The organism is Aquimarina algicola, assembly GCF_006443095.1.
Classification (GTDB): domain Bacteria; phylum Bacteroidota; class Bacteroidia; order Flavobacteriales; family Flavobacteriaceae; genus Aquimarina; species Aquimarina algicola.
Window position 1 is genome coordinate 230,686 of sequence record NZ_VFWZ01000002.1, and the last position, 230,686, is coordinate 461,371.

215 protein-coding genes, 15 tRNA genes, 1 pseudogene and 1 riboswitch (2 of these 232 running past the window's edge) are annotated in these 230,686 nt (G+C 32.4%); of the genes and pseudogenes, 115 read left to right on the forward strand and 116 right to left on the reverse strand.

Annotated elements, in window-relative coordinates; translation table 11 throughout:
- The 8 genes from FHK87_RS04740 to FHK87_RS04775 form a co-directional block, all read right to left on the reverse strand.
- Positions 1 to 560, reverse strand: partial view of a CDP-alcohol phosphatidyltransferase family protein gene (locus FHK87_RS04740; RefSeq protein ID WP_140590612.1) — the 5' portion only. 40 nt of this gene lie to the left of the window's left edge; the window shows 560 of its 600 coding nt (coding positions 1-560); the start codon lies at positions 558 to 560; its stop codon lies off the left edge, out of view.
- A gap of 112 nt (positions 561 to 672) precedes the next feature.
- Positions 673 to 1,833 carry a hypothetical protein gene (locus FHK87_RS04745; RefSeq protein ID WP_140590622.1) on the reverse strand — a complete coding sequence of 387 codons (1,161 nt, stop codon included), beginning with the start codon at positions 1,831 to 1,833 and terminating at the stop codon, positions 673 to 675.
- Between the two features lie 86 nt (positions 1,834 to 1,919).
- On the reverse strand, positions 1,920 to 3,152 hold the full coding sequence (locus tag FHK87_RS04750; protein WP_140590625.1) for a serine hydrolase domain-containing protein: 1,233 nt from the start codon (positions 3,150 to 3,152) through the stop codon (positions 1,920 to 1,922).
- Positions 3,153 to 3,309: 157 nt separating this feature from the next.
- Positions 3,310 to 4,509 (reverse strand): DUF4272 domain-containing protein, encoded by a 1,200-nt coding sequence (locus FHK87_RS04755; protein ID WP_140590629.1) that lies wholly within the window; start codon positions 4,507 to 4,509, stop codon positions 3,310 to 3,312.
- A 111-nt stretch (positions 4,510 to 4,620) separates the two neighbouring features.
- Positions 4,621 to 5,625, reverse strand: coding sequence for a hypothetical protein (locus FHK87_RS04760; RefSeq protein ID WP_140590632.1), 1,005 nt, complete (start codon positions 5,623 to 5,625; stop codon positions 4,621 to 4,623).
- 58 nt (positions 5,626 to 5,683) lie between these two features.
- Positions 5,684 to 7,234 (reverse strand): cellulase family glycosylhydrolase, encoded by a 1,551-nt coding sequence (locus tag FHK87_RS04765; protein ID WP_140590635.1) that lies wholly within the window; start codon positions 7,232 to 7,234, stop codon positions 5,684 to 5,686.
- On the reverse strand, positions 7,231 to 8,451 hold the full coding sequence (locus FHK87_RS04770) for a hypothetical protein (protein WP_140590638.1): 1,221 nt from the start codon (positions 8,449 to 8,451) through the stop codon (positions 7,231 to 7,233). The genes FHK87_RS04765 and FHK87_RS04770 overlap by 4 nt, the downstream gene beginning before the upstream one ends.
- A 43-nt stretch (positions 8,452 to 8,494) precedes the next feature.
- Complete coding sequence (locus FHK87_RS04775) at positions 8,495 to 11,581, reverse strand: hypothetical protein (RefSeq protein WP_140590641.1); 3,087 nt, start codon at positions 11,579 to 11,581, stop codon at positions 8,495 to 8,497.
- A gap of 174 nt (positions 11,582 to 11,755) precedes the next feature.
- On the opposite strand from FHK87_RS04775, the gene FHK87_RS04780 reads away from it, so the two are divergent.
- The gene (locus tag FHK87_RS04780; protein WP_140590644.1) at positions 11,756 to 12,574 is read left to right on the forward strand and encodes a dolichyl-phosphate beta-glucosyltransferase; all 819 of its coding nucleotides are present in this window, start codon (positions 11,756 to 11,758) and stop codon (positions 12,572 to 12,574) included.
- Positions 12,575 to 12,700: 126 nt separating this feature from the next.
- On the opposite strand, the gene FHK87_RS04785 is transcribed toward FHK87_RS04780, so the two are convergent.
- A complete protein-coding gene (locus FHK87_RS04785; RefSeq protein ID WP_140590647.1) occupies positions 12,701 to 12,946 on the reverse strand; it encodes a hypothetical protein in 246 nt (81 codons plus the stop codon).
- 298 nt (positions 12,947 to 13,244) lie between these two features.
- Here FHK87_RS04785 and FHK87_RS04790 point away from each other — a divergent pair, with 298 nt between their 5' ends.
- A complete protein-coding gene (locus FHK87_RS04790; RefSeq protein ID WP_140590651.1) occupies positions 13,245 to 13,970 on the forward strand; it encodes a phosphodiester glycosidase family protein in 726 nt (241 codons plus the stop codon).
- A gap of 34 nt (positions 13,971 to 14,004) precedes the next feature.
- Here FHK87_RS04790 and FHK87_RS04795 read toward each other — a convergent pair whose 3' ends face one another.
- On the reverse strand, positions 14,005 to 14,628 hold the full coding sequence (locus FHK87_RS04795) for a TetR/AcrR family transcriptional regulator (protein WP_140590654.1): 624 nt from the start codon (positions 14,626 to 14,628) through the stop codon (positions 14,005 to 14,007).
- Between the two features lie 78 nt (positions 14,629 to 14,706).
- Between FHK87_RS04795 and FHK87_RS04800 the strand changes: the two genes are divergently transcribed.
- From FHK87_RS04800 to FHK87_RS04835, 8 genes are all read left to right on the forward strand, one after another.
- Positions 14,707 to 15,837, forward strand: coding sequence for an FAD-dependent monooxygenase (locus FHK87_RS04800; RefSeq protein WP_140590657.1), 1,131 nt, complete (start codon positions 14,707 to 14,709; stop codon positions 15,835 to 15,837).
- Positions 15,838 to 15,843: 6 nt separating this feature from the next.
- Positions 15,844 to 16,335 carry a DUF2867 domain-containing protein gene (locus FHK87_RS04805; RefSeq protein WP_140590661.1) on the forward strand — a complete coding sequence of 164 codons (492 nt, stop codon included), beginning with the start codon at positions 15,844 to 15,846 and terminating at the stop codon, positions 16,333 to 16,335.
- Positions 16,336 to 16,444: 109 nt separating this feature from the next.
- Positions 16,445 to 17,266 carry a CPBP family intramembrane glutamic endopeptidase gene (locus tag FHK87_RS04810; RefSeq protein WP_140590665.1) on the forward strand — a complete coding sequence of 274 codons (822 nt, stop codon included), beginning with the start codon at positions 16,445 to 16,447 and terminating at the stop codon, positions 17,264 to 17,266.
- Between the two features lie 57 nt (positions 17,267 to 17,323).
- Positions 17,324 to 17,776 (forward strand): nuclear transport factor 2 family protein, encoded by a 453-nt coding sequence (locus tag FHK87_RS04815; protein WP_140590668.1) that lies wholly within the window; start codon positions 17,324 to 17,326, stop codon positions 17,774 to 17,776.
- A gap of 166 nt (positions 17,777 to 17,942) precedes the next feature.
- Positions 17,943 to 18,575, forward strand: a complete 633-nt coding sequence (locus tag FHK87_RS04820) for a Crp/Fnr family transcriptional regulator (protein WP_140590672.1) — start codon at positions 17,943 to 17,945, stop codon at positions 18,573 to 18,575.
- A gap of 161 nt (positions 18,576 to 18,736) precedes the next feature.
- On the forward strand, positions 18,737 to 18,943 hold the full coding sequence (locus FHK87_RS04825) for a YgaP family membrane protein (RefSeq protein ID WP_140590676.1): 207 nt from the start codon (positions 18,737 to 18,739) through the stop codon (positions 18,941 to 18,943).
- 225 nt (positions 18,944 to 19,168) lie between these two features.
- On the forward strand, positions 19,169 to 20,101 hold the full coding sequence (locus tag FHK87_RS04830; RefSeq protein WP_140590679.1) for a hypothetical protein: 933 nt from the start codon (positions 19,169 to 19,171) through the stop codon (positions 20,099 to 20,101).
- A gap of 328 nt (positions 20,102 to 20,429) precedes the next feature.
- A complete protein-coding gene (locus FHK87_RS04835; RefSeq protein WP_140590682.1) occupies positions 20,430 to 21,386 on the forward strand; it encodes an NAD-dependent epimerase/dehydratase family protein in 957 nt (318 codons plus the stop codon).
- Positions 21,387 to 21,525: 139 nt separating this feature from the next.
- On the opposite strand, the gene FHK87_RS04840 is transcribed toward FHK87_RS04835, so the two are convergent.
- Complete coding sequence (locus FHK87_RS04840; RefSeq protein ID WP_140590685.1) at positions 21,526 to 21,744, reverse strand: hypothetical protein; 219 nt, start codon at positions 21,742 to 21,744, stop codon at positions 21,526 to 21,528.
- A gap of 601 nt (positions 21,745 to 22,345) precedes the next feature.
- On the opposite strand from FHK87_RS04840, the gene FHK87_RS04845 reads away from it, so the two are divergent.
- The 9 genes from FHK87_RS04845 (at position 22,346) to nhaB (ending at position 34,628) form a co-directional block, all read left to right on the forward strand.
- On the forward strand, positions 22,346 to 22,915 hold the full coding sequence (locus tag FHK87_RS04845; protein WP_140590689.1) for a Crp/Fnr family transcriptional regulator: 570 nt from the start codon (positions 22,346 to 22,348) through the stop codon (positions 22,913 to 22,915).
- 158 nt (positions 22,916 to 23,073) lie between these two features.
- Entirely contained in the window at positions 23,074 to 23,646 is a 573-nt protein-coding gene (locus FHK87_RS04850; RefSeq protein ID WP_140590691.1) for a Crp/Fnr family transcriptional regulator, read from the forward strand.
- Between the two features lie 221 nt (positions 23,647 to 23,867).
- Positions 23,868 to 24,326, forward strand: coding sequence for a hypothetical protein (locus FHK87_RS04855; protein ID WP_140590696.1), 459 nt, complete (start codon positions 23,868 to 23,870; stop codon positions 24,324 to 24,326).
- The gene (locus FHK87_RS04860; RefSeq protein WP_140590699.1) at positions 24,323 to 26,668 is read left to right on the forward strand and encodes a TolC family protein; all 2,346 of its coding nucleotides are present in this window, start codon (positions 24,323 to 24,325) and stop codon (positions 26,666 to 26,668) included. The genes FHK87_RS04855 and FHK87_RS04860 overlap by 4 nt, the downstream gene beginning before the upstream one ends.
- 24 nt (positions 26,669 to 26,692) lie before the next feature.
- Entirely contained in the window at positions 26,693 to 27,778 is a 1,086-nt protein-coding gene (locus FHK87_RS04865) for an efflux RND transporter periplasmic adaptor subunit (protein WP_226294090.1), read from the forward strand.
- Positions 27,779 to 27,797: 19 nt separating this feature from the next.
- The gene (locus tag FHK87_RS04870) at positions 27,798 to 30,917 is read left to right on the forward strand and encodes an efflux RND transporter permease subunit (RefSeq protein WP_140590702.1); all 3,120 of its coding nucleotides are present in this window, start codon (positions 27,798 to 27,800) and stop codon (positions 30,915 to 30,917) included.
- Positions 30,918 to 31,017: 100 nt separating this feature from the next.
- Complete coding sequence (locus tag FHK87_RS04875; RefSeq protein WP_140590706.1) at positions 31,018 to 31,845, forward strand: SDR family NAD(P)-dependent oxidoreductase; 828 nt, start codon at positions 31,018 to 31,020, stop codon at positions 31,843 to 31,845.
- 61 nt (positions 31,846 to 31,906) lie between these two features.
- Positions 31,907 to 33,058: an adenylate/guanylate cyclase domain-containing protein gene (locus FHK87_RS04880; protein WP_140590709.1), complete on the forward strand. Its 1,152-nt coding sequence runs from the start codon at positions 31,907 to 31,909 to the stop codon at positions 33,056 to 33,058.
- A 100-nt stretch (positions 33,059 to 33,158) separates the two neighbouring features.
- The gene (nhaB, locus tag FHK87_RS04885; protein ID WP_140590712.1) at positions 33,159 to 34,628 is read left to right on the forward strand and encodes a sodium/proton antiporter NhaB; all 1,470 of its coding nucleotides are present in this window, start codon (positions 33,159 to 33,161) and stop codon (positions 34,626 to 34,628) included.
- A gap of 142 nt (positions 34,629 to 34,770) precedes the next feature.
- On the opposite strand, the gene FHK87_RS04890 is transcribed toward nhaB, so the two are convergent.
- From FHK87_RS04890 to FHK87_RS04915, 6 genes are read right to left on the reverse strand one after another with little or no spacing between them, the layout of a single operon-like run.
- Entirely contained in the window at positions 34,771 to 35,328 is a 558-nt protein-coding gene (locus FHK87_RS04890; protein WP_140590715.1) for a 3'-5' exonuclease, read from the reverse strand.
- Entirely contained in the window at positions 35,325 to 35,885 is a 561-nt protein-coding gene (locus FHK87_RS04895; RefSeq protein WP_140590719.1) for a hypothetical protein, read from the reverse strand. Before FHK87_RS04895 ends, FHK87_RS04890 begins: the two co-directional genes overlap by 4 nt.
- A gap of 4 nt (positions 35,886 to 35,889) precedes the next feature.
- Positions 35,890 to 36,411, reverse strand: a complete 522-nt coding sequence (locus FHK87_RS04900) for a tetratricopeptide repeat protein (protein ID WP_140590723.1) — start codon at positions 36,409 to 36,411, stop codon at positions 35,890 to 35,892.
- A gap of 2 nt (positions 36,412 to 36,413) precedes the next feature.
- Entirely contained in the window at positions 36,414 to 37,109 is a 696-nt protein-coding gene (prfH, locus tag FHK87_RS04905) for a peptide chain release factor H (protein WP_140590727.1), read from the reverse strand.
- A gap of 59 nt (positions 37,110 to 37,168) precedes the next feature.
- Complete coding sequence (locus tag FHK87_RS04910; protein WP_140590731.1) at positions 37,169 to 38,560, reverse strand: RtcB family protein; 1,392 nt, start codon at positions 38,558 to 38,560, stop codon at positions 37,169 to 37,171.
- Positions 38,545 to 39,234 carry a hypothetical protein gene (locus FHK87_RS04915; RefSeq protein WP_140590735.1) on the reverse strand — a complete coding sequence of 230 codons (690 nt, stop codon included), beginning with the start codon at positions 39,232 to 39,234 and terminating at the stop codon, positions 38,545 to 38,547. The genes FHK87_RS04910 and FHK87_RS04915 overlap by 16 nt, the downstream gene beginning before the upstream one ends.
- 122 nt (positions 39,235 to 39,356) lie before the next feature.
- Here FHK87_RS04915 and FHK87_RS26040 point away from each other — a divergent pair, with 122 nt between their 5' ends.
- Positions 39,357 to 39,563, forward strand: coding sequence for a hypothetical protein (locus FHK87_RS26040; protein WP_226294091.1), 207 nt, complete (start codon positions 39,357 to 39,359; stop codon positions 39,561 to 39,563).
- A 567-nt stretch (positions 39,564 to 40,130) separates the two neighbouring features.
- On the opposite strand, the gene FHK87_RS04920 is transcribed toward FHK87_RS26040, so the two are convergent.
- A complete protein-coding gene (locus FHK87_RS04920; protein WP_140590740.1) occupies positions 40,131 to 40,625 on the reverse strand; it encodes a hypothetical protein in 495 nt (164 codons plus the stop codon).
- Between the two features lie 269 nt (positions 40,626 to 40,894).
- Here FHK87_RS04920 and FHK87_RS04925 point away from each other — a divergent pair, with 269 nt between their 5' ends.
- From FHK87_RS04925 to FHK87_RS04935, 3 genes are all read left to right on the forward strand, one after another.
- Entirely contained in the window at positions 40,895 to 41,581 is a 687-nt protein-coding gene (locus FHK87_RS04925) for a haloacid dehalogenase type II (protein ID WP_140590744.1), read from the forward strand.
- Between the two features lie 161 nt (positions 41,582 to 41,742).
- Complete coding sequence (locus tag FHK87_RS04930; protein WP_140590749.1) at positions 41,743 to 42,039, forward strand: phage repressor protein; 297 nt, start codon at positions 41,743 to 41,745, stop codon at positions 42,037 to 42,039.
- A gap of 132 nt (positions 42,040 to 42,171) precedes the next feature.
- A complete protein-coding gene (locus FHK87_RS04935) occupies positions 42,172 to 42,885 on the forward strand; it encodes a DUF434 domain-containing protein (protein ID WP_140590753.1) in 714 nt (237 codons plus the stop codon).
- A 69-nt stretch (positions 42,886 to 42,954) separates the two neighbouring features.
- On the opposite strand, the gene FHK87_RS04940 is transcribed toward FHK87_RS04935, so the two are convergent.
- The 5 genes from FHK87_RS04940 to FHK87_RS04960 all read right to left on the reverse strand — a co-directional run bounded on the left by FHK87_RS04940 (position 42,955) and on the right by FHK87_RS04960 (position 49,744).
- Positions 42,955 to 43,500 (reverse strand): hypothetical protein, encoded by a 546-nt coding sequence (locus tag FHK87_RS04940; protein WP_140590757.1) that lies wholly within the window; start codon positions 43,498 to 43,500, stop codon positions 42,955 to 42,957.
- Between the two features lie 413 nt (positions 43,501 to 43,913).
- The gene (locus FHK87_RS04945) at positions 43,914 to 47,033 is read right to left on the reverse strand and encodes an efflux RND transporter permease subunit (RefSeq protein WP_140590761.1); all 3,120 of its coding nucleotides are present in this window, start codon (positions 47,031 to 47,033) and stop codon (positions 43,914 to 43,916) included.
- Positions 47,021 to 48,334: a TolC family protein gene (locus FHK87_RS04950; protein WP_140590765.1), complete on the reverse strand. Its 1,314-nt coding sequence runs from the start codon at positions 48,332 to 48,334 to the stop codon at positions 47,021 to 47,023. Before FHK87_RS04950 ends, FHK87_RS04945 begins: the two co-directional genes overlap by 13 nt.
- Before the next feature lie 3 nt (positions 48,335 to 48,337).
- On the reverse strand, positions 48,338 to 49,399 hold the full coding sequence (locus FHK87_RS04955; protein WP_140590769.1) for an efflux RND transporter periplasmic adaptor subunit: 1,062 nt from the start codon (positions 49,397 to 49,399) through the stop codon (positions 48,338 to 48,340).
- Between the two features lie 87 nt (positions 49,400 to 49,486).
- Positions 49,487 to 49,744: a hypothetical protein gene (locus tag FHK87_RS04960; protein WP_140590773.1), complete on the reverse strand. Its 258-nt coding sequence runs from the start codon at positions 49,742 to 49,744 to the stop codon at positions 49,487 to 49,489.
- A gap of 169 nt (positions 49,745 to 49,913) precedes the next feature.
- Here FHK87_RS04960 and FHK87_RS04965 point away from each other — a divergent pair, with 169 nt between their 5' ends.
- The 21 genes from FHK87_RS04965 (at position 49,914) to FHK87_RS05045 (ending at position 57,576) form a co-directional block, all read left to right on the forward strand.
- Positions 49,914 to 50,801: an AraC family transcriptional regulator gene (locus FHK87_RS04965; protein WP_140590776.1), complete on the forward strand. Its 888-nt coding sequence runs from the start codon at positions 49,914 to 49,916 to the stop codon at positions 50,799 to 50,801.
- A 197-nt stretch (positions 50,802 to 50,998) separates the two neighbouring features.
- Positions 50,999 to 52,384, forward strand: a complete 1,386-nt coding sequence (locus tag FHK87_RS04970) for an RtcB family protein (RefSeq protein WP_140590780.1) — start codon at positions 50,999 to 51,001, stop codon at positions 52,382 to 52,384.
- 962 nt (positions 52,385 to 53,346) lie between these two features.
- Positions 53,347 to 53,436 (forward strand) — tRNA-Ser (locus FHK87_RS26045).
- Positions 53,437 to 53,445: 9 nt separating this feature from the next.
- Positions 53,446 to 53,528 (forward strand) — tRNA-Ser (locus tag FHK87_RS04975).
- 6 nt (positions 53,529 to 53,534) lie between these two features.
- Positions 53,535 to 53,606, forward strand: a tRNA-OTHER gene (locus FHK87_RS04980).
- Between the two features lie 4 nt (positions 53,607 to 53,610).
- Positions 53,611 to 53,683 (forward strand) — tRNA-Cys (locus tag FHK87_RS04985).
- 5 nt (positions 53,684 to 53,688) lie between these two features.
- A tRNA-Tyr gene (locus FHK87_RS26050) sits at positions 53,689 to 53,771 on the forward strand.
- Between the two features lie 6 nt (positions 53,772 to 53,777).
- Positions 53,778 to 53,850, forward strand: a tRNA-Asp gene (locus FHK87_RS04990).
- Positions 53,851 to 53,860: 10 nt separating this feature from the next.
- Positions 53,861 to 53,932, forward strand: a tRNA-Pro gene (locus FHK87_RS04995).
- 6 nt (positions 53,933 to 53,938) lie between these two features.
- A tRNA-Glu gene (locus FHK87_RS05000) sits at positions 53,939 to 54,011 on the forward strand.
- Positions 54,012 to 54,016: 5 nt separating this feature from the next.
- A tRNA-Ile gene (locus FHK87_RS05005) sits at positions 54,017 to 54,091 on the forward strand.
- A 5-nt stretch (positions 54,092 to 54,096) separates the two neighbouring features.
- Positions 54,097 to 54,171, forward strand: a tRNA-Leu gene (locus tag FHK87_RS05010).
- A 187-nt stretch (positions 54,172 to 54,358) separates the two neighbouring features.
- Positions 54,359 to 54,432: transfer RNA gene (locus tag FHK87_RS05015), tRNA-Gln, on the forward strand.
- A gap of 4 nt (positions 54,433 to 54,436) precedes the next feature.
- Positions 54,437 to 54,510, forward strand: a tRNA-His gene (locus tag FHK87_RS05020).
- A 5-nt stretch (positions 54,511 to 54,515) separates the two neighbouring features.
- Positions 54,516 to 54,588, forward strand: a tRNA-Arg gene (locus tag FHK87_RS05025).
- A 39-nt stretch (positions 54,589 to 54,627) separates the two neighbouring features.
- A complete protein-coding gene (locus tag FHK87_RS05030) occupies positions 54,628 to 54,945 on the forward strand; it encodes a hypothetical protein (protein ID WP_140590785.1) in 318 nt (105 codons plus the stop codon).
- A 42-nt stretch (positions 54,946 to 54,987) separates the two neighbouring features.
- Positions 54,988 to 55,161 carry a hypothetical protein gene (locus tag FHK87_RS26055; protein WP_226294092.1) on the forward strand — a complete coding sequence of 58 codons (174 nt, stop codon included), beginning with the start codon at positions 54,988 to 54,990 and terminating at the stop codon, positions 55,159 to 55,161.
- A 152-nt stretch (positions 55,162 to 55,313) separates the two neighbouring features.
- Positions 55,314 to 55,508 carry a hypothetical protein gene (locus FHK87_RS05035; protein WP_140590790.1) on the forward strand — a complete coding sequence of 65 codons (195 nt, stop codon included), beginning with the start codon at positions 55,314 to 55,316 and terminating at the stop codon, positions 55,506 to 55,508.
- Positions 55,509 to 55,699: 191 nt separating this feature from the next.
- Positions 55,700 to 55,761: transfer RNA gene (locus FHK87_RS26060), tRNA-OTHER, on the forward strand.
- A gap of 8 nt (positions 55,762 to 55,769) precedes the next feature.
- Positions 55,770 to 55,864 (forward strand) — tRNA-Leu (locus FHK87_RS05040).
- A 611-nt stretch (positions 55,865 to 56,475) separates the two neighbouring features.
- Complete coding sequence (locus FHK87_RS05045) at positions 56,476 to 57,576, forward strand: slipin family protein (protein WP_140590795.1); 1,101 nt, start codon at positions 56,476 to 56,478, stop codon at positions 57,574 to 57,576.
- Positions 57,577 to 57,652: 76 nt separating this feature from the next.
- On the opposite strand, the gene FHK87_RS05050 is transcribed toward FHK87_RS05045, so the two are convergent.
- The 14 genes from FHK87_RS05050 to FHK87_RS05110 all read right to left on the reverse strand — a co-directional run bounded on the left by FHK87_RS05050 (position 57,653) and on the right by FHK87_RS05110 (position 69,789).
- Positions 57,653 to 58,570 (reverse strand): FecR family protein, encoded by a 918-nt coding sequence (locus FHK87_RS05050; protein WP_140590799.1) that lies wholly within the window; start codon positions 58,568 to 58,570, stop codon positions 57,653 to 57,655.
- 11 nt (positions 58,571 to 58,581) lie between these two features.
- Positions 58,582 to 58,728: a hypothetical protein gene (locus tag FHK87_RS26065; protein ID WP_226294093.1), complete on the reverse strand. Its 147-nt coding sequence runs from the start codon at positions 58,726 to 58,728 to the stop codon at positions 58,582 to 58,584.
- Positions 58,729 to 58,737: 9 nt separating this feature from the next.
- Positions 58,738 to 59,250 (reverse strand): RNA polymerase sigma factor, encoded by a 513-nt coding sequence (locus FHK87_RS05055; RefSeq protein WP_140590802.1) that lies wholly within the window; start codon positions 59,248 to 59,250, stop codon positions 58,738 to 58,740.
- Positions 59,251 to 59,993: 743 nt separating this feature from the next.
- Positions 59,994 to 61,907 (reverse strand): tetratricopeptide repeat protein, encoded by a 1,914-nt coding sequence (locus tag FHK87_RS05060; RefSeq protein WP_140590805.1) that lies wholly within the window; start codon positions 61,905 to 61,907, stop codon positions 59,994 to 59,996.
- Between the two features lie 153 nt (positions 61,908 to 62,060).
- Positions 62,061 to 62,636 (reverse strand): MarR family winged helix-turn-helix transcriptional regulator, encoded by a 576-nt coding sequence (locus FHK87_RS05065; protein WP_140590808.1) that lies wholly within the window; start codon positions 62,634 to 62,636, stop codon positions 62,061 to 62,063.
- 211 nt (positions 62,637 to 62,847) lie between these two features.
- Positions 62,848 to 63,081: a thioredoxin family protein gene (locus tag FHK87_RS05070; RefSeq protein ID WP_140590811.1), complete on the reverse strand. Its 234-nt coding sequence runs from the start codon at positions 63,079 to 63,081 to the stop codon at positions 62,848 to 62,850.
- A gap of 211 nt (positions 63,082 to 63,292) precedes the next feature.
- Positions 63,293 to 64,108, reverse strand: coding sequence for an alpha/beta hydrolase (locus FHK87_RS05075; protein WP_140590815.1), 816 nt, complete (start codon positions 64,106 to 64,108; stop codon positions 63,293 to 63,295).
- 37 nt (positions 64,109 to 64,145) lie between these two features.
- Complete coding sequence (locus FHK87_RS05080) at positions 64,146 to 65,228, reverse strand: hypothetical protein (RefSeq protein ID WP_140590818.1); 1,083 nt, start codon at positions 65,226 to 65,228, stop codon at positions 64,146 to 64,148.
- A gap of 45 nt (positions 65,229 to 65,273) precedes the next feature.
- Positions 65,274 to 65,789, reverse strand: a complete 516-nt coding sequence (locus FHK87_RS05085) for a hypothetical protein (RefSeq protein WP_140590821.1) — start codon at positions 65,787 to 65,789, stop codon at positions 65,274 to 65,276.
- 28 nt (positions 65,790 to 65,817) lie between these two features.
- On the reverse strand, positions 65,818 to 66,255 hold the full coding sequence (locus FHK87_RS05090) for a RidA family protein (RefSeq protein WP_140590823.1): 438 nt from the start codon (positions 66,253 to 66,255) through the stop codon (positions 65,818 to 65,820).
- Positions 66,256 to 66,426: 171 nt separating this feature from the next.
- A complete protein-coding gene (locus FHK87_RS05095) occupies positions 66,427 to 67,479 on the reverse strand; it encodes a helix-turn-helix domain-containing protein (RefSeq protein WP_140590825.1) in 1,053 nt (350 codons plus the stop codon).
- A gap of 148 nt (positions 67,480 to 67,627) precedes the next feature.
- On the reverse strand, positions 67,628 to 68,221 hold the full coding sequence (locus FHK87_RS05100; protein ID WP_140590828.1) for a hypothetical protein: 594 nt from the start codon (positions 68,219 to 68,221) through the stop codon (positions 67,628 to 67,630).
- 7 nt (positions 68,222 to 68,228) lie between these two features.
- Positions 68,229 to 68,900, reverse strand: coding sequence for a hypothetical protein (locus FHK87_RS05105; protein WP_140590831.1), 672 nt, complete (start codon positions 68,898 to 68,900; stop codon positions 68,229 to 68,231).
- A 118-nt stretch (positions 68,901 to 69,018) separates the two neighbouring features.
- Positions 69,019 to 69,789, reverse strand: a complete 771-nt coding sequence (locus FHK87_RS05110) for an N-acetylmuramoyl-L-alanine amidase (protein WP_140590834.1) — start codon at positions 69,787 to 69,789, stop codon at positions 69,019 to 69,021.
- Positions 69,790 to 70,236: 447 nt separating this feature from the next.
- On the opposite strand from FHK87_RS05110, the gene FHK87_RS05115 reads away from it, so the two are divergent.
- The 13 genes from FHK87_RS05115 to FHK87_RS05175 all read left to right on the forward strand — a co-directional run bounded on the left by FHK87_RS05115 (position 70,237) and on the right by FHK87_RS05175 (position 81,712).
- Positions 70,237 to 70,857, forward strand: coding sequence for a hypothetical protein (locus FHK87_RS05115; protein WP_140590837.1), 621 nt, complete (start codon positions 70,237 to 70,239; stop codon positions 70,855 to 70,857).
- Positions 70,858 to 71,145: 288 nt separating this feature from the next.
- Positions 71,146 to 71,745, forward strand: a complete 600-nt coding sequence (locus tag FHK87_RS05120; RefSeq protein ID WP_140590841.1) for a rhodanese-like domain-containing protein — start codon at positions 71,146 to 71,148, stop codon at positions 71,743 to 71,745.
- Positions 71,746 to 71,806: 61 nt separating this feature from the next.
- Positions 71,807 to 72,799: a hypothetical protein gene (locus tag FHK87_RS05125; protein WP_226294094.1), complete on the forward strand. Its 993-nt coding sequence runs from the start codon at positions 71,807 to 71,809 to the stop codon at positions 72,797 to 72,799.
- A gap of 82 nt (positions 72,800 to 72,881) precedes the next feature.
- Entirely contained in the window at positions 72,882 to 73,721 is an 840-nt protein-coding gene (locus tag FHK87_RS05130; protein WP_140590849.1) for a GNAT family N-acetyltransferase, read from the forward strand.
- Positions 73,722 to 73,888: 167 nt separating this feature from the next.
- The gene (locus FHK87_RS05135) at positions 73,889 to 74,653 is read left to right on the forward strand and encodes a hypothetical protein (protein WP_140590853.1); all 765 of its coding nucleotides are present in this window, start codon (positions 73,889 to 73,891) and stop codon (positions 74,651 to 74,653) included.
- Between the two features lie 106 nt (positions 74,654 to 74,759).
- Positions 74,760 to 75,272: a hypothetical protein gene (locus FHK87_RS05140; protein WP_140590858.1), complete on the forward strand. Its 513-nt coding sequence runs from the start codon at positions 74,760 to 74,762 to the stop codon at positions 75,270 to 75,272.
- Between the two features lie 43 nt (positions 75,273 to 75,315).
- Entirely contained in the window at positions 75,316 to 75,813 is a 498-nt protein-coding gene (locus FHK87_RS05145) for a hypothetical protein (RefSeq protein WP_140590861.1), read from the forward strand.
- Positions 75,814 to 75,941: 128 nt separating this feature from the next.
- Positions 75,942 to 77,144 (forward strand): hypothetical protein, encoded by a 1,203-nt coding sequence (locus tag FHK87_RS05150; RefSeq protein ID WP_140590865.1) that lies wholly within the window; start codon positions 75,942 to 75,944, stop codon positions 77,142 to 77,144.
- 48 nt (positions 77,145 to 77,192) lie between these two features.
- Positions 77,193 to 77,684 (forward strand): hypothetical protein, encoded by a 492-nt coding sequence (locus tag FHK87_RS05155; protein ID WP_140590870.1) that lies wholly within the window; start codon positions 77,193 to 77,195, stop codon positions 77,682 to 77,684.
- Between the two features lie 146 nt (positions 77,685 to 77,830).
- Positions 77,831 to 78,481 carry a hypothetical protein gene (locus FHK87_RS05160; RefSeq protein ID WP_140590874.1) on the forward strand — a complete coding sequence of 217 codons (651 nt, stop codon included), beginning with the start codon at positions 77,831 to 77,833 and terminating at the stop codon, positions 78,479 to 78,481.
- 232 nt (positions 78,482 to 78,713) lie between these two features.
- A complete protein-coding gene (locus FHK87_RS05165; RefSeq protein ID WP_140590877.1) occupies positions 78,714 to 79,151 on the forward strand; it encodes a hypothetical protein in 438 nt (145 codons plus the stop codon).
- Positions 79,152 to 79,850: 699 nt separating this feature from the next.
- A complete protein-coding gene (locus tag FHK87_RS05170; protein WP_140590880.1) occupies positions 79,851 to 80,543 on the forward strand; it encodes a hypothetical protein in 693 nt (230 codons plus the stop codon).
- 227 nt (positions 80,544 to 80,770) lie between these two features.
- Positions 80,771 to 81,712, forward strand: coding sequence for a hypothetical protein (locus tag FHK87_RS05175; protein ID WP_140590884.1), 942 nt, complete (start codon positions 80,771 to 80,773; stop codon positions 81,710 to 81,712).
- A gap of 897 nt (positions 81,713 to 82,609) precedes the next feature.
- Here the strand turns inward: FHK87_RS05175 and FHK87_RS05180 are convergent.
- The 25 genes from FHK87_RS05180 to FHK87_RS05295 all read right to left on the reverse strand — a co-directional run bounded on the left by FHK87_RS05180 (position 82,610) and on the right by FHK87_RS05295 (position 117,727).
- Positions 82,610 to 86,305 carry an amino acid adenylation domain-containing protein gene (locus tag FHK87_RS05180; RefSeq protein WP_226294096.1) on the reverse strand — a complete coding sequence of 1,232 codons (3,696 nt, stop codon included), beginning with the start codon at positions 86,303 to 86,305 and terminating at the stop codon, positions 82,610 to 82,612.
- 154 nt (positions 86,306 to 86,459) lie between these two features.
- A complete protein-coding gene (locus tag FHK87_RS26070) occupies positions 86,460 to 88,265 on the reverse strand; it encodes an eCIS core domain-containing protein (RefSeq protein WP_226294097.1) in 1,806 nt (601 codons plus the stop codon).
- 181 nt (positions 88,266 to 88,446) lie between these two features.
- Positions 88,447 to 89,793, reverse strand: coding sequence for an eCIS core domain-containing protein (locus tag FHK87_RS26075; RefSeq protein WP_226294098.1), 1,347 nt, complete (start codon positions 89,791 to 89,793; stop codon positions 88,447 to 88,449).
- A 30-nt stretch (positions 89,794 to 89,823) separates the two neighbouring features.
- A complete protein-coding gene (locus tag FHK87_RS05195) occupies positions 89,824 to 91,215 on the reverse strand; it encodes an ATP-binding protein (protein WP_140590887.1) in 1,392 nt (463 codons plus the stop codon).
- Between the two features lie 45 nt (positions 91,216 to 91,260).
- Complete coding sequence (locus tag FHK87_RS05200; protein WP_140590891.1) at positions 91,261 to 92,847, reverse strand: contractile injection system tape measure protein; 1,587 nt, start codon at positions 92,845 to 92,847, stop codon at positions 91,261 to 91,263.
- Positions 92,848 to 92,860: 13 nt separating this feature from the next.
- Positions 92,861 to 95,323, reverse strand: coding sequence for a hypothetical protein (locus tag FHK87_RS05205; protein ID WP_140590896.1), 2,463 nt, complete (start codon positions 95,321 to 95,323; stop codon positions 92,861 to 92,863).
- A 4-nt stretch (positions 95,324 to 95,327) separates the two neighbouring features.
- Positions 95,328 to 96,383, reverse strand: a complete 1,056-nt coding sequence (locus FHK87_RS05210) for a phage baseplate protein (RefSeq protein ID WP_140590901.1) — start codon at positions 96,381 to 96,383, stop codon at positions 95,328 to 95,330.
- 48 nt (positions 96,384 to 96,431) lie between these two features.
- On the reverse strand, positions 96,432 to 100,565 hold the full coding sequence (locus FHK87_RS05215; protein ID WP_140590905.1) for a baseplate J/gp47 family protein: 4,134 nt from the start codon (positions 100,563 to 100,565) through the stop codon (positions 96,432 to 96,434).
- Between the two features lie 20 nt (positions 100,566 to 100,585).
- The gene (locus FHK87_RS05220; RefSeq protein WP_140590908.1) at positions 100,586 to 101,014 is read right to left on the reverse strand and encodes a hypothetical protein; all 429 of its coding nucleotides are present in this window, start codon (positions 101,012 to 101,014) and stop codon (positions 100,586 to 100,588) included.
- A gap of 21 nt (positions 101,015 to 101,035) precedes the next feature.
- Complete coding sequence (locus FHK87_RS05225; protein ID WP_140590913.1) at positions 101,036 to 101,443, reverse strand: GPW/gp25 family protein; 408 nt, start codon at positions 101,441 to 101,443, stop codon at positions 101,036 to 101,038.
- Between the two features lie 57 nt (positions 101,444 to 101,500).
- On the reverse strand, positions 101,501 to 103,156 hold the full coding sequence (gene vgrG / locus FHK87_RS05230; RefSeq protein ID WP_140590917.1) for a type VI secretion system tip protein VgrG: 1,656 nt from the start codon (positions 103,154 to 103,156) through the stop codon (positions 101,501 to 101,503).
- A gap of 3 nt (positions 103,157 to 103,159) precedes the next feature.
- Positions 103,160 to 103,855 (reverse strand): CIS tube protein, encoded by a 696-nt coding sequence (locus FHK87_RS05235; RefSeq protein ID WP_140590922.1) that lies wholly within the window; start codon positions 103,853 to 103,855, stop codon positions 103,160 to 103,162.
- A gap of 5 nt (positions 103,856 to 103,860) precedes the next feature.
- A complete protein-coding gene (locus tag FHK87_RS26080; RefSeq protein WP_226294099.1) occupies positions 103,861 to 104,019 on the reverse strand; it encodes a DUF5908 family protein in 159 nt (52 codons plus the stop codon).
- A gap of 4 nt (positions 104,020 to 104,023) precedes the next feature.
- Positions 104,024 to 104,521 (reverse strand): phage tail protein, encoded by a 498-nt coding sequence (locus tag FHK87_RS05240; protein ID WP_140590926.1) that lies wholly within the window; start codon positions 104,519 to 104,521, stop codon positions 104,024 to 104,026.
- Between the two features lie 10 nt (positions 104,522 to 104,531).
- Positions 104,532 to 104,975: a phage tail protein gene (locus tag FHK87_RS05245; RefSeq protein ID WP_140590929.1), complete on the reverse strand. Its 444-nt coding sequence runs from the start codon at positions 104,973 to 104,975 to the stop codon at positions 104,532 to 104,534.
- Positions 104,976 to 105,044: 69 nt separating this feature from the next.
- Complete coding sequence (locus tag FHK87_RS05250) at positions 105,045 to 105,518, reverse strand: phage tail protein (RefSeq protein WP_140590933.1); 474 nt, start codon at positions 105,516 to 105,518, stop codon at positions 105,045 to 105,047.
- Positions 105,519 to 105,574: 56 nt separating this feature from the next.
- Entirely contained in the window at positions 105,575 to 107,221 is a 1,647-nt protein-coding gene (locus tag FHK87_RS05255; protein WP_140590938.1) for a phage tail sheath family protein, read from the reverse strand.
- A gap of 180 nt (positions 107,222 to 107,401) precedes the next feature.
- Positions 107,402 to 108,175 carry a hypothetical protein gene (locus FHK87_RS05260; protein ID WP_140590942.1) on the reverse strand — a complete coding sequence of 258 codons (774 nt, stop codon included), beginning with the start codon at positions 108,173 to 108,175 and terminating at the stop codon, positions 107,402 to 107,404.
- A gap of 84 nt (positions 108,176 to 108,259) precedes the next feature.
- On the reverse strand, positions 108,260 to 108,841 hold the full coding sequence (locus tag FHK87_RS05265) for a DUF4255 domain-containing protein (RefSeq protein WP_140590946.1): 582 nt from the start codon (positions 108,839 to 108,841) through the stop codon (positions 108,260 to 108,262).
- Positions 108,842 to 108,950: 109 nt separating this feature from the next.
- Positions 108,951 to 110,654, reverse strand: a complete 1,704-nt coding sequence (locus FHK87_RS05270; RefSeq protein WP_140590950.1) for an alpha/beta fold hydrolase — start codon at positions 110,652 to 110,654, stop codon at positions 108,951 to 108,953.
- 291 nt (positions 110,655 to 110,945) lie between these two features.
- Complete coding sequence (locus tag FHK87_RS05275; RefSeq protein ID WP_140590955.1) at positions 110,946 to 112,688, reverse strand: tetratricopeptide repeat protein; 1,743 nt, start codon at positions 112,686 to 112,688, stop codon at positions 110,946 to 110,948.
- Positions 112,689 to 112,935: 247 nt separating this feature from the next.
- Positions 112,936 to 113,715 (reverse strand): hypothetical protein, encoded by a 780-nt coding sequence (locus tag FHK87_RS05280; RefSeq protein WP_140590960.1) that lies wholly within the window; start codon positions 113,713 to 113,715, stop codon positions 112,936 to 112,938.
- A gap of 52 nt (positions 113,716 to 113,767) precedes the next feature.
- Positions 113,768 to 114,505, reverse strand: a complete 738-nt coding sequence (locus FHK87_RS05285; protein ID WP_140590964.1) for an MIP/aquaporin family protein — start codon at positions 114,503 to 114,505, stop codon at positions 113,768 to 113,770.
- A gap of 21 nt (positions 114,506 to 114,526) precedes the next feature.
- Entirely contained in the window at positions 114,527 to 116,017 is a 1,491-nt protein-coding gene (gene glpK, locus FHK87_RS05290; protein WP_140590967.1) for a glycerol kinase GlpK, read from the reverse strand.
- Between the two features lie 84 nt (positions 116,018 to 116,101).
- Complete coding sequence (locus FHK87_RS05295; RefSeq protein ID WP_140590970.1) at positions 116,102 to 117,727, reverse strand: glycerol-3-phosphate dehydrogenase/oxidase; 1,626 nt, start codon at positions 117,725 to 117,727, stop codon at positions 116,102 to 116,104.
- Between the two features lie 201 nt (positions 117,728 to 117,928).
- On the opposite strand from FHK87_RS05295, the gene FHK87_RS05300 reads away from it, so the two are divergent.
- Positions 117,929 to 118,684: a DeoR/GlpR family DNA-binding transcription regulator gene (locus FHK87_RS05300; protein WP_140590973.1), complete on the forward strand. Its 756-nt coding sequence runs from the start codon at positions 117,929 to 117,931 to the stop codon at positions 118,682 to 118,684.
- Between the two features lie 172 nt (positions 118,685 to 118,856).
- Here FHK87_RS05300 and FHK87_RS05305 read toward each other — a convergent pair whose 3' ends face one another.
- Genes FHK87_RS05305 through FHK87_RS05315 form a run of 3 tightly spaced genes read right to left on the reverse strand, consistent with a single transcriptional unit; the run spans position 118,857 to position 121,459 of the window.
- Positions 118,857 to 119,912, reverse strand: coding sequence for a nucleotidyltransferase domain-containing protein (locus tag FHK87_RS05305; protein WP_140590977.1), 1,056 nt, complete (start codon positions 119,910 to 119,912; stop codon positions 118,857 to 118,859).
- A gap of 41 nt (positions 119,913 to 119,953) precedes the next feature.
- Positions 119,954 to 120,688 (reverse strand): nucleotidyltransferase domain-containing protein, encoded by a 735-nt coding sequence (locus FHK87_RS05310; protein ID WP_140590980.1) that lies wholly within the window; start codon positions 120,686 to 120,688, stop codon positions 119,954 to 119,956.
- 60 nt (positions 120,689 to 120,748) lie between these two features.
- Positions 120,749 to 121,459: a hypothetical protein gene (locus tag FHK87_RS05315; protein ID WP_140590983.1), complete on the reverse strand. Its 711-nt coding sequence runs from the start codon at positions 121,457 to 121,459 to the stop codon at positions 120,749 to 120,751.
- A gap of 96 nt (positions 121,460 to 121,555) precedes the next feature.
- On the opposite strand from FHK87_RS05315, the gene FHK87_RS05320 reads away from it, so the two are divergent.
- The 4 genes from FHK87_RS05320 (at position 121,556) to FHK87_RS05335 (ending at position 126,937) form a co-directional block, all read left to right on the forward strand.
- On the forward strand, positions 121,556 to 122,572 hold the full coding sequence (locus tag FHK87_RS05320; protein ID WP_140590986.1) for a helix-turn-helix transcriptional regulator: 1,017 nt from the start codon (positions 121,556 to 121,558) through the stop codon (positions 122,570 to 122,572).
- A gap of 621 nt (positions 122,573 to 123,193) precedes the next feature.
- Positions 123,194 to 124,795, forward strand: a complete 1,602-nt coding sequence (locus FHK87_RS05325; RefSeq protein WP_140590990.1) for an isocitrate lyase — start codon at positions 123,194 to 123,196, stop codon at positions 124,793 to 124,795.
- 423 nt (positions 124,796 to 125,218) lie between these two features.
- Positions 125,219 to 125,824: a carboxymuconolactone decarboxylase family protein gene (locus FHK87_RS05330; protein WP_140590993.1), complete on the forward strand. Its 606-nt coding sequence runs from the start codon at positions 125,219 to 125,221 to the stop codon at positions 125,822 to 125,824.
- 21 nt (positions 125,825 to 125,845) lie between these two features.
- Positions 125,846 to 126,937, forward strand: coding sequence for an MBL fold metallo-hydrolase (locus tag FHK87_RS05335; RefSeq protein ID WP_140590998.1), 1,092 nt, complete (start codon positions 125,846 to 125,848; stop codon positions 126,935 to 126,937).
- 146 nt (positions 126,938 to 127,083) lie between these two features.
- Here FHK87_RS05335 and FHK87_RS05340 read toward each other — a convergent pair whose 3' ends face one another.
- Together FHK87_RS05340 and FHK87_RS05345 are read right to left on the reverse strand one after the other, a co-directional pair.
- A complete protein-coding gene (locus tag FHK87_RS05340) occupies positions 127,084 to 127,953 on the reverse strand; it encodes an HmuY family protein (protein ID WP_226294100.1) in 870 nt (289 codons plus the stop codon).
- A 21-nt stretch (positions 127,954 to 127,974) separates the two neighbouring features.
- Positions 127,975 to 130,059 (reverse strand): TonB-dependent receptor plug domain-containing protein, encoded by a 2,085-nt coding sequence (locus FHK87_RS05345; protein ID WP_140591001.1) that lies wholly within the window; start codon positions 130,057 to 130,059, stop codon positions 127,975 to 127,977.
- A 105-nt stretch (positions 130,060 to 130,164) separates the two neighbouring features.
- Here FHK87_RS05345 and FHK87_RS05350 point away from each other — a divergent pair, with 105 nt between their 5' ends.
- The 5 genes from FHK87_RS05350 to FHK87_RS05370 are packed head-to-tail and all read left to right on the forward strand — an operon-like array spanning position 130,165 to position 135,544.
- Entirely contained in the window at positions 130,165 to 131,067 is a 903-nt protein-coding gene (locus FHK87_RS05350) for a DUF6607 family protein (protein WP_140591004.1), read from the forward strand.
- A gap of 2 nt (positions 131,068 to 131,069) precedes the next feature.
- Positions 131,070 to 132,461: an ankyrin repeat domain-containing protein gene (locus FHK87_RS05355; RefSeq protein ID WP_140591008.1), complete on the forward strand. Its 1,392-nt coding sequence runs from the start codon at positions 131,070 to 131,072 to the stop codon at positions 132,459 to 132,461.
- Between the two features lies 1 nt (position 132,462).
- Positions 132,463 to 132,954, forward strand: coding sequence for a DUF2271 domain-containing protein (locus FHK87_RS05360; protein WP_140591012.1), 492 nt, complete (start codon positions 132,463 to 132,465; stop codon positions 132,952 to 132,954).
- Positions 132,955 to 132,967: 13 nt separating this feature from the next.
- The gene (locus FHK87_RS05365; protein ID WP_140591015.1) at positions 132,968 to 135,166 is read left to right on the forward strand and encodes a PepSY domain-containing protein; all 2,199 of its coding nucleotides are present in this window, start codon (positions 132,968 to 132,970) and stop codon (positions 135,164 to 135,166) included.
- A gap of 24 nt (positions 135,167 to 135,190) precedes the next feature.
- Complete coding sequence (locus tag FHK87_RS05370; RefSeq protein WP_140591019.1) at positions 135,191 to 135,544, forward strand: DUF6686 family protein; 354 nt, start codon at positions 135,191 to 135,193, stop codon at positions 135,542 to 135,544.
- A 290-nt stretch (positions 135,545 to 135,834) separates the two neighbouring features.
- Here FHK87_RS05370 and FHK87_RS05375 read toward each other — a convergent pair whose 3' ends face one another.
- From FHK87_RS05375 to FHK87_RS05405, 8 genes are all read right to left on the reverse strand, one after another.
- A complete protein-coding gene (locus tag FHK87_RS05375; RefSeq protein ID WP_226294101.1) occupies positions 135,835 to 136,401 on the reverse strand; it encodes an RNA polymerase sigma factor in 567 nt (188 codons plus the stop codon).
- A gap of 267 nt (positions 136,402 to 136,668) precedes the next feature.
- Positions 136,669 to 137,337 (reverse strand): response regulator, encoded by a 669-nt coding sequence (locus FHK87_RS05380; protein ID WP_140591025.1) that lies wholly within the window; start codon positions 137,335 to 137,337, stop codon positions 136,669 to 136,671.
- 12 nt (positions 137,338 to 137,349) lie between these two features.
- Positions 137,350 to 139,272, reverse strand: a complete 1,923-nt coding sequence (locus tag FHK87_RS05385; protein WP_226294102.1) for an ATP-binding protein — start codon at positions 139,270 to 139,272, stop codon at positions 137,350 to 137,352.
- A gap of 151 nt (positions 139,273 to 139,423) precedes the next feature.
- Positions 139,424 to 139,579, reverse strand: a complete 156-nt coding sequence (locus FHK87_RS26085) for a hypothetical protein (protein WP_226294103.1) — start codon at positions 139,577 to 139,579, stop codon at positions 139,424 to 139,426.
- Positions 139,580 to 139,983: 404 nt separating this feature from the next.
- Positions 139,984 to 140,223 carry a hypothetical protein gene (locus FHK87_RS05390; protein WP_140591034.1) on the reverse strand — a complete coding sequence of 80 codons (240 nt, stop codon included), beginning with the start codon at positions 140,221 to 140,223 and terminating at the stop codon, positions 139,984 to 139,986.
- Positions 140,224 to 141,418: 1,195 nt separating this feature from the next.
- On the reverse strand, positions 141,419 to 142,282 hold the full coding sequence (locus FHK87_RS05395) for a helix-turn-helix domain-containing protein (RefSeq protein WP_140591037.1): 864 nt from the start codon (positions 142,280 to 142,282) through the stop codon (positions 141,419 to 141,421).
- A 77-nt stretch (positions 142,283 to 142,359) separates the two neighbouring features.
- Positions 142,360 to 142,986 (reverse strand): hypothetical protein, encoded by a 627-nt coding sequence (locus tag FHK87_RS26625; protein WP_226294104.1) that lies wholly within the window; start codon positions 142,984 to 142,986, stop codon positions 142,360 to 142,362.
- A gap of 338 nt (positions 142,987 to 143,324) precedes the next feature.
- Positions 143,325 to 144,968, reverse strand: a complete 1,644-nt coding sequence (locus FHK87_RS05405; RefSeq protein WP_226294105.1) for a tetratricopeptide repeat protein — start codon at positions 144,966 to 144,968, stop codon at positions 143,325 to 143,327.
- A 987-nt stretch (positions 144,969 to 145,955) separates the two neighbouring features.
- Between FHK87_RS05405 and FHK87_RS05410 the strand changes: the two genes are divergently transcribed.
- Positions 145,956 to 146,942 carry a DUF5004 domain-containing protein gene (locus FHK87_RS05410; RefSeq protein WP_140591045.1) on the forward strand — a complete coding sequence of 329 codons (987 nt, stop codon included), beginning with the start codon at positions 145,956 to 145,958 and terminating at the stop codon, positions 146,940 to 146,942.
- A gap of 276 nt (positions 146,943 to 147,218) precedes the next feature.
- On the opposite strand, the gene cobN is transcribed toward FHK87_RS05410, so the two are convergent.
- The 22 genes and pseudogenes from cobN to FHK87_RS05525 all read right to left on the reverse strand — a co-directional run bounded on the left by cobN (position 147,219) and on the right by FHK87_RS05525 (position 174,336).
- Positions 147,219 to 150,965, reverse strand: a complete 3,747-nt coding sequence (cobN, locus tag FHK87_RS05415) for a cobaltochelatase subunit CobN (RefSeq protein ID WP_140591050.1) — start codon at positions 150,963 to 150,965, stop codon at positions 147,219 to 147,221.
- A gap of 260 nt (positions 150,966 to 151,225) precedes the next feature.
- Complete coding sequence (cobW, locus tag FHK87_RS05420) at positions 151,226 to 152,299, reverse strand: cobalamin biosynthesis protein CobW (protein WP_140591053.1); 1,074 nt, start codon at positions 152,297 to 152,299, stop codon at positions 151,226 to 151,228.
- Between the two features lie 186 nt (positions 152,300 to 152,485).
- Positions 152,486 to 153,070, reverse strand: a complete 585-nt coding sequence (locus tag FHK87_RS05425) for a cob(I)yrinic acid a,c-diamide adenosyltransferase (RefSeq protein ID WP_140591056.1) — start codon at positions 153,068 to 153,070, stop codon at positions 152,486 to 152,488.
- 3 nt (positions 153,071 to 153,073) lie between these two features.
- A complete protein-coding gene (locus FHK87_RS05430) occupies positions 153,074 to 154,384 on the reverse strand; it encodes a cobyrinate a,c-diamide synthase (protein ID WP_140591059.1) in 1,311 nt (436 codons plus the stop codon).
- On the reverse strand, positions 154,381 to 156,051 hold the full coding sequence (locus FHK87_RS05435) for an AAA family ATPase (protein ID WP_140591063.1): 1,671 nt from the start codon (positions 156,049 to 156,051) through the stop codon (positions 154,381 to 154,383). Before FHK87_RS05435 ends, FHK87_RS05430 begins: the two co-directional genes overlap by 4 nt.
- Positions 156,048 to 156,764: a hypothetical protein gene (locus tag FHK87_RS05440; protein WP_140591066.1), complete on the reverse strand. Its 717-nt coding sequence runs from the start codon at positions 156,762 to 156,764 to the stop codon at positions 156,048 to 156,050. Before FHK87_RS05440 ends, FHK87_RS05435 begins: the two co-directional genes overlap by 4 nt.
- Complete coding sequence (gene cbiD / locus FHK87_RS05445) at positions 156,761 to 157,846, reverse strand: cobalt-precorrin-5B (C(1))-methyltransferase CbiD (protein WP_140591069.1); 1,086 nt, start codon at positions 157,844 to 157,846, stop codon at positions 156,761 to 156,763. Before cbiD ends, FHK87_RS05440 begins: the two co-directional genes overlap by 4 nt.
- A complete protein-coding gene (locus FHK87_RS05450) occupies positions 157,843 to 158,598 on the reverse strand; it encodes a precorrin-6A/cobalt-precorrin-6A reductase (RefSeq protein WP_140591072.1) in 756 nt (251 codons plus the stop codon). The genes cbiD and FHK87_RS05450 overlap by 4 nt, the downstream gene beginning before the upstream one ends.
- A gap of 12 nt (positions 158,599 to 158,610) precedes the next feature.
- Positions 158,611 to 160,452 carry a precorrin-4 C(11)-methyltransferase gene (gene cobM / locus FHK87_RS05455; RefSeq protein WP_140591076.1) on the reverse strand — a complete coding sequence of 614 codons (1,842 nt, stop codon included), beginning with the start codon at positions 160,450 to 160,452 and terminating at the stop codon, positions 158,611 to 158,613.
- A complete protein-coding gene (cbiE, locus tag FHK87_RS05460) occupies positions 160,453 to 161,652 on the reverse strand; it encodes a precorrin-6y C5,15-methyltransferase (decarboxylating) subunit CbiE (protein ID WP_140591079.1) in 1,200 nt (399 codons plus the stop codon).
- On the reverse strand, positions 161,653 to 162,294 hold the full coding sequence (gene bluB, locus FHK87_RS05465) for a 5,6-dimethylbenzimidazole synthase (RefSeq protein ID WP_140591082.1): 642 nt from the start codon (positions 162,292 to 162,294) through the stop codon (positions 161,653 to 161,655).
- 1 nt (position 162,295) lies between these two features.
- Entirely contained in the window at positions 162,296 to 163,672 is a 1,377-nt protein-coding gene (cobJ, locus tag FHK87_RS05470; protein ID WP_140591085.1) for a precorrin-3B C(17)-methyltransferase, read from the reverse strand.
- Positions 163,663 to 164,379, reverse strand: coding sequence for a precorrin-2 C(20)-methyltransferase (cobI, locus tag FHK87_RS05475; RefSeq protein WP_140591089.1), 717 nt, complete (start codon positions 164,377 to 164,379; stop codon positions 163,663 to 163,665). The genes cobJ and cobI overlap by 10 nt, the downstream gene beginning before the upstream one ends.
- A complete protein-coding gene (locus FHK87_RS05480) occupies positions 164,376 to 165,314 on the reverse strand; it encodes a sirohydrochlorin chelatase (RefSeq protein ID WP_140591094.1) in 939 nt (312 codons plus the stop codon). Before FHK87_RS05480 ends, cobI begins: the two co-directional genes overlap by 4 nt.
- A 6-nt stretch (positions 165,315 to 165,320) precedes the next feature.
- Positions 165,321 to 166,057: pseudogene (gene cobA, locus FHK87_RS26095) on the reverse strand (uroporphyrinogen-III C-methyltransferase).
- Complete coding sequence (locus tag FHK87_RS05495; RefSeq protein WP_140591106.1) at positions 166,057 to 166,869, reverse strand: NAD(P)-binding domain-containing protein; 813 nt, start codon at positions 166,867 to 166,869, stop codon at positions 166,057 to 166,059. Before FHK87_RS05495 ends, cobA begins: the two are co-directional and overlap by 1 nt.
- The gene (locus tag FHK87_RS05500; RefSeq protein WP_140591109.1) at positions 166,856 to 167,680 is read right to left on the reverse strand and encodes a (2Fe-2S) ferredoxin domain-containing protein; all 825 of its coding nucleotides are present in this window, start codon (positions 167,678 to 167,680) and stop codon (positions 166,856 to 166,858) included. Before FHK87_RS05500 ends, FHK87_RS05495 begins: the two co-directional genes overlap by 14 nt.
- A gap of 130 nt (positions 167,681 to 167,810) precedes the next feature.
- Positions 167,811 to 168,003, reverse strand: a riboswitch (cobalamin riboswitch).
- Between the two features lie 3 nt (positions 168,004 to 168,006).
- Positions 168,007 to 168,534 (reverse strand): AAA family ATPase, encoded by a 528-nt coding sequence (locus tag FHK87_RS05505; protein WP_140591112.1) that lies wholly within the window; start codon positions 168,532 to 168,534, stop codon positions 168,007 to 168,009.
- Complete coding sequence (gene cbiB, locus FHK87_RS05510; protein WP_140591116.1) at positions 168,527 to 169,462, reverse strand: adenosylcobinamide-phosphate synthase CbiB; 936 nt, start codon at positions 169,460 to 169,462, stop codon at positions 168,527 to 168,529. Before cbiB ends, FHK87_RS05505 begins: the two co-directional genes overlap by 8 nt.
- Positions 169,444 to 170,466, reverse strand: coding sequence for a pyridoxal phosphate-dependent aminotransferase (locus FHK87_RS05515; protein ID WP_140591119.1), 1,023 nt, complete (start codon positions 170,464 to 170,466; stop codon positions 169,444 to 169,446). Before FHK87_RS05515 ends, cbiB begins: the two co-directional genes overlap by 19 nt.
- The gene (locus tag FHK87_RS05520; protein ID WP_140591123.1) at positions 170,463 to 171,932 is read right to left on the reverse strand and encodes a cobyric acid synthase; all 1,470 of its coding nucleotides are present in this window, start codon (positions 171,930 to 171,932) and stop codon (positions 170,463 to 170,465) included. Before FHK87_RS05520 ends, FHK87_RS05515 begins: the two co-directional genes overlap by 4 nt.
- Positions 171,933 to 172,116: 184 nt before the next feature.
- Positions 172,117 to 174,336, reverse strand: coding sequence for a TonB-dependent receptor (locus FHK87_RS05525; RefSeq protein WP_140591126.1), 2,220 nt, complete (start codon positions 174,334 to 174,336; stop codon positions 172,117 to 172,119).
- A gap of 772 nt (positions 174,337 to 175,108) precedes the next feature.
- Here FHK87_RS05525 and FHK87_RS05530 point away from each other — a divergent pair.
- Together FHK87_RS05530 and FHK87_RS05535 are read left to right on the forward strand one after the other, a co-directional pair.
- The gene (locus FHK87_RS05530) at positions 175,109 to 175,483 is read left to right on the forward strand and encodes a hypothetical protein (protein WP_140591128.1); all 375 of its coding nucleotides are present in this window, start codon (positions 175,109 to 175,111) and stop codon (positions 175,481 to 175,483) included.
- A 206-nt stretch (positions 175,484 to 175,689) separates the two neighbouring features.
- Positions 175,690 to 177,228 carry an amidohydrolase family protein gene (locus FHK87_RS05535; RefSeq protein ID WP_226294106.1) on the forward strand — a complete coding sequence of 513 codons (1,539 nt, stop codon included), beginning with the start codon at positions 175,690 to 175,692 and terminating at the stop codon, positions 177,226 to 177,228.
- A gap of 870 nt (positions 177,229 to 178,098) precedes the next feature.
- On the opposite strand, the gene FHK87_RS05540 is transcribed toward FHK87_RS05535, so the two are convergent.
- The 9 genes from FHK87_RS05540 to FHK87_RS05580 all read right to left on the reverse strand — a co-directional run bounded on the left by FHK87_RS05540 (position 178,099) and on the right by FHK87_RS05580 (position 189,150).
- The gene (locus FHK87_RS05540; RefSeq protein WP_140591133.1) at positions 178,099 to 179,097 is read right to left on the reverse strand and encodes a LacI family DNA-binding transcriptional regulator; all 999 of its coding nucleotides are present in this window, start codon (positions 179,095 to 179,097) and stop codon (positions 178,099 to 178,101) included.
- A 48-nt stretch (positions 179,098 to 179,145) separates the two neighbouring features.
- Complete coding sequence (fbp, locus tag FHK87_RS05545) at positions 179,146 to 180,153, reverse strand: class 1 fructose-bisphosphatase (RefSeq protein ID WP_140591135.1); 1,008 nt, start codon at positions 180,151 to 180,153, stop codon at positions 179,146 to 179,148.
- Positions 180,154 to 180,221: 68 nt separating this feature from the next.
- Positions 180,222 to 181,868 (reverse strand): dihydroxyacetone kinase subunit DhaK, encoded by a 1,647-nt coding sequence (locus tag FHK87_RS05550; RefSeq protein WP_140591137.1) that lies wholly within the window; start codon positions 181,866 to 181,868, stop codon positions 180,222 to 180,224.
- Between the two features lie 179 nt (positions 181,869 to 182,047).
- Positions 182,048 to 182,929: a helix-turn-helix domain-containing protein gene (locus tag FHK87_RS05555; RefSeq protein WP_140591139.1), complete on the reverse strand. Its 882-nt coding sequence runs from the start codon at positions 182,927 to 182,929 to the stop codon at positions 182,048 to 182,050.
- Between the two features lie 296 nt (positions 182,930 to 183,225).
- Positions 183,226 to 185,706, reverse strand: a complete 2,481-nt coding sequence (ptsP, locus tag FHK87_RS05560) for a phosphoenolpyruvate--protein phosphotransferase (RefSeq protein ID WP_140591142.1) — start codon at positions 185,704 to 185,706, stop codon at positions 183,226 to 183,228.
- Positions 185,707 to 185,718: 12 nt separating this feature from the next.
- Complete coding sequence (gene dhaL / locus FHK87_RS05565) at positions 185,719 to 186,354, reverse strand: dihydroxyacetone kinase subunit DhaL (RefSeq protein ID WP_140591145.1); 636 nt, start codon at positions 186,352 to 186,354, stop codon at positions 185,719 to 185,721.
- Between the two features lie 37 nt (positions 186,355 to 186,391).
- Positions 186,392 to 187,462, reverse strand: a complete 1,071-nt coding sequence (gene dhaK, locus FHK87_RS05570; RefSeq protein ID WP_140591148.1) for a dihydroxyacetone kinase subunit DhaK — start codon at positions 187,460 to 187,462, stop codon at positions 186,392 to 186,394.
- Positions 187,463 to 187,552: 90 nt separating this feature from the next.
- Positions 187,553 to 188,392: a TorF family putative porin gene (locus FHK87_RS05575; protein ID WP_140591151.1), complete on the reverse strand. Its 840-nt coding sequence runs from the start codon at positions 188,390 to 188,392 to the stop codon at positions 187,553 to 187,555.
- 35 nt (positions 188,393 to 188,427) lie between these two features.
- A complete protein-coding gene (locus FHK87_RS05580; protein ID WP_140591154.1) occupies positions 188,428 to 189,150 on the reverse strand; it encodes an MIP/aquaporin family protein in 723 nt (240 codons plus the stop codon).
- Positions 189,151 to 189,480: 330 nt separating this feature from the next.
- Between FHK87_RS05580 and FHK87_RS05585 the strand changes: the two genes are divergently transcribed.
- From FHK87_RS05585 to FHK87_RS05595, 3 genes are read left to right on the forward strand one after another with little or no spacing between them, the layout of a single operon-like run.
- The gene (locus FHK87_RS05585; RefSeq protein WP_226294107.1) at positions 189,481 to 189,849 is read left to right on the forward strand and encodes a VOC family protein; all 369 of its coding nucleotides are present in this window, start codon (positions 189,481 to 189,483) and stop codon (positions 189,847 to 189,849) included.
- An 11-nt stretch (positions 189,850 to 189,860) separates the two neighbouring features.
- Complete coding sequence (locus FHK87_RS05590) at positions 189,861 to 190,427, forward strand: Crp/Fnr family transcriptional regulator (protein WP_140591158.1); 567 nt, start codon at positions 189,861 to 189,863, stop codon at positions 190,425 to 190,427.
- A gap of 52 nt (positions 190,428 to 190,479) precedes the next feature.
- On the forward strand, positions 190,480 to 191,028 hold the full coding sequence (locus FHK87_RS05595; protein ID WP_140591160.1) for a redoxin domain-containing protein: 549 nt from the start codon (positions 190,480 to 190,482) through the stop codon (positions 191,026 to 191,028).
- A gap of 382 nt (positions 191,029 to 191,410) precedes the next feature.
- Here the strand turns inward: FHK87_RS05595 and FHK87_RS05600 are convergent, their stop codons facing one another.
- Entirely contained in the window at positions 191,411 to 191,839 is a 429-nt protein-coding gene (locus tag FHK87_RS05600) for a tellurite resistance TerB family protein (RefSeq protein ID WP_140591163.1), read from the reverse strand.
- A gap of 93 nt (positions 191,840 to 191,932) precedes the next feature.
- Here FHK87_RS05600 and FHK87_RS05605 point away from each other — a divergent pair, with 93 nt between their 5' ends.
- Complete coding sequence (locus FHK87_RS05605; RefSeq protein WP_140591167.1) at positions 191,933 to 192,559, forward strand: RNA polymerase sigma factor; 627 nt, start codon at positions 191,933 to 191,935, stop codon at positions 192,557 to 192,559.
- A 42-nt stretch (positions 192,560 to 192,601) separates the two neighbouring features.
- On the opposite strand, the gene FHK87_RS05610 is transcribed toward FHK87_RS05605, so the two are convergent.
- Positions 192,602 to 193,183 carry a mechanosensitive ion channel domain-containing protein gene (locus FHK87_RS05610; protein ID WP_226294108.1) on the reverse strand — a complete coding sequence of 194 codons (582 nt, stop codon included), beginning with the start codon at positions 193,181 to 193,183 and terminating at the stop codon, positions 192,602 to 192,604.
- A gap of 2 nt (positions 193,184 to 193,185) precedes the next feature.
- On the reverse strand, positions 193,186 to 194,025 hold the full coding sequence (locus FHK87_RS05615) for a universal stress protein (RefSeq protein ID WP_140591170.1): 840 nt from the start codon (positions 194,023 to 194,025) through the stop codon (positions 193,186 to 193,188).
- A gap of 654 nt (positions 194,026 to 194,679) precedes the next feature.
- Here FHK87_RS05615 and FHK87_RS05620 point away from each other — a divergent pair.
- The 16 genes from FHK87_RS05620 to FHK87_RS05695 all read left to right on the forward strand — a co-directional run bounded on the left by FHK87_RS05620 (position 194,680) and on the right by FHK87_RS05695 (position 207,376).
- Entirely contained in the window at positions 194,680 to 195,843 is a 1,164-nt protein-coding gene (locus FHK87_RS05620; RefSeq protein ID WP_140591175.1) for a cation:proton antiporter, read from the forward strand.
- A 549-nt stretch (positions 195,844 to 196,392) separates the two neighbouring features.
- Positions 196,393 to 197,847 carry an arginine decarboxylase gene (locus tag FHK87_RS05625; protein WP_140591180.1) on the forward strand — a complete coding sequence of 485 codons (1,455 nt, stop codon included), beginning with the start codon at positions 196,393 to 196,395 and terminating at the stop codon, positions 197,845 to 197,847.
- A gap of 19 nt (positions 197,848 to 197,866) precedes the next feature.
- Positions 197,867 to 198,811 (forward strand): agmatinase, encoded by a 945-nt coding sequence (gene speB, locus FHK87_RS05630; protein ID WP_140591184.1) that lies wholly within the window; start codon positions 197,867 to 197,869, stop codon positions 198,809 to 198,811.
- A complete protein-coding gene (locus FHK87_RS05635; RefSeq protein ID WP_140591188.1) occupies positions 198,801 to 199,775 on the forward strand; it encodes a deoxyhypusine synthase family protein in 975 nt (324 codons plus the stop codon). The genes speB and FHK87_RS05635 overlap by 11 nt, the downstream gene beginning before the upstream one ends.
- Position 199,776: 1 nt before the next feature.
- A complete protein-coding gene (locus tag FHK87_RS05640) occupies positions 199,777 to 200,070 on the forward strand; it encodes a hypothetical protein (protein WP_226294109.1) in 294 nt (97 codons plus the stop codon).
- 20 nt (positions 200,071 to 200,090) lie between these two features.
- Positions 200,091 to 200,507, forward strand: coding sequence for a VOC family protein (locus FHK87_RS05645; protein ID WP_140591191.1), 417 nt, complete (start codon positions 200,091 to 200,093; stop codon positions 200,505 to 200,507).
- 5 nt (positions 200,508 to 200,512) lie between these two features.
- The gene (locus FHK87_RS05650; protein WP_140591195.1) at positions 200,513 to 201,292 is read left to right on the forward strand and encodes an RMD1 family protein; all 780 of its coding nucleotides are present in this window, start codon (positions 200,513 to 200,515) and stop codon (positions 201,290 to 201,292) included.
- A 31-nt stretch (positions 201,293 to 201,323) separates the two neighbouring features.
- Entirely contained in the window at positions 201,324 to 202,697 is a 1,374-nt protein-coding gene (gene rimK / locus FHK87_RS05655) for a 30S ribosomal protein S6--L-glutamate ligase (protein WP_140592706.1), read from the forward strand.
- A complete protein-coding gene (locus FHK87_RS05660) occupies positions 202,694 to 203,281 on the forward strand; it encodes an SET domain-containing protein (RefSeq protein WP_140591198.1) in 588 nt (195 codons plus the stop codon). Before rimK ends, FHK87_RS05660 begins: the two co-directional genes overlap by 4 nt.
- A 25-nt stretch (positions 203,282 to 203,306) precedes the next feature.
- Positions 203,307 to 203,723: an NUDIX hydrolase gene (locus FHK87_RS05665; RefSeq protein WP_140591200.1), complete on the forward strand. Its 417-nt coding sequence runs from the start codon at positions 203,307 to 203,309 to the stop codon at positions 203,721 to 203,723.
- Positions 203,724 to 203,734: 11 nt separating this feature from the next.
- Entirely contained in the window at positions 203,735 to 203,989 is a 255-nt protein-coding gene (locus tag FHK87_RS05670; protein WP_140591203.1) for a hypothetical protein, read from the forward strand.
- A 255-nt stretch (positions 203,990 to 204,244) separates the two neighbouring features.
- On the forward strand, positions 204,245 to 204,526 hold the full coding sequence (locus FHK87_RS05675; protein WP_140591205.1) for a hypothetical protein: 282 nt from the start codon (positions 204,245 to 204,247) through the stop codon (positions 204,524 to 204,526).
- A 19-nt stretch (positions 204,527 to 204,545) separates the two neighbouring features.
- A complete protein-coding gene (locus FHK87_RS05680) occupies positions 204,546 to 204,788 on the forward strand; it encodes a hypothetical protein (protein WP_140591207.1) in 243 nt (80 codons plus the stop codon).
- A 112-nt stretch (positions 204,789 to 204,900) separates the two neighbouring features.
- The gene (gdhA, locus tag FHK87_RS05685) at positions 204,901 to 206,244 is read left to right on the forward strand and encodes an NADP-specific glutamate dehydrogenase (protein ID WP_140591209.1); all 1,344 of its coding nucleotides are present in this window, start codon (positions 204,901 to 204,903) and stop codon (positions 206,242 to 206,244) included.
- 123 nt (positions 206,245 to 206,367) lie between these two features.
- Positions 206,368 to 206,778 (forward strand): hypothetical protein, encoded by a 411-nt coding sequence (locus FHK87_RS05690; protein ID WP_140591211.1) that lies wholly within the window; start codon positions 206,368 to 206,370, stop codon positions 206,776 to 206,778.
- 7 nt (positions 206,779 to 206,785) lie between these two features.
- Positions 206,786 to 207,376: a DUF6134 family protein gene (locus FHK87_RS05695; protein ID WP_140591213.1), complete on the forward strand. Its 591-nt coding sequence runs from the start codon at positions 206,786 to 206,788 to the stop codon at positions 207,374 to 207,376.
- 18 nt (positions 207,377 to 207,394) lie between these two features.
- On the opposite strand, the gene corA is transcribed toward FHK87_RS05695, so the two are convergent.
- From corA to FHK87_RS05710, 3 genes are all read right to left on the reverse strand, one after another.
- Positions 207,395 to 208,462, reverse strand: a complete 1,068-nt coding sequence (corA, locus tag FHK87_RS05700) for a magnesium/cobalt transporter CorA (protein WP_140591216.1) — start codon at positions 208,460 to 208,462, stop codon at positions 207,395 to 207,397.
- A 54-nt stretch (positions 208,463 to 208,516) separates the two neighbouring features.
- Positions 208,517 to 208,990 (reverse strand): DNA starvation/stationary phase protection protein Dps, encoded by a 474-nt coding sequence (dps, locus tag FHK87_RS05705; protein WP_140591219.1) that lies wholly within the window; start codon positions 208,988 to 208,990, stop codon positions 208,517 to 208,519.
- A 137-nt stretch (positions 208,991 to 209,127) separates the two neighbouring features.
- A complete protein-coding gene (locus tag FHK87_RS05710; RefSeq protein WP_140591221.1) occupies positions 209,128 to 209,400 on the reverse strand; it encodes a hypothetical protein in 273 nt (90 codons plus the stop codon).
- A 687-nt stretch (positions 209,401 to 210,087) separates the two neighbouring features.
- Between FHK87_RS05710 and FHK87_RS05715 the strand changes: the two genes are divergently transcribed.
- The 4 genes from FHK87_RS05715 (at position 210,088) to FHK87_RS05730 (ending at position 212,562) form a co-directional block, all read left to right on the forward strand.
- Positions 210,088 to 210,570 carry a hypothetical protein gene (locus tag FHK87_RS05715; RefSeq protein ID WP_140591225.1) on the forward strand — a complete coding sequence of 161 codons (483 nt, stop codon included), beginning with the start codon at positions 210,088 to 210,090 and terminating at the stop codon, positions 210,568 to 210,570.
- A gap of 34 nt (positions 210,571 to 210,604) precedes the next feature.
- Positions 210,605 to 210,901 (forward strand): hypothetical protein, encoded by a 297-nt coding sequence (locus FHK87_RS05720; RefSeq protein ID WP_140591228.1) that lies wholly within the window; start codon positions 210,605 to 210,607, stop codon positions 210,899 to 210,901.
- Positions 210,902 to 211,477: 576 nt separating this feature from the next.
- Positions 211,478 to 211,696: a hypothetical protein gene (locus FHK87_RS05725; protein WP_140591231.1), complete on the forward strand. Its 219-nt coding sequence runs from the start codon at positions 211,478 to 211,480 to the stop codon at positions 211,694 to 211,696.
- A gap of 569 nt (positions 211,697 to 212,265) precedes the next feature.
- A complete protein-coding gene (locus tag FHK87_RS05730; protein ID WP_140591239.1) occupies positions 212,266 to 212,562 on the forward strand; it encodes a hypothetical protein in 297 nt (98 codons plus the stop codon).
- On the opposite strand, the gene FHK87_RS05735 is transcribed toward FHK87_RS05730, so the two are convergent.
- Entirely contained in the window at positions 212,557 to 212,982 is a 426-nt protein-coding gene (locus FHK87_RS05735; protein WP_140591242.1) for a hypothetical protein, read from the reverse strand. The two genes, FHK87_RS05730 and FHK87_RS05735, sit on opposite strands and share 6 nt — an antisense overlap.
- A 160-nt stretch (positions 212,983 to 213,142) precedes the next feature.
- Here FHK87_RS05735 and FHK87_RS05740 point away from each other — a divergent pair, with 160 nt between their 5' ends.
- From FHK87_RS05740 to FHK87_RS05840, 21 genes are all read left to right on the forward strand, one after another.
- A complete protein-coding gene (locus tag FHK87_RS05740; protein WP_140591247.1) occupies positions 213,143 to 213,385 on the forward strand; it encodes a hypothetical protein in 243 nt (80 codons plus the stop codon).
- 34 nt (positions 213,386 to 213,419) lie between these two features.
- Complete coding sequence (locus FHK87_RS05745) at positions 213,420 to 213,995, forward strand: hypothetical protein (RefSeq protein ID WP_140591250.1); 576 nt, start codon at positions 213,420 to 213,422, stop codon at positions 213,993 to 213,995.
- A 447-nt stretch (positions 213,996 to 214,442) separates the two neighbouring features.
- A complete protein-coding gene (locus tag FHK87_RS05750; RefSeq protein WP_140591253.1) occupies positions 214,443 to 214,688 on the forward strand; it encodes a hypothetical protein in 246 nt (81 codons plus the stop codon).
- A gap of 63 nt (positions 214,689 to 214,751) precedes the next feature.
- Positions 214,752 to 215,036, forward strand: coding sequence for a hypothetical protein (locus FHK87_RS05755; RefSeq protein WP_140591256.1), 285 nt, complete (start codon positions 214,752 to 214,754; stop codon positions 215,034 to 215,036).
- 180 nt (positions 215,037 to 215,216) lie between these two features.
- On the forward strand, positions 215,217 to 215,630 hold the full coding sequence (locus tag FHK87_RS05760) for a hypothetical protein (protein WP_140591259.1): 414 nt from the start codon (positions 215,217 to 215,219) through the stop codon (positions 215,628 to 215,630).
- Between the two features lie 67 nt (positions 215,631 to 215,697).
- Complete coding sequence (locus tag FHK87_RS05765; RefSeq protein ID WP_140591262.1) at positions 215,698 to 216,276, forward strand: RNA polymerase sigma factor; 579 nt, start codon at positions 215,698 to 215,700, stop codon at positions 216,274 to 216,276.
- Between the two features lie 243 nt (positions 216,277 to 216,519).
- Positions 216,520 to 216,990 carry a hypothetical protein gene (locus FHK87_RS05770; protein WP_140591265.1) on the forward strand — a complete coding sequence of 157 codons (471 nt, stop codon included), beginning with the start codon at positions 216,520 to 216,522 and terminating at the stop codon, positions 216,988 to 216,990.
- A gap of 186 nt (positions 216,991 to 217,176) precedes the next feature.
- Complete coding sequence (locus tag FHK87_RS05775) at positions 217,177 to 218,499, forward strand: hypothetical protein (RefSeq protein WP_140591268.1); 1,323 nt, start codon at positions 217,177 to 217,179, stop codon at positions 218,497 to 218,499.
- Positions 218,500 to 218,501: 2 nt separating this feature from the next.
- Positions 218,502 to 219,581, forward strand: a complete 1,080-nt coding sequence (locus tag FHK87_RS05780; protein ID WP_140591271.1) for a hypothetical protein — start codon at positions 218,502 to 218,504, stop codon at positions 219,579 to 219,581.
- A gap of 37 nt (positions 219,582 to 219,618) precedes the next feature.
- On the forward strand, positions 219,619 to 220,641 hold the full coding sequence (locus tag FHK87_RS05785) for an RHS repeat-associated core domain-containing protein (protein WP_140591274.1): 1,023 nt from the start codon (positions 219,619 to 219,621) through the stop codon (positions 220,639 to 220,641).
- Between the two features lie 4 nt (positions 220,642 to 220,645).
- Positions 220,646 to 221,125, forward strand: a complete 480-nt coding sequence (locus FHK87_RS05790; RefSeq protein WP_140591277.1) for a hypothetical protein — start codon at positions 220,646 to 220,648, stop codon at positions 221,123 to 221,125.
- Positions 221,122 to 221,640, forward strand: a complete 519-nt coding sequence (locus FHK87_RS05795; protein WP_140591279.1) for a hypothetical protein — start codon at positions 221,122 to 221,124, stop codon at positions 221,638 to 221,640. The genes FHK87_RS05790 and FHK87_RS05795 overlap by 4 nt, the downstream gene beginning before the upstream one ends.
- 91 nt (positions 221,641 to 221,731) lie before the next feature.
- Positions 221,732 to 222,715 (forward strand): JAB-like toxin 1 domain-containing protein, encoded by a 984-nt coding sequence (locus FHK87_RS05800; RefSeq protein ID WP_226294110.1) that lies wholly within the window; start codon positions 221,732 to 221,734, stop codon positions 222,713 to 222,715.
- 2 nt (positions 222,716 to 222,717) lie between these two features.
- Complete coding sequence (locus FHK87_RS05805; protein WP_140591285.1) at positions 222,718 to 223,269, forward strand: hypothetical protein; 552 nt, start codon at positions 222,718 to 222,720, stop codon at positions 223,267 to 223,269.
- Positions 223,270 to 223,300: 31 nt separating this feature from the next.
- Complete coding sequence (locus FHK87_RS05810; RefSeq protein WP_140591288.1) at positions 223,301 to 223,777, forward strand: hypothetical protein; 477 nt, start codon at positions 223,301 to 223,303, stop codon at positions 223,775 to 223,777.
- A gap of 64 nt (positions 223,778 to 223,841) precedes the next feature.
- Positions 223,842 to 224,330: a hypothetical protein gene (locus FHK87_RS05815; protein ID WP_140591292.1), complete on the forward strand. Its 489-nt coding sequence runs from the start codon at positions 223,842 to 223,844 to the stop codon at positions 224,328 to 224,330.
- A gap of 30 nt (positions 224,331 to 224,360) precedes the next feature.
- Positions 224,361 to 224,942, forward strand: a complete 582-nt coding sequence (locus FHK87_RS05820) for a hypothetical protein (RefSeq protein ID WP_140591295.1) — start codon at positions 224,361 to 224,363, stop codon at positions 224,940 to 224,942.
- A gap of 35 nt (positions 224,943 to 224,977) precedes the next feature.
- The gene (tssD, locus tag FHK87_RS05825) at positions 224,978 to 225,673 is read left to right on the forward strand and encodes a type VI secretion system tube protein TssD (protein ID WP_140591298.1); all 696 of its coding nucleotides are present in this window, start codon (positions 224,978 to 224,980) and stop codon (positions 225,671 to 225,673) included.
- 11 nt (positions 225,674 to 225,684) lie between these two features.
- The gene (locus tag FHK87_RS05830; RefSeq protein ID WP_140591301.1) at positions 225,685 to 227,397 is read left to right on the forward strand and encodes a hypothetical protein; all 1,713 of its coding nucleotides are present in this window, start codon (positions 225,685 to 225,687) and stop codon (positions 227,395 to 227,397) included.
- Positions 227,398 to 227,967, forward strand: a complete 570-nt coding sequence (locus tag FHK87_RS05835; RefSeq protein ID WP_140591303.1) for a hypothetical protein — start codon at positions 227,398 to 227,400, stop codon at positions 227,965 to 227,967.
- Between the two features lie 31 nt (positions 227,968 to 227,998).
- Positions 227,999 to 228,550, forward strand: a complete 552-nt coding sequence (locus FHK87_RS05840; protein ID WP_140591306.1) for a hypothetical protein — start codon at positions 227,999 to 228,001, stop codon at positions 228,548 to 228,550.
- Between the two features lie 139 nt (positions 228,551 to 228,689).
- Here FHK87_RS05840 and FHK87_RS05845 read toward each other — a convergent pair whose 3' ends face one another.
- The 3 genes in view from FHK87_RS05845 to FHK87_RS05855 are tightly spaced (at most 11 nt apart) and all read right to left on the reverse strand, a layout consistent with a single transcriptional unit that may run on beyond the window.
- Positions 228,690 to 229,670 carry a hypothetical protein gene (locus FHK87_RS05845; RefSeq protein ID WP_140591309.1) on the reverse strand — a complete coding sequence of 327 codons (981 nt, stop codon included), beginning with the start codon at positions 229,668 to 229,670 and terminating at the stop codon, positions 228,690 to 228,692.
- Between the two features lie 5 nt (positions 229,671 to 229,675).
- On the reverse strand, positions 229,676 to 230,209 hold the full coding sequence (locus FHK87_RS05850; protein ID WP_140591313.1) for a hypothetical protein: 534 nt from the start codon (positions 230,207 to 230,209) through the stop codon (positions 229,676 to 229,678).
- Positions 230,210 to 230,220: 11 nt separating this feature from the next.
- Positions 230,221 to 230,686, reverse strand: partial view of a D-Ala-D-Ala carboxypeptidase family metallohydrolase gene (locus tag FHK87_RS05855; RefSeq protein WP_317133535.1) — the 3' portion only. The gene runs 32 nt beyond the window's last position; only the last 466 of its 498 coding nucleotides appear in the window; the start codon falls outside the window, past its right edge; its stop codon occupies positions 230,221 to 230,223.

Here is a 230,686-nt window from a genome sequence, read left to right on the forward strand (position 1 = left end):
TTTCGTATCAGATATGCATGATATGCACTCGGAACATCATGAGTCCATTTTGGTAAGATTAATACAATCAAAATTACATCGATATGCGAAATTAACCCCATCACAATAGCACTGTAAAATGGAATCCCGGCATGACTAAATCCAATTAAAGATGTAAATGCTATTAATAATGTCACTCCCCATATTTTAGAAAGAAAAGCATGAGTACAGGTTTCTTTTTTAAATTTTATTAAACTCACTACATAACAGGCTAACTCCATGATTAGAATAGTCCAAATTGCTGTAGAATTTTCAGAGATTAATTTTGGATATAATATCCAAGTGGCTAATCCAATAGATACCCAAAATACCATATCAGTTTGACTATCCATTCGTCTTAATTTGGCTGAGGATATATTTTGTTTTCGTGCAATAATTCCATCTAAAATATCTGAGATCAACCCCAAATACATTAAAACTACAATAGTTATTTTTGCGTTTTCGCCAATAAAATAAGCCAATGCAATAATGATTGGTGAAAGCAACAAGCGAAATAATATCAATAAAAGTGGGGTATTCATTTTAAGTTTATTAATGATCAATATCAATTAGAGATAATCGTGCTTATTCTCTATCTCTTACTCATCATGATAGTGTTTTTGAGTTTTGTGGGGGATTACAATATAAATTCAATTACATAGCTTTTAACTCGGTAATATCATTTTTTTGAAACATATTTTTTAATCTATGCATTAATTTTGTGTTCAATGGTATTTTTTCATTCGCTTTTGTTTCGATCGTTATACCTAATGTTTCTGCTATTTCTTCTATATATTTATGATATGATCGATTTAAAATAATGGTTATGTTTTCATCTTTACTCATTATTTTTATACTAAGACTTTTTTGATCAATTGTAAAATCACTAAAATCAATCTCTTCTTTTATATTACTTCTAAGAAACCTGTTTTTAACAATATAGAATTTCTCGTTTTCTTTTTCAAGTCTTACAATTCTACCTTTCTTGATTTTTTCTGTTGGGTTTGCTGTGTATATTAAAATTGAAAATGATTCTCCGTTTGTTAATATCTTTTCTTTACTTCTAAAGAGATTCAGAATAGGATATATGATTAAGTATTTTGTTTTTTGAATTAATCGTACAGAACGACGATAAAATATTAATGCCACTATAAACATCAATACTGAGATAATTACAGATAACATAGGGCTTATAATACTAATGAATACAAAAATTAAGGATACTATTATTTTTGATATTTCTAAAGCTGAATCTATTAATGGAAAAGGAGAAAAGAAAATCAAAATATCGAGAAAAAACCGCACACTCATAACGATAACCAGAAAGTACATTGATGTTATCAATACCAAAATCGTTTTAAAACTAACTGATAAAAAACCTGCTTGATACACTACTTCTTCATGAAGAGAATCACTAGAGAAAATAGTCGGAGCCAACATGATAAATCCATTAATCAATAAAGCAGCATGATTTGAAAGATAATTATCCACCAATGCTATTGGTGCTGTTGCTTTATTTGTTTTGAAAACTGTTCCAACTGATGCAGTAAACAAAAACAATACTCCAAACAATATGGTTATAAACCAATTATTAAAAAAAGGATTTGTCGCAACAAAATCATTATGAAATCCAATTTTTGCGCTTAAAGAGGTCAAAAAAACGGTCAGATACGGATTAATACACATTGGTGCCAATTGAGCAAATTGATCTATCAATGTTGCATTTTGATCTAATGTATCTTGAATCTCCTGTGTGCTATTTTGAGCTAACAAGAAAAATGGAATAAGAAGAAATAATAATGTAATTTTTTTCATCATGCGGTGCTATAAATATCAAATATGTAGGTTAATATTTTGAATATGAGAGCTAAAAGTAATAAACTTTTGATTAAACACTACTTCTAAATTTTTATACATTCAGTTTCATACTGTATTAATGCTTTCCAAATGTTTGAAATCTCTTCCCAAATTTTTTTATCACCTAAATAATCTGTATCTGTATTCGAGATTATAATTTTACCTGTATTTCTTTTTGGACTAAAGAACATTCCTGTAAAAACACCGGGATCACTTCCATCGTGTCCAACCATTTTATCATTTATATGTATCCAGTTATTATTATACTCTATAAAACAGCCATAAAACTGTCCATCGTAATATTGTTTTTGATAAAATCTTGCAAACCCTTCTTTAGATAAAATTCGTCCTTTACCATTATATCCTCGAATCAATTCTGAAAGTAACAATCCCAAATCATGACTACAACTTCTAAAAGAACCATTGGGATAAGAGCCTTGCACATAATTCGTTATCATCATGTCTTTTGACACAAATAATCTCGAGCGATTACTGCTTACCATTTCTTCAGGTCGCCAACCCGAAGACTTCATTTGCAACGGTTTGAGTATATACTTTGCTGTAAAATCTCTAAAATCCTGTTTCGCCACTTTTTGCAATAGCAGAGCACATAAATCAGACCCTATGTTTGAGTATTCTCTTACTTCTCCCGGTTTGTTGTCTGAATATGGTTGGATTTTATATCTCTTTTTAGAAAAAACGTCTTCCAAATAGTTCTCTAAAGATTTCTTTTCGTTAGCCTTTCTAAAGAATTCATAATAATCTTCAGCTTCATGATCTGATCTTTCTATATCTTTTTCAAGAAAAAATTGATCCAAATAAATTTCATCTTGGTCGATAATAGATGATGTATGGTAAGCCAGATGTTTAACCAAAATCTCTGTATCAGGAAAGTTAGGATTAACGACAGGAAAAGGTAAATACTTGTTAATGGGATCCTCTAAGCTAAGAAGGTTTAACTCTTCTGCCTTTATCAATGATAATCCAATCAATACTTTGGATATAGAAGCAACCGGTTGAGTAGTTTTTGAAGTATACTTATAAGTAGTATCTATATTAGCAAACCCAAAACCTTTTTCAAAAACAGTACCCTTATCATTCACAATAGTAACAGCAAACCCTTTAATTAAATCTTCGCTATATGCCTGGTTTAATTTCTTAACCAAAGATGTATTTAATTCATCATAACCTGAAGTACTAGTATTATCATCTCTCTTTTGATTTTGACAAGAAATCAAAATTACAGCGAATAGAATTTGATATATTTTATTTTTCATTTATGCATACTGTTTTTCAGATCGTGAATAATGATAAATATATGAATTAAAGTAAAAGAGCTTACTTAAACCAACTGATATAAACTTTATCACTAATTAAGCGCATACCAGTTGAAGTATTGTTACAAATAAGAAATTAACTTTTGATCCCTTTATTTTATGTACTTGTCTGTACATAATCCCAATCTTGATTGTGGTATTTTGTCAACCAATTCAAAGAGTAATGCCTTTCATAAACTACACTAGGGTTGATGTTACCTAACACTTCTTGTCCATTAATCCTAGCATCAACACAAGCCCAATTCATTCGATAAATCTTATCTAATTCATCTAAAATCTCGGATTCACTTCTCAATGTGATCGAACTTTCAAATTCTTCTCTTGTCGGCTCAAAAATCTTTGCCACTATTGTCTGAACATCGCAAATATCATCTGGGTACTTCAACTCATCCATTTTTCCTAGTGCCCAAAGCATCACGTAGAGACTCTCATATCGCCAGGTAGCATACGCTCTTTCTTGATCATTGAGATGATCTGCTTGATATATGTAATTTTCTTGTTGTGAGAAGAAATCAATTTTTTTTGCTTCTACTGTTCTTATAAGATGTTCCTGCTCCACTCCTTCTCCTTTGGCTGCGATTATTAAAAGTGCATAAGCTCTATCAGTTACTTCTTTTACACTTCTAAGATCAACATTTGTAGATGAAGATACACAAGGCAAATTTTTATTGATTTTGATTCCTTTAGATGTTAAAAAATTCTCTGATTTTTCTTTTCTTGCTACTTGCTCTTCTTCATAATTCTCTTTGGGTTCATCATGATATTTGGCATCTACAATTACCTGTATATCTTTAATTTCGCAATTCCCGTTTGTATCTAAAATCAGGTTCAAATCTTTATCTGCAAAATACTGCCCATTTGATTTGTTCAAAAATTGATTGGGTTCTGCAAAAATAAAACCGTCTAAATCTTTGATTATTTCTTTTAGAATAGATTGAAACTCTTTGACCATTTCAGGCTCTGCAATAAAGGGAATTTCATAATTTGCAGACATCACCTTGTATAAAAACTTATTTCTAACTTCCTCATTTTTAGCAGGAATTGATTGAATATAATTAACCATTCCCGAAAGATTTTCAGTCAATCCACACTCAATCTGTTCGAGCTTATATGAAAGATTTTTTCTTTCTCTATATTTAATTTTTAAGGTTTTTGATTTTCCAAAAAATCCACCTTTAATTGTTGCAGTCAGAGACTTCTCATCACGATCAATTTTGGCTTTTGGAAGCTTTGCTTTGACGATTTGAATCACTTTTTCAAATTCTAGATTGTGACTGTAGATGGTACAATTTTCCATTTAATCCGTGTTGTTTCTTTGCTTATTTGCTAGAGTATTTAAATAAGATCCTAGTCAGGCATCTTTTTGAGATAAATGTAATTATTTTATCTAAGAAAATATAAATAGTTATTAGTAACTATCTAAGGTATTAAAGATTTGTTGTAATGGTATTTTTCGTAATACTGGCTCACCATACTCATTAAATATCAATTGATTATTTATAACCTCAAAAGTATCCATACCTCCTTCATCTGTTCCATTATTGTAAGACGGCTCAAAATTTAAATGTCCTACTTTTTGTGTTTCTATATTTACAATATGAATGTTATATGTATTGTCTGGCGGAACATCTTGATGAATAATTAAATATTTATCAATCAATTGAATCTGTTTTATTGAAAACCAACTCCGCCGATCTGGTGCACCGGTTACCAATGAATCTGAAATAAACAACCAGTTATACATGCCTCCTCTCTTTACAAAAACAGCATGTGGCGTTTTATATATTTTATAATATTTATTTTGTGCAACAGGAGTTAAACTATCTAATTTCTCTATGTGATGACCCGATGGATAATAGATCAAAAAACCATGAGATTCTTCGTTTATAAGATGATCTTTATATGCTGAGCTGAGTTTTAGTATTTCTGAGGAAATATTAACATAATAAGAATCCGGAATTTCTAATATCTCAGACTGCCAACTCGTTTTAGGACTTACAATATCTCTGAAAAGAGAATCGTCATCTAAATCTTTATAACCAAGTGCACCTGTTATTATCCATTCTAGAGAACTATCTATATGATCTCTTTTTTGATCGGGTAGTACTTTTTTCTTTAAAACATTTAGAAAAGCTTTATTAGTTTTTAGTTTTAATTTTTGAGGTACCATAAGTATCCTTATAAAATTAGAGTAACAACCTTCGTTACTTAAGCTAAACTGCTCGTTTGTTTTGCCATTAATAACTGTCACCGTTCTTCCACCACAAGCACTTCCCCTGCTAAAATCATTAATAAGCGTATCAACTATCTTATCGTGATTTATATCTATAAGAGTTGTATCTAAATTGTATTGCGCTATCGATATTTGATATCCATTAATGATGACAAATATTGAAATTATAATATTTTTCATACAAGGATTTATGTTTTGTATGTAAGAAAAAGTTAAGAATTCTAAATATACCTCATTTCTACTCTTTATTAATAAACTTAAAGGCTTCTTTTTTCTTACCGTTTTTATCGATAAAGCCAAAATGTTTCTGTTTATGTTTGCGCCAGGGCAAGCTCCCTACAACAGATGATGGTACTTTTTCAAAATCATATAGTGTCCATGACAAAAAATGAATCTGATCTTTATTGATGATCTTTTGAAACTCTTGGTGAAATTTTGCTTGTTTCTTTTCGGTTGCGCCAAAAGGATTCCAAAATCCTCTACTAGAAGGCAATCCAAATTCTTGAAGAACAATTGGCTTATCGATCATAATACTCAACTCTGAAAATGTATCATTAAAATCCTGTAACGGTAAATAGTAATGAAAGGAGACAAAATCTACCTCTTCGTCTAATATTGGGGCAGCCAATGCACTGGCCCAACCTATCGTCACCAAATGATTGGGATCATATTTACGAACTTGATTGATCATTTCTTTGAGCCATGCAACTACATTTTCTTTATTTCTATTTTCGAAATCTAGATCCGGCTCATTCTTGATATCCCATGCCAAAATAGCCTCGTGCTCTTTGAAAGCACTTACAATTTGTTCTGCATGACGATGTGTAGCCGTCCAATCTAATACAGAGTAATCTCCATAAAAATCAAAAAGTGTAACCACTACTTTAAGCTCTTTTAATTTTGCGAGATCCAGAACTTGTTTTAGTTTTTTCATTTTTTTGGCATCTACCCTTGTCTTTCCAAAATCGCTGTATTGCACAAAAATCCTTACAGTATTAAGCCCGGCTTTTTTGATGATATCAAAATCCTTAGAAACTGTATCGGGATCAAACTGTTCTCCAAACATATCCCAGGGGGATTTTTGAGGATAATAATTGATTCCTTTAATTCTAAATTCTTTTCCATCGATATAAATCTTATATCGAACAACTTTAGCAAACTTATTTGTAGTTTTACTTTTTTGCGGTACACTACTCTTTTCTTTTACCAAATGCCGTATTCGCCAATATCCATCTTCTAATAATAGCATTACCTGATAGTCCGATTGTTCTTCGGTCTCTAGAATAAGGTTGTCATCTTTATAGATTTGCTGGTATTCTTTTACATTTTGGTCTGTGATTACAGCTAGCTGCCCATCTGCGCTATAAAAATCTAATGAGATATTGTGATCGGTAGTCGTGCCATGAATCGTTATTGCTTTGGACCTATTTGTTTTCAAAATTTTTGCAATCCGCTCACTTGCATTAGTCGTATAATAATCTTCTACCCCTTCTTTTTTATTGGTTTGATAAGCAACTTGTCGAATATACCATGCATTAAGATAGTCTTCTTCTATATCAATCATGGTTTGCTTTTCTATTAACCTCCCGGGGTTAACAGTATCTTTCCATATAACTTTTGGTAAATATGTATTTTCTTTATTTAATGCTAATCGCAACATAACAGATCGATCGGCACCAGTATTCAAATACGACAAGATTTGGCTAATCCCAAATAATAGTAATACCATAAGCCCAATAAAGGACGTTATTACTAGTGATCTATAAAAATTTTTATTCCATTTTGTCATTCTAGAGGTAGCTGTTTAAATTCTTTATGGACTCCCAAAGCTTTTATATGTATATCATATATTCCTGAGGGGTAAAACTCTTTTTTTAAAACAAACTTAGCTTTACCTTCAAAAGTGCTTTTTGTAAGGGTCTCTATTTGATGATTTTCATTGATTATCTTTACTTCTACCAACGCCCCGTTAGGGATCAACTGATTCATAAAACTTGATAATGGCCCAACAACAATTTCTCTGTTTTGCATACGAAATTCTATAGGGTAATCTTCAATCACAGGTTCAAATGCGATGGTAATGGTATTACTCTCTGCGATACCAGGCACGTAAGCCTTTATTTTCCATGTGTCTTTATGATCGGGGTGTAGAATTTTGGCAACGGCTACACCGTTTACCGTACTACCTTGTGTTTTTAGTAATGCTCCTTTTGCATCTATAACATTATAGGTTACCCAGGTACCATCACTAATAATATTACCATATTGATCTTTAAGTACAGATGTCATCAATTCTACAATTTGATTTCCGTCTGCATAATTATGTTTGCGAATACTATTAATTTCAAAATCCTCTGGCAACGATGGAAATACTTCTACCGAAAATTCTTTGGATATTTTAGCGTTTACTTGCGATGATAGTAGTAACCGGCCAGACTGATCATAAGAAAATCTGTTTTGCCAGCCGATCATATCTTTACTAAGAACAGTTTCTTCTTTTTCTATATTTAAGAATTGATGTTTAAGCCATATAGCGGTGCTGTCCGGCAAAGGATTATCATAACCATCTTTGGCAATTACTACTTGCATTGTATAATCTTTACCTCCTGCAATAATACTTGGTGGTCCTACATATGATTCTAATTGTAGAGGAGTTTTTAGATTAGGCTCAATTATAATCTCTCCTTTTGCAAGCTTTTTTGTTCCTAGAAATAATGTATAGCTTATTATACCTTTTTTTTCTGATATAGATGTTGGGAGTATAAAACGTCCTGTAGAAGACATAAGCAACGTGCTCCCAAATGAAGAATGTATAAAAAGCCGAGTGGTTACTTTTTTAGACAGTCTAAAATCAAGAACTACTTCTTTGCCTGCCACAAAAGACGTTTTAGGCTTTTCAAGAACGGTAACTTCTTGTACAAAAGGTTTGATCACCGCTGTAAATCCTACACAGCAAAGTAGTATTATACAAATACCGATTATATTATATTTCTTCTTTAGATTCAATAGTCTTATTTTCTAATATTGTTACTGTTTTTTAGGGTTTTAATTATGGGTTACCTACATAAGCATTGACCTCTATTTTTATGTAATGAAACCCTTTACCTTGTATCGGTATTAATTGAGTAGCAGCATAGTCCTCTTTTCGGTTTGGCACTAGTTTTTTACTGATTAGTGCATTTGGAAGCCCATTCACAAGAATATTATCCATAGTATCGTTGATATTTTTAACCTTAGAAATATCTGCCAATGTGTATGTAAAATACTGCTTCCGCTGTGGCCTTATACCTTGTGACAGAAAGCTATGATCCATCCAAATCAATGCTTTATCTTTATTATAATAGGATACCAACAGTTGAGGGATTGTTGCTTCTTGTAGTCCTGAATTAAAAAGTACTCCATTTACTTGTTCTCCTTCAATATTCAATTCATTAATTACTAACCCTTTGAAAAGATCGACTGTGGCCACATTACCTACACATTGTAGATTGAAGGTTACAGGGTTTTCATCAAAATGTATAGGAGTAAATTGATCCGGATCAAAAATTTTCGGTTTGGCTTCTTCGTTATTTAGCCAGGCAATGTTTTCAAAATCTATTTTGAAACTCGTAATTTCTTTGGGAATAAGTTTATGTTTGATTTGATGTTTTACATTATAACTCGCTAATTGATCATCATTATTATTATACAATACTCCTGTAATGGTAACATCAGCAGGAACATTATCTACATTTTGTAATTCACCAACAATACTATATTGATCTTGATTCTGAATAATCTTTGCTGATAACACTTCTAAAACCGGTTGTTTTAGTACATCTTCATGATACGTTTGTTCTGAGGTAATCCTTCGGCGCCCATGATTATAGAAAAACGTTTTATTGGTAGCAAATAACTGATCAGGTGGGATATCTAAGTCATAAGCCAATGGTTGAATGAACCATTTTCTATTTCTTTTTACTAATTCATGATAAAAAGTTTTATCTATCTTTTCTAAAGGGGTCACCCATTGTGTGTAAATTTTTATTCTTGCAGTACTATCAGAACGAGAAATTGTTTCTACACTCATATCATCTAGTTTTGCATAAGAACTTAGCAAGCCATCGGTAACAGCAACCTCGAGCATATACTGGTCGAGTGTTTTATTACTTTTGGGATCGAGATAACTATGAGCTGCCTTGTATCTTTTCATATCCAAAGCATCATAATACGCTTTAATTGCATTGTCAGGATTGATTTGTGCAGCATTCTTAATATAAATTCTGTAAGAACCTATTCCAAACAGGATAATCATGAGTATTGCCCAAAGGTATGATGTCGTATATACCGTATTAGTAAGGCCTGTATAATAACTTTTGAACTTAAAATAAGCAGGAAATCCAACTTGTTTTGATTTTAAGGCATGTATCCATATAAACTGTATATTGATGATAAATGCCAACAATACTGTTAGCACAGGGATAATCCCCCACATCATTTTTTGAAAAGTAGGTACATCGTCTTTTGGCAGAATATTCGACAAAGGAGGAACATTAAGTTTTTCCCAAACCATAATACCATTTTCTAACTGTCGTAGGCGTTGCCAACCACAGAAAAATAAAATTGGATCATAGAATTTATCATTAGAAAAAACATATTTGAGATTATACTTCTCTGGAACAGTAAGAAACTGCTGTAAAGACCCGATACCTTCTATACCCCTATATTTAGAATTCTCCAGGCGTTCTACTGCTCGGGTCGTTAATTCTGGTAGTCTTCTTGCAGAATGATAATTACCATCTACTGTCATGGCATTGGTTTGAGAAGATAGCCATGCCATTTGATCTCCAAAACCAAGAGGTAAGTATCGCCAGTGATCATGCTGATCTTGTTTTAAAAAGTTTAGAATAGGCAGCATTTTAATTTTTTGAGGTTGAAGTGGTCTAAAATACCCCAAACTCATTGTAAAAATGATCATAAATAAAACTCCCCCTGCAAATAACCCTCCTAAAACCCTATGATAAACAGCACCATATTTTTTAATATTTTTTTCTTTAATGTCTCCTTCTACAAATCGATATGTAAACTCTCCTAAAATTGGCAATGCCATAATAGATGCCCATAGCGTAAAACGATCTAATGTGAGGATATTAAATGCATTTTCGCCTAAAAGCATCCTAGGTATTGGCGTTGTTCCTCCAGAACCCAAAACGGTTAATAAAGTTATCGATAAGCCAAAAAATAAATATCGTTTACTAAAAAATCGATACCATATATATGGAAATAACAATAACAAAATCCCCCAAGGAATTAGGAAAAAGACTAATCCCGAAGAAGTCACTTCTAAAAAATTGTCCCTAGATCCATGAGGAATAGGCACCTGGGTAATAGGATTATTTTTGGTGTTGATCCAATAAGGTAGAATACAAAATATGATCAGTACCAAAGAGCCTATTCCAAAAGTGATAATCCTTTTGAAAGAAGATAAAAATGTTTTCAAAAAAATGCGAAGTCTTACTTGTTGATATGATCCGACCTTTTCTTTTGAAGCATCCATAATCACCATACCCAATAGAGGGAAGATAAAAAACACCATCCCAAAAATAGGAGTTACATGGTGAGAAGTAACGGTTACAGCAATTAGACTAAGGCTATTCCATAAATACCTATATTTACCTATTTTGACCCACAGATAAATCTCCGGTAATGCATGCAATAATATAGAAATACCGACTACACTTGGTAATTGCCCAAAAATATGCAAGGTTTCTATAAATGAAGAAGAAAATACAGCAAAGATAGCCGCATACCCTGCCACTACTCTATTAGACGTAAGCACTAAAGCAAATCTATAAACCCCTGTGATAAATAGGATAACAGCGATAATGGCAACACTAAAGAGTCCAAATTTTAATCCTCCTATATAAGACAATAGCCCTATACTCTGGTGTACCAAAGGAGGGTATCCTAATACTGTAAAACCTGTATACCAACTATAGTTCCAGGATTCAAACCAATCATTTGCATAATGATTACCAAAAAACAAGTGTATCAATGCATCATAAGTAGATTCTAGTGTAAAAAAAATAGAAGTACCATGAAATACAATCCCGATTAGCAATGCACTAATCAAGTACTTGTTTGTGAATTTATCCATAAAGCTCGCCATCGTTTTCTGATACTAAATATACAACAAAGCTTCTAGATTCGACAAATGGCACAACTATCGTTAAAAACCATTCACCGATAGCAATTCTCTGCTAATCGAAATCTCAGAATCACAGGCACTATCCTCATATATCTTTGAGTCATAACCCAAAAATAATTGATCATGAAAACCGGAATTATCATACCTTGTTACAATGAAGAAAAGAGATTAAACGTTGCTGCTTTCAAAAAATTTATTGCTCAAACAAATGATTTTCATTTATGTTTTGTAAATGATGGGAGTAAAGATGATACTATTTCTGTACTAAAAGATATTCAGTTTTCTAATCCAAACAAAGTAAGTATTATCGACATGAGAAAAAATTCGGGTAAAGCCGCTGCCGTAAGAGCCGGAGCAAGATATCTGCATAGCAGAGGCGATATTACATATATAGGATTTATAGACGCTGACTTATCTACAGATTTTGAGGATTTTAATGATCTTTTAAAAACATTAAAAACCAATAAAAAATTAAGTATGGTGTTTGGATCCAGAGCAAAAAATGCTACCAGTAGTATACAAAAAAATAGTTGTAGAGGATTGATCTCAAAATGTATTAATATCCTTATTGTATTGATCTTAGGGTTATCGATCAAAGATACACAGTGCGGAGCAAAAGTGTTCAAAGCCGAATTGGTTCCAATCGTTTTTAATAAAAGCTTTTTAAGCAAATGGTTATTTGATGTAGAGATGTTTATCAAAATGAAAAGACATTTTGGAAAAGCAGTGATCATGACAAAAATTCATGAACAACCATTATCAAGATGGATTCATGTAGAAGATTCTAAACTTGGTCTTAAAGATGCTATAGAAATTCCTTTTAGATTAATTTCGATATGGTTTAATTATAATATTGTACAACAAATCAATATGTTACAAACAGATCAGAATACAGAACCTGCATTAGACATATTTAATCCTGTAACTACAGTAACAGTTTAACCCCACAAACTATATAACCTAATATAAATAGGTATTAATTTTCTAATTTGTTTATATCCTCAAATAATCATAGTAAAAAAAATCGGCTCTAGAGCCGATTTATATTTTTTTTAAATATTGACGATGTTAAGCCATTGCTCGAGGTGCCCAGCTAGAACAAAGCATTCCCGGTGCAGCCTTTTGCGGATTTGCACATTCGCTTCCTTCATAACGTAAGCAAGACACGCAATTACGGTCATCATTAAGAGCAGCTTTCATCTTGAAACCATCACAAGTATAGATTTTACTTACCGTTACTTTGTGAATAGCACACATGTTTTGCTCCATTAAATTTTCGCAGTTTGCACAAGTATTTCCTAATCGAATTGCCATTTTTTTGTTGTTTTAAGATTTATATATTTAAAATTAGAAAGAAAGAAACCTAGAAACAATATAAATAACTGTATAACAAATATTTATAAATAGATTGATTTAAAATAACTTCTAGTCGCTAGATATTCTACAAACAATAAAGCCACATATTTAAAAATCAGAAACACAAGAGTAATGTCTAAAAACAATTAAAGATACCAATCGCAAAATATTTATATTTGATTTGTTATCATTTCAAAAACATTGTTGATTCGCTTCTATTAAAATGCTTATCGAAGGTTTGTAAATAAAGCTAAATATGAAAAAATTCATTCTAATTTTGACATTATTTATTGTTACTGAATTCATTTCTGCCTATACAACTCAAAACTATACTGTAGATGAATCTAAGTTTGTTATTCACAAAATGAATCCCCAAAAAGGAAAACTGAAATTGTATTGGAAAGATCCAAAAGGAAAAATCTTTGGTTCTTTAGGAAGTTTAAAAAAATCATTAGAAAGCAATGATGAAATCTTGGTATTTGCCATGAATGGAGGCATGTATAATAAAGATCAATCACCACAAGGTCTTTGTATCTTAAAAGGCAAAACTATTGCAAAAATAGACCGCAATACAAAAGGGTATGGTAATTTTTATTTACAACCAAATGGTATTTTTCACATAGATAAAGACGGAAAAGCTTTAATTACACAAACAACTAATTTTAAAACAAACTCAAATATTGATTATGCTACTCAATCTGGTCCTATGTTACTAATTAATGGAGCTTATCATCCAAAATTGACTAAAGGTTCAGCTAATCTTCATATTAGAAATGGTGTAGGTATTCTACCAACAGGAGAAGTACTATTCGCTATGTCTAAAGAAAAAATAAACTTCTTTGATCTAGCAACATTATTTAAACAAAACGGTTGTATAAATGCGTTGTACCTAGATGGTTTTGTATCAAAAACGTATCTACCTGTCTCTAATTGGATTCAATTGGATGGTAAATTTGGAGTTATAATAGCAGAAACAAAATAAACTATCATTCATAAAAAAGACGATATAAATTTCTTTAAATAAGATTATGAATATTTCGGTACTCTTTTTTACCTAATGGAGTTAAATAAGGAAATATCGTTTGATTAATTACATCAGTATACTTTAATACTAGTTTTTTAGATATTTGTTTTGATTGACTCATTACAGAAGACATCCAAAAATCACTCAAAATTTGAATTCTCAGATATAAGTTATCGTACTCATTTGGTAGTACTTCTTTTTGTATCAAACCTTCTTCAATCAACTCTTCAATGTATGCTAAAAACTGAAGTCTTCTGTTTTTTAATAGTTCTTTATAATGATCTTTTATTTTAGGGTAATTGAGCATGATAGAATTAAAATCCTGAAAAATAAACCGATATTCATAAAAGCATAGCACAATGATATTTGTAATCCTAAATAGTTCTTCTAGCTTGTTTTGAGAATGAATACTATCAATAATTGCTTTATCAATAGTAGCTACCAATTCAAAGTATAATTCGTGTATGATTTCCTCTCTTTTTTTAAAATGATATTGAAGATTTCCAATACTAATATCTAACTCTTTGGATATAAACCTCAACGATACATGATCGAGTCCTTTACTATTAAATAACAGCAATGATTTTTTTAATATTTTTTGCCTTGTATTACTCACTTTGCAAAATTATAAAATATAGTACATTTGTCCTAATTCAATTTATTTAGTACATTTGTACTAATCAATTCGTTTGATATGAAAATAGATATCATTGGAGCAGGAATTTGTGGATTAACTACTGCGCTCGCATTAGAAAAAAGAGGATTCAAACCTAATATTTATGAACAAGCAAAGCTTTTGAAACCTGTTGGAGCAGGAATCATTCTAGCAAGTAATGCTATGCAAGTCTATAAACATTTGGGTATATACGATCAATTAAAAGCATCAGCAACTCCTTTAGATTCTCTAAACATAACAAAACCAGATTTAAAAGTAATTTCTAGAATTAACTTCAATTATTTTAAAGAAAAGTATAACTTACAAAGTGTTGCTATTCATAGAGGTAAGCTACAGCAAATTTTATTAGAAAATTTACACCACACAAAAATTTATCTAGACTATGAATTACAAAGTATTATAAAGCAAAATGAAGGGTATCGCCTCTCTTTCAAAAATGAAAAATCAATAACATCTAATATAATATTAGGTGCAGACGGGATCAACTCTAGATTAAGAAAATCTTTATTTCCTAATAGTATAATAAGAAGCACTGATCAAATGTGTTGGCGAGGCGTAACAAATTTTGAATTGCCAATTCAATATAAAAATAACCTATACGAAGCATGGGGAAAAGAAAGTCGTTTTGCCTTTGTTCAATTGAATACAAATCAAATATATTGGTATGCTGTCAAAACATTCAAAAATGATAAAAATGAGTTGTCTAAAGATAAGTTGAGTCATTATTTTAGAGATTATGCTGCAATAATTCAAAAAATCATCCATGCAACTCCCCTAGATACATTACACACAACTGTAATTGAAGACCTAAAACCTATCTATCAATGGCATGACAATCATATCTGCCTTATAGGTGATGCTGCTCATGCTACTACTCCAAACATGGGTCAAGGTGCTTGCCAGTCTATAGAAGATGCGTATGCGATAGCAGAATATTTGAAGACTAATAACGTTACTACTGCTTTTGAAAAATATCAAAATGCAAGAATATCAAATGCGCATCGTGTGGTATACCAAAGTTGGCAGATTGGAAAAGTATCTCATTGGAAAAATCCTATTGGTACATTTTTTCGTAATACCCTTTTACGATTAACCCCAGAAAGAGTAAATCAACTACAGTTAGAAAAATTGTTTGAGTTACAAAAGTAAAATAGTATGAAAAAAGTAAAAGAAGAAGCTACTCCTTTGATATATACTCAGACTGATTTGCTTGAACAGATAGACTTTTCAGATACTTTTGCGACCACAAATCAAAAAAATAGTCTTGAAGAAATTACAACCCTAATATTTAATAATCAACCCAACTGGATCAAAAAACTATTCTTAATTAGAAACAAAATAGTAAAACATATAGGTTTAAAAACAGAAATTACAAAAGACTATAATAAAGGTTTTCGTGTTGGGGGATTTCTATCGTTTTTCAAAATATTCTCTATTTCTGACAATAAAATCGTTTTAGGTGCAGATGATTCTCATCTAAACTTTAGAGCTATCATTGCAAATACTAATGCAGAAATTTATAATATTAAAGTCATAACATTGGTACAATATAACAATACAAAAGGAAAAATATATATGAGTATTGTAAAACCTTTTCATAAAATAATCGTAAAGCGAATGGTAAAAAATGCGTTTGTAAAAAGTTAGGCTGTAAAAAGATACAATACCTTTCTAGTCATGTTTAAACTTCAAAAAGTGTAACTAAAATCAAAAAACAATTACTAATCAAGTATTTGTAACACATAACAAAGCATAAATGGATCAAGATATTACCTCTGCTGACTTTTATCGTTACTTTTTGCTAACATTTGTTATCTCTTGGGCTTTATGGAGTCCATTCTATTTTTCTTCGAATGTAAATGAATTTTGGGTGCTTCTCGGTGCATGGGGACCTACTATAGCTGCATTAATTTTAACCTATAGAAAAAAAGGAAAAAAGGGAATTCGTAAACTTTTAAAAAAAATACTGATTTGGAAAGTAAAATTCAAATATTATTTATTTGCCATTTTTGGGATTCTATCTATCGGAATAATCACCGTTTTTGTTCATAAGGCTTTTAGTGGTAATTATCCCAATTGGAATGTTATTTTAGAGGGAATGGGATTAGGAAAAGGACAAGTAGTATTAGCCATTGCATTATCGCCTTTATTCTTTTTAATCAATACTATTTTTGGAGGTCCTATTGCAGAAGAATTAGGATGGAGAGGTTATGCGCAAAGGATTTTACAACAAAAGTATAATCCCAACACTACAGGAATAATAATTGGTTTCTTGTGGGGTGTATGGCACCTCCCATTAATTATATTTTTACCTAAAGCTACGGGTAATATGCCGGTTTTTGCATACATACTTTTGATGATTGCGATGGGGATACTTTTTTCATGGTTGTATAATAAAACCAAAGGCAGTGTACTATTAGCCATACTACTACATGGAGGCATGAATTTTACTCATGGTTTTCTTGGAGCTGATATATTAAGTGACAAAACTCTACTTTTTATTCAGGTGGTATTAATAGTCGTAACAGCAATTCTATTATCTATACAAAATAAAAAGCCTATAGCTTATAACACTTGATTTATTAATGTTATCTTTCCTATTATTTAGTTAGAAAGAATCTTAAAATTAGTATAAATGAAACAAGTGATTTTCTTTTTTGTATGTCTCTTTTTGAACTTTACATTTGATGCCAGTGCACAAACAAAACAAGACTCATTAGATATTAAACAAGTAGCCTTAGACTATATTGAATCACAACATAATGTCAAACCCGAACAATTTGCACGTGCAGCGCATCCAAGAATGGTAAAAAGAACTTTTTGGACTGACAAAGCAGCAAAAAAAGAATATCTCAGAGAAACATTTGCTGATGCTATGATCCTATTAGCAGAAACATATAATAAAAATGGAGATAAATTTCCTAGCAACCCTAAAAAAGAAGTAGTGATACTTGATATTTTTGATAAAACAGCTTCTGTAAAACTTATTGCAGATGAATGGATCGATTATATGCATATCATAAAACTTAATGGAAAATGGCAAATCGTAAACGTACTTTGGCAATTTAATGATTCTAAAGACCATTGAAACTAAATTTATTTAACGGGTTAAAATATCTATTTTATCTCATGGTATCGTTGATATAAATCTCTCTTTATAGTCTTAACTCCTATTTTACATGATGTCATCAGTTTCTGATTCTTCTTATCTGTTATAACCTAATATAAATTACATATATGATCTCTTTATAGCAATGACCACAAAGACTAAAATATCAAAAGCACTTTCTCACCTCAGTCATGATTTGGCCTCAGAAATCATCAAAAACTCCATAATCAAAGAAATTCCACAAGACACCGAAATATTAAGAGAAGGACAATATGTAAAAGTCATTCCAATCGTAATAGAAGGGTTAATTAAGGTTTTCACACGTTATGAAGGTAAAGAATTATTACTGTACTACATCAAACCTAGTGAAGGCTGTATTATGTCGTTTACAACAAGTCTGAAAAATGAACCTAGTAATGTTTTTGCGTTGACCGAAGAGAATACCACTGCTTTACTTCTACCTGTGGATAGAGTTCCTAAATGGATAAAACAATTTCCGGATATCAACACCTTATTTTTTCAACAATATAACTTGAGGTATAACGAATTACTTGATACCATACATCATGTTTTGTTTAATAAGATGGATAAAAGACTGTATGATTATTTAAAAGAAAAAGTGAGACTGACAAAGAAAAATCCACTAAAAATATCACATCGCCAAATCGCTAATGAACTTGGGACTGCACGAGAAGTAATTAGTAGGGTAATGAAAAAACTTGAAAATGAAAATAAAGTAAAACAATATAATAATACTATAGAAATACTGAAGCGGTGACTGTAGTCACTGCACAGAAACATTGTAGTGAGTATTTTTGGCAAAAAAGAATGAAAAACAACAAAGCAGTAATGTTACTACTCGTTTGTTTAACCTGTATAGGAATGGTTACTGGAGTAGTTGTATTACTTCAATATTTGTCAAATTAAAAAAACAGTACAATGAAAAAAAACATGGGAAATACCGACCGGATCTTTAGATTAATAATCGCCGTAGTGATTACAATTCTCTATTTTACGGATATTATAACAGGACTTTTAGGAATCGTACTCTTGGTACTGTCTGCAATATTTGTCTTAACAAGTTTAATCCGTTTTTGTCCTCTTTACCTTCCATTTGGATTAAAAACATGTGCTCCCAAAAAATAAAATAAGAAGACAGGTAGCAAAAAATTGATTTCAAAGAACATATCATGAGCGTAAAACTTTACTGTTTTACGCTTTTTTAATGAAATATTTTTGACCTCTTAAAAAATTTGAAACAATAGACTGAAAAACAATATGTTCATTCTATCATTTCTACCAAAAGTAGTGCACTAATATCCTAAACCAACCTCTATTTTTGTACCCCTGTAGAATTAAAAAAAACAAAAAATGAGAAGATTTATAATGATCATAGCTATTTTTCTATCATTTATCTCTTGCCAAAAAAATAATGACAGAAAAAAACCTGAAGAGACAAAAAAAGATAGCACTATTGTCGTTGTTCCTACAAAAGGTACGCCTTCTGTTAAGACTGAAAATTATAAAACAAAAGACTTACTAACTAACTTAGAAGTTCTGAGAAACGAACACCAAGAAACTAACCTAATTATTATTGGCGGCGGAAAAAATAAAAAGGAGGCAGAAGAAATTAAGAACAAATACTTAGCCAAAGTCTCAATGCATTCTCAAATACGAGGTATCCCTACTATAGCATTATCTGATACTATACAAGGTTTGAATCCAGGGTTTTATATCACAACCATTGGGTGTGTTAATAATAATTTTAAGACTCAAATGATTCTCAGATATATCAATCAATATCTGAAAGGAGCATACTCCAGAAAAATAAAATTGAATAAAAATCAATTCAATTCAATAGGTTCAAAAATAGATTTCAAACCTAATAAAAGAGACGATTTAGACATGAAAGACCTTATAGGCAGTCACGAAGAATCAGGAGATTGTAGCTTTGAAAATTATCAAACTTTTTGTTTAAGGGTAGAATCAGGGTACCAAAGTGGTATCAGCGAAATAGAAGAACAATATTATGAAGGAAATTCAAAAGAAATAAAGTATCCACTAGAGCATTATAGTTTTCATGAAGTTTTAGATTATATAGTATCTCATCAAGAAGCGTTTGCAGTACTATTAGAATATGACAATCTAGAAGATTTAGAAGAAAAAAAATACTCAGAAAATCATGACTATGATCAAATCAGAATATTTGATGACCTGGAAATAGAAATCGAAGGAAGTCATTATTCTGAACATCTGTATATTGAAGATAAGTATATTATTTATAGTTACGCCAGTGGTGTATAATAAGATATTAGAGAAAATTCAATTAATGATGTATATATTTTATTTAATCTATTTATAATTTTTTATCCTACACATGTAAAAACAAATTATGCTTAACCATATGTGTCAAATTGGTATTTTACTTGATAATACAATTTTTATATAACTATCGCTATTCTTCTTACAAGTTTTATCTTTGAAATGGCTTATATGAGTATGCATAAGAAATAAAATGATATTGATAATTAATACATTAAACAAATAGAATTGTTAAAATTTAGCCTCAAAACCTTTTATTTCTCATCAAAACAATTTTTATTTGTGTTAACTTTATGGAAAACCGTAAATTATGAAGGTCTTAATTACTGGTATAGCAGGTTTTATCGGGTCGCATGTTGCAGAAAAACTAAACAGTTTAGGTCATAATGTTATAGGTATCGATAACTTTTCAGATTATTATAGCGTTTCTCTTAAAAAGAAAAATGCTGAGACATTATCAAATCAAGGAATTAAGGTAATATCACTCGATTTATGTATCGATAATATCGCACAGGCACTACCGTCTGATATTGATTATATATTTCATTTTGCAGCACAACCCGGAATTTCTAAACACTCAACTTTTGAAGATTATTTGACTAATAACATATATGCTACAAAAAATTTATTAAACTATATCCTTAGATATACTATCCCAAAAATGTTTGTCAATATTGGTACATCTTCTATTTATGGCTTGCATGCCACCTGCGCTGAGCATGAAGATCCCAAACCAATTTCTAATTATGGAGTCACCAAACTGGCTGCAGAACAATTAGTACTTTCAAAAGCTAGATTAGGAGAGTTGAAAGCCTGTTCCTTACGCTTGTATTCTGTATATGGTTCTAGAGAACGCCCGGATAAACTTTTTACAAAGCTTATAGATGCAGGAATGCATAATAGAAAATTTCCGCTATATGAAGGTAGTCTAAATCATTTAAGGAGTTTTACGCATATCACAGATATTGTAAATGGTATTATAAGTGTTATGGGTAAAGAAAAAGTTTGTAACAAAGAAGTGTTCAACATTGGTACAGAGGCAGAATATTCAACAAAAGAAGGTATTGAAACTGTAGAGAAGTTATTAAATACCCATATAGATTTCGACATTTTACCTCCAAGATTAGGTGATCAAAAAAGAACTAATGCCAATATCAATAAAGCTAGAAAACTTTTGGGTTACGATCCAAAAATATCTTTGGAAGAAGGGCTAAAAGAGCAAATAGCATGGTACAAAAAATCCATTCTTCTATTTAAAAATAGCTAAGAATATTTCTCAGTTGTATCTGTATCGTTTTTAGGGCCAAAAAAACATCATTACATTAATAAAAAATAATCAAAGGTTCTCTAAGAAATATGTTTCAAAAAGAACCTTTTGAATTGTTCATCTAAGCTTTGAGATTATACTAGGCCCAAATATCTATACCGTCACCATCTCCTCCGCATCGAGGTGAATTTCTAATAACTGCTGCGCAGTTTTCATAATTACCATTACTTAATGTTGCGGTAGTTCCAGAACAGGTATATAAGCAAATTGGTAATAAATCTCTTCCTCCTTGTACAGATTTTTGTTGCTTCTTATCTAGTTTTTGCACCCCATTGACATTCAAAATGTTTTTTAACATGACTTATTTATTTTAAAAAATTAGTATTCCCTCAGTAGTTTTATGACACCTAAGGTTTGTGTCAATTTTACAATGCTTCAATTGATATCAGAAAGAAGTAATAATTGTGTTACTAAGATATATAGAGTAACTATACCTTGATGAAAGTTTTTTTAGTTAGCAATCTGTTTTCCCGAAAACGGGTTTTCAAAACACTAAAAATCAAAACATTAAATACTTCACTAATTCGTTTAACCAATAGTGAAACGGCTTCTCCTGTAAGTAACAAAACCTCATGAAGTTATTATTGTAAATGAATATATGCTTTAGAAAATTCTTTTTCCAGAACAAAGCTATGTAGCAACTCTAATTTTCTATAGTTTACTAATGCTCACCAAAAATAAAATTGAATTAACCTCTAATATTCAGAAAAAATATGAAAATTTTAACTTTTAAAAAATATAAAAGTAATTGTATCTTATGTTATTGTAATGCATTTAAAATAAATCATTTAAATGTTTATGACTAATAGAATTAACTGTACTCAAGTAAAAATATTTTATGAGCGATTTAGTATATTAGTCTTAATCAAATCAAAAAACAAATCATATTCGTCAAGTTAATGGAAGACATTGTAGCTGAAAAATTAGAATTACTTAAACAGAAAAATGAAGAGGCTTATGATGAATTCACTTCGGCTTTTGAAACCGGAGCAAGTAAAAAAGGAGAAGTATTAATCCCTATGAATCAAGTATGTAAAAGGCTTTACATATTAGAATCTGGTTGCGCAAAACAATTTAGATACAAAGAAGATGGTACAGAGCATATCACATGGTTTAATTTTGAAGGTGATGTAATGACTGCTTATGCCAGTTTTGTTACTGCAGAACCTAGTTATGAGGGGGTTCAAATTCTTGAAGATTGTGAATATATACACATATCTAGAGACACATGTTATGCATTAGCAGAAAAATATCATGCTGTAGATACTTTTTTCAGAGAATTGTTAGAATTATATTACATAGCAGCAGATGAACGCCTATTTTTTTTACAGGCATATTCTGCAAAACAAAAATATGAGTACATGCTTAAAAATATGCCGCACTTTTTACAAAGAATACCACAAAAAGAACTCTCTTCTTTTTTGGGTATTACAAGAGAAACACTAAGTAGAATAAGACGTTACTCTTGATTGGAGAATTATTTTTTGATCGTTTATACTTGTTTCTTAAAAATTTTGAGAGCATCTTTAAATAGATGTAAACAATTTTCTTGATAACAAAAATATTTTATTTCTTTATGCCGTCTTTATAATAACAGTTCTCTTAAAGACCAAAGCACATAAAATTAATGGAAGATAATATTCTACAACAAAAACTAGAATTGCTTAAAAAGAAAAACGAAAAAGCTTATTTAGAATTTACGTCATCTTTTGAGGTTGGATCAAGTAAAAAAGGAGAATTATTAATTCCTATAGATAAAATTTGCACAAAACTTTATATACTAAAGTCTGGAGTTGCCAAACAATTTAGGTATAAAGAAGATGGATCAGAATATATCAGTTGGTTTAATTTTGAAGGTGATATGATGACTTCTCATATCAGCTTTGTCTCACAAAAACCTAGTATTGAAGGAATAAAAATCATCGAAGATTCTGAATACACCTTTGTACCTCGTGATGTCTGCTATGAATTATCAGAAAAATACCATGCCGTAGAAACATTTTTCAGAGAGATTTTAGAAATGTATTCACAAGCCGCAGAAGAAAGACTATATTTTTTACAGGCATTAAGTGCTAAACAAAAATATGATTATATATTAAAAAACATGCCTCACCTTCTTCAAAGAGTACCACAAAAAGAATTATCTTCTTTTTTAGGCATCACTCGTGAGACATTAAGCAGAATTCGAAAACATTCTTAGTCGATTTCTAAAATAGTAATCATTTTTCAATTCTTATCTTAATCACCTAGCAAGATTAACCTCTGCCTTTATTGACGTTGGTTTTCTTTTTGTCTAATACTTTTTAGATTAAAAAACCGAAAATAAAACAAAGTACTAAAAATCAAACACTTGCATTAATTGACATTTGTCACACGTATTCCATTTTGATCCCTATAGATTTGTATCAAAAATAAATCAAAATGGAAAACCAGTCATATATTCACTTATTTCCACTTCTTATACGAAGAGAATTTTACCCTCCTGCCATGGGTAAAATATTAAAAGCTTTTTACTCTTCGAACAAAAAATACTTGTCTCTTGAAGAATTAAAAAGTAAAACTCAGTTAAATCAAAATGAAATTGAAGAAGTACTAAATAAACTAAAAGTTGTTGGAGAAGTAAAACATGATGCAACAACAATGGCAGAACAAGACTTGTTTTATTTGGATACTGAAGGTTGTATAGAAAGCCTACATACTATCATAGAAGAAAATCGAATCCTCATTGAGTTTTTAGAAGAAATTATAGAAACCCGAGACTCATCTAATAAAGCTTTAAATCAATTTATAAAAAGCTCTATCGCTTTTAATAGTGAAGTCCTGGACGTTATCGAACGAACATTTAAAGAATATTTTACAAAAAAAGATCCTAACTCATGAAAAAGTTATTTTTATTTTTTGCGCTTTTAAGTCTTTCTCTTACCATATCAGCTCAGAAAAAATCTTATCAAATAGGAGTGTTATTAGAAACTCGAAATGAAATGATTAACACTCAATTAAAAAAACTTCAAAATGAAATCAAAACAGTAGTTGGAGAAGATGCAATTATCATTTTTAATGAAAAAGATATATTGATTAATGATTATAAAATTGATATCGCTCAAAAACAATATGATCAGCTGATCAATAATGACGTTGATATCATTCTGGCATTTGGAGTCACGTATACAAAAATAATAGCTCAACAAAAAGAACATAAAAAACCGACAATCTTGTTTGGAGCGATTAATAAAGATTTTAATACTGTAGACCTGCCAAAAGAAAAATCAAATATCGATAATTTCACATATCTGGTAGAACCAGAATCTTATAGAAAAGATCTTGAAAGATTAAAATCATTGACGAACTTCAAAAGAGTTGGGATCATTATAGAAAAACAGTTTATAGACTTTTTATCAGTCAATAATACCTTTGATACGATTTTAAAGTCTTTGGATGCAGAATATACGCTGATTCCTTTTGAATCAATCTCGGATATCGAATCAAATCTGGATGATGTTGATGCTGTTTATCTTGCAGGTGGTTTTTTTATGAGCGACACAGATGTAAAAAAACTTTCAGACATATTTATTGAAAAAAAACTCCCTTCTTTTACCATAAATACGACTAAACAAGTAGAAAAAGGGATCATGGCTACCAATAATCCTAATCGTATTTTTGATCAATTTATACGTAGAGTATCACTAACAATTGAGAGATATATCAACGGTACTCCTCTATCTGAAATACCTGTTGCTATTGATTACAAACCACAATTAACACTCAATTATAATACTGCAGAGGCGATAGGAATTCCTATAAAATATAGTTTGATTAATGACACAAACTTTATTGGTGAATTTGATAATGTGTTATCAGAAGAAAAGTATAGCCTTGTAGAAGCTGTAAATAAAGCTTTAAACAAAAATCTAAATTTACAGGCTTCCAAAAAAAATGTTGAACTTAGTAATCAGGATGTCAAGACAGCCAAAAGTAATTATTTACCCAATCTTACTGCTAGTGCTACTACTAATCATGTAGATCCGGATGTAGCAGCCTTAGGATTTGGGCAAACTCCAGAATTTCAAACCTCGGGAAATCTTACACTACAACAAACTATTTTTTCTGAATCTGCAAATGCCAATATAACTATTCAGAAAAATTTATTGAAAGCCCAACAAGAAACACTTAATGCAGAATCACTTAATACTATTTTCAATGTTTCAAATGCATACTTCAACACTTTGGCATTAAAAGCGAGTGCACAGATTCAAAAAAGTAATCTTGATCTGACCAAAAAAAACTATCAAATCGCAGAACAAAATTTTGAAGCCGGGCAATCAAGCAAATCAGATATGCTACGCTTTAGAAGCCAAATGGCACAGAATACACAAACAATGATAGAAGCTGTAAATCAGCTTGAGCAAGGGTTTATCACATTAAATCAATTATTAAACAATCCTGTAGAAACCAAAATCGATATCAATGATGTAACATTAGATGATGGGATCTTTAGTGAGTATCAATATGAACAACTTGTAGGATTATTAGATGATCCAACTACAAGAGAACCGTTTATCGAATTCTTAATTCAAGAAGCCAAAAACAACTCTCCCGAATTGAAAGCAATAGGTTACAACCTAGATGCTACAGAACGTTCTATCAAACTAAATGGTTCTGGGCGGTTCTTACCAACAGTACAATTACAGGGACAGTATAACACCATTTTTGACCGAAGCGGAGAAGGTAGTGATCCTCAACCCGGATTTACCCTACCAAATAACAACTATAATATTGGGGTAACAATGTCTATCCCTATATTTAATAGAACACAAACAAATATCAATCGTCAAACTTCGATCATACAAAAAGAACAGTTAAGTATTAATAGAGAAAACACCGAACTAACAATCAATACTAATATAAGAAACGGTATTCTCAACGTTATTAATCAAATAACCAATATCAGGTTATCCAAAGTTTCTGAAGAGACCGCAAAAGAAGCATTAGAATTAACTCAGGTATCTTATTCAAAAGGTGCTGTAAATGTAGTGCAACTCATAGATGCTCAAAATAATTATCTAAATGCACAATTAGCGAGTATGACTGCAGTATACACATATCTAACTAGTGCATTACAAATAGAACGATTTATAGCCCACTACTTTTTGCTTAGTAGTAAAGAAGAAAATAACGCACTTACGCAACGATTTCTTCAGTACCTAAATACAAAAACCAAATAAATCACGATTTTAAAATAATTAACAATGAAACATATAGCCAAAATCATAAAAATATCTTTTATCATCATCCTACTGGTATCCTGTACCGAAGAGAAGAAAAAAGAAGAAGTATTTCTAAGACCTGTAAAATCTCAAGAAGTTGGATACTTAGGAAATAACAAAATAAGAACCTTCAGTGGTTTTGCAGAAACAGACAAGGTTATAGATTTAAGTTTTAGAAACACTGGAATTATCTCTCAATTTGACATCAAATTAGGTCAAAAAGTAAGCAAAGGTCAACTGCTTGCAAAACTAGATAATGTTCAGGCAAGGTTATCCTATGAGCAATCTGTTGCACAATTAAATACTGCCGAATCTCAATTAAACACTGCCAAATTAAGCTTAGACAGAGTACGTTCATTATATGAAAAAGAAAGTGCTTCTCTTAGTAATTTTGAATCTGCAAAAAATGCTTTCAAGACTGCACAACAAAATTATGAATCTGCAAAAAGAGGTGTGGCCATACAACAAGATCAGATCAGCTTCGGCCATTTGTACGCCCCAGAAGATGGCATCATCTCTGCAGTTTCTTCAGAGATCAACGAGAACGTATCTCCCGGACAGCCTATAGCAACATTAGATGCAGGAAGAGATATGGAAATTAGCTTAGGAATACCAGAAAGCACTATTAATGAAGTAAAACAAGGTGATACAGCAGATGTAAGTTTTACAGCATTACCTGGTAAACTTTTTAAAGCAACAATAACAGAAGTAGCTCCATCAATTTCTGCACAAACAGCTACGTATCCAATAAGAATTACTTTACTAGACTCCACCAAAGACGTCAAAAGTGGTATGGCTGCCAATGTTACTTTCAATTTTGGGAATACTATTTCTAGTGAAAAAGTAGTCATTGTACCCACAAGTGCTGTAGGCGAAGATCATAACGGAAGATTCGTATTGCTCATTGTAGAAGAAGGAGACAACGCAGTGATAAAAAAACAAACTGTAACTACAGGAAATTTGACTACAGAAGGGTTTGAAATCACTTCTGGAGTCAGTGCAGGGCAACGTATCGCAACTGCAGGATTACAAACATTACTCGACGGACAAAGAGTAAAAATTCAATAAACTATACAAATATTGTATTATGAATTTAGCAAAGTTTTCAATCGAAAAAAATAGAATTACCCTAATGGTATTAGGAACTATAATTCTAATGGGAATCATTATATATTCTAGTTTATCAAGAGATAGTATGCCTCCTTATACCGTAAGGGTTGCCAATATTATTTCAGAGTTTCCGGGAGCAAGCCCAGAACGAATAGAATTATTAGTTACAGATAAAGTTGAAAAAATCGCTCAGGAATTGCCTGAACTTAAAGAGGTAAGCAGTACTTCTAGATCAGGACTTTCTGTAGTGACAGTAACACTCAAAGAAGATGTAAAACCTCAAAAGATGCAATCGGTTTGGGATCGATTACGACGTAAATTAAAAACAATCGAAGGGTTACCGGAAGGAGTCGCACCTTTTTTGGATGATGATGGTGTTGGAGAAGTATATGGTATCGTAGTAGGTGTTACTTCTGATGGGTATTCTTATGCAGAAATGAAAGACTATGTCGATGATATCAAAGATGATTTGATCAAAATCCCGGATGCCGCCAAAGTAATATTGGGTGGTGTACAACAAGAACGTGTATTTATAGAGTTTGATAATGCTCGTTTAAAAGAATATGATATTTCATCATCAAAATTGCAACAAATGATATCTGCGACCAATATCTTAAGTTCGGGAGGAGAAATTAATGTTGGTGATGAACGCATCATTCTAGAGCCAACCGGAAATTTTAACTCTATAGAAGATATCAATAACATGTTGGTTCCTATAGGAGAAAATAATTCTCAACTCGTTAAACTTGGTGATATCACTTCTATAAGAAAAGGATATATCGATCCATCAATACAAAAAGTACGTATTAATGGTAAAAATGCAATCTCGTTACACGTTAATCTCAAAAAGAATTCTAATATTATAAAGCTTGGAGAAGATGTAGATGAGACGCTTTTAAAATGGAAAAAGAAACTCCCTGTAGGACTAGAATTAACAAGAGTTTCATCTCTAGATACTTATATTGATAACAAAGTAAGCAACTTTATCAATAACCTATTACAATCTATAGGAATTGTTCTTGCTGTTATGCTTATCTTCTTAGGTTTTAGAACAGGTATGATTATCGCGAGCTTAATCCCAATTGTTACAATCATGACGCTTATGATTATGGGATTACTAGATGTAGGGTTAAATCAGGTTACCCTTGCCGCTTTGATCATGGCATTAGGTATGCTGGTTGATAATGCTATTGTTGTTGCAGAAACAGTTATGGTCAAAATAGAACAAGGACTACAACCTAAACAGGCGGCGATAGAAGCCTGCTCAGAACTGTTCATGCCTTTATTAATTTCTACACTCACTACATCTGCTGCATTTTTAGCTTTTTATATGTCGCCAACCAATATGGGTGATATTGTAGGGCCTATATTTGTTGTCATCTCAATAGCTTTGCTATCGTCCTGGATCATTGCATTAACTATAATCACAATGTTTTGCTATTTATTTTTAAAGGTAAAACCAGCATCTGAGAAAAAAATCAGTTTAATAGACAAGATCATCAACAAATTAAAGGTTCGCTACAAAAATCTCATTTTAAAAGCCTTACATCATAAGTTAAAAGTTATCATAACTATTCTGGTTGTTTTTATGATATCAATATATGGTTTCTCATATATCCCTTTCTTGTTTTTCCCGGATAGTGACAGAAATATGATTACTGTAGATATCAATTTACCTGAAGGGACAAAAGTCGAAAGAACAACAGAAATTGTAAAACAAATAGAACAGTTTATGACAGATTCTTTACAGACTAATGAGAATAGAACATCTGGTATAGTAGACTGGTCATCATATATAGGCCAAGGTCCCGAATCTTATGACCTTGGATACTCGCAAGACGAAGCAAATTCGAGCTACTCGCATATTCTTGTAAACACTTCTTCTTTTGAAGTAAACAAAACTATGATTGCAAAACTTGACAAATTTGGATTTAACAACTTTCCTAATGCAGATATCAAGGTAAAAGCTCTTGCTGCAGGAGGAGGTACAGTACCTATAGAAATAAAAGTACAGGGAGAAGATCCTGTTGAGTTATCCAAAATTGCAAATGATGTAAAAAGAAAACTTAATGAAATTTCAGGAACCAAAAATGTAAAAGATGATTGGGGACCAAAAAGTAAAAAGTTTTTAATTGAAATTGATCAAAATAGAGCTTTGGCTGCAGGAATCAGTAGTCAGGATATCGCTATATCTTTAAAAACAACTTTAGACGGTTTTCAAACAGGAGAATATAGAGAAGACAATAAGTCAATCCCTATCTTAATGCGAAATGACGAAAGCCAGCAACAAACCCTTGCTTCTTTAGAAACATTAAATATCTATGCGCAATCAACAGGAAAAAGTGTTCCTTTATTACAAGTAGCATCCATAATACCACAGTGGCAATACGGTAAAATCAGGAGATTTAATCTTCGTAGGACCGTTGCTGTTACATCAGAGTTAAGAGAAGGTGGTAATGCCGCAACGATTACAAAAGAAATTACTCCCTGGCTCGAAGAACAAAAAAAGAATTGGCCAGACGAATATACTTACGAGTTTGGTGGAGACGAAAAAGATACCGCAGAAAACATGGGGTCTGTAATCGGATATTTACCACTATCTGCATTTATCATTGTACTGTTGTTAGTCATACAATTTAATTCTTTTAGAAAAATGAGTATGGTTGTTCTTACTATCCCATTGGCTATTATAGGTGTTGTTGTTGGTCTATTGGTTTTTAGAGAACCATTTGGGTTTATGCCTTTTTTAGGTACTATTTCTTTGGCAGGAATTGTAATCAATAATGCAATTGTACTCATTGATAGAATGGAGATTGAACAAAGAGAATTGAATCGAAAAATCGAAGATGCCATTATCACAGCTTGTTTACAACGTTTTAGACCAATTCTACTTGCAACTTTTACAACCATATTAGGACTTATTCCTTTGTACTTAAGTGGAGGAGAAATGTGGGAAGGTATGGCTGTAAGCATTATGATAGGATTACTTTTTGGAACTGTAATCACATTGATTTTTATCCCTTCATTATATAGCGTACTCTTTAAAGTTAATTACAAAGGTTACACGTTTAACGAAGAACTCCTGAAAGACTCTTAGTCGATAAAAACATAGCTCTATTAGTCTGATCATTTGATTAGATCAGAATTGAACACCCTAAAAACAAGGGGAATTTCTAATCACAAATAATTAAAATGTCATGAAAGTAATAAAGGTAGAAAGAAAAAATGCGCTAATTACCGGATCTTCTGGAGGTATTGGTTCTGCTGTCGCAAGAAATCTGGCAAAAAAAGGATATCATCTGATTTTGGTAGATATTAATCGAGAAGATAATGAAGTTCTGGCTTCAGAATTACCTAGTGCTAGAGTAATTACACTTGATCTTACTAATAGAATTGCGCTTCAAGAGTTTTGTAGAAAAATCCCTCAATTTAATCTTGATATCGCTTTTATCAATGCAGGTGTCATACATCCGGGAGATGTCACTAATATATCAGAAAAGATAATCGATTTACAACTGGATATTAATCTACGTAGTGCCATATTAATCAATAAAGCCTGCGGAAATTATATGAAAAGTAAAAAGAAAGGTAACATTATAAATACTGTATCTACAGGAGGTGTTTTTGGTTTAAAATCAAGTGCAACTTATAGTGCTACCAAATTTGGACTCCGAGGTTTTTTAATGGCGTATCATTCAGAATTGAAGCCTTATGGAGTACATGTATCCGGTATTTATTCGGGTGCTGTAGATACACCTATGCTTCTTCATGAAACTTTAAATGGCGGTAGCGCAATGAATTTTATAGACAAACCGAGTACCGTTGATGATCTGGTGAAAGCCTTTAATAAAGCATTGAATACCGGTAAATTAGAAATTTATGTTCCTAGTATTAATAGTTTTTTTCCAAAAATTTTAGGAGGACTCCTGCCCGGATTTATTCCCAAATTATATCCTACCCTAGAACGTATTGGTAAAAAAGGGCAAAGAAAATATTTAAATAGTTTAGAAGAACAAATTATTTAAATCTACATCATACCGATCAAATCAAGAGGAAGTCATTTTTTATATATAAGACCTCATAAGAATGGAAATAGTAAGTAGAAACCTAAACGAATATCTAAAACATCTGTACAGATCTATAATCTTTTGGACAGTAGCAATGATCTTATTCTCAATATTTAGATATTATGCGTTAGACGAAGAAATTGGTATTACTATAAAATCTGTATACAATAGTTTTTATAGTAATCATAAAACGATCTTCAGTTACGGTTTTGGTGGATTTCTAGTGGGTATTCTATATGCCACCATAGAATTTTATTTTGATAAGTTTGTTTCAAGAAGAATTATTCCATTAGGAGTTAATATCCTTATTCAAGGTATCCTTATTTTTATTTCGATAATAGTGATTTCATATTTGGTAACTAGGCTCACTATTTCTATAAACAATATTCCTTTTAATTTGAGTCCGTATTGGTGGTATCAAGATCAATCTTTTTGGCCTTTATTACTGTATGTATTATTTTCTTCTTATATCTTTTCCATGTTCATTATCATTTCAGAAAAATTCGGAAAAGGGGTGTTTTTTAAAATGCTTATAGGAAAGTATAAATACCCAAAAGAAGAAGAACGTATATTTTTATTTCTAGATCTAAAAAGCTCCACTACAATAGCCGAAATTCTCGGACATTTTAAATACAGCCAATTGATACAAGATTGTTTTTATGACCTAAATGAAGTTGCTCCAAAGTATCAGGCAGAAATTTACCAATACATAGGTGATGAAGCTGTTATGTGTTGGCCCTATAAACAAGGGATATCTGGTAATAATTGTGTGAATTTATTTTTTGCATTCAAACAGAAAATTCATTCAAAAAAATCCTTTTATATGAAAAAATATGGTATTGTTCCAGAATTTAAAGCAGGGATTCATGGAGGAGTACTCATGGTTGCAGAAGTAGGTGTTATTAAAAAAGAACTTGCCTATCATGGCGATGTAATCAACACCGCTGCGCGTATTCAAGAACAATGTAATGTTCATGATGTATCTATTCTTATTTCAGAAAAATTATTAAGTGATCTCAGTATTGCACAATATTATACCCCAAAATTTATGGGTACAGTACTATTGAAAGGAAAAGAAAAAGAAATTAATATTCACACACTTTATCCGGAAAAAGAAATACTTGAAACCACTAAAACTAATGTATCATCAATAATGTTTTTGTTTATATGAATATCATTACTTAACAAATATCACCCTTAATCAATAAATGTATAACCCTCGAAGTGATGGTAAAAAAAGCCATCACAAAAAATAGTAATTAAATTAAATTATGTTAAAATATTTTCTTGGCAATAGCCCAAAATGGTTTAAAACTATAATCATTGGATTTCTGGTCTTTAATATCTTTTCTTACTTTATTTTAGGCCCTACAATAACGGCTTGGTTATTTATAGGAGAGTTTATTTTTACCCTTGCAATGGCGCTTAAATGTTATCCGCTACAATCCGGTGGATTACTAGCCATAGAAGCATTGGCTTTACATCTTACCACTCCAAAAAATGTATACCACGAGGTAGAGCATAACTTAGAAGTCATCTTACTTCTGGTGTTTATGGTTGCCGGTATTTACTTTATGAAACCCTTATTAATGTATATTTTTAGTAAGGTTTTTACCAAAATCAAATCCAAAGTATTACTATCTCTATTATTTGTTTTTTTAGCAGCTTTATTATCTGCATTTCTAGATGCGTTAACGGTTACAGCTGTATTAATTAGTGTAGCAGTTGGATTTTATGGTGTGTATCATAAAATCCATTCAGGATCTGGAGATTATGACCGAAGCGGAGTATTAGACAAAAAAGAATTGAGCGGAAAAACTTTAGAGCAGTTCAGAAGTTTCTTAAGAAGTCTTGTCATGCATGGAGTGGTTGGTACTGCGCTTGGCGGGGTTTGTACTTTGGTAGGAGAACCTCAAAATCTATTGATTGGAGAACAAATGGGGTGGGATTTTATAGAATTTTTCTTAAAAACTGCACCAATATCGATACCTGTACTTATTGCAGGGTTACTTACAACAGTACTTTTAGAAACTACAGGAATATTTGGTTTTGGAGAGAAACTACCAAAAATTGCAAGAGAAATTATTGAAAACTATACATACGAAGAAGATCGTAATAGATCACATCAGGCAAAAATGGGGCTAATCATACAAGGAGTATCTGCATTACTTCTTATTGCAGGGTTGGCTTTACATATTGCACCGGTAGGATTTATCGGGTTAGCTTTAATCATCGTTCAAACAGCATTTATGGGGATTACAGAAGAACATCAATTAGGCAAAGCTTTTGAAGAAGCACTACCATTTACAGCTCTTATTGTAGTTTTCTTTGTTATTGTAGCTATGATACATGATCAACACCTATTTAAGCCAATTATCGATTGGGCTTTATCATTAGATCCGGGCACACAACCTTCGATGTTTTATGCAGCTAATGGCGTATTATCAATGATCAGCGATAATGTTTTTGTAGCAACTGTATATATTAATGAATTAAAAGAAGCTTTTGATCATAAAGTAATCTCTAGAGAACAATTTGAAAAATTAGCTGTTGCCATTAATACCGGAACAAATTTACCAAGTGTTGCTACTCCTAATGGACAAGCTGCCTTTTTATTTTTATTAACCTCTTCTCTGGCTCCTTTAATTGGACTGTCTTACACCAAAATGGTAAAAATGGCATTTCCATATACAATAGTATTAGGAGGAGTAGGGTTATTAGGCATTATATTCTTCTTATAATCATGAGTAATTAAAGATATTATCTAAGAATATCTTAGATCGATACCCCCATCCCCCCAAAGTTAGAAAGCCTGAGTATTTTGATGTTCGACTCAGGCTTTCTTTTAGTTTTTATAATTAGAGGATATCAAAATGCAACCTTTTACTGTATTGAGTGTTGTTGTAAACACCAATATAAAATTTTGGCTATATTTTTTGCATCATCTACCCCTCTGTGATGAGTCCCTTCTAGAGGAACTCCCAAAATCCCCAAAGCTCCTTTCATACCCACTTTGCGTCTTAGTCCTTTAGTCATATAAAAAAGCTCCTTTACATTAATATGATCTGTTGACAAAGGATATTGAACTCCTCTCTCTTTGCATTGTTTTCGCATCATATTCAGATCATATTGCCCGTAACTTGCCCAAGTATATTCATAACCACTATACTCATTGACTAATATCTGACAAGCTTCTTCAAAAGAAACCCCCTCATTATCCAAAAGTTCTTGTGTAATCGTAGTAAGTTCAGTACAAAAAGGACTTACTTTTGATCGTGTTGGATTGATCAGAATCCCTCTGTTATCTGAGACCGTCCCTGTTTGCGCATCAAGAACACAAATGCCTATCTCTATAATTTCATTCTGTTGCCCTTTGGGTATAGGACCATTCCAACACGTGGCTTCTAGATCTATAATGATTATTTTATCTGTTGTTTTCATTGTAATTGGTTATTTTGTGCCGGAATCTTAACAAGTTCTTCTCTATCCAGCGGATCTATTTGTTTTTTTAAAAGTGTAAGTGCAGCCTGAACTGCCCAACATTTATCACTAGAATGAATGTTGTTATACAGCGTTAATAAAAAAGAAGGTTCGATAATATTCCATCCTTTTACTTTTCGATACGGCACTTCTCTCACAAAAAAATCGATTGTAATTCTAAATGATTTATGGTCTGAGCGTGTTATTATTTTCTCGTATCGCCTAAAGTTTTCTGTACTTGGCAATGTATCGTAGCGTGTCCATACTTTTTTATATCCATTCTGGATCATGATAGACATCACTTCTGCCACATCCCTTGGGTGTACAAACATATCTATATCTTTATGATCGTGGGCATGCTTGTACTCTGTATGCCCTTCTGGTGACAAAAAGTGCCATGCCCACCCTCCTGACAATACCACTATATTTTTAAACAGCTCTAATTCTTTTAACGAATATTCTATTCTGTATTGTGGCCACGTTTCTCCATATCTTTTTATGTTGTGCGGTGCTCCCATAGTTTTATTTTTTGTTTGATTTCTTAGAAGATTTAGCTTTCTTTTTCTTCGGCATTTTGCCTTTGATCCTGTCTTTTTCTTCTTTCAAATTATTGATAAAATGATTGTTGTACGCATATTGTTTGGATAGTTTCAAACACTGTAATGCTTTCTTATATTTCTTTGTATGCTCAAAGAGTATTCCTTTTTTTAAATACAGCACAGCTTTATCTGTACCTTTTACCGTCAATGCAAAGTCAATCAGCTTTTTGGCTTCGTTATAATCTTCATTCCACAATAGAACATTGATATATTTTGGGTACACATCTAATGCATACATATCTTCTGCCAAGGCCTCTTGATAATATTCTTTTGCCGCCTCATAATTTTTTAGACTTTCGGCATATACCTGACCTAATAAACATAAAGCTATAGGTTTTTTTGCATCATACGACAAAGCATAGTGTAGTGATTCTATGGTTTCTTCAAGATTATAAGGATATGCATCTAATGCCTGAAATATATATTTATCTAATAGATTGTTCATTTTTAACTATTTAGTTGATTACGTAAATTTTGTTTTAACTCGTTACGTTGTTTTTTAAAGGTTTTTACCTTTTTTTCTTTTTTAAAATTAGTCCCCCGAAATACTCTTGTCGGATTTCCTCGTTGTACACTCAAGTGATTTTCCCATTGATCAACCAGTGATTTTTTTAATTGCTCAAGTTGTACGTGTTGTACTTTTTCCGTTAATCGCACAATAGCATTTTTTTTATTTTGGTGTTGTGAGCGACTATCCATTACTACTACATTTGTTTTTGTGGGTTGATGAATGGCTCTTACAGCAGAACTCACTTTATTAACATGCTGCCCACCTGGCCCCGAGCTTCTCATGGTCTGAAATACAATGTCTTTTTTTTCTATTGGTTGTATATCGATAGTATCTAAGGCATAGCACCCTACAAACCAATTTTTGCGTTTATGATGTTTACGAAAGGTAGAAGTGCCAATCCATTGAATGGTTCCTATCCATGAGTTTAAAACTTTGTCTATCTCTTTTCCTTTAAGTTGAATAGTCACAGATTGTACGGTACCATTTTCTATCCCGTTTACTTTGTCGATAACGGTATAAGATATGCTTGCTTGTTTCAATTCTTCTAAGAAATATTTGAGTACTTTGGCAGCGACCCAGCAGCATTCTGCTGGGCCTCTACCTGCTGTAATTTGTATAATTTTTTGTTTCATTTTTCTTTTTTTACTCGATAATCGAGATTTAAATGCTCCAAGACTTGTCCCGAAGTTCTTTATTTGTCCATACGAACAATTTTTGGTATAAATGTTCCTACAACTTCGACCAACTCTTTTTGATTGCTCATTACTTTATGGATATCCTTGTATGCCATAGGAGCCTCATCTACTCCTCCGCCAATAAGAGTTACCTCGTGAGCTTTGAGCTGTTTTTTGATCTCGCTTTGGGTAAGGGTTTCTTTACATTTTCTTCTAGATAGTAATCGCCCTGCGCCATGAGAGGCAGACTCCAAACTCTCTGTATTTCCGAGTCCTCTCACAATAAATCCGGGTGCAGTCATAGATCCGGGAATGATTCCCAATTCTCCTTTGGCTGCCGGAGTGGCTCCTTTGCGATGTACAATACACTCTTCTCCATTTACTTCTTGTTTCCAAGCAAAATTGTGATGGTTCTCTATCTTGGCTACTGCTCTCGCTCCTAATAGTTTTGCGATTCTGGCATGAATATCGTCGTGACATGCTTGTGCATAATCCCCAGCCAGATTCATCGCCAACCAATATTCCTGACCATCGTGAGTATTGAGATCCAACCATGCCAATTGTTGTACATGCTTTGGTAACGGGCATTGTTTTGTAGCCAAATACGTATAATGTTTAGTTATATTGGCTCCCAAACCTCTTGATCCGCTATGCGACAACACTCCCAGATACTCTCCTATTGGTAACCCCCATTCGTTTGCTGTTTCTGTAATGGTTACTATCCCAAACTCTACAAAATGATTACCTCCGCCAGAAGTGCCCAATTGTTTATAAGCTTTGTCCTTTAATCGTTTTACTAATGGAATCTCTTTAAATTCAATTCTTTCAAAGATTTCGTGATCGTGCTTCACCTTATGGGTTTCATACATTCCGAATTTTGTATGTTCTATTAAAATGTTTTGAAGCTGTTGTTTCTTTCCTTTTAGATAAGAGGTTGCTATAGGATAAATGGTCAAACACATTCTACATCCTATATCGACTCCCACTCCATAGGGAATCACTGCATTTTTTGTTGCCAACACCCCTCCTATCGGAAGCCCATATCCAGCATGCGCATCTGGCATCAAAGCCCCTGCGGTTGCTACTGGTAATTTGAGCGCATCAAACAACTGGTATTTTGCTTGTTCATCAATATCAGTTTCTCCATAAATCTGAAAAGGTGCACGAGTTGTTCGTAATGCGTGTTTTTTGACTTGTACGGGATCAAGTAAACTTTCAGCTATTTTACCCCAAACCCCATCACCTTTATACGCCTCGGGATTAAGCAACACTTTTTTTGCTTCTATTAATATTTGTTCTTTTTTTACTCTTTTTTGATATCTATTAATCTGACCTAAAGTCACGTTAATTGAATTATTTTTTGGAAAACCCAACTTAATCAGGTCTTTTCCGCTTAGTTTCTTTCCCATGTTATTTCTTCGTTTATAATCGCTCTTGTGGAGTATTTGGTAAGTTCTCTTAGCCTTGTATTCACTTTCAGTTTCTCTTTTCGGCTCTCGGATATTTGCCAATTATTTTTCCACGTGTCTCCTTTTAAATTTGCTGCGTAGTATTCGTTTTTCAGAAGTTTTTGTTCTAGCAATGCTTCTTCGCTTTCTAGTGTTGGGTCAATCCTTTTACTATGAGTCACATATGCTCTGGTAAACTTGATTTTATAAGTTCCTTTGGGAAGATTAACATAAAACCGAAGTTTCAATTTTCTCTTCTCTGTATAGTAATAAAACGGGACGCATAATCGTTTTGCACCATCGCTTAATCGGTTATATTGCCTTCTACTTAGTGTGGGCACCTCTTTATTAATCAAATATTTTGAGGTTTCATTGCTCCATTTTGTTTCTGCTTCTTCTTTGGTTCTACCCCAAAAACACTTTGCTAACTTTTTATATACCTCAAGAATATATTCTTGATTCTTATATCTTTCGACATGGGTTGTTATCACAAGTTCTTTGAACCAACCATGACGAATAGGTTTTTCTAATGGTATATAGCCAAGTTCTTTTTGTGCTTTCCAGATTTGAGTTCTTCGTTTACGAATACGACGAATTTCTTTTTGTCTTTGGGCTTTTTTATTTGCCAGTTTCATGTAGACATTATTTTAATTCGTATTGTCTTTACTTTTGAATCCGGCAATCCTCTTGAAAACCGGAAATTTTAATTACATTGTGAATAAAATTTCATTAGATTATATTTTAATATTGTACATTATTGCTTGATATTGTTTCGGGCAGGAATACATCCAGAGCGCATCCTATAGTCTTGATATCAGTTTATTTTCATCTAAAAATACTGATGAATGGTAGTACTGATCTGCTATATACTTTTGGTATTGGAATAACAAAATGGATAGAAACCCGAAACTTGATTACCTTCGGACTTCCTGTTCATACAATGATGAATCTTATTTGTGAGTGAAGTCCCGAAGCATGTTTACAAAAGAACCTTGTCTTCCTGTAACACTATTTTTTATTTTACTAAAGTTCATATCACTTCGGTTTTTAATGGTTTATAATTCTGTTTTGCTCTTTGCTAACTACGGTGCAAATATGAATGCTATTTTTTTAATACGCAACAAAAAATCAAAAATAATTTATTGATTATCAGTATTTTAAATAAAAATCAAGCAAAAAAATCCCTGTCCGTTTCTAACGGATATTTTGAAAAATACACAAATCACTGTAGGTCTTAGACTTATCTTTCAATTTCTTATATTTTGTGATCGCAAAACATTTTCTATTTTTTTTAATAAAAAAAGCGCCTAATTTCTTAGACGCTTTCTTTTTTTATGATTTGATAGTTTTTACACCTATAGTTTTGGATTCACAAATCGCATTTTTGCGTCTTTCTTATGTATCATATAAAACATCATAGTATAAAACTGGTTTTTCTTGTTTAATTATTGTACAAATATGAGATAATTTCTTAAATATTTTAAATTAAAGCATCATTTTCTCAAAATCATGTTTTTTATTTTTTAATATCTTATTCGGGTATTCCATCTGTTTTTTCGATCTTATCATTAGATCTAAAATCTACCAAAGTCCCTTTGTTTGTTGTGATATCTCCATGAATAACCGTTGTTTTTTGATTTCTTTGATTTATGATTTTTATACCACATCTTTGCGAGTTGTCACTGGCATAATATTCACTAAATACAATATATTGGTAACCCTCATTTATAAATAACAGATAATTCAAGTCAATACCATCATTTTGGATTCCGCCTCCGCGGAAATAAGATGTGAATTTAAATCTACTCCAGCTCTTTTCTAAATCATTGGGATATTCAAATTCAATCTTTTCTTTTGTTCCAAACCTGTACACCAAATAGTCTTGTATCGTATCGTTAGCGATGACGAGCCTTTTTCCTTTATGGGTATCAAATGAAAAAACTTCTTTTTCATTTTTTAATAGGTATTCTTGAGCAAACAAAGTACTCATCTGAAATATGCATACTAAAAATAGTATCGGTTTCATATTTTTTTAAATTACACTTACAAATATGATATAAGAAATTAACTAAGAATACCCTGAAAATAGTGAAATTAGAATTTATTGAATATCGAGTATACCATCTGATTTCTAAGACAAAACCGATTGTTTTTTAAATAACTATATATTTTGATGTTCACTTTTAAGGTATTATTACTATTAATAAAGGACTTGTATTACTATGTTTTCAATACCTTTAGTCTAAACTTCATAAAAGTTATGTTTCATATTTATTAAAGTACAAAAAGTATACTATGCAAATCACCAAGCCAAAAGTTCTATTCTTTGATGTAAATGAAACATTACTAGACCTTACTACAATGAAAAAAAGTGTAGGGACTGCATTAGGAGGCCGAGAAGAATTACTTCCCCTTTGGTTTACAACCATGTTACAACACTCTTTGGTCGCTACGGTTAGCAATCATTTTGAAGATTTTGGCGCTATTGGTGTAGCTACACTACAAATGATTGCAGCTAATCATGGAATTTCTCTTTCTGATACGGAAGCAAAACAAGCGATTATAGATCCGTTACTCTCCCTACCTCCACATCCCGAAGTCAAAACCGCTTTAGAGCTTCTAAAAAAAGAAGGGTATACATTAGCCGCAATCACAAACTCTTCTCACAAAGGTGTACAAACACAATTTAAAAATGCAGGGTTAACCTCATATTTTGATGCTATATTAAGTGTAGAGCATGTAGGCAAATACAAACCGCATCCCGACACGTATAACTGGGGAGTACAACAAATGAAAGTGTTGCCAAGCGAAGCCATGTTGATCGCAGCACATGGTTGGGATATTGCAGGTGCATTATGGGCAGGATGGAGAGCAGCTTTTGTAAGTAGGCCGGGAGCACAACTATATCCATTGGCTCCAAAACCTGAGACAATTGGTAATGATCTCAAAAATATCACGACATACCTTTCACAATTGAAATAACAAGAACAACATCCAGATTTTGAAGTAATTCTTTAGAAATTAAACTTTATAGCATGGATTAAAAATTCATTCTTATATTTGCAGTGTACACACACAACGTTCTTTGTTTTGAACAACATCAGTAGTCTTTGAATTTATGTTTAATTTAAATACTAATACTAATGAATTGGAAAATTCAAAAGCTACTCGATGGAGAAACGATTATCTCAAAAGAACCCGGCAACTCAATGTTACCTATTCTAAAGTCTAAACAACCTGTTGTTTTGGCTCCTGTAATTTGGGAAGAATGTAAAAAAGGTGATATTGTATATTGCAAGGTTAGAGGAAATTGTTTTACACATTTAGTAAAAGGAAAGAACGCAAAAAAAGGATTATTAATTGGTAATAATCATGGTCATCTAAACGGATGGACAAAAAATGTGTATGGTAGGGTTATTGAAATCTTACCAATGAAGTAGCGCTAGAAGCGCTTTTTTTGTATCTGATTGTGTCATTTTTTTATAGTATTGCCTCCAAAACATTTCTACAAAAAATAATTTCATATTTATATTGCTAATATATTACCTTACCTCATCAAAATATGAATTGGTATGCCAACTCGAAATCGAGGAAAAGAAGCTAGTGATGATCGACTTTTTGGAGATCTAATCATGCAAAAAAAGTTGAAAGATGCTACACAAGATATGTGTTATTTATTAAGTAGAGGCTTCGCAGAAAAATCTTCTGTACAACTGGTTGGCAATCGATATCAATTGAATGCGCGCCAACAAAAAGCATTACAAGGTATGAGTGCCAGTAATCATCAGATTGATCTAAGAAAAAAACGTGCTATTACGTCACAAGAACTTGCAGAGAAAACAATTGCCATAGATGGGTTTAACCTTCTTATTATACTAGAAAGTGCATTATCTGGGGCTTATATTTTTAAAGGTTTAGATGGATATTATCGTGATGTATCCGGGGTACATGGCACATACAAACGTGTACAAAAAACCGAAGAAGCAATTCTATTGGTAGGTACAACGCTTAGCCGACTAGGCGTGACTGCTGTACAATGGTATTTTGATGCACCGGTTTCTAATAGTGGACGACTAAAAACCAGATTACGGGAAATAGCCACGCAGCATAATTTCCCTTGGGAAATCCATTTGGTAAATGATCCAGATAAGCAATTAGCCTTTTCTCATGATATCGTAATCAGTTCTGATGCATGGATATTAGATCGCGCTGTCAAAAATTATAATCTAGGAGCTTATCTGATTGAAGAGCGACTTGCTATAACTAATATTATTTATGCAGAATGAACTATACAAAATTGTGAGAATAATTCTATCTTTAATAATATCACTTATTTGTAACATCAAATAAGAAGACTATACTACATTTTGCACACGATGCAAAGCAATATCTTCTTTTTGAATATAACTTTGCAGTAAAGTTACCATCATTTCAGAAAATTGTATATCACTTACAGCTTCTTGATGATTCATTGTCGTATACCTTCTTTTTATTGAAACTCCTATAAAAACAAGAATATTCATTAATTTTTCCTTTCGATTTTCAGGAATATTAAGTTCATTGACAATGTGTGTAAAGCTTATCGAGTAGAAATCTCTTTCTGTTTTTATTAATACAGCTTCAAAATCATGTAAACTTTTTAGTCCTTGAAATAAATATGAATTAAAAAATAGTTTAGCAATGTGGTTAAGTGCTTTAATTTGAAAAACCAGTTTTTGCCCTCCTGAACAATCTAGCTCTATAATAGTATTGAGTACCCCTTTTGATTGTTTGATATATAAAACAAAAACCTCATAGAGCAATTCATTTTTAGATTGAAACAATTTATAAAGACTCTTTTTAGAACATTTTAAATTTTTACTTAAAATATCCATAGTCATTGGATGCTCTTTTTTTTGCATTAGAATGTTATATATATTATATAATATCAACTCTTTATTCATATTCAATTCTATGATTTAGGATGAAACTCAAGTAGTACTGTATCACTGTGTAGTAAAGATGAATCAAACATATGGTTATTGTGTTCTTTTTCTTTTACGGGAGAATAGTTATAGATAAGAAAGTAAAGAAGACATCTTCGTCAAAATTTTGACGAAGATGTCTAAAAAAACAAATCAAAAAACTAACTATGAAAAAGTAAGTGATAGATGAAACAAAAATACCTTCAATAAGTAGCAACACTATAATGCTATATTCAATTACGATCTGATATTCTAATTTCTTTGTTATCATATTTTTAATGATCTAAGCATTGTAATGCCATTAGTCTTTGCCTTGATTTTCAATACTTTTTAGATGCTTTGATAAACTTTTATATTACTGATGCGTTCAATTGTTTTACTTCAGTACTTTCATTTTTAGGCTTTAACCATAAATAATACATTAATGGTATAATGTAAAGCGTCATAAACATTGACCACATTAATCCAATACACAGTACACTTGCCAATGGTGCCCATAATGATGACCCACCTATAATCATGGGTACCACACCAATCGCTGCTGCAGATGCTGTTAAGAAAATGGGGCGCATACGTCTCTGCGCTGCCAGAAGAGATGCTTTTCTTAGATCATACCCATGATCTCTTACCAACTCATCTGCATAATCGACCAGTATGATCCCATTACGAACCACGATACCGATAAGGCTAATTGTCCCCAAAAATGCGGTGAATCCAAAGGGGTGTCCTAATCCTAAAAGCCCAATTGCCGCTCCGGGAATCGCCAAAATAAAAGTAGATAGTATAATTAGTGATTTGCGATAGTCTTTGAATTGGAACATGAGTACCAAGAATATCAATAGAATACTAATCCCTAAAGATTTAACCAATTGAGGAAGATTTTCGTTTTGATCCTCTAGGTCTCCCCCATAATTGATACTGACACCGGCAGGTAGTTGAAGTGCTTCAATTTTTGGTGTGGCATCTGCTAGTATTTCAGAAGAATATTTTCCCATTTGGGCTTCAGAACGTATGGTTACAGTACGAAGACCGTTTCTATGGGCTATTCGTCCCGGCATCCATTTTGCTTCTAATTTTGCTACTTGACGCAATGGGATCGATGTACCCATTGGTGTTGGGATATAAATATTTGATAAGTCAGTTACATCCTTACGATAGGTTTCATCTAATCTTAAGATTACATTTACAGGCTCGTCTCCTTCCCAGAATGTTGTAATAGGAACCCCATTGAGTAATCCTCCGACAATTTCAGAAACACCTGCTGTAGAAAGCCCTACTCTATTGGCTTCGGTCTCATCAATATTCACTGCCATTCTGTAATATTTTTCACGCCAGTTTGAGTGTAGCCAGTTAGCACCTTCAGATTTACTAATAATTTCTTCCACCTGACTTGCTACTTTTTGAATACTATCGATATTTTCTCCAACTACTCTCACTTCTAGAGGCGTTGGTGCATTTTGATAACTCAATTGCCTTACTCTAACCGTTGCGCCCGGATATTTGTTTGCAAGCTCCGTTTTATATGTGTTGAGTAGTCTAGATGCTGATGCAGCATCTACTGTCTTGATAAAAAGTTGTGCATAATTTTCTGCTGGCGGCTCAGGAGCATATGTAGCATGAAACCTAGGAGATGATTCTCCTACAAAGCTACTGATACTCTTTATTCCTTCATCATTTTCAATATCACTTACAATTTCGTTTACGGTTTGCTCAGTTTTTTCTACAGTAGCTCCTTCTGGCAACCATACTTCTAAATTGAATACATCTCTATCTAATTTAGGGAAAAATTCTTGTGGTACTTTTGAGAAAAGAAACACACCCAAAAGAATCGTTAACGTTCCTACACCAAGAGATAATTTACCATTTTTGAATACCCATTCTATTGATTTGTCATAACTATTCTGTACTCTATCCAGTACTGTTGGCTTTTTATCTTTCTTATCTTCTTCTTGTTTGTGAACTCCTTTTTTGATAAACAAATAACATAAATATGGAGTAAGAAATATCGCCACTACAAACGACATTAATAATGCCAGAGATACTGTTATCGGCATTGTGAACACAAAATCTCCACTTACCCCCGTCATCATAAATCCAAGAGGCAAAAAGGCCAAAATTATAGCTGCAGTTGCTGTCATTACAGGAACAAAAAGTTGTGTTGCACTTTTCCAGGCTGCTTCCCAGCGTCCCATACCTTCGTCTAACTTTTCTACATAATTATCTACAATGATTACCGCATCATCTACCACCATACCAAGACAAATAATCATTCCTGCCAACGTAACACTATGTATCGCCAGACCCAAAAAGTTTAATATCGCAAATGTGATCACAATAGACACAGGACTTGCTATAGCTGAAACTGTAGCCATTCTAAAGGGCAATAAAACCATAATCACCAAGATTACCGCTATTACGGCAATAGCAAATTCTACAAAGAAATGGTTTACCGCTTCTTCTACAATTTCTGGTTGTGAGTGAATCATATCTACCTTTACATCTGCCGGTAGAAGCTCTTTTGCTTGTACAATTGCCTCGTCTAAATCTTTACCAAAATCAACAATGTTAAACCCTTGTTGCATTTCTACGGATAATGCCAGGACATCTTCATTATTTTTTATGATTTTTTGTTGTAAGTCTGAATATCCTCTTTCTACAGTTGCTATATCTTTAAGACGGACTGTTTTACCATTAGGTTCATAATATATGATCTGATTTTCTAATTGATCGACCTGATCATAAAGTGCATTTGTATTAATGGGTACATTAAACGCATTAGAATTTAACTCCCCTGTTCCTTTAATCGTATTCTCTTGTTGTATCGCTTGTGCTACATGATTTAAATTAAGGTCATATCGAGCTAGCTTTTCGGTATTTGTAGTTATGGTTATTTGCTCATCCTGAATCCCTAACCTATTAATTTTTGATGCCTTGGGCAGCACCTTTATTTTATCTTCTAGCAGTTCTAAAAAATCTTTTTTCTCTGCATACGAATGTCTATCAGAAGAAATCGAAACGATTATGGCTGTTGTTTCTCCAAAGTCACTATTCAAAATCGGGCCGATAGTACCATTGGGAAGACTCGGTCTAATCACATCTAATTTACCTCGTATTTTGGACCATACAATTTCTAGGTCTTCATTATCTACATAATCATGAAGATCTATTGTGATTACAGAACGCCCTTCTCTGGTTACACTATAGGTATCTTCTTTATCAATCTCTTCCATACTGAATAAAAAATCTTCCAGCTTGTCTGTAACCTGTTCTTCAACTTGCTCTACATTTGCTCCGGGATAAAGTGTATAAACAACGGCTTGCTTTATATCTATTCGTGGCTCTTCGCTACGTTGCATCGTCATTAGTGAATATATCCCGAAGGCTAGAAATAGCCCGAAAAGGGCAAATGTAACTTGCCGATATTTCATGGCAAGTTCTATTATATTGGGTTTCTTTGTTATCTTTTCCATGAGTTGTTTTTTGAAAGTTCTCCTTTAGTTTTTAAGTAATTAGAATGACTCAATTGTTGGGCAACACGAGCATTTATATAGTCAAGTTGTGCTTGTTGATTTAAGGCTTCTGCTTCCAAAACCTCTTCTGAAGTCACAATACCCTGAGTAAAATTGTCATTAAGGATCCTAGCGTTTTCTTCTGCTTGTAGTTTAGATTTCTGAGACAGTTCGACCTGTATACTGGCTTCGTCTATTTTGTCGATTGCCTGTTGTACTTCTATCGAAATTTGATTCTTTGTTTTTTCTTGTTCTAGTGCTATTTGCTCTCTTTCTAATGTGTTTCTTTTGAGCTTATGCTTTTTTTCGCCCCATTTAAAGATGGGGATATTTACATTCAAAAAAGCTGCACCAAAACCTTGATCGGTTTCTAGGGCAAGTGGATTGGTCTCCTCACCGGCATAATAGTACCCTCCTAAATTTAAACCTACTTGTGGTCTATAGTCTGATTTAATTAAGTTTTCTTCTTCTGTTTTTGCCAAAATTGAATCTTCTAAAATATTCATTTCAGCACGATTGCTATATGCCGTTTCAACATCACCTAAATAATTATAATCGATAAATTTTTCAGAAAAATTATTCGCAATAGTAAAGCTCTGTTTACCCAAACCAATCGCCAATGATAATTGAAGCTTGGCAACACCTGATGCATTTTCTGCAACTTCTACATTATATTCTGCCCTGTTTTTTTCTACTTGAGTCTCCAAGAGATCTGTTTTATTGACGATGCCAGCAGTATAAAAATCTGAGATTTTGTTTTCGAGTTCAGTAAGTGTCTTTAAGTAATCTCTTGCTACAACTACTTGTTGATCAATAGCAATTACTTGCCAATACAACTGCTCAACATAATAGAGCAACTCTTCGTCACTTAATGTTTTTTGGTGTACCGCAATATCTCTCTGTATTCTTGCCAAATTATTTACAGATTGAATTTTGCCTCCAAAATAGATGGGTTGTTCTAGTGTTACATCACTTAAAACACTGTATTTTGCAAATGTTGTCAAAACCGGATTATCTGTAAATGCCGAACCCGTTGCAGATGCTGAAAGAGATGGAAAAAAACGTGTTCTTGCCTCTTTAATTTGAGCTTCACTAATTTTTACTTTTGATGAAGCAATAATAGCATCTTCATTATTCTCAAGTATCAATTGTCTGCACGTCTCTAAGGTAATTTCTTGCGATTTTTCTTGTGCGTTAACAACGGAAAAAGTAACCAAAAACAATGTACACAAAGCAATTTTTAATATGTTGTCAGACCTCATTTCTTAAAGATTTTGCGCGTTTAGCATTTGTTTTCTTACAACATTTACTTCAAATCCGTCTCGAAGTTGATGTTGCCCTTCTGTTATTACCATTTCATTTCCCTTGAGACCTTTGACAATGTTTATTTTATCACCGGCAACTTTGCCAATAGAGATTCTGGTTTTCAGTGCTTTTTTAGTTGCAGCATCATATACATAGATATGAGGAACATTGTTATTGCTCATTACTACGGCATTACCAGGAATACTAATTGAATTTACTTTGTTTTTTGTGCTAACGACTACTTCGGTAAGCATACCATCTTTCAACATATTATCATCATTATTTACTTTTGCTTTCACTTGATAAGATCTAGTGGTTGCATCTGCTACATTGATGATACTAGTTATTTCTGCGGTCACCGAATGATTAGGCAATGCACTGATTTTGGTTTGTAGTCTATCTCCAATATTTATTGTATTAATCTCACTCTCCGGCACTGCAAAATTAACCTCCAGATTATTGGTTGATGCTATCTCATAAATTGGTTGACTTGGATTGATCACAGTTCCTTTTCTAACCGTCTTTTTGAATATTGTACCATCAAAAGGAGCATATAATCTGGTATCAGACAATTTTTTACCCGCTATATCAACCAGTGCTTTTGCACTTAGAAAACTTGCTTTAGCTCTTACATAATCTCTTTCCGGGATACTTTTTTTGTCATACAATGATTTCATACGTTCATAAGTATCTTGAGCTTCGAGTAAACTCGCCTTACGTAACGCCAAATCATTTGAGTAATCTGTTTGCTCTAATGTAGCTAGTAAAGTTCCTTTTTTAACATGATCACCTTCTGCTACATGAAGTTCTTTAATCATACCACCTACCAAAAACGATAATGTTGATTTATCTTCTGAGATTAGCTGACCGCTAAAGGATAATAATAGGTTTTCTTGATTAGGTGAGATTTGTACTGTAGATACATTGATCACCTCTTGTTCTTTTTGTTCCTTATTGCTAGAACATGATTGCATAATACTAATTATGATTATGCTGCTGAATAGTTTAAATAATTTGTTCATTTTTTATTTTTTTACAAAATTACCATTGAAAAGGTATTTAAAATTGTTTATATCAACATTTAAATGGTAATTTTGAAACATTTATTATTAATGTGCGATGATCAAGGATTTTTTTAAGCGTTTATCAATCGTTCGTTTTCTATTTGTAACAGCTTTCATTAATTCCATCAATTCAGGGTTTTTCGTTTTTTTATAGGTTTCATTAATTCCTAACACTATACGTTTACCTAGTCTCGAAGCAAAAACCCTATCGCTAGTCGACATATTCTTTCTTTTTAATATTATATATTGGTGCGCTTGATGTATCCACTCTTGAATATCTGATGAGTTCGATGATTTTTTCATATCATTATTATTTTAAAGTTCATATCAAAATTTATTATGTTACAAAATTACCATTGAAATGTTACGTATAGTGGTATATATCTTATCTTAAATGGTATATATGAAGCAAAATGAAGTTTACACCCCTCAAACAACAAAAGAACTGGTTATATTTGTATAAAAAGAAGACATGACAGATATACCATTACTGAAAATAAATTCGCTCGCAAAAGATATAAGCTCTTCCTCTTTAGAAAATAGTAACTTTTCAATCTTTAGAGCCAAAGAAGCGCCTCAGCGATTACGCCATGGAGACCCTTTTAGAAATGATTTTTATGCATTAGCTTTTATACTAAAGGGTTCTGTAGATTTTACGGTAGACTTTAAAAACTATAAATTATCCGGTAACACTGTTTTATTTATAACACCTGGTCAGGTACTTTCTACAACAGACAATATTGAAGATGGCTTCGGAATCCTTTTTAAAAAAGAATTTTTAATGCGCCAAGGTTCTTTTAAATGGTTGCAAAGCCTCCCAATGTATCATCGTTTTCATAGCGAACCCTGGATTGATCTTGATAATACCTTTTCTGAACAATTATCATACTATTTGCATGCTATGCTTGAAGAAGCTGCTAACAATAAAGATTACAAATACGATGCAATAAAATCATATCTTATTCTCACTTTAATCCAGTTAACACGCTTATATAAAGAAACCAAAAAAAATGGTCATACAGAAAGCAATCACATCATTTTGCAATACGAATCCTTTATAGATCAACATTATAAAGACATCAGATCTGTCAAAGAATATGCAGATATGCTATTTATGACTCCTCAAAACTTAAATAGAATTTGTAAAAAAACTACAGGTAAAAGTGCAAGTGACTTAATTAATGAGAAACTTTTAATTGAAATCAAAAGACATTTAATTTTTACAGCAAAATCAATTGAGGAGATAGCTTACATGCATAATTTTTATGACAATTCATATTTTACAAAGTATTTTAAGAAAGCTGTAGGCAAAACACCAACAGAATTTAGAAAAGAAAATAGTAACAATACAGCTTTTTAAAAGAACTGTACAAAATACAATAACACCTTATACTTTATACATCTTGAAACCGTAAAGACAGGAACTCAGTATATAATCCTGATCATTAAATTTTTATAAAAATCCAGATCTGCGCAAAATCATTGCGTAGTTTAATAAGACATTCGTACCATAGTTACAAGCAAACATATTAGTAATGCTTTGTTAAATTAAAAATTATGGAAAACAAAACAAACATCACAGGAAAAACATTGATCAGCTTAGGATTCAGGTCAGGAAAGTGGTTTCCGGAAGCGATACAACATATCAATCAAAATCAATTGCAAGGAGAAGCTATGCATGCATATCTAGAGCAATTTAAATCTCCTCCTATTGTTGATTTACATAAAGAAGCAACAGCATTTGCCGTAAATATAAAAGCAGAAAATGAATTAGAAGAGTCTAATGTAAATACGGTTATCGCTTCTATGGACACCTTAATGAAAACCCCAACACTTGTTTCTGGTGCTATCATGCCAGATGCTTGCCCAACAGGACCTAATGGAACGATTCCTGTGGGAGGAGTAGCTGTAGCAAAAAACGCAATTCATCCAGGAATGCATAGTGCAGATATCTGCTGTTCGGTAATGCTAACTGATTTTGGTAAAACTGATCCTAAAAAAGTATTGGATGCAGCACATCAAAATACACATTTTGGTCCAGGTGGTAGAGATCGAAACACACAATATAAATTTCCATCGGCATTGTTAAAAGATTTTGAAGGAAATTATATGTTGAATAATGAAAAAATGATTCAGGCAGCAAGATCGCATTTGGGAACGCAAGGAGACGGAAATCATTTCTTATTTGTAGGAAAATCCAAAAAAACCGGTAATACCATGATGATTACTCACCATGGATCCAGAGGTGTTGGTGCTAATTTATATACCAAAGGGATGAAAATCGCAGAACGTTTCAGAAAAGAGATTTCGCCAGAAACCTTAAAACAAAATGCATGGATTCCTTTTGATACCGAAGAAGGGCAACAGTACTGGGAAGCTCTGCAAATTATCAGAAAATGGACCAAGACCAATCATGAAGTACTCCATAACGCAACATTGCAAGCATTAAACATAGATGGATGGGACCGCTACTGGAACGAACATAACTTTGTCTTCAAAGATCAAGACTTGTTTTACCATGCCAAAGGGGCCACTCCACTAGATGATAAGTTCATGCCGGATATTACAGGTCCGAGATTGATTCCATTAAATATGTCAGAACCTGTATTGATTGTAAATGGCGAGACCACTGCCACTAACCTTGGCTTTGCCCCTCATGGAGCTGGTCGTAATGTGAGTAGAACGCAACATAGAAAAAGTAAAGTAGGAAAAACCTTTGAAGAAGTATTTTATGAAGAAACTCAAGGTTTGGATGTGCGCTTTTTTTCTAAAGAAATTGATATTACAGAACTACCAAGTGCATACAAAAACGCCGAGACCGTAAGAAACCAGATGAACGAATTTGGGTTGGGTACTGTTGAAGATGAAGTATTACCTTATGGATGTATTATGGCAGGAGATTGGCAAAAAAATGCACCTTGGAGAAGAAAAAGAAGAAAATAAAATGTGTTCAAATTTGGAATTTACATTATAAATAACACATATTTGTAACTCAAAATGACAAAAAACAGCATACATATTGCACCGAAATCACTGTTCAGTCAGTGTGATTATCGTTGGATAAATGAAATATCCAATCGAAACAGGATGTTATGTAGCTATTTTTAAACCGTTTTATGAAGTGATTTAAGATAAAAACTAGATATAACTACAAGCGTCCAAGAAATTGGGCGCTTTTTTTTATAATTTTTTTTAGCAAAATGTATAAAAGTTAATTAGCACATAAAATTTAGTATTTGGAAAGTAAGCATCAGGGAGACAGACGATTGCCTAAATATCCAAAATCTGTTGAAAAACGGACAGGAATCCCTATATCCAAATTAAAATATAAATATTTGAAAATCAACAAATTAAATCAAAAAAATATTTGCAGATTAAAAAAAAGTTTTCATCTTTGCATCGCAATCGAATCAAAAATAATGATCAAGATTGCATAACAAAAAAACAGATAAAATGATACCGAATAGTTCACAACATATTTTAAACCAACTCTTAAATAAACAAAGAGAATATTGTTCTGATGTGAACATAAAGGGAGTCTATTATATAGAAAAGATGATAATAAGAATATAGCTTATACAAACATCAAGATATATGAGAAGACGCCCGGACAAGGCGTCTTTTTTTATGCATACAGTTCATTGACATATTGAAAACTAAATACGTTGACATTTAGGATACTTGGATACATCATTCGGTTACGAATCAGGATAATAATCCTATGCCGAACTTCGATCAGCATTCAAACCCTAATATGACAACCTTACGGAAGGACAAGCCAATAGGTATTGCCGCAATCTTGAAACATGCTTGCGATTCAACAACACCAATTGGCAATAAAAATAAGAGTTAAAACTGTTAGGAGATAGTAACTCGTCTGGGTTCGCCCCCACTCCTTCCGCTATGGAGAGTAGGTAAATATTGGTTGGTTACGCTCGCCTGCTAAGCGAGTTTACATCTAGCATATGATGAAGGTTCAATTCCTTTGCTCTCCGCAAAAAAAAGGAGGAAGTCCGGTTGGTCGAGGAAACTGTCTTGAAAACAGTCGAGTGTAATAGCTTCGGGGGTTCGATTCCCTCTTCCTCCGCAACAAGATACTGTAGCTTAATGGTAGCCCTGGGAGCTGTTAACTCTCAAAGTGTAGGTTCGAGTCCTGCCAGTATCGCAAAGACAAGATGGCTGAATGGTTAAGGCTACGGTTTGCAAAACCGTTTTTTGCAGGTTCGAATCCTGTTCTTGTCTCTTATGGGAGTTCGCCGGAGTTGGAGAGCCGGGGCAGACTGTAAATCTGTTGTGTAATACTGAATAGGTTCGAATCCTATATCTCCCACTATTGAGTACCGTAGCACAGTGGCTAGTGCACCCGACTGTCTCTCGGAAGGTCGCGGGTTCGAATCCCGTCGGTACTGCAACACTACTCTAGAGATATAACAATGGTAGTTTACCCGCCTTGGACGCGGGAGGTTGTAGGTTCGAGCCCTGCTCTCTAGACAAATTGCTCTGTTCGTATAATGGTTTAGTACACCTGACTTTCTATCAGGAAATGGGGGTTCGATTCCCCCACAGAGTACAAAATGAGTTATAAATCAGTTGGTTAGCCTACATGTGCTGATATCACAGAAGTCTTGGGTTCGAGTCCCAATACCTCAACTAATGCAGGGATGGCGAAACTGGTAAACGCGCCTGACTTAGAATCAGGTTTTTTGAGAGTTCGAATCTCTCTCCCTGTACAACGTTCCTTTAGTCTAATTGGAAAATATCATGGACTCAAAATCCCAACAATCCCAGTTTGAAATGCATAACATTCATGATTTCTTAATTAGACATGAATCAATGAGGAATTTGGGAGGAAGTACAACTTTTATATCTGTACATCCTTAAAATTATGATTGTGAGCGTATCAAGCAATTTACAAATTGACCTGTGGTGTAATGGCAACACACAAGACTTTGACTCTTGGATTAGAGGTTCGAATCCTTTCAGGTCATCCAAAATGGTGTCTCTAGCTTATCTGGTAAAGCGCCCCGCTGTGAACGGGAAGAACAGGGTTCGAGTCCCGGAGTACACCCAAAAAAGGAATATAGTTCAATTGGATAGAATATTGGGTTACGACCCCAAAGATGCGAGTTCGAATCTTGCTATTCCTACGATTTTTTAAAACAATGTCTAACCCATTTTTAAGTATTATGAAAAGAGAAGTATTACAACGATTTTTATGTAGAACAGAAGATACCGGAAGATTTATAGTACAATCCAAGGTAACCGGTATCACTTATTTTGTAGAGCCAATCGATCATGGAAAACCAGACAAACTCTGGGGAGACCTAGATCCAGCAACCAAAAAACTGACAGGAGACTACGGAAACGTTCGTAGAGGAGCTGTTACCAAAGAGGAATCACTCATTTTATCCAAAAATGGATTTAAGAACATTTCTACTTTTAAAGGAAGTCCATTAGCCGAAATTGATCGCAGGGACAGAAATTATATAGCTCAGCGAACATAGTTTTTTGAACACTGAATGTACAACCAAATTAATTTGAATGATATGAAAACTCACTTTATCATTACCAAGAAAGAGAAAAGTTTGAAGCTTTTGATTGCTCAGATACTAATAAAGTGGGCTTCAAATTATATAGAAGCAATGAGTAAAGCTTTATATCCTCCTGAAACACGGGAAGTAAAAAGCAAAAATGACATACATCGTATGTTTCATAAATAACTTTTTATCTACGCAAAAAGGATGCGCACTATAGTTTCATCTTTGTTGTGTTATTAAAACAGACTTTCATGTCTAGTGGGGTAAAACAGAAAGTTTGTAGTAGTGCCCTGTTACCGAATAGGGAGTAACAGGGTTTAGATAAAGTTAAAAACATGAAAACAAGAAAAGAATTTATAGTAGTTGCAGAGAATAATAATCAAGACATTCTTTATGATTGGATTGATAAAAACAAGCATTTATTTTCATTTATTTCTAAAGATGAAGGGTGCGGATGTTGCGTAAGTATTTTTACCATTGAAGCAGAAGAAGAAGTATTAGAAACGCTACCAAAGGAAATATTAGTATAGCAAAAGATTCTCACTTTTGAGAACACAAAGATATCAAGCAAGTCTTGTTGTGTGTTTCTGTATGGCACCATTGTATGAGGGGTTACAACGTTTGTATCATCACTTCATATACAACTTGACTTGAAGGTTAGTTTATTACCAAAAATAAACGTTTCTGTAGTCGTGGGTTCGAATCCCACTCCCGAATACTCGGGATAGTTTAGCGGATAGAACGACAGATTGTTTCATGTGGGTTCGAGTCCCACTATCCTTATCGGATATGGCGGAATTGGTAAACGCACTAGACTTAGGATCTAGCGAAACGGGCACTTTTATGCCTTTTATTTGCACAGGTTCGAATCCTGTCGAGACCACCATTTTAGGTTTCGTAGCTCAGTATGGTTAGAGCACTACACTCATAATGTAGGATGTTAAAGCTGATCACCTTTTAAAACTGATCACCAGCCTGTCACGCTGTTAAACACGACAAAAACTGTGATTGCAGATCGGTTGCTATAGTACTCTTGCTATATCGACAATCTCGAATATACTTTGAAATATTAGTATTGCTATCACTGAAAATAGTTGCTTTTTTGAGATTATGATTTTAGTATAATCAATTTTTTATAATGTTAATTACACTTTGATCTCATTTCTTAAAACCAGTTATAGACAGTATAACAAACTCTTATTTCCGTACAGGAAAGATGATTTGCTTTCACCGTTTTTATAAAAAGTAATATTGTGTGAGGGATAGTAGTGGTTACCCCGCAGGGTATCGTTTTGAGATATAACACTAAGCTTGCCGAAGTGTTATCGAAGAGCGATAACCGAGGAGTAAAAACGGATAGCCCGACCTCGAGTATTCGAGGGCACACCCAAAATATACTTTAAGACAGAGCCATACCCGTAGTTCTGGATTGAAGTAGACAAAGTCTCTAGTATAGAAATTGTCATCTCATAAATGTTTAATTAAAAAAGAAAAAAAATGAAAAGAGTACGAATTAATGCGGGCAAAGTAGGTTTAGTTTTCAAAAAAGGAGATTACCAAAGGGTGATCACCAAAGGAAATCACTGGTTGGGATTTAATGAAAAAGCAATACAATACGATCTTACAAAACCTTTTGCAGCACCTATAGCTCTGGAAATTTTATTACAAGACAAGGAGCTAGAGACCATGTTACATATCATTGAAGTAAAAGACAACGAGCTTGTGCTATTATATGAGAATGGCAATTTTAAAAACACCTTAGCTGCGGGACGTTATACATACTGGAAAGGATTAATGGATTATGAATTTGTGACTGCAGATTTGAGTAAGGTTTATATTACTGAAAAGATCGAGAAATCGTTATTTAATCACTACGCATTAATAAAGCATATCAGAGCTTTTGAAGTCGCTGCATATGAAAAAGCTGTATTGATCGTAGATGATGTATATGCTAAAATTCTTGAGAGTGGTACGTATCGTTTTTGGAGAAATGATACTTCTATCAAAATTGCTAAAGCCGATTTGCGTCAGCTACAATTAGAGATTACCGGTCAAGAACTATTAACTAAGGATAAAGCAGCAGTTCGTATCAATTTCTATACTCAGTATAAGGTTGTTGACATTGAAAAAGCTTTATTAGATAACAAAGATTATGAAAAACAATTATATATCGCTATGCAGTTAGCCTTGAGGGCTTTTGTAGGAAACTACACGCTAGATGAGCTTTTAGAACGTAAAGAAAGTATTGCAGATTCAGTACTGGAAAGCGTAAAAAACCAAGCTACAAAACTAGGTGTACGAGTATTGAATTGTGGTATCAGAGATATTATTTTACCAGGTGACATGAAGGAAATTATGAATCAGGTACTGGTAGCACAAAAGAAAGCTCAGGCTAACATTATCACTCGTCGTGAGGAGACTGCTTCTACCCGTAGTTTACTAAATACTGCCAAACTTATGGAAGAAAACGAAATGCTCTACAAGCTAAAAGAAATGGAGTATGTAGAGAAAATCGCCGATAAGATTGGTGAAATCAGTGTCTCTGGAGACGGTGGTATGGTGAAACAATTAAAAGACATATTCTCTGTGAATAGGTAGGTGTACATTGAATGCATCAGTTTGCGTAAACTGATGCATTTTTATTTGAAATATAGTTAAGACTTAATCTGACAAATTATTTGTTCACGAGTTTTATTTTTTTACTATTAATGAAAATACAATTTATATTCATAGGTTCGAAACATGTCTTTATTGCACTATTAAGGTCTTTATTTTCAAAAAATCCGGTAAACATTCTTTCTGTATCGATATCTCCTGATTGTATTGTGATTCCAAATTGCCTTTCTAATTCGTTTATAACTTGTTTTAATGGCACTTCTTTAAATGTACTAATACCATTAAGCCAGGTTGGTTCTTGGTCTTGGATCTCAAATTGAAGCATTTTTTTGGATCGTCCTGATCTTACTGCTTTTCCTCCCTCTATAATTACACTTTCTTTATCATTATCTACTTGAACCCGACCTTCAAAACAATGTACTTCTAATCTGTACTCTCTAGCATTTACGTCAAATTGCGTGCCTAATACTGAAATATCTCCGTTTTTTGTTTTGACGATAAAGGTAGAGCCTTTGGCAACTTTAAAAAACGCCTGACCTTTTAATGTTAGTTTTCGTTTCGTTAAAAAATCTTTAGGAACATATTCAATTGAGGAGCCCGCATTTAATGTTACTTGAGAATTATCTGGTAAGGTCAAGGTTTTGATTTGTGAAACTTCGGTACGTATCGTAGTAGATTGAGGGATAAAGATTCTCAAACCAATCAAAATTAATACAACTGCGGCGGCTGCAGATAAAAAAAGTTTGAGTTGAACTACCTTTGGTTTTTTGGCATTATAAGTTTTGTTAAACTCTTTTTGAGCTGTAAGATTACTTTCTACATCAAAAACAGGTCGTTCAAAACGTTCTGTTGCATTCAAAATATCTTTAAAAGCAAGGTAATCTTTAGATGCTTCAAACCGTTTCCTTTCTTCTTCTGAAACTTCTCCTTCTAACCAACGCGCCAGGAAATTATTTTTATGTTTAAAATCAGACATTTTTAAATGTTTTATACAGTTTTATTTTTTTCTCTAGAATTGACCAAATTTTTATACAGCTCCGAAGTCATGAAAGATTCTAAATCCTTAATTGAAATGTTTCCTTGTATCCAGTTTGACAAAAACTCATTTTCTTTATATTCTTGAATTCTTTTCATAATAAAAAATTATAGGTTAGGAATTGACTTACGAAGGTTTAACAAAGCCAATTGCATTCGCTTCTCTACTGCTTTGACTGTGATCCCTGAGATTTCAGCAATTTCTTTATATGTTTTTTTCTCCATTCTACTCATTAAAAACACTTCTCTCTGCCTACTTTTTAAATTCCCTATGGCTATATTTAATCGCTCCATGAATTCTTTTTCTTCCATTTGATATTCTGGAGATTCATTTGTAATCGTTTTTTGATTTGTATTTTGATATTTCAAGAAAGATTTCTGTTGTCTTAATTCGTTAATAGATGAATTATTGGCCACCTTGTACAAGAAACTTTTGGCTGCTTTGATAACTATCTTAGAACAATTGATCCATAATTTTGCAAAACTATCCTGGACAATATCTCTTGCTTTTTCGCTGTCTCCAAATTTATAATACAAATAGAAGTATATTTTTTCTGCATGATCTCTATAAAGCTGTTCGTAGACTTTTTCTTCACATACACTTTTAGTGTTCTCGCTCATAAATACATATATTTAAATTGATAATAATAATATTTTACAACCTAAGTGTTTTAAAATCATTGGAAATGATACTCTTTAAACACACATCTAAGTAAACACCCTAATTTTTTTAGAAAATAATTAGTAAAATAAATTTGTAATAGTACATCAACTAAATTAGAGAGTAGTATAAATCAATACTTGCATATTAGAATCTATATTTTTAATTATCATATATTAAAATATAAATTTTTCTCTACAAAAATACTATGAGCATAAAAAAACCACTCATAATAGAGTGGTCTTTTAGTACAACCTAATCAGAATTTAAAATGTGATTTTCCCCCTTAATCTTCTTTTAAAATTATGATTTAGGCGCTTAACAAATTAGTGATATAACCTTAATCGTTTTTTGTCGAAATCAATGTTTTTGTAATCATTTCTTGGATATGTATTACATACACAAAAAGTATTTTTTTTATCATAAACAGGTTTGTTATTGATTGCTCTGCAAATCTATTTGTTCTTTTGATTTTTTTGTAAAAAACCACCTCTACAAATACCCCTACAATTTCAAAAACCCAGTTATAACAAGCATTACAAGGATTTCTCTTATTTAATAAAATGAATATTCTTTTTGTTAAAGAGGACAAAAACGTAAGTATTGAGCTCCTTATTTTTATATAAAAAATGGTCAAAACAGTATGAATATATTATCTTGAGAATATAAACATTATTAATCTCTATCTTAATTTTACAGTGTTTCAGGATGCTTCTAAATATTCGAGAATTGGAGCTCCCTTTGGCGCACTAATTTTTTTACGCAGACGATATCGATTCATCATTACACTATCCTCTGAAATGACAAGTAAGTTTGCTATTTGTCCTGTATTAAGGCCCAACTTTTCCATTGCTACCAATCTTTCTTCAGATTTGGTAAGTTTATACCCTTTATTTTCTATTCTACTAAAAAAGTTTGGATGGACTAAGACAAATTTTTCTCTAAAAGTATACCAGTCATCTTTTGTAAGAATCTTATTCGTTGTAAGTTCTTGCAGATTTTTGAGTGATTGTTTTTCTCCAAATTCTGATTTTAATTCTTCTAATTCTTTGACTAGTTTTTCTTGTGCATCTCCTTTTTCTAGTAATTGTTTTGTAAACTTTGCAAGTTCTTTTTCGTTTTTTTCAATTTTTGTGGCAAGTCTTTTTCGTTTTTGTTTTCCATATCTCCAGATATAGTAAGTAACTCCAAAAGCTACTACAATGATAATTGCCAAAATGATCAACAGCGTATTACGCTTGGTTGTTGCAATTTCTTTCTCGTTTTCGAGTTGTTGTATTGCTGCATTTTGTTTGATGATTTCTTTCTCCCTTTGTACGGTTTCAAAAATAGATTGATGATATAATAATGAATTTGTATTGTTTGATGTATATATGGAATCTTTTGTGATACTGTTACTTTTTATAAGTTCAAAAGCTTCTTTATACTTCCCATTAGTAACGTATATTTCTGAAAGCATTCTTTGAGCTTCTATATGAAAATCAATATCGCTTATTTTTCCTTTTTTAGCGAGAATTTTTTTCAATGCTGTTTGGGCCTTCTGTAAGTCTTCTGTTTTTTGATAATAATTTGCTTTAAGAATCAATACTTTGGCTTCATAATATTGAGGAGATTCTGTTTTTGCCAACAGTTTTTCGCATGTATCCAGATACTTTTTGGCAATAGCCAACTCATCATTCAACAATAAATAATCGGTATAACTTCCTTTTAATAATAGGTGTAACGTGCGTTTAAAGCTTCCGTTCGGCACGCTATCAAAGATAGCTTCAAGCCGATCTATTGTTTTTTTATGGCTATCATAGTCTTTAATTTTTAGATAATCATTGATGTTTGATTGCAGTACTTTTGCTTGAATACGATACTTATCATCATCATTATTACCTTTCTGAATTGATTTTATTAACTTTTCTCTATTAGCAATAGCCTTTTGTGAAAAGCCATTCTTACTATACAAATCATTAAGTTCGATTGCCGCATAGAGCGCATAATTTGTATCTCCCAAAATTTCATATAATTGATGCGCTTTTTTATACTTATTGACTGATTTTACAAAATCATTCAAATTAGAATACACCTGTGCAGCAAAATACATACCGTCTGCAGCATAAATAGAATCTTCGGTTTTTAAAAAAAGTGTCGAAGATCGGTTGTAATCTGATACCGCTTTGTTTAATTGCTCTTGATTATAGTATACAGCTCCGCGCTTTAATAATAAATGTGCTTCGGATTTTTGTGTTTTGAATTTTTCTTTGTGCGTTAATAGTTCTTCAATAACTTGTAGTGCTTTATCATTTTTTCCACTCCAGATATAATTTTGTATGATAAACCTTGATTTTGAAGCCATTAGATCGTAATCATCTAACTTTTTAGCGAGATGTATCGTTTTTTCAAGATATTCAAATTGTTGATCATGATTTGACTCTATCATTCTTTTTGTTAAAGAGTCTAAAACGATAAGTCGTTTTAAATTGTCTTGAGTTTGATCAAAGACTTGTAATAAAGAATCAATTTCTGTTTGTGAATATATTATGTTTGAGAAACCACATAATAAAAAAAGAAGTATTGTATAGGTTTTACGATATAAATGACGATATCTATTTACTATTGAAATTTGCATGAGAAAATCTTTACTTAAGAGGTTCACGAATTATCGGGGGCAAATTTCGAAAAATCAAATAAAGGAAAAATAATTCTTAAAAAAAAGTTAATAACAGTTTTAAAAAAATATTACACCTGTCAACAAAAAGTATTTGTATAACGATCTAAAAAATTATTCAATGATTTTATGATCATCGCAATCAATTTGTAACTCCTTATTTGATAAACTCTTTTGCAGAAAGTTACAATAACTTGTATTATTATTTTGGGAGTAATGTTGACAAGTAAAACACATTCTCTGAACTGAAATAACAGACTTTTTGCTTAAGCTATCAATAATCTTTAATAAATTATTAAATAAAAGTTCTTTTTTATCATTTCCTAGTGGATTGATAGCTGTTTCTAAAGCTGAAGTATATCTCAACGTTTTGTTTGCTATATCTCTACCCTCTTTTGTTAATCTTACCGTATAACTTCTAGCATCATAGGTATCAGGCACCTTTATCAAAAGTTCTTTTTTGAGAAGTACTTTTATAGAATCACTAACTGTAGCCTTAGTAAGATCAAATTCTTTTGCAAGTAAGCTTACCTTTAACATATCTTCTGTATGAGTCAAACAGAAGATTAAAATCTGAATTTGAATTGGACTAATCCCAAATTCTTTACTCTCTTCCCATAACAAGACTCTAAATGTCTTTGAAATTCTTTCTAAAGCTTGGGTTATTTTATAGTCAATGTCATTTTTCATGGTTCATTTTCACTAACATTTATTTCTTGCAAGCTGTAGTTCTCTTGATTTTCAATATTTAAAGTATTTCTTTTTGATATCGAATTTATGAAGTACAGCTTCAAAATTTTATGGTAAGATAGTTCATTGATTTGTAAAATTAAATATTCGTAGCAAAGTATCAAAAAAGTCAGAATTCTAATTAGGAATCCTGACTTTATAAATTAAAAAATCATCCTTTAACATCAGCTATAGATGCACCGAAGTTTAAATGTAAGACATTTCCGTTGGGTGTTAATAATGCTGGAACAGATTGAACTCCGGCTGTTTCTGCTTCAGAAATTCTTCCTCTTACTTCTCCGATATTAACAATTTCTACATTCTCACTACCAATTAGGTTAACGATATCTTGTTCGGCACTTACACATACAGAACATCCGGCATGATAAAAAATTGATTTACTCATAATGTTACGTTTAAATTTTATTGTTAGCATTATTGCTAGCACAAATATAGTTAGGATACCTAATTATATTTATGCTTGTGCCATTGGATTTACTTATTCGCTTATAATAATTTCTGATTTATAGATTGAATACTCTTTAAAAAACTAGGAAAATAACATATCCGTAATCCTAAAGATAGAGTGATTTATTAAGTTTTTTTGACAAAACCGGCTATTTCTCTTTATTCCTAAACATATATTCAAAACCTTTTACAAATGCCGGAGCCATCGTAGACATATGTGTCCCTTCAAAAATATCTGTTTTATGATGCAACCCACTATGATTACTGTTTGTTAGTTGTTTTATAAACTGGGTATAATTGTTTATATATGCCGGCTTTTCAGAGTTACCCATAGAAGTATATAGGGATATGTCAAGGTTTTTATTTTTGATATGGAAATTCTTTTCCATCTGTTTGATATACCCTCCATCTTCATCTACAGAAGGGCTTGTTAAAATATAATTTTTGAACACTAACGGTTCTTTAAACATACTATAAAAACCAAATACTCCTGCACTAGAATGCCCGTAGATAATATTCTTATCTTTTTGGGTTCTAAAATTAGTGTTGATTAGCGGTATTAACTCATCTTTTATAAATGTATGGTATCGGTCAATCTCTTTTGTAGAAGTCGTATTGGGCATTAGGTCACGACCTCTTTTATGAATCCACTCTTGATATGTAGTATAGCTAATTCCTACAATAATCACTGCGCTATGTTGTTTTTCAAAGTATAGCAACTTTGCGATATCACTTACCATACCAAAAGATACGTTTCCGTCTAAAGCATATAACACTGGGTAACGATTCTTATTACTCTGATACCCAAAGGGAATCTGAACATCGATACGATACGTGTCCTTTGTATGTTTTGAAACGAATTGCATCGTGTATATCCCTTCTTTTACCATATTAAATGTATGGTTCTGAGCATAAGAATACTGAAATACTCCTACCAAAGCCAGCATATATATCAATTTTTTCATTCTCTACTCTTTTGTATTCCTTTTTGACAATCGGTGCTTAAATCTCTTTTTTATTTTCGTCTAAACGGAGGATCCCGGTTTGTTTTCCACTATCATCATATATAAGTTCTACCTTGTGATAGTGTGTAACAGGATGTAATTTTGGTTGATTTTGCTCATCAAAATATGAAATCGACACTAAATTGTCATGATCATCAAACTCAAATTTGCTACTGTGTATATTATCATTACTTATTGTAGGCTCATCCAGTGTATCCAAAAATTTCATTGTAAAAGATCGAGATATTCCTAATTTTTGATCTTTCCAATCAAAATCATAAACTACTTTGGCATAGCCAAACTCCATATCAGCTACACTTTTTCGATTCACTAATCTTTTATCCAAAGTATGAAAACTCCATCCTCTTTCATTTCCAAAATCATCAAAATCAAAGATTACAGTAGCATAACCAGCTTGTTTTTGTAGTGATTTGGTCATTGTAATCGTATCTAAATTAGTAATGCTATATAAATGTCCTTTGCTGTCTATAGTAATCTCTGCACTGTAAAAGGGAAAATAGCTCGTTAGCTTACTATAACTACCATCTTGCTTATATTGATGTTGTATAAACTTGTTAGCAGTATTTGTTTTCCATATGTATTTATAGGTTCCAAAAGCATTAGACACTCTTTTATTGAGGGTATCATGCATAGTCATCTCTTGTTTAATACCTCCTTTATTAAGAGAAAATCGTTCTTTATAAATATCTCCCCCGCCATAATAATGTCTACTCATATATGCTTTTTTATTGTCACTATTATAATATCTTCTTAAGATACTATCTTGATAATATTGATACACTACTTTATGCGTTCCAAAGTAGCTGTCTTCACTCTTTTTTCCGTTCTTAAAATACCTTATTTCTGCTATGTCGTCTTGTGTATAATACATAACACTGTAATATGATTTTCCTATAATTTCTATCGAATCTAACTCTCCTCTAGGGGAATATTCCATATAAGGTGAAATGATCCCTGTCATTTTAGAAAAATATCGAATAGACGCTTTTTGACCAGCTTGTTTATTTTGTGATGTACAACCTACACACAACACCAATAGTAATACGGTATATTTATACATATTTAAAGCTTTAAAAAAAATTTGAATGTATTTCTAATAATGATTTTATTGCTTAGTGTATATATCGGGCAAATCGGGATACGAATTGGTATCACTAAAAATAACAGAATATATCAACCAACCTTGTTTAGGATCTTTTATCAATTGTATCGTATTTACTCCTCTTACACTGCGCTCTTTATCCTCACGCTTAACCCTATATTCATAAGAACTAAAACGCATTGCCACGCCGCCATATACATGGGTAATAGCATTAATTTCTCTTTCTTGAAATAAGGTGATTTTTGCATTTTTAAATGCTTTTTGGTTTGTTTCTCTAAACTCATCTTCGGTAAACATTCTAATTTTTGTAGTGTCTACCATACCTACCATAGCTTCTCTATAGTGAATTTGTTTTAAGGCCTCTCGATCCTGCCCCTCTCCTTTATCAAAGGAGATAGCCCGATACAATTTAGAAATGACCTTGTCGATAGCTTTTTTATCTTGATCTTGATACTGAGAAAAGGCAGTTGCCGAAATAAGAAACGTACATATCAGTAATGTGATGTATTTAATATTCATGGGTAATGTTTAAAAAGTGAGTATACTATTAAATGACTGCAACAAATTCTATTTCTACTTTTAGTTTTGGGATAAATAAACTTTTGACTTCTACCCAGGTAGAAGTAGGAAATTGATTCTCATTATAAAACTTTTTACGTAGCGCAATATGTTTTTTAAATTCTTCGAGGTTTGTAGTAAAGACATTTTCTTTAACAATATTTGCCGAAGTTGCATCAAAATTTTTGAGCGTTTCTTCTACATATTTATAAATAGTTGTGATTTGTGATTCCATATCCTCATGTAATCCATCAACTGTACCGGATATATATAGCGTATTTGCAACTTTTATCGCCTGATTAAAACCAATCATGTTTTCAACGTTTTCATGCCCAGGAATGTGATAAACCTCTCGGTTTTTATCTTGAGCAAAAGACGGTTGAAACATTAAAAAATAAATAAATACAGTTATAAAAAATGTTTTCATATCAAATGGGTTTTCAATTAAATGTTTTGCCGCAAATATTAGGAATTATGCAGTTTTAGAAGTTCGAATACACTTATCCGAACGCATTTTAATCCTCATCTTTAAGGTTTTAACATTTTATTAGATAATTACACATGTCGATAGTATTAGCAATATCAGATGATATGTTTACTACACATTCTTTTTCTTGTATTGAGAAGGAGTAAAACCTGTATTTTGTTTAAACAAAGTATTAAATGAAGATTTTGAATTAAACCCAACTGCATACATAATTTCAGAAATTGTAACTTTTTGATCCTTGGGATCAACTAGCATCTTTTTGGCTAATTCAATGCGAAAAACATTTATATATGCTACAAAATTTAATTGATAATGAAAATTAATCAACTCAGACAAATCTCGTTTAGAGATATCAACCTCTTTGGATAACTGTTCTAAAGTTAATGTAGGGTTCAAAAATGGTTGATTTGTATTCATATACTCCTCTAGCACTTTTAATTGAGATGTATATACTGCATTCTTTTCTTCTTGTTGATTTCTGTTGAAGATAAAAGGTTTATTAATACCAAAAATTATGATTCTAGAGGTTGCATCAAGTATAGTTCTTAGCATATACAACACCAGTATTAGAATACACAAATACACCATTGTCTGAACAAACAAAAAGCTATCTCCAATAATCCTGAATCCTAGATAGTATGCTAAATCAAAAATCACTATCAATAAAAATAGAATTGTAATATTTTGAAGCCAACTCACAATTCTTGGCAGATTTGATTTTGCATTTTTTAGGGCATTACGTTTTTTAACGGCTCCTTTTCTAAGAATCAAAAAACTATATACAAAAACACCTAGGTATACCAAAACTCTATGCCAGGGAGATAAGGTTACATTATTAAGTGCTAATAGCATTGCGACTATGGTAGGCGTAAAATGTAAAAAATCTAAATTTCTAAATTTTCTTTTAGGTTCATGAAGGTATTGCGCATGCAAAAATAACAGTGGAGCAAACGAAAATGTCAACGCAGAATTGTATTGAAACGCCCTCGCAATCCCCATAAATAAATACCAAATGACATGACCTGTCATTTGTAAGGTATTCAACAGTAAATATATTCCTAAGAATATATTGGATAATCGTTTTTTTGTATTTGATAATAGTATTCCTCCTAAAAAAAGGCTTACAAAAATGATTGCAACTAATATCGTATTCAGGAGTATCAAAAAATTCAACAATTTACATTATAAACGTGCTGAAATTATAAAATTTAGTGTTTCTAAATCAAAAAAACTCGAATTTTTGTACTACAATGTTATTTAGCGGAATAAAATCATAGCTCACAAGATTAACAAAACGCTGAAATAAAATAGCCTACTCTTGCTCTTTCTTGACTAATTTGATAGTGTATTTTTCTTTATATAAAATAATTAGATTACAAAAAGAGATCATAAATCCCGCAGAAAACAAATAGCATAAAAACAAGAACACCATAAGTAAAATTCTATTTGACATTATGCTTTGCTTCGTCCATGCTTTTTCGGGATCTCCCAATAGAATCATCATCCGTTCTTTTCTTGCCGGTAGAAACCCATGTGAGGCTTCAAAAGCTTCAAAAGGATTGTTTTCTACCATAGTATTACCAATGATAATATCTTTTTCTACATACGGTAATGTCTTAGCTTCTCTAAAAAAGTGATAGGTTGTGTAGCTACAGATAAAAAGTATGAAAAAAGCAATCGATAATCGCATCCATGTTTTGGCTACTTTATTTTTTAGTGAAAACAAAATAAGAAACCCAGCGATTACAGTTGCTATAAATACTCCAAATTTGGTTAGAAAAGAAGTGTTTTGATCTGAAGAATACCATGCTGGTAATGGTATGATAAAGGCTCCCGTTACTGTTGCTATCCAAGTAGTGAGCAGTGTAACCTCTTTCCAAACCTCTTTTAATTTCGATACAAGCATTATCGTATTATTTAGGCGTTTTTAAAACCAGTTTTTTCTCTTCTTTCTCTTTTCCGCTCCCCACAATAAGGTGTAACTCGGGTTCACTTATACGATTTTCTTTTTCTAACCAAAACAAATAATATCCCGGCACAAACTCCTGAGAGGCATTTTGGGTAGGTCTATTAAATCGAAAACGCTTAATATTAAGCCCTTGCTCGAATGATAGTTTCCCAAATACAAAAAAACCTTCGTCTTCACTAGAATCAACCGTTACGATGATCTTAGTTGTTGCTTCATTTCTGGGATTGTTTTGGATTGATTTTAGCTTGGCATCATAATCTAAATGTATCGCACTCAAAATAGAAATCTTGTCTTCTACGTTATCAAAGTCTTTGTGTAATCGAGTTAATGATTTCTCTGCTCCTTCTAGTGTTGCCATATATGGTTTAGTCAACGCATATTTTTCATTACATTTTCTAAGTAGTGGAAAAAGTTCTTTTATTTTTTGTTCTAGCGTTTGATGTGCGTCCAGAAGGTTTTTGTCTGTTGTTGGTATTTTTACTTTAAGATCTGTCATCGCTTGTTGTGTATTGGATAATACAGCAGAAAGATGATTACTTTTTGGTGTATACGTCCCACAAGCACTAACAAAAAACAGCATAAAAACGGTAAGTTTAAATGTATATATCTTTTTCATGTATAACGATTTATATTGGCTTTTACTACAGATATTAAACAATAATTAAAGGTACTTATGGAGATAGTACAACTCTGTCAAAAATACGACAAATACGGGTAATTTCCCGACCTGTTTATTACGATGTTAGGCTTTCTATAACTGTATTCCAGTCAAAGGCCGGCCCTATATCCCATTTGCCTGATACTCTGTAGTTCACATGAGATACAATACCTTCAAAATTCACCAAGTCATTTGTACCTATTTCATATCGCTGATCTTCTGGCAAAAATGCTTTGGGTATATTGTACTCTGAAGTCAAATACTGTAATAATAAGATAAGGCTATTATACTGTTGTTTGGTAAATGTAGCATAATATTGTTCTCCTCGATAAGGCGTTGCTAATTTCGTGTAAAATTGTGTTTGATCCATGTTGCAATACACATCATTATCACTATATACGGTAACCAGTCTATCATTTCGTTTTTTTAGAAACCCAATATTAGACAACTCTATCCCAATGGTTCGTTTACTACCACGAGTGTTCCCTCCTACAGCACCAGAACCTAAATGATATGACCAATATGCTGACGACCATAGGTTGAGTATTTTACCATTTCTTGCAATAATAAAAGGGGTTGATACGCGATAGTTAGGCCTTGATAACGCAGCGATATCTCCTTTTAAATATCCAGCAGTATAGTGCAGTACGATTTGGTTTTTTGTATGTTTCTCTTGCTCATAAAAAGATGTATCTCCGTTTTTGAGTCTGCATTGCACATAAGGCATTACCTGACTCGTTCCTTTAATAGGAACAGACATTTCTTTAATAATAAATTCTTTTCCGCTGGCATCTATTCCTTTGTCAAAAAACGTTTTTTCGTGATTAGCAATGCTGGTGGCTTTCATGAGTACATATATTGTTATTTAGCATCTCAAATGTACGTAAACCTACGGTGATATACTATTACAAATACGCCAAAACAATTGTATTTATGCGACATGGTTAGAGCATGAATAGTTGAAGGCGCTAGGCTGTGAGAGTATCTGGATTTGAGAGGAATTATCAATCTCTATTCATGATGACTTATAAACTGGTATTTTAAATACAAAATGGTATTGTTTTTTTGTTTTTTCTATCATATTCACTGCTTACTATCATAATATACAAGTGTAATTATATAGTACATCTATAGTGTTTTTTGAAGTTGAATATTTTTTTCAAAAAAATAACGAGAATACGGAAAGCCGTAAAAAATTTACGGGAAAATTCCCTAGGTTTGAAATGTTAACACAATGAAAATTAAGTATTTACTAGTAAAAATAACAACAAATCACTCATTAAAACAAATAAGTATGAAAATTAATAATGTAATTGTAATTATTTTAATATTAATCACATCTGTTGCTTGTAGTCCGGCTATTAATGTAAGAAACACAAATGCAAGATCTGGAATTATGAGAGTAAAACAATTTACGAATAAACCAACTACATTAATGTGGGCTCATCATGACCCAACTCAAAGACAAACTCTTATGTATGTGGACGAGAATGGTAATATTAAAATTTTAGCAGAACAGTCACCAGATGCAGGTTTATCAAGAAATTTAAATCTAACCACAAAAGCAAAAGTTGAAGGAACTATTGATGCAGAAGTTGCAATAAAAACCGCTGCTGAACTTGAAAAATTAACTAATAGGACAACAAGTCTAATGATTACAAGAGAATCTTTATATCGACTAGCAGAAATGTATTTTAATGGAGCAATTGATAAAGGCAAATATGAAATCTTATTTAAAGAGGTAATAAATCAAACTAAAGAATTGATAAAAGAAGAAGCAAAACTCGAGGAACAAAAAGCAAATATAGCAAATACAGAAATGGAAAAACTTAAATTAGATTTAGAAAAATCTAAAAAGAAAGAGAATTTAGAAAAAGATAAACCAAAAGAAAGTAAAAAGAAAAGTGAGAATTAAAGTAAAATCACAATTATTATATAAATCTCTAATTTGAAAAAAATAGATATGAGCTTTTTCAAAGCTCATATCTATTTTATAATTTAAAATTCAAATAAGGAAAACCCATAAAAAACTTTGCACATAATTCTAAATGGATTTATAAATTGAATGTTTGAAAAATATGTATCAAAATTGTATACCTCAATCAAAACTCAAGTTAACTCAACAAAAACAACAATTCACTCATTCATCATGTTATTAATCAATCACTAAACATATATTTGAATAATCAAAAATGTATCAACTATGAATGAATATGTATTTATTTTGCTTCTTTTGATGAGTTGCGGACAAATAATTGGTCAGGAAAAATTACAAAAAGAATATCCAAAATCCCTTGCGAGTTATGGTGACTTTAAGGATTTGGTAAACGAAGTAGAAGACTACCGAGCACAGAGGTTAATTAACTTGGATGAATTTGTAAAGATGAGTAAAGAAAAAAATGTAGTAATTTTAGATACTCGTTCTAATTTTAGATATTCTAGAAAACATATAAAGGGAGCGATTCATTTGGATTTCTCAGACTTTACTCAAGAAGATTTATGGAAATTAATCCCTGACACCAATACTAAGATTTTAATTTATTGTAATAATAATTTTGAGGGTGATCAAATTGATTTTACTTCTAAAATTACAAACCCGAAAAAGAAAAGGAAAAAGAAAAAACGAAATGCTAAAACACAAACATTGTCTAATAAAAAACCAATAATGTTAGCATTAAACATTCCGACATTTATAAATCTTTATGGATATGGGTATAAAAATATTTATGAGTTAGATGAATTAGTAAATGTTAATGATGAAAGAATCGAATTTGAAGGTACAACTGTCAAAATTAAACTATAACCGACTACTAATTGCCTTTCTCTTTATTTTTCAATTTGCATTTACACAACAAAAACATATTGTGATTGATTATACGAATGTAGTAGATTCAATTACATTGTACGTCGATCAAAATAACACCGAAAAAAGATCTGCTATAGGGTTTATCCGAAAAACACAAAAGAGGACGAGTACAGAAAAGAAAACTATAGATACATGCTACTTTCATAATCTTATCAGTAAAAATCCTGATTATCATTTTCAACAAAAAATCAGTGTACAAAAGATCAAAAAGAATGTTTGGAAACATTATTTGGTATATCACGAAGATTGTCGCGGTTTTAAACTACCAAAAGATTCTATCTCATTAGAAGGGTATTTTAAAATACTAGACAATACAAAACCAGTAGATGGCGCCCTATATGAACCATCTCTATATAATGAACCTGATCCTTACGATGATAATAAGGTATTAAGACCTGTACCACTCACGCCAGCAAGTACTTCAGAAGGTTGGTTCTCAAAGGGGTTAAAAAATGGGCAATGGGTATTTCTTAATTACTCTTTTGCAAAGACCGAAGAATATTATAAAAATGGTATCAGAGATGGTTTATACACAGTAAATACTGAGAACGATAGTATTTTGTATCAAACTACATTTATCAATGGAACAGGAGTAGAAAAAATATATCGTAAGGATGGCAGTCTATATCATATCAAACATTTCAAAAATGGAATCCAAGACTACACAAAACCTTATACGATATATTATGATAGTAATAAAATAGCTGCTAAAACCGATTATGTAAAAGGTATCGTAACAGAATATTATAGAAATGGAACCATTTTCAAAACACAACAAATAACACTAAAAAATGATATCTTCTATTATAATGGTTTGTATAAAGGATATAACAAAGCAGGGCAACTGAAAGAAAAACAATACTACGACCATAATACGATTATATATACCATTACCTACGACACAAAAGAAAGAATACAAAAGATAGAAACAGGTAATATGATTCAATATTTTGAAAAGGGAAAACTAAAAGAGGTAAAATTTATACCGTAACTTCTTTTAAGAGAACAAAAACAGCTACTAATACTTCTAATCATTTTCAGATTCTTTATCTTGTTAGGATTAATTTTAAAAAATGCATGTAAAAAAATTATCGAGTATATCCTTTGAAGAAATTTTAGATTGTTTTTTGTTAGCTTTTGAAAGTTACTACGTAAAAATGCCCACTGATAAGGATTACTACCAAAAAAGGTGGAAAGTCGCAAAGGTAGATTTTAACCTGTCGTATGGGATGTTTGACAACAAAAAATTAGTAGGTTTTATCATTCATGCGATCGACAAAAGAAATGGAGTATCAATCGCATTTAACTCCGGTACCGGGGTCATTCCTCAATATAGAGGAAGAAAAATAGTTAAATCTATCTACGAACATGCACTTAAAGAATTAAAAGAGATAGGGATTGAAAAAACTACATTAGAAGTAATTACAAAAAATGATATTGCAGTTCACCTATATCAAAGTATTGGCTTTAATATTGCTAAAAGATATAAATGTTTTGGCGGTGTATTACAAATCGATAGCAACCAACAATTTGAGTTGAAAGAAATTGATCTGCTGGATATTCATTGGAAAAAACTACCAAATCAAGAATTGTATTCCTGGGATAATCAAAAGGAGTCAATTATAGGAGGTAATTACAAATTTTTTCACGTCATATATCAAAATCAACCTGAATCATTTTTTATTATTAATCCAGATCAAAACTATCTGGCACAGTTTGATCTTTTATCTATGGATCAAAATAGTTGGAATCGACTTTTTTTAGCGATCAAAAGTATTTCGGATACAGTCAAAATAAATAATGTAGATGAGAGATTAAAAGAAAAAGTTGATTATCTAAACCATATCGGGTTACAAAATACAGTAGATCAATTCGAAATGGAATTGAATATAAAAAATAATAGTATTACATGACGTATCATCTAAACATAATATGAATCAAAAACAATTCTATCGTGTTACCTTTCTTTCTGTATATTTTGACGATCATGACTAGTTCTTTATTTTCACTGAATTCAGTATATTATTCTCAAAAGCTTAGGCATACTTTTACACTACAATAACATAAACAATCATAATTTATGAAACATCTTAACAAACTTGTACTGATCATAATTTCAATAACGTTTTTTAGTTGTGAAGTCGTTCAAGAAGTAAATTTTAACGAAGATAAAAGCGGAACACAAAGCCTAAGTTTTAGTTTTTCTGAAATGATGAATATGGGAATGCCTCCAGAACAGGATACTGCCAACAAACTAACCGACACTGTGATACGTTTTTCTGATTTTCTAGAACAAAAAAAAGATAGTATCTCAAAATTAAGTAAAGAAAAACAAGAGAAAATCAAACAATTAGAGAACTTCAGTTTATATATAGATTCAGATTCTCTTTCGACTAAACTCGAAATGAAAATAAACTACGATTTCAAAAATTTAAAAGATTTAGCACTTTTTAGTGAGAAACTAAAGGATCAAGACATCAAAGAATTAGATCAATTTACGACCAAAATTGAAAAATCAAAAAAGAATGACGATGCTAACATTTTTGATTTTAACACCTCTTTTAAAACTACATTTAATAACAAAAATTTTTCACTTAAAATTACTCCCGAAACACTAGAAAAAATAAAAAGTAAGAAAGATTCTACTTTAACAAAAGACAATCCTATGCTTGATCTTATGCGATTTAAAGTGAAGTATACTTTTCCATACAGAATCAAAAAAATAAGTAATAAAAATGCTAAAATTCTATATGACTTCAAAGGTTTTGAAATCTCTGCCAATGTTTTTGAAATGGAAAATAATCCTAAACATTTTGATGTAGAAGTAGAGTTTGAAAAGGATTAAAAACCATCTATCATCTTCACTGAATTTGGGGTATAATTGTGATCGACTAACACTTACTTTTGTTTTAAAAATATTAAGTACTCTAATACACAAAATCTAAATAAAAATGAATCAAAAAAAAGTAATAGTCTTTATTTGTTTTGTATTAATAACAAGCACTCTAACCTATTGTCTACAAAGCAAGAACAATAACACTCTTAATCGACATTTAGGCTCTAAGAATGCTCACAATATAGAATTAACTTTATCAAGAGGAGCCTTTCATGGTGATGCCTTTCAATTAATAGGAAATGAGTTAACACATCTTACAAATAAACCAGAAAACATAAAAATTAACTCTGAATACGATAAAAACTCTACTGTAATTTTAAGCGATAGCATTATTAATTCTTTAGTTCAAGAAATTAATGAAGATCATATTCTAGAATTAGATACTCTTTATAAAAGTAATTTTTCCTGTAATAGTATGCTTAGAGTGAACATTAAAATCGACACTATAGAAAAGACAATCTTCTGTGAAGATTATATAAGAGGTTGCCCTGATAAACTTAGTGATTTAGAAACAAAATTGATCAGACTACACGGTAAAAATCTAAAACGAATATATCTCCCTGGGTAAAATCAACTCTTTAATATTTTATAAATAAAAAAAACATAACTAAATGATGAATGAAAAGAGAACATATCAATATTCAGGTAAATGGTTAACACTCCTTTTGGGATTCATAATGTTTACAGGGTGCACCTTACTTTTTCATTACAAGGCCATAAATAATACTCAGGGTCTTATTATTAATCATAGTATCGAATTAGATGTTAATGATGCGACAATTTTTTTCTGGATATTATTTGTATTATCATTATTGATGACATTGATGACTATTTTTGGAATGTATTTTAAGCTAAATTCTAAAAAACAATTGATCATTGATGAACATACGATAACAATACCTCCTGTTGGTTTTCAGAAGCGTACTACAATAATCCCATTTGCTGAACTTTCAGAAATAAATGAAACCAAAGTAAGTGGTAATCGTATATTGAACTTGTATTCTCAAAATGAAAAATGTAGCATTATGAGTAGTTTATGTGTAAAAAAAAAGGAATACAATGAAATTAAAGAACTAATTACACAAAAAATTAACGAAGTTAATTCTTAGGCACTTAAAAAGTATTACATCAAAATATGCTTACATAATGTAAGAATACGTTTTCCACTAAAAATAGTGGATACTGCATGAATAGTAGATGATATTTTTGTCTGAAACAGATAAAAAAACAACCAAAAATGATCAACAACTATTCTCTTAAAATTTTCTTACCACTTATAATTACAGTATTATGTATCAGATGTGGGTCAGATGATAACTCCTCACCCCTATCAGAAGGTTCTGAAGAAGAAATTAATCTGGAAGAAGCGAGATTAACTGATTTTCCTTTCCAAGAAATTGAATATCTGGACATAGAAATTACACAACCCACTATTGTTAATAATGAAGAGGTAGAAGAAGGTGAAATTATTATCACATTACCTCATACGGTAACTTCACTATTGCTAACACTTGAATCGGTTAATATCGATACCGAAAAATATAATATTTTTCCCTCCGTCGGGTCTCTAGAATTGTATTCTGAAACCGAATTTGTAAATTATCAGATTACCTCAACAAGTAATCCTGATATAAACATTCATTATAATGTAAGAGTTATTGTGGCTCCTAACCCTGATCCCAAAGAAGAAAAGCTTTCAATTTCAAGTTTTAGACTATTGGCAAATGATGGAGTGTCACAAGCAGATCTACGTTTGAAAAAAGAAGCATTATCTATTCAATCTGTAGATTCTCTTTTGTTTACTCTGTTTCCAAGATCTGTTGATTTTTCTGATTTAACTCCCACAATAGAGTATCAGGGGTCTAGACTCGAATACAGAATTAATGACGAAGAATTTAGAGTGTATTCCTTTGATACAGAAGAAAAAATAGATTTTAAATATCCAAACACTGTTGATTTTAGAGTAAGCGACGCCACAAATTCAACAGCAATAACATATAGGATCATTGTAGATACTACAAACCCAATTGTTTTTAATCAACCGGAGTTGAATATCCCTGATTTATTTCCCGGGGATACTTATAATGGCATTGGTATTGGCACATGGACCAACCAAGGTAATTATCCTATTACAGATATGAGCCCAAATCAGCTTAGGTTTACATTGGGAGAGTGCAACCGTACAGAGCTTTGTAATATTTTTAATGTTGAATTATCATCAAATGAGCCGCTATTTACCAAACCAGATCAAGATGGTGTTATTAATATTGTGGTTACGAATAATGCTCCGGCTTCAGAGCAATATGAAACTATAGCTATTTTTAGCAATCTTAAATTTGATGAAAATACATGGAGAATCATTAATGCTCCGGCAGATGAGTATCGCAGTGATATTGGGTACACCCCAGTTCAATTGACAATGAGGGGAATTGTAAATTAAATCATTTATAGAAAAACAACATCATTTGCTTTTTTAAAAATCAATCATATGTTTAATTTTTTTAAGAAAAAATCCCCTAAGAAAAAAGTAGAAAACTCTTTTGCAGGTAGAAAGTTTGGTCCATTTGTGATAAGAATTCCACAAGAATGGGATTGTCTTAATGATAATGGAACCTTGAGAGTCACCAATAACGAAGACACTGTACGATTAAATATCACTATACGAGATTTTAGTAATATAGAATATTCACTTGATGAGTTTTTTGAAACGCTCAAAACCGGTTGGTTCAGTTCAGACTATAATTGGTCCACATATTCTGATATAACCCAAAAAGACGATTTGATCTACCAAACATTAGAATATCTGGATGATCCAAGATTAATACTAGCTGTTATTAGAAAACAGGTCGGAAACAAAGAGTTTGTTCTCAATATGTCGTTTGCAGGTAATACTAGAAAAGACATCGATACTCATCTAGATAAATTTCACAATGTTTTATTCAAGATAGATACCTTGAATCATCTGAATAGTAAAGAATAATAATACAAAATGGTTTTAAGCTTTTCTATCATGTAATTCATACAGATGTTTCCTACAAAATCAACGGTTTCTGAAAATATACTTTAGTACTAAAAGAATTAAATCGATAATACTCTCAAGAAAAACTCAAATCAAATTAAAGATATATGAAAAACAATGGCCATATAAGTAGCCTTACAAAATATCAAAATGAAAAAATAAAATATTTATTGTTGGCTAAAGAGTTTGATGATTCTGGAGAAAAAGAAATCGATGATAAAATCAAAAAATATTTACTCGAAATGTTAGATTGGATTGATGCCATCGAAATAAAAGCTAATGCCGATAAGAACCTAAATACCTTTTTTAATAAAGTAAAAGAATCATTGACTCCTACAGAGTCTATTCAAGCTATAGTATTCTATTTTAATAGAGATAATGGTAAGCTATTTTTGAGCGCTTATCGTTCTGTAAAACCAGACGCTTTTGTATATCAAGAATTATCCAATATAAATGCAAATTATAATAATAGAATCATAGGAGAGATTGGCCCAATTCAGGTCTTGAATTATAATGAGATATATGAAAATGTTTTATCCTGTAAAAAAGATGAAATAGAAGAATATGAGCTCGAATGTGAAAATGATCATATACACGAGTTGATGATATTAAAAGCCTATGCCCTTTTTGAAGAAATTTTCCTGAGTATAGATTTGAATAGCATTTTTTCTGAAACACAGATCAAATACCCCTTTTATAGTTACATTCAAGAACATGATGGAGGGTATTCTAATTTACTAAGTATTCTTAAAAACTAATGATCCTATTTACATTAATTTAGAAAGATATAACTGTTTTAAATAAATTTTCAATTTACAAATCAAATCCTTTATCATAAAAAAAGAATGATGGACAACTCAATTTGTTTTTTAACTTTTGACAAGTCAGACATTGCAATAAACCATTTAATTACCTGCATACAAACTAGTTACAATACAAAAAAATCGACATAACACACAGACATTCTTTGGATGTTTTTACAAAAAAGTAATGAATCAAAATGCTATGATTCCAAACAAAAAAGACTGGGAAGAAGCTTTAAAAAGCCTAGATGGAGTTTATGCATTCAAGCATTTTAACGGTAAATCTTTACAACAAGCAGAAGATATGATTGACAAAGTTGCTGAACTCTATTGTGAGGATTTTAAATGGATGCCCGAACAACCTTTCAAATTCTATTTACTTGCTTATCTTAAATATCTTAGATCAAATAAAAGTGAGTACAATTTTTACGCATCAATAAGTTTTCTTGGTTTGATTGAATATATAGTTGATTACAGGCCTCATTGGGTCACAGATAGATGGGGATTTATTACAGAAATATTCGAAAAAATGATTGAAAGAGCCAAAAGGGATGAACATTTTTGGGACTCAGAGAATATTATAGCCTCCATAAGAAACATCAAAACAAAGACAAATAGTTTTTAACTTTCAATACATATATCTATTTGTAATCGACTCTTTTATACACTTTCACTGGATTCAGGGTACTCCTATAGCACTTCAGCATGTACTTTTGTTTATAGATAATACCAACTACAACAAATAGTAAGGTTATCAAAATAGAATATTTGATTAATCTTAAAAAATGTTGATTGTATACACATAATTACTCTAAACAATATTTAAAAAATGAAAAATCTATCTTATACGTTAATTATTACTATCTGTAGCGGTCTGATCAATGTTATTTCTTGTACACAAAATCAAAAAATGAATTAAAGATTGACCAGTAAATATTGAAAATAAATTATTAATCACTCTAACACACAAAATCATGAATCTATTTAATTTTAACACTATTCTAAAATTCATCCAGCAACTACCAAAGGCATGTAGCTATGCTATTCACAGGTAGTATCTTATAAACTCATATTGGGTAAAGAAAAAAACAAATTATTAATCACTCTAATACACAAAAATCATGAATCTATTTAATTTTAACGTTATCATAAAATTTATAAAACAACTTCCTAAAGCTTGTAGTTTTGCAATTCACAGATAGTAGATGTATATTCAGAAGTCTCTTTGATCTAAAAGCTGTATTCACATTTTGAAACGCATCAATCAAAGGATATAACATTACAACCATTATTATTATATTTCATTGTACAATACCATACTCTTATGAAAAATATAATTCGCGTACTATTCATTCTATTAATAATTGTTAGTTGTTCAACGCAATCTAAAAAGGAGACCGATGACCAAACTGTCGAAAATTCTGACATGAACAATGTAGATAGTGAAGAAACTAAGGAAACCACCTCTACTAAAACTATAGATCTTCGTAAGATCGATTATCCTTTAGACAGCTTATTATCTATTGATTCTGAAAGAGAATTGATAGAAATTTTTGGTCAAGAAAATATTGAAAGAAAAACAATATACGGCCCTGAAGGAATGGGAGAATTTAAAGTTACCATACTTTTCCCAAAATCAAAAAATACTGTAGAAATCCATTGGAATGATGAAATCAACTTTAATAAATTATCAAGGGTAAGAGTTTTCAAACAACGCAGTGATTGGAAAACTAAAGAAGGCATAAGAGTAGGTACTAGTATTGAAGAACTTGAAATCTTTAACAAAAAACCTTTTACTTTTTATGGTTTAGAATGGGACTTTTCTGGAGGTATCGATTGGAATGAAGGGTATCTTGATAAACGCAAAATTTATGGGAGTTTAGGATATCCTGATAAGAATATGCCTGAAGAATTTAACAGTTTGATAGGTGACCATACAATCCAAAGCTCTTCAGAAATAGCACGAAAAGCAAAACTAATCCTTAGTGAATTAGTATTGATAAAAAAAGATAATTAAAAATTAAACCACTACGATTGCTATAAGAAGTTATTTCTATCTAGCAAGCAGGAAAAATTTGATAATAGCTTTATTAAAAGCCATACAATTTATAAAACATTACTTTGATCAAATATTTTTATACTTTTAAATAAACAATAATCTTAATAAACCCTTTTGATTAGCAAGTTTAAAAAAAGTTGTATTCAAAAATAGTCACCACAGCTACACTATAGAAAGGATAAAAAATGGAAGAAGCTCCCCAAATTAGAAGATCAATTCATAAACCTTATAGGTATGATAATACCATTCATGGTCATGCAGAAAATTTAGAAATGGTATTTTTTATAATGACACCACTTTTAATCGGTGTTATAATAATGCGCTCTGCTATTGGTCCATGGTCTTTACTAATTTTTGGAGTATCCGTTATAGTGGGGTCAATACTATTATTTAAGTTATATAACATCTTTTTTCATCGCTATTATCGAATCGTAAAAAGAAAAAATGATGACAAATCTGTATACTATATCATTCAATCTTATGTTTCGAGCAAAAAACTAGAGAAAATAGTTCAAAAAAAAAATATAAAATGGGTAGATGTAGAATCATATTACTCTTCAAATGGAGAAAATCCTTCTGAGAGAGAGAAAGCCGAACGTTTTTTTGATCAAAAGACAATCAAAAATGATGTAGATGAAATCGTAATCTCAGAGATTAAAAAATCGATTTATAAACCTAAATTTCTACATAAACTTTTAGAAAATAATAATCTACATATAAAGGAAATAGTAATGCCGGGTATACTACTTGGTATCGTATTTATCTTTGTTTTTTTTAAGAGTCTTTTGTTTTTTATGGGCTCTCCTTTAGGCCCTATAAAAGCCTTTAGTATTTTAGGAGTTATTATATTAGGTATACTAGCAGTTTGTATATTGTATATCAGAAAAAACAACCGTTATCTTAGATTAATAGAACGAAAAGAGAGTCAAGGTCGATATCAAAATACATCATACTATATACAGTCATTTATTTCTAGAAAAAGACTGGAAAAAATAAAAGAAAAGAAAAATATAAAATGGAAATCTTATAAAAAATATGGAGTTGACCAAGAGCTTTCTAGAAAAGATGCTAAGTATTATTTTCATCAGTATACTACAGAAAAAAAAATCATTGATGAAGTTTTATAACACTTCAAAGACGATTTATCTCTAGTAAAGCCTAACTTCAAAAACAATACTTCCTAATCCATATAGAAAAATAGAATGGAAAACTGTCTTTATAAATAAATCTAAAGAAGAAGCCCAGTTATTTTTTGATCAAATGACAATAAAGAAAGGATTTGATGAAGTCCCAATATCCGAAGTTAGAAAAGTTATAAAAACTGTATAGAAACCTGAATTTTATAACCGATTTATAAAAAACACAATATGTCTCCCAAAGGAATAGAAGCTCTTGGATTAGGTTTTTTTATGTATCTTATTGGTTTAACGATGGTATCATTAACCATAAACGTTATTTGAACCTTCTATGGTATAGGTGTTTTCGCAGTAACCGTAATAGCAGGATATATTATCTTTTTTAGAATTCCAAACCTTTACCTACGCCTAATAAAAAGAACAGAGTATCTAGGAACATAAAAGACATATCATATTGCACAATCATTCATTTCTTATAAAAGTCTGGAAAAAATAAGAAAAAAGGAAAATATCGAATGGACGGATTTTAGATATGCCGAATTTGCAGGAAAACACCTATAACGAGTTGGATTCAAAAATATTTTAATAAAGCGACAACTACCATAAAACCAAAAATCATAGATAGAATGTTATGATAGTATTGAACTTGTTTTTGTGAATATTGACTTTATCAAACATTTGCACTTTACAATACTTTCTACTTTATCAAGAGTAATTAAACTGTTTCTTTCAAAAAGACACTGTCTGTTATTATAAATTATACAAATGCATATTCTTCAAAAAGTTTCGAAACTTACTATACTATTAGTATAATCGTTACAGAGGGAATCTTTACTTTTATATTTCCCTCTGTAACTATCAAACTTATTTTATTTCTTTTTTAAAGCATTACAGAACAGTTTGAGTATTTCTCTGATCTACAATACGCCCAATAAACCATATAAAAGGTTCTATCTGTCCTTGTAAAATACAGGTTCCTTTACAAATACTATGAAGCAAACCTTGTACATCTGATGATCGCAAGGCCAAAATCGGTGTTCTCTCAGTGAGAAGTAAGGTACAAGAAGGCATATCAAACCTTTTGTCCTTATCCAGTATCACCTCTTTATCCTTACATAAGATTGTAACAAAATCTGAAGATTCAGAAATACGAATAGTTATGGCAAGATCAGGGGTTGGGATCAAGACTTCAGCCATTACCATTTTCAGATACGCTACAAAGTCTGTTGCCCATGCTTCAATATCAGAATAGGTTACATTTATCTCTTTTATTTCATTATTTACTATATCGAGTTGCTTTTCTACTTCTTGTTCTGCTGCAATCAATGCTTCTAGTGTTTTGTCCACATCTTCGCGAGTATGAGCAGCTGAACAGATCAATCGCAATCGACCTCGCCCGCTTTCTACTATAGGATACGTTACTGCCGATGTTTGAATACCTCTTTGATATAGGTTTTGTACTATCGCATACAGCTTATCTTTATTGCTAAAATGAGGAGTAACAATTGGTCCGTCTCCTGTACCCAAATCATATCCTACATCTTCAAATCGCTGACGCATATAGCGAGTTGTATCCCATAATCGTTCTCGTAATGCATCATCAGATCGCAGACGACGCAATGCTGTGAGTGCAGCTGCCATATCTGCCGGGCTAATAGATGCCTGAAAGATATATGCCCGTGAAGATGATTTTAAAAGATCAATATGTTCTTGACTGGCTGCGACTACTCCGCCAAGACTACCAAGGGCCTTGCTAAGGGTAGTCATAATAAAATCTACCTCTTCAGTAATTCCTTGTGCAGCACAAATACCTGCTCCTCCTTTACCATAAAAACCAAAAGAATGCGCCTCGTCTACCAAAACAAGAGCATTGTATTTTTTTGCCATGCGTACAATTTCTACTACAGGAGCAGCTCCCTCTCCCATACTATATACCCCTTCCAAAACAACAAGCATTGTACGATAAGGCGAGGCTTCTGACTGAAGAACAGTTTCTAAATCATTTGCATTATTATGTTGAAAAGTTCTAATCGTTGCGCCGCATAAACGTGCACCATCAACAATAGAGGCATGACATAGCTGATCGATAATCACTACATCATTTTTTCCCAGAAGTCCTGCTACTGCTCCAACATTGGCTGTATATCCCGTAGGGAAAAGGCAAGCACTGGGTTTTCCTACCAAATCAGCAAACTCTGCTTCAAATTCAAGATGTTGATTAGTCATTCCTGAGGCTGCTGCCGAAGTTCCCATTCCGGTTCCAAACTGTGCTAAAGCGTTTGATGCCTCTTTCATCACTGCTTCATCACGATTTAATCCTAGATATAGGTTAGTGGTCCATATGATCGCTTCTTGCTCTTCATCATTATACGCATCACCAACGATACCTTTGGTCGCACTTCCTGTTCGTAACACTTTACTATAAGGGTTTCTACGATCATTGTTGACCATACGCAACACTTCTTGAACGAGTTTACCTTTGTCTGTGGCATCCCATGCAGAAGCTTTTGCGGCTTGAAACGTTGGGTGACTAGATTGCATATGGGTCTGAAAGCTAGCCAATGAATCTTTACTACTACTAAATGGTTTTTCTGCTGAATTCTTTATTGTATTTTCAGATACATGAAGAAGATAATGTACCAATGCATTAGGGGTAGCATATTCAAACAAAGTATGCGCCGAAATTTCCTGACCTAAAATATTGGTAAGTCGACTGCTCAATTCTAACGTAGTAAGTGAATCAATTCCCAGGTTATCAAAAGAACAGTCTGGCAATACTTGCTTTGGATCACTTAAGTTAAGTATCGAAGCTATTTCGTTCTGAAGTATTACTAATACCTCTTCATGTTTCAAATCACTATTGATTGTATTTGGTATGGTATTATCTTCTTTGGCTTGCTTTTCGCTTTCTAAATTCATTAATGTTTTACGATCAAGCTTATCATTAGGCAGTAGCGGTAACTCTTTTAAATATTTTACTACTTGTGGAACCATATATTTGGGCAAACGTTCTGATAAATAAGATTTAATTTTAGCTTCTGTTATGTCTTTATTTTGAGTTACTATGTAGACTACTAATATTTTTTGACCAATACCTCCATCTACAGCCGCGGCAGCTACAGCATCAATACCTTGCATCGACTCTAGTGTAGATTCAATTTCTTCTAGTTCGATTCGAAAACCTCTAATTTTTACTTGTTGGTCAGCTCGCCCAACAAATTCTATTTCTTCATTTTCGGTCCACCTACACAAATCACCTGTTTTATATAATCGATGTTCGGGAATCAAATCGCTAGGTTCCATTACTATAAAGCGTTCTTTGGTAAGTACATCATCATATAAATATCCACGAGCAAGTTTGTCACCGGCAAGATATAATTCTCCCGCTACTCCAGTTGTTACAGGTTGCATATTATCATCCAGAATATAGGCTTGCGAGTTGGGTACTGATTTTCCGATCGTAACTACTTTTGTGCCTTTAGCAACTTCTGCAATTGTTGAATACACGGTGTCTTCAGTTGGGCCATAGGCATTGAATATCCGTATATCCGGTTGTTGTGCATACACTTGTTCTACCAGAGAACGTTTAAGTGCTTCTCCACCAAAAACTAAGCATTGTATGTTTTTAGGTAATTTTTCTGTAGACAGTAATGCCTGAACTGCAGAGGCTACCATAACACAGGTTTTGATCTCGTCTACTGCAGGAAGTTTAGTGAGTTCTAAAGCATTTTTTGCTAGTATGATTGTTCCTCCCAAAGATAGCGTACCCATGATTTCCATCACTGAGGTATCAAAACAAACGGATGCGCCTGCAAATACTCCTTTTAATTCTTCATCACTAAAGAGTTCTCGCATAGATTGTCTTAAAGATGCAAAACCTTTGTGCTCGACAGCGACTCCCTTTGGATTTCCGGTTGATCCTGAAGTATAAATGACATATGCCAAATCACTACCAGAAGGTTTTATCAATTGATTAGAATACTTACCAACAGTACTGATCTGAATTAGCTGTTTTACTTTAGCACATAAACCAGCTGCATTATCGTTATCTACTATGGTGGCCACTGCACGAGAATGCTCTAACATATATTGAATTCGGTCTTTTGGGTATGCCGGGTCTAAAGGTACATAGGCACATCCTGCTTGCATAACCCCAATGAGCGTAGCAACCAACTCCCAGGAGCGCTGCATACATACTCCTACCAAAGATCCAGGTGCTACCTTACGATATTGGAGCTCTCCTGCAACCTCGCTAGCCCTCTTCATCAAATCTTTATAATCGATTTTGGTTGTACCCTCAATAATGGCTACCTGTTGTGGGTGCTGTACCATTTGCTTTGCGATCAATCCGCAAATTGTTGTTTCGAGACAATCCTCATTATTTTGAGTGACTTCTTTTTGTATTAGTTTTTGTAACTCTTGCGGAGTCATCATCGTGATCTCTCCAACATCTTTTATTCCCGCTGCATCGAGCATACTTTGTCTATTACTAGCAATTTCTTTTGGACTGGTGCCTGTATTAAAACGGTCTAATTTGTCGGTGTTGGTTAACAGTTCGCTAAAAAACTGAGTTAATTTATCCATTTTGTTTGTGGTTTTACTTATTATTAAATAATCGCAATCACTACCTTGTTCTCTTTTTTGCTTAAAGGATAGGTGTGCTATTGTTATGAAGTTAAAATTCTTAACCTAAATAGATATCAATTTCAAAATATTGTTAGTTAAAAGTTAAACTATATCAATACTTTTTTCTTTTTCTCATCATGTTCTGAATATTTGGAGGTAAATCATTCGGTACATGAGATCCCAAATCTGAATTATCTGTTCCTAATGCTTGTAAAGCTACCATTCTTTCAGCATAAGTCATATTAGCAAGATTTGCTCTTGTAGCTCTATCAACACTGTTCGGATATGCAGTATTAACTGACTTATAAGGTTCAGTAGGTGTAATTACCCCCCCGGTTGCATCTCTACCACCTTCGGTATAGCCTAAAATATAATCTCCTTGAATTAATAATTTGTGTCGTACAGAAGCATGATCAGGTAACTTGTAGTACAACCCTGTAAGAAAATTACCATCATCTCTATTTCCTTCTCTTAAAGTGATATTTCTATTTCTTTGAGCTTCATCCAGACTATCAGAGTCATCATATTCATCTATATCTAACACTGCTCTTGTGTTATTGTTTGACAACCACGCAAAATTGTTACTTCTTGCTGCTGCATCATCTATTTCTTGCCTAGCTGTATTTGAAGCTGCAACCAGTCCTACACGTACAGTATTATTTCGTCCTACCATAACCCTTCTGATCAATCGTGATAATTGCGCTCCACTATACGAAGCATCATCGATAAAAACCAATGTGTCATTCTGTTGTGTAAGTCCTAAGTCATATGCCGATTGGTTTCTCATACCCTCTTGAGTAGGATAAGAGATGATCTGTGAAGGTGGTGTACCTCCTAAAATTTCTACCATACGTAACACTCTAGATGTTATCCAACTACTACTTTTTCCTTCCTCAGAGATAATACATGTATAATTATTAATTTCAGTGAGTTTTTGTGCTATTTCCCACAAGGCAGTATTAAATTCATTTTTTCCTATTATGTTAAATTGATCTGCATAGTTGCGTTCATGTCTATTTCTGAATCTCTTTCGGATTTTGAATCCAAAACTACTGTTTTTTCTAACGTTTGCTAATCGGTCCTGTGCTTGAGCGCCCCGTAATAGCTGATTAATAAAAACAGCATATTGTTGCCAATTGCCTTGTGATTGAAATTGATGTCCATAATCACTTTGGCTAACGTTAAGAATTTTATCTGGAATCGGTGGGGCTTGATTCTGCCCAACCCAATATGTCCAGGATTGCATCACACCTGGATTGTTTCTTTGCCATATAAGCCCTGTAGTGGCATCCATACACCATATACCATCTCTATATTCATTAGTGTTTCTAACTTTTTTCCAAACAGGTTGGATCAAGGAGGTAGATTGTTTTACAGTTTGGGTCTTGAAACCTCTGTTTGTATAGCCTGTTTTTGAGATGATCTGTTTTCGTGCCTTTTCTCCCATCACATCTGCTTCTTTTTCTAACACGACATCATCATTGACGTTTATTTTACTTTTTAATTGCTTAGTAGGCTTTACGCGTCCTTGTTTTTGTTGAACCACATGCCATGCTTCATGAGGCAAATGCTTTTCTTGCCCTGGTCCTAAATGAATATCTGTTCCTTGTGCATAAGCATGTGCTTGTAATTGAGCTGGTTTGCTAGAATTGTAATGTACCTTTACATCATCCATACTATATCCTGATAGATTTTCGATCCCTGATTTAAGAGTATCAGGTAAGCCTGTATTATTTTTTCTTTGGATAGGAGGAGTAGGGCTTGTAGTCGTATCTATTGTCTCTTTTAACTTGCGCTGATATATCGTTGAAGATCTGTAATCTTTGATTGTTGCTGTACCTCCGTTACTTGATTCTTTTGGTACTTGCTGTACAACTGTACTTTGTTTTTCTTGTGATGTATCTGTTTGTGTTTTCATAATCTTAAAACTTTTATTTAAAAATCATCCAAAAAAAATGTCTCTAGTCTTTGAATTGTAGATTCACAGTTTATTTGATCTTAGTTTTTCTTCTCATATTTAATGCTACTAATGATAAAATACGATAGCTAAATAGGAGCATGATCTATAAATTCTCTTAGATAGGTTAAGAATTTACTTTTTAAATAGGCTGCCATGCATTCTTACTATTATGCCGTCTACTTTCTATATATTCACTAGCTATACCAGATATAAAAACCCACTCTCGCTGATACGACGAACCATGTTTTGCCAAAGCTATAATTTTGGCATTATGAATTAAACCAGTGTCAGTATATAATGCAACTTTAGTTACTGCTTCTTTTACTTCTAGGTGCACTAAATTGAGAGGTACTCTAATTCTATAATCATAACCTGGATCCTCTCCTCCTTTTGTGCCATAAGCCTGTACATCGTCAGTTGATGTTGACGTATATGGAGGGCGGTTAAATTCGCCATCATTTGCAGCAGTAAAGGCTTGAAAAAATTTGGTTCTATCTGGCATAGGCATATCTCGCCATTCATTTGCTAGTTTCCTTGCTTGAGTTAATGGGATTGCACCCCAGCCAAAAAATCCATTATTATTACTTATGGTTGTAGGGTCTCGTTTATCGAACCTAAAAAACTCTTTCCAATTTGTACCATTACTAGGAGGAAGTGAATTTGGATAAGTCGTTGTCTGCTGACCTCCAACGTATGCAGCAATCTGACTATCCCATTGCTGTTTTTGGGTCTTATCGGCACCAGTAAGATCAGCTAATATTTGAATAATATTTGTAAAAGACCCCTTATTCTTCTTATATTTATGATAAAGATAACATAAGTACACTGGATTAGTATTTACAGGTTCTCCTATAATTTGATTATACTCTTGCATAATCTCTAACCAATCAGATATATTTATATTTTTTATAGCGCTGATAAATTTACCTTGAACTATATTCTCTCTGTATGACTTACTTGCGTTTAAATATCCTGCTTTTACTTTTTTTGTATTCTTAACCGCCTTCTCTCCCATCACATCGGCCTCTTTCTCTAACCCAGCATCATCGTTGATATTTACTTTACTTTTTAATTGTTTAGTAGGTTTTACACGTCCCTGTTTTTGTTGTACAACATGCCAAGCTTCATGAGGTAAATGCTTTTCTTGTCCTGGGCCTAAATGGATATCTGTACCTTGCGCATAGGCATGTGCCTGCAACTGAGCCGGTTTACTAGAGTTATAATGTACCTTTACATCATCCATACTATATCCTGATAGGTTTTCGATCCCTGATTTAAGAGTATCAGGTAAGCCTGTATTATTTTTTCTTTGGATAGGAGGAGTAGGGCTTGTAATCGTATCAATTGTCTCTTTTAACTTGCGCTGATATGTAGTTGAAGATCTGTAATCTTTGATTGTTGCTGTACCTCCGTTACTTGATTCTTTTGGTACTTGCTGTACAACTGTACTTTGTTTTTCTTGTGATGTATCTGTTTGTGTTTTCATGCAAAATCATTTTTAAGTTGTACACTATCTTTAATTTAAAATAATACCTTCTTTTTGAAGCTCTTTTTTGATTGAGATTTCCAGATTGTGTTGTGATATGACGCTTTCTTCGTTGGCAACAGCTTGTAAAGTACATTTGCGAACTACATTCATGATGAGTCCCCCTGATATTTCATATTTCTCTGCTATCGCCAGAACATCAATCTTAGCGTCTAGTGGTAGTTTTGCTGAAAAAGACTGTTTCCAGAGTCTATGACGTTCTTCTACACGTGGTACTTTAAATTCTATTATAGATTGAAAACGACGGGTAAAAGCTTCGTCTATATTATCTTTGAGATTAGTGGCTAGAATAACAACTCCCGAAAAGTCTTCAATACGTTGTAACAAATACCCAATCTCTTGATTTCCATAACGGTCATTTGCGCTATTTACTTGTGTACGTTGCCCAAAAAGTGCATCTGCCTCATCAAAAAACAAGATCCAATCATGGTGTTCTGCCTGATCAAATACCTTGGCAAGGTTTTTTTCTGTCTCACCAATATACTTTGAGACCACCATACTCAAATCCACTCTGTATACCGGTTTATTAGCACTTTTTCCTAATAATGCTGCGGTCATTGTTTTTCCTGTCCCGGGAGGGCCATAAAACAAACTTTTGTATCCTGGTTTTAGTTGTTTTTCTAAATCTAAGTCTCGCATCACTACATTCCCATAAGTCATCCAATCACGGATTTCTTGTAAACTAGTTGCTGTAGCTTGTGATACGATTAAATCTTTCCATTCTAATTTGGTAGTCATGCGTTGTGCAGGAAAATCTGCACTGTATGCGGCTTGATATGATTTTCCTGTAGTTAAATAATCTACATATTCATTAGAAACAATAAGCATTTGACTTAATCTTGGTACATCTTTCTTTTCTCGTGTATTTTTGATCACTTGACTTGTTATCAATACATGATCTACATCAAAAATATATTGATAGTGTAACCGTTTGATCAGATCATCTCCTGCTAGTATAAACATTGCTGTCTCTGCCGTAGGAATCAATCCATTATGCCCTTGTACAAAAAGCCCTCCAAACTCACTGAAACGACGATCATAATCTTGATTTTTGCTACATAAAATATCTAATACCTCTGGTTTAATATGCGGAACTAATGCTAGTACCAATACCAATCTTTCTTGAACTGTTAAATGATTTTTTCTAACAAAATTTGCGTAAGGCGAGCTGTATGATGTTATATCCGGAGGGTATAGCTCGTCTATCGTTTCATAAGGAGTTTCGTGACCAAAATGTAAAGCAATACGAGTATGAATTACAGTATTGAGCCATGTCAATTCTTGATTGAGTACTATGGCATTTTGTTCTAAATCAAAAGAATTCAGTTTTTTTTCAGTTGAATTTGCTATCGAAATTTCCATCATTGTCTTTTAAATTGGTTTCTCTACATTTTTTCTCTTTCTACTCTATATCCATTCTACCATCAGAGGATTTGGCATCCACGGTAATTTTACTACGGTTATTCCCCAAGGTAATTTTTCTAAAGTCACATCATATGTTTCTTTTTGCACCTGTAACAACCAATGGTCATGATGTATACGTAAAGATCCTTGTCTCATTAAATAAGAGGTTCGGAATCCATCTAATGATAAATTTTTCCAGTGTGGACCTTGGTTAATTACCGCATGTAACAATCCCTCTGCAATCTCTTTTTCTTCTGTTGAAAGTGATTGCATAGAAATTGGATCTTCTATAGCAACGCCACAAAGTATTTTGACCAATGGAAACATGCCTTCAAAAAATGTTTCTTCGTCTTCATTACACAAATATTGTAATGCCCACATTGCTTTAGTACTCGCTATTGTATCAGGGAATGTTTTTTCTTCTAAAAGATTTAAATTTTCAAAAAAGCGTTGCAAAAAAGGCCATAATAATACTAATCCAGCGTTTTGCACGGTAATAAAATCTACTTCATCAAACTGAGATTGTCCTTTTCCTATTTGACTGTATTTTTGATCCGATATTATATTACTTACTATTTCTAATTGCTGTATATGTTCTGTTGTTACTTGTTGTGCTGCTTCAACATCAAAAAGTAATTGTTTGCATTTCTTTTTGATATCAATATCAGCATGATAAAAAGAAGGGTTATCAGTAACTTTATCCATTCGTTCCAAAAATTGCTGCCAGATCTTATCCTTAGGATATTGGCTTTGAAGTCTTACTATAATAACACGAATTGTTTTGATTTCTTTATCGATGTCATTCTTTTCCTTGTTTTGATGATCAATAGGCATCCCAAATTCTAAAAGTGTATGCTGTATGCAACTTTCCTTTAATTCAGCATAAGTCTCCGCAGTATGTACTGTGTTGAAAGCTGTTCTCCAAAAGGTTTTTGCAAAGGTTGCATATGAATTATTAATATTATTGCTAGAGTTTGTTTTTATTATTTGATCAAAAAGATCTTTTTTGACTTCTACTAACTGTTCTATCGAAAAATCGGTCAATATCTGTAGAGATTGTAAACATTGTTTCTCTGAAAATGTGTCTAAAAAACGATCTACATATATATTTTTCTCTTGTAGCTGTTTTAGAAGTATTTTAAAATCCGGTATTGGCTTTTGTATTAATTGATCTAACTGTTTCCACAAAAAATCCTTGGTTGTTTCACTCGCCCACCAAGGTAATCGACCATTTGTAAGATAATAGGTCAGTATTTTAAGAGGCGTTTGTTCATGATGATGTATTGTAACCGGAATTGAATCTTCAGAATAGAGTTCTACATTACAATTAGAAAGTGCTTGCTTCAGTTTTTGAGTAAATACTGATACAACTTCGTTCATACTAACTTCTCCTAAATCGATAACAAGGGCATCGATTTGATAGTGCGTATCTATATCTTTTCCAAAATGATTTGTCAATAATGTATCGATAATGGGTACAAATTGCTCTCGGTATAGTGCGCTAACTTTTTGCTGCATGGCAAATGTATCTTCCTTTTTAGAAAGATGTACTTCTATAATTTGTTTATTGATGACATGCTGCTGCTTCATGATTATAATTACATTACTTATTGATTTTTTCTAAAAACCTATGAAATGCTTTGTCAAATCCTTGCATTTCTTTTTTATTAAGCCATTTTAAGTACACTCTTATGTGAGCAGGTGTTTCTTCTTGTATCGTATATTCTACAAACTTCTTGAACTCGATATTTTGATACCTTTCTATCCAATTAGGAAGCATAAAAGTTACCTGTAACGAATACGGATCGTGAGTACCTGCTGATCGTATCCATCGACCGGAGGTCTCTTTATCAGTAAATGGTACAGGGATTTCAAAACCTTCTTCGGTGATTGCAGTAATCTCATGAACACCATCATACTGTTGCGTTGCTGTTACTTCTATGGTATCACCTACTTGCAAATCATGAGTCCCGATTCTACAAAACGTATGATCCGGTGATCCTGCTGCAAAGTTTTGAATTGTAGAAGATCTTATAAAATATCGTATATCAGGAATGCGTTGCCACAAACCACTTGTCTGAGATTCTTGAAAAGGAGTGTCAATGTCAAAATGGTCTTTTTCTACAGCAACAATAGTGTAGGTCTCGGTATACTGATCGTTTTCTACAATTTGTATGTGCTCTCCTATTTTTAGATTATGATCTTTTGAAAAACACCTAGTGTGTTCTTTACCTTCTACTGCTTCAAAACCGGTAATTTCTTGAGGAATATAAGAAGTACTAAAAGGATATGGATATTGTTCTCTAGGGCGTAAAAGAATATGCTCGACCATATGAAAACCTTCGGTTTCCCCATCTCCGAGGTTTCTGCGAGTATACTCTTCTATCCCTAATTTTCTTGCAATACGTTTCTCTAATCCCGAAATATTATCATTTTGCCAATAGACTTTAGTATAATTGAAAGCATTGGCTCTACCCGAACTTAGCTCCGGGTATTCTTTAAGAAAAGTAGCCTTATCTTTGATCAGTTTCTTACCTAAAACCTGTTTGTCTTTAGAAATATCTTGTAACAGCATCGCATATCCGGTAAACTTTTCTCCAAAACGTGCCAACAGGTGATTCAAAAATTTGTTTTTGCGTGTTACGTTGGTTTCAGCATCTATGGTTTCTTTTAGGTATTCTTCATAACTTTCTTTACTTTGTAACACCTCTTCTATTCCAGGAATGGTATCTAATAAGGACTGATTGAAATAAGTACAAATTTCCTGATCATCAAAACTCATTAGTTTTTTAAAATTGGCGGCTTGAGAAAAATAATTCGCCAAAAGTTGTTCAAAAAACACTAAGTAAGAAGTAAGTTGTTTGGCTTGTACTTTTCTAGTCTCGGATGCAGAATCGGGGAGTCCTGCTGTACCGATGCCATAATTTACAGGAAATTCATTTTGAATAGAATAATACTTTTCTATATTTCGATCTACAGTTTCTCTTGTTGTGACGTCACGCTCTTTTGACGGAAGTATTTTTGGTAATCCTTCTGCTCTCTTTTGATCGTATATGTTTTTTATGATATTGACATCTATATTTATTTTAAGTCCTTTTGCTGTAAAAGAAAGATCTTCTAAAGTTTTGTCAATGTTCAATACCGGTGTTTTGGAAGGATCTAATGCTAACACCCAGCTTTTTATCGTGCCTAATCCTGTAGCAATTGTAAATTGATCAATAGCCAACACTCCTGATTCATCCATAATCTCACGAATAATATCAGACGCTTGAATTTCTTTTTTTCGACGATGCTTTAATAACTCTTCGTTTTTAATAAAACCGTGATCAAGTAAAGGGCCATCAAAAATTTCATCGATTCTTTTGCCTTCTGCTAATAATTGAGAGATATTGTAAAAAGAGAGTCTTGGAGAAAAGTACTCACTTACTCTGTACAACATATTTGCAATAAGTTGATGTACATCGTCGACTGTATCTGTAATCTCAATTATTCCTTGCAAGCGTATGTCTTGTATATTTAGTATTTTGATTTGCTCAAAATCTTCACAAACTGAGCGACACGCTTGTAACCTGTTTTTTACTTCTGCTAAGATTTTGGTTCCTGTACTTTCAAAGAGTGTATCTTTTTCGATAAACACATGATATAATCCTTTGGGGATTATACGAGCGTCTTCTGTTTCACTAGCTTCTCGACTGTGTTTTACCTTTTCTATCCATGCATTTTTAACCCCTTTTACGTCCATTACTATTTTACGTAAATCAAGTATGGTAACCGGATGCACCATTAATATCGAAGCTGCACTATGAAGATCTTTATAAGAACTAGTATGGTCAGTTCCTAAAAGATCCTTTATATCATAGTCCATACGATATGCAAGATCAGTAATGGCATAGCATACCTGTTCTAATATTGTAATTCCAGGATCATGCGTATTATGATCTGTCCAGGTATGACCAGCCATTTGTTGTATGAGCTTAATTCCCTCTTTACGTAAAAAATTATAACTCAACGCAGAATCTTCTGGTAACGTATTCGGTATGGTAATAGCGTCTATTGTAGTTGTCATGAGTTTATAATTTCATTATGTAAGCCAACACAAAATATGGTGGACGGTTTTCGTGTGATTTCCCTTCTCCTACAGTATTCGTTTGAAAAGAATGTTTATGTTTTCCCGCAGATTGCGTTGTTCTAGGATGTTCGATATAATAATGATTTGAACTTCCTGTTCCACTTCCATCTCCTCTTCTTCTTGCTCCTGTAAAATTATGAGTATGTCCTCCGGCTTCACTAGTAGTACCTAAGTGGGCATGCGATGGTATCTGCGATTTGTTTAACGTTACTTGCTCCAGTCCTCCTGTTTTTTTTACTTCATTATAATCTTCATTATTCTTATCAAATCCTACAATAAATTTCCCGGAGAGATTGGGTGTTCCATTAGTACCATCACATAACACCCAGCCTTTTGGTATATCTTTTCCTGACCACATTGAAATCAATCCTTTAGGAAGTCGCGTATCTACATAGGTTTTTACTGCTCTTTGTGAAGGTATTTTATCATTGCTTGCCTGATCATTATCAAGTTCTGTATTTGTAGCAATATTATTTGAAAACATTTCTCCATCAACAGTTAATGTCCCTTTTATCGTTACCCCTTCTTTTGGGGTTACTTCTAAAATTTTAGTGTGTTGCTGTGTCGTATCTATAACTGACAATAACGAATCAACATGCTGACCTTCGATAGTAAGTTTTGATTCAGGTTCTATAGTTCCTATCCCAACACTACCATCTACTGATTTGATAAATAATCGACTTTGCCCTGTAGCATCTTTGATATTCAATCCCGGTTGATTGCTTTTCGGTTCTTCTGAATCTACTCTGGGGTTTAGGTTTAATGACCAATCCGGATTTTCTTTGGTAAAGCTTGTATATAAATCCAATATTTCCTGTGTACTTACTTCTTCACCTTCTGCTTCTATGGCCAGAGGGCTCCCTTGAATTCTAGCAATACCATCTTCTTTCTGATTAATCCCGGCTTCTATAAAGTCAGCAAATTGTTTTTCGGTAGGTTTATCATTTACTTTAAAGTATTGCTTGAGTTCTGTTCTATTTTTTTTATCGATATCCATGTTTTTTCTTTTTGTTATTGTACTTCTGTTACTGCATCGAATAGTATATTATTTAAGGTCTTCGGCAACTTCAAAATCTAATTGTATTTGCATATAATTGATTCCTTCGAAGCTATCTTCGTTATAACCGTTTTCATCAACTATATCAATGAAATGTGTTGCTCCCGAAACCATAACCATATCTGGACGAGAAGGAATCACTATAGATTTACCATGATTAAGGCTACGAACATCTGTGAATGTTTTTCCATCTTCGCTTTGAAACAATTTTAAATTCGCTACATAATCGATGTAAGGTCTTTCTGCAATAAAATTGATCATAACACTGGCATGAAGACTCCCGCCTATTTTAATATCACTCTCTTGATCATAAGCCCAAGGGGATAAAAAACGTTTAATTTCATCGATCAATTTTTCTTTGTAAAACTGTTCATCATACCCTTCATTGAATTTTACCGTACACCGAGTCAATACCTGGATGTAAAAAGGATTCATGACTGCTACTTCTGCATAAGCAGGCGAGTGTTGATCTAAGTACTCATGAATCTCAAACAGCGTATTGGCAGCGACCTTTGGTGAAAAAGGATGAAATGGCAAGCTTCCTTTGATATCAGGGATTACAATAACTTCTACTTTCCCTATTTCATCATTAGAAGGCAAACATTTTGTTTTATAGACTTCAGGAAATCTATTCAACACCATATGCTCATAATCCCACATCGTAAGCGCTCTGTTTTTATGTCTAAGTCGCTCACTTAGCCGTTTATACATAGTATCGCTTTGTTCAGCGGGTTTTCCTTTACTTGAAGTATAAGGTTGACTGATTTTAGCAATTTCAGGAATTGAGATTAAAGATTCTGTAATGGTTTCTGAAGCTAATGGAGTTTCAAAATGCGAAGCATCTACTGTAGCACTCGACAGTGTAGCACTAATTACCTGACTTCTGATATCAATTGTATCAGAGACTCCATCAATATTATTGGTTACACTTACTTTGAGCCAATGTAGTGTATCCGGCATCAAAGTTCCTCCCGTAGTCGCATCTGAAGGAATATTAATTTTAATAATCCCGGTATTTATAAACCCATTTGTTGAATCCGAAAGGATATCAGATGTTTTGAGCTCAATCCAATCATTATCTCGTAGATAGCTCCATTGTAGTTCTGGTTTTGTGATATCAGGATTTGCACTTCCTTCTGCCATTTGAAACAAAATCGAAATGATCTGAGGTAGTTGAAGCTTTGAAATACCAATATACAGCGTGCCTTCATCTTCATATCGTGGAAGTATATTTGGTTTTTCTGAGATGTTGAGCGTGTTATATCCAAAAGGATGAATATGAGACAAATAATCTTCAGTTCGAGTGGTATTATGTTTGGGTACTATATCTGTATGGGCTACATATCCTATTTGTAATCTTTTAAGTTTTGGTTGATAAGGTGGATGAATCTTAAGCGATTTTATCTGTTGATTGTCAGATAACGCTTGCTTGGTGAATAATGTATTGTATGTAGAATGTTGAAAATCTAAAGGATCCAGCTCTAGTCTAAAATACCGATCACATTCTAACACGTCATCCACATCTATTATAGCATTTACATCTTGCTTGTACACATAATTAGGGGTACTCTCTTTTATTTTAGATGGAACATCAGTAACATCAACTTTACCCTTATTAGCAAATAATGCTATATCTTCTAAAAACACCTCTGCATTATGATCCTGAAGAAACACTTTTGCTTTAAAATCACTATCATCTTGAATTATGTAAGCATCATTGGCAAGATCAGGGTCATTTTCATCAATCAACCAGTAATTTTTATAATATTGCATAAAAGATTCCGGTTGTTTTATCCATTGCAAATCGAGATGTAAATCCTTTACTTTTTTCTGACATATTTCTTCGTTAGCCATATAAAAGCTCGTTCCTGTTTCAGGTTCAAAACCAAAGGGTTCAAATGGTTTCTTGGCATCCAAAATACTTTGATCGTTTTGCAATACAACATCCTTTATCCCTTGTACATTAACTTGTATATGGGCTTTTTGAAGTTTAAGATGCATCAGTTTTTGATATTCACTTTTATATCTTTCTGATCTTAATGGATCGATTAAAAAATGGTTCAAAGCACATACCAAAGAAGGTTGATCAGACTGTATAAATGTTGGTGTTCCATCAGATAGTAATGGTACTATTTTTGGATCGTCTTCAAAAAGTTTGATCTCTATTTTAAGCGCGTTAAGATATACCTGATCAGCAGCGTACTTTTGGGGAGTTTCAAAATCCCCCTTGACGCGACCTACCTCTTTTACTTCGACAGTTTGAGGAGATCGTATTTCTATAATCTCATAGATAATATTGTTATCATTAACAATATAGTTACCAATATCTGCAATACTAAAGTTACTCTTACCAGTAACGGTAATGGTATTGCCTGTAAGTTCTATTGCCAAAGAAGCTTCAGAGGTTGATCCCAGATAATGCCCCAATGTGAGTAACACCTGTTTTGGAATAAACCATTCTTCATCACTACTTAAATACACTTGAAAAGGGTTATTTTTCTTAAAAAGTGTTTGTAATATATCTATGTCATGATCTTCCTTTAACCCAAGATCCAATAACGTTTCAATTGTTCGTACTCCTTCTTTGAGCAATAAAGTAGGGGAGCTTATGGCAAAACCTATTGTAGCTGGAGATAATACTTGATTTGGTTCGGATGCTAATCGGTTTCCAAATGTCTTAAAACGTTTACTTTCTTCTTCATCTCCGGATTGACTAAATGTTAAAGCCCTGGCATCTGGTATCGCATAAATATCAGACAATTTTTCTACACTTGGTGATGGTAACGTAACTACACGCACCTGACGGTTAGCAAGTTCTAGAAGACGATATATTTTATTTATGTCTTGTTCTGTAGCATTTTGATCTTTGCTTTTTTCTACAATATGAATAAAATCTTGCTCTTTAAGCTTAAGTTCTTCTTCTATATATTCTAAAGCTAGATTACTATTTTGATCCGAGTGGATGAGATCATCAAAAATAATATCCAATGAAGATGGTTCTCCTTTATACAAAGGAAGATCGTCTCCCGGAGATGGAGTTCCATATACATATTTGAGTAATTGATCAAAACCTTTTTGTTCATGCAATACTTGTAATTCTTGCTGTCTTTGTTGTTTTACCTTATTCTTATATGCAAAATCAAGTATGCCATATACCCTTTTCCAATCTACCGGGATTCCTTCTTTTTCTTCTAGATGTTTTTCAATAATAAGGCTAAAATCTTGCGTTGAAAGAAACAATTGTTCTGCTATGTAGGCAATAGTAATTGTATTTCCTTGCTGCATTAAATTATAGAGTTCGATAAGGTCTTTTGCTTCTTTTGGAAAATCAGGAAGTGAATTCCCCGGGTGAGGATGACCAAGTGCCATTTTCATCATACTCATCAAACCTAAATCTTCAGTATCCTTATCATTTAGATGCGCCTCTCTAATCGTAAGGAGTTGTTTTTCTACATATACATTTTTTAGCTTCGCTATTTTAGCTTGACTAATAATCGTATCTTCATTTGTCTCATAATGTAACTTATTTCCTGAAGCATCTTCTCCTGCATTAAGTACAGTTCCTTTTTTGACTTCTAGATACTCAATACTTTCTACAAGTTCTAACAAAACATTTACTACATCGGGAACAGATTCTTTTGGGGTCAGTGACAAACGTTCTCTGAAATAGAAATCAAGATGTTTTTGTGTTAAACCATTTATTTGAGATTTTACGTGATTAAGAAGTTTTAAAAACGTCATAAAAAGTACAACGTGTGGCCTGGATAGTTTTGCTATTTTATTTTGATCATTGAGAAACTGCTCTGGATGCTCTATATATGCTACCAACTGACTTGCCCATTGTTCTCGTAGAATTTCTTTTTTCTTTCCGGTTTCTGATGCTTTATGATACATTTCTGCGTCTTCAATCAAAAACGACTCCCATGTTTGACCTGATATGCTTTGATTATTGTCTTCAAAAAAACGAAGTTCTTTTGCCAAACGTTGTGCTTCAGTGATCAGATCTTTTATACTACGATCTTCTACAGGTATGTACTCTGGTCGAATCGCATCGGTATTACGATCTTGTTGACTAGTACCATCCCTGAAAAGGAGTTCATTAGTTTTTTTTGTGCTCATCATTTTCTACTCCTATATTTTAATTAAGTGGCTTTTATCTTTGTGTTTTTTGGCATTAATTTCCCCTGACCAATGTACATAGGTACAGGATCCGGAGTATTTGCCGGTGGTGGTAATTTTGCAGGAGATTTTACTTCAAAAAGTGCTATACATAATTTCCCTTTTAAGAGTAAACTCTTATTCCCGCTTTTTGCTTTTTGAGTTAGTTGATCAGAAGTCAAATTATTAATCTTTATCGTCCCTGAACCGGGTACTGTAAATGGCGGAATGACATATGAACAATTTGTAACCTCTACTTTTTTCTCATCTCCATCGATACAAACCTTTTTACCATTGATCGTCGTTTTTCCTGACGCTTTTAATGTCCCGGGTTTTACGCTAACCACAGCTCCACTAAATGTGGGAAGAAATTGTACTTCATCACCGTCCATAATGATTATATCTAATGCCATATAAAATCTGTTTTATCTTCGTTACTCCAATATTGTAGCTTCATTGATATAAAATGGATACACCAGATTAAATCTATTATTTGTACTACGTACTACATATGCTACAGCAATAGTGAGTAATCCGTTTTCTGAATCTGAGTTATCAACACTTACCTTTTCTGTTTCTATTCTGGGTTCGTGAGATAGAATCGCATCTTCAACAACATGTCGTATATCAATCAAAACACCTTGGCTAATCTCTTCAAAAAGAAACTGATTAAGATCACAACCAAATCCTGAATTCATAATACGTTCACTAATAGTTGTAGACAATAGTATCTGCAAACTTTGTTTGATATCTTCTTCTCCAGAAACCATCTCTACTTCTGCTCCTTCTGCAAAAAACTTTGGGGGAAAAGACCACCCTCTGCCTAAAAATTTATTTTCCATTATTATTGAGTTTGATTTCTTTTGTTGTTTATCTTTTGATGTATTCCTATTCTAACTCTATATTAAGTCTATCTTTTTTCCTTTGATCTTTACATTTCCTTTTGCATCAAGATTCAAATTACCCTCGGATTTAATTTCGCAATCTCCGGTACTTGTAATCACAATACCTTTTTTGCTCAATTCTATTTCATTACCATTAGCATCAGAAAGGCTTATGCATTTTTGTTTTTCATCAATACAAATACAATTTTGTTCTGAGGTAGATAATGTGATCACTTCGGTCTCCTGATCAAAAAGTAATTGAGATTTGGATGTAGTAAAGAAAATTCCTTTTTGAGTGTTTTGTTTATTGTTGGGCATAGGGATTTTCTTTTTAGGATTGTGTACTGATCCTAGAATGATTGCTTGTCTGGGATCATCATTCAAAAAACCTACGATAACCTCATCCCCTTTTTCCGGGCGAAAGAATACTCCTCTGCCTGCTCCTGCATCTATTGAAGTAAAACGAGCCCAAATTGCCCCTTGATCAGTACCAAAAGCAGGGATCATCACACGAACCTGAAACGGATCATTGGTATCTTTTTCGTCTGACTGTACAATTCCGATTTGTAATCCATTGATGCCGGGTAGCAATCCTGCTGCCTGAGTATCTACAACATTGGGTTGCGCGGTAAACCATTGAGCATTCATTCCTATTTGTAAATGAGTTACCCAACCCTCTGTAGTGACTTCGTGTCGAATCCCTGATATTATATTTTTTCCTGTAAAATGTTTGCCAACACCTTTGATTGTTATCGTTTTTCCTACTTCAAAGATTGTAGTTCCAGGTATTTTAATCCAACCTTTTACCAGTGATAATCTTGATTTTATTATCTGTGCATCGGACCAGGATTGCAATTCATCTCTATGCATCGGTACCGCTTGCATCAAGGTATGTTTTTTGGTCCCTATTGCAGTTGCTAACTGCGAGATATTTTGTTTCCCTTGTTTTATCTCATATTCATTTCCTTCTACAGGTGCAGTTAGTTTTTGTTCAGAAAAATCCCAGGCGATAGATGAAACCTCTTGATATTGGTTACGGCCATTTATTTGTAAGTCAAAGTCATAAATCTCGTCTTTTCCCAACTCTATTTCTTTCGATGTATTTTGAATTTGAGGTTGAATCACAGATACCTTACCATCATTCACACTTACTAATCTTCCATTGGCTTCTGCTCTAGAAACCATAAAATCCCAATCAGAAGCATAGTATTGTACCATTTGGTCATGCTTCCCTTTTGTAGCTGAAATTGTATCTACTGTTAAGCCATTTTGCTCAATTAATGTAGTCATGATATCACTATCACTTTTATTAAGGTGAACCGAATTCTTACGTATACCCGTCATGTTAATAGCTTTATCACTTAGCTCTATGGTTAATGTTGGGCCTAATCGATTAAGCTCTAAAGATTGATTTATAACCACGCCTTCAAATATGGTTTTCTCGATCTCTAATTTTCTTTCATACTTAAGTGCGATCTCTACCTTTTTACCAGGTTCAAAAAAGTCTCCATCAAGAATCTTAAATTCTTTTTTGGCTATATCGCCATCAATTAATTTGAGTTCTGCCGTAGGGATTTTATTAAACTCCTTACTTACATCTATCGACAAGAGCTCAAATGAGGCATTCATAACCTCTTCTCCACTTTTTATAGTTGCTGTTACGACTGCCATAGTTTATTGCTCTATAGGTGGGAAATAAATCTCTTGACCCGGTGTTAAGTTTCTAAAATCATCCAAATGGTTGGCTTTTGCCACCAAAAGGTAATACTGAGCTGATCCATAGATTTTTTCGCACATTAGTGGTAATCGATCATGTGCTCCAACAACCCTGTAATGTGTTAAATCCGGAGAATTTTTATTTTCTTTTTTTAATCGCTCAGATACTTCAAGGTCACCAAAAAACTCAGTATCTAATTCTGCTCGCAAGGGAATTCCGTTACGATCAAACAAAGAATAGTTTACTTGTACTGATCCTAAGCGACATTTGAACAGTAAATCTCCCCATTTTAGAGTTAGATATTTGGGTTCATGAATTTCTCCATCCATATAGCTGGTGATTTTCATGAATTCCTGAACTTGTTTATAGACATCATCACGTCCCATACCCATGATACTCGTTAGTCCAAAAGTGGTCACACCGCTACCATCGAGGATAATTTTGAGGTTCAATTTTTCGGGCATAGACATAGCATACTTTGCTTTACGCCCACTTGTATTTATCCCTTGTTTGTTGTCATAAACATTTTGATAGGAATGAGAATATGATTCGGGATTGAACATTACCACAAATTTTTCTCCCAGACCCTTTCTTTCTTCTTTTTTATGACTTACAATGGTCAGTTTTTCGAGCTTAAAAAAATTAAACGACATAATGATTATCTAAGATTTTTCTTATTTAATATTTTCAATACCTGATTGACACATTCTTGTACCAGGTCAGTTTTTCCTTGTAATGCTGTTTCAGTACGTTTTGTAGATTTCTCTTCTTCACTCAGCACTGCTCGTATTACGATCTCTTTAATTTCTACTGCCATATTTTTATATTCTCATGATTTGAAATCTGGCATACGCTAGTTCTAGCGTATCCACCAATACAGAATTTGATTGTGCATCTAGTTCTGAAACCGACCACTTTACAGGATATGCTTTGATAAAAAGCCATGCTCCGATCGGTACAGGTACACCACTAAGCTCATCAAATAAAGTGACCAACACATTAGAGGGGTAAAATTGAAATCTCGAAAACGCTATATTAAATTCCATATTCAAAGGTGAAGGAATGGGACTAGTGCTATATCCTCTCTCTAAAACCAAATTATTATAGTTTACCTGACTTGGTAAACGGTGTGCATGTAAATTTTGGCCTCCTTCATTGATAGTTTGTAATTGTATTTCGGTGCTAAGACCGCTTACTTTCTGGAATCTAAAATCAATTCGGTTTGGAGCGAGCCCTCCTGCAAAGAAGAAGACTCCAAAGCGATGTGATAATGCAGGGTTTGGATCTACTATATTTCTAAGTGTGTTTAGTGCTTCCATATCTCAATCATTAGTGGTGCGTAAGTTTTATATCATGAGCAATCAAATCCAGGCTTTCGATAGCAATATCATTGGTACTAGCATTAAATGATGGCGCATCCATTTTAAAAGGCAAAGCTCTGTATATATCCCAGCTTACTATGGCTACACTTTGCTCATCACACAACTCTATTCTGATATCTTTTTTTGTTCCGGACCTCATCCAATCATAGAGATAGCTACGCTCTTTGACCATACCTCTTTTGAGTGTCACATTTATTGGTTTGCGTTGTGCGCGAATCAAATAATCGCCCATAACCCAACTGAAACCGTGCCTATACAACACATGTTCGTAATCGATATCTAATCCTGAAATTTCAGAAAAAGACATTGCTGTACTATTATCAATGATCACCTGATAGTTATATACAGGAAGGGGGTAATTTTCGATAATTGTTTTCCTATCTATTGCCATAAAATGCCTTTAAAATTATTGGATGATTAGTTTCTATTCTAAACCTGAGATTTGATCACATCAATTTAATTATGCTTCTTCCATCGTTACTCTAAACGCCATTAACTCCATACTTTCTATTGCAACTTCATTTGAGCTTGCATCAAAAGATGGTGCTGATAATTTGGTAGGGAATGCATCAATTACTTTCCAGCTCACTACTGTACTCCCCGCTTCGTCTAGCAAGTGTACTACAATATCTTTTTTGTCTACACGATTCAATTCAATACCATTGATCCATTCATAAAAGACCGGGATACTTTTTCCTTTTACATATCCCTTTTTTAAGCTGATATTTACTGGTTGTATTTGCCCGGGCATGTACATGATATTTGGACCTACTTTACCACTAGAAGCAAAACTTTCTTTATAAGTAATCGTTTCGAATGATAATTCAAGTCCTGAAACTTCTGAAAAACTGAATGATATCCCATCTATATCTACTCTATAATTATAAATCGGTAGTGGGTAGTCTGTTTTTATTTGTTCTTTTGTTAAAGCCATTTGTTACTTTATTAATAGTTTCTAGAATGATTTTAAAATAAGGTTTGCTTGTATGACTAAACCTCTTGTAATTTGTGAGAGAACTTCAGGATAATAAATTCTGCCGGACGTGCTGCTGCAATACCGATCTCAACAATCATTCTTCCTTCTAGAATATCTTGCTGAGTCATTGTTTTTCCTAATCCTATGTTTACAAAATAGGCTTGTTCTTCTGTAGCTCCTGCAAGACCACCTTGTTGCCAAATCCCATATAAGAAACTTTCTATCATGGCTTTTACTTTTAACCAGGTTGCCGCATCATTAGGCTCAAAAACAGCAAAATAAGAAGCTTTTTTAGTCGACTCTTCTATCATGTTGAATAATCGACGCACAGGAATGTATCTCCATTCGTTATCATTTCCTGCCAATGTACGGGCACCCCAAACCATAGTTCCTTTGCCTACAAAACTACGTATGGCATTTATAGATTTTCCTGCGGTGGCGTCTACATTAAGCTTTTCCTGATCTTTTGAAGTGATTTTTTTTACAGGTCCAATCACAGCATTAAGACTTACATTTGCCGGAGCTTTCCATACTCCTCTTTCTCTGTCTGTAGTGGCATATACTCCCGCTATAGCTGAACTTGACGGTAAAATAATTTTTTCTTTTGCCAATTCGCTTTTGATTTTACTGTACAAAGCAGTTCCTTTTTTGGTATCCAGCGTAAATGATTCTTCACTTATTACAACTTTTTTTAATGCCTTGCCAGAGTTTCCAGAAGTTTGACTGATCGTACTATCTGTATCTATTGCTATGATTTCAAAGTTTTCTTTATTTTCAAATTTTTCCCATTCAGCAACAAGTTCATTTGCAGTGACACCTTCTTCTGGTACATTTGATACCGTTAATAACTTGTTTGGTGATATAGAAAATTTAATTGAAGTCTCGCTACCGCCATTGATTCTAAATTTTGGGATATTTGACTCATCACCTAAATATGTAATTTTGATCCCCTGATATTCTTCTTCAAAAAATAACTCTTCTTGCGAAGCAGATTCTTTTGAAATATTTACATCACTATCATGATATACGTAGTTAAGTGACGTTTGTAAATATGGTGTGTATGCAGCTCCATATTTTAAATTATTAGCGCCAATTCCTTCTCTAAATCCCTGTGCTGCAGCATCTTCATTTTGAATATCAAAAACGCAAAATCTATCCTTTAACTCCTGACATTGTGCTAATGCTTGCTGACAAATTGAATAGTAATCTGCACTTGGCAATTTGGCAGCTTCTCCCAACATAATTAATGTAGGTTCATCCTCCTTACTTAAGATTTCTAATCCTTCTAGAAATGCTTCTTGAGTATACCCATCTTCATATGAACCAACAGATATAATGTAACAATCCCCACCTCCATTTTTGAAGTACAAATCCATCGCATAATACAATGTACTGTTTGGAGATTGTACTGTGATCGCATTGATTGTTTCTTCATTATTGACATCAACTAAAAAGGAGGTTGGCTGCGCCATACCAAATATTTCTTTGTATTCTAAAAATGTAGCAATCCTAATAGCTTGATTGGTTACATTTTTACCTTCTTTTACCGCTTTTTGGGTATAACCGATAAACGCAGGTACTGCTGTAGATACTCCTGCCACTGATTGTGGTAAAAGAGGTACCTCTTCTGTGTACACATCGGGTGTTAAAAAACTAGACATATATTATTAATTTTAAGATGTTAAACTATTGATGTTAGAATCATTATTAGGCGACCAATAATCGTTTCTAATCATATTTTTACTCGATAATCGAGATTTAAATGCTCCGAGGCTTGCCTCGAAATCAAAAGTCAGTTCCCTTCGAATGCCTCGTGAGCTTGCTACGAGGTTCTTTACTAATCAGATTCTAATAATCTGGACCCCTTGGTCTTCCGTTTGGGGATTAGGCAAATGTTTAATGAATATTGTATCACCTTGGATCAGCCTTATATCTTTGATAGGGGTATCACTATAAGGGATCATATTATTCGACTCGAATGCAAATATTTGGTGATTAGGAAAGTTTAGTTCTAAAGCGTTTACGATTTGATCTGAAGTAGTTTCTTCAGTTTTTAATTTATTAAAACTAAGTTGCTCATTCTTAGTTTTGATAGTTATATCAGAAGTACTCAGGCTTGATACAAAATAGTATTTCCATTTTATAGATTTTGTATTGAAAACTGCACGATATACTGGATTAGATATAGTTGCAGAAGAGATTACCTCTCTTTCTATAATCTTGATACTTGCCATTGCAGGAAAGCCTTTGTAAATTCCTTCTTGTTCTTTTTTGGATTGGGATAATAAAAAAGTATTTGACTCTAATCCTTCATTTGTAAAAAGGATCATTTTACCGTCTTCAAAACCTGACGTATCTGTATATTCTCTAATGCTATTTGAGGTGGGAAATACATAAAAGACAAATGCATGATCAGGCGTTCGCGAAGCTACTGTCTCATTTTGATCTGCACCTGGCTTCAATACTGTAATTCCTTCTACTGTTTTCTTTACCAGAAAGCCTTGTTTTTCTAATAAACGTTTGGTTTGTTTATCAGGGATGATTACTAAATCAGTAGGTTTACCTGAGAAGTAATCATGTATGATTTCTATCTGAAAGAATTCACGATAATCCATTTGTCTACTTACTTTTTTAAGGTTATAAGAGTCTTGTGTAATAAGACTGATTACTCTATTCTTTTATAATTTTTTTAAAAATTATTATCTTGATTTTTCTAATACATTTATCCCTATATTGTTTATTGAAGATCCTGCAAATGCTATACTTTGTTCATCAATTAAGGATAGTAAGCGTATTTTATACAATACAGAAGGTAAGTATGAAGTATTCAAAGAATGCCATACCTGATTCTGTTCTTCAAGAGGAAGAGATATGAGTTCTACAATTATTTTTTCTATATTTTCCTCGGACAGTCCAGGTGAATTTTTGGGTGTAAAAATTCGATTTGCCTGAAAAAATTTAATGACATAAGATAAGAATTGAAGAGCCTGGTTATAATCATTAAACTTTGAAACAAATAAGACCAATAACTCAATTCTAATTTCTGGATTAATTTGTGTTCGTATTCCATTTTGGATCACTCCCGAGTATTGATCTGCATTTCTAAATTTACGATCTTCTGAAATGTTAATCAGAAATGGTGTTACAGCATTATTAGTAAAAGTAATCGGATCATTATTAGTACTATCAATAAACCGTATTAAATCACTATCAGCTTCAGTTTTTAACCTGAAATATTCATTTAACTTTTCTTTTAGTATGCTTAATGTAGTGTGAATCATACGGATTGATTTTGATTGAAGGTATCTCTAGTATTCGATATCTTATGATACCAAAATTAAAGCTAGTTTCTACGTTCGGCTATCACATTTCCGTATAATCCTAATACAATTACGACATTATAAAGTGAAAATCTTCTATTTTATTTTTTGGTTTTTGTTGCTGTACTGAAGTTGGTTGGATACCAAATTCTTTTTTAAAACATTTAGAAAAATAAGAAGGGCTCGAAAACCCAAATTGAAAAGCAACTTCTGATACCGTATAATTATAAGACATTAACGCTTCCTTTGCTTTATTCAACCTTGTAGATGTTATCAGCTGATTTGGAGACTTCCGGGTAGTAGCTTTAATCCTACGTTGCAACTGACGCTCACTTATTCCCATTTTTCTACTTAGCATTTCTACACTAAAAGTATCACTGTCTAAATATTGATCAATAATATGTAATACATTTTCTAAAAAAGAATCGTAATGAGAACTGTTACCAGATGTAGTCATCTCATTTTGATCATGCTTTTGTATTTTCTTTGTAACACTATACAATTTGAAAAGTTTATGAGATGCGGTATCCAATACAGAACTACTTTTTATAAAATCAAATCCTGCTCCTGATAATAAATGTTTTACTGTTTGCGTTACTAGAATTTGATCAGGGTTTATTTGAGAAAGCATAGATTTAATGATACGATCGTCATTATCATTGAGTACTTCTGTATCATTTTGCACCCCTTCTTTCATATAAATACCCATAGAAGCAGATGCCTCTATATCTTGTAAGGCTTTTTTTATATCCAAACTACAATGAACTGCTTTTCCCGGAACTTCAAAAGTGGCTACAAAACATGTTTTATTAAGATGAATAATACTACCTTCATGTTTTGAGATACATTGGTGGATCATCTCAAAATTAAATTCTGATTTTATAGCGGAGATCATTTTACCGAATAGTACTGTAAATAGTCTATTCTTATAGCGATGATTTGGTTTTATGTTCTTGATGAACACTTTCATTTCTTCTAAAATTTCTTGGGTATTTCCTACCCAAAAAAGGTGATCCGCTCCATCAAATTCTACAAATTTTGAATTCTCGATATGTTGATTAATAAACTTACCTTCTTCAATTTTTACATCCACATCATGAGTACGCTGCATAATCAGAGTAGGTACTTTGATATATTTTAGAATATCAATAATATTTACTTCTGTATTCATAGTTGTAAGCTTTAGCGCTGCTCTAGGGCTTGCACCACACCTAAAATAGCTTGCTAACCAATCCATGAATTGTTTGTCTTGCGCTTTTGATGGTGCTAGTGTTTCTAAATTCATTTCTCCTCCTCCCCATCTATTTTCGATCATATCATACACTTTTTGTCGTTCGCTATCGGTTGGCGCCCAAGGATAATCATCAGAGTACCTACGTTTTGCAAAAATTCCAAAAGTGATCAAAGAGAGTACTCGATTGGGGTAAGTTGCACTAAATAGGGCAGAAACTGAACCTCCTTCAGAATGTCCAAATAAAACTGCTTTTTCTGAACCTACGGCATCCATAACAGCCCTTATATCATCCATTCGCTCTTCTAAAGTAGGAAATGCGACAATACGATCAGAAAGCCCTGTTCCTCTTTTATCAAATAGAATTACTCTAGATATTTTTCCTAATTCTTCTAAAAAATTGACGAGTTCGGGGCATAACCACATCGAATCAATATTAGAAATCCACCCCGGGATATATACTAGATCAATAGCACCTGTGCCAAAAACCTGATATGCTATATTAACATGACCGCTTTTGGTATATTTTGTTTCTGGTTTCATTAAAAAAATGTTTTGATAAAGTGTTGCTTAACTACCTAGAAGTATCTGTAATTCCCCTTTTAATTAGCCATACAATTTCACTTATAACTAAAAGAGGATTTGCTCTCTTTAAAATTAGGAAGATTGAAAAATTTTGAATGAAAAATAGTGTATACAATATGTGAACCTAATCACAAAAACTGTTAAAAAAGGACAACAAAAGGTAGACAAATCATTATTAATGACTTAAAAATCAAATAATTAAAAATAACAATCTCGATTACAGCAGATTTTTTGAATTCTAATTTTATCTTATTCCAGATGTAACAAATAGGTAAGAATTTCTTGTCGAGAATCTAAGGCTAATTTTTTACGAAGACGATATCTTGCTGTTTTTACACTTTCAGGAGATATTCCTAAAATACTAGCCGTTTCTTTAATATTAAGATTCAATCGAATTAATGAGCAAATTTTTAGGTCATTTGTACTCAAATCTTTGTGTCTTGATTTTAAACTAGAATAAAATCCTTGATGTGCATCTTCAAAAAACCTATTAAAATCTTCCCAATCTTTATCAATACTCAGGTTTTTTCTGATAATTTTATTTAAATCAGCTACTAACTTGTCTTTTTCTATTGTAGAAGATCTTTTTATGTTTTGTATTGTGGTTTGCAACTGTTTTACAACTTCATTTTTTTTGATAAAATTAAGTGCATACGAGGTCAGTTCTTTGTTTTTAAAATCTAATTGTTGTTTTAGCTCTAGTTGTTTTAATTCTGAATTTTCTAAATCTTTTTGGGTAAGAGCGAATGCAGATTGAAGAAGTTCCTGGTTTTTTTCTGCCAATTGTTTACTTTTTTTGGCCCTTTGTTTTGATATTATGTAAATCACATATCCGCAAACAGATATAATAACCACCCCCAAAATTAAAATAAACTTAATGAGGTCATCTTTTTTTTCTTGTTCTTTTAGTGCAAATAACTCTTTATCTTTTGTTTCTAGCTTGTTTTCAAATTCTAAATAGGCAATTTGTTTTGCTTTTTCTGAATTAAAAAGAGAATCTTTTAAATTGACATATCTGTCATAAAATATTAAGGCTTCTTCAGCTTGATATTGTTTTCTTTTAAGTTCTTTTAACTCTTCGTATGCTAATAGTTCATATTTTTTCAGTTGATTTTCTTTAGCAAGTGCCAACCCTTTTTCTAATTCAATTGCCGCTTCATCAAGCTGATCCGACAATCTTAAAATTTTTCCATAAACAATAAGATTATTTGTAAGTCCATCTATATCACTTACCTCGCTTCCCAAGGTCATTGATTTTTTGATATGATAACTCGCTTGCTCAATTTCGTTTTTATGAAGACATAATATCCCTAATCTATTATGCGCTTCTGCTATTCCATAAGTGAAATTAGTATCCGTATGCATTTTTAGTGCATCTGTCAGGTATTTTAATGCTTCTGCATCTCTATTTTGTTCTATTAGAATTGTTCCTATTTTGGTAAATGTTGTTGCTATTCTACTTTTTAGCCCCAAAACGGTAAATTCGTTGATTGCCTGCTCATAATAATGCAATGCTTTTTTATATTCTTTTAGATCTGCATATACCATACCTATATTAAGCCTCGTATTCGCCAGCCCGGTTTTATCTTGTATGGTTTGATACATTTTATGAGACGTATTGAGGTAAATTAAGGCATTGTTGAGATTACCTTGTGCCCAATAGGCAACTCCAATAATACGATTTGCTTTTGCTTGACCATTGATATATCCAAGTGTTTTGGACAATTTTAATGCTTCTAGACCAAAATTGATGGATTCGTTAGCATCAATAATCCAGTATTCAAAACCAATCGTATTAAGCAGATCTACTTTTGAAATATCTTCTTTTGTATGTAGTGTTAATTGATTAAGTAGGTCGTCTACTTTTTGAGTATTTGAAAATAGCTGTACATGACTTATAGTAATTAGTATTGCTATAATCATACAAATAATTATTCTGTTTGTTTGAAAATCTCCTTTTGATTGATCTAAAAAAGCCCTAAAAAAATTCATAAAAAGTGTAGTAAAAAGATGAAATTGGTCTTACGCATTTTCAATTTGCTATAAAACTACTTATCATTTTTTTAAACAGGCTAGTAATAAGTGTTAAATCATATAGGATAGATTTTATATCAAAATCGGATTAAGTTCACCACACTCAAGTAAGAAAAATGGATAATAAAGCAGCTAATTATTCCCTAATAGGGGAAGTGTTGTTATAATTTTTCAGAGCTACTATTTTATTTAAAATTACCTGTATTCAAAATAAATCAACGGCTACTTGTATACCCCCATGTTTTAAATCGGGATTCCACATGGCGGTTGCAGATACAGGAAGATATATCAGATTTAATACATTTACCTCTTTGTGATATGTAATACCAAAATTATTTAAAAAGTCCTCTCCATAAAAGTGTTTGTCATTACTTGCAAAAGAAAAAGCCCCGGCAATAAAAATATCAAGACTTGAATGTTCATTTTTATATATAGTACTATTCAATTGCACATAATGTGTAAATGCATTTTCTTTTTTACCTGATTTATTAATGAATGTATCGCGACCTAATAAAATAGTAGTCCATGAAACAGAGATTGGTACTTTTTTAAAAGAATAAGCAGCAGTAAGATCTACAAAATGCGATGTTGTATTGATATCATAATCAAAAATTTCTGCATCGGGGAAATCACTAAAATTATTAATATCCCATAAGGAAAAAGAAAAACCACCACTAGAGTAATTTATATAATAATCAAACTCAGTATAATCGCCATTAAATCCTGCTCCGCCCCACAGACCTGCTTTAAATTTACCATTTTTAGAAGTAAAGAAAACGTCAGCAGCTGTCATTGGAGCGTCTGTAACCCTAAATCCACGCCATAAATGCATATTTTTTACCTGAAGTTTAAAATCTAAGGGTTTGTACTTTTTTTCTGATATAGAATCTTTTGTAATATTTTCTTTTATGATCTTTTGTAAATCAGCACTATTATGTTCTTGCGCATTGATAATAGTAATAAGAGTTGCTGATATACTAAGCATAAAGCTTAAGATATATCTAGAAGGTTTCATTTGTGTTTATGGGTTTGTTACGTTACGTCGTAAGAATATTAAATAATAGAGCTGCCAGTATACCACCAATAATAGGGCCTATAATTGGAATGATTGCATATCTCCAATTATTACTTGCTTTATTTTTTATAGGTAGTAAAGCGTGTATGATACGTGGTCCTAAATCTCTAGCAGGATTGATGGCATAACCTGTAGTACCCCCAAGAGACAAACCTATAGCCCAAACGAGAAATGCTACGGGAATTGCACCTATTGATCCTAATCCCAAAATGGTTTCTTCTTGGTTGTAATCAAAACTTGCACTTGTAAAATATAATATAGTAAACACGAGAAAAAAGGTTCCTATAATTTCGCTTATTAAATTACTAAGAGGATTTCGAATCGCAGGATCTGTACAAAACACAGCTCTTTTTAGGATTGGATCTTCTGTCTCATCTAAATGATTTTTATAAACTAACCAAACAAGGATAGCTCCTAGCATTGCTCCTATAAATTCACCTAAAACATAAATAGGTACCGAACTCCAAGGAAATTTGCCCGCTATAGCCAGTGCTATCGTTACTGCCGGATTGAGATGTGCACCACTATATGGTCCTGCAATTACAACTCCTACATATACTGCCAACGCCCAACCTGTTGTAATTACAATCCAACCACTCCCATTTCCTTTTGTTTTATTCAATACCACATTGGCAACGACTCCTCCTCCCAGTGTGATTAGAAACATCGTACCAATGATTTCTGCTATAAATGGTGTCATTTTTCAAGTTTTATCTGGTGATCACTTTGTCCAATATTCTAATGCATCAATAGCCTTGTACCAACGTTTAATCCCTTTTTCTATTGCTAACCTTTCCTGATTTGGAGTAAACTGTACATCCTCTTCCCAGATTTCTTGAATTTCTTCGATATCATTCCAATAGCCAACAGCAAGACCTGCTAAATATGCTGCTCCCATTGCTGTAGTTTCTATGATTTTAGGTCTCACTGTAATTGTATCAAGTACATCTGCCTGAAACTGCATTAACATGTCGTTTATGGTTGCTCCCCCATCAACACGTAATTCTTTAATTGAAATACCTGTATCGGCCTCCATTGCTTTTAGAATATCCATTGTTTGGTACGCAATAGACTCTAATGCTGCACGTGCAATATGAGCATCTGTGCTTCCCCTGGTAAGGCCAAAGATAGTACCTTGTGCATATTGGTTCCAATGAGGTGCTCCAAGACCCGCAAACGCAGGAACAAAACAAACCCCCTCTGAGCTGGTAACACTATTAGCCAGTTCTTCTACTTCTGAAGAGGTTTTGATAAACTTAAGGCTATCTCTTAACCATTGTACTACTGCTCCTCCCACAAATATACTACCTTCTAGAGCATATTGTGTTTCTCCATTTATCTTCCAGGCTACCGTAGTCAATAGGTTATTTTGCGAAATCTTTGGTTTTTTACCGATATTCATTAGCATAAAACAACCTGTACCATAGGTGTTTTTAACCATCCCTTTTTTGATGCACATACTACCGAACAATGCTGCTTGTTGATCACCTGCAATACCTGCAATTGGTATTTCTGTAGCAAAAACTGTGGTTTTGGTGTGCCCATATATTTCACTGGACTGTCTTACTTCTGGAAGCATACTCTTTGGAATGGTAAAAAGTTCTAAAAGTTCTTCGTCCCACTCCATAGTATTAATATTGTAAATCAATGTTCTTGAAGCATTGGTAACATCAGTAACATGTTTTTCGCCTTTTGTAAAATTCCAGATCAACCAAGTATCTATAGTTCCTAATAATAAATCCCCTGCCTCTGCTCTTTCTCTTGCTCCTTCTACATGATCTAAAATCCATTTTACTTTGGTCGCAGAAAAATAGGAATCCAGAACTAGACCGGTTTTTGAACGGATCAGATCTGTTTTTCCTAAATCTGCTAATTCATCACAATAGGCAGAAGTACGTTTATCTTGCCAAACAATAGCGTTATAAACAGGTTTTCCTGTTTTTCGATCCCATACTACAACAGTTTCTCTTTGATTTGTAATCCCTATTGCGGCGATATTTGTTCCATTTAACCCTTTTTTCACCGTGGCTTCGGCAGCAATACCTGCTTGCGTTGACCAAATTTCCATAGGATCATGCTCTACCCATCCCGGTTTGGGAAAATATTGAGTAAACTCTTTTTGAGCTGTTGAAAAGATATTTCCTTTTTTATCAAAAAGAATAGCACGAGAACTTGTGGTACCTTGGTCTAAGGCAAGAATATATTTATCCATCTTTACTTGAATTGATGAAAAGGTCTAAGGACTTTTTCGGGTTATTTAATTTTAGTGAGCCATAATGTTGATATCTCTATGATATCATGCAACTTTAACGGTTTTGGATTTGACATTTTTGGGCATATTTGTCTTATCCAACACGTAATTTTCTGCTGTTTTAGTGAATTGTTGTATTTGCGCTACTACCCAATCTTGTTCTTTATCGAGTTCTTGTGCCAATAATTGAGCAACAACAGGAGCAGACTCTATAGCTGTACTTGCATCCAAAAAAAGGATTCTTGCTCTTCTTGCCAAGACATCTTCTACAGTTCTTGCCATCTCATATCTTACCGCCCAGATGACTTCTGCTTTTAGGAATACTGAATTTGGATGGATTTTCTCTCCAAGTTCAGGTATTTCTTGTATCAGTTTAGCAATACCTTCTTGATCACTACCATACACGTATAAATGGTTACTTCTATCATGAGTCTCTTGTGCTCCATGTATTTTTAAATCATAGGTAACACATTTCTTTTCGGGTAACATTTTTTCTTTTATAGCATTATCTAAAGTATCTTCTGCCATTTTTCTAAAGGTTGTCCATTTTCCCCCAATTACAGAAATCAATCCTGAATCTGAGGTTATAATTTTATGACTTCTAGAAATTTCTTTTGTTTTTTCAGATGCTTCTTTTGGTGCTGCGAGTGGTCTTAATCCGGCAAATACACTTAAGACATCTTTGCGAGTGACTTTTTTTGTTAAATATGAATTTGCAGTAGAAAGAATAAAATCAACTTCTTCTTCTAGAGCCTGAGGCTCGAGGCTATGTTCTTTTAATAAGGTATCTGTTGTGCCGACAACCACTTTACCATGCCAAGGCACAAGAAACAAAACTCTGCCATCATCAGTCTTTGGTATCATTATCGCATCATCACCCGGCAAAAAAGTATTATCTAATACCAAATGAACTCCTTGACTTGGGCGAATCATATTTTTGCTTTCTGATTTATCCATTTTTAATATATCATCTGCAAAAACCCCTGTCGCATTGATCACAACTTTTCCTTTTATATCATATGATTTTTTTGTTTCGATATCAGTAACTACAACGCCGCTTATTGTCCCTTTTTCATTTTTTAATAATTCTCTGACTTTAAAATAGTTTAGTAGAGTTGCTCCCTTTTCTATACATGTTTGAGCAACATTAATTGCAAGACGAGCATCATCAAATTGACCATCCTGGTACACCACCCCTCCTTTTAACCTAGTATCTCTGATCGTTTCTATTCTTTTCAACGTCTTGGTTCTAGAAATAAATTTAGATTTACCTAGACTAAGTTTCCCTGACAAGAAATCATAAACTGTAAGCCCTATTGTATAAAAAAAACCATTCCACCAACTGTAATTAGGAATAATAAAAGATTGGTTCTTTGCCAAGTGAGGCGCATTCTTTAGGAGCAATCCTCTCTCTCGCAATGCTTCTTTTACCAAATCTATTTGGCCTTGAGCCAAATAACGAACTCCACCGTGAACTAATTTTGTGCTCCTACTAGAAGTTCCTTTTGCAAAATCTGATTGCTCCAGCAGTAAAGTTTTGTATCCTCTAGTAACACTATCGAGAGCTATCCCCAATCCTGTCGCTCCACCACCTATAACGATCACATCCCAATCCAAAGTTGTTTCTAATTCTTTCGATATTGTTTCTCTATTAAACTTCACAGTATTCATTTCTTTCGATTTAGTTCAAAACATAAACAAATATAAGTATAAAGTTGTTTTTTCGAAACTTTTAGAAACTAAAAATAACATATCAAAGCTCTTTTTAATATAATTTTAAGTAATCTATACAAAAGGTGTACAAAAAGCCATTCGTTTGACATTAATCATGTTTCGCTTATTTACATTACATTTACAACAACATTAGTTATTATGAAAAGGCATCAGATTATTCTTGACAAGCTAAATCAAGAAAAACATATCACTGTTTTAGAATTATGTATGACTCTTGGCGTATCGGCTGTTACTATTAGAAAGGATTTAAAATTATTAGAAGAAAAAAACCTTTTATTTCGCACTCATGGAGGTGCTTCTTTAAAAAACCCCTACGCTAATGACAGACCTGTTACTGAAAAAGAAAAACTATCAGTAACCCAAAAAACAGGTATTGCCAATGCTGCCGCTACCTTCATTACAGACAACGATTCAATATTGATAGCCTCTGGCACTACCGTACAGGCCTTAGCAAAGGCTATTGATGTAGAAAAGAGATTGACAGTAGTCACTTCATCTTTGAATGTAGCATTAGAACTTACAAAAAACAAAAACATCGAGATATTGCAGCTTGGTGGTTATGTTCGACATAATTCTTCATCAGTTTTTGGAGATCATGCATTACAAATTTTAGAAAATATGTCGTGTAGCAAACTATTTATGGGAGTTGATGGAATTGATTTAAACTATGGCTTAACGACAACAAACCTTGAAGAAGCAAGACTTAATAAAAAAATGATGGCTTCTGCCAATAAGATTGTCGTTTTAGTGGATTCTTCAAAATTTGGAAAACGAAGCTTTGCAAAAATTTGTGAATTAACCCAAGTAGACCATATTATAACCGACAAAGATATTTCTAAGAAAACAGTTCGAAAAATCGAAGAAAAAGGAATCAACATTACAATAGTAGAATAGTATTTTATCAACTACGCACTTTCGTTTTGCACAACCTTAGTTTCGTTTCTTATGAATGTATGATATTTTACTTATCAAAATTTAATAATCAATCTTATCAAATCACCAATCAAAACTTTTGAACTCACTTATCTTATTATATTACACTATTTAGCTCAAAAACATCAAGCAATTATCTCTTATAGTAACTATTTCTTACCTCAAAAATCAATTGATTTACATATTCAAGCTTTGGTCTTTCTATTAAATTAGAATGTTTGTAAGAAATCCCCAGGCTTTCTTTTAATACTTCAGCTTTATTCACTAATTCGTCGTACTCAAAATCTCCGTTTTTAATTCCTAATAAATAATCACGGTCTGATCTTCTTACATTCACAACATTTTGTTCTGCAATTTCTTTTGCCATATGCAATAATCGAAATGTATGCATCATATTTTTGGTATCATAATTTTTACCATGCGCTACATTATTTTTGTATCGTTCTTCATTTCTTTTTTCGACCCAAGACCAATATTCTACATATTTTTTACAATATGACGAATATCCTTCGACATTAAAATACAGTAATGCAATCGGTTCTTCTTCTTTAGGAACAGAACTTAAACAAACCTCGTTAGCATTTTTTCTTGCTACACCTTGATATCCCATATTTTTTCCGTAGAAAAGATTATAACAATCTTTCATATGTGGAATTTTAACCAATCCACAATCCTCTGCACTTATTTCATTTTTAGCCAAAAACGCTGTAAGTAAAGTTGATTGTTTATTGGTTCTCACGTAACAGAAGTCCGATACTGATTTTCGTTTTTTCTCTACAGGGTTTACAATTTTTTTATTCAACCCTCTTGCTTTTTTGATCTGGGTATATGCATAATTTGCAAATGTATCTTTGCATTGTTTTGATAAAAAATACTCCATTTTGATTTGATCAAAAATTGGATCTTTGATTAATATGCAATCTTCAGGCACATTCAATAATTCAAGAATATTAGGGTTGTTTTTTGACAACAAAGCAATGAATTTCCTTAACTCATAATATACTACATCATTTGTTTCGTTATTGATTTGTTCTACATACTGTAGTGCATAATATTCTTCTTTTGGTGCAATATAAACACCTCGTATATCGGTATCAGATGATGCGGTAGCGAGTCCATATGCTCGGCTACCGCTGATACATTCAAAAATTATATTTCCTGAGGCCTTAAGCTCTTTTATAGTTTTCATTAGTTTAAATAGTACTTGTTGAAGTATACTCAATGCTCATTTTACATTGTTAATACTTTATATAAAAATTGATCTATCTTGTTTGCATCAGGTTTACCAGAAGGCAATGACTTGGAATACTTATCATTATTAGTTATAGTTTCTGACACAAAACGTATTATTTTTTCATTTCTTGGATGCAGATAACTCTCATTATTTTCTGATTTTATATTCATGAGCTCTCTTATTTGATTCGCCACATCATCAGATATCATAGGAAGCATTTCACTAAAAACCACTGGGGGCATTGTTTTATATTCTAAGATCCATTTTCCTGCCATTGAGGTGCGTAATGCATAAAATAAATTCTTTAACTTAACAGTTCTATCTCCTAATTTTTCTTCATACTTTTTACTCATACTCAAGTAATGAAACATACAAGCGATTGGAGAAAAACACTCTAATGCTATAGTTCTTAACTCTGAAATAAACGCATCATCTCCCTTATAAAGAATCGGTGAAAATAAATGTTCTAAGGCCGGGACATTCGATTTTTTAAGTAATCTTAAGCTTTTGCGAAGCTCCCAACCTACAGCATCAAAATCTCCATCCATTATATCAATAGTATCTCTTTTTTCGGATACCGAAAGATACCATTCTATAGGTTTGGTATATAAAAAACGTACATCATAATCACTATCAGGAGAAGCAAACCCCCATGCTCTGCTGCCTGATTCACAAGCATAATCTATACAAACATTATACTTTTCTTCTATATTTTTAAGTTTTGTTTTCATTGCTATTTAATTATGACACAAAGATGAGACTATACTACGCAATTATTTTACGTAGTGATTTTAACAAAATGTAAGATCGTATTTATTTTCTAAAATTGTATATGCAATAGATATTCTATTTGCTAGTGTTTTATTGTTTGTTTTGAAGAATACATCTTCAATTTTAGACAACATGATCTCGGATGACAACCATTCTGATATTTTATTGTAATTTCTAGTATTAACTTTTAAGTTGAATCCACTTAATACACCTTCAACGATAAAAAGTGTAGATTTTAATGTCTGAGTATTTGACCATTCTGATAAAGCTATCTCCAAATAACCATATTTTAGCATAATATTCAGGACATCTTCAATTAGATAATCTGTCGTATTTTTATCATTGATAGTTGTATACCAAAGCGCAATGAAATAATCTTCAATCGCATTTTGTTCTTCAATAGGCCAAGTCTCCCATTCAGAATAATTTAGTTTTTCATAACAGACAAAATCATGCAAAAAATCACTATTGGGATACCTCATCAAATCTAAAATTCTCGGTAAGAAATGCTTATAATCATCTATAGTACCAAAAGTAGAAACTGCCGATCTAAAAAAGTGTTCTAGTTCTTCTTCTGATAATTGTTGCAATGGCTTATTCGCAATTTGTTTAATTTCTTTATTAGTTACACAACAAAAACAACTATTTGCTCTGAGCCTGGCAACATCAATATGGTATTTCTCAAAAATATTATATAAGTTCTGGACGGATATATCTAGTTTTTCTTTCATCTTTTCTTTCTTATCGACAATCAAAGATTTTAATTTACTACGTAATCATTTTGCGTAGCATTTTCCTTTTCTTATTTTTAGACTAAACTCAAAAAAATGGCACTAAACAAAAACGCTTTAATTCGTTATAAAACAATTGACAAATGTTTACAAAACAATAACCAACAGTGGACACTAGATAAGTTAATTGATGCTTGTTCTGATGCTTTATACGAATATGAAGGGAGAGATATAAATGTAAGTAAGCGTACAGTTCAATTGGATATTCAAATGATGCGAAGCGATAAATTAGGATACAATGCTCCTATAGTTGTTTATGATCGTAAATATTATAAATATGAAAACCCTGATTTTTCGATAACCGATATCCCTATTACCGAAAATGACATGAGCGTTCTAAGTGAAACTGTAGAAATGCTTAAGCAGTTCAAAGATTTTTCTCTATTTACAGAGCTAGGGGGTATCATACAACGTCTAGAAGATAAAGTCTATACAGAAAAAACCAAAAACAAATCTATCATTCATATGGATAGAAATGAAAACCTTAAAGGACTTCATTTCTTAGACGAGCTTTATCAAGCAATTTTAAAAAAGGTCGTACTCAAACTAGAGTACAAATCTTTCAAAGCTAAATCTGCAAATATCATTACACTACATCCATATATATTAAAGGAGTTTAATAATAGATGGTTTTTGATTGGGAAAAGAACTGGAGCAAAAGGAATTTCTAACTTAGCGCTAGACCGGATCATTACTATTGATTACGATTTTAAGCTTTCGTATTTTGAGGCCGACTTTGATCCTGATCAATTTTATAAAAATGTGATCGGAGTTACAGTAAATCAAGGAGAGCGTCCTACTCCTATTCAACTTCGTATAAACGCATATAACGCACCATATGTAATAACAAAACCACTACACCATTCTCAAATACTTGAAGAAGAAAATGAAGATGGAAGCATTATTGTAAGCATAAAAGTGAAAATTAATTTTGAACTAGAACGATTGTTGCTAGGTTTTGGAGAGAGCTTAGAAGTATTAAAACCTAAAAGACTTCGCAAAAGAATTAGTGATAGATTACATCAAGCTTCTAAAGCATATTTACAATCTTAACTTACAAAAATCAAATTTCAACATAGAGCACCTCATATTTTTTATATTTCATAAAAAATTCTCAATTATTTTTTAGGAACTCATATCATCTAAAAAAACAAAAACTTTATAAATATATAATATTTTGATTTTCAATTAAATACAATTAAAAATCAAAAATCTTTTGTTGTTCAAAATTCAAAAAAAAGAGTTTTGCGAACATGAAAAATATTTATTTTTATAAAAATTTAGCGAACGTTCGCTTTTTTAATTAAAAACTTTTTTATAATATTGTCCTGTAATTAATTTACTACGATAACAAGTAAATCATTTAATCAAGTTGTCTATTCTCTTTTTAGTAAAAGAAAATTAATTTTTATCCTAAAAAAAATGACAGACAGCACATTATGATCTTCTTGATCGTATAATCAAAAAAGAACCCTACACATATCTATTCTGATATTAGAGTTCAAATTATTAATAAAAACAAAAAATCTAAAGGATGAAATCTCAAGTAAAAACTAAAACATTGGTTACAAATTGGGCTATTAATAATACGATTGATTACAATGTATATGATGATAACGCATAAAAAACCAACTAAAATATTAACCTTAAAATAAAATTTAAAAACATAATATTATGACTACTTATAATTCAGTTCTTGATGCTGTTCGCAAACTAAAAGCTAAACATGGTGATACCTGGGCAACAATAAGTCCAGAGAATACAGCACGTATTGCTATGCAAAATAGGTTTAAAACAGGGTTAGATATTGCTAGATACACTGCATCTATTATGCGTAAAGACATGGCAGAATATGATGCAAATCATGTAAATTACACACAATCTCTAGGTTGCTGGCATGGTTTTGTTGCGCAACAAAAAATGATTTCGGTAAAGAAACATAGAGGCACAACAAACAAAACGTACTTATATCTTTCTGGTTGGATGGTAGCGGCATTACGTTCTGAGTTAGGACCTTTACCTGATCAGTCGATGCATGAAAAAACTGCAGTACCAAAATTAATTGAAGAGATATATACTTTTTTGCGTCAGGCAGATGCTGTAGAATTAAATGATCTTTTTCGTCGTCTTGATGCAGGAGAAGACGTTCAAGCCGAAATCGATAATTTTGAAACACATGTAGTACCAATTATTGCCGATATCGATGCTGGTTTTGGTAATGAAGAAGCAACATATCTTTTAGCTAAAAAAATGATTGAGGCCGGCGCTTGTGCTCTTCAGATTGAAAATCAAGTATCTGATGCTAAGCAATGTGGTCATCAAGACGGAAAGGTTACTGTACCACACGAAGATTTTATTGCTAAGTTAAATGCACTTCGATATGCTTTCTTAGAACTAGGTGTAGACGAAGGTGTAATTGTTGCAAGAACAGATTCTGAAGGTGCTGGTTTAACACAAAAATTACCTGTATCTCAAGAAGAAGGAGATCTCGCTTCAAAATACATGGATTTTATTGAAGCAGAAGAGGTACTCTTGGATGAAGTGAGTGATAATGATGTTTTATTTAGACGTAACGGAAAACTAGTTCGTCCTGTGCGTATGCCAAACGGACTATATAAATTTAAAGAAGGTTCTAATATTGATCGTGTTGTATTGGATTGTATTACGAGCCTTGAAAATGGTGCTGACTTATTATGGATCGAGACTCCTACTCCTAATGTGAAGCAAATTGCTCACATGGTAAATCGAGTTAAAGAAAAAGTACCAAATGCCAAGTTAGTATATAATAATTCTCCATCATTTAATTGGACTATCAATTTCCGTCAGCAGGCATTTGACATAATGATAGAAGCTGGTGAGGATACCTCGACTTACAATCGTGCAGAACTGATGGATGCTAAGTATGATGGTACAGAATTATCAAATAGAGCAGACGAAATGATCAGAAATTTTCAAGCTGATGCTTCTCGTGAAGCGGGTGTATTTCACCATTTAATTACACTGCCGACTTATCACACTACTGCATTACATATGAATGATTTAGTAGAAGGATATTTTGGAGATCAGGGAATGTTAGCGTATGTAGGCTCTGTTCAACGCCAGGAAATACGTAAAGGTGTATCTTGTGTAAAACACCAAAGAATGGCAGGTTCTGATCTTGGTGATGATCACAAAACCTTCTTTGCTGGTGAAAAAGCTTTAAAAGCCGGTGGAGCAAAGAATACTAGTAACCAATTTGAAAGTACAGAAACTCCAGAGTTAGTTCTTGATAAATAAATTTAGTTAGGAAAAGTGAGGATAGGAAGAATAAAATTATTCTTCCTATCTTTTTTTGTTCTAAAAAGATTTTCACACTCATCAATTATTAGTATAGTATATTTTTGAAACCTTCTTTTCAATCTATTGTTTCATTAATTACGTTATTTTAAAATAAAAACAAGTATATCCAAGTTGTAGCTCATTGTTAATAGTCAAGGCTAATTTCACTTTCAAAGTTAAAAATTGATAGTGACCACTTATTTCCAAATGAATTTAACATAGAACTTACTGGGCACGAGGATCTAAATGCGTATGTTTTCATAAAATAATTTCACTTTCGTTTTAAAAGTTATTTCTATTTATTATTTTTACTTCCAAAATGAAAGTAAAAATACTCTTTTAGTCAAGGTAACTAAAGCTTGAAAAATAGATTTCATAAAAATGAAAAACGACAACACTTACGCATCAAAACTGCAACCTGTAACGGCTAAAAATGCTAACGAAGCTCAATTAGAAGTTCTGGAATACACAAAGAAAAAAATGGGGTTTATTCCTAACTTACAGAAGAATATGGCCCATAATATTGGACTACAAAAAGTATACAATTATTCTGCTGAAATATTTCGAGAAGAATCTGGATTTTCTCCTATAGAGATTGAAACAGTCTACATCACCGTTAGTTTTGAAAACAACTGTGATTACTGTGTTGCTGCGCATTCAATGTTAGGTTCAGTAAAAGCGAAGATGCCTAGTGATGTAGTAGAAGCTTTACGTAAAGGAAAAGAAATACCAGATTTCAAATTAAATACTTTACACAACTTCACCAAACACATGTTGCTGACTAGAGGTTGGCCAGATAAATCCGAAGTTCAAAAGTTTTTGGATGCAGGATATACAGAAAAGCACATTTTGAGTATCATTCATGCCATCGCTACAAAAACTCTAAGCAATTACACCAATCATATCTTCCACACCGAATTAGACGCTCCATTAAAAGTTTGGGAATGGAAACCTCTTAGGAAAGTTGTGTCTTTTTTTAAACGATAATCATATTCAAAATAAATCAAGATGTTATACTTATTATACATACTAATCATACTTATCATCACAATTACAGCTCTAGGAGTTTGGATCAAAGGTGGAGGACAGAAGGCAGAAAATTCAATTCCTGAGGTTCTCGAAGGACCTGAATTTAAAACTTATAAAGCTGTTACACCCGAAAGCCCACTCAGATTGAAACATTTTATCTCACAATCTAACGAAATCAATGTTTCTTCAAGTTTAGTTATGGGACATAAAGAGATTATTGTATTTACTGCTCAAGCCACCAAATATGCCGCAGAACGATTGGCAGACGAGATTGAAAAGACAGGTTTAAAATTAACCTATGTATATTTAGATCATGCACATTTAGACCATTCGCAAGGCGCTTCAGTACTTATCAAAAGATTTCCTGATGCCAAATTTGTTGGAGCTCCAAGAGTTGTAGCATTGCAAAAACTACGCATCAAAGCTGATGATAAAATGGCATTGAAACGCTATGGTGAAAATGCAGCCATTCCTTCGGTTCCATTTGAAGCTTTGGATAGTAATACATTAATGATTGAAGGCAGAGAAATTCAACTCACTCATAATCAGTACGGAGATGTAGGAATCGGATATGAAGATGAGCCTCATACCATCGCTTATATCCCAGATCTAAAAGCATTATTACCAACAGACATTTGCTATTTTGGCGCTCATATGATGATGGGAGGTACTACACCAAAAAGCAGAGCCAAATGGAAAGAACAATTAAGAAGCTATCTAAAAATGGATGTAGAGGTAGTAATACCAGGACATATTCCTCGCACCTGGAGTGATAAGTTAACTCCAAAAACAACCATAGAATATAGTCTAAAATATATAGAAGACTATGAAAATGCTCTAGAGTCAAGTAAATCTTCTGATGAAGTAATAGCTAAAATGCTAGAGCTTTACCCTGAACAAGAACACACTTCTGCTTTGTACATTGGAACGTTGATCAATTTTGGAGAAACACACAGGTTATTATTTAACCCCAGACTAGAAAAAGTAATGTCATTTTTACCAAAATCTTTTGTTAAATGGTTTGATAAAAATATGTTTGAGTCAAAAAAGAAAGCAGCAAATCTTTTATAAAGCTACAAGTAGCAATTATAAAACTTTACAAAACATAAAATGTAAATTTTAAACCTCGTAATACAAAATATTACATTTTCGGATATAAAAAACCAGTTGCCAAAACAACTGATTTTTTAAATAGTGGGAGAGATTAAAACATTTAATTATTCAAGAGTAGTCTCTCCCGCATTTGGATTATATACATAACTAAAAGTGTAATATCTTGACGGTTGAGAAGTATCTTCATTTTGATAATAACTTAAAACCTCAATCTTAGCATAATTGCCATTACGAGTTCTAAACACCAATATTTTACCGGGAATTGGAGAGATTATGTTTGTCATGAAGTTATAATTATACCAACCATTGTCACTACCGGTAGGAATTGCAAACGACGTACTTGAATCCTGTACAAAACTTAAACCTTCGGCTGTAGTTACACTAGCAAAAGTACCCGTCGCAATAAAAGCCGCTGCATTACCATTACGTTCAGGTTCATCTGTAGTTCCGGTCACTTCTCCTCCATTTACAGCAATCGTTGTACCTCTAAACGCAATATCCCAATCGGTATCGCTATCTGTTATTTCTCCTGTTTCTAAATCAAATTTGGTAAAAGTTCCGCTAACCGGTTGCCCTGTTCCCTGTCCTCCTGTTTGTGGGGCAAAAACATTTTCTACTTTTTTCTCTATCAGTGGAACTAACACCGTAAAGCTTCCTGCCGAAACTGTTTCGTTACGATAGGTTACCACAACATTTCCTGTTGTTGCATTTTGTGGAACTGAAGCAACTATTGATGTACTAGTAATTGCGCTTATTGTAGCTTCTACATCATTAAAAGTAACTGCTATTTCTTGAGCTGAATCAGGAAAACCTGTTCCGGTAATTGTGACTTCTGTCCCTATAGCACCTTTATCAAGTGATACATCAGTGACACTAAATGTAGCTGCCTGAGGCATATCATTATTGTCATCATCATCGCTACAAGCGATAAAGAACAAACTAAAAAATGTGAGTAATAAAAATCTTTTTTTCATTTTTGATTGTGTTTAAAGTTTTTAAAATTGATAATTTAATCTCGCATACCATTGTATTCCAGGTAATGTAGGAATATTGGTATCCGTATAGTCAAATAGATTATTGGCTCCGATTTGAAGGTTAAAATTTTTAAAAAAAGTTTTATTTGCAGAAATATTAGTAGTTACAAATCCATCAACAAAACTGGTATCATAATCATCTATAAGACCATTACCATTAGTATCAAATAATGCATATTTACTTCTATATATTAATCTTAGATTCAGATTTGTATCAATAGAAGGAATCTCATAGAAAACTTTCAAATTTGCATTGTGTCTAGAGCGATTGACCAATCCAAAATACTCAGACGTAGTTACTGCTATAGTCTCATTAGTTACTGGATCACGAGCAAATATTTCTCCATTCCCAACCTGGTCTTTTTTGGTTTTATCAAAAGCATAGAGCAATTGATATCCCGCATTAATTGTTAAATTAGTATTGAATTTATAACCAATGTTAGTTTCTATACCTGTAGTATAGATTTCATCAAAATTAAAGTAACTAAACACATTTTGTCCATTGGTTTTTCTGGCAATAATTCGAGTATCAATTAGGTTTTCAAAGTCATTTCTAAAAAAATTGACCTCTGCATTCCAGTTTTTCTTTTTATATGTAACTCCTACATTATACCCAATTGAACTTTCTGCTTCGAGAGGATCTTGTAATTCACTCTCAGGAACAACAACATCCAAAATCTGACCTTGATCTTGTAATTCCTCTAATTTTTCTAAAGCCACATTATATCCTAAAACAGTATATCCCACTGCAGAATTTGTAAAATCAAAATACAACTGTCTAAAATCAGGCGCTTTGAACCCATATCCTATAGAAGCTTTTGCAGCGATCTGATCCGTGATTTTATATCGCAATGCTAGTTTTGGACTTAGCTGATTACTATATTCTGAATGATTATCGAATCTAGCTCCTACAATAACATTTAGTTTTTCAAAAAAATCAGCATCATATTGTACATATACATACTGCGAATTAAAATCGACTCTTTCATCAAAAAAAGTACGATCTAACTCATCATACTGAAACCCAAAACCACTTGTGAGTTTACTATTATTTTTGAAAGTATAAATATTTCTGATTTCAGGTCTAAATAGAAGCTGATCAAAATCACTATCAGAGAGTACATCATCAGATATGGGATCTGCTAATTTTTCGGTTGCTGTATAATTGGTAAAGTAAACTTCATACTCAAAAGATACATTTGCTCGTAGTGTATGATCAAAACGTAGATGCGCATTCCATTCTTCTTCTTTACTATCTCCTTCAAAATTAGTATCATTCAAAACAAAATCAGCATCTTGATTTTGATTGTAATATCTGGCAGAAGCAAAAACGGATAATTTTTCAGAAAAGTCATTATATACTCTTGCATTAAGTGTATAATTTTCAAAGGGATTCACAGTTTGTCCTTCAGCATCTGGATTAAGATCATATCCCTCACTAGAAAATCGATTTACAAAAATTCCATATCCAAAGTCTTTAATTCGCTGTTTGATATCGAGATTAATGTCTTGCTGAGTAAACCTACCTATTCTATATGATACGTTTCCTGATAAGGCTTCTTCTTTGGGTTTTTCGGTAATGATATTAATCACGCCACCTAACGCTTCTGAACCGTATAAACTACTAGAAGGCCCCTTTACAATTTCAATTTGCTTTATATTACCTACAGTAAGCCTACTAATATCAAAATTTCCTGCACTTCTTCCTACTAATGGAACACCATCTATCAAAATAAGAATATAATCTGAAGCAATCCCTTGAATTTGTACCCCTTCGAATCCGCTCTCATCAGCAACGGTAATAATCCCTGTTTGTTCATTTAAAATTTCATCAAGACGTATCGTTCCAGAATCAATAATCGTGTTTTTAGAGACCAACGTCACAGGCAACGGTAAAGAAGAAAGCTGTCTTGCTGTTCGTGTTGCAGTAAGCACTACCTCATCTATTTCTGTAACCTTTGTACTATCAGCTTGGATTTCTTGAGAATATGCTTTTACAAGAGTGAAAATAGATAAAACACTTATATACAATTTTTTACCCTTCATTTTTATTTATAATCATTCTTAATAGTAGCAAATATATTCTTTATTTTTATTTATTCTAAATAAATTTAACTAATTTTGAAAAACTTTATATCAAATTGTCATAGCATGAAAAAAGTAATTTATATCGTATTTGGAATTTTAGTATCATCTTCTCTTTTTGCACAAAACAAAAAGGCAAAAGATCTCAGTGCTATTAAAAGCATGTGTGGTTGTTTTGAAGTAACTTTCAATTTTGCAGAAACTTTTCAATACAGTAAAGATTCTTTATACAAAGGATCAAAACCTAAAACAGATAGAGGCTTAGAATGGGCTCAATTGGTTGTTGATGAAAAAGATAAAATTTCGATCCAACATATTCTTCAAGTAGGAAACCCTTCTGAACCTCATATCGTAAAACATTGGAGACAGGACTGGTTATATGAGAACACTGATTTTTATATGTTTAATGGTGAAAACACCTGGAATTTTGAAAAAAAGCCAAAATCTAATGTAAAAGGACAATGGACCCAAAAGGTATATCAAGTTGACGATAGTCCTCGATATGAGGGAACAGCAACATGGGCACATATTGATGGCAAAAGTTTTTGGGAAAACACTACCCCTGCTCCACTTCCTCGAAGAGAAAAAACAACCAGAAGTGATTATAATTTGATGATACGAGGAAATCGTCATGAAATCACAAATACAGGTTGGGTACATGACCAAGATAACGAAAAAATAATTCGAGAGAACGGACAAAAAGATATACTACTTGCCAAAGAAAAAGGGTATAATACCTATGTAAAAGTAGAGGATAGCAGATGTCAAGCAGCATCTAATTGGTGGAAAGAACATCAGCAAAAATGGGCTTTAGTTCGTAATAAATGGGATGAAGTATTTAATAGAAATATAAATTTATCTTTAGAATCAAAAGTTGAAAACAAGGCATTATATAAACATTTATTCTCTGATGACTATACTCAAAAAAATGACATCGCCAAAGTAATAGAATCATTTGTAAAGAATTAAAAATGAAACATCTATTTTATATTCATTTATTATTTATAACAACTGTATGCTTTGCTCAGGACACAAATATCTTTTTGGATCGCGAGTATTGGAAAACAAATCCCAGTATAACAGATATTGAACAAAAGATAAAAGAAGGAAATGATATCGCTCAATTAAACCAACATTATTTTGATGCTGTATCTTATGCTTTACTTGAAAAAGTAGACAATAAAACGATACAATACCTACTATCTAAAAAAGGTAACGAAGTAAATAAATTGACGCATGATGGTAGAACTTATATTTTTTGGGCTGCTTATCGCAATAATCTAGAAATTATGCAGTTTTTGGTTGACAATAAAGCAAAAACTGATATTGTAGATAGTCATGGGTACTCGCTATTAAATTTTGCTGCAATAACTGGTCAATTGAATACCAAGCTATATGATTTTTGTATCAAACATGGTGCTAACATCAATGAAGAGAAGAATCACGATGGTGCTAATGCATTATTACTAGTTGCTCCTTTTATTACAGATCATAGCTTTGTCGATTATTTCACATCCAAAGGCCTTGATCTACATAGTGTTGATGACATGGGTAATGGTATTTTTAACTATGCAGCCAAAAGAGGAAACATAGCATTTATGAAGTATTTGATCGAAAAGAAGGTTTCGTATCAACATCTAAATCATCAAGGCGGAAATGCCATGATTTTTGCTTGCGAAGGCACCAGAGGACATTCAAATGCTGTGGAGGTTTTTAAGTATCTGGAAGAATTAGGTATTTCACCAAATGTAACCATAAAAAATGGACAAACACCATTACATATCTTAGGCTCTAGAAGTAAAGATGTGACAGTGATGGATTATTTCATTGATAAAGGCATTGATATCAATAAGCGAGACAAAAATGGAAAATCTGTTTTGACTCATGCCGTAGCAAGAAACTCTAATGAAATTGTTCAATTTTTAATACAAAAGGGAGCAGATGTATCTGTAAAAGACAAAAAAGGAAACAATTTAGCACATTATCTTCTCAATTCGTACTCGCCCAGAAACATTGAAAACTTTAATAAGAAATACAAGTTATTAGCAAAAAAAGGACTGGATTTGACAACACCTCAAGAGAATGGAAATACTTTATTTCACCTTGCTTTAGACAAAAATGATATTGATTTATTAAAAACAATAAAAGCATTAGATATTGATGTTAATGCTAAAAATAAAGAAGGGATTACTCCTTTGCACAAAGCGGCAATGATCGCAAATGATGATTCAATTCTGAAATATTTATTATCCATTGGAGCCGATAAAACTATAAAAACAGACTTTGAAGAATCTGTTTTTGATCTGGCTCAAGAGAATGAATTGTTACAAGAAAACGATATTGCATTAAATTTTTTAAAATAATATGATTAGATCAATTTTTAGTCTTTTTGCTATTTTTTTTATCCCGATTTTTTCCTTTTTAAGCTTCAACACAACAAACGAAAGCACTAAATATAAATGTCTTATTCAAATGACAAATTACACGGGAGAAGGTGCTTATGTTATAATCTCATTACTTGACTCAAAAGATAATTATCAAAAAACACTGTATGTACAAGGTGATGATGAAGAATGGTATCACGACATCCCCGAATGGTGGAAATTTTATGGAAAAAGACGCCCAGATATCGATGCTATTACCGGAGCTACAATTAGCGGCGGAAAAAGAGCTATAAGCGTTATCGAAATAGAAAATGATAAAATCGACAGTGGATATAAAATCCGTTTTGAAACTGCTGTAGAAGATCAAGAGTACTATAAAGACGATATCGAATTTGAATTAACCTCAGAAACGATTAAAAATAAAGTAGAAGGCAAAGGATTCATACGATATGTGCGTATGCTTCCACAATAATTAGTAGAGCCAAATGACCATTTCAATCTGGAGATATAGCCATCTTGTTTTGGCTATATCTTCTTCTCTTTTTTTGTGTATAGCTTCTGTAACCGGAATCATTTTGGCATTTGAACCTATTACAAATGCTGTACATGCTCATACTATAAAAGAAAGTGAAAATCTTACATTAGCTGAAGTTATTCCGACATTAAAAGCAAATTACGAAGAGGTAATCAACTTTGAGATCAATGCAAATGATGCGGTTATAGCCTCGGTTATCACAAAAGATGGTCAAAGTGAAACTATTTATATAGATCCTTTAACCGGAAAGAAATTAGGAACGCCAACAGAAAAAGCTGCTATTTTTAAGTTTGCAACCAATCTACATCGATCCTTGTTCTTAAAAAGTATTGGACGATTTTTTGTGGGCTTGATCTCATTTTTACTGATCATTATTGTAATAACAGGCATCTTTTTAATCCTAAAAAGACAAGGTGGAATCAGACATTTTTTTGCTAAAATCGAAAAAGAATATTTTGCTCAATATTACCATGTGACTCTTGGTAGATTTTTGTTTATTCCTGTACTTATTGTTGCAGCTACGGGAGTATATTTATCTCTCGAAAGATTTTCTATAATTCCAAAAACAACAATTTCTCATGATCTAGAGGATTCACATTTTACATCATCTCACAAAATAACTATTCAAGATTTTGAAATTTTTAAAACTACATTACTAAAAGATGTAAAATCTGTAGAATTTCCATTTTCTGAAGCTCCTGAAGATTATTTTCTGGCAAAATTATCTGATAGAGAACTCATCATCAATCAATTTGATGGCTCAATCATAAGTGAACAACCATACCCATTTGTAGCCTTTGCTTCTTCTTGGAGTTCATTATTACACACAGGACAAGGAAGCCCTGTATGGTCTATCATATTATTAATAACCTCTTGCGCTCTTCTATTCTTTATGTATTCGGGGTTTACATTAACCATAAAAAGGCGTAAAAACAGTCCTCATAATATGTTCAACGCTAAAAAAGATGAAGCAGAATATATTATTTTGGTCGGCTCTGAAACAGGGAGTACTTTTATGTTTGCTAACCTTTTTGCAAGTGCTTTGTCAACTATAGGAAAGAAAGTTTTTATTTCTGAATTGAATACATATACTCTTTACCAAAAAGCACAATATCTTATCATTTTTACGTCTACGTATGGTATAGGAGAACCTCCTGCAAATGCAAAAAAGTTCGAATATTTATTCAAAAAAATTACACCTATACATCCTTTACAATATGCTGTAGTTGGATTAGGTTCTTTGGCATATCCTCATTTTTGTCAATACGCCCTCAATATTGACAAACTTTTAGGAACAAGTTCGAAACTAGAATCAATATTAGACCCTTATAAAATAAATAATCAATCTTTTACTGCTTTTAAGGATTGGGTATCTCATTGGAATACAAAAACAGGAATTACTTTAAAAATTGAAAGCCCTTCAAAAAAGAGAAAAATAAAACAACAATTATTTACTGTAATCGAAAGATCAGAACGTAATACTGATGACACTTTTTTACTACGACTTCGTCCCCAACATCATATAAACTTTGAGTCAGGAGATTTACTGGCTTTTTATCCCAAAGAAGATCAGGTAGAACGACTGTATTCTATTGGAAAGGTTGATAATGACCTTTTATTAGCAATCAAAAAGCATGAGTTTGGAATCTGCTCGAATTATTTTAGTAAACTCACTCCAAAAGAAACAATAAAAGCAGTAATAAAACGAAATCCTGATTTTCATCTCCCGAATACTCAAAAGGAAATTATTCTTATCGCTAACGGAACAGGAATTGCGCCTTTTCTTGGAATGATTTTGAATCATCAAAACTTTGATAAGACTCACTTATTCTGGGGAGGACGTACCAAAACTTCCATCAAAATTTATGATGATCTATTGAGACAAGGTGTATCCTCAAAAAAAATATCAAGCCTTCATCTTGCGTACTCACAAGAGGAGGAGAAAAAGGAGTATATACAGGATTTGGTCGCAAAAGAATCTCGCCTTGTTGCCAATGCCTTACATAACAATGGCATAGTTATGATCTGTGGTTCAATCGCCATGCAAAAGGATATTATTAAAACTTTAGAAACTATTGTAACTACAGAATTAGGAACTCCATTAGCAAACTTTCAAAGAAAAAATCAAATCAAAATGGATTGTTATTAACCAACAAATATATATCTCAACATTATGTGTCAAAACATCAGAATCATTTCAGAAATCAAAACAGGACAATTGGCAAAATGTGATACTTGCCAACTATATCATTTAACTTTCAATAATCTATTATTTCAATTCACTATAGAGGAATTTGAGAGTTTTAGAAAATATCTTTATCATCTAGAAGTAGATTATTGGGAGCATAAACATATTGACTCAGACTTATCAAGAAAAATTCCTATTCCCACACTTCAGGAAAATTTATTTTTGATGTTCAATAGAAAGGAGATTAATGATTTAAAAAAACTTGTTTTTAATTCTAATTATGACGCATCAAGGATTTTAAAAACTCATGAAATTGAATACGCAGCATATTCAAATTAGCTTGACGACTACCTAGTATTTAACCTTAAAAAACATACAAAATCCATTTATACTAATCGGTAAAACCTAAATAACTCTACCCAAGTGCTAATTAATATATAATTGCGCAATCAGAAATTCATAGTTTTATTGTATAAATGAAAATAGCCTCCACTAATGTTATAAAATTCAATCTAAAACCTTTTTTCAGAAAAATAAAAAACTCTGCCACCTAAAAACATATGGATAGCAGAGTACTATTGAAACCTATGATTACCCCATAAATCAGAGATTTCCTATATTCCTATATCTTAACATACAACTTTCAATTCTTCATACAGAGGATCTTGCTCAATCATTTTTAAAAGCTGTTTTTTGGCCAAAAATTTCTTTTTTCTCGCATAGCCTACAGTATATCCTGTAATTTTCGAAATCTCTTTCATTGACTTTCCTTCAAAAAAGAGATGTAATAATTTTCTATTCTCAGAGCTTAATTTTTGAAAGTGTTTTCTATATAAATGTTCTCTTTCTTTATTCTCAATATTATGTATTATAATATCATTGCTTTCTTCTTCAAAGTAAACTCTTTTATCATCTACAACTAACCTTTGTTTTTTCCTCAATCTATTTTTCCACAAATTTTTACAAATCCCATAAAAATAAGTAGTCACAGGCACTCTCATTTCCACCATTTCAGATTTTAATTTTTGATATAATACCACCAGAGCATCTTGAAAAATATCTTCTACATCTTCAGCGTTACCAAAGTTTTGAAGAATATACCCTTGAACATAGCGTATATTTTCTTTATAAAAATTACTTAATATCCTTTCATCCCCATTAATGATTCCTGTAATCATTATTTGATCTTTATCCATCGCTATACTTAGTTTGTGTCTTTCAGATTCAGGATATAGCTCGGCCTCATTTATCATTCTTCGGCTATTACGGTACAAACATAAACTTACTACTTTATAACACCATACAGATTTCTGTATAGCACTAAGGATTTAAAAAAAATTATGCGTTTAATTACTAAAGACAGTCAATTAATTAAAACTAACATCTTAATTATCAATCCATAAAGGAGAGCACTATGAGTCTCTACGAAAATGAGATAGAATTTGTTAAAGTTTAAGAACTATTTACAACAGTCCCAAATCCTTTACGATAGCCACCAAATGTGTAGTATTTTTGGCTTTGAAATTGTCAAACAGCTTGCTTACTCTTTTATCAATGGTACTCTCACCGTTTGGCGTAATATTTTGTGCGATAAGTTTTAGTCTAATTTCCTTTTTTGTAAATCCATTGGCTAATTCTTCTAGCAATATCATATCCAGATCATCTAAATGCACCATATCACTAGCTTGTAAATTACTAGTTAATTCTGGCGGATATACTTCATCGCCTTGAAAAACACCCTCCACACATTGAATTAATTGTTTGATCGCATGCTGACCTTTACACACATATCCATTAATGCTATATTTATCAAATAACATATTGATTCTGTCCGGCCTATCCTCTTGTGAGTATACTATTATTTTAATATCGGGGTCTACCTTTCTTATATCTTTAATAAGATCAATTCCTGATGTTCTTGTCTGGATTTTATAATCTTTTCTAAAAGAAAGATCTGTAATCAATAATTCGAATGGGGCATTATCGTTGTATTCTTTCCGGAATTTGAGATAAGCATCATCACAGTATTTGGCTTGATGCACATTATGGATACCTATCTTCTCATTTAATACTTTGACAATTCCCTGATTAGCAATTTCATAATCCTCTGCCACCAATACTTTAGTAAACATCTTATAAATTTTTTAACTCGGTATTCGAATTTCGGCTTTGAAACCTTTTTCCTTTTCGGAATCAAAGATAAAAGTTCCATTCATAGCCCGAATACGTTTTTCTGTATTTTGAAGCCCATTTTTAGAATTTAAGTCTTCCTTGTCTACTCCAACGCCATTATCTGAATATTTAATAGTGAGCATGTTATCTTTATTAGAAAATATAAGTACAACAAGACTGGCTTTGCTGTGTTTTTTCATATTGGTCATTAATTCCTGCAATACTCTGTATACGGTTATTTTTAGTGATGTTTCAAAGTCATTCCATACGACCTTATCTAAGCCTCTAACCATAAGCTGAATCCCATTTTTGGTATAATTTCTCAGCATATCGTTGAGTTCTTCAGGAAATGTTTCATCGGTTTCAAACTCATTATTTTCGCGAGAAATATCACGTGCTCTACTGTAGGCAGAATTTAGTTTTTGTTGTATTTGAGGGTCATGAGGATCACTTTGATATTGTAGCATAGCTTGAAAAATATCATTCCCTAACTCATCATGTAACCGTTTTGAGATTCGGGTTTCTGTCTCATAACTTGCTTGAAACTGTACTATTTTATTTTGTTGTGCCAAATACTTGGTACGTTGCCTAAAGAAATAGGAAGCAAAGCTAATCCCTGTAAGGAGTAATAAAATCCCAAGTAGGTAAATAGTGTTTTGATTTTGAACTTCGATAATTTGTTGTTCTTTTTCTTCGGTTTCGAATTTAATTCTTGCGAATTTGTTTCTACTTAGTCTTTCTTGATTCTGAACACTATCATTTAGCTTAATATACAAATTAGCAAATTTTAAGCTTTCTCTATTTTCATTTAAATCTTTTAAAAAAAATAAAGAATTCAACAATTCCTTAATAGAACCAGTAAATTTCGAAATCTTCATAGCTTCTATCGCGTAAACCATAGATAAACTATCCTCGCTGATGGATTTGTAATACTCTGCAATATGAATATTATTAGTGATTAAACCAGAATTATCTTTAATGCTATCTCTAATTTTTAAAGATTTTAAAAAAGATTCTAAAATTCGATCCTTCTTTCCTGATAAAAATTTCGCGTAAGTCATATTATCTATTAAAATGGCTTTGCTTCTAGGTTTACTATCTAAAATACCCTTATGACTTAATGCTTCTTTATATGTTTTTATCGCTAAATCATATTTTTTTTGATTTTTAAAAACAACCCCAATATTGTTTAAAGCTTGTATTTCTCTATACTTACCATTTTTAGTTTTTCTAGCGTATTCTATAGCTTTTTGGTATTTTACGATAGCCTCATCATTTTCACCTAAATCCTTTGAAATAATTCCTAAGTTATTATAACAAAAAAACAAACGATCATAGGCTTTTATTTTTTCGAATTGTTCTATAGCATCTATAATATTAGCCTCTCCTCCACTAAAATCTTTAAATTGTTTTTGAATCAGAGCAATATTATAAAGTGTAGCCCCAAAAGATACTTTTGCCTTCTCATCTAACTTTTTCAGTTTATCGAGTCTTCTATAAATTTTAACTGCCTTATTGAAGCTATAAAATGCGCTATCAGGAATGTTTTTTCTATTATAGTATGATCCCATATTACCAAATGATCTGGCAATGCTAATTGAATCACCTGCTTTAATAGATAATTGTGAGATATTTAAAGTTACCTTTTTAAACAACTCATATTCTTTTAGATTGTAGTATTCTAAACCTATTTTGAATAAAGTAGTAATAACTTTTTCCTCATTTTGTAATTCTTTTGCTAAATCAAATGCTTTGTTTACCGATATTAATTTTTCTTTTCCAGATTCATTTTTAGAATTTTCGAGGTATGAATTAATTATTTCAATATCGACATCCTGCTCTATTGAAATATTTCCACATGATAAAAGACAAAATAGTAAAGTTAAAGTAATCAACTGTTTTAAAAACCTAACATCCATTTTAATTAAATAACAAAAAGAAAGCTAATTTAAGTAGAACTGAATTTAAAAAGAAAATGAAAAGCCTTTTTAAACAAGAAAGAAGGGCAATTTAACATTGCCCCAATGTTCCCTTACGTTTTATAAATTAACCAAAAGGTGACATTTCTCCTTCTCCATCATCTTCATCTGAAACAGTTTCAACCTGGTCTATTCCAAGCTCCTCATTTACTGCAGGAGGGTCGCAAGAAACAAAGTTAAGAACTAAAAGTATACCTAAAAATATATGTAATAAAGTTTTCATGTCGTTATGTTGTTGTTGTTTTCCTTATGTTGGGGTATGCCCATAGGTTTCTACCCCTAGTTAGGTATGTTGTTCATACCTGATCCCTATGGGAAATGGTCAATTGTTTTGGGAAAGTCAACTCCTATACAGTTGCAGTACCCTACTTTCCCCTTTTGGGGTAATAGCAAACCGTATTGGGATTTTATGGCTGATTAAGTGTTTTTCATTTAAATCTGGGGCCTAGTCACCCAGTGCATTTATATACGTCTATATAATGCTGCTCATATGAAAATCTTTAACCGATGATGATCGCAATCATTCAACTATGTCATCAGACCTTAAGAAATAGTAAAAAATCAGAGGGTGTTTTACTACTTTATTTGAGATAGAAAACTTAGCTGGATATGATTACTTATTAAAGCTTACGAAACCCAAGCTTTTGGAGAAGAATAATGTATTCCAATTATAGCTTCACACGAGTTTTCACATATAAATAAGAGTGCTCTTTGCAGTCTTTCGACACCTTTTGATACTGGTATCATTTTTGGGAGAGGATTTACAACCGAAGTATGTAAACCCATCCCAAGGATACTTCCGAATGCGTCGGTCAATAGGCGATCTATGATCTCCTGATCCTTGTTAAAAAATAGATTATACTTCATTTTCTTGGTTGTTTAGTTGTTTATATGTTATACAGTTCTCTGTGAATACTACACTATTATTTTACGTAGTAAAAAATCAGATGTTGTTTCTGTTATTATTGTTCTACAAAGGTTAAAATAATTTTGAATATTTACAAATATTTTAATCTTTATTTAACTGATTATCAGGTGCTTACTGCAAAAAGTAAGCATAAGAGTTCCTGTCCGTTTTTCAACAGATATTCGATATTTTGAAATCACTTATGTATCAGACATTTACTTTCTACCTGCATCAGTTATAAGTGCATCAATTTTTATTCCTTTTAACAGAAAAATTTGCTTCATTTTTTTGAAAAATTTAATTTCTAGTTTAATACTTTATTTATGTAATATTCATAAAAAAAGCGTCCAAGTAATTTGGACGCTCTAGATATATTTATTTTTAATCTTCTTAATTATGTAAAAGATTCAATATAGCCTACAGATGTCCTTTTTCGTTGATTAGGCATTTTTCTAATCCAACGACAATCATACTGTCCTACCAGTAACTCAAATTCGATATGTATGCTATTTTGTTTCACTTTTATTAATATACTAATTTTTACAATATTTTCCTAATGGAATATGCATGGAATATTTGTCAATTTTATTGTTTGATTTTCAATTGAAAAAAAATAAAAATCATTACTCCTTTCTCTATTTTTCCACAGTCATCAAAGAATAATTAAAAGTCCCTAAAGATCTTTTACATATCTATCCTTCAAACTTTTTTATCTTATATTTACAAATCCACAGTATAAAATTTTTACAAAAAAAGCGCTCAATCTCTTGAGCGCTTTTTTTATTATTATTAACAGCCTTTGTTACCTATAATTTTAGGTTTGAAAACCGCTTTTAGCGCCCTTTTTATATAAACTAGATAACATTATAGATATAAAACTTAATTTTTTTGATTCCTAATTTTGCCACAAAGGTGATATAATTTTCGAATATTTTGCAATTTTTTGTAGAATTTCTTTCTAAGATTAGAGTTATACACCTTGTTTTCTTGGATGTAAGTATAAATATTTAACAGCTAAAAAGAATCTTACTGATAGAGAAATTGAATGTATCAGAGGTATTTTTATTTGCGCACTTTATAGGATAGTATTTTATTAAGGTTGTCCAATTGAAATTGATTATAAATTAATATGTGTAGCTTAAGACAATCTAACAATCATAATTTTTCTAGTTTAGCAAAACCTACTGTTTTTCTATAATTATCAGGAGAAACACCTACTTTCTTTTTGAAAAACCTACTAAAATAAAATTCATCATCATAACCAAGACCAGCAGCAATTTGTTTCAAAGGTTTTGAGGTTAAATATAGCTCACGTTTAGCCTCTATAACAATCCTATTAGATATTAATGCACTAGGTGTTTGCTGCAAATATTTTTTTACAATTCCCGCCAATGTTTTAGTACTAACGCACAAAATATCTGCATAATCTTTAGGAGAGTGCAACTCACAGTAATTATTTTCAATGGAATCCATCAAATTTTGCAGGATTTCAGATTGACCATCAGAAAATTTTGGTACTACATCTTTATCAAATTGTTTTTTCTGTCTCACCGCTTCTATTAAAAATACTTTTAAAAAAGCCACAAGAACTTCATGTTGAGCTATAGAATCTCTATCCATCTCTTTTGACATTTGATCTATGAGATTACAAAACAATGCTTCTTCAGAAATTTTAAAATGTTGCAACCCATGAAAATTGTTAAAAAGAATGCCTTCTGTTTCAATTTCATTTTGATGTCGATAGGTACAAAAAAAATCCGGGTGAAAGTTTAATAACCATCCTGAACAAAATTCATCAGAAGTAATCATAAAAGGCTGATAAGGCGATAAGCAAATCATTTGGTTGCCTTGTAATTGATAACTCGAAAGATCTACACTTAATTGACAATTATTTCCTTTGAGTAAAATGATAGAATAATAATTTTTTCTCTGTAAATGGTCAAATTGATCAAGATCTTCAAATCTTTCTAGTCTAAAGGCTAATTCACCATTTTGTTTATCAATAATAATTTGAGCCATAAGAATCTATTTCTTTATTTAGTAATACTTAATAAAAAGAAAGGAGTGCTTGCGACACTCCCTTCTAAAGGTAATCATTATTTCGAAGCTATAATATCTATTTTTTGAATCGCTGATGCTTCAAAACCTTCCAAAAGAACAGGTGCATTTTTCATAAGTGCTGCTGCAACTTTTCCAGTTAAATGAGCATCTCTACCAGAATCATCTGCAAAAGTATCAAAGATTGCATACGTGGTAGCATCTACTTTTATAGCATACCAGGATAAAGTCTTTGACTCATCACTTACTAATTGTTTACCAACTGTAAGGAAGTTTTCTACATCTGTTGTCTTTGTATCTTTAGACTTCATAAGAACAAGCAAACCTTTGTTTTGTAATCCAGATTTATGATTAGAGGCTAATACATCTATTGTCTGGATATCTGTACTAGGATTAAAATTATCTAATAAATCATCAGCATTTGCTAATAATGCTTTGGCAACTTCACCTACTAAATGTGTTTGTCTTCCTTCTTCGACTTCAAAAGTATCATATATTCCAAATGTTTTCTCATCTATCTGAAAAGCAAACCAGGATATGGTTTGAGGTTCTTGATTTACTAATGCCAATCCCCCAAGCAAAAAGTTTTTGACCTCTTGTTCCTTTCCTGGTTTTGCTTTCATAATGACTAATAATCCGATAGTTTCTTCCTTTGTACTGTTCATGATGTTTTTGTTTTTAGATTTTGTTAGGGTACAAATTTGGGATAAAACAGAAGAAGATAGAATGAACATTTATTACTTATGCATGGATAATTTTTCAAAAAATAATGTTACTCAATCCAGTATGCACATAACAAATGTTTTTTGTAGTATGAATTTTTCAACTACGCTCGTGTGGATTAATACCAATAAGTAAATCGGATACTACTTTTGCATTATTGCTATAATACACAAGCCTTTAGATATTAACACCTTCTAGGATTAAACATATTTACTATTTTAAACTGTACTTCAAAATTTTATCACATCAATTACCAGAATACATAAGGTTTAAGCTTGTATTAGATATTTATAATGTAATCTTCAAGCGATTCTCCTGTAGTAAGGTTCATTTTTTTTCTTAGTCTGTGGCGAGCTTTTTTAACCCCCTCTGTAGATATATTAAGAAATGTACTTATTTCTTTTGAAGAAAGGTTAAGTCTTAACAAGTAAATAAGTCTTAGCTCTTTTGAAGTAATAGAGGGAAACCTGTTTTTTATTTCTTTATAAAAACCTCGATGGCTTTCTTCAAAAAGTTCTTTAAAAAGCTCCCAATTTTGATCTTCTTTTTCATTAAAATTTATAACCTGTAACACCTTACGATACTCATATATATTTGCACCTTGTGTATTGCATAAGTCTGTCACTTTTTCTTTGACGTTATTAAGGGTGTTATTTTTTTTTAGCAAATGAAGTGTATTGGTGGTTAACTCTTTATTTTTTCGTTCCACTATTTCCTCCAATTTTTGTTTTTGTCTATTTTTCTTTCTTAACATCTTCCCACCTACAAGCAAAAAAGCGATACAAACTAACCCCAAAATCAATAATACAAGAATTTGTTTTCGTTTCTTTTTAGTACTTTTTTCGAATTGCTCAATCTTTAAGTCTTTTTCATTGGCTTCATATTGAGCACTCAGTTCGTAAACCAGCGCTTTATTTTCTAGCTCTTGTATAGAATCTTTCAACATTGCCAATTTTTTAAAATATTCAAGAGCAACAATATTATTGTTTTTTTCTTCCGCGGCAAGCGCCAATAGATGATAGGTATCTATTTTTGCTCGTAAAAAACCATTTTTATGTGTATACCTTAATGCTTTTTGTGCATAAAAGACTGCTGAATCCGTTTTTTTTTGCTTTAGAAAAAGTGTGCCCATAGAAATATAGGTGTATGCTTTCGCCAGCTTGAACATTTTTTTATTGGAATTCAATTCTAGTACGGCTTTTTTTTGATAGTCGGTAGCTTTATCCAGCTGATTTAAATCGTAATAGATCTCGCTTAACATGGATAATGCATAAGAACTATTAGATATTGGATATTTGTTTTTATAAATTTCTAATGCTTTTTCATAGTGTTTAATGGCATTATCATACTCTTTTAATTCTTTGTAACACCATCCTAAATTTTGATGATTAATTAATATGAATTTAAAATTACCTATTTCTTGAAAGCCTGATAAAGACGAGTTCAAATAAGGTAAAGCTTTTCTATATTCTTTTTTTATCGATAAAATATCCCCTAATTGATAGTTTGAATGTGTTATTCCTGTTGTAATGTTAAGTTGTTGATAGATTTTTATAGAAGCCAAGTATTTCTTAGTCGCTACGCTTAGCCGCCCCAATCCTTTATAAGCAACTGCCATAGTTTGGAGGGATTTTGCATAAGAGAGAGAATCATTCTTTTTCAAAAACAACGCTCCAGATTTCTCAAGTACAGTGATTCCCTCAAGATAATTTCCTGAATAAACGTGGGTAGCAGCAATTTGATGCAGTGCAGAAGCCTGTCCCCAAATATGATTTGATTTTTTATTAATCTGTAACGCTTTCTCAAAATATTTTAGAGCAGTATCATACTCATCCTGATAAAGGTAAACCTTACCCAAACAATTGTATGAACCAGCTATTCCTCTAGGGTTATTATTTTCTTCTGAAATCGCTAATGCCTTCATTATATACTCCTTTGCTAATAAGGGTTTTGATATAGCATATTGGACTCCTAAATCATTAAATGCTTTTACCAGAGTTGTATCTGCTGATGATTTATGATGTATAACTTGTAAAAGGCTATCTACCACTTTATTATTTTGTGCGTTTACAAAAGCACAAATAAAAAAAAGCCAGAAGAATATGAAGTTTCTAAGAAACATTTTTAGATTTTTTTAAAGTCGAATAAAATTTTGTTCATACCAGAGATAATTATAGTTGACCTATTCCTAGAATTTAATTTAAAAGTAGAAAATCTGAGTTGTTTTAAGGAAAATAGAATAAGGTACTAACTCTGCCTCTTTATTTTTATTATAAGTAATTTTAAATACTATTTCAATACTTCTATTGTTATTTCATAATGTGATGTAAATATATCTTTTATAAAGGATTGTTTAATTTGGATTTTTTACTATTCAATTTTTGCTTACAAGAAGTTAAATATATCATCATCAACTTCGACTGTAATTACCTAATACTTTTCAATTTCTTCGTATTTTAATTTAACACAAAGGAAGAGATATTTAAAAATAATTATTTGTGACTTTTGGCACAACAAAAAAATTATCTTCAAATTGAATTTCTTTTATCTTAGGCTTATTTGTTCATTAGATTCCAATTTTTTTTAGCAATCTAGAAATAACTTCTCTAGTTGTTCTCAACTCGTGATGTATTTTATTTACAACATGATCCTTTGTATAAGGTGATCTAACCTCTCAACCTACTTTATTTAGATTTGAAAATACTATAAAAAGAATACTGTTTTTTTTTCATTCTAACTAATTGTAGGGGATCATTGGAGTACATATACTAAGTTGTCCCCCCTTTGTCCACCTTCTATTTTTGTGAAAGATCAATCTGATAAATATGTTTGTGTTTAAAAAAAGTTAAGGCATACTAAATATGTTTTAAGAGTAATATTAAAAATTAAAATCGAACATAAAAAAGCAAAAATGATCCATATTAAAACCCACAAATCAATATTATATATTCTGTTTTCTTTAATTCTTTTTTCTTGTGATTCTGATAACGATTCTAATTCAGAAAACAATGAGCAAGTTTCTCAAGATATAACAGTTACCAAAGAAAAATTAGTTGGAGATTGGATATTAGTAAGCAGTATTATTGGTAATGAAACTGTTTCTCCATCAGAATTCGAATGCTTAAAAAATTCAACAGCTACTTTCAATCAAGACGATACTTATGAAGTAACTTTTTTAAAACTAGGAAGCAATTCTACAACTCTTTGTTCTCGAACAGTTACACAATCTGGGACCTATACGGTTGTTGGTTTGAATAGTGTTACTTTTTTTAATTTTGATTCTGAAATCGAGTTGATCGACGATACTTTACAGATTACTTCCAAAGTTACTAATGGCAATGAGCAACAAGATCAGATAGATATTTTTATTAGAAGTGACAATTCAGAATTAGGAGAAAATCAGGAAGAAGAAACTGACAATGTAGAAACGGATAACCAGACAGATGATAATAATGATGATAACACCTTTGATGGAGCAGAGGTAATTCGAAATATATTAGGAAAGTGGCAAATCGACTCTGACAAAGATTGCCTTCAAAAAAACACAATAGAATTTAAATCCCAAAGTGTTTTTGAATTTATTCAGCATAAAGAAACCTTTAATCGTAGAGATTTGTTAGATTATAATGTAAGTGTGAGTTATCCATTACCAGAAAGTATTAACGCAACAATCATCAAAGGAAATAGCACAGTTGTTTTTGATACCAGTGCAGAATGTCAATTTATCAAAACAAGTACTCTAGAGTATGTTGTAAAAGATGAAAAGACAATAGTGCTTAAAAATATTTCAGGAGTCAAACTTTTACTAGAAGACAACAATACTATCAAACTTATGTATACATTCACCGATAGTAATACCAATGAACAAGTAAGAGAATTTGTTTATAGAAAGCTATAAAAATCAATTTGTTTATACATCGATAATATGAAGAAAGTGGAGGAAAATCCTCCATTTTTTGTTCAATATTCTTAATAATATCATACATTCCTATAAGATCCAGATACAACTAGAAAGCTTATTTTGAATATAATAATTTACCCTTTTAATTTCCCTTAATAGAATAAGCTCCCTAATCTATATATAAGAATAAGAAAGCCATAAAAAATTGTAAAACCATGAAAAAATAATAACCCTATTACCATCAAACTCACCTATCTAAAAATGAGAAAACATTTACTCTATAATAGCATCCGAGTCTTTATAGATTTCTTTTAATGCATCTATAGTTTCTTCTGAAGGATTTTCCCACATACCTCTTTGAATAGCTTCTAGCATGCGCTCTGACATATCTTTTAACGCCCAGAGATTATGTTTTTCTATAAATGCTTTATTCTCATTGTCAAACAAGTAATTGTCTGTAATCTGTTCGTACATAAAATCGGCTATTAAATTGGTAGTGGCATCATAAGCAAAAAGATAGTCCATAGTAGCAGCCATTTCAAAAGCTCCTTTATAGCCATGCTCTCGCATCCCTTTTATCCACTTCGGATTCACTACTCGAGATCTGAACACTTTTAGTAATTCTTCTTTTAAAGATTTTACTTTTGGATTTTCAGGTCTAGAATGATCTCCAAAATACGTTTCTGGTTGACTACCTTTTATTGTATTTACCGCAGTTGTCATTCCTCCCTGAAATTGATAATAATCATCAGAATCTAAAATATCATGCTCTCTATTGTCTTGATTTTGCATCACTACCTCAATAGAAGACAATCGTTTTTTAAATGTTTCATGAGCCGATGTGCCACTATTTTCATTTCCATAATAGGCATAACCACTCCAGTTAATATAAGCTTGCGCTAAATCATCTGAGGTTACCCAATTTTTCCCTTCTATTAAACCTTGTAACCCTGCTCCATATGCACCCGGTTTTGAGCCAAACACACGATACAAAGCTCGTTCGTTAGCCTGCTTTTCATCTAAACCTTCTTTTTGCCACTGTTGTCTTTCCTCATTAAAACGCTTTTTGATTGGATTTTGTTCGTCTGTTTCATCTAAAGCAGCTACTTTTTCAACAGCAGCATTAAATAAGGAGATCAAATCAGGAAAAGCGTCTCTAAAAAAACCAGAAATACGCAATAGTACATCTACTCTAGGTCTTTTAAGTTCTAAGGTAGATAGTACTATAAAATCTTTAACTCTTCGGTTACTTCCTTGCCAAACGGGTTTTACACCTATCAATGCCAACGCTTGTGCAATATCATCTCCGCTAGTACGCATTGTAGACGTTCCCCAAACGGATAAACCAATAGAAGTTGGATATTCTCCATTTTCTTGTAGATAACGGTCAATTATATTTTGTGCACTTTTTGTTCCTAATTGATACGCAGCTTCAGAAGGAACTGTACGAACATCTACAGAATAAAAATTTCTTCCCGTAGGTAAAATATCTAAGCGCCCTCGTGTTGGTGCTCCTGAACCACCAACAGGTATATATTGCCCATTTAACCCTTTGATTAAGTGACGTATTTCATTACTAGTTTTATGTAAAGTTGGTAATGTATGTAGTTTAATATATCCTAAAAGTTGTTGTGTATTTTTACCCACACTTTCATATTCATCATCGTTCAATAATTGACGTACAAGATTTTTGGCTTTGTTTTCTAAAAGTTCTACTGCTTGTCCGTAAGTACGACAGGAAATACTGTAAATTTCTTTTTCAAAGCTATCTGAATAAGAAACATCTATAGGATCAAAGTTCAATTGCAAATCTTCTGCTAGACATTGTGTAATCCCTTTTAAATTACCTTGAGGCAAACGATGTAAAGCTACAATTAAATCAGCTAGTTTTTCTTGCTTAGGCAACGTTCCCAAAATATGTAATCCGCCTCTAATTTGAGATTCTTTTAATTCACATAAATAACCATCAATAACTTCTAATAAAGCATCGATATCTTTCCCATCTTGATTTAAATCACTTTTAAGATGGGTGTCGTTTACTAGGCTTTCAATTTTGGTTTTGATCAATGACGCTCTTCTTTTATCCACTAAAGCAGCTTCATAGAACTCATCGATTAAAAGTTCTAATTTTAATAAATCCCCATAATTCTCTGCCCTTGTCATTGGTGGGATTAAATGATCTAAAATAATAGCTTGATTTCTTCTTTTTGCTTGTGTTCCTTCTCCCGGATCATTAATAATGAAAGGATAAAAATGCGGAATTGCTCCAAGAATAGCAGCAGGAAAGCACGTTTCTTCACTTAACGCTACACTTTTCCCGGGGAGCCACTCTAAATTTCCATGTTTACCGATATGCACTAAAGCATCTGCTTTAAACTCATGTTGTAACCAAATATAATAGGCTAGATACGCAGGTGGTGGTGGTAAATCTGGCGAATGATAACTAGCTTGTAAATCCAAATCATAACCTCTACTAGGCTGGATACTTACCAATACGTTTCCAGAAACAAATCCAGGAATTAAAAAACATCCTTTTTGATAATTAGGAGATTCTTTTGGATCTCCCCATTGTGCTTCTATGGTATCGCGAAGTGTTTTTGAAAGTTGATTGTAATACTGATAAAAAACAACTTCTTCTAATTTAATAGCATGGCGTTCGTTTAACGTATTGATCGTCTCTAAACTGTTAGTAACCGAATTGGTTAATTTATCCATCAACTCGTTTGTAGTTTTAGGATAATCAGAAGCTAACACATAATTTTCATCAGCCAATTGTGCTAAAATTTGCACCGTACTTTGTGGTGTATCCAAACCTACGCCATTTGCCAAACGACTATTATTATTAGGATAATTAGGTAAAACTAAAGCTATTTTTTTCTCTGTATTTGTTTTTTGTTGCAAGTTTATCCAAGCTTTAGCCATTTTGGCAACAAACTGACAACCTTCTAAATTAGGCACATAAGAAACCACTTCAGAATCTGTTAACGCATCTTTTTCTTTGGATTCTTTAAATGAAATGACTTTTGATATAATTTTACCATCCACCTCAGGTAAAGCAATATTCATGGCAATATCGGTAGGTGGTAATCCAAAATTTCCTTCAAACCAACTTTCGCGATTACAACTCCCCATTATAGCTTGAATAACAGGCACGTTAAACACATCAAACAAACTTTGTGAAGTATCTTGAAAACCTTGCACGCTAAACCCTGTAGTATTAATAATAACTTGAGGTCTTTCTATTCGATATCTTTTAAGTAAGTCAACTATTTGTTGCTGAATATCGTGTTCGCGATACCCCGCAGCCATTAGAACAACAGTTGAAACACCCTGTGATTCTATAGCGTCAATAATACTATGAATAGGTGCTAAGTTATTGGATAAGTAATAGCTTCTATAGCTAAAAATTATAGCTTGTTTTTTTTTTGATAAGACTGTTCGCGGATTGTAAATTCCTTCTTTTGGGTGATATAAAAATAAATCAGGAATGATTTTAATAGCATTAGGTGTTACTGTTACATCCGTAATTCTATTACTAATTAATTGCAAAGCAGCATGACAGTTTTCTAGTCCACCAGCTTGAATATATTTCCAGATCAAATCGACCTCTTTTAACGGAATATTAGACGATTGCATCAATTCTAAATCTGGTTTATTATCACCAGGTAAAAACAATAATTGAATATTGTTTTCTTCACAACATTCGATAACCGCTTCGCACAAATAATTGTAGTAAGCTTTTCCTCCTAACAATTTTAATACTACAATTTTTGCTGAAGATACGACCTCATCGATATACGTATCTATAGTTAATTCCTGTTTGAAGTAACCAAGATTTGCAAACCGAAAAGAAGGTCCATTTTCTACAGTATTATGAATTAACTTATAGGCGTTATTCATCATAAACAAATCAGAATCTGCGGAAGACAAAAAAACAATGTCTCCGGGAGATTGATCTATATAAAAAACTCCTTCATCATTAGGATTCCAGCCGCCCGGTATTGTAGATATTAAATGCAAGACTTTAAAATTTTTAATTATCAGTTTTTAATGTTGAATTATTTTCTCAAAAGCGATTTCAGGTTATGAAACATTTGCATCAATACTTCTATCGCTTCTTAATAACTACTTATAAAATGTGTTCTTTGTTGTATTATAACATTTTATAAAGCTGAATTATTCGCAAAGAAAATTTAAAACTCTTATCTTTTATAATGTTCTCTTTACTCATTTATAGTTTAACATTGAAAATTTATAATTACTTAAATCTTCTACTCTTATTAATGAGAATGAGAGTGTTCGTGACCATGATTATGATGATGTTCATGAGTAATCACTTCATTTTTTTCAGTGAGTTCTATATTACGACCGATAACTACGATACTGGTCTTACGAGTTTCATTAGCTCCCCAAGGTCTTTCGAAATAATAATCAAAACGAGAACCTACACCTTGTAAAACCATACGCATTGGTTTGTTAGGTATATTTACAAACCCTTTGATTCTATATATCTCGTGTTTTTCTACAAGTGTTTTTAAATCGCTAACTAAAACTTTAATGTCTGCTGTTTCAGGGTATTCTAATAAAACCGTTTTTATATCATCATTATGATGGTGGTGATGTCCGTGTTTATGATGTTCTTCATGAATAGAATGACGGTTGTCTACATCATCTTCCGCAGAAGCTTCAATACCTAATAAAATAGCATTATCCATTTGCCCTTTTACAACAGGAACAATTTTAGTATTTGGTCTTGCTTTTGTTGTAACTATGTTAGTAATCTCATCAAATGTTGAGTCATCAATCAAATCTCTTTTACTAACCAAAACTAGATCAGCACACGTTAACTGGTCCAAAAACAATTCTTCGATCGGTGTTTCATGATCCAAAGTATCATCTGCCAAGCGTTGTGCTTGCACACGCTCTCTATCACAAATTTCTCCCGTAGCAATTCCTACGGCATCTACAACAGTAATTACTGCATCGATGGTAATATGTGGTTTTAAGTCTGGCCAGTTTACTGCTTTTACCAAAGGTTTGGGCATAGATAAACCCGAGGTTTCTATCACAATATGGTCAATTTCCTCCTTACGCTCTAGCAATTGCAACATAGAAGGCAAAAACTCTTCTTGTACTGTACAACAAATGCATCCGTTTGGCAATTGAATTAGATTACATTCATCATCTTCACATTCAGATGAAGCTATCAATTGTCCATCAACATCTACTTCTCCAAATTCATTTACTAAAACAGCAATTCGTTTTCCGTTGGCGTTCTTTAACATATTATATACTAAAGTCGTTTTTCCTACGCCTAAAAATCCGGTAACTATGGTAATTGGTATTTTATTCATTTTTTAAATTTTAGGTTTCAATATTTTTATAATACTATTCTATCCTTTTTGGGCGTTTCCCTATGGGTCGGGCTATACGCTATATCTTTTTTCTGTGCTTCGACACGCTCAGCATGACACAGAAAAAAAGGATGCCGCTGCTATCCCTAACGCAAATTATCATATCTATTCATCAAGCTATTAAGCCTAACTTTTCTTCTTTTTTCTTTTGTACAAAAACAAATTCCACTTTTCTTCAGCAACACCGTGTTTGTCCATCTCTGCTCTTGCCATGGTGAAAAATAAATCAGACATTCTGTTTACATAACTCATAATATAATCGTGTACACATTCCGGGTCTTCTTGCATTAGGGTAACCAATTGCCTTTCTCCTCTTCGTATTTGGGTTCTACAAACGTGACATAGTGCAGAGATTTCATTTCCGCCTGGTAATAAGAAATAATCAGATGGTGAACTGATGCTACTTTCCATTTCATCTAACCATTGTTCACAAAATTCAGCCCCATCTTTAGGCTCTGGATTTGGGTTTTCCTTTTTAGAATCTGATGGACGTGCCAAATGCGACATCATATTCATCATATCTTTTTGAATACGATGTAAATTGAGTTGCCATTCATGATCATTACCTAACTTAGCACGTAATAACCCAATGGTAGAATTTACCTCATCCAAGGTTCCGATACATTCGATGCGTGCCGAATTTTTATAGGTTCTTTTTCCTCCAAAAACTCCGGTAGTTCCTTTGTCTCCTTTTCTTGTGTAAATCTTCATATGTTAGTTATTTATTTCGTTAATCAACTGTAATACTCTTTCTTCTGTACCAAAATAATGATGCACATAAGACCCCATTACTTTATTTTTTTTATAAATTTTAGTGGTAGTTTCACCACCTCTTGCATTCAAAATGGTTGCGTTTAGGGTCGTTTCTGTATCGTTTATCAAATAAGAATAGTGAAACTCATGCCCTTTGAAAACGACTTCATTAATTTTGGAAGTACGATACCCCAAATGCAGTTTTTTGTTAGCGATTGTGGATTCAAAATCAAAATAATCAACCATTTTAAAAACTTCATTCTTTTCAGATATAATAGCTTTACCCAAATACATCATGCCTCCGCATTCTGCATAGATTTGACCATTATTCTGGGCAAATTTTTTAATACTGGAAAGCATTTTTGTGTTTTCAGATAGCTCTTTTAAATAGGATTCTGGATATCCACCAGGTACATAGATAAAATCACAATCAGGAAGTATAACATCATGCAATGGACTAAAGTAGATCACCTCGCCTAATTCTTGCATCGCAGAAATATGCTGAGGATATATAAAATTAAAAGCTTCGTCTTTGGCTACTGCAAATTTTATGTTCTTGTTTACTTTTGATTTCTTTTCTGAAACCGCTTTTGATACAACTTCTTTTGAGGCTTCTAAAATCCCTTTCCAATCAACCGTTTTATCCAATTCCGTAGCAATTTGGTTAATCACACTATCAAACTTTTCGATGTCGCGTATGTTTAGACCTAAGTGTCTTGATGGGATTTCAATGTTTTTTAAATTCGATACATACCCAAAACAAGGCACATTAATATCGTCGCAGGCTTCTTTAAGCAGGGCATAATGCCTCTCTGAACCTACTCGATTAAATACAACACCCATTATTTTCACCTCAGGGTCAAAATTTGCGAAACCTTGAATAAGTGGCGCAACAGAATAAGCGACTGCTTTTGCATCGACCACCATTAAAACAGGGGTTTGCAGTTTTTTTGCCATTTCGGCAGTGCTACCCTGATCTTTTTTTGCGCCATCAAACAATCCCATAACTCCTTCTATGCAATTAATTTGAGTGTTTTTTCCATAGAAATTCAAAGTAGCATCTACTTCGTTTTGAGTCATCATAAATAGATCCAAATTGACACCTATCTTTCCACTAGCCAGCTCATGAAATTTTGGATCAATGTAATCTGGACCCACTTTAAAAGGTTGAACCATTATATTTTGCCGTTTAAATAATCGCAATAGTCCTAAAGTCACAGTGGTTTTTCCTGCATTACTACTTGGGGCAGATATGATAAACTGTCTACTCATCCTTTTGTATGTGTTGGAATTTCTGAAACTTTTTCTCTTATTAAAATTTCATAGGTAGCTTGAATACGATTTGCAAATTCTTGGGCAACTCCAATTTTTACCATTCCCTTTTCTGCATCAATAATTTGAGTGATATGTATTCCTTTACAATAGGTTTGAAAAGCTAAAACAATATCTTCTAAAGTATGTTCTGTATTTAATTTTCCATCTGTAATGATATGCAGGTTATTACAGATATCAGTATCTGAAGCTATACTTTTCACTTCTTTAAAACCCGCAATTAAATTTGTCTTTCCTCCAGTTTTGAGTTCGGCTAAGGCTTCTTCAATTTCTTTTAAAATTTTGGTCTGGCGTAAAATCTGTTGTGCTTCTCCATCAAATAAAGAAACCATAGAGAATTGCGTATTTTGTTTTTTAGATTGTTCTGCAATTTTATGTACAGTACCTTTGGCGTAGGCTATAATTTCATCTTTCAGCATAGAACCGCTAGAATCTATCAAAAAGATATGATGCTGCTTCAAAAGGTTATTCTTCCGTTTGGTTTTTAGTTCAAATTTATCAGTTGCTACATATTGACTTACGGTATTTTTTATGTCTGGCGAAGTAACATTCCCTTTGTTATTTTTAATTGAATTTACCCCATTATCAGTTGTATTTGCTGTGACTTCTTTTGGTTTGTTAAATTCATTTTGCGGAGGTAACATATTTATTTTTTCTTCTTTAGAAGTAGTACCATCAGCTGGAGATTCTTTTGATTGCTCTTTTTGGTTTTGCGAAGGATTTCGTTGATTTGGATTATGTTGTAAACTCCTGTGATTCAATACAAAATCAGCAATTTTATCTACTGCTTCTTTAGTGATTTCAGATTTATCTTGATAGGCAATATAGGCTCTTGCTGTTTTTAATAATAAAATATCTGCACGTAAACCTTCTACTTGATGTTGAATCGCTAGTTTACTACAATATTCAATTATTGAATCATCTATTTTTATAGATTTCAGATTGTTTTTGGCAGCATCAATTTGTTTTGCAATGCTCTCATCTTTACTCTTATAATTTGCTACGAAATCTGCAGGGTTGTCATCAAATTTAAAACGTTGTTTGATAATTTTTTGACGTATTACAGGATCTACAGGAGTTACAATATTTACACTTAATCCAAAACGGTCTCTTAGTTGCGGTCTTAAATTTCCTTCTTCAGGATTCATAGAACCCACTAAACAAAATTGACTATTAAAATGTTGAGATATACCTTCTCGCTCTACATAGTAACTACCAGAGGCGGCAGCGTCTAATAAGATATCTGTAAGATAATCTTGCAATAAGTTAACCTCATCAACATATAATATACCTTGATGCGCCTGTGCCATTAATCCCAGGTTAACAACTTCCTTTTTTTCATTAATTAATTGTTCTAAGCTAACATTTCCAATAAGTCGATCTTCAGACACACCAATAGGTAGATTAACAAAAGGATAATTTTGATGATCACTCATTAGACTTGTTACCGATCTAATCAACGTAGTTTTTCCTGTTCCTTTATCGCCAATGGCCAAAACTCCACCAATACGTGGATCTACCAAATTTAAGATCAATGCTAACTTAAAATCATCTTGGCCAACAATAGCCGAAAACGGAAAATTTATTTGTTTTTTATCTTGTATCATAACCCAGTAATAGTATTATAGATCCATATTATACCAATTACTATTGAGGCTAATCCCGCAATACCATTCATCCACTTAAAAACAGAGAGATTACGTTCTAAAAATCTACTCATTACATAAATTAAAACGTAACTGTATACACCCATAGCTACAATAATCCCTAGAGATTCTACTACCAAAATAAGCAGTGCATCCCCTATTGTAGCACTACTTAATACTAATGCAGAAGTTAATGCACCTCCAGTACCTGCCAATCCATGTAACATTCCAACCCAAAAGGATTTGTTCATTGGGTTCATGGCTATTTCTTCACCTTTGGTTCCATGTAAATGTATTGGATTTGAAAGTTCGTGTTCGTGCGGTTCAATTTTTTTATGCTCTTTAACCATTTCATTAATAGTATGATTTCTTCTAATGGCTACAACACCTAGCCAAATCATAATAGGTCCTACCGCCAACTCTGCATAAAAAGAAATATTATGCACTGCTAACGTGGCCACACTTTTAAATAATAATGCTACTCCTCCAAATAATAACAAGGTAACCGAATGCCCGAATGCCCATTGCGATGCTTTGAATACTGATTTGAAGCTTACTTTCTTTTTATTAATGGCATTCTCTGTAGCCAGCACAGAAACTGCTGTTACATGATCGGGCTCAAAAGAATGTAAAATTCCCGCCATCAAAGGTCTAACTAAAGAAGTAAAAGTCATTGTTTATTATATTTAATGAATGTTCCGTTTTTATGAATCAGGTAAATATCTAGTGCTACCTGTTTAATCTTTGTATGTGTATGTTGATAACAGTGTTCTAATAACAATTGAAAGAAAGGAGAATTCTGCTCGAAATCAAATAACTCTATCAACCGTCCAGCCATATTGAGAGATTTGATTTTGTCAGCATCTTTATAACCTACTTGTTTTGCTAAATCCACTACAAAATCTTTATTCCAACTAGAGACACAACTATGGGTATCGGTTACTCCGCCTGCTAATTTTACCGCTTTGCCCAACATAATGCCAATACTCACTTTTTTAATAGGTGAACTATTGATTTTATTTAATGTTTCGCCAATCCAGTTTCCATAATGGATAAAAGCATATTCTGGTAAATAATCGAATTTATTTGATAAATATTTTTCACTTCTAGCACCAGAATTAATTACTAACTCTGTTGCTTTGTTTGCAACAGCAACATCAATTCCTTGTTCTATACTAGCTATATAAGATGAAGCAGAATAAGGTTTTACAATTCCTGTGGTTCCCAAAATAGAAATACCATTCATGATCCCTACTCGTTCATTAAGTGTTCGTTTGGCCAACGCTCTTCCATTAGTAACATACACCGTTACCAACACACCACATTCTAGATCGTAATCATGTAATAATTTTTGGAGTGCGTTTGTTATCATTTTTCTTGGTACAGGATTAATAGCAGGCTCTCCAATTGCCAATTCTAAACCTTTAAGTGTAACGGTACCTACACCTTCACCGGCAATAAACCGAATACCTTTTTCTTGAGTCAGTTTTAATATACAACCTATCTCTGCACCATTGGTAACATCAGGATCATCTCCCGCATCTTTGATTACAGAACTGTTAGCCGTGTTTTCTGTAAATTCACAATGATGAACAGGAATTTCAAGGATCTTATCTACAGGCAAGTGTACCTTTACCGTCGTATTTTTTTTCTGATGAATAATCGCCATCAATCCCGATTTGGCAGCTGCCGTAGCACAAGTGCCCGTGGTAAATCCTTCTCTTAAAGGTCCTTTTGGAATTTTTCGTAAACTCATACTACAATCGTTTTAGAAATCAATAATTCCAATGTATCCGCATCATAAACTACAATAAAATATTCTGGTATTTTTGGTTGTTCAATAATAATGATTGATGTATCTGTTTTTAATGCAACTTCAATTTTTGTGCTTAAAAACCCGCTATTTCCAGTTTCTTTGGTCAAGACAACGTCGACTTGATACGTTTTAATCAAATCAATTTCTTTCTCTAAATCATTAGAAGGAAATCCTAAAATCAATTGTTTTCTGGGAAAATTACTTTGCCTTGCAATTGCTAAAGATTCAGGTCTGTTTAGTATTCTAAAGTAGGTAGTGTTTTTTTTCCACCGAGGTGTTAACCTTTTGATAGATTGCACACCCGTTAAAGCTAGTAGTGTTTTGTTTTCTTCTAATAAATCTAAAGCCTCTTCATACGTCTTTACATAAAAGACTAAGGGATTTGCCGTTTTGGGCAGTAATTGCCGCCCAAAACGAAATACTGGTATCTGTAAAGATTCAGCAACCTTAGCAATGGTGCTATGCAATAGTTCTGCAAATGGATGCGAAGCATTTACAATCATTGTGATATCATGCCCTAAGATGTATTTTTCTAATTGCTGCTCATCTAAAGCTCCATACCTATAACTGACAATATCATTGGTCTCAAAGGCGATATTTGTTTTTGTAGAATACACAAAAGGCAACCTCATACTTTCTAATAAAGCGGCCGTTTTTTTACCTTCTGTTGTTCCTCCAAAAACTAATATCATTCTTATTATGTATTATTCTGTAACTACAAATTTCTTATTCGTTCTAAAAATATGTTTCCATTCTGGACTGTATAATTGAGAACGATTTTTACGAGCGCCAATCGCACGCCCTACCACAATCAGTACGGTTCTTGTTTTCTTACTTTTCTTTACAATTGCTGCAAGATTTTCTAATTTTCCTTGAAAAATCTCTTCATCCTTCCATGAGATTCTATATATTACAGCTACGGGTGTATCAGGGTCAAAATGTTCTAATAATTGCGCTTCTACTTTTTTAGCAATTCCAGCACTTAAAAAGATACACATCGTAGCATTGGTAGCTGCAAAAGCCGAAATACTTTCTTTAGAAGGCATTGGTGTTTTGCCTTCTCCACGGGTTAATACAATAGACTGCACCACTTCTGGAATCGTAAATTCTGATTTTAATACCGCTGCCGCTGCACTAAAAGCAGAAATTCCCGGAATTATAAAATAATCCATCCCTAATTCATCAAAAATGGTCATTTGTTCCTGAATAGCACCATATAGAGATGGATCTCCTGATTGTAAACGCACAATCGAATTTCCTTTTTTATACTGTTCTTGCATGATAGTTACCTGCTCTTCCAAAGTCATCATTGCAGAGTTCCTAACGATTGCACCTGGTTTACACCAACCGGTCATTTCTTCAGGGACTAAACTACCTGCGTATAATACACAATCAGCTTCTTGTAGGTATTCTTTTCCTTTTACGGTTATTAGTGCTGAATCACCTGGGCCCGCACCAATAATGGCAACTGCAGTTCTACGTTCTGCCTTGATATCAACAGCTACAGAAAAAGTGAATTTCTGACCATTTTCTAAATGATTTTTTTGTTTTTCAACCCATACATTTTTATTTCCAGAAAGTAGCATCGCTGTAGATTCTGAAACGCCACTGACTCCAATTTTAGATAATACCACTTCACTTGGGTTTGGTATGGTAATCGTATTGATTTCGTCGCGGGTAAATGTGCTAAAAGGAATCCTGTTTTTTGAGCTGAAGTCTAAATACGCTTGTTGTTTTGCCTTAATATCTATGGAACCAAAGTTTTTAATGGCTTCAACATGAATATTTCTACGTTGCAGTTCTTCTTTTAACGTGACTTCAAAAAGCTCAGAATCTAACTCTTTGGAACATCCTGAACCTATAGAAAGTACTTTTGGGATATAAAATAAGCTTGGAATTGTTGGTTTATACACTTTGTAACTTACAGCAATGCATAATTCAAATTTTGTATAATCAATATCTGTTTCACTATAAAAAATAGTCACAAAATCAGGAACTGTTTTTTCTAAATATTGTGTCCCTTTGTCTTTAATATCTAACAATACCGCTGTAGGTCTATTATTCACAAACAAAGCCATTGTTTTGTTCATAGATAAAGAACTTTCTACTTGCCAATCAAATTGAGTACCCAGAGTGTCTAATGCCCATATATTTTGTACATCACTGGATGTAGATAGTATAGGATTTGCTCCTAAAATAGAGGCTATTTTTAATGCAAAATCATTTGCACCTCCTTTATGCCCGCTCAACACTGATTGTACATTCATCCCTAAATCATCTACAGAGACTACTGCTGGGTCACTATTTTTATCTTGAATATAAGGTGCTATTAGTCGTACACAAATTCCTAAAGCAGTAACAAAACAAATACCATCTAACTTTATAAAGTTTGTCTTTAGATAGTCTGAAATAGATGCGATAGTTGATACATTTTCATCATTTGATTGCAATGTTGTAATGACCAATGATTTTGGAAATTCTTTCTGAATAATAAGGGCTTTTTCAAGACCTTTCTCGGTAACTGCTATGATCGCTATTTTTTTCATTTATCGTTTTTCTGCTGTGTGAATGCTAATTGTATTATGTTCATTTAACTGTATAGTATCGGTACTAATCGTATAGTTTAGCTTTGTAAGTGCTGAAATGAATATCTTACTACTGCTTACTTTTACTGCATTGATTACGAATCGTGCTTTTGGATTGAGTTGATAAACGATTTGTATTAATTCTTGTAAGCGACCTCCATGTCCACCAATAAATACTACATCTGGGATAGGATAATTTTTTAAGTCGAGATTAAAGAAATCATCAATGACAATTTCAATCCCTGGTGTTGCTATGCGCTCTGTATTTTTTTGAATAATCGTGCTACATTCAACTCGTTTTTCAAAAGCCACTATTTTTAAATGCGGAAACTGCTGCTTTGCTTCGATAGCTACAGAACCCGTGCAAGAACCTATATCCCAAAAAACACCTTTATCTCGTAATGCTAACGAACTAATCGTACTTAAACGAATCGGCATTTTGGTAATCATATTTGTTCGATTCTCTAAAGGAATAAAAGCAGTATCAGGAATACCAAATGGTTTTTCTTTAGGTCTTATTTGTTTTAACAATACACAATTTAAGGTATGATGTGTTTTGGTGGCACAAGTCGATACATCGAGTTCTTCAATATGCTCATTATCTCCGTCTAAGGTTTCACCAACAATTATTGTATAGTTATCAAAACCATATTGCAACATACGTTTTGCTATTGCTGCCGGAGTTTTTTTGTTATCTGTTAACACACCTATCAATTCACATCTATTGATTAATGCTTCATCTAAAGCTGACCAATCTCTACCATGAACCGATATTGCTGTTAAGTTATTATAATTGGTTTGTGTTTTATGGCAGAGTAACTGTATGCTATTGAAATAAGGAAATGCTGTTAATTTTACATCAGGTAGCAAACGTTGCAAGGTATTTCCGAAACCATAGAAAAAAGGATCTCCAGACGCAAAAACAACAATAGAAACATCAAAAGTCTTGTATTGTTGAACCAATACATCCATTTTTCCTGAAATTTCAATCCAACTATGATTTTTAGGCAAATATGATTTCACCAATTCATAATGACGTTTTCCACCAGAAAAAACTGTAGATTTTTCAATTAATGACAAAATTTCGTCACTCCATTTTGGGGTAGGATGGTTACTAATTCCAATTAAATAAAAGTCAATATGTGTATCCTCTTGCTTCATTTATTGGTAATATTCTTTAATAACTACATCATTTATCTGCTTGCGTTTTTCCCATTGTAAACGTTCTAATTCTGGATTTTCATAAAACTTATCTACGTGTCCTAAACATAAATAACCGATGAGCTGTCTATCTTCGGGAGCATTTAAGATGCTTTTAATTTTATTAGGATCTAAAATGCTCACCCAACCTAAACCTACGTGTAATGCTCTTGCCATTAACCACATATTTTGAATTGCGCAAACCACAGAATATACGCCTGCTTCTTTCATGGTAGTTTGTCCTAAAACAGGATGTTCACTGGGTTTGTAAAAAACAGCGATATTTAAAGCCGATTCTGTAATACCTTCTAATTTTAATTGAGTGTATGCATCTGCTTTTTTTTCTTTAAAAAGCCGTTTTGCTTTTTCATTTTCTTCAAAAAAGCTTTCTTTAATTCTGTTTCTAATCGCCATATCTTTGATAACCACAAATTCCCAAGGTTGTGAAAAACCAACAGAAGGTGCGTTTACTCCAGCAAATAGAATTTTATCTATATCCTTTTGAGAAACAGGTGTGTTTATAAATCGATTTCCTCTCACATCTCTACGTGCAAGGATGATCTGCTCCAAAGTTTCTATATGTTCTGAAGTAAATTTGCTCATCTCAAGATGTAAAGTAGTTTAAAGCTTCGGGTAGCGTAAAAACAGCATTTACAATCGCTGCAGCAACGTTGCTACCTCCTCTGTTTCCTTCTATTATTACCCAATCTGTATTATTAATTTGTGATAATTGTTCTTTTGCCTCTAAAACATTTACAAAACCAACAGGTACACCTACAACGCCGACAGGTCTAAACGTGGTATTTTCTCTTAGCTGTTCTACAATTTCAAATAAAGCAGTAGGTGCATTTCCAACAACGTATAGAGCATTCGGATACTTTTTAATGGCTTCTCTAATACCTGCTTGAGAACGCGTAATATTTGCTGATTTCGCTAATAATTGGACATCTTCATCATTTAATAAACAATGAATCTGATTTCCGTATGCTGCTGTGAAAGCTTTGGTGATTCCAGCTTTGACCATAGTAACATCGGTAACAATTTCTCCTCCATTTTTAAGGTGATCATGCCATTTTTCAATCGCTTCAGGTGTTGCCACATACTGATTAAAATCTTCTAATATTCCTGTGGTATGAATCACTCTTGTTATTGCCCATTTATCTGCAATAGAAAAAGGTAAATTGGTAAGATGTTGAGTAACTATTCTAAAACTCTCTTGTTGAATTTCTTTCCCTGTATTAGGTTTTCTATTGAGATATCCTCTAGGCGTTACCAAATAGTTTTTAAAACGATAGGTTTGAGAATTCCCTATCATCACCAGGCAAAACATATCGACATCTTCAGGATTGAATTCCCCCAAAGTAGTAATCTTAAGTTCTTCTTCTGGTCGGGTTACGTGTCTTATAATGGCAACAGGGGTATCAGGAGAACGCTCTTCTAAAAATATTTTTTGTAATCTACCTAATTGCCAATGTCTTTTTTTACTCTTCGGGTTATATAAACTTGTTACAAAATCTCCTATTGCAGCTGCCTTAATTCGTTGCTCTATTTTGTTCCAAGGTGTCATTAAATCTGACAACGAAATACAACAAAAATCGTGACCTAAAGGTGCCCCTAATTTACTTCCTGCAGCTAAAAAAGCAGAAACACCTGGTAATGTTTCTAATTCTATAGCATCGTGGTCTTCTTTAGAAACTACTTCATAAACAATAGCAGCCATTGCATAAATACTTGCATCACCAGAACCAATAACTACCACATATTTACCTTCATTCGCTTTTTCAATTGCCTTATGTGCTCTTGCTTCTTCCTTACCCAAGGGCATTGAAATGAGTTCTGCATCTTCTCTAAAAAGCGATTCTCCAAATTGAAAATAATAATCGTAACCAATAACCACATCTGCTCTCTGCAAAGCATTTTTGACTACAGGTAACATATAATCGATATCTCCAGGTCCCAAGCCCGCAACGGTTATTTGCATTGATTGATTTTTTTAATAATGAGTAAAGAAAAATAAGGGATCTCTCTTTGGTTAGCTTTTGCCCAATTGTTGGTGATAAACTGTTTGTCGGTCCCTAAGCGTTCTGCATAAGTAATACTATGTATTTTTGGGTCAATTATGGCAGTAATACTATCCATAACCGATTTTATTTTCATCAATATCACTGTATCAAAATTCAGTATCGCTTCTTGTAATTCTGCTGCACTTTGAATGCGCGGAATGATGGTAATTTTCTCATTCTGTAAACACAAAGGTATTCCACTTTCTGAAGCCAAATGTGAATACGAAGTAATACCTGGAATTAAGTCTACCGATAGTTCATGCGCTTTTATTTTTTTTAATAGATAAGAAAAAGAACTGAAGGTGCTGATATCTCCTTCGCTAACAATAACTACAGACAAACCTTTATGATAATCTTCTACTATTTGTTGAAATGTAGTTTCGTAAATGGTGTTTGCTTGGACCCTTTCTACATCCATTTTTAAGTAGAAACCGTTGAGTTTTTCTATGTCTAAATCGTATTGTTGTAAAATAGATAATGAATAGCTGGATTTTCTACCATTTTTAAATAATGACCCCGGATAATAGATTTTATCAGCTTGCCGCAGGGTTTTTAAACCTTTTAGTGTAATTAAATCGGCATCACCCGGTCCTAAGGAAACTCCATATATTTGCCCTAATGTCATATTCCTAACATCTTTTTAATTTTGTTTCCTAATCCGTTTTGATTTTCATTAGGTTTCTCATCTTCTTCAAATAAAATCCCTTTCACATTTAGATGATGCCCCATTTGTTCTTTCCCTTGATATTCCTCAAAACCAATCACTTGTTTTCTGTATTTACATAACTGACAGTTCATATTTGCTATTCCATTTTGGGCTTCGTGCAAACGCTCATCAAAGGCTTGTAAAATCAATTCATCCGCTCCAAATGGATCGGTATACACATATTCTAAATCAGAATTAGCATTCATTTCAGAAACATGGTTATAGATTCGTTCTAATAAAACGCCTGTAAAAAAGAAAAAAGGAATGACAATAGTCCGTTTAAAACCTAACTTTTCTACTAACTGCAAGCCTTCATCAATTTTGGGATAAGCAGTTCCACTATAGGCAGTAGTTGCAAAGCCAAATCCCATTCCGTCCCAAAGCATGCGAGTTAATTTGGCAACATCGCTATTGGCATCTGGATCTGTAGTTCCTCTACCAACCACTACCAAACATGTATCTTTTCTATCTACTTTTGGCAAGTTTTTTTCGGTTTCCTCAATACGTTTTACTGATAAATCCAGTAAAAAAGAACTTACACCAATATGTTTTCCCATAGAAATGGTTAAATCATCATGATACGTTTGCAGCGTATTTAATTCGTAAGGAATGTCGTTTTTGGCATGAGAACCTGCAAATAAAATAACAGGCAAAGCATAAATTTTACGGATCCCATTTGCATACATACGTTCTACCGCTGCTTCGTATGTAGGATGATTAAATTCTAAAAAACCATAATCGACTTCATAGGCATCTTGATAACGTTCTTTAAGAATGCTCACCAATCGTTTAAATGATTTTACGCCTGCTTCTCTTCGCGTACCATGTCCACATAATAAAATTCCCTGCTTCATTTAATATTAGTTTTTAGATTCAATAGGTATTGCACCAATAATAAAAACTACTGGCATTTGTACATTGCTGTTGGTTATTTTTTCTTCTATGTTTCCTAAGTTTCCCGTAACCATGGTTTGTTCTTTTCTTGAAACGCTTGAAATCGCATTTACAGGAATAGTTTCATCTTCACATACTTCTAATAATTTAGGAACAATTTTATGCAAGCTTTTCAAGCCCATATAAATAGAAATTGTATTTCCTGCTTTTAACATATGAGCAATACCATTTAACTGTTCATATGAATAATCTGCAGTATGTGCGGTACATATCAACATAGCATTTGATCGGTTACGTTCTGTAATAGGAATATTACAAATATTAGCCGCTGCAAGGGCTGCCGAAATCCCCGGCACAACCTCAAAAGGAATGTTTTTTCGGTCAGATATCGAGCTTCTTCAGCCGCTCTACCGTATATATAAGGATCGCCCGACTTTAGGCGTACCACTTTTTTTCCTTCAAAATAATAATGTTCTAATAGTTGGTTTATTTTCTGTTGACGTTCCCATTGATTAGAAGTATCCCCGTATTTGCGTCCAACATATATTTTTTCTGCGTCACTATTTATGATCATTATGTTATCAGAAACCAGATTATCATGCAGAATTACATCTGCATTCTGAATATGTCTATGCGCTTTTACAGTTAATAAATCTGGGTCTCCAGGACCAGCTCCTACAACAGCTACTGAATAATGCTTCATTAAATTAATTTTAAAGGATCCGGATATATATATGAGTATCCTAATACATTTTTGCTCTTTGTATTAGCAATAATTTTATAAGCAATTTTGTCCTGTTTTTTAAAAGTAGGAGGCGTCAAACTGATCTTGAGAGCAGCCTGCATGTAAAAATCTTTACGTAACGGATGATGATCTGCACAACCATTAATAATTTCTCCCCAGACATTTTTTTTCAAAATAGCATTAATCAAACCTATGCAATCATCTCTATGAATAACATTAATTGGTGCATCACCATTCAATACTTCTTTTTTATTCGCAAGAAATCGACCTGGTAAGCGATCGTATCCAATTAACCCACATAATCTTAAGGTCGTTAAACGATCTCCTAATTCATCTTGCAGTAATTTCTCTACTATGGCAACGGCCTTACCTGATTCTTTTTCGGGTTCAATTTGTAGCGTTTCTGAAACTTCATTATTCGTATTTTGATATACCGAAGTAGAGCTCACAAAAATCACTTTTTGTGTTTTAGAAATGTATGGAAGTACACTTTGCACTTGTTTTTGATATACTTCTATGATATTGGGGATACGTTTTGGCGGAAAATTAATAATGAGCACATCGCTATTTTCTAAAAAATCTTTGTAGATCTGATCTTTTGTTTCACCTAATGTGAAAAGAAAAGGAATAATCCCTTCTTCCTGAAAGGTTTCAATTTTACTTTCGGTAGTAGTAGACCCCTTTACTGAAATTCCTTTTGAAAGAAAATCTAATGCCAAAGGATATCCTAACCATCCACAGCCCAATATACTTATCCTATTGTAATTCATGCTCTTCTATTCTAATGTGTTTAGAATCCATAGACAAGTATATGTTCAGGATATGCTCCCAGGTATGGGTATCTTCTTCTTTTATCCATAGAGTAGCTAAATGCTCTCCTTTTTTATTTTTAAGCCGTAATGCTTTGGTAAATGTCGCGCTGTTTTTCAGCCAGATTACTTCTGCAACGCTTACTTTTCGATTTGCAATCTCATCCGAAATATCTTTTGGGATACTAGCAATTGTTAGTGACAAGTTGATTTCATTTCCATCAACATGTACCATATATTCATCAGTATAATCGACTGTATGTGCTGTTTTTATTTCAACAATTGTATCATTTTGCTGTACAGCTATGGGACGGGGTTCTTTAAATAAAACTTGAAACAACGGATATAAATGTTGATCTGAAGCAAAAGCTCTGGCTATCAGAACTTCTCCATGCTCTATATCAGTTTTATGCTTGAAAGTTGGACGAACAGCGGCTTTTTCTTTGTTGGTTAGCAATGATGTCCAGCCGTCTTTATATAACAGATACTCTTCTACAGGTTTATTGTCTTGTGTATGAGATTTTACAATAGAAATTGCTTTTTCAGGAGTGACCTCTTTGTACCAAAAATTATCTGGCTGTACAATCCATGTAGGTGCATCCTCACATCTACCATTACATCTTGTTTTTATGGTATGTGTATTGTCCCAAAGTCCTTGATTACGTAAATAAGCTCTTGCTTCTCGTACTGCAATTTCACTTTTCGCTTTTCGACAAGAACCCCCATCACAAAACTGAAAAGTTGTAGATACTTTTGGTATATTTTTTCCCATTGCCTAGATCGTAAATTAAAAATGGGAAAAGTTGTAGAAAGAAAAAATAGCATTCGGGGTTAAGCCCAAAGGTCAAACAAAGACATATAGTCCATCTATTTTTTATAACTAACCCTTTACCCGAGAGTTAATAATAACAAATAATATGGCAGGTCTCCTGACTTACGCATTACTACTTCCTTCCCATCCGCATTAGGCAGACAGTGGTTATCTAGCAGTAATGTTTTTTATTGCGTATTACAGTTGCGGGAACAGTTTTGGAATCTCACCAAATTCCCTTTTAATCTTTTATTTCTAAAAGAACCATAAAATCAGAAACGAATATACTAAATAATAATAGATTGAATAAATTCTATACGCTTTGTTAAGGTTGTTTTAGGTAGTATTTCTATTTTAAAATCTAATGCAGTATAAACTTGTAAAAGGTTATTATGAATCTCTATGGCATCTTTAGAGGATTGTAACCTTTGAGGATCACCAACGTAAATCTCTTCCCAAAAAGGAGCTAAAAACACTGTGTTATTATAATATTCTTTGAAGGGAAAATTCAATAAATAATCTGGGATTACTTCAGATTTTGTTTGTAAGTATGCAATGGTATCTGGCAATCCACGATCTACAAAGGTGTTTTTGTGAATGGGGATATGCAGTTCTTCAACAGTTTGTTGATACACCAGATTAGTAAAACCAAAAAGATCTTCCCAAGGTGTTTTATTACTTTGCTGTTGTTGTTGCTGAATGATGATTTGTCTTGAAATTTCGGAAAAACAAGCATGCCCTTTTTTTTGCAATATATCGATAAGGCTGGTTTTTCCTGTCCCGGGAGCTCCTGTAATAATAATTCTCTTACACATTATATAAACAATAGTAGATAACAGCAATCAAGAGTACAAAAGTACATGTTACTTTTTGATTGACACTGGCCACTGTTTTTATTTCATCATTGTTCAAAATCCTATCATTGGTTCCTATAAAAGGTTTATTAATTAATTTTCCGTGATAGTAATTAGGGCCTCCGAATTTACAATCTAAAATAGCAGCCAATGCAGCTTCGGGATATCCCGCATTTGGACTTGAATGCTGCTTACCATATTTCAATACAAATGGAATTTTATGAATTTTTGCAGTCACTATAAGCATCAATAACGCAGTCAATCTAGCAGGAATATAATTTGCTACATCATCTAACCTAGCCGCAAACTTCCCAAAGTTGATATAGCGTTCATTTTTATATCCAATCATAGAATCCAGCGTATTGATCATTTTATACCCCATCGCTCCTCCTACTCCAAATAATGCATAATAAAATAAAGGGGCTATTACACCATCACTTAGATTTTCAGACATAGTTTCAAAAACTGCCCTCTTAATTTGTTGTTCATCTAATTGATCTGTTTCCCTACCTACAATCCAGGATAATCGTTTTCTACCTTGATCTAATCCTTTTTCTAAAGCTGTAAAAACAGCCTTACCTTCATCAATTAAGCTTTTATTAGCTAAGCTGTAGAATACAAAAACTGTTGTAAAACTATAATACAAAATAGGATATGGCGTCAATAACCGTGGTATAACATAAAAAAATAGCATAGTTATAGTCACAAGTGTGATCGTGAGCAAAGCTCCTTTTATACATCTAAACGATTCTTCATTCATTCTTTTTTCTCCATAAGAAATACTATTTCCAAATAATCGTATGGGGTGTGGTAGATTTCTTGGATCTCCAAAAGTCAAATCAAGCAGGTAACCCAACAACAATGGAATGACTACTGGTAAATACTCCATGCTTTTAATGCATTGATTAACAACTCATTTTTTTGCGGATCCTGGCTGGCAATTCTTATGTAATGTTGATTTAATCCTTTAAAATTTGAAGCATCTCTAATTAATAATTGATGTGTATTTGCTAAATAATCTTTGAGTTTGGACGCATCAGGCATATTTAATTTGACCAAAAAATAATTGGTTTGAGAAGGAATCACCCTAAATCCATCTAATGCATCAATTTCTTTTTGCAAGGATTTGCAATACGTAAGCAGCACAGCCATATCAGGAAATATTCTCTCATAATTCTCAAAAATATACTTCCCCGCTTCAATCGCTAAAGTATTTACATTCCAGGGCATTTTGTATTGTTGTAGTTTTTTTCTACTTACAGCATTACATAAAATATACCCTAATCGCAACCCTGGTATAGAAAACAACTTGGTAAGTGATTTTATAATAATAATGTTATCAAATTCATCAAGTAAAGAAACGCAAGAACCCACCTGAAACGTAAAATCAATATAAGCCTCATCAATTACGAAGGTAGTCTTAGGGAATTCTATTACTAATTTTCTTATTTCAGGCAAAGAATTAGAGAAACCATCTGGATTATTAGGGTTGCATATAAATGCCAAATCTTCTTTAAAATCATTGAAAACAACATCTTGTCGATTATAATATGTTATCTGCATTTTATGACGTTCACAAGCATCTTCATATTCAGAAAATGTTGGGATTCCGATACTTGCTTTCTTACCAAAAAAAAGATTACTAATTATATAAAAAGCTTCTGTCGCTCCGTTGGTAACCAAAATGTTTTCAGTTTTCAATTGATGATGACTTGCTATTTTTTCTACTAGTTCATCAGCATTTGGATCAGGATAGTTTGTAATCTCAGATAATTGTTTTTGAAGATATTGCAACAGTTCTTTCGAAGTCTTTTGATACCATACATTTGAGCTAAAATTAGCCTTAAAATCTATATCATATTGATATCTGTCATCACCGTGCCCGTAGATCATGATAATAGTTGCATTTCTGAAACCATGGCATCTATATCTAGATGTTCTTCTAACAGATCGGCTAGCTTATCATAGTTTTCTTCTTTATAAGCTTTATAATCAAAAGTTGTATTTCTTTTTGCTACAGAAAAACTACTTAAAAGATCTTCAATTACGACAGGGTTATCCAAAATACCATGAATATAAGTTCCCCAGCAATTTTCTGCTAAATATCCTTCATTAACCTCTCCTATTGTATTTAAAGGAGCTTCTTTTTTAGTAGTAGTTTCTCCCATGTGAATTTCATAACCGCTACAAATTTCAGGGTATTCTTTGAAAGTGAAGCTGCACTGAACCGTTGTTTTTGTTACAGTTAGCTTTGTAGAAATAGGTAAGATGCCAAGACCTGGTATGGTCTTGATTTTAGTTTCTACACTCAAAGGATCTTCTACATACATTCCCAGCATTTGATACCCACCACAAATTCCAATGATCTTTTTACCAGTTTGGTATGCCTCAAGAATAATTTTTGCGATACCTTTTTGTCGAAGAAATAGCAAATCTTGGATTGTATTTTTACTTCCTGGTATAATGATAATATCAGCATTTCTTATATTTTTAGGATCATCAGCATAATACAAATGAGTTCTGGGATCTTTTTCTAAAACATTGAAATCCGTATAATTAGAGATATAAGGGAGTAGTATAACTGCTATATTGATTTTCCCTTCTGATGAGGTCATATTTTTTTGTAACAATGCTACAGAGTCTTCTTCTTCTATATATATATCTTTTGCATAAGGTACGATTCCTAATACAGGCATTCCTGTTAATTTTTCTAAAATCGTTTTTCCTTCCTCAAATAAAGAAACATCTCCTCTAAATTTATTGATAATGATTCCTTTTATCAATTCTTTTTCCCAAGGTTCTAGTAATGCTATAGATCCATAAACACTTGCAAAAACCCCACCTTTATCAATATCAGCTATCAAGTAAACATCGGCATTAGCGACTTTGGCCATCCTCATATTTACAATGTCTCTATGTTTTAAATTAAGTTCGCTAATGCTTCCTGCTCCTTCCAAAACGATGGGATTATATTGTTCCTGAAGCCTTGAAAATGCAGTAATTGCTTCTTCAAATAAATGCTTTTTATTATCTCCTAAAAAATATTCTTTTATCGTTTGATCTCCAATAGGCTTACCATGTAAAACCACTTGTGATTTATTGGTCCCAGAAGGTTTTAATAAAATAGGGTTCATGTCTGTAGAACAATCTATTTTACACGCTTCAGCTTGTACCGCTTGGGCTCTCCCTATTTCTAGTCCATCAGGAGTAACAAAGCTATTAAGCGACATATTTTGCGCTTTAAAAGGTGCCGGAGTATATCCTTTTCGTTTTAACAATCTACAGACACCAGTCACGATAATGCTTTTTCCAACATCTGATCCTGTACCCACAAACATAATGGGGCTTAATTTTTTCATTCTTAGAGACTACTATTTTATCAAATCAAAATTATATAAATAATTCGGTTTTGATTGAAGACATTAAAAATGTTATCGACTTTTTGTATACTTAATATTAAGTAAGAATCTCAAAAGTAAGCTTAGGGGATGTATTAAACTCTCGCAAAATAAACTGCATTATGTCTTTGGAACATAATCCTTATCAAAAATTATACTGTACTGTAGTTCTTAAAAAGAAAGGCGTTCCCGGAGTAAAATGGATTTCTTCAACAGATTCAGGTTCTCCTGATAAACGTGATTCTGTAGCAAATTGAGTTTCGTTCCAATCCTGATCAAATAGGTTTTGTATTTGAATCCCTAGACTGATTTTTCCCAATTTATACCCTACGTTCATATCTGTGATAGTATATCCTTCTGCCACAATGCTATTATCTTCATTAGCAGGACGATCATTTAAATGTCGGACATTGACGCTTCCGAAAAAGCCTGACTTGTGTAGAATATTAACACCTCCCATTAACGTAAAATCTGCTGCTAGTGGAATGTAATCTGCGTCTGAAGGTTCGTCAATAGATCTAGCATGTGTATAATTTGCATCAAGATTGCAAAACATCCAAGGGAAAACCTGATATCTATAACTAAAATCAATTCCTTGACGTCTGGTTTCTCCACTAGGTTCTACAATCCCAGCATCTCCTACGTATACAAACTCTTGTTCTAAATGTAAATACCAATACGCAAGATTAAAAAGCATTTTGGAAGTAGGTTTCCAAACAAATCCTATATCACTCCCAAGAGCTGATGGCAATATAGTTTTGCCTTCTCTAGCAACTACGACTCTTGTATCATTAGAATGAAAACCTTTTCCGGCTTTGATATACATTTGTAATTCGTTGGATACATTATAAAAAACATTAAGTTTAGGACTAACGATAGCCTCTGTCTCCTCTTGGGTTTGATAAACTCCCAACAGTGCATCGTTATATTGAAAATCAAAATAATCTACACGGATAGAGGGGTTAAATGTCCACTTATTGAATTTAATGTTTGCTCCTAGATAAGCTCCAAAATTCGTCTCATTAATATCTCCAAACTGAATCTGTTCTAAAGTTTCGATTCTATTACGTGAACGAGATAATTCATTATCCTTACTTTGATCATTTCTAAGAGAAATCCCTGCCTGCCAAGTTCCCTCAAGCTTATGGACAGAAAAGGCTTTTTGGTATTCACTATTCAGTCCAAAAATTGTTCTACCTTCTTTTTGCCTTATTTGATCACCATTAATAGGATCTTCTAATAGGAAAGTAAAGTTTGAATAGAGTTCAAAATCATATTCACTCCAATAAACACTATTCTTCAAAGTTGATTTTCTGTCAATAATTTTATCATAGTTGACTAAAAAATTAATTCTTGATGTATTACCTCCTTCTGTATCGTCAATAGCACCAAATCTTGAAATCAAACCGCTATCGACAGCTCGTTGCGGTATTTGCCCTGATGCATCCCATTTACTGTCGAAATTAGAGATGATAACACCGAGTTTATCACTTTTAGTAACAAAACCCGTATACTTCCCAAAGATATTAGTCCGATTAAAGTTTTGTGGACTGTCAAAAAAACTATCCGTAGACAAATATTCTGATGCTATATAAGCATTGTGTTGTGCGGTATTTATAATATTAAACATTCCCAAAATGCGATATGTATCAAACTGTCCTGCTTCCAACTTAATCATACTAGTATCTAAATTTTCTTTGGTTTTAAAATCTACATAACCTGCAGTGGCAAAGTTACCTTTGTCTTCATAATAGCCCCCTTTTCCAAAATCTACTTTATCTATAGTTTCAGGAATTACAAAGTGTAAATCAGCATATCCTTGTCCATGAGCATGGGATACCATATTAACAGGCAATCCATCAACAGTTAGGTTAATATCAGTCCCATGATCAATATCGAAACCACGTAAAAAAATTTGTTCTGCTTTACCTCCTCCAGCATGTTGACCTATAAATAATCCAGGAACTTTTCTCAAAATATCCTGAGAAGAATCTACTGGATTGATTTGTGTATCTATATCTGTAATTAATTGAAGTGTATTAACCTCTGAAGCAATAATAACCTCATCCAAATTGATCGATTCTGGAAACAATACTATAGCTAAAGGTGAGTTCAGATCTTTAACTATCAATTCTTCACTTCGATAACCTAAACGTGAAAATTTTATAATATCACCAACTGAGACATTTTTTAAATTAAAACTTCCATAAGTATTCGTATGGGTATGTTCATTTGTCGTTTTGTTTAAGATGGTAGCTTCTTTTAGTACTTGTTGATTTTGATTTACTACACTTCCCAAAAGGGTCTGAGCATATAATGAACTATATAAGAATAAGAATAAAAGAGAAGAAAAAAATAATTTCATTGATGATTGTTTAGGGGCGAACTTAAAAGCTATTTATATGGTAATATTTTCTTTAGCAATTTCTTTTTCGATAGGGGTTAAAATTTTAAAAATGCCAAAGGTAGAAGCTTTTCATAAAACTTTTCTTAAATTCATGATAACTTAAATTATCTATTTAAAATTTCATAGTCCTACCAAAAATAAACTCTAAAAGAAACATTAAAAGCATGCTAACAGTGCTTGAAGTACCGTTCTGAAATGTTTTTGAAATTCAGACATCTATAAAAGCTCATTCTACATTATTAATAGCTTTATAAAGATTACAAAAGATACTCAAGTATAAAGAATTAAGTCAATTTAAAACAACTTCGCAAATTCAATAATCGAGAAATTTGATATAAGTCGATTAAGTTTATAAATACTCTTATTAACTACTATTTTTCAAAAACCAAAGTAACAATCAATAAGATAAATTTTCAGCATATTGCTTTTAAACTTTGTAGAAGATTCAGATTCTTCATGAAATAATATATTTCCTATAAATACTGTTGAAATGATAATTCCGTCAGGGTATTATATCATATTAATATAGATTTGTTTCGTATTGTAGTTAATTAGCTGACCGAGAACTTAGAAAAGAAATTAAAATCAGAAAACAAATTAGCAAATACATCGCTTTTATAGGATTGTTTTTATTGCGACCTGCTATCTTGGAAAAAACTCAATAAGCATTATATTTTGTAGCAATTAAAATTCTGTATAAAAAAGAACTTATTATAAATAAACTAGTTATATGCAAAAATTAATAATAGTAGTTATAATCATATTTTCAATAGTACAAGGAACAGCTCAAGAAAAAGGAACTATTGATTTATTAACTTCTGGAAAGTGGTATGCTGAATATTTTATTGTAGATGGACAAAAACTTGAATATGCTCTAGAAATTCAGAAAAAAACCTGGATTTTATTAGATCCTAAAGGAACCGTTGACTACATGATAAATGGAAGGATGACTAGAGGAAACTGGGAGTATAACAATGTAAATAATATTCTGAAAATTTTCAAAGGAAGTGAAATACAGGAGTATAAACTTATTACTATAACTGAAAAAAAAATGTTAGTTGAAGAACTTGGCGAAGAAAAATCAATTATTGGATGGAGAAAATAAGAATATATCAAAAGTTGAAATACACGAATCATTTTTAGGACCTAGCATAACTATTGAGACTAACTACTAAAAAACGACCAGTTTTTACAATTTTCTATCGTCAAAAATGATCTGAAAATTTAAACCTGAATTCAATTCTACAAATGAAGTAGTTTCTAACAAAACCATTTTCTAATTCAGATATGCGAAATAAACTATTAAAATTTTTGAAAATACTATTGGGGACTATTGTTTTCGTTTTTTTGGTAATACTATTAGGAATTTACTGGCCGATGCCAGAACTAAAACCACCAGCAAAGCATAACACAGTTATCATAAAATCCATAAATATTATTGATGTAAAATCTGGTAACATTTTAGAAAATAGAAATGTACTTATAAAAGAAAATAGAATTCAAAAGATCGATAGTTTAGAGATCTCTAATAAAGATTTTAATTCTTTAATAATCAATGGCCGTAATAAATATTTGATTCCTGGCTTATGGGATATGCATACGCATTCCAATCAACATTCAGAATGGTTACACCATCCGTTGTATATAGCAAACGGAGTGACTGGCGTTCGTGACATGTCAGGACAACTTAATAAGCGTGATAGCTACTGGGTTGGTAGTAAAGAACGTTTACAGTGGAACAAAGAACTCGAAGCAAATACAAGAGTAAGCCCCAGATATGTGCTACAAAGCAGTTATCAAATGGATGGTGCATCTGCAATACCATCTGGGTTTCCAGACTTTTTTAAACTAGAAAATCCATCGGATGTAAATGCATTGTTACAGTTTTATAAAAATGAGCAGGTAGACTTTATTAAAATATATCAACAAATACCTCCAAAATCATACAAACAACTGGCGTATTCCACGCCAAAATACGGATTACATTTCGCTGGTCATAAACCAATGTTTGTAAGTCTTGAAGAGGCTATTTTATTAGGGCAAAGAAGTTTTGAGCATGGACGCATTTTTATGTTTGAATCTTTTCCGGGAGCAGATAGCTTAAGAACTTCTATAAACTGGAAAAGTTTTTACAGTAAGTCCAAAAAATCAATGGTTAAAGATTTCGATACTCAAACCGCAAAAAAGTTGATGAAATTAATGCAAAAACATAATGCATATTGGGTTCCAACACTTCAAACCTTAAAATTTGAGGCCAATGCCCATGATACGTCATTTATTGAGAATCCGAATCTTAAATACATTACAAGCATTCGAAAAAATTTATGGTGGGGGTTTGATGTAAAAAACAATGCAAAGAAAAATCTATCGGAAGAGCATAAGGGATTAAACACTAATTTCTATGATTTATCTAGAAAACAGGTTGAAATGGCTAATACCATTGGTGTACCTATAATGACAGGAACAGACGTTACAGATTCCTATATTTTTGCAGGGTTTAGCATACATGACGAATTAAAAGATTTAACCAATAGTGGGTTATCTAATTTAGAAGCATTGCAAAGCTCTACTATTATTTCCGCTAAGTTTGCAGAGATGGATAAAGACTATGGAAGTATTGAAGAAGGGAAAGTTGCAGATTTGGTTATTTTAAATAATAATCCACTAGCAAAAATCACGAACTCAAGAGCGATAAATGGTGTTCTTATTAATAGTGTTTATTATGATAAAGATAAAATAAAGGAACTTAAGGACTTTACTGAATCAATTTCTTCTAAATTTCATATGAATATCAAAGTTCTCTATAGTTTTTTAAACAGTCCACTTATTAGAGTACAGTTTGCAGATTAGCACATCTAATATTATATTTTAATTGTGATATTAGTAAACCTATATACGATAATGATAGATATCCATACTATTAATTATCATGGTTATAGATCTAAAGCTCATATTAGAGTTTTCTCAATAGAAAGAATGAAAAATTTTTATATTTCTGATTTTAAAGTTTTAGATAGTCATACTACTCTCTCTGTTGTGAACATCGTTTATTTGATAACCTTTCCTTTTAGTATAAGGAGATCCAGGTAATACAAATCCCAGTGCAAACAATAGAAGAACATTTAGAAATCAAATATCTTCTTGAACGTTATCTTATCAATCTTCGCAAACTGCTTTTTGAAAGAATCTATATATAATTTTTTATTTATGAGATTTTTTTGGCTTGAAGTGAAAATATAAAAACCATAATTTGCCAATAAAATAGATTTAATGCCGAATTATATTATAAATCATTTGGTGATTTTTTTAGTAGACACAAAGACAACTAAAAACAATTTGTACAAAACTATCCTACTTATCGAAGAAATTGTCTTTATAAATGAATGATCTTGTTAGTTGAAATTTACAAGCAATCCAAAAGAGTCCATAAAACACTAAAACAAAAAAGCCAGACAAAATTGTCTAGCTTAAGTGAAAAACGTTCTGTTTTAGTAGCGGAAAAGATTGAAATACCTAACCATCCTATTCATTATTTATTTGAAATAGAGGTATTTACAAAAACTTATTCTACAGTATTAATTCAATCCTGAAATATATACTGTTCGGGGTGTTTTCTATACTTTCAATACATTTGACAGCATTTTCCAATATTTAGATACAAATTGACAAGTGTTTTTGACTTCTTATTATTTCAATAATGGTACAACTAAATCTATGGTTTTATGTTAGGTCAACATCAATGATTTTAGTACAAAAATCACTTATTAAATTTCCACTCTTAATTCTATCCAATAGTAGCCTAGCGGATTCTTTGCCGATTTCTTTTGGATTCTGATTTATAACAATAAGGGAGGAGTTATATTTAGATTGAAGGTCATTACAAAACCCCGTAATAGAAACTTCTTTATCTGTTTTTTTTAATTTATTAATTGATAATGTAGCGTGTAAAACACTTTTTTCATTTAGCCCAAAAACACCATCAATACTAGAATCATCTCTTAAGGCATTCTCAAGTTTTTGTCTAAGAATATTAGACTTTTCAGCAAGTATTATACTGGATTTAACAGTTGCTTTATGTTTATCAATTGCTTGTTCAAAACCTTTTTTTCTTAACTTTAAATGATGCAAATTATTTGTTTTAGAAGTCATTACGATATGTCTGCATTTTCTATGTTTTATAAGATATTCTGTGGCATCTAAAGCAGCTTGAAAATTATCCGTTATAACTTTATCACAATATATCTCATCGCAGACCCTATCAAATAATATTAAAGGGATTCTATTGTTAATTAAAGAATTTATATGTCGATACTCCTTTTTTTGTTCAGCTTCTTTAGAAACACAAACAATTAATCCGTCTACAAAGCCACTTGACATTATAGATATATTTTTAATTTCCTTTTCTAAATAATCATTTGATATAGAAGCTATTAATTTATATCCTTTTTCATCTAAATATTTTTCAATCCCAACAAATACTTTAGCATAGAATGGATTTGTAATGTTTGGAATAATCAACCCAATTGTCTTCGTACTTCCTTTTCTAAAGCTGGAAGCTAAAATGTTTGGGCTATAATTACTTTCTTTTGCATATGCTGAAATTTTTTTTCTTGTTTTACTACTAATTTCGGGGCTATTTGCAAGAGCTTTTGATACAGTTGATACTGATACATTTAAATCCTTTGCAATTGTAGATAATGTGGTTTTGTTTGGTGTCATTTTACTAAAGCTTTAACTAATTAAATGTATTTTCTATTTCTTAAAATACTATTGACAAGTTGTAATATATTCTTCTAGTTTTTTAACCATATTTTTACTCCCACAAAAAAATGGAACTCTTTGGTGCAATTCAGTGGGCTTGATATCTAAAATTCTACTTTGACCGTCACTTGCTTTTCCTCCTGCCTGTTCAGCTATATACGCCATAGGATTACACTCATATAATAACCGTAATTTCCCATCATTGGCAATCTCACTATTTGGATACATATAAATTCCACCCTTGATCATATTTCTATGAAAATCTGATACTAACGAGCCGATATACCTCGAACTGTAAGGGCGATTTCCTTCTTCTTTTTGGCAATATTTGATATATTGTTTTACACCATTCGGAAAATGAACATAATTACCTTCATTAACAGAATAAATGCTACCATCTTCCGGAAATTTCATATTCGGATGAGAAAGGTAGAATGAACCAATGGCAGGATTAAGTGTAAACCCATTAACACCATCACCTGTAGAATAAACAATCATAGTCGATGTTCCATAAATAATATATCCTGCAGCAACTTGGTCCTTTCCGGGTTGTAAAAAATCCTTTAGCTGAACTGGACTACCTAAAGGGCTTATTCTTCTATAAATTGAAAAAATAGTCCCCACAGAAACATTAACATCGATGTTTGATGAGCCGTCTAGTGGATCTATTAAAACAACATATTTATTTTGGTTCTTTTTGTCATCACTGTTTAATATCACAAAATCTTCTTCTTCCTCAGAGGCGATACCACACACTATTTCTCTGTTGTCCAGAGCCTGTATAAATTTTTCATTTGCAAATACATCAAGCTTTTGCTGTTTCTCACCTTGAATATTAGTCTCTCCATAAGCGCCCAAAATATCAACCAAACCAGCTTTATTAACTTCGTGATTTACCACCTTAGCCGCTAAGCGAATTCCATTAATAAGACTAGATAATTCTCCCGTAGAAAATGGAAAGGCCAATTGATTTTTTATGATGAATTCACCAAGTGTTCTCGTATTTTTAATCATTTTATTGCTTAATAGAACGGAGAACTTTTCACTACAACTAACTAATAAAAAGTCCTCCAGAGAAAAGATTAATGTTTGTATTTAAGTTTTAAAGCAATTGATTCGAATAATATCGCAATAGCTTCGGCTCCAGGATCGACTACATCTTTCAGACTTTCAGATCTTAAATAAGAAGAACGTCCGGATTCAGCTTTTTCCATTTTTGCGGTAGAATTAGCACCTTCTCGAGCTGCTAAAGCTGCTGCTTCCAAATCCATATCTTTCAATTTTTCAACAGCAGGTAGTAACGCATCTATCATAGTTCTAGACCCTAACTTTGCACCACCATATTTCATCATCATTTTTACACCTGATTTTAGAGCTACGTCCAAATCGTTTCCTTTAGAAACACAAGCCCCAGCATTTGTTAGCATAATTGATGATAGCACACCACTAGAGCCGCCCATATGACTAGCAAGTAACTCACCAATAGCAACGAGTAAATCTCCAGTATCGTTAAGCGGTAAACTTTTAGAATTTAATAAATCAATGATTCCATTTGCCCCAGCAGCAAAAGTGCTACCTGTATCTCCATCTCCTATTTGTTTGTCCAAATTATTTAAATGCTCTTCTGCATTTATTAAAGAAGCACAAATAGTTTGAAGGTAATCTTCTACTTTAGGATTCATACTTGGCTCAAAAGTCTTCCTTAACTGTAAATAGCTGATATCAAATATTTTTGGCTCTAAAGGTTTGATAACACCTGGCCACGATTTAGGTTCTACGGGGGCCAATAGCATTTCTTTATTTTCTTCTGTTAGCTTCATTAAAGAGAAACTAAACCCATACATATTTAATGAAGTCATTAAAAGAGCTGGACCTATTATAAACTCAATTTGGTCTTTGTATCGAGATGTAAGAACTTCATTTGCAATTATTGACATTTCTAAAGGCGTTACCGCACCAAGGTTATTAATCAAAAGAGCATAGTTTTCTTCAGGTTTTGTTTCTGCAAATAGTCGTGAAAGTACCATAGCAACTGCCTCTTTGCCGCCTTTAAAATCTACTTTTTCTAAACCTGGCTCACCGTGAATTCCTAAACCTAATTCTGCTGGAGCATCTGTAACTGTCAATTCTTTACCAGGCAATGTACAAGTGGAAATAGCTAAACCTAGAGAGAAGCTATTTTGAGCTGTTTCCTCTGCTTTTTGTTTTATTTCTTCTAACGACGATCCTTTTTCAGACAGATAACCTGCAATTTTGTGCACAAAGAGCGTACCTGCAATACCTCTTGGTTGTGGAGCATCAGCTATGGCTATATCGTCTTGAACAACTACCATTTCTACTTTTTTGCCCATTTTCTTTGCTCTTTCAGCTGCTAAACCAAAGTTCAATCTGTCGCCCGTATAGTTTTTTACAATTAATAAACAACCAGCATCGCCAGTAACGTGTAAAATACAAGCTAAAACTGCTTCCACACTAGGTGAAGCGAAAACCTCTCCAGAGATAGCAGCAGTTAACATACCTTTGCCTATAAAGCCGAGGTGTGCGGGTTCGTGACCTGCACCACCTCCTGAAATTATTGCTACTTTAGATTTATCCCAGTCACCTCTAACAACAAATTTTCTCGACGGAAAGCCATCTGCACGAGTTAGATTTTGAGTTCCTGTTAGGCGCAGTTCACCGTCTATGGCTTCTGTCACTACTTGTTTAGATTCATTAAAAAATCGTTTCATAATTTTTTCTTTTTTACGTTAATTTTAGGGTATAAATACCCTGGCCGACTATTTTCGGCATTTAACTTTGTTCTTAAATATTTGTGATTTTGGTTCTTATTCCTTGTAGAAAAAGGGCTTTAGATGGGTAGTGATAATTTGGTTACTTTTCCATAATGTTACTTTAAAAATGTTATTGATCAGGTAGGTACTTGTTGTCTAAATTTTAGAGGCGAGGTTTTATAATTCTCTTGAAAAAGACGACAGAAATGGGAGGTATTGTTAAAACCTGAGTCATAACAAATTTCATTTATATTTTTATTCGTGGTAATTAAAAGATGGGAGGCATATTCTAGTCTTTTTGTTCTTAACCAATGGGCTGGCGAATCTTTGTACCTCTTCTTAAATTCTCGTTTAAACTGAGATAAACTTAAATTAGATAAGTGAGCTAAATGGTCAACATTCAAACTGGTATACATATTCGTTTGAATTACTTCATCAATATGAGACTTTTCTTCTACCAAACATTCTTTTAAGAAGCTCATAAAGTAACTACGCTCTTGACCAGACACCAGTAACAGAAGTAATTCTTCAAACTTGTGAAAGATTAGTTCATTCACGGGAGGAGATGTTGTAAGTTCAAAATATGGTAAGACAGAATTGATATAAGCATCCATCCATTTATCCATAAAAAATTGATAAGCGCCTAAAGACTTGACATCAAATAACTCGGATGGTGATATCATCCGTTTATTTTTATTCATAAAGTCTTTTAAAAAATCATCAGTCAAAAGACCTAACATACATTCTAGCTGATCTCCGTGTTTTAGTTTTTCACAAACTATAATAGACCCTTTCTTAACGAAAATGGCTTCTCCAGCTTCCAGTTTATAAAAGTAATTTGGAGTAGCCACCCCAAGATTACCTCTTAGAACAAACATTAGCATATGATCTTTAATAAAAATCCTATCTCTTTCTTTTGATTCCGCAATTGAATACTGTATTAGAAACTGATTATTTGTCTCTAACACCCTATACTCATCGGCTTTTTCAAAATAAGTTTTAAGTTCTTTATTAATCATATTCAGTATTCTGTAGGGTATAAAAATAGTTATTAATACCTATAAAAAATGTTCTATTTGGCTCAAAAAATGTGTATTATGAATTAATGATGTATTAATTAAACATTTTTGTCAAAATTCTACATCATATTTTGATGAAATCTTATTTTAAGTATTTTTCATTAAAATCAATAACTTAAAACTAAGAATCAAGTAAATTGTTTTTTAAATAAATATCTAATAATCAATAATTTGAATCCTAATTCAAAAATACAGCACAAATGTTCTAAAAAGGTCTAGCTAACCTATTTTCGATATTATAATTGCAGTTTACTTTTAACAACGGATAGTGTACTCCATTTATAAATATCATCTAAAGAGATTTTATTTTCTTTAATATTCATTTTTCTTATCGCCTCTTTAATTGCCGGTATTGCAGGACTTGACATACTATAACTTCTAAGTCCGATAGAACTTAGTAAGTTGGTAGCTTTAGGGTTTCTCGCTAACTCTCCACAAAGACTTACCTCAAGTCCTTCTTTATCAGAATTTTGTATAATAGAAATTAAAGCAGATATGACGGTAGGATGTAATGCACTATAATGTTTGGAAATAGATACATTTTCTCTATCCATAGCCAATAAATATTGCGTTAAATCATTTGTGCCAATACTTAAAAAATCTAATTCCTTAGCTATTTGTGGTAAAATGAAAAGTATTGAAGGAACCTCTACCATTATACCCTTCTTTATATGTTTAGAATACTCAACTCCCTCTTTACTTAATTCATCCTGCACCTCTGCCAAAATACTATTGGCTTCTATTACTTCTTCTAACATACCAACCATAGGGTACATAATACGAATCTCATAATCAGCAGAAACACGGCAGATTGCTCTAAGTTGGGTTTTAAAAATTTCTTTGTTTTGCAAACAATATCTAATTCCTCGAACTCCAAGAAACGGATTGGTTTCTTCACCTATTCCTAAATACGGAATAGGTTTATCACCCCCAACATCTAGCGATCTAATGGTTATAGGTAAACCCTGCATATTTTCGCATACCTGTTTGTATATCTCATACTGTTCCTCCTCGGAAGGAGGCGTTTCCCTATTCATATACAGAAATTCTGTTCTATATAGACCAATTCCGTCGGCACCGTTTTCAAATGCAATTTTTGCCTCTTTTGGACTACTAATATTTGCAAGAATCTTAAATTTAACTTCATCTTCAGTAATTGCTGGCATTTTAGCTCTTGAAAAACGTTCCTGAAAAATCTTTTCTTCAATCTTCTTTTCCTCACGTAAAGAAGCTATTTTTTCTGGATTTTTTCTATCTAAATATATCACGCCTTTACTGCCATCAATTCCAATTAACTCACCATCCACAATAACATCTACTTGATTCTCTAGACCTGTAATAGCAGGAATACCAAGGGATCTAGCAAGAATTGTAGCGTGGGACGTCTCACCTCCAACTTTTGATACAATTCCTAGTACTTTATCAGTATCTAAACTCAACGTTTGAGCAGGACCAATTTCTTCAACAATTAAAATACTTGGCTCTGTTAAATTGATTTCATTTTCAACACAATCTAATATCTGAACTAATACTTTATTCCTTACTTCTATAACATCCGAAGCTCTTTCCTTAAAGTACTGATTGTTCATTTCTAAGTACTTCAATTCTAGTTTTTCAAAAACATAAAACCAAGCGTACGCAGCACTATAGTTTTCATCTTCTATTAGGTTTTCAATTTCATTTATTTTTTCATCATCCTTGAGTAATGACACGTGAAAGTCAAAAATTTCAGCATCTTCTTTTCCATATAAACCCATAGTTTTATGGCGTATATCCTCAAGTTCTTCAACAACCTTACTTAAAGCACTTTTGAGCTTTATTTTTTCCTCAGTCGTATTGTTAATAATAGTTTTTTCTACTATTACAGTTTGATTGTGTAATACTTTTGCTGGTCCAACAGAAATACCTTTAGAAACAGGAACTCCTTGAATATTCTCAGAAGATACATTAGCACCATTAGTTTTAACCTGAACAGGTTTTTTTGATTTTATCTCCTTTTTTGAATCTCCGAAATTATTGGCATAAAACTCTTGTAAAGATTTTTCAAACTCGAGGAACTCCTCTCCAATAACCTTGAAGGTTAATACGTCATCTTTTTTTGCACCCAATGTTCCTACTTGACTTATACTTCCAGCAGAAACATAGTCTCGTTTATTTTTACTTACACTTACCTCGTTGTTGTATTTATTAACGAGTTCTACCAATCTAACAGCAGGTCTTGCGTGAAGACCTAATTCATTAGGGACTTTAATTTCAATCTCCTTACCAACTACTTGTGCAATTTGTTTAGGTTTTTGCTCCTCACCATCACTTCCTAGTAAAGATTTTTTGCCCATTAAACCATTTCTCGCTTCGTTTGCGACGGTTTTTAGGTCTGCACCTGTCATTGCTTGGGCTGCAGCCGCTATAGCTCCTTCTGTTAAAGGTGCTTCGCATAGCAAGACCTTTTCCTTTAGATCATCGGATAACATTTCAGAAGCAAGTTCTGCATTCATTACCGCACTACCTATATCCATTAAGACCAAAATACCCTCTTTAGAATCTGCTAACTCAATAGCCTCTTTAATTTTAAATGGATCAGTACCTATCGGATTACTTTCGTCATCTATACCACCAGCAGCAAAAATTTTCACTTTGTTTTGCGACATTTGTTGGGCTAACTCTTTAACTCCATCTGCCAATTTCTCACTATGAGAAACAATTACTATTCCAACCATATATCTTAAAACTTAGTTTATAGCTTCTTTTAACGATTTAAATATCAGATAACTTGAAGTAGCTCCAGCATCTTGATGACCAATACTTCGCTCTCCCAAATAGCTCGCTCTTCCTTTTTTAGCAATTAGGTCTGTTGTTGATGTCATACCTTTTTCTGCAACCTTTACTAAATTTTCTAAAGCTTCATTTATTGACAAATTAGCGTTTAAAGAATCTGATAAAGATTGGATGGCTGGATCGAGAACATCGATCATAGTTTTGTCGCCTACCGAAGCTTTTCCTCTTAGCTTAACTCCATTTACTCCATTTTCTAAACAGTTTTTCAAGTCTATCAAGTTCAACTCAGTTTTATCTTTTAAAACCATACTTGCCTGCAAGAACAGTGTCCCATAAAGAGGGCCAGATGCCCCACCAATACTGGAAATCAATGTCATTCCAGTATTTTTGAAAAGTGAGGCAATGTCTTTGCTATTAGAGAGTTCATCTAATTTTTCTCGGACTTTGTTAAAACCTCTTTCCATATTAAAGCCGTGATCTGCATCTCCGATATCAGAATCAAGTTTTGTTAGATAGTCCTTATTTTCTTGCATAACTAAGGCGGCTTTTTCTAACCACTTAATCAGTTGCGATATATTTATAGTTTTCATAGGTTCTTTTTTAACTAAAATTCAAAAACATATTAAATTACTTACCCCATCTTAGCCCAGGGGTATTTACTGGCGAATCCCAGAATTTAAGAATTTCTTCATCTGCTCGAACAAGAGTTACAGAGCAACCCTGCATATCTAAGGCAGTGATATATGCCCCAACTAGATTTCTCACCAAGGATATTTTCTTTTCAGTACATATTTCGTCTAACTTTCTATAAACAGCATATAATTCTGATACTGGAGTGCTTCCTAAACTATTTACCATAGCAATCATTTTATCGCCAGATTTAAAGGATTCGCTAGTAAGGGAAGTTTTCTTCCATCCAGAAGACTCAATATCCCATTCATTTAGGTCACGCGTGTAATCTTCATCCTCTAAGATGGCATTTGTCAAAATTGCCGTGATCTCATCAGCAGAAGTATGGGCTATTCTTTTTCTTCCTGGTTCTCCGTGTATTCCAACTCCTATTTCGATTTCATCTTCATCAATCTCAAAATTTGGTTTACCTGCTGCTGGAACAGTACACGATGTGAGTGCCATACCCATAGATCTTCCTCGTGAGTTTACCTTGCGTGCAAGTTTTGCACATTCTTCTAGATTGTAACCAGCTTCGGCAGCTGCTCCTACAATTTTTTCCATTATAACAGTTGTTCCGACACCTCGTCTCCCAGCGGTATATAAACTGTCTTTAACCGCTACATCATCATCTATTAGAATGTTTTGCGTTTCAATACCTTCAGAATTTAGCATTTCAGCTGCCATCTCAAAGTTCATAACATCTCCAGTATAATTCTTAACTAAGAATAATACACCACCACCATTTTCAACTGCTTTTGCACATTCGTACATTTGATCGGGGGTTGGTGAAGTAAAAACCTCTCCAGGACAAGCAGCATCCAGCATACCTTCTCCCACAAAGCCACCGTGCATAGGCTCGTGTCCACTACCACCTCCAGAAATTATTACAACTTTGCCCTTTTTTGTGGCTTCATTTCTAACGATATATTTTGGTTCAAGATTTATTTTTAGATTTGGATGTGCTGCTGCCATACCTTGCATCTGTTCTACAATAACATCCTCAACTTTATTTATTAGCTTTTTCATTTCTTAAATTTTAAAGTATTAATTGATACATCAATTTCATTAATTCTAACCTCCTTAAGGTTTAATACAACCTTCTCGATAAAATAAGAATTATAGTTTAATAGTAGCATTAAATGCAGCATTAAATTCTTCTCTATCTGGATTATAGACCATATCTGCTTTAAGTGTTAATCCAACCTCTTTACTTATAGAATATGATTTTGAAGTATACCAACCTATTTGCGTTACATTGGCTTTCTCATCTGTCGTGTAGTAGTTATCGTTTGGTGAGCCAGAAATAAATGGGCGTACTGTAATTTTATTTGGCATTTCAATAGAGTAGCCAACTTCCAAATAAAGAGGAGCATCACTCCCAGGGAAAGAATTATAAAAATCCCAACCTGCAAAGAAATCTAATTTTCCAATATTGTAAATAGCTCTTAATTCGAGCCTGTTTGTAGCTCCATCATTGTCAAAATCAAAAAACCCTCCTACATTTGGATCGTAGTGCGGCAAGACCATCACCGCTAAGTTAGATTTTTCTCCCACTTTACCTCCATAACCAATGTATGGAATGATTTCCTTGTAGTTGGGTGCATCTGATGCTATAGCAAATGGATAAGAAGACCATACCCCAACAAAGAACCCACCGTTGGAAAAGGTTACACTAGCCTGTGCATTCGGATGATCACCTAAAACTAATCCACGCCAGATAAATCGACTATTTAATGTAAGGTCGTAAGCTACATTCCACTTGCTTTTTTTAGGCTCTTCCTCTTCTTGTTCTGACGCATCAGCTACAATGTTTTCATCTTGAACCTCTTGGGTTGTCTTTTGGTTAGAAGAAACTGTTTCTAAAACTTCAGCAGTTTCATCCTCAGCTTGTTGTGCGATTATTGGCTGTAAGCCTAAAATAATAGTAAGTATTAATATGTATTTTAAATTTTTCATTTTTATGATTTTATGTGATTAAAAAAGTAAGTGGCTTAAAAAACAGGGAATAGCATTATAAATACACCAGCAGCTACTCCTCCTAAGATTGGTCCTACAACAGGCACTAGGCTATAACCAAAATCTGAGCTTCCTTTACCAGGAATAGGTAAGATGGCGTGAATAATTCTAGGAGCTAAATCACGTGCAGGATTCACAGCATAACCGGTAGTCCCTCCTAATGATAAACCAATACCCCATACAAGACCCGCTACTAGAAAAGGCCCTAATCCTGGGGCTAGAGAACCACTACTATCAAATATTGCAGCTACACCAAGAACTAAGACAAATGTTGCTATCGTTTCGCTTAGAATGTTAGCACCTTTTTTACGAATTGCTGGTCCAGTAGAAAAGCAAGCCAATATTAAACCTTCATCTTTTGTTTCTTTCCAATGTGGTCCGAAATGAAAATAAACTAGAAAAGCACCAAAAGCGGCTCCAAAAAATTGTGATAAAACAAATGGTAATACATTTGAAAAATCACCACTTGATACAGCAAACCCAATCGTTACCGCGGGATTGATATGTGCTGGAGCACCAAAAGCCAAAGCGACAAATACGCCAACGAGAACCGCAAAAGCCCATCCAGAAGATATGACCATCCATCCCGAACCATTAGCTTTAGATTTCCCTAAAAGACAATTCGCAACAACTCCGTTGCCAAGTAAGACAAGAATCATTGTCCCAAAAAACTCACCAAGTAATACATTAATTTCCATAATAAAATATTTATTTAATTAGTTAAAAGCTGTTTAACATTAATGATTTGACACATTTTTGGAGCTGTTTTTGATAGAATGGCAAATAATTGATGTTAAATTTGCGTTATTATTATTTTAACAAACTTATATTTTTGATGGTATTAGGAATTTTCTATTTAGTCCATATTGTGTTTTATTTGGGCTTAATCATACTTTTTACAAAAAAGAGGCTAGTATTTTTGTCACTTTTGTAAAAGTTCGTACTGATTTTTTGTCAAAAATCAGGTTTTGGTAAAGATGTTTTTTAAATGATTTAACTGTACAGCTATGAAGAAAGTAAATAGACTTATGACTAATATTTGCTCTGATGATCTTGCATCTAGTAAACATTTTTACACTACACTTTTTGATTTTAGTATAAGCTTTGAGAGCGACTGGTTTATTCACTTAATAACCTTAGATAATAAATATGAATTAGGGATAATAGATAGGAATAACGAAATTGTGCCAAAAGATTCCCAAACTAATCCTAATGGATTTTACATCACTTTTGTTGTAGAAAATACTGATACTATCTATCAAATAGTCCAAGAAAGCGGTTTTGAATGTGTGTCAGAACCAACAGATACTTTTTACGGACAAAGAAGACTACTTTTAAAAGATCCAGACGGCACGCTAGTAGATGTATCATCGCCTATTAAAAATTTTAAATTCTAATTATCCGAATAATGTGTAACATCAAAAAACTTGGAGGTATTAATCAGCTCCAGGAGACCTCCAAAGTGAATCTTATTAAATATTGGAATGAAGAAAAGGTTTTTAGAAAAAATGAATTTATTCTTAAAAGTGGGCAAGTTGAGCATTATCTCTATTTTGTTTGCTCGGGTTCTTTATTTTTAGGATTAGAAAATAACGTTAAAGAACACGTTTTAGGCTTCGGTTATGAAACTTCAGTAATTTGCTCGTTTTCTTCTTTCATCACTCAATCGCCTTCAAAGTTTCATATAAAGGCTATTACTGATTGTACCCTACTGCGAATTTCTAAAACCCAGCTAATGAAACTTGTAGATGAGTATAGTGATATAAAAGCTTGGTACTATTCTTTAATTGAACAGACCTTGGCTGGGCATTTGGAAAGACAAGCAGAACTATTAAGTTTATCCCCAAAGGCAAGATATACTTCGTTTCTTGAAAGAAGCGGCCATTTAATAAACAGTTTGCCTCTTAAGTACATATCATCTTATCTCAATATGGAGCCTGAAACTTTAAGTAGAATACGAAGTAAAATTTCTTGATTAAAATCAAGGAAAGTAAAAGCTGCTATCTTCATTTTTGTATGAAAAGATTATGAAACTAAAACCAGGATATAGGGCACCAACCTTTAAGACGATAGATATTTTTGGAAATGAGTTTGATTTGTCTAAAATAAATGATTCTAAAATTTTCCTTTCATTTTTTAGATACGCAGAATGCGCATTGTGTAATCTAAGGATTGCCGAATTAAAAAAAGAAGCTTCAAATTTTCAAAGTCAAAACATTGAAGTGATTGCAATTTTTCAAAGTGATTCCAAAAGTATTAAAGCATCTATCTATGATAGACACCAATTAAAATTTACAGTAATATCTGATTCAAATTTCAAACTGTATAACTTATACCAAGTCACTCCTTCTTGGAGAAAATTATTAAGAACAGCAAGTTTGAAAGGTTTAAAAAGTATAGCTCGAGCAGCTTCAGAAGGATATAAACTTGGAGGTAAAGTTGAAGGTAGGTTTAATCAAATTCCAGCTGATTTTCTTATAGATTTAAATGGAGAAATTAAGATAGCGCATTATGGGACAAGTGTTATAGATCATATACCAATAAGAGAAATTCTAAAGGATATGTTTTGGTCTTGACCTGTTTATAAAACATTAAAAAAGCCAGACAAAATTGTCTGGCTTGAGGAAAAAAATGTCCTATATGTAGCGAGAGCAGGACTCGAACCTGCGACCTTCGGGTTATGAGGGTGAATACCACATTTACAATGTATTGATTTTCAATGTTTTAAAAATTAAAGTGGGTGGAAAATAGCTAAAAATGCTTGTAAAACCACCCACATAAACCGCCCACCTGATTGCGGGATTTTACGAAGACTTTTAAGATTTTTTGATAACTCACCAAAAACTCTAAAAGAAGATATTTTTCATTATCAAATTTCCTATCCACAAAACCTAAGTTCCATAGGCTTGCAAAGGGTACTACATTTTGTTAATGTTATTCCTAAGTCATACGTAAGAGTCATTGGTCTTTCTCTATTAAATACTGATACTCCTCAAAATCAATTTTTCCTTGAAAGATTCTAATCGATTTCTTAATCAGTTCCAAAGCTCGATCTTCAGAACATCCTAATCCAATTGCATATTGATGAATGAGTTTTATTTCATGTGGATCTACATAATTATCAGCAAAAATCATTTTAAAAAGATCAAACAGATGATGCAATCTTTCTTCTTTCGAACTTACAGCTTCTAGAGCAAATCGTTTGGGATTCTTAATTACTTCAGAGTATTGTTCTTCACTGATATCAAATTTATCAGCAAATTTAGAAAGTAGTCCCTTCTCTTCATCATTGAGTGCTCCATCTATAAATGCCATGTTTACAATACTTGCAAAGTGAGCTAGGTTGTTTTTTTGAATACCTGATTCATAAATTTCTGAGATTGACATAACTAATATATTTTAAGTATACTTTTTAGACACCATTTCATAATAGGGGTCACATTTTTAACTATATTTAGTTATTGTTAATCCACTTTCATTATGAGTTCCTTTGGAGATCTATTTTCAATACCGGACGAGAAAAAATCAAGTATTGTTCTAAAAGAAGCTAAAAGCTTAACCGATGAAGAATTGGTTGAAAGAATTAAAGAGTCTAAAAATCAACTCCTATTTGGAGTTTTATATGAAAGGTTTAGTAAAAAAGTCTACAGTAAATGTTATGACTTTGTGAAGAATGAAGATGAAGCAGAAGATCTTTCTCAAGATATTTTTATGAAATTATATACAAAACTCGAGGGATTTCAAGGCAGAGCAAAATTTTCTACTTGGCTGTATGCTTTTACCTATAATTTCTGTATAAATTTTTTGAACAGAGATAAAAATAAAAAACTAACCAGCTTCTCAGAAAAATTAAAAAACAAGGATTATGAAATAGTATCTGAAGAATTAGAACTCGACGAAGATTTTTTTGAAATCAAATTATCTAAACTCGAAAAAGCTTTGGAAATGATTGCTCCGGAAGACAAAGCATTACTTATGCTTAAATATCACGATAATATCCCAGTAAAAGAACTTCAAACCTTATTCAATATTAATGAAAGTGCTTTAAAAATGAGATTGAAACGGGCTCGAATAAAAGCTGTAAAAGCACATGATAAATTGACTTAGAATCAACTTCTATCTAAAATCATATTTTAATTTCACAGTTGTCTAACTTGTTGTTTCATTTTCATTAGTGACAGGAGGTATAAAACTTAAATCTCCTGGCTCTTCATCTTTTTTTAAAATTTGAATTCCTTTTTGTATAACATAGGAATTTGGCAAAGTAATATCCTGACCATTATCGGTTATCATAAAAAAGTAAAACCCTGTAATATCTTTGACTTTTCCAGTTAAATTAAAATCTTTATCCAAAATTCGTATTCTGTGACCAATACGAACCGGATGACTAAAGAATAAAATAATACTTGCAGTAAGGTTGGATAATATAGACCATTGCGCAAAAAAACCAACCCCCAAAACAGCCAATACAGAAGAAATAAAAACTACAAACTGTTTATGGTCTACACCCCAAATAATAGCAAGAATAGATATAACAATAATATAGGTAAAAAGATAAACCAAATTAAGTATTATTTTTCTTCGATTAACCTCTATTGACTTTATAAAACCAAATCTACGAATAGCTCTTTTAGTTAATAACAACCCAATCACCATAATAGTCAGTAAAATGGTAGTATAAAGAATTTCTGTTTGATATGCCAACATATAAATAATTAAAAAGTTTTTCAAAATTACTTTAATTCTGGCAGAATTAAGATAGGTAGCACACTATTAAAACTAATTTTGTCCACCACATCTTCTTCAAGCAATTTTTGAAAAAAATTTTGTTTGTGATGAATTAATACAATCAAATCACTTTCAGTTTGCATCGTAAAATTTCTTAAAGCTTCGGCTTCAGAATTTCCAACATCGATCTTACAGAAAATATAGTCCAAGTTATGAAACAAACCTTTTAAAGTTTCTTTGTTGATATTTTGTCTATTGGTAAGGTACTCTTCATCCATTATTCTGGCAATATTGATTTTTGAACCTTTGGATAAAACAATTTCAATTAAAGGTTCTAATTCGTTTTGATAGAATGTTCTCTTGAAATTAGTTGAAAATGCTATCAAAGAAGGTGGTTTAGGAATATAGTTTTGAGGAACTACAATTATAGGACATTTATTTATTCCATTAATTACTTTCACAGTGTTGCTGCCTAAAAATATTTCTTTAGCACCTTTAGCCCCTTTAGTTCCCATAACAATATAATTTATTTTTTTTGAAATGGAAACATGGTTAATTGCCTTCAAAAGGGTGTCGGTAACAGAAATAGCCTTAAATTCATGATTAGAGTAGTTATTATTCTTTATAAGTTTCTTCAAAAGAACTTCTAATTCATGTTCGGATTCATCCGACATTTTATCTAAAATTGTATCATTATATTCTTCGCTCAACATAGCAGAACGATTACTAACATAAACATTCAACAAAAAAAATATACATTCTTCATTATTAAAAAGTTCACGAGCATATTCTAATGCATTCAGAGCATTAGTCGAGAAGTCAATTGGAACTAAAATTCTTTTCATTTTCAAACACTAATTGGGTTTATTAAAGATAAAAAATTCAATTATGGAATATCTATAACAAACTTATATGTATTATGACACAAAGAAATTTCAAAGGTCACTCTCAAATACAAAATTGAAAAAGTATTGCTATTACATTCTCTTTTAATGTACTGTATTGATGTATTTGTATGAATTTTTCTTAAAAAAGTGACCTTACATACATTAATGTGTCCTATGACAGAATGCTTTTGACAATAAGACATTTTATAACAATTAAATGAATAACAATTATGGAAATAATAAAAGATAATGACACGTTAATTACGGAAAAAAGTGAATCAACTTTCAAACCATATTCAGAACTAATTTCTATCAATACAGCAAAAAGTAAAATAAGATTAAATAATGTGTTGAAAAAGCCATTTGACACATTCATGTATTGGTCTGATATAATTTATCTTGACATGAAGAAAAAATTAAAGCGATATTCGGAAACAATATGGTCTATTATCATTGTGTTGTATGTTAGTTACCTTATCATTTGGTTAATTAAAAATATCTAAAGTCGTTAGTTACCGAGTTATCAAAAAACTCGGTTTTTTTATTTCTGAATTTTATTATTGTAATTCAAAAAAAGCTACATTTAATGGTCTTAAAACAAACCATTTTTAAATGCTATTAATTTCCTCTTTAGATCCTATCATAACTCTTATAGCCATACTTGCAGTTTTAGTCATTGCTATTAGTTTGGTGCTTCGTAAGTTCAATCAAACATATATTATTGGGTATATCCTTGCAGGAGTAATCCTGGGAGAACACGGTTTAAATTTGGTAAAAGATCAGACTTCTATACATCTTCTTGGAGAGTTAGGCGTAATTCTATTGCTGTTTTTTATCGGTATGGAAATCAACCTTATTGATTTCTTAAAACGATGGAAAGTTGCAGTTATAGGAACTCTCTCTCAAATTGCCATTAGTGTTGTTTTGGTATTATGTATAGGGCATTATTATGATTGGAATTTTGCGCGTTCCGTAGTTATTGGTTTTGTGATTGCCTTAAGTAGCTCAGCTGTGGTCATTAAACTACTACAAGATAAGAATCTTATAGATACCAAAGTTGGCAAAAACGTTCTTAGCATTTTGTTGGCTCAAGATGTTGCCTTAGTACCACTTTTAATCATTATTTCCCAATTAGGAGGAAAATCAGAATCAACAGAAAACATTATACTAATGATCATTGGAGCGATGCTAATTGTAGTTATTCTGGTTTATATCTATATAAAAGGAGCTATCATATTACCCTTTTCTAAAAAGATATACCGTGATCATGAGCTACAGGTATTTATGGCAATATTTTTATGTTTCGGATGTGCTTTAGCCACATCTCTTTTTGGAATATCGGCAGCTTTGGGAGCTTTTGTGGGTGGAATGATTATTAATGCTGCTCGGTCAACACATTGGATTCACGATACTTTACATTCTTTTAGGATATTGTTCGTCTCTTTCTTTTTTATTAGTGTAGGTTTACAAATTGATCTGACATTTATCTATCGAAATTTACTTACAATTTCTATTACAATTATTGTGGTTTATATTACTAATCATTTATTAAACTCCTTGATTCTTAGAGTATTTTCATGTAATTGGAAAGAAGCTATTTTAGGAGGAGCCTTACTGGCTCAAATTGGGGAATTGAGTTTTCTGTTAAGCTCTACCGCCTTTAGCCTAGGAATTATCGAAAATTTTGGATATAACTTTACTATCAGTTTGATTTCTCTGACTCTGGTCGTTAGCCCCTTCTGGATTGGAATAACAGAAAAAATTATTAAAAAATAGTAAGGCTCAAACTAAAAATTTCTTGGAATCTAATGGCCTTATTTGGTAATAAAAAAATTATAGAATTAATGTGACGGCTTGTAAAATTAGGTGTATTAGGTTATAGTTTTGAATACCTATTTTTTTTAACATTTAAAAATTAACAAAAAAAACTTGTTTTATTCATTTTTTTATTATGTTTGCTTTAAGAATGAGTTCATAAATAGAACGCATTGCCTAAATAAAATGAAATCTTTTTTCAGATTCGGGCTTAGGAGGATAATGAGGTCTACTCCAAAAGCTGCCCTAGGGATAGGGACCCGAATTCTCAGGCTGACTTCTAAAAAGTACACAATCGCTCTTCAGTTTTTAGAACGAATTTCCTTCGTTCCACATACGGTTACCATTATACGTATATGAGAATAGATTGATACGAATGACCTATAGTCATTTGTCGTACCAATTTATAATTTTTTCCAATCGCATTATGGAATGATCCATAGAATGTTAAGGCTGTATATGTCTGTGCGTTTCTATCGTGAACTTCTCTTGCAATACAAAGTCAAATAGATGAAAACTAAATATATCGATCTTATTGATCAAACATTTTATTTCCCACAAGAAGAATTTAATCTGGAAAACAACCAGTTACAATTTCATGGCATCAACTTAATGGCATTGATTGCCCAATATGGAGCACCGTTAAAATTCACCTATCTACCCAAAATATCTGAAAATATAAATAGAGCAAAGGGATGGTTTGATAAAGCTATTAAAACCAATAATTATGCAGGTAAGTATAACTATTGTTACTGTACCAAAAGCTCGCATTTTCAACATGTATTGAATAAAGCGCTAAAAAATGATATTCATATCGAAACTTCATCTGCTTTTGATATTGATATTGTAGAAAATCTAAAAACGCAAGGTAAAATCAATGATGACACCTATGTGATCTGTAATGGCTTTAAAAGAGATCAGTACATTCAGAACATTGCGCGATTAATCAACAACGGACATCGAAATTGTATTCCTATTATTGATAATTATGAAGAATTATCATTACTAAGCGAAACCATTAATGATAAATTTCAAGTAGGTATTAGAATAGCTTCAGAAGAAGAACCAAAATTTGAATTTTATACCTCTCGTTTAGGGATCGGGTATCGCAATATTGTTCCTTTCTATAATAACCAGATCAAAGGAAATCCCAAGGTAGAATTAAAGATGTTACACTTCTTTATCAATACGGGAATTCGTGATACTGCTTATTACTGGAATGAATTACTAAAATGTCTTAAAGTATATATCAATCTTAAGAAAATATGCCCTACCCTAGATAGCTTGAATATCGGTGGTGGTTTCCCTATTAAGAACTCATTAGGGTTCAATTATGACTATGAATATATGATTAATGAAATCGTAAACCAGATCCAAATTGCTTGTGAAGAAGCTTGTGTTGATGTCCCAAACATATTCACAGAATTTGGAAGCTTTACGGTTGGTGAAAGTGGCGGTGCTATCTATGAAGTACTGTATCAAAAACAGCAAAATGACCGTGAAAAATGGAATATGATCAATTCGTCATTCATTACCACATTGCCCGACACCTGGGCAATTAATAAACGTTTTATAATGCTAGCGGTTAACAGATGGGATGACGAGTACGAGCGTGTACTATTAGGTGGCTTGACCTGTGACAGCGATGATTATTACAATTCTGAGCAACACATGAATGCCATATATCTACCAAAATACAAAAAAGAAAAACCACTATACATCGGTTTTTTTAATACAGGAGCCTATCAAGAAACTATAGGAGGATTTGGCGGGTTACAACATTGTCTGATACCACAGCCCAAACATATTATTATAGATCGAAACGAAGAAGATAATTTGATTACTTCAGTTTTTTCTGAGCAACAAACATCAGAGCAATTATTATCCATTTTGGGATATCAAAAAAAAGAAGGACATAGTTCATCTCTCGAGAATACAAAACAACAATTAGAAACCATTATTTAAAACCACTTATAATTAAAAAATGAAAACTGATAAAACATTTGCCGGTATTCCTGAAAAATATGCAGGCTATGACAAATCAAAAGTAGTACTAATTCCAGTTCCTTATGACGGCACCAGCACCTGGGGTAAAGGAGCTGACAAAGGCCCTGAAGCTTTTTTACATGCTTCGGAAAATATGGAACTATACGATATTGAAACTGATAGTGAAGTATACATCAGAGGGATTCATTTATTAGATCCAATAACTGTTAATGATTCTCCCGATTCAATGGTAGAAGCCGTATACAATACTACCAAAAAACATATTAAGAGAAACAAGTTTGTAACCTTGTTTGGGGGTGAGCATTCTATCTCTATTGGTTCAATCAGAGCCTTTGATGAGTGTTTTAATAATCTTACTGTTTTACAGATTGATGCACATGCGGATCTTAGAAAAGAATACAAAGGTTCTAAATATAACCACGCTTGTGCTATGTATGAAGCGAATGAAAATACAAATTTGATTCAAGTTGGTATTCGGAGTATGGATGCATCAGAAAACTTGGTAGTGAATGATGATCAGGTATTCTTTGCTCATGAAATGGTAAATGATGATTATTGGATGGATAATGTGATCGATCTGATGACCGACAATGTGTATATAACCTTTGACTTAGATGCTTTCGACCCTTCTATACTGCCCGCAACGGGAACACCTGAACCTGGAGGACTGTTATGGTATGAGACCCTTGAGTTTTTAAGGAAAGTATTTGCAGAGAAAAATGTAGTGGGATTTGACATTGTTGAACTATGCCCCGACACAATGAGCAAAGCATCTGACTTTGCAGCTGCTAAATTATATTATAAAATGCTGAGCTACAAATTTGAAGACAGTGAAGAAATCTTGGAAGATGAAGATGATATCACAGAAAATGAAACTATAAAAAAATTCAAACCTAATTACGAAGAGCACGATGAAAAGTAAAGGTGAAATTTCAAAATTTATAGAAAAGTACTTTCTTCATTTTAATGCAGCTACTCTTGTAGATGCTGCAAAAGGATATGAATTACAATTGGCAGGTGGAAGCAAAATGCTAGTGTCCCTTGCGGGGGCAATGAGTACTGCTGAACTGGGAAAAATCTTTGCCGAAATGATTCGTCAGGATAAAGTACATATCATTTCTTGTACTGGAGCGAATCTCGAAGAAGATATCATGAATTTGGTAGCGCACAGTCATTATAAAAGAGTACCTAATTATAGAGATTTGACTCCACAACAGGAATGGGAGTTACTAGAAAGAGGACTAAATCGTGTCACCGATACGTGTATCCCTGAAGAAGAAGCTTTTAGAAGATTGCAAAAACATATTTTTAAGATCTGGAAAGATGCAGAAGAAACTAAAGAACGTTATTTTCCTCACGAATTTATGTATAAACTTTTACTCTCTGGAGTACTTGAAGAATACTATGAAATAGACATCAAATACTCTTGGATGTACGCTGCTGCAAAAGCTAATTTACCTATGGTCGTTCCAGGTTGGGAAGATAGTACAATGGGGAACATTTTTGCCAGCTATGTAATGAAAGGCGAATTGAAAGCTAGTACCATGAAATCAGGTGTTGAATATATGACGTTTCTGGCTGATTGGTATACTGATAATTCAGAAAAAGGTATAGGATTCTTCCAAATAGGAGGCGGTATCGCAGGGGATTTTCCCATTTGTGTAGTGCCAATGTTGTATCAGGATTTGGAGAGAACCGATACGCCTTTTTGGAATTATTTCTGTCAAATAAGTGACTCTACTACAAGTTATGGGTCTTATTCTGGAGCTGTACCTAATGAAAAAATTACTTGGGGCAAACTAGATATTGATACTCCTAAATTTATAATAGAAAGTGATGCAACCATTGTAGCTCCATTAATTTTTGGCTACCTATTAGATATGTAAAATGAAAACACAACGAAACGCACATTTGAAAAAAGTAATTGTTGATTACAAAAAGTTAAATAACAAGATTTTGGATTTGTTAGTAAACAAATATCCTGATGGATATGATGATGAAGATGTTATCACATTTAGAAATGCTCAAAACGAAATAGTAGAGTGTGTAGAGGTGAAAACCGAAGATACGCTCTATCTCGTAAAAGTGAGTAAACGACTTGTTGCTGCTATGGAAGATCATGATGATTCTGATGACAATGCTGAAAAGAATCACGATCTTCCAAGTGAATCAATTGATTAAACGAATAAAACTATTAAGAAATGAAAAAGGCTGAATTTCATTTAGCGCTTCCTTGCGAAGATGTTGAAAAAACAAAAGACTTTTACACCTATAAATTAGGTGCAAAATTGGGAAGGCATACAGACAATTGGGCAGATATTAATTTATATGGTAATCAAATTACATTTACCAAATCCGGCAATTTTAATTTTAATTTCAAAAATTATAGACTAGGAGAACAGATATTACCTTCTTTTCATTTTGGGGTAATTATTGATGCAGAAACATGGGGCAAATTATACTCACGCTTGTTCTCTATGGATCTTGAAGTGACCACAGAAGTCACATTTTTTGAAAATAAAGTAGGAGAGCATCTTTCCTTTTTTGTAAAAGACCCCGATGGATACATGGTAGAGTTTAAGAGCTTTAAAGACCAAGGAGAAATATTTACTGTCTAACCATTATGAAAACTGAAGCATACGCATTGCAAATTGCCGACGTAATCTCGATAAAGGATTGCAAGAAAAACTTTGATTCAAAATTATTGTTCTTTGATACAGATGAGCTGTTTTATGAACGATTCAAAGGACAATATATATACGTTTTCAAGTACGGAGTCATTTGCTTTTATAATATAAATAGGGATACTTCTGAACAGATTTGTAATGAAATATTGGTGTATAGCAAAAATCTAACTAAAGAAGAAACTTCAGAAAATATTGATATTATCATTGAAGGAGAATGTAATATGGTCTCTTTCGGAGAAGTCACCCTGAAAGAATTCAATATAGAATCAATACGACTTGTCATGCTAAATGTTTCTCAATCTGTGGCACTTGATAACTACGCAAACATTTCAGAACAGATTTTGGAAGACACCAAATTACACACCTCCTATCTCGAAGAAAAAGGAAGATTAGACATTAGCGGTAAAAAACTCAAAAAATACATCGGTCGGGTATTGAATATCAAAAATAAAATCTCAGAAAACTTATACATTTTTGATTCACCTGATGTGACCTGGGAAGATGAAATGCTAAACAAATTAGATCAGGATTTAAAGAGAGTATTCGATTTAAAGGATCGCTATAGAAGTATCCATGATCAAATAGAAATTATTAAAGAAAATCTAGAGCTTTTTAAAGATATCATGTTCCATAGACAAAGTAGCACACTCGAATGGATCATTATTATTCTGATTCTTGTAGAAGTGGTAGATCTTTTTATTCAAAAATTAACATAATAAAGAAATTAATTCAGTGATTGAAACTACAATAAATAGCGAATTAAAAGTAATCGGAAGCGAAGAATGGTGTGTCTTTGAAGAGTTTGGCATTCCAGCAATCAAAGCAAGAGTGGATTCTGGGGCCAAAACCTCTTCTATTCAAGCTAACAACATCAAACTTATCCATAAAGGAACGGAGGAATGGGTACGCTTCGAGGTAAACCCTATTCAGGATAACAGAAGTATCGTGATCACTTGCGAGACTAAATTGCATGATAAGCGTGTAGTGAAAAGTTCATCTGGAATTTCGGAACAACGTTTTGTGATCAAAACCCCTGTAACTCTTGGTGGAATCACATTTGATATTGAACTCACATTGGCCAATCGTGACGCGATGGAATACCGAATGTTATTAGGGCGTGAAGCTTTAATAAATCGATATATCGTAAACCCATCTATAAGTTTTGTACAACAGAACTTTACTTCTGATGATATTCAATTAAAGTATAAACCCTTCCTTAAGGAAAAATCAGGGTTAAAAATTGCTCTATTGGCTAGTAATCCCGAATTGTATAGTAACAAGCGTATTATAGAAGCTGGTATTGCTCGAGGTCACGAAATGGTATTTCTCAATGTTGAGCAAGCGTATATGAAGCTTGACGCAGCTGAGCCTGAAATACGTTATCGAGGAGGAAATATTATTGATGAATTTGACGCGATTATTCCTAGGATAAAACCTTCGGTAACATTCTATGCTTGTTCTTTAATTCGACAGTTTGATTCAATGGGGGCTTATTGTTTAAATTCTGCTGAAGCGATCACACAATCCAGAGATAAGTTATTAGCTACCCAACTTTTTGCCAAAAATGATATTCATATTCCTATTACAGGATTTGCGAAATCTCCATTGGATACCAAAGACCTCATTAAAATGGTTAATGGTGCACCGTTAATTATCAAACTCTTGGAAAGCACTCAGGGAAAGGGCGTGGTACTCGCCGAGACCAACAAAGCTGCTGAAAGTGTAATCAATGCTTTTAAAAGTGTGCAAACTAACATTCTAGTACAAGAATTTATTAAAGAAGCCAATGGGCAGGATATCAGATGTTTTGTAGTCAATGGTAAAGTAGTAGCATCTATGCAACGACAAGCAGCTAAAGGAGAATTTCGTGCCAATATCCATCAAGGAGGTTCGGCTTCTAAAATTAAAATCACTTCAGAAGAGCGAAAACTCGCCATTAAAGCAGCCAAAATATTGAATTTACCGGTGGCCGGAGTGGATATAATTAGATCTAATAAAGGCCCTCTCTTATTGGAAGTAAATTCATCCCCAGGTCTGGAGGGTATAGAAAATGCAACCGGATTAGATATTGCTAACATTATGATTGAAGCTATAGAAAAGAAATTAAAATTTAAAAGATGATACATCCCAATACGGAAATACAATTCATAAGTGATGAAGTAGGTTATGGAGTGGTAGCCAAAGAGTTAATTCCAAAGGGAACAATCACATGGGTATTAGATAAGTTTGATCGTGAGTTCACCCCAAATCAATACCATGCATTAGAGCCCATTTATAAAAACATTTTAGAAACATATGCTTATAAAAACAATCTGGGTAATCTTGTATTATGTTGGGATAATGGACGTTTTGTGAATCATAGTTTCAACGCCAATTGCCTTACCACTGCCTATAATTTTGAGTTAGCAGTCAGAGATATTCATCCGGGAGAACAACTAACTGACGACTATGGATATCTAAATATTGAAAAACCTTTTAGAGGAATTGACGAAGGAACCAGAAGGAAAATTGTATATCCTGATGATCTTCTAAAATACCATAAATCATGGGATAAAAAATTAATAAAAGCTTTCAAATATATATCAAAAGTAAAACAACCTTTGATTGGATTGTTGGATGAAGAACTATGGCAATTAGCAGTACAAATTGAAAAAGGAGAAAAAGAAATGGAATCCATATTAAAAAATTACCATTACAAAATTTAGTGGAAACGAAACAAATTGATGGCCTATGAAAATCAAAAAACACAAACAGAAATCAAGATTGATAGTGTGTCAAGGGGATGAGCTATTAGTATTTCAAAAGATCAGCAACAAACTTGAATATGGATTAGTTGGGGGATTTTTAAAAAAGGGAGAAACTCCTGAAAATGCTCTTATTAGAGAAACCTACGAAGAGACGGGTGTTCATCTTTCAGAACAGGATCTGGACTACTATGATTCTTTAACTTTTGATTGGGGCAATAATCAAAAACTCTCTAAACACTATTTTGTTTGCAGAAATGCCAACAAGTCGTTTTTACTCAACGAACCCCATAAGTTCAATAAAATTGAATGGGTATACTGGAAACATACTTTAGCATACCTCGGTAAATCTGACCGAAAAGTAGTAAAGTCGCTTTTCAAACCGTGTAAGATTAATTATTAAAATCAATACATATGAATGGAGTTATTATTAATCAGAATGTAGAGTACGGAGTATTTAAAAAATACTATGATGGGTACTTTCAATTTGAAATGGAAAATGGCGAAACCATTGTCTTTGAAGAAGTGTCCCGTTTTGCGATCAAAAAATTTGATCTTAGATCGGACACATGTAAAGGTAAAAGTTTTGAAATCACTTATTCAGAATATGTTGAAGATGATGACGAAGATTTTGTTTCCTTCAAAATTGAAAAACTAGAACTAGCGTAAATTCAAAAAATTTAAATAATTGATGTGACTTTATAAACGAAAATGTGTCATAATTAAAGAAAAATAATATAAGCTACCATCACGTGTAAGTATCTAAGAGATGATTTACTAAAAGCACCAGACTTGAAGTGATAACAATCTGGTTTTTTTTAAAAATAATATAAAACTTAAATCTTACATATTATGAAAAATTCAAAAAACGTAGTATTCGCTTTACTTGCATTATTTTGTTGCACCCTAACCGCAAAAACACAGGTGTCAGGTGAAGAAACAGAAACCATTATCGGAGTCTTCGAGGGTTTTGATGGGGAGCACTTCACTTTTAATTACACCAATGAAGAAAATGAAGAGGATGTTGTACTATTCTCTAAAGCTAATTCCGAAGTTCTTGAGAAGTTTAATCTAAGTAGTGAAAAATTTATAGGAAAAACTTTTAACATCACTTTCATTACTGAAACCGAAACAGAAGTCGATGAAGATGGTGATGAGCAAGAATATGATGTTAGAACTATTGTTGATTTGGAGTTGTTGGATTAAACCTAAAATGATGTCAGCGATGAAAACAACAAACAAAATATCGATACTACTAGTGATCTTTTCACTGATTTTGCTTTCCTGTAGAGAAACTAAAAAAGAGGAACCTTCGGTAAAACTAAGAACCGAAAAAAAGGCTCCATCGTCTGAAGAAGACACAAAGGAAGAAAATATAGAGTCTGAAGAAGAGTATGATTCAAACCAAGAAGATAGTGAAATCGAAGAATCTGAAGAAGAAACCGATTCACTTTCAATAGAGGAATAATTCAAGCTCAACTAGTGATTAAAAGCACTCATAGGGCTATAAAAACCGTGAGTGCTTTTTTATTCATCCTATTAGAGCAAATAATTCAACACTTTTCTAAAATAATACAAACGTGAAAGACAAAATAGAAACTTTTATGGAAGAAGTAAGGGCTCGAAACACACACGAACCAGAGTTCTTACAAGCAGTACAAGAAGTTGCAGAGACGGTGATCCCTTTTATAGCATCCCAAGAAATCTATAATGGTAAAAATATTTTACTTAGAATGGTAGAGCCAGAAAGAGCAATTACTTTTAGAGTACCCTGGGTAGATGACAGAGGTGAAATTCAGGTAAATCGTGGCTATCGTATTCAAATGAACTCTGCGATTGGCCCTTACAAAGGAGGTTTGCGTTTTCATCCTACTGTGAATATGAGTATTCTTAAATTTTTGGCATTTGAACAGGTGTTTAAAAACAGTCTTACTACTCTACCAATGGGCGGTGGTAAAGGAGGTTCCGATTTTGATCCTAAAGGAAAATCGGATAATGAAATTATGCGTTTTTGCCATAGTTTTATGAGTGAACTTTATAGGCATATTGGTCCAAATACAGATGTTCCAGCAGGAGATATTGGTGTAGGTAGTCGTGAAATCGGTTATTTATTTGGGATGTATCGTAAAGTCAAAAATGAGTTTACAGGAGTTCTTACAGGTAAAGGCTTAAGTTGGGGAGGATCTCTAATTCGTCCTGAAGCCACCGGTTACGGTACAGTATATTTTGCTCAAAGTATGCTAGCAACAAAAAAAGAAACAGTAAAAGGAAAAACCGTTGCAATTTCAGGATCTGGTAATGTAGCTCAATATGCCGCAGAAAAAGTAATCCAGTTGGGTGGAAAAGTAATAACCTTATCCGACTCTTCGGGATACATCTATGATAAGGATGGCATTGATCAAGAAAAATTAAAATATGTAATGCACCTCAAAAATGTGGTTAGAGGTAGAATCAAGGAGTATGAAAAGAAGTACCCATCTGCTAAATTCTATGAAGGCAAAACACCTTGGAAAGCCCCTTGCGATATTGCCTTACCTTGCGCAACCCAGAACGAACTAAATGGTGAAGATGCAAAAGTCCTTATCAAAAATGGCTGTATTTGTGTGAGTGAAGGTGCAAATATGCCTAGTACCCCAGAAGCTATTGCTGAGTTTCACAAAGCACAAATCCTCTTTGCGCCAGGGAAAGCATCAAATGCAGGTGGTGTGGCAACCTCAGGATTGGAGATGACACAAAACTCGTTACGCTATAATTGGACTCGAGATGAAGTTGATCAAAAACTACAGCAAATTATGTCTAATATCCATAAATCTTGTTTGGAATATGGCACTGAAGACAATGGTTATGTAGATTATGTAAAGGGTGCAAACATTGCAGGTTTTGTAAAAGTTGCCGACGCGATGTTGGCTCAGGGAGTGGTTTAGAAAATAACGAGCCCCAATTCAATTAACATTTTAAATCACAACCGATTCATTTGTTAAACCAAACGAAACCGCTTTTTACGGCGGTTTCGTATTTTTATATATCTTTCATCAAAATAAGAATTAATGATACCAGAACAATTACAAAATGAAGAGTTTTATCAAAAACTTGCCCATCTTTTTTATGCCGTTGCGATGGCAGACAAGAAGATGGTGATTGAAGAAAAGCGTAAGATTGTATTATATGTTGAAAAATACTGGTCGCATTCTTTCAATAAAAATGAAAGTAAAGAGGTGATTTATGAAACTATGCGGGAATTAATTAGACAACAAACAACTTCTGAAGATGCTTTTGAAGTTTTTAAAACTTATTACCAAAACAGATCGAATGATTTTTCGGATGACTTATGCCAAAAAATAATGGAAGCGGCAGATGCCATTGCTACTTCATTTTCTAAAAGAAATAAATCTGAACTGGTTTTACTTACCAAACTTCATAACTTGTTATTTAATGGTTTTGATAATAGATTAAATTAGTTTTTATATGAATCAAAAACAGTACATATCCTTATTAATGTTACTAATAGCTAGTTTATCCATTTCTGCTCAAACAAATACATATGACATTCTTTCTAAAAAAGATACACTTGGTATATTAAAAGTTTCAAAATTAAAAGAAGGAGAAAACCTAATATATAATTACCATGTAGACATGAAAGTAAAGTTGCTAGTAAATATCCATATGAAATACACTATTAATGCAAAGTATGATCGTAATCAATTAAACTACGCCAGTGTTAACAATTTTATAAACGGGAAATCGCATCACTCATCTAGTATTAAATGGCTAGACTCTACATATGTTATTACTACAAAAAATAAAAAACAGCAGAAACTAAATGAAAAGATTAGTTACAGCGGTATTCGGCTTTTTTTTGATGAGCCTACTGATGTTAAAAAAGTTTTTTCAGAATATACAGGACATAATGGAAGCATCAATAAAATTAATACTGATATTTACGAACTCACTTTGCATAATGGTAAGAAAAACAAATATTTCTATGATAATGGTGAATTGGTAAAAGCGAATATCCATAATTCGCTTATTCATTTTGATTTAGTTTTAAGAAGATAACAACTATTAAACTTAGATTTATAACCATTTACGACGCTTAAAATAAACAATCAAGCCTATAAATATGATTAAAAGAACCGTCCAAAATATATAATATCCATACTTATATTTAAGTTCGGGAATATTTTCAAAATTCATCCCATAAATTCCGGCTAAAAAAGTAAGTGGTATAAAAATTGTCGCAATAATTGTAAGTACTTTCATTACTTCATTCATCTTATTGCTAATGGTCGTCATATACATATCCATTAATCCCCATATCATATCACGATAAATCTCTACATTTTCAGAAACCTGAATAATATGATCATATAAGTCTCTAAGGTAAAATCGTGTTTTTTTAACGATCAACTTATGCTCAATTTTCTCTAGACGGTTTACCACCTCACGTAACGGAAATACTGCTCTTCTTATTCTAAGGATTTCTCTCTTTAGATTTTGAATATCATACGTAATATCATTGTCATCTTTTTTTTCGAAGAGTTCATCTTCTAATTCTTCGATCTTATCTCCCATGACTTCAATTAAGTTGAAATAATTGTCTACCACAGCATCCATTAGTGTATATAACAAATAATCTGACCCCATTATTCTTATTCTCCCTTTATTATTTCTTATTCTACTCCTAATAGGATCGAAAACATCTCCATCTGATTCTTGAAATGATATAACAAAACTGTCTCCTAAAACACAACTTATATGTTCAATAACAAGTTCTCCATTTTTATCAAAATATAACATTTTAAGAACAACAAAGAGATAATTCTCATACTCATCAATTTTAGGACGATGTTGTGTATTTACAATATCTTCTAATATTAGAGGATGAAGACCATAATGATTTCCTATTTTTTCTATGACTTTTGTATGATTCAATCCATTTACATTAATCCATGTTATATGCGTGGCTGTATTATATGAAAAAGCTGCTTCAATAGCATCCAATTCCTTTTCTTCATAGGTTTCTTTATTATACTTAAAAACTTCAATATATAAATCGCTAGAAGTTTTTTCCCCAGTATAGAAAATCGTTCCGGGAGCAAGCCCTATTGTCTTTTTATATGAAGTATTATCTTTTCTTGCCATTATCTTTTTATACTAACAATTTAAGATAAAAAATACATCTGCCAACAGAGATTATTATAAAAGATGTGATTGTAACATCCATAAACTTTTATCTAACCCTCTAACTACTCCGGTGAAAAGATCTGCTGTTGCTTTGTCACCTAATAGACAAATGCTTTCTATAGCTACTCTAGTAGATTCACAAATTGTATTATAACGCTCTACTAATTTTTTAATAGTGAATTCACCACTATCAAAAGTCTCAGGGCTATGAGGTAACCTAGAGGTTTTTGCCGCCATTCTCAACGTTCCTTTAGCAATTCCACCCAATGATACAACTCTTTCTGCAATGTTGTCAATATGATCAAGAATCTCCTTAGCTAAATCATCAAAAAGTAAATGTAATGCATAAAATTGCAGCCCTTTTACATTCCAATGGGCTTGCTTTAATTGACTGTATAAATCAAAAGTATCAGCTAATTGTTGATTTAATATGGATATTATTTCGTCTTTATGTTCTACTCGAATAGTGCTTTTGTATTTTATCATTTATCTTCTTTTAAATTATAAATAGTAAGGCCAGAATGGGGATCTGGCCTCACACAATCACTAATTAATTAGGATTGCACTGCATCAATCAAAAAACAACTCTTATTTGAATCAAATTGTAGCCTGTAGTTCTAAAACTATTCACAAAATTCGGCATCACAAGCTTCATCTTTTCTTTGGAGAGATGAAAAATAATCATCATCAAATAACTCTAAAGCATCGTCAATAGCAGACTTCTTTATCAAATATAACGTATCATCAATTTCTAATTTTATCATCTCAATATCCTCATTTGCAGCATGAGCAAAAGTCATTACATCACAATTTGCAAACCCATTAGGATAGGCTACAACTATTTTGGATACTAACTCTGGTGTCAGATATCTAAAATCTACTTTTACTTTTTTCATGTAGAATTATTTAATATTTTAATATTTGACACCACTTTGATTTAAAAGTCACATAATTTGAAAAAGTTTTGAAAGACAGTTCAATCCTTTTAATACTTTACACATTTCCGTAATAGGAATATATTTGAAATCAAATACAAAAATACCGCCCACCAAAACCTCCCACCAATATTAAATGAAGTAGCTCTACTTACCACTTGAAAAACACATAAAACACTAATAATCAATAATTTAAATTTATTATTAGTATTAGAATTGAATATGCGACCTTCGGGTGGATGGGACGACGATCACACGGTTTTTAAGGCAAAAAATCAAGTTTCAATAGTGAATTTAACATAAAATAAAAAAGCTAAAACATTGAATTTCAACGTTTTAGCTTTTATAGTAGCGAGAGCAGGACTCGAACCTGCGACCTTCGGGTTATGAGCCTACAAGGTCATTATTTTAGCTGCCTGTTTATAAGGGTTTTACAGTTATTCTTGTTCGCAAATCAATACAAATCTGTACAAATCCATACAAATGGGTACGTTTCTGCGGTACGTAAATCTTACGTACCTTTTGATTAATTTATCAGAATTTCAACGTCCTTCAATTAAAAATGAAATATAGAAAATATATTGACCATAATCTAATAAAATATAAATTGCTTATCAATAAAAATTGATTGAAAAACTCATATTTCAAATGAACAAAAAAATTATTAATAGCAGCTACCTCAAAAACGACCCTAAGCACGATAAGTTCCTTCAAAACTTAGCAAAACAAATTACCTTAGAATGTTTCAGAAATTCTTATTTAGAAGATTTACATAAAGGGGTATCTCCATATACGAAAACCGGTGATTATTCAGATGTAAAAATAATCACTCCTAAAGGAGAAATATCTTGGAATGAATTAAGCAGGATCAACAATGAAGAAATGCAGAGATTAATTGTAGAAGTGGTTGATCGAGTATTTACAGCAATAGATAACCTAACATACCCTTCCTTTTCTAAAGAATTAAGGGGTTTTATAAATAAGAATGAAATAGCTCCAGAATGGGTAACTCCAAAATTAATTACTAATGATATATTTAAAGATGAAGACTTATATTGGGAAAATAGAGTTGCATCCGCAAAGGAACACCAAAAAAATTTCCGTAAAAGAATATTAGACAATTTAAAATAATCGTTTTAACCTGCTTAATAAATAATAAAAAATTATGTATACTATAAATATACACTTTCATAATCCTGCTGAATTCTGTGATAAAGATGTAACGTTTGAATTTGAAATGCCATTTGTACCAAGAATTAAGGATCATCTTTCTTTTACTACCGAAATCTATGAAAACACCTTAGAAGATCTTCAACGAAAAGTCGACAACGACAATAATTTAAAAATTAGGTATGAAGATTGTGGATATTTGGCGGATGCAAATATCGTAAAAGAAATTTCCTATTGTGGTAGAAAAGGAACTATTCACGTAGAATTAGAAACCAATTGGAGAGACAACTAGTTAGTCCCCAGCATAACTAATGTATATCCATCTTTATCAAAATATAATTTTAACTTAACTCATATTCCAAGGAGAATTAAATAATCTAAAAACAACATCAATTTTGCCCTTAACAATTAGAAAAGTGATGATATTATAATTAACTTTTAGACGTTTAATAACTTCATTCTATTTGAAAAATGAAATTTAATAACTAAGATTATGTTAAATTTTGAGTTATTTTAAGTTCCAAAATTCAGCAGAATTTTATAAAAAGAATCCAAATAAAATATGGTCTACCCACTCTTCAATGCAAGGCTATACCATAAATAACTCTATATCATCAAGTTTCAAAATGTTTTGAAATGTTTATTATATTTTGAAATGTATACACATGTTTAGAAAAAAATACGAGGTAAACCCGTAACTAATATTTCCCCATTTTTATTTTCTTTGCGTAAGTAACTAATATAACTAACTTAAGAGTAATATCGATTATGCTAACAATATGTTTAGAAAATAATTTTTTTTCACATTAGTATTTGGTTGTAGTCTATTATTGGTATTTTGTAATTAATAACCAAAATAGATTACAAAATGAAAAAGATTTTTTATTTAATAAGTATGGCATTTATCTTGTTTTTAAGTAGTTGTGAAAAAAGTGATTTAAACGATGAAACAGGAATTAAATTCGCAATTGACAAAGACAATGTTGAGCCACCAGGAGGGCAACAAGGATCAGCCGAAGATGAAGGCATACTCAACAAAATCGATAAAGAAAACGTTGAAACACCCGGAGGACAAGGATCAGATTGAAAAATTAAATGAGTCAAAAACCGAGCATTTATTTTTCATAGAGAGATTAGGATATTTTTTTATTCTATTTAGCGGGCTTGTTCCTTTTCTTCATTCTTTTGTAAAATTTGAAAAATTAGAAGAAAAGATATTTGGATTCACAAGTGTCCAATCATTCTTATATTCATTTGGAGTACATCTAAGTATATTATTACTTACTATAGGTGTACTCTTTGCTATTTCAGTTGGCACTAGTGATAATAGATACAAATCGATTCAACATCACTTAAGATATGCTTTAATTTCCCCTTTTGTATCCGCCATCTTTTATTGTAGTTGGGTTTTTATACCTAATGTAAATTATAACTTTCTGGCATATGTATTTCTTTCACTTTTCATTTGTGCAATCTCAATTTTGATTTATAGAAGAGCTACAAATTATATAGAGTCTATAAAGATGTTAAGTAAACATAGAGAAAACGTCTTAAACAGTGGTCTTAGCTATTTGAAAACAAAATTAAGTAAAGGGAAATAAGATTCTTCATACACAAAGCAAGCACAAGCACTAACAACAACTAAGGCGAGCCACAATGTTAAATAGAGTAATCAAAAGAATTAAGAGTCATAATGATCTTGTCTCCAATCATAAGGAAGGTAAGATCAGTGATTCTGATTTTGAAAAGTATTTGTTAGACGAAATAGACTTTGTTCAACAAGATCTTGACGAAAAACTAAATGACGAGTTATTAAAAGAAGAAGAAAAACTTAGGAAAAATATCACCAAAATGCAATACGTAATAGCTAAAACTAATTTAGATGAGATTACATTAAAAAACCTCATATATTCAGAGTTTAATCATTTGTTTTTGAAACAACACATTTTATGAACTCTTACTTTTAGCCTTATAAATTCTATCAATTATTTCAGGTAACATCTCGTTTAGCTTAATCAATGCGTGTCGCTCAACCAACTTTTGAATTTTAGGAATTTCCATTAGTTGATCTTCATATTCCACAACAGTATTTGCCAAATCATTTATATCACTGTCACTAGCAACATTTTCAAGTTTAGATTTTTCATGATTTTTCACAAATTTATCACCTTCGTTTTTCAATAACCAATTATAACTTATTTCTGGAACTACCGCACAAATTTCTTTTGCAAAATCTGGAGTAATCTCATTTCTTCCTTTAATAATATGATCAACTTTGGTGCTAGCTGATAACCCTAACATCTTAGTAGAAAATTTATTTTTTGAAACTTTTAAGTATTCAATCACGAATAGTATTCTTTCTCCAGAAGTCATTTTTATGAGTTATTTGATCTGTGTATTAGTTAAATAAAAAAAACATTAGAAATGTTTTTAAAAGTTTAGATTTGTTTTGTATATTTAGAAATGTTTAGATACTTTTGGTGTATTAACTTGCTATTTTACCAAGTAAAATTACAAAAAATACATTAATTAAATGGGGTTACCAGAATTAGCTCATGCTATTAGAAAAGAATTAAGTGTAAATGAAATAAAACAAGCAGCAAAAGAATTTGGATTATCACATTTCTATTTTACTCAGAAAATAAAGTCAATTGATACAAGTAGAGATGATTTGCTAAGAGCTGTGGAATGTTTACTTAAAGTACATAACGCTAAAAATGACAAGATTCAAGAACTATATACAAAGTTCTTGAAGGAATACGAAAATAAAAAATAAGCTTAATGATATTAATAATCCCCAAAAGAATGCTATGAAAAATTCAGAACAAGACCAAGAAAGAAATAAATTCATTTCATCGATCATTGAGTCAATAAAAATGAATGTCAATGAGTTTATGGACAACTTGGCAAATGGAGAAAAATACGAAACCACAATCTATAAATGGTCAATAAATCTCTTTAATGAAGGTAAATCTATTGATGATGCTATAAAAACAGTTCATAAAAGACGAATGCTATTTGTGGTCAATTCAACTTATAACCCTTCGCCCCACGAGGAGTATTCATCACAAAGGAATCATCAAAGGATAATGGTTGAATTAGAATCACTTCCTATCTATCTCAACCTAAATCAGAGTCAAAAGGCATCAATTCAAAATACTATTGATGCTTTAGTCGAATCAAAATTACGTACTCATTCAGGAATAATTGAGTTAGTGACCGAAATAATAAAATACAATTTCGAAACAAATTCATGGAAAGATAAAACATCAAATAAATCAAGAAAAAAGTTCGATTCTGATGATAACGAATCATCATTTTTATTAAAATTTAAAAATTACTTAAACCCTAAAATGCGACTAAATGAAACATTATTACCGTCATAGTTAAGTTGAGTTTGTGGGTTAGTTACCCCAAGCAAGAAGATATTTAGGGTGCTTTTTACTAAAAATGTACTATTGAAACTTTATTGTGACACTCCCAATTTCTGTCATTTAATGAAGTCCCTACCCATCTGTATTAACAGTTTTCAAAGTACACCCCCTAACATGTGAACTAGCATCCTTATATCTTCTAACTTAAACGAATATTTGAATTTAATTATCAAACTCTAAAAAACCTTAAAAATGAAATACTCTCTATCATCTTTCGTTTCCTTGAATTCAAATACTAAAAAAAGTTTGACTAAAGTATTATCAAACAATTTTAGTAGACGAACAACCAATATAAATTGTAAATATCTGAATACAAACTAATTATTTAAGAACCAATTATAAAGATTTTCTAAACCAATTATCTAAATAATTATGAGCGCATTCATTAAAAAAGTTGAAATGATAAATCGAATAGATCAACTTATTCGTTTACAAGCTACTGGAACACCAAATGAACTGGCTTCGAAGTTAGGAATCTCAAAAACTAAACTATATCGCATCCTAAGCATTATGAGAGATTTTAATGCTCCTGTTGAATATGATATCGGCAGTCAGAACTTCGTATACGAAGAAAGTGTAATCTACTTTAGATTTGGGTTCTATTCAGAAAAATTATATAAAAATAATCAAGCTATCAATATGTAAAAGCTTTGTGGTAGATCTTCTGTTTGTTATGAAATCTAATATCGCAATTTAACTTAAGTCTATATGCCAAATGCAAATGAAGTTTATGAAAAGTTGAGTAAAATAGAAAAGTCATCTATTCTAAAAACAATTGACACTATCGTTGATATGAAAACTCCATTAGAAATCTCTAAGAGGTTAGCAGATCAACTACATAAAAAGTTTCTATCACTAGGGATTTTCAAAGCATCAAATGTACTTTTTATTGAAGCTGAAAAAAGTGTTTTCCAAAAAATAATCTCATTGAGGTTTTATAGAAATATACGATCAATGAGAAGCAATAAATTAAAAGTTAAGAGTGGGTTTTGAGTTTGTGTAGAACAAAGATGTCGAGTGTTTGCTATAAAATTAAACACAGTAAAAATTCAAATCATTTTGAATTTTATGCCAAGTGTTTTCTATGCAGTCCCATAGTTTTAGGTAAACATCTTGACGTCTTTGTAAACTCAGCACAGAACAATTAAAAACTAATCAAACCATAAATCGAAAATGAATACTAAAACGACACTAACAATTTTATCATTTTTACTTTTCACAACGATCTCTGTTCAATCACAGATAGCTCAAAAGCAATCTTCAAATGAGTTTACTGAATTTTTTCGATTCAATGCAACTACCTATTCTGGTGATCGAATTTTTGGCATTCACCCAAATAAAGAAAAAGCCGTACAGATCGCTACAAGTTTAATGTTTCAAGAAAACAATTCCGAAGATATTGTAAAAGAATTAAAAATTAGCACAGAGATTATTGAGAAGAAAAAAGGGGCGCTTGTTTATAAACGATTTAAGAAACTATGTCCAAACGGATATAGAATAATCTCAAAAGATGAGTTTTCCAAGCTCACTGCAATAGAAAAAGAAGGATTACTAGGGAATAGTTCTTTACTAAGAGAAAAGAATTAAAACGGATTTTTCAAGGTCATCAAAGAATTCAGAAGAATATCTAAAAAAAACAACCTAGCTAAATATTATGAAAAGCCAAAGAGACAATCAAATAATAGAAGGAATCATTGCCGGAGATTCATTCATAATCAATTCTTTTTATCAAGAGAACCTTTCTTTTGCGAGTAGATATATTAAAGCCCATTATGGTAATGAAGAAGATGTAAGGGATATCTTCCAAGATGCAATGATTATTATATATCGAAAATCAATTCTCAATCTGTTACATTTCAATGGTTCTTTGGAAGCCTATTTCTTTGGGATTTGTAAAAATCTATGGAGAAATCGCTTAAGAAAAAAAAACAAAGTAATATATGATAACGTTCTTTTGGAATACAAAATTGATGAAGCTTATTTTTCTGATCAACCAAACATAGAAAAAGACTTATCACGTAAAATTTATGACAAGTACTTTTTAAAATTAAGTGAGTCAAAAAGAGAATTAATACTTCTCTCACTAGAAGGAAAAAGTTCTAAGGAAATTTCAAAAATTACAGGCTACACTCAAGGCTACGTTAGAAAGAAGAAACATAAATCAAAAAATGAATTGCAAAATAGCTTGCAAAAAGATCCTGTTTTTTTGGAACTAACAGCTCCATCAATTTAACAAAAAAATTATGACTCTAATTACTTGTTATCTAGTAGGTTTCCTCATAGGTTTTGTTTTCGCATTATTATTAAAAAAAAGGAGAAAAAGAAGAAAAAAGGACTTACAAGATTTCGTTAACAAAAAAAACTTTGAACTTAAAAAGCTACACAAACAACTCAATATCAAATCAGAATTTGAACCTTTAAAATTCAATTAAACGATAGTCGATTCGTATTGTGATACTTAAAATAAGAAGATAGTGTGAATAGTATAAAAGAAAGAAGAATAATTAAAAAAATGGTCAAAGAACTATCAGGGCTTACAAATCCAGAAATATTTGATATTCTTTATAAAACAGAACGATTGTTTAATGTGGTTAAAGATCCCGAACCCAAAATAATTGATGCTATATTATTTTCATTGGATAACCCCCATGATATCCCTTTTGATGGTTCTTTTTATCTTTTAACTGATTACACCTACAACCTAAGAATTTTTATTACCTCTTATCCAGTTACCTTATTATCTGTCTTTAGAAATAATTATTATTTCAAAACTGCTTATTGCAGTAATCCAAAAAAGTTTACAAAGAAAAATGTCCTTAAATCTTTCAAGGACACTAGTATGGAAATATATGTATTCGAATTTCTGAAAAGAAACAAATTAAGGAAACGAAATCCTAAAACAAAACGGTTTCAAATTCTTGAATACTTACACAAAATAGAATGTTAAATGATTTATAAAAGATATGACCAATTTGTAATTGACAAATAGACAAAATGAAACATATGAGTTCTTTATCGACAATATCAATCTACTTATCGAAAAGTCAGCAATATAGGGGAAAACACCCTTATGCTCTTTTAGGTTACTAATTATTATAAAGCTATGTTTGTAAGACTTAAAACCTATATCAAATTGAAAAAAATAATCTCCTTTTTACTACTTGGAGTATTTCCTTTTTTGAATGCTCAAGTACTTCCTGATTTGATGCCAAAAACACCAAATGCAAGCCAGTTTACTAATTATTCTAAGAATAACCTTGGTAGCCCTACTATTTCTCCATTGAATACTACAAATCAAAGTGTGAGAAATCAACTTTTAATTGCAGAAGTTGAAAGAAATCAGCAAGAGCAACAAATGAGAGAAAAGCAAGCGCAGGCATTAATTGATGATGCTTTACATTCTTTTCCAGAAAATTATAGCTTACCTTCTTACGGAGATGAGGCAGGAGCTAATTATTACCGCAAAGCGTTTGAGAAGCTTCGAAACTTGTCTAGCGCTGACTTTTCTGTAAAGAAAGCAATATTTGCCATTGAAAATGCATTTTACGAGGAAACAGAGAACTACGATGAGTTCGAAAGTACTATCAAACAAACAGGAGATTTTCTAAGAGAAAAAATGAACGAATTAGGTTATGATTCTAAAAGTAATTTAGCAAAGAATTTTCTGCTTTTCCAATTTTTCTCAGATACTCTCCAAATAGAATCTAAAAATCTTAAACACCTCCCCTTAACTTATGATTTTGAAGACTATATGGGTAAGGATGATTGGAGCAAGATGTTTGTGAAAAAGTTACTAGAAACAGGTAAAGGGCAATGTAATTCATTACCACAACTCTATTTAATACTGGCAGAAGAAATTGGAGCTGAAGCTAATTTAGCCCTTTCACCTAATCACTCTTATATAAAATTTCAAGACGATGAAAAGTGGAAATGGTATAATGTTGAATTAACTAATGGAATGCTAACTACTGATGCCTTTATACTTCAATCTGGATATGTGAAAGCTGAAGCTCTCCAGAATAAAGTATATATGCATCCACTTTCTAAACAACAACTACAATCTCACCTTTATATGAATTTGGCTTTGGGGTATATTGGTAAATATGGGTATGATGAGTTTGTTAATGAAATGATCTCAAAAGCTTTGGAACTCAACCCTTCCAATGTTCAAGCATATCTAATAAAATCTAATTACGCCACTATCAAGGTTAAATATGCTCTGGATAGACTAGGTATTGGCAAAGAAAACTTTGATGAAATAAAACAACACCCAAGAGCAATTCAATTGTACAAAAATATGATTGCTCAATACAATATGGTCGATAAACTAGGGCATCAGGAAATGCCACCAGATGAATATCAAAAATGGTTGGCTTCAGTAAAAGAAGAAAGTAACAAACAACAAAACATCGAACTTAAAACTAAACTAAACACTATAATACCTGTTAAGCAATAATGATGCAAAAAAGAATATTTCTATTAGCACTACTTATTAATATTTCGCTTTGGTCGCAAGATCAGGAAAAAATATATAATGACACCTTAGAGCAACTAAACTGTATGCTCAAAGATTCTTGTCAATTAAGTTTTAAAAAGGCTGTTATGAGTGTCGAAAATGCGTATTACAATAATGTACTCGATACAGTAGGATTCAATTTTGAAATTAAAAGACTCTCCTCTTTTACTAGTTCTATGGTAAATCAGATAAAATTGAAATACCAGGGTAAGGATAGTTTAAAAGTTAAAAAGTATGCTGCCTTGTTCTCGATAGTAACAGATACAATACCAATCGTTGACAAAGATGGAGTGATGTATGAATACATTCCTTACGTATATGATTTTGAAGATATTTGGGGTTTGAAAAATTGGGATAGTATGTTTGTTTCTAAATTACTAGAAACTGGCAAAGGAAATTGCCACTCTATGCCTTATTTGTATAAAATACTTGCCGAAGAAATTGGAGCAGATGCTCATTTAGCAATAGCTCCAAATCACATATATATCAAACATCGAAATGAAATAGATGGTTGGTACAATACTGAGCTTACTTCTGGTATTTTCCCTAATGATGCTTGGTTAATGGCTTCTGGTTATATCCATTTGGATGCAATAACAAATAAAATGTATATGGAAGCTCTAAGTGACAAGCAAAGTATTGCTATGTGTATAATCGATTTGGCGCAAGGATATAATAAAGTTTTCCCTGATAATGACGGTCAATTTGTAATGAAAGCTTGTCAAGTGGCTTTACAATACTACCCTCATTATATAAATGGAAGAATTCTTCAAGCAGAAACCAAAAAGAAGGTTTTTGAGAAAGAAGTAAAAAAAGATTTTGATGTTTTTACCAAGGAAGTATATGAAGATGATTTTTTGAGGTTACAATTCTTAGAGATTCAACACGAATATGTATCAATTCACGAATCTGGTTATCGCAGAATGCCAGAAGAAATGTATCTGAATTGGCTCAATTCCTTGAAAGAAGAACGTAAAAAGTATGAGAATAAAAAAATAACTAACACTGATAAATCCAATTAGTAAAATGAAAAAAAGTTATATTATCTTGTTGTTAATTATGTTTACAACTATTATGACAGCACAAAATCCTTTTGAAAAATTTGGATACACACCAAAGGTAGGCACACTAACTAAAGGAAAATTTATTGAGCATTTCGATAATGATAGTATTGTTCAAATTGGAACGGTATTACTTAATGTCCGTTCTAAATCCATAATTGGATTTGAAATGAAAACGATAACATTATCTGAAGCGACTTTAGAACCTTCAATATCTAGTCGATGGATGAATCCTGACCCATTAGCAGAAGGCATGAGACGATTTTCCCCGTATAATTATGCTTGGGATAATCCTATAAATGTAATTGATCCAGACGGATTATTTGGAATTTTCGTAAATGAAGCTGGTAGACAAATTGGTGATGATGGTATAGATGATGACAAAGTCTATGTTGTAAAAACTTCCAAGAAAAGTTTTGATAGTGGTGTAGCATCGGCAGGTATATCTGGTAAAGAAGCAAGAGCAACCGAAAAGTTTATAAAGGAAAATAGTGGTAATACAGCAGCATTTCAAGAAAATAGTATTGCTTATGACAATAGTGTAGAGATCGAAGGAAGTGCTGATACTAGGCAAGCAATGGTTGACATTGTAAATCAAGACAACGGACGAGGAGGAACTTCTGATGCGAATAACAGAGAATATGGTGGAACAATCTCAAATGATGGAACGGTTACTCAATCTCCACCGGGAGCCGTTTCTGATCCATCGGTAAACTCGCATGCAAGTATAGAACATGTAATACGTGGTAACACTAAATCAACTTTTCATAGCCATCCAAGTGGCACAAAAGTAACAGGTGCGGGCGCAGCGAATAGAAATAGTACATCTGCTTCTTCGAGCATTGGAGGTAGTACAACAACAAGCAGTTTCCAAAACGCTCCTTCAAAACCTGATGTGAGTGGATCTACTAGAACAAATTACACGTTTTATAGAGGTGGTGGTGGAAGAGTATATATTTATAGTGGTAAAGGGGTTATAGCAACACTTCCTCAAAAAAGATTTGTTAGACCAAAAAGATAAAAAAATGAAGAATCTTGTATTAATATCATTCTTGTTTTTTAGCGTCTTAAGTTTTTCTCAAAAAGAGAAGAATATCGACTTAAGAACATTTTACTATACCGCTATCAAAAATAAAATTGATTATGAAAAAGGAATGATTAAAAGCGGAGTATCTGCCCGAAAGATTAATGATTATTATTTTGTCTTTAAAGATGATTCGATGAATGATTATTTACCTGCAAATATCGAAGGGTATAAAATTAACTATATAAATATCTACGGCAGAAAAAATAAAAGACTTTTAAAAAAAGGGATTTATGCTTTTCAAATTCAGCCTATCAAATTAAAAGGAGGTAGGATAGAAATCGATTTAATCGATTTTCAAATAACCTACAAAAATAAAAACTACAATATGGCTAATGGTGGCGGTAGTACGACTGTTTTTGAGTATTCCTGTAGTACGAATAAATGGGAGTTTATAGAAACAAAGCATCATGGAATATGAAAAACATAATTTTATCATTATTGTTAATACCTTATTTGAACATATTTGGGATAGTCAATGCTCAAAATCAAATTACATCAAAAGAAATGCAATTTGTTTTCAAAGAAACACTTGCCAAATCTCTAAATTTTGTACCAGAAGCAACGAATATATGGTCGTTTGATAATTCAAATAATGATTACTTCAAAAAAGATACAATTATTTTAAATAGTGCAAGATGTGGTTTTGGATATAATTGCCATAGAATACAGTGGAGTTTTTACGAAAATGAAAGATTTATTTTGGAAAAGATTGTTGAATGTGATGAACCTCCGACTAAAGTTGCTTCCAAAGAGGAAGATTTTATGGATTTAAAAATCAAAGAGCAAGATGGTATGACATATTTATGCCTTCATAACAACAATGGGATTTTCGAGACTTTTGAAGTTTTAAGTTTAAAAGCAAATAACACTACTGATGAAGAATGCACCTTTAACTATACTTTAAAGCTTCTTAGAATTAGAGAGAATGAATAGAAAATCAAATCAACAAAAAAGAAAAAACACTAAATCAATCAGAATGAAAAAAATTTATTTATTCTTAATATTCCTTCTGAGCTTAACAATTATGAAAGCTCAAAATCCATTCAAGAAGTTTGGCTATAAACCGAAAATAGGAACTCTTAGTAAAGGAAAGTATATAGAATCTTTCGACAATGACAGTATAGTCCAAATAGGAACAGTATTGCTTAATGTTAAATCAAAACAAATTGTTGGATTTGTCAAAGAAACTATCACTTATTCTGAAGCAACTCTAAAACCTTCAATTTCTAGCCGTTGGATGAATCCTGATCCTCTCTCCGAGGAGTTTCCTGATAAATCTCCCTATAATTTTGTAAATAATAATCCTATATTTTTTACCGATCCAACCGGATTAGCTCCACAGGGTTTATTTGATGACTATGGATTGGATAAGAATGGAAATATTAGGTTGATCAAAAAGACCAATGACAATACTGACACACTATATGCAACAACTACCAATGAAAACGGAGATACCGTAAAAGATGAAAGTAAAGGTTCCGTTACCGTAAATAAAGATTCTGAAGGTAATAGTTTAGTTTCTGACTTAGCAAATAACGGTAAGACACAACAGTATGATGATTATGGCACAACTAAAGAAAGGGAGGTAAATATAGCCGTCACTGATGAAAAGAATAAAAATGATGTCTTTAATTTATTTAAGTTTGTAGCAGATAATTCCAATGTAGAATGGAGTGTTGGTAAAATTGAATATCAAGGGCTTGGAACAAACTATCAGATTGGAACTTATCACGATTCTAACCTTTCTCCAGGAGTTAAAAATGGTTCTCTTGGAAATGTCTTAGGCTTGGTTCATTCCCATCCTAATCAGAATACTGCCCAAGAAAGACGTGAAAGTATAGGAGGAGATACTGGGGTTTCTACTCGATTTTTGACTAAGCATGGAAGTAATAAACCTTATTTAATATATTTTCCTAGTACTCAGTCAACAACTAGACTTCGCTTACCAAAAGAGGACTTTCTAAGAGGTAGAGCCGTTCGCAGAAGTAACTCATCATATAAATTTTAAATATGAAAATAAACTTAATAATTTTTGTTTTTTTTGGTTTGCTAGTAAGTTGTAATAGCAAACAAAAACTAGAGGACCAAAATGACATTATAAAGATTGATCCCTCTTTAAAGAAGGTTTTAGACGATTATATAGAAGAATATCCTATAAACGTAAAGTATGGAGAGGATTTAAACAGATTCTATGAGAAAGGATTCTCACATCCATCATATCACATTTACTTTGATAAAAAAGAAAAAGACACGATTTTCACTATAACCATTTTTCCACAGTTACACACATTTGAATTGGAAGAACGCGAGGGGGAAATGGAAGGAGAATCGTTCATCTTTCATTTATACCCAAAAGGATTTTTTACTTATAAAAAAACCAATCCTATTGTAGTTTTCGATCAAAAATCTATTGCTAATAAGTTTTACAATAAAGAGGTATTACACTCCATACCCGACACCCTTATTACAACAAGTATTGATGACGTTAGAGGTTATAAACCTTATCCTTGGAGATATCTTATTAAGAATGGTAAAATTACTTTAAAAATTGAAGGCAATTAATGAAAATGACAATTTTCTCAAAAGATTTAAAATGCTTAAATATCCAGTTATCATATTCACTTTGTTCTATTTGACTTCCTGCAAAACAAGTCAAGAGGAACTAAATTTGAGTGATCGGGGAACAATACTTCTGGATTCAGAATATAACAGATGGCTTAGAACCAAATACGGTTATGTAACTTGGAAACCGAAGAAAGAAGACCTTCGCATTTTAAATATTGTAATCAATAAAGCTATAAAAAACAATAAATTCAATTTTATAAAACAACCAATAAATAAAAATATTGAAACATATTATCGGCAGTATATCCCTTATATCAATGAAAGTAATGAACGTCTTATAAAAATTAATGCTTTTTGTGAATTACTTAAAACTCCTCCTACTCCATCACAGAAAGATATTGGCTTCACAAATATTGATTGGAAAGAAGAATATGTCGAAGTTGAAGATGGTGAAAGTTGTTATTGGGAATTGATTATCAATATTGACACAAAAGAATATGAATAAATTTACCTTGACATCCTTAGTCTGTGAAACATTTCTTTCAACACCATGATTAAATTCAACCACTATGAAATACTTAATGTTATTATTGATATTTATTTTAATCAGTTGTAAACCGAAAGCAACAGGTAAGAGAACTGATTTTAATGAGACCCAAAATCCTACTAATGAGAATGAACTAGTGAAATATCGTTTTAACATCACTATGGAATGGGCTACCAGAATAGATGAATTCGTCGTAGTGGAAAATACGATAACAGGGCATATACAAAGAAAAGTAGAAGAAATAGATGATGATTTTACTGTTATCAAACTACAAAAAAAGAAATACCTAGAATCTAGTTTGACTACTTTAATCAAAAACAACCGCCAAAGGATTGAAAAAAAGAAAAATGCCAGAGAACTTTTAAAGATTATAAAAACCGATGATACTATAAGCTTGTATTCTTATGGTCTTTCAGATAAAAGCAAGTTTATTAAAGAATACTTTGCGGTAATGAAAACAATATATCCAAACAACCATAGCTTTGAGTATCCTAAAATTATCATTGATTAATATTTAAAGAAAAAAACACTAAAACAAATCATGTCTCGTATAGTTTTACCAATAATAATATTCATTTTACTAACGTCAGTTTGGCAATGTAAACCAACTTCCAAAAAGGAATCGTTTACTATTGATTTTAGTGTAAATGACATTGTTAGAAAAGACAAAAACTGTCAAGAAATCTTTAAAAAAGTATACTGGATTGATTCTGTTCGTTTAAATACGGAGCCTTATGTTGAAAGCTTGCTTAACCGCTTTATTGGATACAATAGACGTGATTCATATGAACGCTTATTTATGATCATTTTGGATCAAGAAGGAGAAATTTGGACAAGGCATAATTTTGATATTCAAATCAAAAATAGTAGTGCCTCAATTGTGAAATATGAATATCTAGATGGTAAATTCACCCCAATTACAAAGAAAATGGAATCATTTGACGAACAGAAATTTGAAGATTTTTTAAATGCAAATTCTCTTGTAGAACGTCAGAGAAATTATAACATACTAACTTTTGATTTTAAAAATAATAATTCTTGTGAATGTCGATTTTTAGGTAGGACAGAGTTTGTTATAAATGACTTAAAAAATTTAAACTTGTTCGATCAATTCGAAGACTGAACTACTAAACTGGATTAACCCTAAAACTAAATTTAATGAGTTTTAAAGTAAAATTATATGTAGATGGTATGGAATTCAATATTTTACAACATCACTTTGGTTTCTTGCAGAATAGCGATTATACAGGCAGACCAATTTCCAAACCTCAATCAAGAACCTTTGACTTTATAATAGAAGCAAGTAAAGATAATACATTCTTTGAATGGTCAACCCACCCAACGATGATGAAAAAGGAATGCGAAATTGTTTTCTCACCTACTCTAGGTAATAGTAAAAGCACCAAAATTAAGTTATTAGACATTTATTGTGTGTATTGTAATTATCACTTTACTAGTACAGGTGTTGATCCTTTCACAGTTACATTCAGTTTATCTCCAGCAACTATTTTATTTGATGGTCAAGTAATAATGTCAAAACATTGGAAAGTAACAGATCCCGAAAGATTAAATGTTGCACCAACCACTATTGAAAGTAACAAGGAATTAACTAGATACTATCTTACAGATATGGATGGTAACGAAATTGAGGATTACGTAACAGGAGATATTATATTACTTCAACTAGAAACCCGAAATAGAATAGGAGACAAAACTAGCGTCAGTTTTAATGATAATGAACATGATTTCAAAATGAATGGAAGTATCCTTAAAAACGATACTATAGAAGGCTATATCATCAATAGCGATCACGAAACGATAAAATTAGAAGTGATAGATCAACAAGAAGCTTAAAACCAATAACCATGACAAGATTTACAGTTAAATTTGAAGATGGAGAAACTAGAACGCTCACAGCAAAGTATATCAAGCCCGAAATTGTAAGAGGTTGGTGGACTTATGATAAAGAAGGAGAACAACCCTATATTTATAAAAAGCTGGATGAAAATAAAAATGAAGAAGAAGTTTCTGTTCTTTTAGGTGACACAATGTATTTTCACGTAGAAGTAAAAGGAATCCGAGCTGGCGAAGAACTGGAATTTCAGCTTTTCGATCATGATCATCTATTATGGATTGACGAGATTGATCCAGATGATTCCGAATTCCCTAATGATCCAGTATTTAAAAAAGAAAAAATAAAACAAGTAGGTGATAAAAGAATTGCGACTATTGAAGTAAAGTTAGAGGATAGTTGGGAGCCTGTTATTAAAGATGATCACGATGGGAATTTGGTTTCCTTAGATCATACTATAGAATTATATTGGAGAATATCATATAAAAACCTATCTGAAGAATATCCTAAAGATGAAAATGATGATCGTCTACGAGTTGGTTATAATGATCGAAATCTTTGGATTATACCCGTAAACGAAGGAAGTAGTATTCCAGAATTTTTTGATAGAGAAGGAAATCTTATTGTAACTTCATTTAATCCTATTGATGCCACTTCCAAAAAACCTGACAATGAGGAACGATCAGAACAATATGATAACCACGGAAAGTTAATACGTCACGCTGCTAAAAAAGCAAATGATATGGCAAAGGCTACTGGTTTGGAGGGTAAAATTGCTAATGTTATTGTTATGAAGGTAAAAATTATAACAAAAAGTACCGCACTTTCTGAAATTAACATGATTAAAAAGCAAGTATATCGAGAAACTATAAATCTAACTAAAAATGAAATTGTTCATAGTATTGAATATGAGGTAAAAAGTGCTTCTGCCTTTGTAATCAAAGATACTTTTTCCCACATCAATATAACTGAAGAAGAAAAACTGATACGAAAATCATTCTCTGAATACTTTAATAAAGTAGATTTTAAAGAGGGAGTTGTTGGTTCATTACGAAATGCTAGAGAATTGCTAAGATTTTATGATTATGTACAAGTTGGTCCAACAATTCATAGTCTATTTGCACAGGAAGGGGGCAGTAATGGTATACCAAAACCTTCATCAGTTGTAAGTATATTTTCTACATTTTCTGGTACGAAACCCCTTAAATGGGCAGCGAGAGATATTGCCGAAGAAGCAGCCAAAAAAACAATGGCTGAAACAGCAAAAAGAACAACCACTACGGCAGCTTTAGAATCTGCTACCACACAACAGGCAGCAAGAATGAATCCTATGGTGTTAGCATCTGAAGCTCTTACAGGGCTAGGTTCTTTATTTATGGTAGCTGATGTGATAGCAACTGAAGTTACCAACAGTATGCTTAATGATATGAGTGCCTATGGAAAAGAACTTGTACACATTAATAAACATAATGGATTAGACGCTATAGAAACTTTAATTGAAAGAACTTACGCAGATGAATTAGGAGATTTCTTTCTTCAAAGAGATATTTCAAATGAAGCCCATTACAAAGTGATGAATGGAGAGATTAAGACACTCGAAGAATTAGATCAATTCGATCCTATTGATGATTTTGGGCAAAAGTATACTTATTTAATCTTTGTGCAAGACAAGGATACAGAAAATGAAAAGTTTTATATTGACGCTGTTTATAGCCAAACTTACTAAATGATGAATAAGATTATATCCAAAGTATTAATTACTATTACATTACTTTTATCTTCTTGCAATAACAATGCCCAAGAGGAAAAATTAATCCATAAAATCTTTCCTAATACGGATTTACCATTGAAAGTAAAGATTGGAGAGCTAAAACGAGATAGTATTCCAACGCTCTTTTATATACCTCTTGAATTTAAGTATGTAAACAATAGCGGCTCTAAACTTAAAATTAAACATACTTTCTGGAGTAAAAAAAGCCCAAATATCAGACATGGAACAGTATATTTTAAACACAATGAAAAACTGGTAAAAGGCATAAGAACGAAATATTTGGAAGAAAAACAACAGGAACAATATCAATCATTTGTGAGGTTTGATTTATTATTAAGCAGTCAGGAATTTAATAACCTATTCAATAAGGAATTTATTAAAAATGAGATGTACGACCTAAAATTCAAACCCGATCTGCGTTCTTTTTTAAAAGATAAGCTTTTAGAAAAAGGATATGTGATTTCAATATTTTTTGATATGGAAAACAAAAAAAACATCATTCATAAGATACCGTTAGAATTTTAATAACAAACAAGTCCTCTTAAAACAAAAATCAATGGAAAACCAATTATTTTTTTATGGCTTATTTAGTGCTATTCTAGGTTTCTTATATTTTATCTATAGAATTGGAAAAACCAAAATACCTAGTTTTAATTTTTTAGGAAACGGGAACCGATCACTAATAAAAAAATTTATTGAAAATGCAGATAGGATTCCTATTGATCTTAACAAAGTAGAATTCAGACATCAAGTTAATGAGAAAGAAAGTTTTGACTTCAAACCTTATGAAAGAGATATCTTATTAGAGTCCAATAAATCAAAGAAATATTCAGAATATAAAAATAGAGGTATTATTAAGTTTACCTATAAAAACCAAGAATATAAACATCTTATCTATGCAGATGGTATTCCCGAAAAATCATTACTTACATACTTTTACCTCCAAAAAGAAACGTATTTGTACATTGATAAAGAAAATATATCAAAAAGATATTTAGACTTATCCTTTTTAACAGAAGCTACAAACGGAAAATTTCAAAACCGAGGTATTGAATTTATAGACCTAGACACATATGATTTGAAAATAAAACATAGTATTTATGGGTGATAAAAGCCTACAAAATCTATTAGCTGCGGTTTTGGTGGTTTTTCAACTGGATTAAATCTAAATTAATAATTAATTATCAAATACCACCGTAAAATTCATTTCATCCTGTTCATATTAATTCTTAATAACTATAAACAAGTTAACCAATCTTAAATGCGGTAAGAAAAAGACTCTCGTTGCTTCCAACCGTCCAATAAGGAAGTAATACTTCACTATCACTAGGAGAATCTAAAAACCATTGTCGGAGAGTATTAACTCTCCTATCAAAATTCAAGGGATCGACTTCAGCTATAGTCATTAAGGTTCTCGATGTGCTGAAATTATAATTCAGTCTATAAAATTTAGACACTTCAAAAGAAGCTGTTCCTCCTATATCTTGTGTCCACCTTCTATATCTTGATCCACCACCATACATCTGATTTGCCGTACCGTTAATTACAAATAGATGAGATTCTGCTTCGAATAATGGTTCTGAACCCAAGTTACCTGCTTCAATGCCAATTCCTCCAATTCCAAAAAGACTGATCCCTTCTATTTCGCTCAGGGTAAATACAATATTAAAAGAAAGATCGTCACATCTTTTCCAAGGAAATGCTCTAAATTTTACGGCACTATTAAAATCTGAACTTCTATTAATACCCCATAACCCTTTTTCCAAGTTACGGTTGACAATTACTCCTGGACTAATTTCTAAACCTAAATCAATTACTGATGTTGTTCTTAAATCTACCCAAACAGGATTAATTACTACAATAGTCTCATTTCCAGTATCGCCAGAATTTAGATTTCCATTTCGTACTATCAGATTAAATCTCCCTTCTGTATCTCCTGCAAATACTACAGCTTCTAATAAGGTTGGATCAATAAACTTTACCTGACTAATTACTACAATAAGACTCCCTGCTCTTTTAAACTCCGAACTATCTATTTCCGCACCAGTATCTATAGTTACATTTGGAGTAAAGTGATATCCTTTGATTTGTATCTTTCGTATTCCTTTTACACGCATTCTAGCACCACATACTTCGGTTATAAATGGTGCTAAACCACTTGTACTCCCCTCGGCACTATAATTTGTTTGTGTTCCTCTTACAAAGCGTTGTGTTCTAATTGCTCTCATAGTATTTACTCAAATTGTGCCGTTTTATAAAATTGAATTCTTAAAATGGGTGTTCCATTTTTTTGTACTCCGATTACCCTAAATATCTTTAGATTTTCAGATCCGACCAATTCGAATATATCTTGGTTTGCTAATCCAAAACCTGAATTGATACTTGGTGATGATCCATTTTCCCTAAACCTTAATACGGCTGACGAATTCGTAATGGGTAATTCTATTACAGGTATAGGTAGTGTACGCTCCCTTTTTTTTGATGTAGCAACAATTGATACTGTTTCATCCGGATCTGGATCGGTAATAATAGTAACTGCTCCTTGTTCTACCATCATAGTTGCTGATACAGCTTCTTCAGGTACTTCTAGTGAAACTATCCTGCCAAATGGAAGAGGAATATCCTGATATCCCTTATTATCTTGATCTATAGGCACAAGTCCAACTTCTTTAGCATTAATCAATACTAATTCTTCAAGATAATTAAGAATTGTCGCAGTATTTTTTCTTTGTGGATATGTCTGTTTCTGTATTCTATCTCTCAACATAATTTTGTCTTTTATACAAAAGGGTTTATTGGCGGTTTTGTTCCTGAAGGATATCCCCAAGCCACATATTGCTTTTTTGAACTATCATTATCCAGATGAACAAAGGTTCTACCCACTCCAATACGTTTGAACCCAACTAATTTTGCAGCCACTACTATCTTATTTCGAATAGCCCTAGTAGGTGCTTTAATATCCGCAGCTTGGCATTTTGGTATTTTATGGGATGAATTAGAAACTCCACCTACTTTAGTGTTCCAAAATGATGATCTTGCTCCTGAATTTATCATATCAAAAATGGGTAGTTTGGTGACTTTTGCTAGTTTTTGAAGCATCTTGATAAACTCCTTATCCATACATCTACCAGATCCTTGAATATCGGGGCTGTCAAATTTGGTGAGATCAACTTTTGGTTTTGGTTTTGATTTTAGTTTAGCTATAGCAATAGCCCCTATAATGACTATAGAAGCTGCTCCTAAA

Bases quoted from the DNA above. Each gene is read 5' to 3' on its own strand.
- FHK87_RS05270 (WP_140590950.1), bottom strand. From the start codon at position 110,654: ATGAAACCAGAAACAAAATATACCAAAAGCGGTCATGTTAATATAGCA.
- FHK87_RS05395 (WP_140591037.1), bottom strand. From the start codon at position 142,282: ATGGCTCAAATTATTATTGATAAACAAAATGGTGAATTAGCCTTTAGA.
- FHK87_RS05380 (WP_140591025.1), bottom strand. From the start codon at position 137,337: ATGTTTACTAAAGTATTGGTGGCAGAGGATTATGAAATTGCTAATCAG.
- FHK87_RS05335 (WP_140590998.1), top strand. From the start codon at position 125,846: ATGTTATACTTATTATACATACTAATCATACTTATCATCACAATTACA.
- FHK87_RS05650 (WP_140591195.1), top strand. From the start codon at position 200,513: ATGAAAACTGAAGCATACGCATTGCAAATTGCCGACGTAATCTCGATA.
- FHK87_RS05695 (WP_140591213.1), top strand. From the start codon at position 206,786: ATGAATCAAAAACAGTACATATCCTTATTAATGTTACTAATAGCTAGT.
- FHK87_RS04800 (WP_140590657.1), top strand. From the start codon at position 14,707: ATGAAAATAGATATCATTGGAGCAGGAATTTGTGGATTAACTACTGCG.
- FHK87_RS05035 (WP_140590790.1), top strand. From the start codon at position 55,314: ATGAAAACAAGAAAAGAATTTATAGTAGTTGCAGAGAATAATAATCAA.
- FHK87_RS04950 (WP_140590765.1), bottom strand. From the start codon at position 48,334: ATGAGGTCTGACAACATATTAAAAATTGCTTTGTGTACATTGTTTTTG.
- FHK87_RS05050 (WP_140590799.1), bottom strand. From the start codon at position 58,570: ATGTCTGATTTTAAACATAAAAATAATTTCCTGGCGCGTTGGTTAGAA.
- glpK (WP_140590967.1), bottom strand. From the start codon at position 116,017: ATGGATAAATATATTCTTGCCTTAGACCAAGGTACCACAAGTTCTCGT.
- FHK87_RS26065 (WP_226294093.1), bottom strand. From the start codon at position 58,728: ATGAAAAGAATTCAAGAATATAAAGAAAATGAGTTTTTGTCAAACTGG.
- FHK87_RS05275 (WP_140590955.1), bottom strand. From the start codon at position 112,688: ATGAATTTTTTTAGGGCTTTTTTAGATCAATCAAAAGGAGATTTTCAA.
- FHK87_RS05755 (WP_140591256.1), top strand. From the start codon at position 214,752: ATGCCAAATGCAAATGAAGTTTATGAAAAGTTGAGTAAAATAGAAAAG.
- nhaB (WP_140590712.1), top strand. From the start codon at position 33,159: ATGTTAAAATATTTTCTTGGCAATAGCCCAAAATGGTTTAAAACTATA.
- FHK87_RS04810 (WP_140590665.1), top strand. From the start codon at position 16,445: ATGGATCAAGATATTACCTCTGCTGACTTTTATCGTTACTTTTTGCTA.
- FHK87_RS05305 (WP_140590977.1), bottom strand. From the start codon at position 119,912: ATGAAAACTATAAAAGAGCTTAAGGCCTCAGGAAATATAATTTTTGAA.
- FHK87_RS05805 (WP_140591285.1), top strand. From the start codon at position 222,718: ATGAAAATAAACTTAATAATTTTTGTTTTTTTTGGTTTGCTAGTAAGT.
- FHK87_RS05750 (WP_140591253.1), top strand. From the start codon at position 214,443: ATGATAAATCGAATAGATCAACTTATTCGTTTACAAGCTACTGGAACA.
- FHK87_RS04930 (WP_140590749.1), top strand. From the start codon at position 41,743: ATGAATTGGAAAATTCAAAAGCTACTCGATGGAGAAACGATTATCTCA.
- FHK87_RS05660 (WP_140591198.1), top strand. From the start codon at position 202,694: ATGATACATCCCAATACGGAAATACAATTCATAAGTGATGAAGTAGGT.
- FHK87_RS05370 (WP_140591019.1), top strand. From the start codon at position 135,191: ATGTGTCAAAACATCAGAATCATTTCAGAAATCAAAACAGGACAATTG.
- FHK87_RS05180 (WP_226294096.1), bottom strand. From the start codon at position 86,305: ATGGATAAATTAACTCAGTTTTTTAGCGAACTGTTAACCAACACCGAC.
- FHK87_RS05720 (WP_140591228.1), top strand. From the start codon at position 210,605: ATGTATACTATAAATATACACTTTCATAATCCTGCTGAATTCTGTGAT.
- FHK87_RS05175 (WP_140590884.1), top strand. From the start codon at position 80,771: ATGGAAGAAGCTCCCCAAATTAGAAGATCAATTCATAAACCTTATAGG.
- FHK87_RS04900 (WP_140590723.1), bottom strand. From the start codon at position 36,411: ATGAACAATCTATTAGATAAATATATATTTCAGGCATTAGATGCATAT.
- FHK87_RS05555 (WP_140591139.1), bottom strand. From the start codon at position 182,929: ATGATTAATAAAGAACTTAAAACTTATTTTGAAAAAGCCGATGAGTAT.
- FHK87_RS05710 (WP_140591221.1), bottom strand. From the start codon at position 209,400: ATGAAAAAAGTAAAAGTAGATTTTAGATATCTGACACCAGAGTTAGTA.
- dps (WP_140591219.1), bottom strand. From the start codon at position 208,990: ATGATAAAATACAAAAGCACTATTCGAGTAGAACATAAAGACGAAATA.
- FHK87_RS05800 (WP_226294110.1), top strand. From the start codon at position 221,732: ATGAAAGCTCAAAATCCATTCAAGAAGTTTGGCTATAAACCGAAAATA.
- FHK87_RS05815 (WP_140591292.1), top strand. From the start codon at position 223,842: ATGAAATACTTAATGTTATTATTGATATTTATTTTAATCAGTTGTAAA.
- FHK87_RS04940 (WP_140590757.1), bottom strand. From the start codon at position 43,500: ATGCAAAAAAAAGAGCATCCAATGACTATGGATATTTTAAGTAAAAAT.
- FHK87_RS05160 (WP_140590874.1), top strand. From the start codon at position 77,831: ATGAAAAACAATGGCCATATAAGTAGCCTTACAAAATATCAAAATGAA.
- FHK87_RS04745 (WP_140590622.1), bottom strand. From the start codon at position 1,833: ATGAAAAAAATTACATTATTATTTCTTCTTATTCCATTTTTCTTGTTA.
- FHK87_RS05585 (WP_226294107.1), top strand. From the start codon at position 189,481: ATGACTAATATTTGCTCTGATGATCTTGCATCTAGTAAACATTTTTAC.
- cbiB (WP_140591116.1), bottom strand. From the start codon at position 169,462: ATGGAGTATTTACCAGTAGTCATTCCATTGTTGTTGGGTTACCTGCTT.
- FHK87_RS04790 (WP_140590651.1), top strand. From the start codon at position 13,245: ATGAAAAAATTCATTCTAATTTTGACATTATTTATTGTTACTGAATTC.
- FHK87_RS05810 (WP_140591288.1), top strand. From the start codon at position 223,301: ATGCTTAAATATCCAGTTATCATATTCACTTTGTTCTATTTGACTTCC.
- FHK87_RS05120 (WP_140590841.1), top strand. From the start codon at position 71,146: ATGAATGAATATGTATTTATTTTGCTTCTTTTGATGAGTTGCGGACAA.
- FHK87_RS05080 (WP_140590818.1), bottom strand. From the start codon at position 65,228: ATGTATAAATATACCGTATTACTATTGGTGTTGTGTGTAGGTTGTACA.
- FHK87_RS05725 (WP_140591231.1), top strand. From the start codon at position 211,478: ATGAAAAAGATTTTTTATTTAATAAGTATGGCATTTATCTTGTTTTTA.
- FHK87_RS05835 (WP_140591303.1), top strand. From the start codon at position 227,398: ATGATGAATAAGATTATATCCAAAGTATTAATTACTATTACATTACTT.
- FHK87_RS04935 (WP_140590753.1), top strand. From the start codon at position 42,172: ATGCCAACTCGAAATCGAGGAAAAGAAGCTAGTGATGATCGACTTTTT.
- FHK87_RS05730 (WP_140591239.1), top strand. From the start codon at position 212,266: ATGTTAAATAGAGTAATCAAAAGAATTAAGAGTCATAATGATCTTGTC.
- FHK87_RS04805 (WP_140590661.1), top strand. From the start codon at position 15,844: ATGAAAAAAGTAAAAGAAGAAGCTACTCCTTTGATATATACTCAGACT.
- FHK87_RS04835 (WP_140590682.1), top strand. From the start codon at position 20,430: ATGAAGGTCTTAATTACTGGTATAGCAGGTTTTATCGGGTCGCATGTT.
- cbiE (WP_140591079.1), bottom strand. From the start codon at position 161,652: ATGAAGCAAGAGGATACACATATTGACTTTTATTTAATTGGAATTAGT.
- FHK87_RS05045 (WP_140590795.1), top strand. From the start codon at position 56,476: ATGAAAAGAGTACGAATTAATGCGGGCAAAGTAGGTTTAGTTTTCAAA.
- FHK87_RS05340 (WP_226294100.1), bottom strand. From the start codon at position 127,953: ATGAAAAAAAGATTTTTATTACTCACATTTTTTAGTTTGTTCTTTATC.
- FHK87_RS05365 (WP_140591015.1), top strand. From the start codon at position 132,968: ATGACCATTTCAATCTGGAGATATAGCCATCTTGTTTTGGCTATATCT.
- FHK87_RS05115 (WP_140590837.1), top strand. From the start codon at position 70,237: ATGAAAATTAATAATGTAATTGTAATTATTTTAATATTAATCACATCT.
- FHK87_RS04965 (WP_140590776.1), top strand. From the start codon at position 49,914: ATGACAGATATACCATTACTGAAAATAAATTCGCTCGCAAAAGATATA.
- vgrG (WP_140590917.1), bottom strand. From the start codon at position 103,156: ATGGCAGTCGTAACAGCAACTATAAAAAGTGGAGAAGAGGTTATGAAT.
- FHK87_RS05135 (WP_140590853.1), top strand. From the start codon at position 73,889: ATGAAACATCTTAACAAACTTGTACTGATCATAATTTCAATAACGTTT.
- FHK87_RS05550 (WP_140591137.1), bottom strand. From the start codon at position 181,868: ATGAAACGATTTTTTAATGAATCTAAACAAGTAGTGACAGAAGCCATA.
- FHK87_RS05715 (WP_140591225.1), top strand. From the start codon at position 210,088: ATGAACAAAAAAATTATTAATAGCAGCTACCTCAAAAACGACCCTAAG.
- dhaL (WP_140591145.1), bottom strand. From the start codon at position 186,354: ATGAAAACTATAAATATATCGCAACTGATTAAGTGGTTAGAAAAAGCC.
- FHK87_RS04830 (WP_140590679.1), top strand. From the start codon at position 19,169: ATGAGAAGATTTATAATGATCATAGCTATTTTTCTATCATTTATCTCT.
- FHK87_RS05320 (WP_140590986.1), top strand. From the start codon at position 121,556: ATGGCACTAAACAAAAACGCTTTAATTCGTTATAAAACAATTGACAAA.
- FHK87_RS05495 (WP_140591106.1), bottom strand. From the start codon at position 166,869: ATGAATTACAATAGGATAAGTATATTGGGCTGTGGATGGTTAGGATAT.
- FHK87_RS05430 (WP_140591059.1), bottom strand. From the start codon at position 154,384: ATGAGTAGACAGTTTATCATATCTGCCCCAAGTAGTAATGCAGGAAAA.
- FHK87_RS05265 (WP_140590946.1), bottom strand. From the start codon at position 108,841: ATGATTCACACTACATTAAGCATACTAAAAGAAAAGTTAAATGAATAT.
- FHK87_RS04925 (WP_140590744.1), top strand. From the start codon at position 40,895: ATGCAAATCACCAAGCCAAAAGTTCTATTCTTTGATGTAAATGAAACA.
- FHK87_RS05325 (WP_140590990.1), top strand. From the start codon at position 123,194: ATGACTACTTATAATTCAGTTCTTGATGCTGTTCGCAAACTAAAAGCT.
- FHK87_RS05745 (WP_140591250.1), top strand. From the start codon at position 213,420: ATGAAAAATTCAGAACAAGACCAAGAAAGAAATAAATTCATTTCATCG.
- FHK87_RS04820 (WP_140590672.1), top strand. From the start codon at position 17,943: ATGACCACAAAGACTAAAATATCAAAAGCACTTTCTCACCTCAGTCAT.
- FHK87_RS05735 (WP_140591242.1), bottom strand. From the start codon at position 212,982: ATGACTTCTGGAGAAAGAATACTATTCGTGATTGAATACTTAAAAGTT.
- cobI (WP_140591089.1), bottom strand. From the start codon at position 164,379: ATGACATTAGGGCAAATATATGGAGTTTCCTTAGGACCGGGTGATGCC.
- FHK87_RS05740 (WP_140591247.1), top strand. From the start codon at position 213,143: ATGGGGTTACCAGAATTAGCTCATGCTATTAGAAAAGAATTAAGTGTA.
- FHK87_RS05065 (WP_140590808.1), bottom strand. From the start codon at position 62,636: ATGAAAAATGACATTGACTATAAAATAACCCAAGCTTTAGAAAGAATT.
- FHK87_RS04915 (WP_140590735.1), bottom strand. From the start codon at position 39,234: ATGAAACTGGCAAATAAAAAAGCCCAAAGACAAAAAGAAATTCGTCGT.
- FHK87_RS05405 (WP_226294105.1), bottom strand. From the start codon at position 144,968: ATGAAGGCATTAGCGATTTCAGAAGAAAATAATAACCCTAGAGGAATA.
- FHK87_RS05515 (WP_140591119.1), bottom strand. From the start codon at position 170,466: ATGATCTACGGGCACGGTGATGACAGATATCAATATGATATAGATTTT.
- FHK87_RS05255 (WP_140590938.1), bottom strand. From the start codon at position 107,221: ATGTCTAGTTTTTTAACACCCGATGTGTACACAGAAGAGGTACCTCTT.
- FHK87_RS05785 (WP_140591274.1), top strand. From the start codon at position 219,619: ATGTTTACAACTATTATGACAGCACAAAATCCTTTTGAAAAATTTGGA.
- FHK87_RS05765 (WP_140591262.1), top strand. From the start codon at position 215,698: ATGAAAAGCCAAAGAGACAATCAAATAATAGAAGGAATCATTGCCGGA.
- FHK87_RS04860 (WP_140590699.1), top strand. From the start codon at position 24,323: ATGAAAAAGTTATTTTTATTTTTTGCGCTTTTAAGTCTTTCTCTTACC.
- FHK87_RS26080 (WP_226294099.1), bottom strand. From the start codon at position 104,019: ATGGCAGTAGAAATTAAAGAGATCGTAATACGAGCAGTGCTGAGTGAA.
- FHK87_RS05440 (WP_140591066.1), bottom strand. From the start codon at position 156,764: ATGACTTTTACTTCTTTAGTTAGACCTTTGATGGCGGGAATTTTACAT.
- cobW (WP_140591053.1), bottom strand. From the start codon at position 152,299: ATGAATAAAATACCAATTACCATAGTTACCGGATTTTTAGGCGTAGGA.
- FHK87_RS04865 (WP_226294090.1), top strand. From the start codon at position 26,693: ATGAAACATATAGCCAAAATCATAAAAATATCTTTTATCATCATCCTA.
- FHK87_RS05245 (WP_140590929.1), bottom strand. From the start codon at position 104,975: ATGGCAATAGATAGGAAAACAATTATCGAAAATTACCCCCTTCCTGTA.
- corA (WP_140591216.1), bottom strand. From the start codon at position 208,462: ATGGCAAGAAAAGATAATACTTCATATAAAAAGACAATAGGGCTTGCT.
- FHK87_RS04815 (WP_140590668.1), top strand. From the start codon at position 17,324: ATGAAACAAGTGATTTTCTTTTTTGTATGTCTCTTTTTGAACTTTACA.
- FHK87_RS05635 (WP_140591188.1), top strand. From the start codon at position 198,801: ATGAAAAGTAAAGGTGAAATTTCAAAATTTATAGAAAAGTACTTTCTT.
- cbiD (WP_140591069.1), bottom strand. From the start codon at position 157,846: ATGAGTTTACGAAAAATTCCAAAAGGACCTTTAAGAGAAGGATTTACC.
- FHK87_RS05665 (WP_140591200.1), top strand. From the start codon at position 203,307: ATGAAAATCAAAAAACACAAACAGAAATCAAGATTGATAGTGTGTCAA.
- FHK87_RS05435 (WP_140591063.1), bottom strand. From the start codon at position 156,051: ATGATACAAGATAAAAAACAAATAAATTTTCCGTTTTCGGCTATTGTT.
- FHK87_RS05795 (WP_140591279.1), top strand. From the start codon at position 221,122: ATGAAAAACATAATTTTATCATTATTGTTAATACCTTATTTGAACATA.
- FHK87_RS04750 (WP_140590625.1), bottom strand. From the start codon at position 3,152: ATGAAAAATAAAATATATCAAATTCTATTCGCTGTAATTTTGATTTCT.
- FHK87_RS04765 (WP_140590635.1), bottom strand. From the start codon at position 7,234: ATGACAAAATGGAATAAAAATTTTTATAGATCACTAGTAATAACGTCC.
- FHK87_RS05390 (WP_140591034.1), bottom strand. From the start codon at position 140,223: ATGAAGTATAATCTATTTTTTAACAAGGATCAGGAGATCATAGATCGC.
- FHK87_RS05850 (WP_140591313.1), bottom strand. From the start codon at position 230,209: ATGTTGAGAGATAGAATACAGAAACAGACATATCCACAAAGAAAAAAT.
- FHK87_RS05760 (WP_140591259.1), top strand. From the start codon at position 215,217: ATGAATACTAAAACGACACTAACAATTTTATCATTTTTACTTTTCACA.
- FHK87_RS04880 (WP_140590709.1), top strand. From the start codon at position 31,907: ATGGAAATAGTAAGTAGAAACCTAAACGAATATCTAAAACATCTGTAC.
- FHK87_RS05165 (WP_140590877.1), top strand. From the start codon at position 78,714: ATGAATCAAAATGCTATGATTCCAAACAAAAAAGACTGGGAAGAAGCT.
- FHK87_RS04945 (WP_140590761.1), bottom strand. From the start codon at position 47,033: ATGGAAAAGATAACAAAGAAACCCAATATAATAGAACTTGCCATGAAA.
- FHK87_RS05530 (WP_140591128.1), top strand. From the start codon at position 175,109: ATGCAAAAATTAATAATAGTAGTTATAATCATATTTTCAATAGTACAA.
- FHK87_RS05090 (WP_140590823.1), bottom strand. From the start codon at position 66,255: ATGAAAACATTTTTTATAACTGTATTTATTTATTTTTTAATGTTTCAA.
- FHK87_RS05140 (WP_140590858.1), top strand. From the start codon at position 74,760: ATGAATCAAAAAAAAGTAATAGTCTTTATTTGTTTTGTATTAATAACA.
- FHK87_RS05145 (WP_140590861.1), top strand. From the start codon at position 75,316: ATGATGAATGAAAAGAGAACATATCAATATTCAGGTAAATGGTTAACA.
- FHK87_RS05280 (WP_140590960.1), bottom strand. From the start codon at position 113,715: ATGCTTAGTATATCAGCAACTCTTATTACTATTATCAATGCGCAAGAA.
- FHK87_RS04960 (WP_140590773.1), bottom strand. From the start codon at position 49,744: ATGAAAAAATCATCGAACTCATCAGATATTCAAGAGTGGATACATCAA.
- FHK87_RS05600 (WP_140591163.1), bottom strand. From the start codon at position 191,839: ATGTCAATCTCAGAAATTTATGAATCAGGTATTCAAAAAAACAACCTA.
- FHK87_RS04785 (WP_140590647.1), bottom strand. From the start codon at position 12,946: ATGGCAATTCGATTAGGAAATACTTGTGCAAACTGCGAAAATTTAATG.
- FHK87_RS05425 (WP_140591056.1), bottom strand. From the start codon at position 153,070: ATGAAGATTTACACAAGAAAAGGAGACAAAGGAACTACCGGAGTTTTT.
- FHK87_RS05205 (WP_140590896.1), bottom strand. From the start codon at position 95,323: ATGACAACTACAATAGACGCTATTACCATACCGAATACGTTACCAGAA.
- FHK87_RS04780 (WP_140590644.1), top strand. From the start codon at position 11,756: ATGAAAACCGGAATTATCATACCTTGTTACAATGAAGAAAAGAGATTA.
- tssD (WP_140591298.1), top strand. From the start codon at position 224,978: ATGAGTTTTAAAGTAAAATTATATGTAGATGGTATGGAATTCAATATT.
- FHK87_RS05605 (WP_140591167.1), top strand. From the start codon at position 191,933: ATGAGTTCCTTTGGAGATCTATTTTCAATACCGGACGAGAAAAAATCA.
- FHK87_RS05690 (WP_140591211.1), top strand. From the start codon at position 206,368: ATGATACCAGAACAATTACAAAATGAAGAGTTTTATCAAAAACTTGCC.
- FHK87_RS05450 (WP_140591072.1), bottom strand. From the start codon at position 158,598: ATGATATTAGTTTTTGGAGGAACAACAGAAGGTAAAAAAACGGCCGCT.
- FHK87_RS05170 (WP_140590880.1), top strand. From the start codon at position 79,851: ATGAAAAATATAATTCGCGTACTATTCATTCTATTAATAATTGTTAGT.
- FHK87_RS04845 (WP_140590689.1), top strand. From the start codon at position 22,346: ATGGAAGACATTGTAGCTGAAAAATTAGAATTACTTAAACAGAAAAAT.
- FHK87_RS05210 (WP_140590901.1), bottom strand. From the start codon at position 96,383: ATGGATATCGATAAAAAAAATAGAACAGAACTCAAGCAATACTTTAAA.
- FHK87_RS05105 (WP_140590831.1), bottom strand. From the start codon at position 68,900: ATGAAAAAGATATATACATTTAAACTTACCGTTTTTATGCTGTTTTTT.
- speB (WP_140591184.1), top strand. From the start codon at position 197,867: ATGAAAACTGATAAAACATTTGCCGGTATTCCTGAAAAATATGCAGGC.
- FHK87_RS04855 (WP_140590696.1), top strand. From the start codon at position 23,868: ATGGAAAACCAGTCATATATTCACTTATTTCCACTTCTTATACGAAGA.
- FHK87_RS05615 (WP_140591170.1), bottom strand. From the start codon at position 194,025: ATGAAAAGAATTTTAGTTCCAATTGACTTCTCGACTAATGCTCTGAAT.
- FHK87_RS05360 (WP_140591012.1), top strand. From the start codon at position 132,463: ATGATTAGATCAATTTTTAGTCTTTTTGCTATTTTTTTTATCCCGATT.
- FHK87_RS04775 (WP_140590641.1), bottom strand. From the start codon at position 11,581: ATGGATAAATTCACAAACAAGTACTTGATTAGTGCATTGCTAATCGGG.
- FHK87_RS05680 (WP_140591207.1), top strand. From the start codon at position 204,546: ATGAAAACAACAAACAAAATATCGATACTACTAGTGATCTTTTCACTG.
- FHK87_RS05480 (WP_140591094.1), bottom strand. From the start codon at position 165,314: ATGAAGCAGGGAATTTTATTATGTGGACATGGTACGCGAAGAGAAGCA.
- fbp (WP_140591135.1), bottom strand. From the start codon at position 180,153: ATGATTAAAAATACGAGAACACTTGGTGAATTCATCATAAAAAATCAA.
- dhaK (WP_140591148.1), bottom strand. From the start codon at position 187,462: ATGAAAAAGCTAATAAATAAAGTTGAGGATGTTATTGTAGAACAGATG.
- FHK87_RS05670 (WP_140591203.1), top strand. From the start codon at position 203,735: ATGAATGGAGTTATTATTAATCAGAATGTAGAGTACGGAGTATTTAAA.
- FHK87_RS26625 (WP_226294104.1), bottom strand. From the start codon at position 142,986: ATGAACAGTACAAAGGAAGAAACTATCGGATTATTAGTCATTATGAAA.
- FHK87_RS04955 (WP_140590769.1), bottom strand. From the start codon at position 49,399: ATGAACAAATTATTTAAACTATTCAGCAGCATAATCATAATTAGTATT.
- FHK87_RS04850 (WP_140590691.1), top strand. From the start codon at position 23,074: ATGGAAGATAATATTCTACAACAAAAACTAGAATTGCTTAAAAAGAAA.
- FHK87_RS04910 (WP_140590731.1), bottom strand. From the start codon at position 38,560: ATGGGAAAGAAACTAAGCGGAAAAGACCTGATTAAGTTGGGTTTTCCA.
- FHK87_RS05350 (WP_140591004.1), top strand. From the start codon at position 130,165: ATGAAAAAAGTAATTTATATCGTATTTGGAATTTTAGTATCATCTTCT.
- FHK87_RS04970 (WP_140590780.1), top strand. From the start codon at position 50,999: ATGGAAAACAAAACAAACATCACAGGAAAAACATTGATCAGCTTAGGA.
- FHK87_RS05240 (WP_140590926.1), bottom strand. From the start codon at position 104,521: ATGGAAGCACTAAACACACTTAGAAATATAGTAGATCCAAACCCTGCA.
- FHK87_RS05330 (WP_140590993.1), top strand. From the start codon at position 125,219: ATGAAAAACGACAACACTTACGCATCAAAACTGCAACCTGTAACGGCT.
- FHK87_RS05130 (WP_140590849.1), top strand. From the start codon at position 72,882: ATGCATGTAAAAAAATTATCGAGTATATCCTTTGAAGAAATTTTAGAT.
- FHK87_RS26055 (WP_226294092.1), top strand. From the start codon at position 54,988: ATGAAAACTCACTTTATCATTACCAAGAAAGAGAAAAGTTTGAAGCTT.
- FHK87_RS05150 (WP_140590865.1), top strand. From the start codon at position 75,942: ATGATCAACAACTATTCTCTTAAAATTTTCTTACCACTTATAATTACA.
- FHK87_RS04870 (WP_140590702.1), top strand. From the start codon at position 27,798: ATGAATTTAGCAAAGTTTTCAATCGAAAAAAATAGAATTACCCTAATG.
- FHK87_RS05200 (WP_140590891.1), bottom strand. From the start codon at position 92,847: ATGAAGCAGCAGCATGTCATCAATAAACAAATTATAGAAGTACATCTT.
- FHK87_RS05505 (WP_140591112.1), bottom strand. From the start codon at position 168,534: ATGTGTAAGAGAATTATTATTACAGGAGCTCCCGGGACAGGAAAAACC.
- FHK87_RS05260 (WP_140590942.1), bottom strand. From the start codon at position 108,175: ATGGATTATCGTGAATTCTTTCAGATAGAAATCATACATGATTACTTC.
- FHK87_RS05645 (WP_140591191.1), top strand. From the start codon at position 200,091: ATGAAAAAGGCTGAATTTCATTTAGCGCTTCCTTGCGAAGATGTTGAA.
- FHK87_RS05520 (WP_140591123.1), bottom strand. From the start codon at position 171,932: ATGAAAAAATTAAGCCCCATTATGTTTGTGGGTACAGGATCAGATGTT.
- FHK87_RS05075 (WP_140590815.1), bottom strand. From the start codon at position 64,108: ATGAAAAAATTGATATATATGCTGGCTTTGGTAGGAGTATTTCAGTAT.
- FHK87_RS05525 (WP_140591126.1), bottom strand. From the start codon at position 174,336: ATGAAATTATTTTTTTCTTCTCTTTTATTCTTATTCTTATATAGTTCA.
- FHK87_RS05540 (WP_140591133.1), bottom strand. From the start codon at position 179,097: ATGACACCAAACAAAACCACATTATCTACAATTGCAAAGGATTTAAAT.
- FHK87_RS05060 (WP_140590805.1), bottom strand. From the start codon at position 61,907: ATGCAAATTTCAATAGTAAATAGATATCGTCATTTATATCGTAAAACC.
- FHK87_RS05110 (WP_140590834.1), bottom strand. From the start codon at position 69,789: ATGAAAGCCACCAGCATTGCTAATCACGAAAAAACGTTTTTTGACAAA.
- FHK87_RS05055 (WP_140590802.1), bottom strand. From the start codon at position 59,250: ATGAGCGAGAACACTAAAAGTGTATGTGAAGAAAAAGTCTACGAACAG.
- FHK87_RS05845 (WP_140591309.1), bottom strand. From the start codon at position 229,670: ATGAGAGCAATTAGAACACAACGCTTTGTAAGAGGAACACAAACAAAT.
- FHK87_RS04875 (WP_140590706.1), top strand. From the start codon at position 31,018: ATGAAAGTAATAAAGGTAGAAAGAAAAAATGCGCTAATTACCGGATCT.
- bluB (WP_140591082.1), bottom strand. From the start codon at position 162,294: ATGAGCAAATTTACTTCAGAACATATAGAAACTTTGGAGCAGATCATC.
- FHK87_RS05780 (WP_140591271.1), top strand. From the start codon at position 218,502: ATGCAAAAAAGAATATTTCTATTAGCACTACTTATTAATATTTCGCTT.
- FHK87_RS05300 (WP_140590973.1), top strand. From the start codon at position 117,929: ATGAAAAGGCATCAGATTATTCTTGACAAGCTAAATCAAGAAAAACAT.
- FHK87_RS05500 (WP_140591109.1), bottom strand. From the start codon at position 167,680: ATGGGAAAAAATATACCAAAAGTATCTACAACTTTTCAGTTTTGTGAT.
- FHK87_RS05100 (WP_140590828.1), bottom strand. From the start codon at position 68,221: ATGCTTGTATCGAAATTAAAAGAGGTTTGGAAAGAGGTTACACTGCTC.
- FHK87_RS05225 (WP_140590913.1), bottom strand. From the start codon at position 101,443: ATGGAAAATAAATTTTTAGGCAGAGGGTGGTCTTTTCCCCCAAAGTTT.
- FHK87_RS05620 (WP_140591175.1), top strand. From the start codon at position 194,680: ATGCTATTAATTTCCTCTTTAGATCCTATCATAACTCTTATAGCCATA.
- FHK87_RS05820 (WP_140591295.1), top strand. From the start codon at position 224,361: ATGTCTCGTATAGTTTTACCAATAATAATATTCATTTTACTAACGTCA.
- cobM (WP_140591076.1), bottom strand. From the start codon at position 160,452: ATGAAAAAAATAGCGATCATAGCAGTTACCGAGAAAGGTCTTGAAAAA.
- FHK87_RS05790 (WP_140591277.1), top strand. From the start codon at position 220,646: ATGAAGAATCTTGTATTAATATCATTCTTGTTTTTTAGCGTCTTAAGT.
- FHK87_RS05235 (WP_140590922.1), bottom strand. From the start codon at position 103,855: ATGTCGTTTAATTTTTTTAAGCTCGAAAAACTGACCATTGTAAGTCAT.
- FHK87_RS05375 (WP_226294101.1), bottom strand. From the start codon at position 136,401: ATGGATAAAGATCAAATAATGATTACAGGAATCATTAATGGGGATGAA.
- FHK87_RS05580 (WP_140591154.1), bottom strand. From the start codon at position 189,150: ATGGAAATTAATGTATTACTTGGTGAGTTTTTTGGGACAATGATTCTT.
- FHK87_RS05155 (WP_140590870.1), top strand. From the start codon at position 77,193: ATGTTTAATTTTTTTAAGAAAAAATCCCCTAAGAAAAAAGTAGAAAAC.
- FHK87_RS05590 (WP_140591158.1), top strand. From the start codon at position 189,861: ATGTGTAACATCAAAAAACTTGGAGGTATTAATCAGCTCCAGGAGACC.
- FHK87_RS04755 (WP_140590629.1), bottom strand. From the start codon at position 4,509: ATGGAAAATTGTACCATCTACAGTCACAATCTAGAATTTGAAAAAGTG.
- FHK87_RS05640 (WP_226294109.1), top strand. From the start codon at position 199,777: ATGAAAACACAACGAAACGCACATTTGAAAAAAGTAATTGTTGATTAC.
- FHK87_RS05030 (WP_140590785.1), top strand. From the start codon at position 54,628: ATGAAAAGAGAAGTATTACAACGATTTTTATGTAGAACAGAAGATACC.
- FHK87_RS26085 (WP_226294103.1), bottom strand. From the start codon at position 139,579: ATGAAAACTTTATTACATATATTTTTAGGTATACTTTTAGTTCTTAAC.
- FHK87_RS04840 (WP_140590685.1), bottom strand. From the start codon at position 21,744: ATGTTAAAAAACATTTTGAATGTCAATGGGGTGCAAAAACTAGATAAG.
- FHK87_RS05220 (WP_140590908.1), bottom strand. From the start codon at position 101,014: ATGGCATTAGATATAATCATTATGGACGGTGATGAAGTACAATTTCTT.
- FHK87_RS04825 (WP_140590676.1), top strand. From the start codon at position 18,737: ATGAAAAAAAACATGGGAAATACCGACCGGATCTTTAGATTAATAATC.
- FHK87_RS05345 (WP_140591001.1), bottom strand. From the start codon at position 130,059: ATGAAGGGTAAAAAATTGTATATAAGTGTTTTATCTATTTTCACTCTT.
- FHK87_RS04890 (WP_140590715.1), bottom strand. From the start codon at position 35,328: ATGAAAACAACAGATAAAATAATCATTATAGATCTAGAAGCCACGTGT.
- FHK87_RS05215 (WP_140590905.1), bottom strand. From the start codon at position 100,565: ATGATGAGCACAAAAAAAACTAATGAACTCCTTTTCAGGGATGGTACT.
- FHK87_RS05575 (WP_140591151.1), bottom strand. From the start codon at position 188,392: ATGAAAAATTTAAAATACATATTAATACTTACTATTATTTTAGGCTTA.
- FHK87_RS05070 (WP_140590811.1), bottom strand. From the start codon at position 63,081: ATGAGTAAATCAATTTTTTATCATGCCGGATGTTCTGTATGTGTAAGT.
- FHK87_RS05410 (WP_140591045.1), top strand. From the start codon at position 145,956: ATGATCCATATTAAAACCCACAAATCAATATTATATATTCTGTTTTCT.
- FHK87_RS05310 (WP_140590980.1), bottom strand. From the start codon at position 120,688: ATGAAAACAAAACTTAAAAATATAGAAGAAAAGTATAATGTTTGTATA.
- FHK87_RS05250 (WP_140590933.1), bottom strand. From the start codon at position 105,518: ATGGCTTTAACAAAAGAACAAATAAAAACAGACTACCCACTACCGATT.
- FHK87_RS26070 (WP_226294097.1), bottom strand. From the start codon at position 88,265: ATGAAAACACAAACAGATACATCACAAGAAAAACAAAGTACAGTTGTA.
- FHK87_RS05840 (WP_140591306.1), top strand. From the start codon at position 227,999: ATGGAAAACCAATTATTTTTTTATGGCTTATTTAGTGCTATTCTAGGT.
- FHK87_RS05295 (WP_140590970.1), bottom strand. From the start codon at position 117,727: ATGAATACTGTGAAGTTTAATAGAGAAACAATATCGAAAGAATTAGAA.
- FHK87_RS05085 (WP_140590821.1), bottom strand. From the start codon at position 65,789: ATGAATATTAAATACATCACATTACTGATATGTACGTTTCTTATTTCG.
- FHK87_RS05355 (WP_140591008.1), top strand. From the start codon at position 131,070: ATGAAACATCTATTTTATATTCATTTATTATTTATAACAACTGTATGC.
- ptsP (WP_140591142.1), bottom strand. From the start codon at position 185,706: ATGGTTGGAATAGTAATTGTTTCTCATAGTGAGAAATTGGCAGATGGA.
- FHK87_RS05315 (WP_140590983.1), bottom strand. From the start codon at position 121,459: ATGAAAGAAAAACTAGATATATCCGTCCAGAACTTATATAATATTTTT.
- FHK87_RS05285 (WP_140590964.1), bottom strand. From the start codon at position 114,505: ATGACACCATTTATAGCAGAAATCATTGGTACGATGTTTCTAATCACA.
- prfH (WP_140590727.1), bottom strand. From the start codon at position 37,109: ATGAAACAAAAAATTATACAAATTACAGCAGGTAGAGGCCCAGCAGAA.
- FHK87_RS26075 (WP_226294098.1), bottom strand. From the start codon at position 89,793: ATGAAAACACAAACAGATACATCACAAGAAAAACAAAGTACAGTTGTA.
- FHK87_RS05595 (WP_140591160.1), top strand. From the start codon at position 190,480: ATGAAACTAAAACCAGGATATAGGGCACCAACCTTTAAGACGATAGAT.
- cobJ (WP_140591085.1), bottom strand. From the start codon at position 163,672: ATGCAAATAACCGTTGCGGGCTTGGGACCTGGAGATATCGATTATATG.
- FHK87_RS04920 (WP_140590740.1), bottom strand. From the start codon at position 40,625: ATGAAACCGATACTATTTTTAGTATGCATATTTCAGATGAGTACTTTG.
- FHK87_RS05195 (WP_140590887.1), bottom strand. From the start codon at position 91,215: ATGGAAATTTCGATAGCAAATTCAACTGAAAAAAAACTGAATTCTTTT.
- FHK87_RS05830 (WP_140591301.1), top strand. From the start codon at position 225,685: ATGACAAGATTTACAGTTAAATTTGAAGATGGAGAAACTAGAACGCTC.
- FHK87_RS04895 (WP_140590719.1), bottom strand. From the start codon at position 35,885: ATGGGAGCACCGCACAACATAAAAAGATATGGAGAAACGTGGCCACAA.
- FHK87_RS04760 (WP_140590632.1), bottom strand. From the start codon at position 5,625: ATGAAAAATATTATAATTTCAATATTTGTCATCATTAATGGATATCAA.
- FHK87_RS05625 (WP_140591180.1), top strand. From the start codon at position 196,393: ATGAAAACTAAATATATCGATCTTATTGATCAAACATTTTATTTCCCA.